The sequence below is a fragment of the Pseudomonas sp. SJZ074 genome, from assembly GCF_007828215.1.
In the GTDB taxonomy this organism is placed as follows: Bacteria; Pseudomonadota; Gammaproteobacteria; order Pseudomonadales; family Pseudomonadaceae; genus Aquipseudomonas.
The window spans coordinates 1-230,686 of record NZ_VIUE01000004.1 but is presented as its reverse complement, the minus strand read 5'-3'; the positions used below and the strand labels follow the sequence as shown (position 1 = coordinate 230,686).

Below are 230,686 nucleotides of genomic sequence, written 5' to 3'. Positions count from 1 at the left end.
CGGTTGTCGGTCATTGACAGTGGCATAGGCATGCCGCCCGATATTCTCAAGCAGGTATTCGAGCCGTTTTTCACCACCAAGACCGATGGCCAGGGCACCGGGTTGGGCCTGAGCATGGTGTTCGGGTTCGTCAAGCAGAGCGGCGGGCATATCGAGATCGCCAGCGACATGGGCAAGGGCACGCGGGCGCAGATGTACTTTCCTCGCAGCTACCAGTCTGAAGCCGGTGAACAGACCCACGACTACACGCCCCAGCCCGGTAGGCATGAGACGATCCTGGTGGTGGAGGACAACGATGCGGTGCGCAGTGCATCGGTGGAGTTGCTCGAACAATCCGGCTATCGAACCCTCACCGCCGCCAATGCCGACGCGGCCATGAAGCTGTTGCTCGAAGGCGCCAAGGTGGACCTGATTTTCACCGACGTGGTCATGCCCGGCCTGATCAAGAGTTCCGACCTGGCGGCCTGGGCCAAGGTGCAGACGCCGCCAGTGCCGGTGCTGTTCACGTCGGGTCACACGCGGGACATCATTTCCCGCAACCATCAGTTGAGCCCCGATACCCATCTGCTGAGCAAGCCCTACGGGCCGGATGCGCTGACCCGTATGGTCCGGTCGGTGCTCGGCGGCTGAGCCCATTGCCGCAAACAAATGGAACCGAAGCCGTTGCGTTCCCTTCGAATGGTCAAGGCCGGTCATCAACCGGCCTCTGTCATGAAGAGGTGCCCATGAACGACGATCGTGCAAACACTGCGCAACCAGGCCAGACGCAGACCCCGTCACCACGCAACGACCCGGCCATCGATCCGCAACTGCCCGATGCCAGCCCGGCGGGTGCGGACCAGGCCCAGAGCGCTGCGGAGGAGGTCGACCAGAAAAAACACCACCAGGAAAACGACAATACCTTCAGCCCGGGCTTCAAGCCCGAGCCTGACCGGCCGAAGTCCGGCGATGACACGGACGCCGATATCGACACCGACGGCGGTTGATCGACCTGCGCAAAAAAAGGCTCGTCCTCCCGCGAGAACGAGCCTTTTTTTACAGTCAGGAAAATACTACTTGCTGGGGTGTGCTGCCTGGAGCTTCTTGGCCAGTTCCAGGTGGTGCTGCAGATCTGGCAGCATCTTCTGGGCGAATGCCTTGAGCTCGGTATTGCCAGGCTTCTTGTCGTCGGTGACGGTCTCGGCTTCTTTCTTGAACAGGGTGATGGTTTCTTCGTGGGCCTTGACCTGATTGTTGGCATAGGCGGCATCGAAAGATTCATCACGCATATCGAGAATCTTGGCCTTCGCCTTCTTCACCAGAGTGGTTTCGTCCGGCACTTCGATGTCATGCTTTTTCGCCAGGGTCATCAACTCCTGGTTGGCCTTGGTGTGGTCGGCGATCATCTTGTTGGCGAACTCCTTGACGTCCGCCGATGCGCTCTTTTGCAGCGCCAGTTTGCTGGTTTCGATTTCCGCAATGCCACCGGCCGCCGCGTTGTCGACAAAGTCGTTTGAACTCGCGGCCCACGCCATGCCCATGCTGGTACTCAGGGCAATTGCCAGGCCGAGTTGACGCAGGGTAAATCCGTCCATAGTTATTCTCCGTACAGGTTGTACAAGTGATCTTGAGTGTCACTGTTCAATGGAGAGCGGCGTATGGGTAAAGGTTTGATCGCAAAGCGATACGGTACGACGAACGGTCACCGCTGGTCGGATTGACGGTCGACAGAACGCCGCCTGCAAGGCCATCCTGATGATCGAGGCGCCCTCAAAGGCGCTTGCCACTGATCCACCAAAAGGAGGTGTTCCATGCCGGTGCCCCATGATCTGTGCCAGGATCTGAAGTGCGAAAAAGACCACATCCAGCAAAAGCGCAGCGAAAATCCAAGACTCGACTCTCTGCTTCAAAAATACTCACAGCTTGACGCCGAGGTGCTGGACGCCGAGAAGCCGACGTCCGCCGCACTGTCCGACGTTGCCCTGGAGACGCTCAAGAAGAAACGATTGCAGGTAAAGGACGAGATCATGGAGCACTTGCGCAAGTAACCTGAAGGCGCGGGGGGAGGGGCTGTGGCGCGGGGAATCAAGCGAAACGTCACATCGCCCCGCTGCGCCGCAAAACGCTCCCCCGCCTTTTAACGGCATGCGTCAACCCAGCGGATCCCAGCGCTGGGACCAGTCGCTGCCGCTCCTGACGATGCCCCGCAACACCTCGAACGCCTGTTGCAACGCCGCCGAATCCCGGTCCCGGGAATAAACCAGGTACGTTGGGTAATTGAACTCCGGTGCCTTGGGCACCCGCTCCAGGATGTTGCTGTCCAGGTAGCTTTGCACGACGCGCGTGCGGAAATAGCCGCTGCCGCCGTTTTCCAGGATGTATTGCAAGGCCAGAGGCCCGAGGTTGAAGGTGACGGCAGCCTTGGCCTTGTCCGGCAGGGCGGTGTCGTGCTGGCGACGGAAATCGACGCCCCAGTCGATATACACGTAGGGCTCCGGGCAACTGGCCAGGCGCACCAGGATCAGCTTTTCCTCCAGCAACTGTTCAACCTGCAGTCTTGGCCAGTATTCGGGTTGATACACCACCGCGGCATCCAGCAGGCCCAGCTCCAGTTGTTGCAGCAGTTTCTCGCCGTCGCGAATGTCCATGCGCAAGGCATGGCCGGGAATCGTCCGACGCAGTTCACGGGCCCAACTGAGCATCAAGGGATTGCACAGGCTGACCTCGCCACCGATGTGCAGCACATTGCGATAGCCTTCGGGCAGCGGCAGGTCCCGGCGGGCCGCTTCCCAGGTCTGCACGAGCTGGTTGGCGTAGACGACAAAGGCTTCGCCGTCGCTGGTCAGCCGCGCACCGGCGCGGTTGCGCACGAACAGCGCGCAGCCGAGCTGGCTTTCCAGTTTCTGTACCCGAGCGGTAATCGCCGTCTGGGTGACATGCAGCTTGTCTGCCGCCGCAGCGAGACTGCCGTGGCGGACAATTTCCAGGAAAGTGCGGGCGAGGTCGATGTCCATGTTCAAGCCGATGCAGGGGAAGCGGGCATTGTAAGAGTTGGCACGCCGCCCCGATACCGACAATCACTGGACGGCTTCGGCCTCCGTCATCCGTGCCCACGGTGCAACCAGCCGTTCCGGGGTACGACAGGCCTTGCGCTTGAATACGAAGTTACGACATTTTTCGGCGAAACCGTGACGATTCTCGACCATATCGCGCTGCATGTGTTGCAGCTCGCCATCCCGACAGGCCTGGATCGCCGACAGGCTTCGTTCGGCCTTGCGGGCCCGGATGGCTCCGTAGGCGGAATCGTGCCAGGCACCGTTGGCCCGTTGCAGCAACCACAGGCCGAACTCGTCGGGACAGCGTGGACCGATTTCCTGGACCATGCCGTAGCGCAATGCCTGGCGGGCGCTGATGGGCAGGCAATCCTGGGTCAGTGTCCAGGCCAGGTCCGGTCCAATGGCGCGAGGCAGGCTGTAGGTCCAGTATTCGGAGCCGTACAGGCCCATGGTTGCGTAGTGGGGGTTGAGCACGATGTCGCTGCGCGCCAGCACGACATCGGCGGCCAGGGCCAGCATCACACCGCCCGCACCGGCATTGCCCGTCAGGCCGCTGACGACCAGTTGCCGGGCGCTCAACAACTCGAGGCAGACATCGTCGATGGCCTGGATGTTGGCCCAGGCCTCCAGGCCTGGTTGGGCGGCGGCCTGGATCACGTTCAGGTGCACGCCGTTGGAAAAACTGCCGCGCCCGCCGCGGATCAACAGCACCTGGGTAGACCTGGACTTGACCCAGCGCAACGCGTCCACCAGGCGCCGGCATTGCTCGGTGCTCATCGCGCCGTTATAGAACTCGAACGTCAGTTCACCCACCTGGCCGCATTCCCGGTAGCGAATGGGTTGATAAGCCTCGTCGCTGAATGGCTGTCGGGCCAAGGAGCTGTCGAGCACCGGCACGCCGTTGAGTCGCTCCGCCAGTACATGACGCGCCGGCCGTTTGAAGGTCTGTTCGCCGGGGCGCGGCTTTTGGCGCAGGGCACCGATCCAGAGACTCGCGTCACCGGTTGCCACCAGCACTGCATCATCACGCACGGCCAGCAGCGTGCCAGGCAATCCACGGCGCACATCCAGATGGGCGTCATACAGGTAGAACTGGCCGCCTACCAGGCTCGCCAGCACGCCTGGCTGACCATCGGCAGCGTCGATGCAGCGCTTGATGAACAAGGCGCTATCGTGCCAGCTGAAGGTGCGGTCGTCCTGGGTCATGTTCGGCCGCAGGCGCCCGACCACGTCATGGCGGCTGTAATCCAGCGGCACCGGGACGAAACCGTTGGCAAACTTCTTCACGACTTCGCGGATGCAGCAGATGGCCGCATCGCTGACCGGACCGTTATACAACTCTGATTTGCGCAGGCCTTCGGGCAGGTTGAACTCGCAGGTGGCCCAGATCGGTCCGGCATCCATTTCCTCCACCGCCTGTAACGCCGTGACGCCCCAGCGTTCGGGTTGGCGCATGATGGCCCAGTCCAGCGCGCTGGCACCGCGATCGCCGACGATGCCCGGATGGATGATCACCACCGGTCGGTGGGGATTACGCCACAGTTGCTCGGGCACCCGGTCCTTGAGGAAGGGACAGATCACCAGGTCGGCCCCGCTTTGTTCGATTTGCCGACACACCGAATCCGGATCGGTGAACAGCACCACGCTGGGGCGATAACCGGCCTCGCGCAGATCCAGCCAGGCACGTTGGGTCAGGCCGTTGAATGCGGTCGACAGCAGGATGATCTTCAATGTGGGCATGACGTTCTCTTCCTTGAGATGAGCGAGCACCGGCTCCCGATGAGCCGTCCCTGGCTTCTGATGGAGGCGTCAAGTTAGCGCTTGGAGGGCGAGCCGGAACTGACCGGGATCAACGTTGTGCGTACTGGAAGAATTACCGGAGGACAGAAACGCAAATCCCGCCACGGGGGCGGGATTCGTTGCAGCCAGGAGCGCCCGGAAGGGGGCGCAGGCTCAGGCCGGGAACAGTTCGGAGAGTTTCATCGACAGCATCATGTCGCCTTCGACACGCAGTTTACCGCCCATGAATGCTTGCATGCCGTCGGTTTCACCGCTGACGATGCCCTTGAGGGTTTCGCTGTCCATCACCAGTGTGCAGTTGGCGTCGGTATCTTCGCCTTCCTGCAATTCACAGGTACCGTCCTTGACGATCAGGGCGTACTGCTTGTCTTCGTCGGTGATGTTGAAACCGAATACCAGGTCCAGGCCGGCAGCGGCGGCTGGGTTGAATTTTTCTTTCATCTTTTGTACGGCGTCTACTACGGAGGTCATGGTTTCGATCCTTATCGGGTGGATACAGCAAGGGTCTACGATTTCGGCCTCAGCGATAGGTGATGAGGTCCGGGGTCTTCAGCAGTTGCAGGTGAGCATGACTGTTGAAGGAAGCCAGGGCCACGTCGCGTCCCCTGAATTTCAGGTGGTTGAGCGAGGTGTTGACGATTTGCCAGTTCAGTTCGAAGGCCTGTCGGGCCGGTATCCGGGTGATCAGGTGGAGCAGGGCGGTAATCGTGCCGCCGGACGTGAACACGGCGATTTTGTGGCTGTTGTCGGCCTGTTCCAGGATGCGCTGCAGGCCGGCCTGGACCCGCTCGACGAAACCCTGCCAGCTCTCCAGCCCGGGCGGGTCGTACTGGCCGCTGAGCCAGCGCTCGACCACGAGGGCGAAAATCCGCTGGAATTCGGCACGGTTCTGCGCGGCATTGCGCAGGATGTACAGGGCCTCGGGCTCTTGGGGCAGCAGGTCCGGCAGCAGGGCGCGAATCACCGCGTCGGCGTCGAACTCGTTGAACGCGGCGTCGGTTTCCACTTCGGGGACCGGCAGCCCGGCGGCGGACATCCGGCCCAACGCGCCGGTGGCGGTGTCCTGCTGACGGCGCAGGTCGCCCGAGAGGCAACGATCAAACACGACACCTAGCTCCGCCATGTGGCTCCCCAGCACCTCTGCCTGGCGTACGCCATTGGGTGAAAGGACATCGTAGTCGTCCGCACCAAAGGAGGCCTGGCCATGTCGAATCAGGTAGATACTGCCCACGTCCGCGTCATCCCGGTACGTTGAAGGTTTGGCGAGGTTATGAGGATGGCCGTGAGCTGTCAATGAAAAAACATACGCTTGTTTGAAATGTCTGTTACAGCCTTGTCCAGCCTGGCCCGGGCTTAAGGTAACCACAGGTTTCCCGGCTGGTAGCGACGCAGGTGCATGGGTATGCTGAGAACGTTTAATGTCCGCCGTCGAGCGGCGAGTCGAGAATCTATTAGGAGTGATCGTGGAGTTCTTTATCGAATACGCCGGTTTTCTGGCCAAGACCGTGACGCTGGTCATCGCCATCCTGGTAGTGCTGGCCAGTTTTGCTGCCCTGCGCAGCAAGGGGCGGCGCAAGTCGGCCGGCCAGTTGCAGGTAAGCAAACTCAACGATTTCTACAAGGGGCTGCGCGAGCGTTTGGAGCAGACGCTGCTGGACAAGGATCAGCTCAAGGCCCTGCGCAAGAGCGAAGGCAAGGCTGAGAAAGCGCAGAAGAAGCAAAAAGACAAGCCGGCGACCAAATCCCGGGTATTCGTGCTGGATTTCGACGGCGACATCAAGGCCTCGGCCACCGAGAGCCTGCGCCATGAAATCACCGCGTTGCTGACCCTGGCAACGCCCAAGGACGAAGTGGTGCTGCGCCTGGAAAGCGGTGGTGGCATGGTCCACAGCTATGGCCTGGCCTCGTCGCAACTGGCGCGGATCCGCCAGGCCGGCGTACCACTGACCGTGTGCATCGACAAGGTCGCGGCCAGCGGCGGATACATGATGGCCTGCATCGGCGAGAAGATCATCAGCGCGCCTTTCGCCATCCTCGGCTCCATCGGCGTCGTGGCCCAGTTGCCGAACGTCAACCGCCTGCTGAAGAAGCACGACATCGACTTCGAGGTCCTGACCGCCGGCGAGTACAAGCGCACGCTGACGGTATTCGGTGAAAACACCGAGAAAGGTCGGGAGAAATTCCAGCAGGACCTGGACATCACCCACGAGTTGTTCAAGAACTTCGTGTCCAACTACCGCCCGCAACTGGCCATTGATGAAGTGGCGACCGGCGAGGTCTGGCTGGGTGTCGCCGCGCTCGGCAAGCATCTGGTGGATGAATTGAAGACCAGCGACGAATACCTGGCCGAGCGCGCCAAGAGCGCCGAGCTGTACCACCTGCACTATGCCGAACGCAAAAGCCTGCAAGAGCGCGTCGGCATCGCGGCCAGTGGCTCGGTGGACCGGGTGCTGTTGAGCTGGTGGAGCCGATTGACCCAGCAGCGGTTCTGGTAATCCTGGCTTCACCACCAATCCCTTGTGGGAGCGGGCTTGCTCGCGAAGGCGGTGGTTCAGTCGATATTGACTTGGCCTGACACGCTGCTTTCGCGAGCAAGCCCGCTCCCACAGGGGGCTGTGCCGACATGGCTGGTTTGCGATCAAAATAAAAAAGCCCTGAACCGGAATATCCGGATCAGGGCTTTTTCATTACAGCGGATTCAGCGACGACGGAACAGCGGCAGCGGTTCGTCAGTGGCGGCCTGGTAAGTCACCGAGAAGTCCTTGAGGCTTTCGAGGGCCTCAAAGGGGTCCTTGTCGGCACGCAGGGCGAACGCGTCGAAACCGCAACGGCGCATGTAGAACAGCTGGTCGCGCAGTACATCGCCAATGGCCCGCAGTTCGCCCTTGAAACCGTAACGGTCACGCAGCAGGCGGGCGTTGGAGTAGCTGCGGCCATCGGTGAAGGCCGGGAAGTTCAGGGCGATGACCTGGAATTGATTGGCGTCGTCGCCGATCTCTTCCGCTTCTTCGTCTGCATCCAGCCACACACCCAGGCCGCCATCGCGGACCTTGAGGGCGCGGGAATGATCACGCCACAGAGCCAGTGGCACGATTAGGTCGTCGCAGTTGGAAATACCATCGAGGGTCGCGTCCTTGGGCAGCAGGTGCCAGGTTTCGTCGATGACCTCGTTGTTCTTAATGATTCGCTGCATAGACGCGTTCCTTGAAGAGGTCGATGCCGATACGTTGGTAAGTGTCGATGAAACGCTCGTCTTCGGTACGTTGTTCGATGTACACGTCGATCAGCTTCTCGATCACGTCTGGCATGTCGTCCTGGGCAAACGAAGGCCCGAGGATCTTGCCCAGGCTGGCGTCGCGGCTGCCGCTGCCACCCAGGGAGACCTGGTAGAACTCTTCGCCTTTCTTGTCCACGCCCAGGATACCGATGTGGCCGACATGGTGGTGACCGCAGGCGTTCATGCAACCGGAAATGTTCAGGTCCAGTTCACCGATATCGAACAGGTAGTCCAGGTCATCGAAACGACGTTGGATCGATTCGGCGATCGGGATCGACTTGGCGTTGGCCAGGGAGCAGAAGTCGCCGCCAGGGCAGCAGATCATGTCGGTCAGCAGGCCGATGTTCGGCGTGGCGAAACCTTGTTCGCGCAACTCGCCCCACAGGGTGAACAACTGGCTCTGTTCGACGTCGGCCAGGATGATGTTCTGCTCGTGGGAAGTGCGCAACTGACCGAAGCTGTAGCGCTCGGCCAGGTCGGCCACGGCGTCCAGCTGCTTGTCGGTGATGTCGCCCGGCGCTACACCGGTCGGCTTCAGGGACAGGGTGACCGCGATGTAGCCAGGTTTCTTGTGGGTCAGGGTGTTGCGGCTGCGCCAGCGGGCGAAGCCCGGATATTCCTTGTCGAGTGCTGCGAAGTCCTGGTTGTCCAGGGCCTTGTATTGCGGGTCGACGAAGTGCTTGGCCACGCGATGGACTTCGGCTTCGGTCAGGGTGGTCTGGCCGCCACGCAGATGAACCATTTCGGCTTCGACCTTCTCGGCGAACACTTCAGGTGTCAGGGCCTTGACCAGGATCTTGATCCGCGCCTTGTATTTGTTGTCGCGACGGCCATAGCGGTTGTACACCCGCAGGATGGCATCGAGATAGCTCAGCAGGTCCTGCCAGGGCAGGAACTCGTTGATGAATGCACCCACCACCGGCGTACGACCGAGGCCGCCGCCCACCAGCACGCGGAAGCCCAGCTCGCCCGCTGCGTTGTAGACCGCCTCCAGGCCGATGTCATGGACTTCGATGGCGGCGCGGTCCGAGGTCGAGCCGTTGATGGCGATCTTGAACTTGCGCGGCAGGTAGGCGAATTCCGGGTGGAAAGTGGTCCACTGGCGGACGATCTCGCACCACGGACGCGGGTCGATCAGTTCGTCGGCCGCAACACCGGCGAACTGGTCGGTGGTGACATTGCGCAGGCAGTTGCCGCTGGTCTGGATCGCGTGCATCTGCACGGTGGCCAGCTCGGCCAGGATCTCCGGCACGTCTTCCAGGGCCGGCCAGTTGTACTGGACGTTCTGCCGCGTACTGATGTGGGCATAGCCCTTGTCGTAGTCGCGGGCAATCTGGGCCAGCTTGCGCACCTGGCGTGAGGTCAATTGGCCGTAAGGCACCGCCACCCGCAGCATCGGGGCGAAACGCTGGATGTACAGGCCGTTCTGCAGGCGCAGAGGGCGGAATTCTTCTTCGCTCAGCTCGCCTGCCAGATAGCGTCGGGTCTGATCACGGAACTGCTTGACGCGGTCCTCGATGATCCGCTGATCGTACTCGTCATATACGTACATATAAGTCTCGGTCTCAGGCTTGGGCCGATCAGAAACAGCTGCGTATTGGCTCGCTGGAATCGGGTTCTGCCTCGGCAATTCTGCGCGCACGGCCGCGCACTCCTATGGGAGCCGGTGCAAGATACCTGTTTTGAGTTATGCGCAAAAGTGATGTTTGAATATATGTAAAGAACCAAATGACCTAATGGGATCTATCGGCTCGGAACCCACATTTGTCGTATGGGCAATCATCGTCTTAACTGTGGTCGAGTCCCTATGCAATCACCTAAAAAACCGACAAGAGGCGATGCAATGAGCAATCCGACCAAAGCAAGGAAAAGCGACAGTACCGTTGATGCCTGGGCCATTCTGTTCTTGATTATCCTGGTGGTGGGCACGGCGGTGTTCTGGGTCAGTCACCAGTAATCGGTTATTCAACGCAATAAAACCTGTGGGAGCGGGCTTGCTCGCGAAAGCGGTGGTTCAGTCGATATTGACTTCGCCTGACACACCGCTTTCGCGAGCAAGCCCGCTCCCACAAGGTTGTGTTCTGCAGATAGGTTTCTTTACATCCCCGCCAGATGCACCACCAGCTTGACGATACCGAACAGCGTCAAGGCGAAGATCACCGTGAAGGCGATGCCCAGTATCACGAAGTGACTCGGTTTGCCGTGGGTGAAGTCACGGGCGCGGTTCTTGCCGCTCTGCACGCCGAAGGCGGCGGCCAGCACGCTGTGCATCATCTGCAGCAGGGTCGGCGGCTTGTTGTCGACTGGATCGTCCATAAATCCCTCGTCTGCCATGGGTTTGGGGCAAGCATAGACAACCCGCGAAAAAAGATCGCGACCGGTGCCGGCCGCGATCTTCCGGATCAGCTGTCGTAACCCAGGTTCGGCGCCAGCCAGCGTTCGGTCACGCTCAGCTCCTGCCCCTTGCGGCCGGTATAGCTCTGGACCTGGTCCTTGTCGATCTTGCCCACGGCGAAGTACTGCGCCTGGGGATGGGCGAAGTACCAGCCGCTGACCGCTGCCGCCGGGAACATGGCGTAGTGCTCGGTGAGGAACACGCCGCTGCGGCCGGCCTTCAATTCGCTGGCCTCGGGGTCGAGCAGGCGGAACAGCGTGGCTTTCTCGGTATGATCCGGACACGCCGGGTAACCGGGGGCAGGACGGATGCCGGTGTACTGCTCCTTGATCAGCGCCTCGTTGTCCAGGCTTTCGTCCTTGGCATAACCCCAGTGTTCCTTGCGCACCTGCTGGTGCAGCCACTCGGCGCAGGCCTCGGCCAGGCGGTCGGCCAGGGCCTTGACCATGATCGAGTTGTAGTCGTCGCCGGCTTCCTGGTAGGCCTTCGCCACTTCCTCGGCACCAATGCCGGCAGTGGTGATGAAGCCGCCCACGTAGTCGGTCACGCCGCTGTCCTTCGGCGCGACGAAGTCGGCCAGGGAGAAGTTGGGCTTGCCGTCGGTCTTGATGATCTGCTGGCGCAGATGATGCAGGCGGGCCAGCGGCTTGCCGTCGTCGCCGTAGACTTCCAGGTCGTCGTCATGCACCTGGTTGGCCGGCCAGAAACCGAACACCGCCCGGGCGCTGATGAGTTTCTCGTCGATCAGCTTGCGCAGCATCGCCTGGGCATCGGCGTACAGCGCGGTGGCCGCTTCGCCGACCACTTCATCGGTGAGGATGCGTGGGAACTTGCCGGCCAGGTCCCAGGAAATGAAGAACGGCGTCCAGTCGATGTATTCAGCCAGAACGTTCAGGTCGATGTTATCCAGCACTTTGGCGCCGGTGAACGTCGGCTTGACCGGTTGGTAGCTGCTCCAGTCGAACTGTGGCTTCTTGGCAATGGCGGCGGGGTAGCTCAGGCGTTCGGTGCGGGCGCTGCGGTTGGCGGTGCGCTCGCGTACCTCGGTGTAGTCCTGGCGGGTTTTCTCGACGAACGCCGGTTTCAGTTCCTTGGACAGCAACTGTGTCGCCACCCCGACAGCGCGGGAGGCGTCGGTGACGTAGATCACCGCGTCATTGCTGTACTTGGGTTCGATCTTCACCGCAGTGTGGGCCTTGGAAGTCGTGGCACCACCGATCATCAGTGGCAGATGGAAATCCTGGCGCTGCATCTCGCGGGCCACGTGCACCATCTCGTCCAGGGACGGCGTGATGAGGCCGGACAGGCCGATGATGTCGCATTTCTCGTCCTTGGCCACCTGCAGGATTTTCTCCGCTGGCACCATCACGCCCAGGTCGACGATGTCATAACCGTTGCAACCGAGCACCACGCCGACGATATTCTTGCCGATGTCATGGACGTCGCCCTTGACCGTGGCCATCAGGATCTTGCCCTTGGCCTCCGGCTTGTCGCCTTTTTCCGCCTCGATGAACGGAATCAGGTGGGCCACGGCCTGCTTCATCACCCGGGCCGACTTGACCACCTGGGGCAGGAACATCTTGCCGGCACCGAACAGGTCGCCGACGATGTTCATGCCGGCCATCAACGGGCCTTCGATGACTTCGATAGGACGGGCGAACGACAGGCGCGATTCCTCGGTGTCTTCGACGATGTGGGTGGTGATGCCCTTGACCAGGGCATGCTCCAGGCGCTTGTTGACGTCCCAGTTGCGCCATTCCTCGGTTTCCGCTTCCTTGGTGCTGCCGTCGCCCTTGTACTTGTCGGCGATGGCGAGCAGGGCGTCGGTGCCTTCCGGGGTGCGGTTGAGGATCACGTCTTCCACGGCATCGCGCAGTTCCACCGGGATCTGGTCGTAGATCTCCAGCTGGCCGGCGTTGACGATACCCATGGTCAGGCCCGCGCGGATCGCATACAGCAGGAACACCGAGTGAATCGCCTCGCGTACCGGGTTGTTGCCGCGGAACGAGAACGACACGTTGGACACCCCGCCCGAGGTCAGCGCGTAGGGCAGCTCGTCACGGACATAGGCGCAGGCGTTGATGAAGTCCACGGCATAGTTGTTGTGTTCTTCGATACCGGTGGCGACGGCAAAGATGTTCGGGTCGAAGATGATGTCTTCCGGCGGGAAGCCCACTTCATTGACCAGGATGTCGTAGGAGCGCTTGCAGATTTCCTTTTTGCGCGCCTCGGTGTCGGCCTGGCCGGCTTCGTCGAACGCCATCACCACCACGGCGGCGCCGTAGCGTTTGCACAATTTGGCGTGATGGATGAACTGCTCGACGCCTTCCTTCATGCTGATGGAGTTGACGATGCCCTTGCCCTGGATGCACTTGAGGCCGGCCTCGATCACTTCCCATTTCGACGAGTCGATCATGATCGGTACGCGGGAGATGTCCGGTTCGCCGGCAATCAGATTGAGGAAGGTCACCATGGCCTTCTTCGAATCGAGCATGCCCTCGTCCATGTTGATGTCGATCACCTGGGCGCCGGCCTCGACCTGCTGCAGGGCCACTTCCAGGGCTTCGGTGTAGTTGTCTTCGCGGATCAGCCGGGCGAATTTGGCGGAACCGGTGATGTTGGTCCGCTCGCCGACGTTGACGAACAGCGAGCTGCGATCGATGGTGAACGGTTCCAGGCCCGACAGGCGGCAGGCCCGGGGGATTTCCGGAATCTGCCGCGGAGCATAGCCGGCCACGGCCTGGGCGATGGCTTCGATGTGCGCAGGGGTGGTGCCGCAGCAGCCGCCGACGATGTTCAGGAAGCCGCTCTGGGCGAACTCTTCGATGACCTTGGCGGTTTGCGCTGGCAGCTCGTCGTACTCACCGAACTCGTTGGGCAGGCCGGCGTTGGGGTGGGCCGAGACGTGGGTGCTGGCCTTGTTCGACAGCTCTTCCAGGTAAGGGCGCAGTTCGCGGGCCCCCAGGGCGCAGTTCAGGCCCACGGAGATCGGCTTGGCGTGGGCCACGGAGTTCCAGAACGCTTCGGTGGTCTGGCCGGAGAGGGTGCGGCCGGAGGCGTCGGTGATGGTGCCGGAAATCATGATCGGCAGCTCGACGCCCAGTTCTTCGTAGACCCCTTGCACGGCGAAGATCGCCGCCTTGGCGTTCAGGGTGTCGAAGATGGTTTCGATCAGAATCAGGTCGGCGCCACCCTCGATCAGGCCTTTGGTGGCCTCGGTGTAGTTCTCCACCAGTTCGTCGAAGGTCACGTTGCGATAGCCGGGGTTGTTCACATCCGGCGATAGTGAGCAGGTGCGGCTGGTCGGGCCGAGCACGCCGGCGACGAAGCGTGGCTTGTCCGGTGTTTCGAGGGTCTTGGCGTCGGCCACCTTGCGGGCCAGGCGCGCACCCTCCAGGTTCAGCTCATAGGCCAGGCCTTGCATGCCGTAGTCGGCCTGGGATACCTGGGTGGCGTTGAAGGTGTTGGTTTCGAGGATGTCGGCGCCGGCGTCCAGGTAGGCTTTTTCGATGGAGCCGATCACGTCGGGACGGGTCAGCACCAGCAAATCGTTGTTGCCCTTGACGTCGCTCGGCCAGTCGGCGAAACGCTTGCCACGGTAGTCCTGTTCCTCCAGCTTGTAGCTCTGGATCATCGTGCCCATGCCGCCGTCGAGAATCAGGATACGTTCCTTGAGGGCCTGCTGGAGAAGATAAAGGCGAGCGCTGCGATCGGACATAGGACTACCTGGAGAAAAGACCATTACGAAGCCAGGAATCATAGCAAACCTGTGCCAGATTTGATCGTGGACGGCTTTTTCATGAATGTTGCTCATGTTTGCAAGGGGCTGCTGGCCCGGTAGAATCACCGTTCCATCTCTTAGGGACCGAGACATGCCGTACCGCGTCTTATTCGGCAGTCTGTTGCTGCTGTTGTCTTTTACCGCAGCCGCCAAGGATCCCCTACCAGCGCTGTCCTACACCCGCGACATCCAGCCGATCTTCACCGAGAAATGCGTGGCCTGCCACGCCTGCTACGACTCCGCCTGCCAGTTGAACCTGGGCAGCGGCGAAGGCGCGGCCCGGGGCGCGAGCAAAATGTCGGTGTATGACGGCGAGCGCCGCCAGGCCGCCGTCCCGACCCGCTTGTTCTATGACGCTTCCGGCCCACAGGCCTGGCAGCGCAAGGGCTTCTATTCCGTACTCGATGCCCAGGGCAGCCAGGCTGCATTGATGGCGCAGATGCTGGCGTTGGGACACGGCGCACCGTTGCAGCCCAACGCCAAGTTGCCGGAAGACATCGTGCTGGGCCTGGAGCGTGAAAACAGCTGCGCGATGCCGGGGCAATTCGATGGATACGCTGCCGCCCACCCCAGGGAAGGCATGCCCCTGGCGGTCACCGGCCTGACCGATCAGCAATACCAGACCTTGCAGCGCTGGCTGGCCGCCGGCGCCCCCATCGACCAGCAAGCCTTGGCTCCCAGTGCCGCCGAAGCCTTGCAGGTGCTGCAATGGGAGAACCTGCTCAACGCCCCTGGCGCCCGGCAAAGCCTGGTGGCCCGCTGGTTGTTCGAGCACTGGTTCCTGGCGCATATCTATTTCAAGGACGGCGAGCCGGGGCATTTCTTCCAGTGGGTGCGCTCGCGCACGCCCAGTGGCCAGCCGATCGACCTGATCAATACCCGGCGCCCGAACGACGACCCCGGCACCCGTGTCTATTACCGACTCTGGGCGGTGCAAGGGGTGATCGTGCACAAGACCCACATCACCTACGGGCTGAGTGCGGCCAAGCTGGCGCGGATCAAGAGCCTGTTCTACAAGGGCAACTGGCAGGTCACGGCGTTGCCCGGCTATGGGCCGGAGCGCCGCTCGAACCCGTTCTCCACCTTTGAAGCGATCCCGGCCCAGGCCCGCTATCAATTCATGCTCGATAACGCCGAATATTTCGTGCGCACCTTTATCCGGGGCCCGGTGTGCCGCGGCCAGATCGCCACGGATGTGATCCGCGACAACTTCTGGGCGCTGTTCCAGGCCCCTGAGCACGACCTGTACATCACCGATCCGAACTATCGCGGCCAGGCCACGCCATTGCTGGCGATGCCGGGGCAGAACGATGATGTGGGCAGCGTTGTCAGCCTGTGGCTCGACTACCGCGACAAGCGCAACGCCTACGAGGCCTTGCGCCGGAACAATTACGCCGAACTGCCGGCGCCGAGCTGGTCGACGCTGTGGGCCGGCAACGACAATGCCTTGCTGAGTATTTTCCGGCACTTCGACAGCGCCTCGGTTACCAAGGGCCTGATCGGCGAAGTACCGCAGACAATGTGGCTGTTCGACTTCCCTTTGCTGGAACGCACTTACTACCAGTTGGCGGTGAATTTCGACGTGTTCGGCAACGTTTCCCATCAGGCTCAGACGCGGCTTTACTTCGATCTGATTCGCAATGGCGCGGAACAGAACTTCCTGCGCCTGATGCCGGCCGGTGCCCGGGAAGGCTACCTCGACGACTGGTACCAGTCCGGTGGAAAATTCAAGATGTGGCTGGATTACGAGAGCATCGACAATGACAAACTGACTGCCCTCAAGCTTGACGAGCGCGACCCCAAGGGCGATTTTGCCCGGCAATTGCTGCTCCGCTATGGCGAACTGAATGCGCGACCCGACCCGATCAACCGTTGCGACGGCGCCTATTGCTCGCGCCCGAACATCGCTCCGGCCCTGCAGAACGCCGAGCAGGCCCTCAGTCGCCTGGTATCGCGCCCGGCGGCGGGGCTTCGGGTGATCGACCAGTTGCCGGAAGCGACGATGCTGCGTGTCGAAACCGCCGATGGCCATCGCGAGGTCTACAGCCTGCTGCGTAACCGCGCCCATAGCAACGTGGCGTTCCTGCTGGGTGAGGAGCGGCGCTACCAACCGGGGCTGGACACTTTGACGGTGTACCCGGGAGTGCTCAGCAGCTACCCGAACTTCATGTTCAATGTCCCCGCCGGGCAAGTCCCGGCGTTCGTCGACGCCATGGAGAGCGCTCAGGATGAGCATGCGTTCCAGCGGATTGTCGAACGTTGGGGAATTCGTCGCAGTCACCCGCAGTTCTGGTACTACTTCCATGACCTGAGTCGCTACATCGAGGAAACCGAGCCCTTGGAGGCCGGCGTGCTGGACATGAATCGGTACCAGAACCTCTGACCGGCCTGTCCGGCGGCGAGCCCGTACCGCGGGCTGCTTTCCTGACAAAAATACTGGGACTTTGTCCGGCGCCCTGATTTGGCGTAAACTGCCGGCAAGCCTGCGAGGAGTTTCCATGACCGCCATTACGATTACCGATGCCGCCCACGATTACCTGGCCGACCTGCTGTCCAAGCAGAACACACCGGGTATCGGGATCCGCATCTTCATCACCCAGCCCGGCACCCAGTACGCAGAGACGTGCATTGCCTACTGCAAGCCGGGAGAAGAAAAACCCGAAGACACCGCGTTGGGGCTCAAGAGCTTCACCGCCTACATCGACTCGTTCAGCGAAGCGTTCCTGGACGATGCGGTGGTCGACTACGCCACCGACCGGATGGGCGGCCAACTGACCATCAAGGCACCGAATGCGAAAGTGCCGATGGTCAACGCCGACAGCCCGATCAACGAGCGCATCAACTATTACCTGCAAACCGAAATCAACCCGGGGCTGGCCAGCCACGGCGGCCAGGTGTCGCTGATCGACGTGGTGGAAGACGGCATTGCGGTGCTTCAGTTCGGCGGCGGCTGCCAGGGCTGTGGCCAGGCTGACGTGACCCTGAAGGAAGGTATCGAGCGCACGTTGCTCGAGCGTATCCCGGAACTCAAGGGCGTGCGCGACGTGACTGACCACACGCAGAAAGAAAACGCTTACTACTGATTGTTGCGGGCCGGCCTGCCGCCATCGCGAGCAGGCTCGCTCCCACAGGATCTGTGGTGGATACATAATTTGCGGCCACCCCGACCCCTGTGGGAGCGGGCTTGCTCGCGAAGTCGTCAGCACAGTCAACATCGATGCAGACTGACCCACCGCTTTCGCGAGCAAGCCCGCTCCCACAAGGGAGTTGTGCTGAGCGGCTGACGGGTTCAGGGCCTGTACAGATGGGCATGCCCGGCGCGGTAGAGCGATGATTCGCTGAACACGTCGTTGCCCAGCACCCGCCCCACCAGAATCAGCGCCGTGCGGCGAAAGCCCTTGGCGTGCACCTTTACGGCAATGTCGGCCAACGTCCCCACCACCCAATCCTGATCCGGCCATGTCGCCCGGTGAATCACGGCAATCGGGCAATCCGCGCCGTAGTGGGGCCACAACTCTTCGACGATTCTTTCCAGATGATTGACCCCCAGGTGGATCGCCATGGTCGTTCCATGCTGTGCCAGGCTGGCCAGTTCTTCCCCGGCAGGCATGGCGGTCTTGTCCGCGTAGCGGGTGAGAATCACGCTCTGGGAAATGTCCGGCAAGGTCAGTTCGGTGCCCAGCAGGGCGGCGCAGGCTGAGGTTGCGGTCACTCCGGGAATGATCTCGAAGGGGATGTCCAGTTCCCGCAGGCAACGAATCTGCTCGCCGATGGCGCCGTACAGGCTCGGGTCGCCCGAATGCACCCGGGCGACGTCCTGGCCGTTGCGATGGGCTGTCTCCATCAGCGCGATGATCTGTTCCAGGTGTAGTTCGGCGCTGTTGATCACCTGTTCGGCGCAGTGGCCCTCGAGCACGGCGGCGGGCACCAGGGAGCCGGCATAGATGATCACCGCGCAGCTGCGCACGAGCCGCTGGCCCTTGACAGTGATCAATTCCGGATCGCCAGGGCCGGCGCCAATGAAGTAGACGGTCATGACCGGTTCCTGAAAATAGAGTGGGGAGCGATGTCTGAATGAAGATCGCTCATGATCCATGGGGCACGATTATCGGGTTTTACGACGCGACCGCCAATGCCAGGGTAGCCTGGGCGCACTTCTGGCGGGGAATCCGCAAGGTGGCGGTCGTTTTGCCCAATCGTTCGGCGAGGGCCAGCGCCGCGCTTTCGGCCACGCCATAGCAACCTGTGCGCTCGAAAGCGACCTGCGAAGGGTGGCTGAGCCGTTCCCGGTAACCCGCCAACTGCGCGGCACTGAAGAAGGTCAGCGGCAGGCCCAGTTGCCCCGCCAATTCGAGCAGGCCCGGTTCGTCACGTTTGAGATCGATACTGGCCAGGGCGCCTACCGCCTCAAGCGCGATCCCATGGGCCTGCAACGTCTCATCCAGCAATATTCGCAACACGCTGGCCGGGCAACCGCGCTGGCAGCCCAGGCCAACCACCAACACCTGCCCGCTATTCATGCCTCGTGGCGAGCTTGACCGTCACGGCGGAACAGCCAGGCGCTGATCAGGCCCAGGGCCAGCCAGAACGCGACGTTGGTCAATTGCGAGGCGATCTTGAACTGGCTTTCAAGGGCTTCGGGCGCCAGCATCGAGTGGACTTCCGGCTGCGGTGCGCCGATAACATGGGGCACCAGCAATGTCGCCACACCCAGCAGCTTGAGCAGCCAATGCCTGCCGAACGCGATCAGGGCGATGCCCACGGCCGTGGACGCCGCGGTGCCGATCCACCACATTTGCCGTTGAGCCAGGTCGGCCGCGGCGGTACCGGGCAGTTCCGGCGGCAGGCCGAGGGTCGGTGCGAGGACGAAGGTGGCATAACCGGCCAGGCCCCAGAGCAGACCCTGGGAGGTGCGGGTGGGGGCGCGCAAGGTGTACAGACCCGCCAGCATCAGGGCGAAACCCACCGCGACCACCAGATTGCCACCAGTGGTGGACAGCACGCGCTGCCAGCCATCTTCGGGCTCCCAGGCTTCGGCATCATGGGTATGGGCGACGCCGTCGGCATGCTGGTGAGCCTCGACAGCGACTTCGGCAGCCGGGGCTTTTTCATAGGTTTCGGCCTGCAGGATCAGCGGCGAAACCCACAGGCTTTGCAGAAGGGTCAGCAGCAGGGCGGCCAGCAAACCACTGAACCCGGCGGTTTGTGCGATACGCTTGATCATGTCGGCAGGTCTCAATGGCACGGAAAGGCGGCGCTGTGGCGGGTGTCGTGGGCCGCGTTGTGCACCGCCTCGATGTGGGAGAAACCGGCGAAATAGACCAGGCCGGCACCCATGATCGAGGCGAGGATCGCCGCGCTCAGGCGCTGGCTCAGGGTCGTGGTGCTGCTGGCGGTGCGGGCGGTGGTGCTGATGGTCGACATGGCGCTTCCCTCTGTTCTTGTCTTGGTCAGTGGGTAAATCGAGCGCAATGAAACCCCGGGCAAAAAAGCCCGTCAGGATCCGAACAGCGCCCGCCCACCGCGGGTTTGTTGATGTTTGAGTTATGGGCCGGTCTCCGGGCTCACGAGGGGCAGGGCCTGGGCCTTGCCTGCAAGCGCCACCTTCCCATGCCATCGGGCACAGTGGATCTGACGCTTCGCTCGCTTACCGTTGCGGGGGCAGCACCGGACTGACGTGGCCTGGAAGTAAAGCACACGATTCACCGGTTTCCCGTTTCACCCTGTGAAGGGCACCCATTACTAGGCGCACAGGAGAGCATGGCTGGGGGTGGGGCGTCAATGAAACCGAGTCGCGGCCATCGCGAGCGGGCTCGCTCCCACAGGGGAATGCATTTCAAATGTGGGAGCGAGCCTGCTCGCGATGAGGCCGGCACAGACGCCACAGAACTCGAAGACATTGACCCGCCACCACACCCTGCGTAGCCTTGCGCCTTCGAGGTTCTTCGGTTTGCGCCGAAGCTAAGAAGGGAACGCGGTCCAAGCCGCGGCTGCCCCCGCAACTGTGAACGGTGACGTTCCTGCCAGGCCACTGTGCATGCCGCACGGGAAGGCGCAGGAATTGCCAGGGCTTTCCATGAAAGCCGGGACCGGCCCGCCGTCAGCCAGGAGACCTGCCTCGAGACAGATTCTCACTACAACCGGGCGGGGTGATCCGGTGGCGAAATCTTCCGCGCACCCTTGTGCCTGCGGTTGTCGTCCCGTTTGCCCGCCACCTTGCCAAAGGGCATCCGATGAAAACACTGGCCAAACTTCCCGTCACTATCGTTACCGGGTTCCTCGGCTCGGGCAAAACCACGTTGCTGCGACACATGCTCGATAATGCCCAAGGCCGGCGTATTGCGGTGATCGTCAACGAATTCGGCGAGCTGGGCATCGACGGTGAGATCCTCAAGCAGTGCTCCATCGGCTGCACCGAAGAAGAAGCCAACGGCCGCGTCTACGAGCTGGCCAACGGCTGCCTGTGCTGCACGGTGCAGGAAGAGTTCTTCCCGGTGATGCGCGAGCTGGTGGCCCGGCGCGGCGACCTCGACCATATCCTCATCGAAACGTCCGGCCTGGCCTTGCCCAAGCCGCTGGTCCAGGCTTTCCAGTGGCCGGAAATCCGCAGTGCCTGCACCGTCGATGCGGTGATCACTGTGGTCGACAGCCCGGCCGTGGCCGCTGGCACCTTCGCCGCTTTCCCCGACCAGGTCGATGCCCAGCGCAAGCTCGATCCGAACCTGGACCACGAGTCGCCGCTGCACGAACTGTTCGCCGATCAACTGGCGAGCGCCGACCTGGTGATCCTCAACAAAGCCGACCTGATCAGCCCGGAAGACCTGGCGAAAGTCCGTCTTGAGGTAGCCGAGGAACTGCCACCGGCGGTCAAGGTCATCGAAGCCAGCAGCGGTCGCCTGCCGCTGGAGGTGCTGATCGGCCTGGGGGCTGGTTCCGAAGAACACATCGACAGCCGCCACAGCCATCACGACCACCATCATGACGGCGACGATGACGACCACGATCATGACGCCTTCGATTCCATCTCCATCGAGCTGCCCCAGGCCGACGAAAGCCTGTTGCTGGACGCGCTGACGCAACTGGTGGTCCAGCACGGCGTGCTGCGGGTCAAGGGCTTTGCGGCGATCCCGAACAAGCCGATGCGCCTGCTGATCCAGGGAGTGGGCACGCGTTTCGACAAGCATTTCGACCGCCAGTGGGGCGCCGATGAAGCGCGGGTGACGCGTCTGGTGTTGATTGGCCAGGCGCTGGATGCCGGGCTGCTTGAAGCGCAGCTGCGCGCCGCCCTCAGCGTCTAAGCCATGCACCTGCTCAGGACCCAGCCCGGCGGTTTCGTGTCGGATGACAACATTGCCGACCTGGGACAAACCCCCGCCGAGCTGGTGATCCTGTGCAGCGGCGACTCCAGCCTGGCGCTGCTGGCTGAAGCGGCGCGGCAGTTGCCGGACGACTACCCGCAGTTTCGCCTCGCCAACCCGATGCAGGTGCAGAACCACGCCTCGGTGGATCTTTACGTCGAGGACGTGCTGCGTCACGCCAGGGTCATCTTGCTGTCGCTGCACGGCGGTATCGGCTATTGGCGCTACGGCATCGAACGATTGATGGAATTGGCCGGACGCGGGGTGACGTTGATCCTGGTGCCGGGTGATGACCGGCCGGACCCGGAACTCAGCGACTTGAGCAACGTGCCCGCTGTCGACCGCGACCGGCTCTGGCAGTTTTTGCGCCAGGGTGGGCTGGGTAATGCCCTGGATCTGTTTCACAACCTCGGCAGTCAATGGTTCGGGCGCGACTACGCTTGGGCCGAACCGCGGACTTTGCCACGCACGGCCATCTACCACCCGCAGAAAACCAGTGCCAGCCTCGACGACTGGCAAGCTGACTGGCAGGCCGATCAACCGGTGGCGGCGGTGCTGTTCTACCGTTCCCACCTGCAAGCGGCGAACACGGCGTTCATTGACGTGTTCTGCCAGCGGCTGCAAATGGCCGGGCTCAATCCGTTACCGATAGCGGTGGCGAGCCTCAAGGAGCCTGGTTGTCTGGCGCAGGTCGAAGACTGGCTGGACGAGGTGGAGGCCGGGGTGATCCTCAACACCACCGGGTTTGCCCAGTCGAGTCCGGAAGCGCCGCATTTGCGGCCGTTTCGTCGCAACATTCCGGTGATCCAGGCGATTTGCGCCCAGGACAACGAACCCGGCTGGCGAGCCAGCGAGCAGGGCCTGGGCCCGCGGGACCTGGCGATGCACATTGCCTTGCCGGAACTGGACGGGCGGATCATCAGCCGCCCCATCAGCTTCAAGGACATGGCCTGGCGCAGCGAGCGCAGCCAGAGCGATGTGGTCTGCTACCGCGCGGTGCCCGAGCGCATGGATTTCGTCGCCGAACTGGCCCGGCGCTGGACCGCACTGGCGCGCCTGCCCAATGGGCAGAAGCGCGTGGCGCTGATCCTCGCCAACTACCCGACCCGGGACGGACGCATCGGCAACGGCGTCGGCCTGGACACCCCGGCGGCGGCGTTGAACATCCTGCGCGCCATGCGGGATGAGGGCTATCCGCTGCCCGCCGAACTGCCTGCCAGTGGCACCGCGCTGATCCAGCAACTGCTCGGTGGTGTCAGCAATGACCTGGACAGCCTCGACCTGCGCCCATGCCACCAAAGCCTGGCGCTGGAGGCTTACCAGGCCATGTTCGACGCACTGCCCGAGGCCAATCGCCAGGCGGTGCTGGAGCGTTGGGGCTCGCCCGAGGCGGACTCGATGTTCCGCGCCGGTCGCCTGATGATCGCCGGCCTGCGCCTGGGCCTGACGTTCGTCGGCATCCAGCCGGCCCGGGGTTATCAGGTCGACCAAAGTGCCGTGTACCACGACCCGGACCTGGTGCCGCCCCATGGCTACCTGGCGTTCTATTTCTGGTTGCGCCATACCTATGGCGCCCATGGTGTGATTCACGTCGGCAAGCACGGTAACCTCGAATGGCTGCCGGGCAAAGGCGTCGGGTTGTCGCAAAGCTGCTGGCCGGACGCGCTGCTGGGGCCATTGCCGAATATCTATCCGTTCATCGTCAACGACCCGGGCGAGGGCGCCCAGGCCAAGCGGCGCACCCAGGCGGTGATCATCGACCACCTGATGCCGCCGCTGACCCGCGCCGAAACCTACGGGCCGCTACGTAACCTCGAGTTGCTGGCCGACGAGTACTACGAAGCACAATTGCTCGACCCGCGCCGCGCCCGGGAACTGCAGCGGGATATTCTGAACCTGGTGCGCGAAACCCACATTGATCGCGAGCTGCAATTGGACGCCGACGCCGACGCGGCGATCTGGCTGCCGCGCCTGGACACCTACCTGTGCGATCTGAAGGAGTCGCAGATCCGCGACGGCCTGCATATTTTTGGCGAGTCGCCCGGCGGGCGGCTGCGCATCGACACCTTGCTGGCGTTGCTGCGCATTCCCCGGGGTGATGGCAAGGGCGCGCAGTCGAGCCTGTTGCGCGCGCTGTCGAAGGCATTCGGGCTGGGTTTCGATCCGTTGGATTGCGCCTTGGCCGACCCGTGGACCGGCGACCGTCCCGAGGCATTGCGGCAGGTCAGCGATGAGCCGTGGCGCACTGTCGGCGATACCCGCGAGCGCCTGGAGCTGTTTGCGGCAAGCTTGATCGAGCGGGCCCTGCAAGGCCGGGTCGAGCAATTGGAAGCGCCGGGCTGGCAGGACGTCAGCAGCATCATCGAGAGCCTGCGGTCCGTCGTGGCGCCGCACCTGGACGCCTGCGGCCCGGCGGAAATGCGCGGCCTGCTCGATGCCTTGAGCGGACGCTTCGTGCCGGCGGGCCCCAGCGGTGCGCCGAGTCGCGGGCGCCTCGACGTGTTGCCCACCGGACGCAACTTCTTCTCGGTGGACGTGCGCAACCTGCCCACCACCACGGCGTGGCGCATCGGTTTCCAGTCGGCGAACCTGATTCTGGAGCGGCACTTGCAGGATCATGGCGATCACCTGCGCCAGCTCGGCCTGTCGGTGTGGGGCACCGCCACCATGCGCACCGGCGGTGATGACATCGCCCAGGCCATGGCGCTGATGGGCGTGCGCCCGGTGTGGGCCACGGGCAGCCAGCGGGTCGATGATTTCGAGATCCTGCCGCTGAGCCTGCTGGATCGGCCCCGGGTCGATGTGACGCTGCGGGTATCGGGGTTCTTCCGGGACGCCTTTGCCAACCTGATCCGTTTGTTCGACGCTGCCGTGCAGGCTGTCGCCGCCCTCGATGAGCCGGACGACCTGAATCCCCTGGCGGCCAAGGTGCGCAGTGAGCGCGAAGCCTTGCTGGCATCGGGCCTGGAGCCTCAAGACGCGGCGCGCCAGGCCGGCTGGCGGATCTTCGGCGCCAAGCCCGGTGCTTATGGCGCAGGCGTGCAGGGCGCTATCGACGGTCGCCTGTGGCAGCATCGCGAAGACCTGGCCGAGGTGTACCTGAACTGGGGCGGCTACGCCTATGGCGGCGCAGATGAAGGCACCGCTGCGCGAGATCAGTTTTCCCGGCGCTTGAGCCAGGTGCAGGCGGTGTTGCAGAACCAGGACAACCGCGAGCACGACTTGCTCGATTCCAACGATTACTACCAGTTCCAGGGCGGCATGCTGGCGGCGGCGGAAACCCTCGGTGGAACCGTCGCGGCCAGTTACCACGGCGATCACAGTCAACCGGACTTGCCCCGGATCCGCACCCTCAAGGAAGAGCTCAACCGCGTCATCCGTTCCCGGGCGGCCAATCCGAAGTGGATCGACGGGGTCAAGCGTCACGGCTATAAAGGCGCGTTCGAACTGGCGGCGACGGTGGACAACCTGTTCGCCTTCGACGCCACCACGCAGCTGATCGACGATCACCAGTACGCTTTGCTGGCCGATGCCTACTTGCTCGACCCGGACACCCGGAACTTCGTCCGCCAGCACAACCCCGACGCCTTGCGGGACATGACCGAGCGTATGCTTGAAGCCCAGCAACGGGGGATGTGGCAGGCACCGGGGGCGTATCGCGAGGCGCTGGAAAATCTGTTGTTGGACATTGAAGAGGATGGTTGATGTGTACCATCAGCTGACCATATGCAAAACCTGTGGCGAGGGGATTTATCCCCGTTGGATCGCAAAGCGATCCCCTATCAGCCCGCCTCGGTGTGTCAGTTTTACCAAGGTGATATTTTGGGGCTGCTGCGCAGCCCAGCGGGGCGGTGCGACGTTTCGATAAATCCCCTCGCCACAAGACTCTCTCCAAACCGACTTTACCGACCACCTTTGAGAATCGACCATGACCGACACCCCCTATTTCCCACTCTCCGCCGTGGTCGGTGCCGATGACCTGAAACTGGCCCTGTGCCTGGCCGCCATCGATCCGAAAATCGGCGGTGTGCTGATCGAAGGCCCCCGGGGCATGGCCAAGTCGACCCTGGCCAGGGGGCTGGCGGATCTGCTGGCCAGCGGGCAGTTCGTCACCTTGCCCCTGGGTACCACCGAAGAACGACTGGTGGGTACCCTCGATCTGGACGCAGCCCTGGGGGAAGGGCGCGCGCAGTTTTCTCCCGGTGTGCTGGCCAAGGCCGACGGTGGCGTGCTGTACGTCGATGAAGTCAACCTGCTGCCGGACCACCTGGTGGACCTGCTGCTGGACGTCGCCGCCAGCGGCACCAACCTGATCGAGCGCGACGGTATTTCCCATCGGCATCCGGCGCGTTTCGTGCTGATCGGCACCATGAACCCGGAGGAAGGCGAGTTGCGTCCGCAACTGCTCGACCGGTTTGGCCTGAACGTGGCCCTCGACGGTCATACCGCACCGGCCGAACGTGGACAGATCATTCGGCGACGGCTGGATTTCGACAGTGATCCGGTGGCGTTTTGCGCCGAATGGGCCTCGGCCCAGGACCAATTGCGCGAACGCTGCCAGAACGCTCGCGAGCGCTTGGCACAGATTCCCCTGGACGATCAGGCCTTGGCGCAAATCACCGAGCGCTGCTTTGCTGCCGGTGTCGATGGCTTGCGCGCCGACTTGGTCTGGTTGCGCGCCGCACGGGCCCATGCGGCCTGGCGCGGGGGGCCGGTCATCGCCGCGGAGGACATCGATGCGGTCGCCGAGTTTGCCTTGCGCCATCGTCGGCGCAGGCATTCGGCCCCGGCCCCTTCACCGTCCCAGGCCCCCTCGGCTGGCAACCGGGCCGCCGAGTCAGACGAAGGCCAGGGCCAGTGGGGCGACCTGCCAGCCCAGGCGCTTGCGACCGGTGCCCGGCGTGAAGTGCCGAGCTGGCCAAAAAAGCCTTAGGCATTCGCCCCCGTTCGGCCGCGGGGGCGGATGCCAGACCCCGTGCAGGGCCATTGCAACAGGGGCGTCAGGGCCGTAGCAAAGCGGCGGCCAGCGGCATGGTGAACTGGCCGGGTACCTTGTTGAACGGTCGTCCGCGTTTGCGTGAAGACCTGCGTTGGCAGGCACGTCATCGTTCGTCCCATGAGCTCTGGCTGGTGATCGTCGATGCGTCGGCCTCGACCCGTCGTCATCGGGCGTTGAGCGATGGCAAGGGCCTGTTGGCGCAGCTGTTCGACGACGCCTACCGGCAACGTGCCCGGTTGGCGCTGCTGACGGCCAGCGGCAGTGTCCCGAACTGGCAAGTGCAGGGGCTTAAGGCCTCGGCCGGGTTGCGGGACTGGCTCGACGGGCTGGGTGCCGGTGGCGGTACGCCGTTGCTGGCGGCGCTGCAGGAGGCCGGTCATTGGCTGATCGCCCGGCGCAAGCGCTACCCGGCGGAGCAGCAAAGGGTGTTGCTGATGACGGATGGGCGAGTGAAGGAGAGCGTGCCGCTGTCACCACTCGATTGCCCCTGCCTGTTGCTCGACATCGAGCGAGGCCCGATCCGCCTGGGCCGGGCCCGGCAGTTGGCGGTGCAGCTGGGGGCTGAGTATCGGCATATCGACCAGGTGTGATGAGCTTGTGTCTGAGGTGTCTGGTCGGACGCCTTCGCGGGCAAGCCCGCTCCCACACTTGATCTGCGGCATGTCGCGATCCTTGTGGGAGCGGGCTTGCCCGCGAAGGCTGCGCCTCGGTCACGGATCTGCACACCCAGGCTGGATCCCTGTTCTATGCTGAGGCAACTTCACAGGAGTGAACCATGCGCATCCTCGTTACCAATCCTCAGGATGATTTCCGGGTCAAGGCCTATGCCGGCACCAACGGCGTGCTGCTCGCCATGGACCTGGCCGAACCGCGGCGCAAGGGGCTGCTGGGGTTTGCCATCGAGAAGCGGCAGGGCGACAAGCCCTGGCTGTTCTTGTTCAACAGCCTGACGTTCCCCGACAAGGCCCACACCTTCCCCGAGTTCCACGCCACGCCCAGCGACAAGGCGCCATTGCAGAAATTTCGCTGGGCCGATTACGCCGTCAACCCCGGTGTGACCCTTCATTATCGTGTCCACCTGGCCTACGGCAGTCCCGAAGCGCCGCAGTTGGGAGAGTTCCTGGAGGTCACGGTCACCAGCGATAACGGCCAGCCGGCCAACCAGCGAGTGATCTTCAATCGTGCCGTGGCGGCCAGCCAGGCGTTCCAGCGCAAGTTCCCCGAGCTGGACGCGTTGATCAGTGCCAACCGGAACCTGTCCATCGACGACTGGCCCGATGCGCCGCGTCGCTGGCTGGAAAACGGTCTGCTGGGGCGCCTGACCGGCTTCATCGACCGGGCATTGGATGCCACGTGGGCCCTGGATGTCGCCATCTACGAATACGAGCTGCCGGTGATCGTCGATGCAGTGAATGCCGCTTTCACCCGTGGCGCGCAGGTGCGGGTGCTGTACCACGCCGAGCCGGGCGACGACACCACGCTGCGCAACGAGGCCAGCCTGGAAAAACTGCCGCCGGCCAACAAGCGGGGACGGGTGACCCAGAGCATCTTCCACGACAAATTCATCGTTTTGAGCAAGGTCGATGGCAGCGGTGCGTTGCATCCCGAAGCCGTGCTCTGTGGCAGCACCAATTTCACTGCCAACGGTGTCTACCGGCAGGCCAATGTCGTTCACGTGCTGGACGATCCCCGGGTGAGCGACAGCTATCGCCAGGTGTTCGAGCAGATCTGGGCCGCCCCGCAGGAGGTCGATGCCACCCGCCAGTGGCTGACCCAGAACAACCCCATGGACCCGCAGCAACGGTTGTTCGTCGGCTTCTCGCCGCGGACGGGAGAAGGCGACCTGGACCGCTTCGTTGAGATCATCGATGCCGCCCGCAAGGACCTGCTATTCGTCACCGCCTTCGTCCTGCCCGATCGGATCCTCGACGCTTTGCTCGGCCAGCCCAATGACGACGTCCTGCGCTACGGCCTGCAAAACACCACCAGCCGCATCACCGGATTCCATGCCGACCGCACCGCCGAATTCGCCGCTACCGCGCTGCTCAACACCGGGCTGGAGGGCTGGCTCAGGGAAAACATGAAAGGCCAGAAGGGCAACCTGCTGGTGCACACCAAAGCCATCGTCACCGACTTCACCAGCGACACGCCGACCATCATCAGCGGCAGCCATAACCTCAGCGCCGCGGCCAGCAGCAATAACGATGAAAACTACCTCATCATCCAGGGCGACACCGACCTGGCCGACCGCTACGGGCTGGAGCTGCTGCGTTTCTATGAGCATTATCGCTTTCGTTATTTCGCCAGGAAGCTCGCGCTCAAACAGGTCAAGCCGTTGGCGGTGGATGACAGCTGGAGCGATGACTATTACCGCGCCGGGGACTTGCGAATGTTGTCCAGGGTAAGGTTCTGTGGACGCTGAATGGTGCCCGTGCAGGGTCCGGTGGGTGCTATCAGGGCCGTTTCGCCCGCCGTCTCACGAGGCCTGGCGCCCGCCTCGCGGTGCACAAGGTCCGAAGCCGCTCGCGTAGCCAATCCACATCATGATGATGGCGGCGGGGCGGACGCCTGGGTTTGGTTCGGCCCACATGTTCGGCAAACACCTGGGCCAGTGAGACTTCATCGCCAATGCCCTTGAGCTTGCGACATAATTTTCCACCTTTGTAGAACAGCACGGTCGGTGTTCCGGTGACTTCTGGATGCCGGGGCGATTCGTGGGTGCTCAACTTATAGATGACTGCCCGGTCCTGAAAGGTATCGGCAACGCCACAGAACAGAGGGTCGGCCCAGCCGCAGGCGTAGCATTGGGGATGACCGAAATAGAAGATGACCGGCCGCCAGTTCTTGAGGGCCTTGCGATAATCTTTTTGCGAAGCGACATGGGTAATGAGTGAACTCATGGCGGAGTTTCCCTGCATCCAGACAATGCTCAGAACGATAAGGCTCATCCGGGGGGCTCGCTACTGTCAGGGTTGACAGGTCGGCGGCGACATTTCGGTGCGGCTTTGAGTGCCCGACACTCGCTGTTGCTCCGATCTGGGGCCCTGCTACCCGCCCACCGTAGCCAACGGTAGCAACTATCGGGGAGCACACTCGCTGCCTCGACCTGGCTATTTTTCGCCATCTTGCTGATTCCATTCACTTTCCATTTTCCTCGCCCACGGGCCTCAAGCCTGTGGCACACTTTCTGCTGTCTATTCCGTTGTTACATACCATGTTCCGGTATAGCGGAATAAAACCATCCTGGAGTGCTTGCCATGCATCGCCGACCTTCCTTGTTCAAAGCGTGTGTTTTTCTCTTCGCGGCCACGACGGCTGCCGTGGGTGTCGCTCAGGCGGCTGACAGCAAGTTGGACAGCGTGCTGCAGCGGGGGAAATTGATCGTGGGCACGGGCAGCACCAACGCGCCGTGGCACTTCCAGGGAGCGGATGGCAAGTTGCAGGGCTTTGATATCGACATCGCACGGATGGTCGCCAAGGGCCTGTTCAATGACCCGGAGAAGGTCGAGTTCGTGGTGCAGTCTTCCGATGCGCGGATTCCCAACCTGCTGACCGACAAGGTCGACATGAGCTGCCAGTTCATCACCGTGACCGCCAGCCGTGCCCAGCAAGTGGCCTTTACCTTGCCGTACTACCGCGAAGGCGTGGGCCTGTTGTTGCCGGCCAACAGCAAGTACAAGGAAATCGACGACCTCAAGGCCGCCGGTGACGGCGTCACCGTCGCGGTGTTGCAGAATGTCTACGCCGAAGAGTTGGTGCACCAGGCGCTGCCCAAGGCCAAGGTCGATCAGTACGACAGCGTCGATCTGATGTACCAGGCGGTGAACTCCGGTCGTGCCGATGCCGCCGCCACCGATCAGTCCTCGGTCAAGTACCTGATGGTGCAGAACCCTGGGCGCTACCGCAGCCCGGCCTATGCCTGGAGTCCGCAAACCTATGCCTGCGCGGTCAAGCGCGGCGACCAGGATTGGCTGAACTTCGTCAACACCACCTTGCATGAAGCCATGACCGGCGTGGAATTCCCCACCTACGCGGCGTCGTTCAAGCAGTGGTTTGGCGTCGAGCTGCCGTCGCCAGCCATCGGTTTCCCCGTTGAGTTCAAATGACCCCGTGAGCCCGGGGCGCCCCATGCGGGCGCCCCGTCGAAGGTGCTGCCGACCATGAACTATCAGTTGAACTTTGCCGCTGTCTGGCGCGATTTCGACACCTTGCTGGCGGGGCTGGGCCTGGGACTTTCCCTGGCGCTGGTGTCGATCGCCATCGGTTGTGTGATCGGCCTGGCCATGGCATTCGCGTTGCTCAGCAAGCACCGTGTCTTGCGCATGCTGGCGTCGGTGTATGTCACGGTGATCCGCAATACGCCGATCCTGGTGTTGATCTTGTTGATCTACTTCGCCTTGCCGAGCCTCGGCATCCGCCTGGATAAGCTGCCGTCGTTCGTCATTACCCTATCGTTGTACGCCGGGGCCTACCTGACCGAAGTGTTCCGCGGTGGGTTGATGAGCATCCACAAAGGCCAGCGGGAAGCGGGCCTGGCGATCGGCCTGGGCGAGTGGCAGGTGAAAGCCTATGTCACCGTGCCGGTGATGCTGCGCAACGTGCTGCCGGCTTTGTCGAACAACTTCATTTCGCTGTTCAAGGACACCTCCCTGGCGGCCGCGATTGCCGTGCCGGAGCTGACCTATTACGCCCGCAAGATCAACGTGGAGAGCTACCGGGTGATCGAAACCTGGCTGGTGACCACGGCCCTGTATGTCGCGGCCTGTTATCTCATTGCCATGCTGCTGCGGTATTTCGAGCAGCGCCTGGCGATCCGCCGTTAGGAGCGTCCCATGTACGAATCCCCCAGTTGGTTGCATGAGCTATGGGTCGCCCGGGATACGCTGTGGGCCGGCTTCCTGACCAGCGTGCAATGTTCGGTGCTGGCGATCTTGTTGGGCACCTTGATTGGCCTGGTCGCCGGGCTGGTGCTGACCTACGGCCGTACCTGGATGCGCGCACCGTTTCGCTTCTATGTCGACCTGATTCGCGGCACGCCGGTGTTCGTGCTGGTGTTGGCCTGCTTCTACATGGCCCCGGCGCTGGGCTGGCAGATCGGCGCGTTCCAGGCCGGTGTCCTGGGCCTGACGCTGTTCTGTGGTTCCCACGTGGCCGAGATCGTGCGCGGTGCCTTGCAAGCGTTACCTCGTGGACAGATGGAAGCCAGCCAGGCCATCGGCCTGACGTTCTTCCAGGCCCTGGGTTATGTGCTGCTGCCCCAGGCATTGCGGCAGATCCTGCCGACCTGGGTCAACTCTTCCACCGAGATCGTCAAGGCGTCGACCCTGCTGTCGGTGATCGGCGTCGCCGAGCTGCTGCTCAGCACCCAGCAGATCATTGCCCGGACCTTCATGACCCTGGAGTTCTACCTGTTCGCCGGGTTTCTCTTTTTCATCATCAATTACGCCATCGAATTGCTCGGGCGGCACATTGAAAAGCGGGTGGCCTTGCCATGACTGACGTTTCGACTCCCTCCAACGCCCAGCCGCTGCTCGACATTCGCGGCCTGCGCAAACAATACGGCCCGCTGGAAGTGCTCAAGGGCGTCGACCTGAGCATGCAGCGTGGCAACGTGGTGACGCTGATCGGCTCCAGCGGTTCGGGCAAGACCACGCTGTTGCGCTGCGTGAACATGCTGGAAGAATTCCAGGGCGGCCAGATCATGCTCGACGGCGAGTCCATCGGCTATGACGAAGTCGACGGCAAACGTGTGCGCCATCCTGAAAAGGTTATCGCCCGACACCGCGCGATGACTGGCATGGCGTTCCAGCAATTCAACCTGTTTCCCCATCTGAGCGCGTTGCAGAACGTCACCCTGGGCCTGCTCAAGGTGAAAAAACTGCCCAAGGACGAAGCCGTGGCCCTGGCCGAGAAATGGCTGGAGCGGGTCGGCCTGCTGGAACGCCGCAACCACTTTCCCGGTCAGTTGTCCGGTGGCCAGCAGCAGCGAGTGGCGATTGCCCGGGCAATTGCCATGAACCCCAGCCTGATGCTGTTCGACGAAGTCACCTCGGCCCTCGACCCGGAGCTGGTGGGCGAGGTGTTGAACGTGATCAAGGGCCTGGCCGAAGACGGCATGACCATGCTGCTGGTGACCCACGAAATGCGTTTTGCCTTCGAGGTATCCGACAAGATCGTCTTCATGAACCAGGGCCGCATCGAAGAGCAGGGGCCGCCGAAGGAACTGTTCGAGCGGCCGCAATCACCGCGCCTGGCGGAATTTCTCAAGAACACTCGTTTTTAATCCATTGAACAAGGAGAACCACTCATGAGCATCAAGCGCTACGGGACCGGCAGCACCGCGGGTGGCGGCCAGCCACGGCCATTTGCCCGCGCCGTCGAGGCCGATGGCTGGCTGCACGTGTCCGGCCAGGTGCCGGCGGTGAATGGCGAGATCATCGCCGGCGGGATTGTCGAGCAGACTCACCAGACCATGAAGAATGTGATCGCCATTCTCGAAGAGGCGGGCTATGGCCTGGAGGACGTGGTGCGTTGCGGTGTGTGGTTGGATGACCCGCGGGACTTCTGGAGTTTCAACAAGGTATTCGGTGAATACTTCAGCCCCGAACACGCCCCGGCCCGGGCCTGTGTGCAGGCGAGCATGATGGTTGATTGCAAGGTTGAGATTGATTGTGTGGCCTACAAGAAGAAGTGATCATTGATCGTTCCCACGCTCTGCGTGGGAATGCCGCCATGGACGCTCCGCGTCCTCTGTCGATGTGACGCAGAGCGTCACGGGATGCATTGCCCACGCAGAGCGTGGGAACGATCAGGAATAATGACATGACCGAAGACACCATCAAACGCCGGGCCCGGGGACTGGATCGGGCGTTCGATATCCTTGATTTCCTCAAGGAGATCGGCCAGCCGCTGCGCCCGAACGACATCGCCAGCGGCATCGGCAGCCCCAAGTCCACGGTCTACGAGCTGGTGGCATCGCTGCTGGAACGACGCATCCTCGAGCCGGTGGGCAAGGAAGGCCACGTCTACCTGGGCCGCCAGTTGTATTTCCTCGGGCAGGCGCACCTGCGGCATTTCGATTTGAGCCGCGAGGCCGATCAAGCCTTGCAGGAGATCGTCCGCCAGACCCGGGAAACCGCGCAGATGTGCCTGCTCAACGGGCGCAAATACACGGTGGCGCTGATGAAGGAAGGCGAGCGGCATTTTCGCATTTCATCGGATATCGGTGAAAACGCACCTATCCCCTGGACCGCCTCCGGCCGCCTGCTGCTGGCCCATTTGAGCGATCAGCAGATCGTTGACCTGATCGACCCCGACGACTTCATCCTGCCGGATGGCGAGCGTCTGCCGGTGGAGCAGTTTCTCAAGGAGATTCGCCAGGCCGGCCTCGATGGGTTTTTCTCCTTCGACAGCGTTGCCGACACCTTCACCCACTGCTTCGCCGCACCGGTGAAAGACCCCGACGGCGTGGCCATTGCGACCCTGTGCATCGTCGCCCCCCGGGCCGACGCCAAGAACAATTACGCCGACTACCGCCGGGTGCTGATCGACAGCGCCAACAACCTGGCCCGGCGCATCAATGAATAGACCATAGCGGTCGCCCGCGACCGCGAGAGGAGTTCGACCATGTCTTCTGCCATTTATGACGCTGCCGTAGAGAAGGGCGCCGCCACCGTCGGCGCTCACCTGTTGCGCGACGTTGGCCTGCCGGCGCTGGTGCTGCATCGCGACGCGTTGGAACACAACATTCGCTGGATGCAACAGTTCGTCAGCAACAGCGGTGCCGAGCTGGCACCCCACGGCAAGACCAGCATGACCCCGGCGCTGTTCCGCCGCCAGCTCGATGCCGGCGCCTGGGGCATGACCCTTGCCACCGCTGTGCAAACCCGTGCGGCCTACGCCCACGGTGTGCGGCGAGTACTGATGGCCAACCAGTTGGTGGGAACGCCGAACATGGCGCTGATCGCCGACCTGCTGGCCGACCCGATGTTCGAATTCCACTGCATGGTCGATCATCCGGACAACGTGGCCGATCTGGGGGCTTTCTTTGCCGCTCGCGGTTTGAAGCTCAATGTGATGATCGAATACGGGGTGGTCGGTGGTCGCTGCGGCTGCCGGAGCGAGGCCGAAGTGCTGGCCCTGGCCGAGGCGATCCGGGCGCAACCGGCGCTGGCCCTGACCGGTATCGAAGGCTACGAAGGGGTGATCCACGGTGACCACGCCGTCAGCGGCATCCGAGCGTTCGCGGCGTCCCTGGTGGGGTTGGCGATGCAGTTGCAGGACAGCGGCGCATTTGCCCTCGATAAACCGATCATCACCGCCTCGGGCTCGGCCTGGTATGACTTGATCGCCGAATCCTTCGAGGCCCGCAATGCCCATGGGCGTTTCCTCAGTGTGCTGCGCCCCGGCAGTTATGTAGCCCACGACCATGGCATCTACAAGGAGGCCCAATGCTGTGTACTGGAGCGGCGCAGCGACCTGCACGAAGGCCTGCAGCCGGCACTGGAGGTCTGGGCCCATGTGCAAGCACTGCCGGAACCAGGCTTTGCGGTCATCGCCCTGGGCAAGCGCGACGTGGCCTACGACGCGGGGCTGCCGGTGCCGCTCAAGCGCTACAAGCCCGGATCCGACGTGGTAGTCGGTGACGATGTGAGCGCCTGCAAGGTGACGGCGGTGATGGACCAGCATGCGTTCATGACGGTGGCGCCAGGGGTTGAGTTACGGATCGGCGACATCATTGCGTTCGGCACTTCCCATCCGTGCCTGACCTTCGACAAGTGGCGGGTGGGGTGCCTGGTGGATGAAGGGTTGCGGGTGGTGGAGAGCATGGAGACTTGTTTCTAGGGCTTGAGACCGCGTTGCGGCCTTCGCGAGCAAGCCCGCTCCCACAGGGGATCTTTGGCGGACACGGATCTTGTGTTCATAACTGTCCAAATGTGGGAGCGGGCTTGCTCGCGAAGGCGTCCTGCAAAACACCACGAAACTATCAGGACACCCCATGAGCAAACCACCCCCCCGCATCGCCCTGATCGGCGAGTGCATGATCGAACTCCAACAACGCGCCGACGGCAGCCTGCAACAAAGCTTCGGCGGTGACACCCTGAACACGGCGGTGTACCTGTCCCGCGCCTTGGGCGACCAGGCATCGGTGGATTACGTCACGGCCTTGGGCGATGACAGTTTCAGTGACGCCATGTGCCGCAGTTGGGCCGAAGAAAACATCGGCCTGGATTTGGTCCAGCGCCTGCCCGGGCGCTTGCCGGGTTTGTACTGTATCCAGACCGATGCGGCTGGTGAGCGACGGTTCCTGTACTGGCGCAACGAAGCGGCAGTGCGCGATTGCTTCACCACGCCGGCCGCCGTGCCGATCCTGGCGGCATTGCCGGATTACGACGTGCTGTATTTCAGCGGTATTACCTTGGCGGTACTGGGCGAGCAGGGGCGCTGCAAGCTCATCGAAACCTTGATCGAGGCCCGTCGCCGAGGTGCCCAGGTGGTGTTCGACAATAACTATCGGCCCAGGCTCTGGGCCTCGGTCGACGCCGCCCGCGCGGCCTATCGCAGCGTACTGCCTTATGTGGAACTGGCACTGCTGACCGTGGACGACGAGCAGGCGCTATTCGGGCATGCCGACAGCCAAGCGGTGTTCGCCGCCTACCAACAGCTCGGCACGCCGGAAGTGGTGCTCAAGCGCGGTGCCGAGGCGTGCCTGATCCGGTGCGATGGGCAATCGTATGAAGTACCGGCCCAGCGGGTCGAGCGGGTGGTGGACACCACGGCGGCCGGGGACTCGTTCAGCGCAGCGTACCTGGCGCGCCGCTTGATGGGTGGCAGCCCTGTGGAGGCCGCCGAGGCCGGGCATCGGTTGGCGAGCCGGGTGATCCAGGTGCCGGGGGCGTTGATTCCCCGAGATTGAGCCCTGCACAGGGTTCACTGTGGGAGCGGGCTTGCTCGCGAAGGCGGTGCGTCAGTTACATTGATCTCAGCTGACCCACCGCTTTCGCGAGCAAGCCCGCTCCCACAGGAGAAGGTTCGGAGCAGCATCAATCCCGGTAGAACACCTGCACCAGGTGGTACCCGAACTTGCTCTTGATCGGCCCATGCACCACCCGCAGTGGCTTCTTGAAGATCACCGCGTCGATCACCCCGACCATCTGCCCCGGCCGCACTTCACCCAGGTCACCGCCACGTTTGCCGGAGGGGCAGGTGGAGTACTTCTTTGCCAGCACGTCGAACGCTTCGCCCTTGGCGATGCGTTGCTTGAGCTGTTCGGCTTCTTCGGCGGTTTTCACCAAGATATGGCGGGCTTGGGCTTTCATCGCAGCGCTGACCTGAACAAAAGGGGGCGATTATGCCTCAACTCAGGAGGCATGGTTGATCATCGTCCGAATCTTGTTCGCCAGCAAATCCAAGGTGAAAGGCTTGGCGACCATGTCCATGCCCTGTTCCAGGAAACCCTGGCGTTCGGCGGCTTTTTGCGCATAACCGGTCATGAACAACACCTTCAGGTCGGGTCGATACTGGCGGGCGATTTCCGCCAGCTGCCGGCCATTCATGCCGGGCAGGCCGACGTCGGTGACCAGCAGATCGATACGCTGCTCCGACTCCAGCAGCGGCAGGGCGGCCTTGGCGTCTTCGGCTTCAAGGGCGGTGTACCCCAGCGCCTGCAACAGATCGAGCACCAGCATCCGCACCGCCGGCTCGTCTTCCACCAACAATACGGTTTCGCCTGCGATTGCGGCTGGAGCCTCCACGGTGGTGGGCTGCGTCGGTGGTTCGACAGGCGCCACGTGCAGCCGCGGCAGGTACAATTGCACTCGTGTGCCCTGGCCCGGTACGCTGTCCAGGTTCAGCAGCCCTCCCGACTGTTGAGCAAACCCGTAGATCATCGACAGCCCCAGGCCGGTGCCCTGGCCGATGGGTTTGGTGGTGAAGAAGGGATCGAATGCCTTTGCCAGCACGGACGGAGTCATGCCGCTGCCATTGTCGCTGACGGCAATCATCACGTAGTCCCCGGGCTTGACCGGTTCCAGGGTGCTGATGTCGCTGCCGTCGAGGTAGATATTGGCGGTTTCGATGGTGAGCTCGCCGCCGTCGGGCATCGCATCTCGAGCGTTGATCACCAGGTTGAGCAGGGCGTTTTCCAACTGGCTGGCATCGGTGCTGACGGGCCAGAGTTCATCGGCCAGTTGCAGGCGCAGCGCGATGTGGTCACCGGTGGTTCGGCTCAGCAGGTCTTCAAGGGACAGCACCAGGCTATTGGCGTCCAGCGGCTTGCGGTCCAGGGACTGGCGTCGGGAAAAGGCCAAAAGCCGGTGGGTCAGGGCCGCGGCGCGGTTGGCCGATGACACCGCCGCTTCGGTAAAGCGTCCGATCTCGTCGACGCGGCCGTTGGCGATGTAGCGCTGCATCAGGTCCAGGCTGCCGAGAATACCGGTGAGCATGTTATTGAAGTCGTGGGCGATGCCCCCGGTGAGCTGGCCCACGGCCTCCATCTTCTGGGCATGGCGCAACGCTTCTTCAGCGCGCTCGCGTTCGAACATCTCGTTTTGCAGGCGGTGGTTGGCTTCGGCCAGTTGCTGGGTGCGGGCGATGACCCGTTCTTCCAGGGTTTCGTTGAGGTTGCGCAGGGCTTCCTCGGTTTTCTTGCGCTCGGTCTCGTCGATCACAAAAATGTAGAAGCCGTTCACCGTGCCGTCCGCACCATGGCGAGGCAAGTAGTTGGTCAGTGCATGTCGCGGCCGGCCGTCGCGGTGGTCCGACAGCACGGCAAAGCTGCATGGCTTGCCCGCCAGGGCTGCGGCAATCTGTTCGGCGCGAGCCGCATAGCCTTCTTCGCCGATCACTTCGCGAATGGTCTTGCCATAGAGTTCCTGCGGGGTCAGCCCGAACCAGTCCAGGTAGGCGCTGTTGTTCAGGCGGAAGCGCTCTTCGCGGTCCACGTAGCTGATGAGGATCGGCATGGCGTTGATGATCAGTTGCAGCTCGGTCTGGCTCTGGCGCAGGGCCTGTTCGGTGCGCTTGCGCTCGGTCAGGTCCAGAGCCGCGCCGAGAAAGCGCCTGGGGCGGCCGTGGCGATCCTTGTAGCAGCGACCGCGCACGAACACCCAGCGTAGTTCGCCGTCGGGCTGTAACAGACGGTACTCTTCGGCATATTCGGTCCCGTGGGTGATGCAGTGCTTGATGCTGCGGGCGACCATCGCCCGATCCTCGGGGTGCACGCCTTCGAGGTAGGCACTGATGGGCAACTGCCGCGACAGACTGGGATCGACACCGTGCAGGAGGGCGAAATGCGCGTCGGCGATGAAGCGGTCTTCGCTGATGTCCCAGTCCCAGGTGCCCAGCGCATCGGCCGCCGCCAAAGCAAGTTGCAGGCGCTCTTCGCTTTCCTGCTGGGCCTTGAGGCTGGCTTCGGAACGGCGTTCGAACTCCAGAGCCAGGCGTCGCCGCTCGCTGGTCTCGATGGCGGTGACCAGAATGCCGGCCACGGCACCGCCTTCGTTACGCACGGGGCTGTAGGTCAGGTCCAACCAAAGGTCGCAGAGGCGGCCGGCAAAGGGCAGGCGCCATTGCTGGTCGCGGCTGGCGTGCGTGCGGCCTTGCAACACGTCGTTATAAATCGGCGCGCTGACGCTTTTGAGTTCAGGCCATGCCGTGTGGGTCGGCTGGCCGAACGCCTGGGGATGTTTATCGCCGGCCAGGCGGGAAAAGGCGTCGTTGTAGAAGTGGATCAGTTGCGGCCCCCACAGCAAGGCCATCGGCATCGGCGAGTTCAGCACGATGTCCACGGCGGTGCGCAGGCTCTGGGGCCAGGTTTGGGCAGCGCCCAGCGGGCTGGAGCTCCAGTCCAGTCGCTCGATCAGGCGCTGTGTGCCGCTGCTGGCGGGTGTTGCGTTCATCACGGAATCCCTGGGTGGCGTGTCGCGTCTACTATTCTCTCAGGAAGGCAAGCGCGGGTTGGTCTGCAGAGGTACGTGCTCGGGTCAGCTTGTTTCATTGATGTCTCGCGGAAGTTTCAGTCCATGGAAATCGATCCTTTGTTACGCATCCTGGCCAGCCAGGAAGGCTCCGATCTTTACCTGTCCACCGGGGCGCCGCCGTGTGCCAAATTCGAAGGCGTGCTCAAGCCCCTGGGCAACCAGGCGTTCAAGATCGGTGACATTGCCGGGCTCGCCGAGTCTCTGATGGACGCCGAACAGCGTCTTGAGTTCGATCGGGAATTGGAAATGAACCTGGCCATTTCCCTCTCGGGTGTCGGGCGATTCCGGGTCAATATCTTCAAGCAGCGCAATGACGTGTCCATGGTGATCCGCAACGTCAAGCTGGACATCCCGCGCTTCGAGGACCTGAAACTGCCCAAGGTGCTGCTCGACACCATCATGCAGAAGCAGGGGCTGATGCTGTTCGTCGGCGCGACGGGGTCAGGCAAGTCCACTTCCCTGGCGGCGCTGATCGACTATCGTAATCGCAACAGCAGCGGCCACATCATCACCATCGAAGACCCGGTGGAGTACATCCACCGGCACAAGAAGTCGATCATCAACCAGCGGGAAGTCGGTGTCGACACCCGCAGTTTCCAGGCCGCCCTCAAGAACACCTTGCGCCAGGCACCGGATGTGGTGCTGATCGGCGAGATTCGCGACCGTGAAACCATGGAGCACGCCCTGGCCTTTGCCGACACCGGGCACCTGGTGATTTCCACTCTGCATGCCCACAACGCCAATCAGGCCTTGGACCGGGTGATCAACTTTTTTCCGGAAGAACGCCGGCCGCAACTGTTGAGCGACCTGGGCAACAACCTCCTGGCATTCGTGTCCCAGCGCCTGGTGCGCACCCGTACCGGCCAGCGCCGAGCCGCGGTGGAGGTCATGCTCGGTTCGCCCACGGTGGCCGACCTGATCCGGCGCAACGAGTTGGGCGAACTCAAGGGCATCATGGAAAAGTCGGAAGAGCTGGGCATGCAGACCTTTGACCAGGCCTTGTTCAACCTGGTGGTCGAAGGGGTGCTCGATGAGGAAGAAGCCCTGAAGAACGCCGATTCGGCGAACAACCTGCGGTTGCGATTGAAGCTGCATGCCGAGTCGGGTGCCGCGCCTGCGGCCGATCAGGCGGCGGGGGAGTGGGGGTTGATGGATTGATGGGGGTTGGCACATTCCCTGTGGCGAGGGGATGAATCCCCTCGCCACAGATAAATCCCCTTGCCACAGGAGACTGGTTACTGTGGCTAAGTGAGCAGCTCCGGCCGATCCCGAAACTGCTCCAGCGCCTGCGGGTTGGCCAGGGCGTCGGTGTTTTTCACCACTTCGCCATGCACCACGTTGCGCACCGCCAGCTCCACCACCTTGCCACTGATGGTCCGCGGTATATCGTTGACCGCCAGGATCTTCGCCGGTACATGGCGCGGCGTGGTGTTGGCGCGGATGACCTGGCGGATCCGCTGCTCCAGGGCGTCATCCAGGACCAGGCCCTCTCGCAGACGCACGAACAGCACCACCCGCACATCCCCCTGCCATTGCTGGCCGATGGCGACGCTGTCCAGCACCTGTTCGACCTTTTCCACCTGGCGATAGATCTCCGCCGTACCGATGCGCACGCCACCGGGGTTGAGCACCGCGTCGGAGCGGCCATGGATCAGGAAACCGCCATGGGGCAGTTCCTCGGCGTAATCGCCTTGGGCCCATACGCCGGGGAACTGGCTGAAGTAGGACGCACGGAGCTTTTCCTGCCGGGGGTCGTTCCACAAGCCAATGGGCATCGCCGGGAAATGCCGGGTGCACACCAGTTCACCTTTCTCGCCGATGACGGCCTTTCCGGCTTCGTTCCAGACCTGTACCGCCATGCCCAGGCTCTTGCCCTGCATTTCGCCGCGCCGCACCGCCGACAGTGGGTTGCCGTTGACGAAGCAGGACACGATGTCGGTGCCACCAGACATCGAAGCCAGGCAAACGTCGGGCTTGAAGTCGCGGTACACGTAATCGTAGCTGTGGGGCGCCAGTGCCGAGCCGGTCGAGAGCAGGGTCCTGAGGCTGCCCAGGTCGTGGGTCTGCCGCGGCTTCAAGCCCTGGCTCTCCAGGGCGGCCAGGAACTTGGGGCTGGTGCCGAACACACTGATGCGCTGCTGGTCGATCAGGTCCAGCAAGCGCTCGGGGCCGGGGTGGAACGGTGAACCGTCATAAAGCACCACCGCACTGCCGACCGCGAGGGCAGACACCAGCCAGTTCCACATCATCCAACCGCAGGTGGTGTAGTAGAACAGCCGGTCCTCGGTATCGAGGTCGACGTGCAGTCCATGCTCTTTGACGTGTTGCAGCAGCACGCCGCCGGTACCGTGGACGATGCACTTCGGTACACCGGTGGTGCCGCTGGAGTACAGGATGTACAGCGGATGGTCGAACGGCACGGCAACGAATTGCGGCTCGCCGCCGGCTTGATAGAACCCGTCCCACAGCGCGACGCTGGCCGCGGTCCTGAAATCCTCAACACTGGCGTCCGGCTGGGCATAGGGCAGCACGATCAGCTGTTGCAGCGAGGGCAGCCGTTCGAGGATTTCGTTGACCTTGGGCCGCTGGTCGATGACCTTGCCGGCGTAGCGGTAACCGGCGCAGGTAATCAGCACCTTGGGCTCGATCTGGCCGAAACGGTCGATCACCCCCTGGGTGCCGAAGTCCGGCGACGAACAGGACCAGATCGCCCCCAGGCTGGTGGTGGCAAGCATGGCCACCAGGGTCTGCCAGGTGTTAGGCATGCACGCGGCGACACGGTCGCCTTGGGTGACACCGGCCGCTTGCAAGCTTTTTTGCAGACCGGCGACGTGGGCAGCGAGCTCGTCCCAGGTCAGTTGTTCCTGGCCGCCGTTTTCGTCGATGGCCACCACCGCCGTCGCGGTGTCGCGACGGCGCAGCAAGTGTTCGGCAAAGTTCAGCGTCGCCCCTGGGAACCAACGGGCGCTGGGCATGTGCGTGCCTTCCTGCAGTACCTCGATGGGCGCCTGGTGAAAGCGGATCTCGAAGAAATCGACGATGGCCTGCCAGAACGCTTCGCGCTGGTCAATGCTCCAGGCGTGAAGGGCGGGATAGTCATTGAGTTGCAGGTGGTGCCGTTCGTTAATGAGCCGGCGAAAGGCATTCATGCGCGACCGCGCGATGCGTTCAGGGCTGGGTTGCCAGAGGGTGTCGGACATGGCGTGCCTCTTATTCTTTATGTACACACAAACTATAGAGCGAGCCGGGGCGTCAGGTGGAATCCGATCTTGTGGCGAGGGGATAAATCCCCTCGCCAAGGTAGTCGCCGGGACTTATTGAGCCAACCACCCACCATCGATATTCCACGCCGCGCCACGCACCTGGCTGCCGGCTTCGCTGCACAGGAACAGCACCAGTTCCCCCAGTTGCGGTGGGGTGACGAAGTCCAGGGACGGCTGTTTCTCGGCCAGCAGGTCGTGCTGGGCCTGTTGCGGGTCGATGCCGCTGGCGATGCGATCGTCGATCTGTTTCTGCACCAGCGGGGTCAACACCCAGCCCGGACAGATGGCGTTACAGGTGACGTTGCTGGTGGCGGTTTCCAGGCCGACCACCTTGGTCAGGCCGATCACCCCGTGCTTGGCCGCGACATAGGCGGCCTTGCCCACCGAGCCGACTTGGCCGTGTACCGAGGCGATGTTGACGATCCGACCCCAGCCTTTGCTGCGCATCCCCGGCAAGCTCAGGCGGGTGGCATGGAACACCGAGGACAGGTTGATAGCGATGATCGAGTCCCAGCGCTCCACCGGGAAATCCTCGACGGCGGCCACATGCTGGATGCCGGCGTTGTTCACCAGGATGTCGACGCCGCCGAAGTCCCGCTCGGCATAGGCGAGCATGTCGGCGATCTGTGCCGGGTCACTGACATCGGCCGGATGATGGCCAACCTTGCCGCCGAATTGCTGCACTTCGGCGATCACCGCCGACGCATCGCCAAAGCCGTTGAGGATCAAGTTGGCGCCGGCCTTGGCCAGGCTCAGGGCGATGCCCAGGCCGATGCCGCTGGTAGAGCCGGTAACCAGGGCAGTCTTGCCGGAAAGAGTGGTCGTCATAGGAACCTCATACAATGCCAGTGGCGTAGAACACACCGATCACCACGAAAACCGCGAGGGTCTTGATCAGCGTAATGCAGAAAATGTCTTTGTAGGCTTCGCGGTGGGTCAGCCCGGTGACCGCCAGCAAGGTGATCACCGCGCCGTTGTGAGGCAGGGTGTCCATGCCGCCGCTGGCCATGGCTGCAACCCGGTGCAGCACTTCCAAGGGAATGTTGGCGGCATGGGCGGCGCTGATGAAGGTTTCGGACATCGCCGCCAGGGCGATGCTCATGCCACCCGACGCGGAGCCGGTGATGCCCGCCAGCAGCGTCACGGTCACGGCTTCGTTGACCAGTGGGTTGGGAATGCTCTTGAGCCAGTCGGCCAGTACCAGGAAGCCCGGCAGCGAGGCGATGACCGCGCCGAAGCCGTATTCCGAGGCGGTATTCATCGCCGCGAGCAGCGCACCGCCTACCGCACTTTTACTGCCTTCGGCCAGCTTGCTGCGAATGGCCCGGTAGCCGAACAGCAGGACCATGATGATGCCCACCAACAATGCGGCCTGTACCGCCCAGATCGCGGTGAGTTTGGCCACGTCGCTGGTCACCGGTGCCGCCATGCCCGGCAGCGCCAGGCTGTGGGTCTTGCCGTACCACTGGGGGATCCACTGGGTGAACAGCAGGTTCATGATGCCGACCGCCAGCAGCGGCGAAACGGCGATCCACGGGTTGGGCAGCTTGATGTCTTCGGCGGTTTCCGGCTCGTTGCGCAGTTCGGTGCCGTAGCCTTCGCCCACGCGCTGGGCCTTGTTGCGCTGGCGTTGCAGGAACAGCATGCCGATGCTGAACACGAACAACGTGCCGATCACACCCAGCCACGGCGCGGCCCAGGCGGTGGTGTTGAAGAAGGTGCTGGGGATGATGTTCTGGATCTGCGGCGTGCCGGGCAGGGCGTCCATGGTGAAGGAAAACGCACCGAGGGCGATGGTGGCCGGGATCAGGCGCTTGGGGATATTGCTCTGGCGGAACATTTCGGCGGCGAACGGATACACCGCGAACACCACGACGAACAGCGACACACCGCCATAGGTCAGCAAGGCGCAGACCAGCACGATCACCAGCATCGCCTGGCGCGTGCCCAGCAAGCGAATCGCCGCGGCCACGATGGAGCGGGAGAAGCCCGACAACTCGATCAGCTTGCCGAACACCGCGCCGAGCAGGAACACCGGGAAATACAGTTTGATGAACCCGACCATTTTCTCCATGAACACTCCGGTGAAGGCAGGGGCGACGGCGGAGGGGTCGGTAAGCAGGACGGCGCCGAGGGCGGCGATGGGGGCGAAGAGGATGACGCTGTAGCCACGGTAGGCGGCAACCATCAGCAGCGCGAGGGCCGCCAAGGCAATGATCACACTCATGGTGTGTCTCCTGGGATTGTTATTGTTGTGGTGAAGCGGTGGGAGACTGTTTAGCCATTTTTATGCCAGTTGTTTAACTTGTTGAAATATATAGGGATTTTTAATGGTTGATTAGAGTGGTGAAAAACTTTGTCTCTGTTTTGAGATTTTTTGAGAGGCTACTGGCCTCATCGCGAGCAGGCTCGCTCCCACAGGGAAGTGGGGTATTGCTGAGGAATGCGCTCCACTGTGGGAGCGAGCCTGCTCGCGATGAGTGCGAAGCACTCAAAAAATAGCTAGTCTAAAAACAGAGATATGTTGTCTCTTTATGGAGACTCTGCAATCCCCAACGCCACCATCTTCTTGTACAACGTCGACCGCCCCAGCCCCAACCGCTCCGCCGCTTCGATCACCTTGCCGCCGCACTGCGCGAGGGTGGTTTCGATCAGCTGACGGTCGAATCGGGCCCGAGCCTGGGCGAAGGTTTCCTGAGGCAATGACTCCAGGTTCGCGCTGGCTGTGCGGGTCACCGGCGTGAATGTGCCGATGGCCGCGTGGATGTCGGCAGCGGTGAGTTGCAGGTTATCGCTGAGCAGCGCGGCCCGCTCCAGCACGTTGCGCAGCTCGCGGATGTTGCCTGGCCAGGCGTGTTGCCCCAACAGATCGAGGGCGTCGGGGTTAAGTTCGTGCTGGCTGCGCAGGTCTTCGAGGATCGCCTCGCTCAGGGCCGGCAGGTCATCCAGGCGCTCGCGCAGAGGCGGGACCTGGATCGGCAGCACATTGAGGCGGTAGTACAGGTCGGCGCGGAACTCACCGCGCTTGATCGCCGCTTCCAGATCCATGGACGTGGCAGCGATTACACGGACATCGCTTTGCAGCACTTCGTTGGACCCCACCGGTTCATATTCCTTTTCCTGCAGCACCCGCAGCAGTTTGCTTTGCAGCGGCAGCGGCATGTCGCCGATCTCGTCGAGGAACAACGTGCCGCCCTGGGCGATCTGCAGCTTGCCGGCGCGGCCCTTGCGGTCGGCCCCGGTGAACGCTCCGGGCGCGGTGCCGAAGAACTCGGCTTCCAACAGCGATTCGGGAATCGCCGCGCTGTTGATGCTGACGAATGCCTTGTGCGCCCGTGGCGAGGCGCTGTGGATCGCCTGGGCCAGCAGCTCCTTGCCGGTGCCGGTTTCGCCGAGCAGCAACACCGGGGAATCGGTGCTGGCGCTACGGCGGGCGCGGCGCTTGACCTCCAGGCCGGCGCTGCTGGTGCCAATGAAATGGGCGAAGTTGTACTTGGTCTGCCGCGCCCGCAGCAGCGAACGGGTCGAGGCCAGTTCTTCCTGCATACTCTGGTAGCGCTTGAGCATCGGCGACAGGCTATGCAGTTCACCGAACAAGGCAAAGCCGATGGCGCCGATGACCGCGCCGGTGCTGTCATGGATTGGCAGGCGCATGACCACCAGCGGCTCCTTGGGCATCTCCTGCATGTCCAGCAGGATCGGTCGCCCGGTGCGCACCACTTCCCGTAGCAGGCTACCGGGGATCACGCTCTCGCAGGCCCGGCCAATGGCTTCCTGGGCCGAGTTCAGGCCGAAGCGCCGGGCGTAGCGCTCGTTCATCCAGACGATGTTGGCGTCACGGTCGACGATCACCGTGCCTTCGCTGGACTGTTCGATGATCTCGAACAAGGAGCGAATCGCCAGGGTGCGTACGCGCTGGTAGTCCTTGAGGTTTTCGGTGGGGGTCATGGTCTGGTCCGGGTTGTGTATTGCCTGTCAGGCCGCCATCGCGAGCAGGCTCGCTCCCACAGGTGACCGCATTCCAATGTGGGAGCGAGCCTGCTCGCGATGGGCGCGACACGGTGTCAAGTCATGCGCCGCATTATGCCCACCCCGGATGCGCCGCCGCCAACAGCTCCTTGGTGTAAGGGTGTTTGGGTGCGTCGAACACCTCATGGCTGGCGCCGCATTCGACCACCTTGCCGTCCTTGATCACGATCATGTCATGGGCCAGGGCGCGCACCACCGCCAGGTCATGGCTGATGAACAAGTAGGTCAGGCCGTGCTTCTCCTGGAGCTGGCGGAGCAGGGCGACCACTTGTTTCTGCACGGTACGATCCAGTGCCGAGGTAGGCTCGTCCAGCAGGATCAGGGCCGGCTTGAGCACCAGGGCCCGGGCAATGGCGATGCGCTGGCGTTGGCCGCCGGAAAATTCGTGTGGGTAGCGATGGCGACTCTGCGGGTCGAGGCCGACTTCGTTGAGGGCCTGGATAACCCGGGCCTCGCACTCCTGGGCGCTGGACGGACTGTGGACTTCAAGGCCTTCGCTGATGATCTGCTGCACCGACATCCGTGGACTGAGGCTACCGAACGGGTCCTGGAACACCACCTGCATCTGCTTGCGCCACGGCCGCAGTTCTTTCTGCGACAGCGCGTCGAGGGCTTCACCCTGGAAGCGGATGCTGCCTTCGGATTCGATCAGCCGCAGGATCGCCTGGCCGAGTGTGGACTTGCCGGAGCCGGATTCGCCGACGATGCCCAGGGTTTTGCCGCGCTGGATGTTCAGGCTGATGCCGTCGACGGCGCGCAGGTATTCCTTGCGCCGGAACAACCCGCCGCCCAGGGCGAAGCTGACTCGCAGGTCCTGGACCTGCAGCACGTCTTCGCGCTCGTCCCGGGGCAGGGCTTCACCCTCCGGTTCGGCGTGCAGCAGTTCACAGCTGTAGGGATGCTTCGGCGCGCTGAAGAGGGTTTCGCACGGCGCCTGCTCGACGATTTCCCCGGCCTTCATAACGCACACCCGCTGGGCGATGCTGCGCACCAGGTTCAGGTCGTGGCTGATCAACAGCAAAGACATGCCGAGCCGTTGCTGGAGGGACTTGAGCAGCAGCAGGATTTTGCGTTGCACGGTCACGTCCAGCGCCGTGGTTGGTTCGTCGGCGATCAACAGCTCTGGTTCACAGGCCAGGGCCATAGCAATCATGACCCGTTGCCGCTGGCCGCCGGAGAGCTGGTGCGGGTAGGCCTTGAGCCGTTCGACGGGTTTCTGGATGCCCACCAGGGCCAGCAGTTCCAGGATGCGCTGGCGTGCTGCTTTGCCGCCCAGGCCCTTGTGCAGCATCAGGGTTTCGCCGATCTGCTTTTCGACGCTGTGCAGCGGGTTGAGGGAGGTCATCGGCTCCTGGAAGATCATCGCAATGCGGTTGCCGCGCAGCGCCCGCAGGGTGCTGGCCTGGGCACCGACCAGTTCCTGGCCGCGATAGCGAATACTGCCGCTGGTACGGCTCTCGGTTGGCGGCAGCAGTTGCAGGATCGAATGGGCCGTCACCGATTTGCCGGAGCCCGATTCACCCACCAGGGCCAGACACTCGCCGGGGCGGATATCCAGGCACAGGTTGCGCACGACGGCGTGGTCGTTGAAGACCACGCTCAGGTCGCGGATTTCGATCAGGTTGTCACGCACGTCCAGATCAGGACCTGGGATCGAATGCATCACGCAAAGCCTCGCCAATGAACACCAACAGGGAAAGAATCAAGGCCAGGGTGAAGAATGCCGTCAGTCCCAGCCAGGGTGCTTGCAGGTTCTGTTTGCCTTGCGCAATCAACTCGCCCAGGGACGCGCTGCCGGCCGGCATGCCGAAGCCGAGGAAGTCCAGGGCGGTGAGGGTGGAGATCGCTCCGGTGAGGATGAACGGCAGATAACTCAGGGTCGCGTTCATCGCGTTGGGCAGGATGTGCCGCACGATCACCTTGCGGTCAGTCAGGCCCAGGGCCCTGGCGGCCTTGACGTATTCGAGGTTGCGCCCGCGCAGGAACTCGGCGCGGACCACGTCCACCAGGGCCAGCCAGGAGAACAGCGCCATGATCCCCAGCAACCACCAGAAATTCGGCTCGACGAAACCGGAGAGGATGATCAGCAGATAGAGCACCGGCAGCCCGGACCAGACTTCCAGCAGGCGTTGGCCCAACAGGTCCACCCAGCCGCCGTAATACCCCTGCAACGCCCCGGCGGCGATGCCGATCAGCGCGCTGATGGCCGTCAGCGCCAGGGCGAACAGGATCGATACCCGGGCGCCGAAGATCACCCGGGCCAGTACGTCACGGGACTGGTCGTCGGTGCCCAGCCAGTTCACCGAGGTGGGCGGGCTCGGGGCCGGTTGGTTGAGGTCGTAGTTGGGGGTGTCGTCGCTGAACGGGATCGGCGGGAACAGCAGCCAGCCGCCGTCCTTGCGGATCAGGTTCTGCACGTAGCTGCTGCGGTAGTCGGCCTGGAACGGTAGCTGCCCGCCAAATTCCTGTTCGGTGTAGCGCTTGAACACCGGGAAGTACAGCGAGTGCTGATAGCTCACCACCAGGGGCTTGTCATTGGCGATCAGCTCGCCGCCCAGGGTCAGGATGAACAGACCGATGAACAGCCACAGCGACCACCAGCCGCGGCGGTTCTTCTTGAAACGCTCGAAACGCCGTCGGCCCAGGGGCGAGAATCTGAGCATCAGGCGTTCCTCGCGGCGAAGTCGATGCGCGGGTCCACCAGGGTGTAGCAGAGGTCGCCGATGAGTTTGATCAGCAGGCCGAACAGCGTGAAGATGAACAGCGAACCGAATACCACCGGATAGTCCCGGGATACGGCTGCCTCATAGCTCATGCGGCCCAGGCCATCGAGGGAGAAGATCACCTCGATCAGCAACGATCCGGCGAAGAACACGCTGATGAACGCCTGGGGAATTCCCGACACCACCAACAGCATGGCGTTGCGGAACACGTGCCCGTACAGCACCCGTCGTTCGCTCATGCCCTTGGCTCGCGCCGTGACCACGTATTGGCGGGTGATTTCATTGAGGAACGAGTTCTTGGTCAGGATGGTCAGGGTGGCGAAGCCGCCGATCACCAATGATGTGACCGGCAGCACCAGGTGCCAGAAGTAATCGGTGATCTTGCCCAGGGTCGACAGCGATTCGAAGTTGTCCGACACCAGTCCGCGCACCGGAAACCAGTTCAGCGACGTCCCGCCCGCGAACATCACGATCAGGAACATTGCGAAGAGGAACGCCGGCATCGCATAACCGATGATGATCGCCGTGCTGCTCCAGATATCGAAGGCCGACCCGTGATGCACCGCCTTGCGGATGCCCAGTGGAATCGACACCAGGTAGGTGATCAGCGTCGCCCACAACCCGAGGGAAATGGTCACCGGCATCTTTTCCAGGATCAGGTCGGTGACCGTGGCGCCCCGGAAGAAACTCTTGCCGAAGTCCAGGCGGGCGTAGCTGCTGAGCATCAGCCACAGGCGTTCATGGGCCGGTTTGTCGAAGCCGTATTGTTTTTCGATGTCCTTGATCAGTTGCGGATCCAGGCCGCGGCTGGCCCGGGAGCTGCCGGTCATGGCATTGCCAGAGCTGCCGACGCTGGCGCCACCGATGCCTTGCAGGTGGGCGATGGCCTGTTCCACCGGGCCGCCCGGGGCCGCCTGGACGATGACGAAATTGACCAGCAGGATGATCACCAGGGTCGGGATGATCAGCAGCAGGCGTCGTGCGATATAAGCCCACATCAGTGACGCCCTCCAGAGGTACCACGCCTGATTCGCTCGGCGGTCATCTGCTCATTGGTCAAGGGCGTGGTGCTGACTTCCCACCAGCTCTCGATGGCCTCGTCATTGGCGGCTTGCACCTTGGGCATGCCGAAGCGGTTCCACCATACGGTCGAGCTGCCCGGTGGGTAGTAGTTGGGAATCCAGTAGTAGTTCCATTGCAGCACCCGGTCCAGCGCGTGGGCGTGACGGAGCATGTCGTCCTGGGTGGTGGCCTTGACCAGCCCGTCGATCAGTGCATCGACAGCAGGATTCTGCAATGCCATGTAGTTGTTGGCACCCGGGTCGTTGGCTGCCGCCGAACCGAAGTAATTGTAGAGCTCGGTGCCGGGCGAGGTGCTGACCGGGTAACCGGTGACGATCATGTCGTAGTCGCGACTCATCAGGCGGTTGACGTACTGGGATGGGTCGATGCGCCGGATGCTCATGTCGATGCCGATCTGCGCCAGCGTGCGTTTGTAGGGCAGCAGCAGGCGGTCCATGCCGTTCTGGCTGTTGAGGAAGGTGAAACTCAGCGGCTCGCCCTCGGCATTGACCAGGCGATCACCATCGGGTTTCCAGCCGGCCTGTTCCAGCAGTGCCAGGGCCTGCAATTGCTTGTCGCGGATCACGCCGCTGCCGTCGGTCTTCGGCGCCTGGAACACCTGGGTGAAAACCTCGTCGGGGACTTTCCCGCGCAGCGGTTCAAGGATCGCCAGTTCGCTCGCATCGGGCAGCTCTCGGGCAGCCAGGTCGGTGTTGGAGAAGAAGCTCTGCTGGCGTACATAGAGGTTGCGCATCATCTGCCGGTTGCTCCATTCGAAATCCCAGAGCATCGCCAGGGCCTGGCGTACGCGGCGATCCTGGAACTGCGGCTTTTGCAGATTGAACACGAAGCCCTGGGCCGTTTGTGGGGCTTCGGTGGCCAGGTGGGCTTTCTGCAGGCGCCCGTCGCGCAGCGCCGGGCTGTCGTAGCCGATGGAAAAACCCGTGGCGGAGAATTCGCGGTTGTAGTCGTAGGCGCCGCCACGCAGTACCTGGCGCGCCACGTCGGTGTCGCCGAAGTACTCGATGCTGAAATGATCGAAGTTATAGAGCCCTCGGCTGACCGGCAGGTCCTTGCCCCACCAGTCGGCGTTGCGTTCGAAGGTGATGCTGCGCCCGGAATCGACCTTGCCGACCCGGTACGGCCCGCTGCCCAGCGGCGCTTCATAGCCACCTCCGCTGGCAAAGTCGCGGGTTTTCCACCAATGCTCGGGAAACACCGGCAGGGTGGCGATATCCAGGGGCAGGGTGCGGTTTTCGTTGCTCTTGAAATCGAAGCGAACGGTGCGCTCGCCTTCGACTTCGACGCCTTTGACGGCCGCGAACTGGGTGCGATAGCGCAGGCTGCCCTGGGTCATCAGCAGCTCGAAGCTGTAGCGCACGTCTTCGGCGGTGATGGGCTTGCCGTCGGCAAAGCGGGCCTTGGGGTTCAGGTAGAAGCGCAGGGACAGGCCGTCATCCGCGCGTTCCATGCTTTGTGCCACCAGGCCGTAGACGGTGTAGGGCTCATCCAGGGAGCGTTGGGCCAGGGGCGAATACAGCATGCCGTCGATCTGACTGACCCCGATGCCTTTGTCGATGTAGGGCAGCACGTGATCGAACTGGCCGATCTCGATGGCCGAGCGGCGCAGGGTGCCACCCTTGGGAGCCTGGGGATTGGCATAGGCGAAATGGCTGAAGCCTTCGGGGTACTTGGCCGGTTCACCATAGACGGTCAGGGCATGTTGTGGTGCGGCAGACACACCGGCGGCGCCTGTCAGCAGGAGCGCGGCAGCCAGAAACAGAGAGGGAAACACCAGTCGCATTGTCAGCCTTAAAGCCGGGTGATCGATGACCACGATTTTTACGCGAGCGGCGCGCTGATCGCCAGCCCTATGGTCAAGGAGTGGTGCGAGAAACTGCGGTGGCGAGGGAGCAAGTTCCCTCACCACCGTCACGCTCAGTCCTGGCGGCTGGTCACTTCCAGCAAGTGATAGCCGAACTGGGTCTTGACCGGGCCCTGTACCACGTTGATCGGTGCGCTGAACACCACGGTGTCGAATTCTTTGACCATCTGGCCTGGGCTGAACGAACCCAGGTCGCCGCCCTGACGGCTGGACGGGCACGTGGAGTTGGCTTTCGCGATTTCGGCGAAATCGGCACCGGCTTCGATCTGGGTCTTGAGTTCGTTGCACTTGTCTTCGCTGGAAACCAGGATGTGGCGGGCAGTGGCTTTTGCCATGGGAATTTCCTTTCAACAGGTTTAAAGGGGGTGAGCCTACCGGAATCACTGGACGGTTGTTGTCAAAAATGCGTCAAAACCTTGAACCTGCCGATTACAGCCCCGCTTTGCGCAGGCGTTCGGCGTGCCGTACATAAAGTTCCAGCGGGGTTGTCCCCTTGTGCGTGCACCCGGACGGATGATGGATGGCCTGCAGATGATCCATCGGATAGTCGGAGCGGATGACCCTGCCCAGGTGCGAGCTGAAGCGCCCCACCAGCCCGTCGTTCTGTCCGGCTTCGGTGATGAAATATTCGGAGAAGGCCCGGCAGAACACCTGGAAGGGATCCGTCGCCTTGGGCTCTGCGCCGGGTGTTTCTTGCAGCGTGCCGCTCCAGGAGTAGTAGCGCACGCCGTTGACCAGCTCCGGTCCCTTGCTTCCCCAGTTCCTGGGCAGGCCTTGCGGGTATTTATCGTTGAATGCGCCAACGCCTTCAGTGGTCAGTGCCGCCAATGCGGCGATGGCGTTGTGTGGGAGTCGTGCCTGGCCGCCGAGCAGCGCAATAAAGTCGACAAACAATGTGGCGACCCTGCTCGCGACGTGCTCCGGCAGGCGTCCGGGCGTGAGGGCCTTGCGCAGGAAGTCGGCCAGTTCCGAGCCGTGGTTGGGCCCGCTGACCGAGGTCACCGAGGCGACCTTTCCGGGCGCCAGCGCAGCGGCATAGCGGGACGCCAATGCGCCTTGGCCGTGCCCGATCAGGTTGACCCTGGTGGCCCCGGTTCCGCTCAGGACCCGATCGATCTGGAGTAGCAACTCTTCACCGCGAGCCTCATTGGCGTAGGTGGCCGACAGGTATGGGATGAATGCCCGGGCGCCGGCGCTGCGCAGTGCCTGCTTGATGCCCAGGAAAAGTTCGGAGCCAGCGACCCTGTCAAACCCGAACAAACCATGTACCAACAGGATAGGAAATTGAGTGGTTGCATTCCGTTGCATGTTCGTACCTTTTTCGAAGAGGTTCATGTTGAATTTGCGACACCACTGTAATGCAGCCTCTTGCGCCGGGGTGTAGGAAGAAACCGCTGTGGCCGACCGAAAACGGACTAGAGAAGGCGGGAAGAATCAGAAAAGTGGCCGAATGATGTGTTTGGTTTCGGGATGCGTCTGATAGACCCGGTTGCATGCAGCTACAGTCTCAAGTGCAAGGGACCACCCGCGCTGTCGTCTTGTCTGACTGCGGGTTTGCGAGGAGCAGGTTTTAATGGCTCTGTCAGACGCCGTTACAGGAAAGGGCGTCTTCATCCAAGGATTGGAACCCATACATGACCACTGACCCATTTGGCCGGCGAGCCCGGCTCAGCGCTCGGACGAAACTCCGGGCCCCCATCCTGGCGGCGGCAAAGGGCGGGGTGATCAACCCGGCCTGGAGCAAGGTTGCCATTACTCTCAAACCCTATCCGATGATGACGTGCGGCGATGAAGTGCTGCTGTTCTGGCATGGGCTCAATTCGGACGGCGAGCCGTATCGACATGAGGTCCGCCGGTCCGTCACAGAACGACAGGTCGACCGGGACGTCATCTTCGTCGTGCGCGAGCCCCACATCGCCGAGCTGGACGGCGGCTCGCTGGACATCTTTTATCAAGTCACCGGTAGACGGCTTCCGGCCCCGATGCACTCGGAGCCCCTGCAATTGGTGATCGGTGATGCAGCGCCGCAACTGCTGCCGGCCGTTGCCACCGATGCGGTGGGCGGCAGCCTCGATCCGAAGCGTGTCCCCGAGGGTACCTGCGTGAGCATTCGGCCTTATTCAAGAATGGCTGTCGGGGACCGGCTGATCCTGATCGGCAGCAGGGATTCCAAGGCGCTCTGGCGCGATGTACTGGACATCGAAGCCCATGCCGTCGGCCGCGAAGTCTCGTTCTGGATAGATCACGCACAGATTGCCCCGCACCTGGGGCATCGCCTGGAGCTGGCTTATGTCGTCAGGCGCGGCCATTCCGTACGCCGCGCCGAAACCTTGTCGCTGCACATCGGCGCCCTGGTGCGCCCGCCGCTGAGGGCGCCCCGGATCCCGGGTGTGAAGCAGGGTGAGCTGGATGTCGACGAGCAGGAGAAAGGGGTAACCATTACCATCGACAATGCCGGATTCGAGATTGGCGAGTTGGTCTGGCTGCAATGCGATGGCAGCTACGCCTATGTCAGCGAGCGCGAAATCGCCCCGTCAAACGTCGGCCAACCGATGACCTTCGTGGTCCCGGCGGACTATTGGCAGAGTCAGCGGGGTAGATCGGTGCGGGTTCGCTATCAGGTCGAGCGCCTGGACGATGTGAGCCAGCATTTCGCTGGAGTCGAGATTCATGTGCGCTCCACGAACGCCCTCCCGAAGGAGGGCATGCACGACATTCAGGTGGCTGATAGCAACTGACGGTGGGCCTGACGTAGCAGTTGCTCGGTGGATTCCCAGCCAAGGCAGCCGTCAGTCACCGATACGCCGTAGCGCATCGACGGGCTGATGGGCTGGCAGCCTTCGAACAGATGGCTCTCGATCATCATGCCGATCAACGCGCGGTTCCCTTGCAGCCGCTGCGCCAGCACGTCGTTGAATACCTCCGGCTGGCGCGAGGGATCCTTGCCGCTGTTGGCGTGACTGCAATCCACCATGATCCGGGCCGGTATCTTCAGGCGGTTCAGATCATTGTGTATCTGCGCGACGCTCTGGCGGTCGTAGTTCGGGCCGCGGTGTCCACCCCGCAGCACCAGGTGGGTGTCGGGGTTGCCCTGGGTCTGGATGATTGCCGGATGCCCCTGGCCGTCGACGCCGAAATGCCGGTGAGGGTGGGCGGCGGAGCGCATGGCGTCGCAGGCGATCCCGACGCCGCCGTCGGTGCCGTTCTTGAAGCCGACGGGTATGCCGAGGCCGCTGGCCATTTCCCGGTGGATCTGCGATTCGGTGGTGCGTGCGCCAATGGCGACCCAACTGAGCAGGTCGTCGAAGTAGTTGGCGGCCATGGGTTGCAACAGTTCGGTGGCGACGGGCAGGCCGAGCTGCAGCATTTCCCGCATCAGTTCCCGGGACAGTGTCAGGCCGCCCGCCATGTCATCGCTACCATCCAGGTCGGGATCGTACGCCAGGCCTTTCCAGCCCACGGTCGTGCGGGGCTTTTCCACGTAGGCGCGCATCACCAGGAGCATGCTGTTGCTCACCTCGCGGGCCAGGCGCGCCAGGTTGGCGGCGTATTCAAGGGCGGATCTCGGGTCGTGGATGGAGCACGGGCCAACAATGACCAGCAGGCGAGCATCCTCACCGTCCAGGATTGCACGGACGGCCTGGCGATGGGCGTCGACTTGTTGGCTCAACGCGTGGCTGAGGGGGACTTGATGTTTGAGCTGCAACGAGCTGGGCAGACGCAGGGTCAGGGCTTCATTGGCAGGGTTGAGCGTGGACAGCGGCAAAGCGGAGACGGACGAATTCATGATCTGGCTTCCTGGGCGTGCAGCGGGTTCGTTCCCGCGCCGGCCCTAGTGGGGTGTTCGACAGTTGGCCGTACTGGCCTTAAGTGTTGGCATGCCACCGATAGGTGACCGATCGGAGGCGGCAGGCTGTCCCGAGCGGAGGCTGGTAAATCGCCAGGCGCAAAAGTCGTAACGGTAATAAGTGGCGTAGTTCATGGCTTGACCCTCAAAGTTGTCGGTGTTGCAAAAATACAGGGCTGAAAAAACAAAACCCCCGGTCGGGAGGCCGACCGGGGGTTTATGAACTCTGGAAGGCGACCCGTTAAAGTGGGCGCCGGTTGGGTATCAGGCGCGCCAGTGGCTAAACCAATACCCAAAATAAAAGTTGGCCGGAGCAGCAACGCTGTTCGCCCGGGCAGCCGCAACCGAGCGCGGGGCGCTGACGGCTTGAAGCGGTGAGAGGGCGTTGAACATGGTCTGTCTCCGATGAATGGTCCCGAGCTTACCGAGGCTGGGGCTCCGATTCAATAAGAAGTTTCTATCGCCGAGATGCAATTGTTCGTGGCATTGAGTCTGGCTGACATTATGACAAACTCTGGTCTTGCGCCTGGATGCTGTCATTCGGCTCGCAAATTTCGTTGGCGTTGTTTTGACGAGGTACCCATGAGTTTCCAGTGGCGTGCGGCCACCACCACAGACATCGATTTCGCCCGGCAACTGACCTGCGCCAACATGCTGCCGTATTACCTGCGCCATGATTTGCTCTGGCAGGACGAGGCATTTGACCTGGCATGGATCATTCGCCAGAACTGGCTGATCTGCCGCGAGGACCGGGTGCTGGGGTTTGTCAGTCTGAGCCGCGATGCCAGGGCCTTGTATATCCGGGAATTACAGATCGCCCCGGCGTTCCGGGGGCAGGGCGCCGGGACATGGGCGATTGGACAGGCATGGGACATGGTCGCGTTGGAGCGGCGCCCGGCGTTGCGCCTGACGGTGTTCAAGGACAATCCGGCCAGGAAGCTCTATGAACGCATGGGGCTATACGTCGCGGGTGAGGATGAGTGTTTCCTGAGAATGCAGCGAGACGCTGAGGCTTGAGGCCTCGGATAGCTTGTCCCGGGAAGACTTGCTGTAACTTTTTAATGCCCCTTGGCGCTAGGTCTGCCGGAAGCTTTTTGCTAAGGTGTGAGGCAGTCCATATAAGACCGAATGGTGAGGTGTCTGCTTGATTAGGGTGTTAGTGGTCGATGACCATGATCTCGTTCGTACGGGCATTACACGAATGCTGGCTGACATCGACGGTCTGCAGGTGGTTGGTCAGGCCGAATCCGGGGAAGAGTCCCTGATCAAGGCGCGTGAATTGAAACCCGATGTGGTCCTCATGGACGTGAAGATGCCTGGCATCGGCGGTCTTGAGGCCACGCGCAAGCTGCTGCGCAGTCACCCGGACATCAAGGTGGTCGCGGTAACCGTCTGTGAGGAAGATCCGTTCCCGACCCGGTTGCTGCAAGCGGGCGCGGCGGGTTACCTCACCAAGGGCGCCGGCTTGAACGAGATGGTCCAGGCCATCCGCCTGGTGTTCGCCGGGCAGCGCTACATCAGCCCGCAGATCGCCCAGCAGTTGGCGATCAAATCATTCCAGCCGACCAATGAATCGCCCTTCGATGCGTTGTCGGAGCGGGAAATCCAGATCGCCTTGATGATAGTCGGTTGTCAAAAAGTGCAGATCATCTCCGATAAACTGTGCCTGTCGCCGAAAACCGTCAACACCTACCGTTACCGTATCTTCGAGAAGCTTTCGATCAGCAGTGATGTCGAGCTGACGCTGCTGGCAGTGCGTCATGGCATGGTCGATGCCAGCGCCTGATAATGACCGAACTGTTTGATCCCAGTGCTTTCCTGTCCACATGCAGTGGCCGTCCCGGCGTGTACCGCATGTTCGACGGCGACGCACGCCTGCTGTACGTGGGCAAGGCCAAGAATCTCAAGAAGCGCCTGGCCAGCTACTTTCGCAAGACCGGCCTGGCCCCCAAGACCGCCGCGCTGGTGGGGCGCATCGCGCAGATCGAAACCACGATCACCGCCAACGAAACCGAGGCGCTGCTGCTCGAGCAGACGCTGATCAAGGAGTGGCGGCCGCCGTATAACATTCTGCTGCGGGATGATAAATCCTACCCCTACGTGTTCCTGTCCGATGGGGCGTTCCCGCGCCTGAGCATTCACCGTGGCGCGAAAAAGGCCAAGGGCCGCTATTTCGGCCCTTACCCCAGCGCCGGTGCGATTCGTGAAAGCCTGAGCCTGCTGCAAAAGACCTTCTTTGTGCGCCAGTGTGAAGACAGCTATTACAAGAACCGCACCCGGCCCTGCCTGCAATATCAGATCAAGCGCTGCAAGGCGCCTTGTGTGGGGTTTGTCGAGCCCGAAGTCTATGCTGAGGACGTGCGTCACTCGGTGATGTTCCTGGAAGGTCGTAGCAATGCGCTGGCCGATGAGTTGTCGACCGCGATGGAAGAGGCTGCGATCAATCTGGAGTTTGAAAAGGCCGCCGAGTTGCGCGACCAGATTGGTCTGCTGCGCCGTGTACAGGACCAGCAGAGCATGGAGGGTGGCAGCGGCGACGTCGATGTGATCGCGTCGTTCATCAACCCGGGCGGTGCATGCGTGCATCTGATCAGCGTGCGGGGTGGCCGCGTGCTTGGCAGCAAGAACTTCTTCCCCCAGGTAGGTATCGAGGAAGACGTGGCCGAGGTCATGTCGGCGTTTCTCGGCCAATACTACGTCAGCAGTCCGGAACGCGACCTGCCGAGCGAATTGATCGTCAATGTGGTCCACGAGGACTTCCCGACCCTGATTGAAGCCATCCATACGCTTCGCGGTCGCGAGCTGACCATCAGCCACCGCGTGCGCGGCACCCGGGCGCGCTGGCAACAACTGGCGGTCACCAATGCCGAACAGGCCCTGGGCGCGCGCTTGGCGAACCGCCAGCACGTCGCGGCGCGGTTCGATGCCTTGGCCGATGTCCTCAACCTGGACGAACCACCGCAGCGGCTGGAGTGTTATGACATCAGCCACTCCAGTGGCGAGGCCACCGTGGCGTCCTGCGTGGTGTTCGGCCCGGAAGGCCCGATCAAGTCCGATTACCGCCGCTATAACATCGAAGGCGTGACCGCCGGCGACGACTATGCGGCGATGCACCAGGCACTGATGCGACGCTTCGGCAAGCTGAAGGACGGGGAGGGCAAGCTCCCGGACATCCTGCTGGTGGACGGTGGCAAAGGGCAACTGTCCATGGCCCGCGACGTGCTCAATGAACTGATGGTTCCCGACCTGATCCTCCTGGGCGTGGCCAAGGGTGCCACGCGCAAGGCCGGTTTCGAGACCCTGTACCTGAACGATGCGGCCCATGAATTCACCCTGAAAGGGGATTCCCCGGCGTTGCACCTGATCCAGCAGATCCGTGACGAAGCCCACCGGTTCGCCATCACCGGCCACCGCGCCCGCCGTGGCAAGACTCGCCGCACCTCCACCCTGGAAGGCGTGGCAGGGGTCGGCCCGACACGGCGACGGGACTTGTTGAAACATTTCGGTGGATTGCAGGAGCTGTCTCGTGCCAGCATCGAAGAGATCGCCAAAGCTCCCGGTATCAGTAAAAAGCTCGCAGAGTCGATTTATGCGAACCTGCATAGCGAGTAGAATGCCCGTCAACCTCGCAGCCAGTTGTGCCGATGAATATCCCAAATCTGCTTACCGTTCTACGCGTCCTGCTCATTCCGATCTTCATATTGCTGTTCTATTTGCCGTACCACTGGAGCTACGTGGCCTCCGCTTCGGTCTTCGCTTTCGCCGCTGCGACGGACTGGCTGGACGGTTACCTGGCTCGCCGCCTGGAGCAGAGCACACCGTTCGGCGCTTTCCTCGATCCGGTGGCCGACAAGCTGATGGTCGCAGTGGCCCTGGTGCTGCTGGTGCAGGAACACGGCAACCTCTGGCTGACCTTGCCGGCGGCAGTGATCATCGGCCGTGAAATCGTCGTCTCGGCACTGCGCGAGTGGATGGCCGAGCTGGGTGCTCGCGCCCAGGTCGCGGTGTCGAACCTCGGCAAATGGAAAACCGCCGCGCAGATGCTCGCCCTGGTCATCCTGCTGGCCAACCCCTCGGACTTCAGCTTCTGGGTACTGATGGGCTATGCACTGCTGCTGATTTCCGCCGGCCTGACACTGTGGTCGATGGTCCAATACCTGCGCGCCGCCTGGCCGCATCTGCGGACCGACGTGGACTCGAAATAAAACTTTTTTGAATCAAAGGGTTGACGGCGTAATCTGAATCTATAGAATGCGCCACACCAAGACGCGGGAATAGCTCAGTTGGTAGAGCACGACCTTGCCAAGGTCGGGGTCGCGAGTTCGAGTCTCGTTTCCCGCTCCAATTATTGTTCTATTGGCTTCTATTGAAGTCTGTAGAAATTAAAAAAAGAGACTTCGGTCTCTTTTTTGTTTCCGGTAAGTTCCACTTGGTACCACGACTAGCCACGATTTTTTAGTACATTTTTTTGTACATCAATTCGGCATTTGGTAAATCACTTTTTCGTGGTTCTCGCCTCACTGGAAACCGTAAAAATCTCCTCTATTCAAACGAGACGGAGATTGTACGATGGCTCTCACCGATAATGCAGTCCGGCTCGCAAAACCCCGTGCCAAGGACTACACCCTTCCTGACTACAACGGCCTTGCTCTTTTCGTGAATACGAAAGGCGACAAGTACTGGCACTTCCGCTTTTCCTGGGCGGATAAGTAACCCCGTATTTCTCTCGGTACCCATCCTGAAATTAGCCTTACGAGATGCTCGCGCTCTGCGTGATGTTGCCAGGGCGCTGGTCGCTAGGGGGCATCGATCCGCGTGTCCATCGGCAACTGGAACGTAATGCTAGGCGCCTGGCCACGGAAAACACCTAAGAAACGGTTGTTCAGCATTGAAAGTGCTACGCAAAGTTGGGCATCGTGTTTCTGGTCGTGGGTCTCGATAGCCTGGTCGGACCCAGAACGTTCCGCTTCAATTGACCGTCGAGTCGGCTGACAGCGAGGGCGCTCAGGTTGAGATGTAGAGGGGCGCCTTACCTTCGTTGTTCATGGCCAGTTAAGCCTTTGGGCCAGGTGGGTGATCAGTCGGTGGGCAGGTGTAGTTGCACTTCCAGCTACAGCATGCCGTGCTTAATGTAGGGCAATCCTTACTATCGTCTCCAAAATGCTCACTGAAAAACCAGCAGGGTCTGATGGCTGATTGTTGGTTAGAACCTACATCATGCCTGCTGGCATTTTGCTGCGAATCTTTCGTCGCGTAGCGAGCGGCATCGCTGCCTGCCAGCGGCTCGATCGGTATAGGGCGGATCCGTATCAAGCATGGCAATAGATCATGCCGTGGTCCACGCATCCTCCAGTCTTCGTCGCGACCCCACTTGTCGCCTGCCTCCTGACGGCAGGAGAGCAGGGTGTCTATGGCAAGCGCGACTTCGTCAGCGCCTAAACAGTTGTTTTATTAAAGGGTCGTAAAGTAATGAAGAGTGTTTTCGTTGCGACGAAGCTGGGCTTGGGATTCGCGTCCGTCATATTAATTACATTGATTATTGCGCTGGTTGGTTTGGCGGGTGGCAATAACATCAACACCATGCTCAACGAAATGTACGCCAATAACCTGACCCCTATCAAAGACGTGGCGAATGCCAACATGCAGGCCATTTACCATAATCGTGGGCTTTATGACTACTTGATTTCCGACAAGGCCGAGCAGGGCAATATTGTTGAGAGTATGAATGGAAATAAAGCGAAGATGGCAGAGCTGCTCGATAAATATAGCAAGACCTATCTGACTGATCGCGAAAGGGACCTGCTGAAGAAATTTGATGCCGCCTGGGGCCCTTATGAGTCTTCGGCCAAGAAGGTCTTGACCCTCGCGCAAACCGATAACCTGAAAGCTACGGATCTCATGAATAACGAGACCACGCAGTTGTTTCAGGTCGTTGATGATCTGTTGTCAGATATCGTCGATTTCAACGACCAGTTGGCAAAAGAGGCTTACGATCAAAGTGACGTGGCCGCAAACAGAGCGCAGCAGATTCTCATCGGTCTGCTGATTGCAGCGGTATTGGTTTCAGTCTTGATCGCCTTCCTTATTATCCGTGGTTTGCTCCGGCAGTTGGGCGGCGAGCCGGCGTTTGCGGCGCAGGTGCTCTCCAGGGTTGCAGCGGGGGATCTCGGTGTAACCATCCCTCTACGTAATAACGATACCAGCAGCATGCTCGCCGCGATGAAGAGCATGGTAGAGAAACTTTCGCAAATCATCGGCGAGGTGCGTGGATCGGCCAATGCCTTGACCAGCGCTTCCGAGGAGGTTTCCGCTACCGCACAGTCCTTGAGTCAGGCCTCCAGCGAGCAGGCAGCCAGCGTCGAGGAAACCTCGGCCTCGGTCGAGCAGATGTCCGCTTCCATCGAGCAAAACACCGCAAACGCCCGGGTCACCGACGGTATGGCGGGCAACGCGGCCAAACAGGCCGTTGAAGGCGGCGTGGCGGTCAAGGACACGGTCAGCGCGATGAAGAGCATCGCGGAAAGGATCGGCATCATCGATGACATCGCCTACCAGACCAACCTGCTCGCGCTCAACGCTGCTATCGAGGCTGCCCGTGCCGGTGAGCATGGCAAAGGCTTTGCCGTGGTCGCCGCCGAGGTGCGTAAGCTGGCTGAGCGCAGCCAGGTTGCCGCCCAGGAAATCGGTGAGGTTGCCAAGGGGTCGGTGGCCCTGGCCGAGCGCGCCGGCAGCCTGCTCGATGAGATTGTTCCGGGCATTGCAAAGACCAGCGAGCTGGTCCAGGAAATTGCCGCCGCATCCGCCGAACAATCCTCTGGCGTGGGCCAGATCAATACGGCGATGAACCAGCTCAACCAGATCACCCAACAAAACGCCTCTGCCTCAGAGGAGCTGGCCGCCACCGCCGAGGAAATGAGCGGACAGGCCGAGCAGTTGCAGCAACTGATGAGTTTTTTCAGCCTTGCGGGCCACGGTGAACATGAGCGCGGCGCGCCTCTCTTGACTGCCTCTGCCAGGTCCAGGGTAGTTACCAGCCTGCCGGCCATCAGCGGCGTGGCTGAAACTGATAATTCGGCGGTGCCGAGCGGTTTCGTGCGTTTCCAGGAGTGATGCCGTGGGACAGTCGATCAAGCTGGACAATCACGTAGCCTCCCTGCAGATCCGACAGTATCTGACCTTCACCCTGGCCGGCGAACAGTTTGCCGTGGGCACGTTGAGTGTGAAGGAGATCATTGAGTACGGTGAACTCACCGGTGTGCCGATGATGCCACCCAGCATCCGCGGCGTGATCAATCTGCGTGGGGCAGTGGTGCCGGTGATCGATCTAGAGGTGCGCTTCGGTGGACGGCCGACCGAAGTCGGCCGGCGCACCTGCATCGTCATTCTCGAAGTGGATCGCGGCAATCAGCAACAGGTCATTGGCATATTGGTCGATGCAGTGAACGAAGTGTTGGAAATCAATCTGTCGGACATCGAGCCGCCGCCGGCCTTCGGCGGGCATGTGCGCACCGATTTCATCCAGGGAATGGGCAAGGTCGACGGCCGTCTGGTGATTCTTCTGGACATCGGCCGGTTGCTTTCCGTGGGTGAGCTCGCTGCGTTGGATGAGGTGAGCGAGGCGCTTGAGTTCGGAGAGTCGGATAGTTGACCTCTAAAGTTCGTATGAGCATTTCTGCGCGCCTGATGATCGCGGTTACATTCCCTATCGCGTTGTCAATGATCGGTGGTGGGTTCTTCGTGGGGCTGCATGAAATCGACGTCGCCCACGCGGACCTCAAGCTTTTGAACGAGGAAAAGCTCAAAAGCGTGGAAGAGCTTCTGCAAGTCACCGACACGCTGCTGCGCGACCGTGTGAAGAATGGGATGCGTTTATTGCAAGAGCGTAGTACGTCGATGGGCGGCGCAAGCCTGGGCTCGGATGTCCTGGTCAACAATGTCGCTGTTCCCGACTTGCTGCTCGGAGGGCATCCCCAGGCCAGCGACTTCCGTATCGTCGACTCTGTAACCGCCGATATGGGTGGGGGCAGCGCGACCTTGTTCGCCAGGAACGGCGAAGATTTCGTGCGCATTTCGACCAACGTCATGCTCGATGATGGGCGGCGGGCGATCGGCACTCGACTGGACCCGAAAGGCAAGGCCATTGCAGCCATCCGCCAGGAGAGAGCGTTCTATGGTCTGGTCGACGTGCTCGGCCATCCTTACCTGGCCGGGTATGAACCGATCTTCGACGCTCGCGGCGCAGTCATCGGTATCTGGTATGTCGGTTATAAGATCGAACTGCAAGCGCTTCGGGAAGCCGTAGGCCGCACCAATATCCTGGACAGTGGTTTCATGGCGGTGCTGGATGAATACAACCGGGTTTTGTTCCGGTCGGACAACGTCAGCAGCGAGCAGGTGCTCGCTGTGGTCGAAGGCACTGACGGTGAAGATTGGCAGATCGACACACAGGCCGAGCGATTGCAGCGATTGATGGGGTTTTTCACGCTTGAGGGTCACCACGAGCGTGCGCGGTCAGGAGCAATGCAATGAGCTCATTGATTGACGCCGGCAACCTGGTGTTCTGGCTACTTGCGTCCCTGGCGCTAGGCATCCTGATACTCGTCGTCCTGAGCATTCGCCACCGGTCGGAGCGGCGCATCGACAGGCAGGCAAGTGTTCCAACTGCGTCGCTGGTCGATGCCGGGTCCGACGACCTCGAGCGTTTCAATCGATACGCGATCGAACAACTCAGCGCTATCTCGCAAGTGCTTGCGACAAAGCACCTCGAGATGCCCTCTGACGGGCAAGAGGACGGCGATTCCCGTTGTCATGTGGGTTATGGGGCCATCGGCGAGCAACCCGATGTTCGGTTACACATGGAACTCGGTGAACTTGACGAAAAAGTGCGCCAGCTGAACGGGCTCGCTGCTCGATTACTTGATACAGAGCAGCTCCTTGTCGATATGGACAGGGGGGCATTGTCGACCGCCGACACACCTGCCGCGAACAATCACTACCTCTTTTTTACACTCGGTGGCGAGCGGTTCGCGGTGAGTGCATCCAGCGTCGAAACGATCGTCGGAGCCGCTCGAATCGTTGCCGGGTCCGGTACATCGAAGCGGTTGCGTCGGGCGATCAGATTTCGCGATGCGCTGGTGCCGGTGATCGACTTGGGTTCACATTTCGGTTGGCCGCCGATAGAGATCGGTTCAGGCACCAGCATCATCATTTTCGAAGTGATGCGCGACGACGGCATGCAGATGATCGGTGTTCTGGTCGATGCGGTTGTCAACGTGTTGCCGATCCCTGCGCTGGACATCCAGTCGCCGGCAACATCGAACAGCGGAATTGCGAGCGATTTCATTCGCGGCACCGTCACGATCGACAATCAGGGCGTCACCTTGCTGGATATCGGGCAAGGCCTTTCTGCCAATGAGTTCCTCGCCCTCGGCCCAAGGTGACCTGAAAATGAATAATCCGGTGCTCTCCGATAAAGAGTTCCAGCAGTTTCGCGGCATGATTTTCGAGATTGCCGGGATCAGCATGTCCGATGCCAAGAAGCCGCTGGTCAGCGGTCGCCTGGCCAAGCGCGTCCGCCAGCATGGGCTGTCCGGCTATGGCGAATACTTTCGCCTGCTGATGAGCGAGCGCGCGGAACTGCAGGTCGCGGTGGACCTGTTGACCACCAACGAAACCTACTTTTTTCGCGAGCCGAAGCATTTCGACTTCCTCCGTGAGCGGATCCTGCCGGAGTTGCTCGACCGTTCCAGCTTGCGCGTCTGGAGTGGCGCCTGCTCCTCCGGCGAGGAGCCCTACAGCATCGCCATGACCTTGGCCGATGCCCTCGGCAGTCGACCCTGGGAATTGTTCGCCTCGGACCTCAGTACACGCATGCTGGAAAAGGCCCGCGCGGGCTTGTACGACATTGCCGACGCCGAAAACATTCCACGGCCGCTGTTGAACCGATATTGCCTCAAGGGAGTCGGCGAGCACGCCGGTAAGCTGCTGATAGACCCGGCGTTGTGCAACCGTCTGCGTTTCCAGCAGATAAATTTGAATTCAGCGCTGCCGGAACTGGGTGAGTTCGAGGTGATATTCCTGCGTAACGTAATGATCTATTTCAACCTCGAGACCAAGCGTCAAGTGGTGCGGCGCATGCTGCCGTTGCTCAAGCCGGGTGGCTATTTCATCGTCAGCCACTCGGAGAGCCTGAACGGTGTCTGCGACGAGCTTAAAGTCGTGGCCCCTTCCATCTACCGCAAGCCTCATGCGTAGACCCGACGGCATCATCGAGATCTTTTTGCAGCCGGGCGAGTTGTATTTCGGCGACCGCTACACGCGCATCCGGACTCTGCTGGGCTCCTGTGTATCTCTGGTGTGTTGGCATCCCAGGCTGCTGATCGGCGGCATGTGCCACTTCATGCTGCCGACCCGGCCGCACCCGCCAACCGGGGAGCTGGACGGCCGTTATGGCGATGAAGCCATCGAGCTGATGCTGCGTGAAGCTCGCGTTCACGGCGTCTCGCCCATGGAGTTCCGCATCCAGTTATTCGGCGGCGGCAACATGTTTCCCTCTATCGGTAGGCAAAAGGACAGGCACGTGGGCAAAAAGAACGTCGACGCCGCCAGGCAGTTGCTACAGGTTCACGGTCTGACGTGCAGGGGTGCCCATGTGGAGGGGGTGGGCCACCGCAACCTTATCTTCGACCTGTGGAGCGGCCATGTCTCGCTCAAGCATGTTTCGCCGGCACTGGACCCACGCCAGGGGACGCGCGCATGACGCCCATCAAGGTCATGATCGTCGACGACTCCGCCGTGGTGCGCCAGGTGCTGTCGGCCGTGCTCGCCGCACAGCCGGGGATCGAGGTGATCGGCGCGGCCGCCGATCCGTTGTTCGCCCTGGAGAAAATGCAGCGGCAATGGCCCGATGTGTTGGTGCTGGACGTGGAAATGCCACGCATGGACGGCATCACGTTCCTGAGGAAACTGATGGCTGAGCGACCGACTCCGGTGGTGATCTGTTCTACGCTGACCGAGGCTGGGGCGCAGACCACCCTGCAAGCGCTGGCGGAAGGCGCGGTCGGTATCGTCAGCAAACCCAGGCTGGGGCTCAAGCAATTCCTCCACGAAGCCGTTGACGAACTGGTCCAGGCCATCCAGAGCGCGGCGCGGGCCAACCTGCGCCGTCTGGTCCCCCAGGCTGCTGTCAAATTGTCCGCCGACGCGATCCTGCCAGCCGCAAGTCTGGCGATGGCACAGACCACCGAGACGCTGGTGGCCATCGGCACCTCCACCGGCGGCACCCAGGCGTTGGAAGCGATACTTACGCGCTTGCCGCGGGCCTGTCCCGGCCTGGTCATCGTTCAGCACATGCCGGAACGCTTCACCGCGGCCTTCGCCGAGCGGCTGAATAGGCTGTGTCGGATCGAGGTGCTGGAGGCGCGCAATGGTGACCGGGTAACCCCAGGGCGCGCGTTGATCGCCCCCGGTGGGCGGCACATGCTGCTAACACGAAGTGGTGCCCAATATCACGTGGAGGTTCGCGACGGCCCGCCGGTCAGTCGGCACCGCCCTTCGGTCGACGTGCTGTTTCGCTCCACTGCCCGTGCGGCCGGCGGCAACGCGCTGGGGATCATCATGACCGGTATGGGCGACGACGGTGCGCGCGGCTTGAAGGAAATGCGCGAGGCGGGTGCACGAACCCTTGCCCAGGACGAGGACAGCTGCGTCGTTTTCGGCATGCCGAAGGAGGCGTTCAAGTTGGGCGCGGTAGAGCGGATGCTCCCCCTCGGTGAGATCCCCGCGGCGATCCTCGCGGGCATGACCGGCAGGCGATGAATACAAGCTTTCCCAGAGAACCCACTTATATCGATGGGCACTGACGGCTCTGTAAGGGGGATGGGCTGTGCAGCTGAAAAGAGGCCCGAGCCCGGAGCCTGAAAAATCACCTTCGCCTCATGAGGATCGAACATTCAAATGAAAATTCTTCGCAACATGCCCATCAGCCGTCGGCTATGGATCGTACTCCTGCTTGCCATGACCATGCTTCTTTTGCTCGGTTTGACGATGTTGCGCCAGATCTACATCGAGGACTATGCCGCCAAGGAACAAAAGACCCGGCAAGTGGTTGAAGTCACCATGAACATACTTGAGCACTACCACGGTTTGGAAAAGACCGGTGCACTGAGCCGCGAAGAGGCACAGAAACAAGCCATCGTTATGGTGCGCAAGCTGCGTTATGACGGTGATAACTATTTGTGGATCAATGATCTCGGGCCGAAGATGTTGATGCATCCGACCAATGCCAAGCTCGACGGTCAGGACCTCTCTGGATTCAAGGATCCGGACGGCAAGGCCCTGTTCATGGACATGGTCGCGGTCGCCAAGAGCAAGGGCGGTGGTTTTGTGGACTACCGCTGGCCCAAACCGGGCGCCAGCGAGCCAGTGGGGAAAGTCTCTTATGTCCAGCTGTTCCAGCCATGGGCCTGGGTGTTGGGCTCAGGCGCGTACACCGATGACGTGCAAGCCGCGTTTCGTGCTCAGATGTGGAAAGCTGCCGCTGTGTTCCTGGGCATCGGCCTGCTGCTGGGCGGCCTGATCATACTGATCAGCAAGAGCATCACCCGGCCATTGAGCGACGCGGTGCGCGCGATGGCCGATATCGCCGGCGGAGACGGCGACCTTACGCGTCAACTGGACGCTCGCGGTCAAGATGAGCTGACCGCACTGGCCGGTCACTTCAACGGTTTCACTGGAAAACTGCGCGGCGTGATCGAGCAGTCGTTGCAAGCGGCCAATGCACTGAATCAGGCATCGGCTTCACTGAATGCCATCGCCACCGAAAGCCAGGGCCACAGCGTGCAGCAGTCACAACAGATGGAGCGGGTGGCTGCGGCGATCGATGAGGTGACGTACGGCGTCCAGGATGTGGCGAAGAATGCCGAACAGGCCGCCGGGGAAGTGCGTGACGCCGATGAGCGAGCCCGGTTGGGGCAAAGCAGTATTGACAATTGTTCACGGCAGATCGAGCAGCTGTCAGGGACCATCGAGCAAGCGGTGGCGGTTATTCAGACCCTCTCGCAGGAAAGTACCCAGATCGGAAGGGTGCTTGAAGTGATTCGCGCCATTGCGGAACAAACCAACCTGCTTGCCCTCAATGCCGCCATCGAAGCGGCGAGGGCGGGAGAGCAGGGTCGCGGCTTTGCCGTGGTGGCGGACGAAGTCCGCATGCTGGCTCAGCGCACTCAGCTATCGACCACCGAGATCCAGGGCATGATCGAAACCCTGCAGCGTAACTCCGATGCCGCGGTCAAGGTGATCGACGAGAGCCGCCAGGGTTCGCAACTCACCATCGAACAAGCCAACCTGGCCAGCCGCAGCCTGGATCAAATAGGCCATTCCCTGCGTAACCTGACCGGGCTCAATGCCTCCATTGCCAGTGCGATCTCTCAACAATCTCAGGCGGTCGAAGACATCAACCGCAACGTCACCCAGGCCACCGGCCTCGCACAGGAAAACGCTCAGGCCGGCGAACGAACCAGTGCCGCCAGCCAGAATCTGCGGCAATTGGCCGGTCACCTGAATCGTCTGCTGGGCCAGTTTCGGGTTTGAACCGTAAATCCGCACAGCAAGTTTTTGCAGTTTGGAAAACTTCAGAGGGCGGGTTTCAGTTGCGTGAAGCCGCGGTGTGGCAGGCCTTTGTGGATAACGTAGAAAGTCGTTGTCGTTTCAACCAAAGGCACGCTCAGCGAGTTGGTCGGCGTCCCCCTGGATGGTGCGGATTTGCCCTACCAAAAAATAAGCGGCTACTGATTGCCGGCAAACGCTTCGAGTCTGAATCATGGGGGCTTGAAACTCGCTCAAAAGCATGCCCTGGCTCGCAGCTAAACATCCGGGTGTGCCCGTTGCTCCTGCTTGACCTGACTTGTAATGGAGGCATGTTCGGTATTGGCCGGCGTTTCACCAATTACCCGCGACCTGAGGGTTGCACGGCAATCGATGATCCTAAAGCTCGGTGTGTGGACAACGCTTTTCCCGAACCTTTCTCACCACAAACCATTATTTGGAATTCACTTCGTGAACAATTGGACCATCAGACAAAAAATTAGCATCTTGCTCGCCTCGGTCATTCTGGCCTTTGGGGGGTTGACAATGTTTCTGCTAGGTCGTCAGGCAGCCGCTACTGCCGACATCCATAGTCTGTATGACAACGACTACCATGTGGCATCGACCATCGGTCAGATTGATGGGCTACTTACGCGCGTGGACATCAATATCCTGCGAATGATTGCCATTGGGAGTCCGAGCGCCATCGCCGAGTGGAAAGCCCAGAACACCGAGCACTTCAACAAGGTCGACCAGTTGCTGGGTGAGTTGAACGCATTGGCCGATTCGACCACGGCGACGTCGGTCAATACTTTGGGTGAGGCCTATGCGCGTATGCGCAAGGGTATGGAACACCAGGTTGAAGCTATCGAGGCCGGTGACATCAAGCGTGGCGGCGAGATCAACCTGAGTGAGGTCAAGGACAACGCAGTGAAGGCCTTCAGTACGCTGTCCGAACTCAAGAGCGCACAGGACTTGAAGGCCAAGAGCAAGATCGAGGCACAAGAGGAGGCTGCATCGTTCATCCGCACCATTTCGATCATAACGGCTGTTTTGGTTGCGCTATTCTCGATCGGATTCGGGCTGCTGTTTCTGCGCACCTTGCTCAAGCAGCTTGGCGGCGAGCCGGCCTATGTGGTGGAGGTGGTATCGAAGATTGCCGGCGGCGACATGACCGTGGAGGTGCAGACCCGGGCCGGTGATAGCGCCAGCATGTTGTTCGCCATCAAAGCCATGGTGGGAAAACTCTCGCAGGTCATTGGTGAGGTGCGCGGTTCGGCCAACGCCCTGAGCAGTGCCTCGGAGGAAGTCTCCGCCACCGCCCAATCGATGAGCCAGGCCTCAAGCGAACAGGCCGCCAGTGTCGAGCAGACATCTGCCAGTGTCGAGCAGATGTCCGCCTCCATCGAGCAGAATACCGAGAACGCCCGGCTCACCGATGTCATGGCCGGCAAGGCCACCAAACAGGCCCGCGAGGGTGGCGAGGCGGTCAAGGACACCGTCAGCGCGATGAAGAGCATCGCCGATAAGATCGGTATCATCGACGACATCGCTTACCAGACCAACCTGCTGGCCCTCAACGCTGCCATCGAGGCCGCCCGTGCCGGTGAGCATGGTAAAGGTTTTGCGGTGGTCGCCGCCGAGGTGCGCAAGCTGGCCGAGCGCAGTCAGGTCGCTGCCCAGGAAATCGGCGAGGTAGCCAAGAACTCGGTGGCCCTGGCCGAGCGCGCGGGCAGCCTGCTCGACGAGATCGTCCCCGGTATCGCCAGGACCAGCGACCTGGTCCAGGAAATCGCCGCAGCTTCCGAAGAGCAATCCTCCGGCGTCGGCCAGATCAACACGGCGATGAATCAACTCAACCAGATCACCCAGCAGAACGCCTCGGCCTCCGAGGAGTTGGCCGCCACCGCCGAGCAAATGAGCAGTCAGGCTGAACAGCTGCAGCAAGTGATGGGCTTCTTCACCCTCGCCCGCCATAGTGAAAGCGAGCGCAACGCAGAAGCCGGTGGGGCGAAGCCGACCCTATCCGTGTCCTCCCCGGGCAAGGCGCTGGTTAACAGTCGCGACTCGGCCTTACCCGCCGGTTTCGTGCGCTTCCTGGAGTGATGCCATGAGCCGGTTGATCAAGGAGCATAGCCCCAACGGCGCGCCGCAACCCCGACAGTACCTGACCTTCACCCTCGCGGGTGAGCAGTTCGCCGTGGGCACGCTCAGCGTCAAGGAGATCATCGAATACGGCCGGCTCACCGGCGTACCGATGATGCCACCCAGCATTCGCGGGGTCATTAACCTGCGCGGGGCGGTAGTGCCGGTGATTGATCTGGGGGTGCGGTTCGGTGGTCGGCAGATGGAGATCGGACGGCGTACCTGCATCGTAATTCTCGAGGTGGACCAGGTCGCCGAGCGCCAAGTGATCGGCATATTGGTCGACGCGGTGAATGAGGTGTTGGAGATTGACCCGGCGGCCATCGAGCCGCCACCGGCCTTCGGTGCGCATGTGCGCGCTGACTTCATTCATGGTATGGGCAAGGTCGGCGACCGTTTCATCATTCTGCTGGACATCGGCCATGTGCTCTCGGTGAATGAACTTGCCACGCTGGAGAAAGTGAGCGGGGCATCAGGATACGAGGCTGATAATTGAACTCCAAGGTTTCCTGGGAATTGCCCGTACTCTTTTTTTTATCGCTGATAGCCGAGCGACCGATTCTCCAGCATGACCGGTAGGTGTCGCTTGAACTTAGAGAGTGCGAGGCTCTACGAGGAAAATTTAGATGAATAAACTGTTGGGTAATCTGAGCGTTAATCTGAAGCTTGTATTGGGCTTCTCTTTGGTCTTGCTGCTGACGTTGATCATCGCCTTTGCCGGTTGGTCCGGGTTGGACACCTTGAGCGCGCGTGCAGACAAGCAAATATCGATATTGGAAGTTGAAAAGACCGCCAAGGACCTGCGCATCGCGCGTCTGTTTTACACCCTGAATAATGGCTCTGTAGGTACTGCTGCCGTACTCAGGCAATTGGACACTCTCGATCAAAATCTGCTGCGGGCTCGCGCATTGCATAAATTACCCCGAGATATCGAGGTGATAGAAGAAAGTATCAAGATTGCCGGCAATTATCGTGAGGCGTTCAACCATTTCAGCCGTGCCCTCGAGGTTCGTGAAGTCACTCGCAAGCAACTGGCCGGCGATGCGGATAGCGCTGACGTCGGGCCGTTGCACGATGCACAGCTTGCTGTCCAACAGGCGCAGGAGACTCTGGACCGGGAAGTGGCTCGGTTGTTTGAGTTGTGTAAACAGATGGCGGGCGAGCAGGTTGTGAAGCGCAACCAGGCCTCCCAACAAGCCAAGATCCTCCTCGGCGGTACCGCGGGAGCCGCTTTGTTGCTGGGTATCTTGGCCGCAATCATCATCAGTCGCCAGATTACCCGTCCAATTCGCGAGACTCTCGATGCAATTGAATGCATTGCCGCCGGCGACCTCACGCGTAATCTGGTGGTCACCCGCCGCGACGAACTGGGCGTGCTGCAACAAGGCATCCAACACATGGGCGAGACCTTGCGCAACCTGATCGGCGGTGTTCGCGATGGCGTGACGCAGATCGCCAGTGCGGCAGAAGAACTGTCGGCCGTGACCGAGCAAACGAGTGTCGGGGTCAACCATCAGAAAATCGAGACCGATCAGGTCGTCACCGCCATGCGTGAAATGACCGCCAAGGGGCAGGAAGTCGCGCGTAACGCCCAGCAGGCCTCGCAAGCGGCCGCGGCCGCCGACGACGAGGCGCGCGAAGGCGACAGGGTAGTTGCTCAGGTCATTGCACACATCGACAACCTGGCCACGGAAGTTGTCCGTTCCAGCGAAGCCGTGGCCGTGCTGCAACAGGAGAGCAAAAAGATCGGCAGCGTGATGGACGTCATCAAAGCGGTGGCCGAGCAGACCAATCTGTTGGCGCTCAATGCCGCCATCGAGGCCGCTCGTGCCGGTGACGCAGGACGCGGTTTTGCTGTGGTGGCCGACGAAGTCCGTGGCTTGGCCCAGCGGACCCAGAGATCCACCGAAGAGATTGAAGACTTGGTTGCCGGCTTGCAGAGCGGAACCGAGCGGGTGGCCCTCGTGATGAAAAACAGCCGTAGCCTGACTAACAGCTGTGTCGATCTGACCCGAAATGCTGGTTTGTCACTGGCCAGCATCACTCGCACGGCGTCGGACATTCAATCGATGAACCAACGGATAGCGGCGTCATCCGAGCAACAGAGGGTCGTGGCCGACGAGATCAGCCGCAGCATTACGAGTGTGCGTGACGTTTGCGAGCAGACCGCCGCCGCCAGTGACGAAACGGCGGCCTCAAGTGTCGAGTTGGCGCGGCTGGGAAATCAATTGCAAATGATGGTTGGTCATTTCAAAGTCTGAAGGGGAGTGCGGGGTAGGGGTAGCCCTACAAGCGTAATCCCTTTGCCTAGTTAAAATCAGGCGCATCTGATAGTCCCCGCGCCTTATCCTCGGCATCATCGCCACTGTTTTAATATCGCCGCTTCCGAAGCTGAACGGTGATCGTGTTTGTCGCTGCGTTGCCTTGACCGATTGCCTGGGTGTTGATCCATGGCATTCGGAATGCCCCGTCATGCGTTCATCACTTGTAAGGGGAGGGGCGTGCGCTTGAGTCAGGTTTCCTTGGTAATCCGGGATCTGCCGGAGGAGCAGTTGTTGATGCGTCAAGGAGGACTGTACTGGGTGGCTGTCGACCGTGTCCGCGATGTCGAAGCGTTGGCGCTCCAGAGTCTGGCGGCCTTGCCCGAGCAGTACCGGGCGAGTCTGGTCTGGTGCGGCCATCACCCCGATCAAATGATAAGCGCCTTGGGCGAACGGTCCGGTCCCGATGAGTTGCGGGTTTTTGAAGTGTCCAAGACCTCCATCCGCCGGGCGCTCAAGTCGCTGCCCGGCGAGTTGACGCGCGCTGCAACGGTGCCGGGCAGCCTCGTGTTGTTGATGCTGCCGGCCGGTGGCTGGCAGGCCTTTGATGCGGTGCAGTTGCGGCAGTGGTGCAGCACGGTGAGGCGCTGGTTGCGCGAACAACGTTGCACGCTCTTGGTGCTGTGCCATGGTGAGGCCCCCGACCTGCATTCCGAGCTGGTTCGTCTCAATGAGCATCTGTCCGGTCTGGCGCAGTTGTATCGGCGAGACGGCGTTATCCACTATCAGTCGCACTTTTGGCTCAACGAGCGAGGCGTCTGTGGGGCCCAGGCGTACGAACTCGATCTGCAAGCCACGGGTTTCAGTCTGGCTCGGACCGAACAGGCCGTTGCGCTACCGACACGCACCGATGACCAGCGCATTTATCTTGCCCAACGCATCGTGCTGGAAGGTGCCACGGCGCTGTCGGAACACTGGCGTCTATTCGAACGGCGCGTCGACCTGCTGGAAGCGGCGGCCCTGGCCCGAGCCGCGAGCGTTATCGTGGCTGTCGACAGTGATCAGCAGGTGGAAGTACTGGCGCGGGAATTGTACGAGCTGCGCGAGCGTTGCGGTACGGCGTTGAAAATCGTTATCCGGGAAATGGAGCCCTGCCTGCGATATCGCGACGAGCGTCTGTTGATGTCGTGTGGGGCGAATATCATCGTGCCTTTCGGCATCGCGTTATCCCGATTCTTCAGCCTGTTGGACAGTGTACAGGGGCAGGTCTGGAGACGCGGTCGCCTGAGTGGTGACCTGGAGTCGCTCATCGAACGTCTGCGCGCGCCGAAGATGCGAGGCCTGTTGGCACCCCGGGAGTTTTTGTCGGCGCTGGAGCAGATTTATGGCGGTGCTGCCGGTGAAGTCGAGCACCAGTTATTGCGGCTGCACCCGCGCCCGGCATTGACGATGGAGCATTGTCTGTACCAGTTAAGCCTGCGCCGGTTCGGCGACGTCGCCACCGTGGTGGATGGGGTTTTCTATCTATTTCTATTCGCTTGTCGTAGCGATGGCCTGGAAGCGGCGTTGGGCAATATCTGTCGTCTGTCGTGGCGCAACCTGTTCAGCGATTGCCAGGCTCTCGCCGAATTCGATGACTTGCCGTATGACGCGTTCAGCAATGCAGTCGGTCTGCCGCAGACGTTGCGTCTGGCCCCGGATCGCACCGGCACACCGCTGCGCACGCAAGCACAGTTGGGTGCCTACACACCACAGCGGATCACGCTGGCCATCGCGGATGCCTGTGAATGAATCTTTTTGAGTTGTTCCAATTGATTGCCGTGAGCAGTCTGTTGACGCTGGCATGTGTGTGGCTGTTGCGCAGCGTTTGGCGTCAGGGGCAAGCATTGCTCCAGTCCTTGCTGCCACCCCGCTATCTGAAACCCCGCCGCTCGCCTCGGCGCGCTTGCCCGCCAGCGGTCACGGAGGCGTCCCATGAGTAAGTTAGAACCGGTGACTGGCGCGAGCACGGCGCGGGTCTGGCCCGGCCTGGGGCACTGGAATCTGTATTTCATCCTCAAGTTCGCGTTGCAGTGGGGCGGTTATCTGAACATCCAGGTATTGCCCAACCTGTTGTTCGTGGCTTTTTTGCTGATTCCCTTGCGCAAGCACTCCACTGTTGTCATCCGTCGATTGCTAGCTGTGCCGCTGGCCATGGCGCTGTTCTATCGAGACACCTGGCTGCCACCTCTGGATGAATGGGGCGAGTGGTCTTTGGTGATGGATTTTTCCTCCGGTCATCTTTTGACATTGGCCGGGAGCCTGGTCGACTGGAGCCTTTGTGGTTGGCTGCTGGTGTTGGTGATGGCGTACCAGTTCGTCCAGCCTTGGCTGCGCCTGACGACGCTGAGCCTGGCGGGCCTGGCGTGGTTGAGTGTTACCCATCCGTCGGTGTTGCCGCTCACCCACGGAGTAAGCTTGACCCGCGCTCTTGCCCCGGCAGACAAGGCCGCCCCCTCCAGCGAGGCTATCGACGTTTATCTGAAGCAGTTTTACGACACGGAGGCCGATCGACGAGTTTCGTTCCTGCCTGCGACGGCTGCCGCTCAGCCTTTTGACTTGTTACTGATCAACATCGATTCCATGTCCTGGGACGATCTGGATGCCGTCGGTTTGCGCGACCACCTGCTGCTGCGCCAGATGGATGTGCTGTTCGACCACTTCAACTCGGCCGCTTCCGACCAGGTCCCGGCGGCGCTTCGGCTGCTGCGTGCCGGGTGTGGGCAGCCAGCTCGCCGTGACTTGTTCGTTCCGGCGCCGGAGTCTTGCCTGCTGTTCGATGAGCTGGGCAAGCAGGGTTTCGTCGGCCAGACGTTGCTCAACCACACGGGGCGTTTCGCGGGTTTTCTGAATGCCGTGCAAACCTTGGGTTCGCTGCCGGAGCCGGACTTGGATACCGACCATTGGCAGCCCATGCTGTCCGGGCCGGACGGCTTGCCGGTGTGGCGTGATCGCGAGGTGCTGGGCGACTGGTGGAAACACCGTCAGACGCAGCCTCAGGCGCGGGTGGCGCTGTTCTATAACACGCTGACTCTGCACGAGGGCAATCATGTCATGGCGGCCGATGGCAAACTCCAACGTGCCGACTACAAGACAAGAGCGCAGGTCCTGCTCGATGACCTTAGCGGGTTTATCGAGCAACTGGAGCTCAGTGGTCGTCGAGTGGTCGTGGTGATGGTGCCGAACCACGGTGCGGCCCTGCGCGGCGATCGCATGCAGTTCCCAGGCATGCACGAGATACCCAGCCCATCCATCACCCAAGTACCTGTCGGCATCAAGTTGATCGGCATGGGGCGCAATCCTCGGTCCATGCCGTTGCATGTCAGCGAACCGAGTAGCTACCTGGCCGTGGCTCAGCTCATTGACCGGTTGTACGGGGCGCCATCACCCGCAGGGGACGAACAGCCAGACTGGCAACCGCTGCTGGCAGGCCTGGCCCAGGCCCGGCTGGTTTCCGAAAGTGAAGGCAGCACCGTTCTCGATTACGCCGCAACGCCTTATGTACGGATCACGGAGAAAGACCCATGGCTTCCTTATCGTCCGGTGTCCCAATGAGCGCCAGGCTGATGTCGCGCACCGAGCGGGCCGATGACATCGCGCGATTGAAGGTGGAACTGCAATTGCCCGCCCTGAAGTACGTCGACGTGTCGCTCCAGAGGGAGCTGCGCCACGCCGTGGAGCGCTGGCCCTTGTTCGCCGAGTTGGAACAGGCGCAGCACGCGCCGGGCACGCGGGTCTCGTTGGTACGTCGCGACGAGCCACAGGTGACCGCATGATTTCGTTGGGATTGTACGGGATACGTGGTGGCACCGGCAGCAGTTCGTTGCTGGCGGCGCTCGGTTATGCCCTGCACACCCTGGAGCAGCGCGTACTGCTGGTGGACATGTGCCCGGAGAATCTGCTGTGCCTGCACTTCAACCTTGCCGTCACGCAAACCGGCGGATGGGCCCGAGCCTTGCTCGATGGTCAGGACTGGACTGACCAGGTGTGGAGTCTTGCGCCGAATTTGAGTGTGCTGCCCCATGGTCGTCTCATCGGGACCGACCGGGCGCGCCTGGCGCAAGCGTTGGACCAGCGGCCTGGACTTTGGGCTCGACGTATGAACGTCTTGGCGGAGCATTTCGATTGGATCCTGTTCGATTTGCCGCGGCGCTCGCCGTGGCAGGATAACGCTGTGTCGTGCCAGTTGCAGATTCAGATCGTCGAAGCCGATGCAGCGTGTCACGTGTTGCTGCAACAGCAGGAGGAGGAGAGGGCGGACAGCCTGTTGCTCAATCGTTTTGATCCGGCCAGCCAGATTCAACGCGATCTGGCGTTGATCTGGCGTCAACACTACGATGCGCGGCTGTTGCCGATAACGGTGCACAGCGATGAAGCGATGCGTGAAGCGCTGGCCAGCAAGCAGCCGGTGGGACGCTATGCGCCGGACAGCCTGGTGGCCCAGGACGTACTGAGCCTGGCGGTCTGGTGCCAGGCGCACCAAGGTGAACTGAGGTGATCGCACGTTGGTTCCCCTATGGGCAATTGCGTGGTGAACATGATTGTCCGCCACTGGTTGCGCTGTTGCTGGCCCTGTGGAGTCTCCTGGCCTGGACGATATTGCGCCTGGAATCGCCCGCCTGGCGACAGTTGCTGGACCATCGAGAACGCTGGTATCCACAGTTGGCCGGCAAGACGCCAAGCATCGGCGACCCGTTGCGTTATGCCCTGCAGAGCCTGTGGTTACTGTTGGTATACCCCGTCACGCCAGAGCAGCGTTCAAGCGCCTATCAATGGTGGTCGCGAGCCTCTGCGTTCCATCGAGCGTGGTGGGAACGGCTGAGCAAAACGCTTGAGCAACAAACTCGACGCATTCGTGACCACTCTCGCATCACTCAAGGTGTCCATTGGTGGAAAGGCCTGGAGCGGCACCGCCAATGGCTGCTCGGTGGTTTTCTATTCATCCAATTGATTTTGCTGACACTGTTGTGCATCACCGAGCCGTTCGGTTACGTGGAACAACTGGTCTTCGGGCTTTTGCTCTGGGGCCTGGCACTCCTGGTGCGGGGTATTCCCGGAAGGTTTGCGACGTTGCTGATGGTAGTGCTGTCCGTCATCGTTTCCTGCCGTTACCTGTGGTGGCGCTACACCTCGACGTTGAATTGGGATCAACCCCTGGACCTGGCCTGCGGCCTGGGATTGCTGGCGGCGGAAACCTACTCCTGGATCGTGCTGATCTTTGGCTACATCCAGACCTGCTGGCCGCTGAACCGCGACCCGGCGCAGTTGCCGGACGATACCCGCCGTTGGCCGACGGTCGATCTATTGATTCCTACCTACAACGAGGACCTCTCGGTCGTGCGGGGCACGGTTTATGCGGCTCTGGGCATTGACTGGCCGGAGGACAAACTACGGATATATCTGCTGGATGACGGCAAGCGCGAAACCTTCCGCCAGTTCGCCGCCGAGGTGGGGGTCGGCTACATCATTCGTCCGGACAATCGCCACGCCAAGGCCGGCAATCTCAACCACGCTTTGGGCCGCATAGACGGTGAACTGGTTGCGATATTCGATTGCGACCACATGCCGGTGCGGTCCTTCCTGCAACTGACGGTGGGTTGGTTCCTGCGCGATCCGAAATTGGCGCTGGTGCAGACACCTCACCACTTTTTATCGGCCGATCCCTTCGAACGCAACCTCGCGGTATTCCGCAACCGGCCGAACGAAGGTGAGCTGTTCTATGGCTTGATCCAGGACGGCAATGACATGTGGAACGCGGCGTTCTTCTGCGGTTCTTGCGCCGTCCTGCGGCGTTCGGCGCTGGATGAGATCGGCGGGTTCGCGGTGGAAACCGTGACCGAAGACGCTCATACCGCCTTGCGCCTGCACCGCCGCGGTTGGAATTCGGCCTACGTGCGCATTCCCCAGGCCGCCGGCCTGGCAACGGAAAGCTTGTCCGCCCACATCGGCCAGCGCATTCGCTGGGCCCGGGGCATGGCGCAGATTTTTCGTACCGACAACCCGCTGTTGGGCAAGGGCCTGACGTTCTTCCAGCGGATCTGCTATGCGAACGCAATGATGCACTTTCTCGCCGGCTTGCCGCGGCTGGTATTCCTGAGCGCGCCCCTGGCTTTCCTACTGCTGCATGTCTACATCATCTATGCCCCGGCAATGATGATCCTGCTGTATGTATTGCCGCCGATGATTCATGCCAGCCTGACCAATTCGCGCATGCAGGGTCGCTTTCGACAGACGTTCTGGGGCGAGGTCTACGAAACCGTCCTGGCCTGGTACATCGCCCGCCCGACCACGGTGGCATTGTTCAGCCCGAACAAGGGCTCCTTCAATGTCACCGCCAAGGGCGGGCTGATGGAGCACAACCGGTTCGACTGGAAAATCGCCCGGCCCTACCTGGTCCTGGCGGGGCTGAACATCATCGGATTGGGTTTTGCCTGTTGGCGTTTGTCCACTGGGCCGGCCAATGAAATCGGTACGGTGCTAGTGAGTTCGCTGTGGGTCATCTACAACCTGCTGATCCTCGGCGCCGCGGTGGCGGTGGCTGCCGAGGTTCGCCAGGTGCGCCAGACGCACCGGGTCCAGACCCGGTTGCCTGTCGCGGTGCGGCTGGACAGTGGCCACTCGTACCCTGGCACGCTGGTGGACTATTCCGATGGCGGTGTCGGTGTGGAAATCGATGTGCCGCTGGCGCTACCGGTCGGTGGTCGCATTTCGTTGCTGATGCAGCGTGACAAGCGGGAATTCATGTTCCCCGGCCTGGTCAGCCGCAGCCACAAGCAATTTGTAGGCATCAACTTCGCCCATCTCTCTACCCGGCAAAAGATCGATTTCGTGCAGTGCACCTTTGCCCGTGCCGATGCCTGGTTGAACTGGGGTGAGAACTATGTGCCGGACAGGCCGCTGCACAGCCTGATCGAAATCTTCAAACTCGGTACCAAGGGCTATTTCCAGCTTTATCAGTTCCTGCCGTTGTGGGTCCGCCGTGTGGCCGGTCCGCCGTTGCGGCTGGTGGGATGGCTGTTGAGTTATCTGCCGCGGACGCCGTCTTCATTCTTCTCGTCTACCTCTCGTTCTGTGAGCCCATCATGAGTCGCTATTTCCGTAGATCCCTGGTTGCCGGCCTGGCGCTGCTGGCCATTGGTGAGGCGCAGGCCCAAGGCCTGGTATCGCCTGTGGTAGGCGCGCCACCAGAGCTTGGGCCGGTCCCAAGCTGGAGCAATACCTACAGCTTCGGCCAGTTGGGACAACCCGGCGACAACTTATTGCTGGGCATTCATGACAGTGAGCAGATCGAGTTCTCGTTGCGCCGCGACCGCATCGCCAGTGACGCCAGGTTGCGGCTGGAATACACCCCGTCGCCGGCATTACTGCCGGTGCTGTCCCATCTGCGGGTCTATCTTAATGACGTGCTTGTCAGCGCACTGCCCATCGAAAAAGACCAACTCGGGCGCAAGACCTTCCGCGATGTGGCCCTCGACCCGCTGTTGATCACCGATTTCAATCGGGTGCGCCTGGAGTTCATCGGCCATTACACGGACATTTGCGAAGACCCAGCCAACAATGCGTTATGGGTCAATATCGGGCGCCGCAGCGAGATAGAACTGCATGAACAGGCGCTGTCGCTGAAAAATGACCTGGCGTATTTCCCCCTGCCGTTTTTCGACGCGCGGGGCCAGGAAAAACCGACGTTGAGCATGGTTTTCGCAGCAGCACCGACATTGGGCGAGCAGCGCGCAGCGGGCGTCCTGGCGTCATATTTCGGCAGTCGGGCCGGCTGGCGAGGCATGCGTTTTCCGGTGCTGTTCGATCAGTTGCCCGAGGCCGACGACGGGACGGCGACCACGCCAGCCATCGTCTTTGCGACCAACGACCACCGCCCGTCATTCCTGGCTGACCTGGAGCGTTTTCCAAAAGTACAAGCCCCGGTGCTGCAAATCATCGAGAACCCTCGCGCGCCGCACAGCAAGGTGCTGCTGGTGCTCGGTCGCAATGACGAGGATCTGCTGGTCGCAACGCGTGCATTGGCGCTTGGCGGCGATTTGCTGCGCGGTTCGCGGGCGACGGTGGACAAGGTGCAGCAACTGCAACCGAGGCAACCCTACGACGCACCCAATTGGATTCGCACCGACCGTCCGGTTCGATTTGCCGAGCTGATCAGCTACCCTGGGCAATTGCAGGCGAGCGGTCTGCGGCCGGCGCCGATCAGCGTCGACTTGAACCTGCCGCCGGACCTGTTTGTCTGGCGCAGCCAGGGCATCCCCCTCAAGCTTAATTATCGCTATACCCCCAGCGTCGTCACGGATGAGTCGCGGCTGAACATCAGTCTCAACGATCAATTCATCAGCAGTTTCCCATTGCCCGCCAATGACAGTTCGAAGCTGCAAGGGCTGAGGCTGGCGGTGCTGTCCAGTGATCCGGCCAACCCCACCGAGAAGGTGTTCGTGCCTGCGTTGAAAGTTGGTGAGCGCAACACGCTGCGTTTTGACTTCAATTTCGCCAGCACGATCGGCAGTGCCCAACGCGATCATTGCCAGACGAGCTTGCCGGCCAGTAATCAGTCGACGATCGATGAAAACTCGACGCTGGATTTGTCCGGCTATCACCATTTCATCGCCATGCCGGACCTGAAGGCTTTTGCTCGCAGCGGGTTTCCGTTCAATCGCATGGCCGACCTGTCGCAAACCCTGGTCATGGTGCCGACCCAGGGCAGCGCCGTAGAGATCAGCACCTTGCTTGAAACCCTGGCAACCATCGGCGCGCGCTCCGGCGCGCCGGCGCTGGGCCTGCAGTTGTCCGATGATTGGGGCGTGGCGGCCCGCACGGACGCCGATCTGCTGGTGATGGGAGGGCTGGGCGCGGGCGTTGGCGACAGCGCGAATGCGAATCTGATGCTCAATCAACTCAACGATTGGTTGCTGGAGCCTTCCAACCAGATGCCGAGCGGATCGTCGGCGCGCGCCGGGCAGCTCAATGACATCAGGGAGCAAGCGGCCCATCGAGTCGAGGTGTCGGCCCAGGCGCCGATTGCCGCATTCGTCGGCCTCAAGTCGCCGTTCCATGAGCAGCGCAGCATCGTTGCGCTGCTTGCCCACGACGATGCCGATTACCAGTTGCTGCGCGATACGCTCGCCGACGGCGCGAAGATGGACGCCGTGGCGGGTTCGGTAGCGCTGCTACGCAGCAGTGGCGTGGAGAGCAGCCAGGTCGGCGAACAGTACTTCGTCGGGCATCTGCCGTGGTGGCTGTTGCTTTGGTTTCAGCTCTCCGAACACCCGGTGCTGTTGGCGATGACGGTGGTGCTGATCGTGCTGCTCATTGCATTCATGTTGTGGCGCTCGCTCAGTTGGATCGCCCGGCGGCGCCTGGCGGGACGGGAGTGATGGGCGTGAGAGGGCTCCTGGTGTTGATGTTGACCTTGAGCGTGATGGCCCCGGTAAAGGCGGCGCAGTGCGGTTGGCCAGCCTGGGACGGTTACCGGCAGGCGTTGATGAGCCCGGAGGGGCGGGTGATCGACGCATCCACCGATCAGCGGATCACCACATCGGAAGGGCAGAGCTATGGCCTGTTCTTCGCTTTGGTGGCCAATGATCGGGTGAATTTCGAGCGGTTGTTGCGCTGGACCCAGGACAATCTGGCCGGCGGCGATTTGTCTCGGCGATTGCCGGCCTGGCAATGGGGCCGTGACAAGGAGGGGCAGTGGAAGGTGCTGGACCCCAACAACGCCAGCGATGCCGACTTGTGGATCGCCTACAGTTTGTTGGAAGCCGGTCGGCTGTGGCGACGTCCCGACTATGAAAAACTGGGGCTCAATATGCTCTGGCTCAGCGCGGCGCAGAGCATGCGCAAAGTGCCAGGGCTGGGGCTGATGTTGCTGCCGGGTGGGCAGGGTTTCGAGAGTGCCGACAGTTGGCGCCTGAACCCCAGTTACCTGCCGCCGCAATTGCTGGCGCGCTTTGCCCAAGTGGCACCGATCTGGGCCGAGCTTGCCGAGAATTCGCAACGGTTGCTGATCGAGGGCTCCCCCCAGGGCCTGGCCCCCGACTGGTTGTCGTGGCGAACGGGGCAGGGGTGGGTGGTCGATAGCGTGACGGGCCCCAAGGGCAGCTACGACGCCATCCGGGTCTACTTGTGGCTCGGCATGCTGGCCGAGCAAGCACCGGGCAGGCGGGAGTTGCTCGAGCATTTCCAACCCATGCCGGCGTTGATCAAGCGCTTGGGGGCGGTGCCGGAAATACTCGATACCCGCGCCGGCACCGATATCGGCACGGGCCCCGTGGGTTTCTCCGCGGCCATGCTGCCGATGCTCGCCGGCACACCTGATGGCGGCGAAAGCTTGAAGATCCAACGTGAACGGCTGCGTCAGGAGCCGCCCGCGCCCGACGCCTATTACAACCAGTCCCTGGTCTTGTTCGGACAAGGCTGGGACGAGCGGCGCTATCGTTTCGACAAGCAAGGGCGGCTGCTGCCGAACTGGGCGGACGCATGCAAAAAGTAACGAGGTGGGCGCTGTTGTTGGCAGGGTTGTCCGGGCCTGTCATGGCCCAGTCGACCGGTCCCGTTGACCAGCAACAACGGTTCCTGGAGCAGATGCGGGTCGGCGAGGCGCTCTATCGCGAAGACCTGGTCCGTGACGCCTTGGCGCGCCTGAATCTCATCGCTCCCGACCTGCCTCAGGTGCTGGTGGCCGGGATCCGCCAGGCGCTGCTGCAACATGATCAGCCCCAGGCTGAGCGCCTGCTGGAGCGGTTGCAGCGCCAGGCGTCGGATTCCCAGGAACTGCTCCAGGCCCGGAGCCTGTTGACGTTGCAAAGCGTGGACGGACAGAAAGGCCTGAGTCAGGCGCGCAGGTTGGCCCAGGCGGGGAAAGCACAAGAAGCAATCGGGGCGTACCAGCAGTTGTTTGGCGATGCCCCGCCGGATCTTTCCAGCGCGCTTGAATACTGGCGGGTCCGCAGCGCCGTGGCCGGGCAGCAAGCGATCGCCCTGGAGCACTTGCAAGCGTTGGATCGCCAGTACCCGGGAAATGTCGGGTTGCAACTGGTGCTGGCCAATCTGTTGATCGCCCAGAAAAGAGACGCACAGGGCCTGGCGATCCTGCATCGCCTGGCGAGCAATCCCCTGGCAAGCAGCGCTGCGGCCGAACAGGAATACAACTATCTGGGCCGCCTGCCGGTCAGTCTCGCGAGTGTTCAGGGCTGGCAGGGCTTCCTGACTCATTATCCCGATTCGCCACTCAAGGACGCCGCCGCCGGTCAACTGCTGCGCCAGCAACAACAGTTGGCTGATCCTGCCTGGCAGGCGGCGGCCAAACGCCAACGCGTGGTGAAAGCCGTCGATCATTATTCGGCATGGCTGCGCCAGGGTGACAAGGCCTTGCAGCGCAAGGACCTGGCCGCCGCCGGGACGGCCTACCGGCAGGCGCGTAAGGTGAAACCGAACGACGCCAGGGCGCTGATCGGCCTGGCCGATGTCGCCCAGGCCAACGCCGATGACATCGGCGCCGAAGCCTTGCTGTTGCAGGCGCACCGCTTGCAACCGGACAATCTGGCGGTGACATGGCCGCTGGTGCATCTGTACCAGAAGCAGTCGCCGCAAAAGCTTGAGCAATTTCTTGACAGCTTGCCCCCTGGGCAGCCGCGGGATCTGGTCACGTTGCGCCAAAGCCTGCGGCTCGCGCGCTTGAACGCCTTGGCCGATGCCGCCACGCAACGGTCCGATTGGGCCGAGGTCAGTCGCCTCTTGCTCGAGGCCCGGCCGCTCGACGAGGACAATCCCTGGTTGGCTTTGCGGCTGGCCAAGGCACAACGAGCGTTGGGGCAAACGGAGGCGGCCGATGACAGCCTGCGCCGGTTGCTCCAGCGCCAAGGGAGCAATCCCGAGGCACGTTATGCCCAGGCCCTGTACCTGAGCGCCGATGGGCGAGACAGCGAGGCTTTGCAGGCATTGGCGCGCATCGCGCCGAAGGCCTGGAGCCCGCCCATGTATGAGTTAAACGAACAGTTGCAACGTCGCCGATCGTTGGCGCAGGCCAATGCATTGCACGACGACGCGCGGCTCAATGCCGGGCGCCAACCGCAACGGGCATTGGACCAATACGCCCGGGGGATGGCGGCAGTGGGCTTGCTGACCAACGCCGAAGCCAGCCCACGGGATGACCGTGCGCTGACCCTGGCCAGTCGTAAAAAGGACGGCGATGATGGGTTGCCTCGCAGTTTGCGCGAGGAAGTCGACGCGCTGTATCAGCAGCAGAACCCCACCGTGCATCTCTACCACGACATCGCCTGGCGTTCCGACAACACCACGCCGGGCACCTCCGACCTGCTGGCCCAGACCTCCATTTTGCGCATCGACGCCCCCGTCGCCGCCGGCCAGGGCTTTGTCCAGGTGGAAAATATCGATCTCGATGCCGGCCGATTCGACACCGATACCGATGGCCTGCACCGAGAGCGGTTCGGCACCTGCGCGATCCGCTTGCGCGACCGGGCAAGCGGGGCTGTGGTGTCCGACGGCTGCCGGAGCGACACCCAACGCGCCCGTGGCCATACGATGGCCGTCGGCTGGCACGATGAGCACTGGGCCTTGGACGTCGGGCATTCCGCCGAAGGATTCCCCGTCTCGAATTGGTTGGGCGGCGTCAGCTTTGCCAGTGACTGGCGCACCCTGAATTGGAAACTGACGGCGTCTCGCCGTCCCGTGAGCGATTCGCTGCTGTCCCATGCCGGTGCCGTCGACCCTGTCAGCGGCGTGCGTTGGGGCGGTGTTACCAGCAATGGCCTGAGCCTTGACGTCAGTCATGCCACCAGTGCCGTGGATGGTTTCTGGGGTAGCCTCGGCGCGCACTGGTTGCGGGGCGAAAATGTGGCCGATAACCAACGACGTTCCGCCATGGGCGGCTACTATTACCACGTGATCGACCGCGCCGACGAACGTCTGACCTCCGGTCTGAACCTGATGTACTGGGGGTATGACAAGGATTTGAGCGAATTCACCTTGGGGCAGGGCGGTTACTACAGCCCCCAGCGATACTACTCGGTGGGGGTGCCGTTGAATTATGCCTGGCGCAATGCCGATTGGTCGGTGCGCCTGGACAGTTCATTCGGCTGGTCGTACGCGCGGACCGAGGCCAGTGCGCTTTATCCGCTCGAAGGCGCGGGAGCGAAATGGCTGAGTGGTATCGAACAGGCGGGCCTGATTGCCGACGATATCAGCCAGGTGAAAGCCGGCAGCAGCACCAGCGGCGCCAACGTTCGTCTGCAAGGATGGGTGGAGCGTCGTCTGTCCGACCACCTCGTGCTGGGCGGTGGGCTGGCATGGCAACACAGTGAGGAGTACGCGCCGAGCCGCGCGCTGCTTTACTTGCGCTATACCTTCGATCCTTGGCAGGGCAACCTGCCGTTGCCGGTGGAACCTATAACGCCTTATGCGCAGATGCGCTGATCATCAGGTCTTGGGCGGGTCAATCGCTGCCATCGGAAGATGGCGGCAAAGGAATCGATGATGGCGCAAGAAAATCCCGAGGTTGTCCCCCATAGGCATTCGCTGACGACGCGTGCCCTGCGGCTGGCCACATTGCGCATCGGCCTGGTGTCGCTGGGCGCGGGGGCGATTTCCTACTATGTCAATTCCACCTCGATCGAGAAGGATGTGACCGGGCAATTGCTGCTGTCCACCGAGCAAACCCTGCAACGCGAATCCTTGCCGTTTCGTGAAATCAAGGATCTGCAGCGCAACTTTCTCGAGGAGTTCAAGCAGACCCTGGCCTTTCCCGGCATGCGAGCCAAGTTGATGGAAGACTTCGAGCGGATTTTCCATCGCCACGACGATGGTTCTTATACGCAGCGTCCCGGTTTGTTCGAAGGAGAACCCTTGGCCGATGGACGGCGCTTCGCCAGGATGTCGGCCACCTACGCGCCCGACATCCCGCCCAACGACGATACTCGTGCGCGTTTTGCCTTGTCGTATCTGCTGTCCTACAAATACGGCTCAAGTAGCCACGGCCGGCTATTCAACTTCTATGGTGTGGTACCTGAGAAAGGTTTCCCCATCTATCAGGACGCCGACATCGCTAAGGTATTCACCTACTCGGGTCCGGAAGCCCTGGAACTTGAAACCTATGAGTTCTATGTGCGCGGCTTCGGCACCCCCGGCAACGACACGCTGTTCACGCGGATGTATTGGGACTTCTCCAACAACGCCTGGATGACCACCGTCGCCACGCCTGATGTGGCCGATGCATCTGGCAGGCACCAGATCCTGGCCAGCGTCGATGTGCTACTGGATGAATTGATGACGCGCACCGCCAAACCCGCGATGCAGGGCGCTTACAGCAGCTTGTTCATCGCCGATGATGAGGGCACGCTGATTTACCATCCCGACGCCATGGAACAGATCAAAAGCACTGCGGGCAAGGCGTCCATCCGCTCGCTCGACATGACTCGGAGCTTGCCATTGCTCGATGTCGTATCCACGCTGATGCCGGGTCATGCACAGATCGTCCAGACCCGTGACGATATCGTCGCGATGGGCCGCATTCCCGATACACCCTGGGTGCTCGCGGTCCACTATCCTAGAGCGCTGATGACCCCGGCTGTTGTCGGTAACCTGATGATCGTGGTGGCGCTTGGGTTGCTGACGTTGCTGGTGGAAATCCTCATTCTGCGTTCCATTCTGCAGAAACAGGTGGCCGTTCCGCTGTTCCGGTTGATCGCGGCAATACGACAGTTCGGGGCAGGCAGGGAGCGCCTGTGTCTGGAGCAATTGCCAACCCAGTCCGTCGACGAGGTGGGTGAATTGGCCCGGGCCTTTGGCCGCATGGCCGAGCGGGTTCAGGGCGCCCATGATCATCTTGAGCTCGAAGTGCGGGACCGTACGCGTGAAGCTCGGCATCTGGCGGCCATCGCCGAAGAGCGCGAGCGTGCCGAGAAATTGCTGTTGGAAAGCGAGCAGCGTTACCGGGACATTTTCGACCACTCCCTGGACCCTCTGTTCTTGCTCGAGGTGACCGACGAGGGGCTGCGTTTCATCGAAGTCAACCCGGCCCTTGAGTCGGCCGCAGGCGTGGGGCGGACTGAACTGATCGGCAAGACGATCGAGCAAACCCTGGCGCCGCAAGCACTCGCTACCGCCATGGCAAAATACCAACGCTGCGTGGACAGCGATGCGCCGCTCGACGAAGAGGAGGAGCTCGAGTTGCCTGCCGGCCTGCGCACGTTCCACACCACACTGATACCGGTACGTGACGCGTTTGGACGCGTGCAGAGAGTCGTGGGTATCGCTCGCGACATCACTGAGCGTAAACACGTGGAGCGTGTACTTCACAGCTATCGTGAAAGCACACGGGAAGAAGAGCGCAAACGGATAGCTCGGGAAATTCATGACGAATTGGGACAGCAACTCACGGCGTTACGCATGGGAGTCTCCCTGTTGCGCCTGCAATTCGGCAGTGGCCAGCCACTGCTGATGGAGCGGGTGCAGGTGCTCATGGGACGGATCGACGCAATCATTCAGGTGGTGCGTAACGTCGCCACCAGCCTGCGTCCGGCCGCGCTGGACATGGGGTTGATCCCGGCGCTCGAATGGCTGGTCTCGGAGTTTTCCCACAATGCCGGCATCGCGTGTTCGCTGCGGGCATCTACCGATCGATTGGAACTCGACGATGAGCGGGCCACCGCCATTTTCCGCCTGATCCAGGAGTCGTTGACCAACGTCGCCCGTCATGCTCAGGCGAGTCGTGTGGAGATACATCTGCAGCGCAATGCCGACCACGTCTTCATCGAAGTGCGTGACGACGGCAAGGGCTTCGATCCCAAGCGACTGTCCAAGCGCAGCCTCGGTATGCTTGGCATGCGCGAGCGAGGAAGCATGCTCGGCGGAACGGTCAGCGTGGACAGCGCCCCGGGGCAGGGGGTGCGGGTGCAGGTCGCGATTCCCTTGCGAACGGACCTGGAACTTCTCTGATTGGAGTAGTCCTTGCCCTATCGAAATATCAGCCGTTCCCGATGTTGGCGGGTTCAGTCGCCCCCTATGCTGGTGGAATGTATTGAGAACGCCTCGGGGCGAGTAGGAAATAGTCGTGATCAAGCTGAATGTCGGCGCCAAGTTGGGTTTCGGTTTCGCTTTTATTCTGATGCTGGCAACAACGCTTACTTGGTTGAGCACGTCTCAGGTTGCCTATATCAAAGACACCCTTTCGCAGATCAACGACGTCAACAACATCTAAGGCGCGCTATGCGATCAATTTCCGGGGCAGCGTGCACGACAGGGCGATCGTTCTGCGCGATATCCTGTTGATCGCCAACAAGGCCGAGCTGCCCGCGGAGCTGGAAAAAATCAAAGTCCTGGCGCAGAACTATGCCAGCTCGGCCGAAAAGCTCGACCAGATGTTTGCAAATCGCTCCGATATCACCTCCGACGAGCGCAGTGCGTTGACCCGGATCAAGGCCGTCGAGGCGAGAACCTTGCCGTTGATTGCCCAGGTGATCACGCTTCGAATGAATGACCGTGCGCCAGAAGCCCTTGACCTGTTGATGGCTCAAGCCCGTCCCGCATTCGTGGAATGGTTGTCTCTGATCAACCAGATGATCGACCTTGAGGAAGGCATGAGCAAGCAGGCCGCCAGCCAGGCGTATGCGGTGGCGAGTGACTTCAGTGTGCTGATGTGGGGGCTGACCCTGGTTCTTTTCGTGTTGGGCGGCGGCGTGGCTTGGGTGTTGGCCCGCAGCTTCTTACAGCCGCTGACGCGCGCTTGCCCTGGCCGAATCGGTCGCGGTGGGCAATTTGACGTCGACCCAGATTACCCATGGGACGGACGAGCCGGCGCGTCTGCTCAAGGCCTTGGAAAGCATGCAACAAAGCTTGCGCAAGACGATCCGCAGTATTTACGCCTCCGCCGATGAGCTGACGCATGCCTCCGAAGACATGAAGGTCCTGTCCGAGCAGAGCTCGACGGGCTCGCACCGACAGAACCAGGAACTCGAGCAGGCCGCCAGCGCCGTCACCCAAATGACTTCGGCGGTGGAAGAAGTGGCCCGCAATGCGCTACTGGCTTCTCAGGCGTCGGGCACCGCCAGCAATTCTTCGAGGCAGGGGCGGGACATGGTCGTAGCGACTGTTGGCGCGATTCAGCAAATGACCGAGGAAGTACAAAAGACTTCCACGCAGATCGGTGAGCTGGCGCGCAAAAGCCAGGACATCGGAAAAGTCCTGGAAGTGATTCGCTCGATTGCCGAGCAAACCAATCTGCTGGCGCTTAATGCGGCCATCGAGGCGGCTCGCGCAGGTGACGCCGGGCGCGGTTTTGCAGTGGTTGCCGACGAGGTGCGAGGCTTGGCTCATCGCACCCAACAATCGACACTGGAAATCGAAGAGATGGTGGCTGGGATCCGAACCGATATTCAGGACGCCGTATTGCTGATGAATGGATGCACGCATAAAGCCGACCGCAGTCTGGACGTCGCGCGCGCGGCCGGTGAGGCGTTGGATGAAATCACTCAGGCCGTGGAACTGATATCCGAGGGTAATCGCGTCATTGCCGGCGCGATGCAGCAGCAGGCGGCGGTCGCTCGAGAAGTGGACAGCAACTTGCTGAATATTCGCGATTTTTCGGTCCAGGCGCAGGACGTGGCGGTGAAGACCTTCACCACGACTCGGCAGCTCAACCAACTCGCCGGCAATTTGCGCGAAATGATGAAGAGCTTCGTTATCTAGCGTGGTGTGGTGGTAGGGCAATTCCTACGGTTCCTCGAGGTTCCCCTAGATCAATATAGGCTTGGCCCGATGGTGCTGTCGGTGCAAGCAAGGCAGTCTGCCATCATTCGCGCAGTGATTCATTTACGGGTGGACAATCGCGCGGTTAAAGCATCCGTTTGCTTGGTTTCCGAGGCAAGTACCGTTGATGTCGGCTTGCTCTGAAGTATGCGAAAGCCAAACGAAGTAATTGAGCTTCCAGTCCCAGAGACCTCCATCCAGATCATGTCGCCGTACCTTACTTCTAAGCTTCTGACCCGGCACGCTTTGCAGAGCCTCTGCTTGTCGGGCATGTGGCTGTTGGCGCGGGTGGCGTCGGCCCAGGATTTGACCGTTATTCCCTTCGAGCAACTGCTCGAGACCAAAGTCGTGGGCGCGGCCCAATTCTCGCAGCAGCTTACCGACGCGCCCTCGGCCGTCTCGGTGGTCACGGCCGAAGAAATACATCGCTTCGGCTACAGGACGCTGGGCGAGATCCTGAATAACATGCGCGGCCTCAGCATTGGCTTCGACGGGGCTTACTATTTTCTGGGCGGGCGTGGCTACGGTGCGCCTGGTGAATACGCGGGACGGGTCATGTTGCGCATCGATGGCCAGCCGGTTGCCGACAATATTTTCAACCAGATCTACCTCGGCGAGGATGGGCTACTCGACACCGAGCTGATCGACCGGGTTGAGTACGCACCAGGCCCAGGCTCGGCGCTGTACGGCAACGGTGCCTTCCTCGGTGTGATCAACGTCGTGACGCTCAGGGGGCGTGATCTGGACGGCGGCCAGGTCGCCATGACCGCCGGCTCGAACCAGGATCGCAAGGTCCGAGCCAGTTGGGGTACGCGCCTGGACAGCGGCGGGGAGTGGCTGGTCTCGACCTCGGCGTCCCAAGCCGAACTTCCTGATACGCCGCTCGCCAACGAGGCCCTGCACGATGACCAGGACGGGCAGCGGTTGTTCATCAAGGGTTCTCAGAATGCCTGGAGCATCGAGGGCGCATTCGTCGAACGCAAGCAGCAGGAACTGACGATTCCCCTTGATGCCCATTGGGATTTTTCCGACCGCAATGACTTCTTGAAGCTTGGCCACGATGCCGACTTCGGCAGTTTTCGCTCATCCGTGCGGCTCTCACACGGCCGTTATCTTTACCGCAGCGCCTATCGTGAGCCCATCGATGATGGACGCCATTATATCGAGGACGTTCGCGCGGACGGCCGGTGGTGGGATCTGGAGGGCACGGTCAGTAGCGTGACCCTGTCCGGGCATCGACTGGTGCTGGGCAGTGAATATCGCAACGACTACCGGCAAAACCAGCAATTAGATCGATATTTTCCTCGCCGCGACGAACACGAAACGTATCGCAGTGAGGTGTCGACTCAAACGTTCAGCCTTTACGCCCAGGATGAAATTGCCCTGCGCCATGACTTGAGCCTGAATCTGGGCATACGCATGGACCAGCGCAGTGGCAAGGATTCGGTGGCGCGCAGCAACCCTCGGGTGGCCTTGCTCTATACCGGCCTGACGAACACCAGTCTGTCGTTGTCCCACGGCAGCGCGACCCGCTTCGCGAGTCGGTACGAAGCGACCTCCAATGATCTTCCCGGCGTCCAGTCGGAGCGCGTCACCACCACCGAATTTGTGGCCGATCATCGCCGTGGCGACTTCCGTTTGTTGGGCACCCTCTATCGTTATCGCATTACCGATCCCATCGGTCGTTTCTCGGAGCCTTCGCTGGAGCGGATCGACACCCAAGGTGCCGAACTCGAAGCTCAGTGGCAATGGCGTGAGGTTCAACTGAGGGGCAGTCACACGTTGCAGCGCTCGGAGGACAACCTTGGCCGTGATCGGGTGAATTCACCCCGGCACTTGAGCAAGCTGCAGGTGTCAGTGCCTCTGGCGGAGGAGCGCTTGCGAGCCAGTCTTGCTGCCCGATACGTGGGGCGCAGGCTGGTCGCGCCGGGTGTAAGTGCTAGCGGTTATACGATCACCGACCTGACGTTCACCAGTCGGGATGTCGTGCCTGGGGTGAGTGTCACCGCCGCGGTACGCAATCTCTTCGACCGACGCTACCTCGATGCGTCTTTCTTCGACATCGAGAGCAGCGCCGATTTGCCTGAGCGTGGCGAGCGTAGCCTGTGGTTGAGCGTGGGGTATGCATTCCCATGAAAATCGCCGTCCGCCATGTGCTGGTCCTGGTTGTCCTGTACCTGTCCACCCAGGGGGTGATGGCCGACTCGGTAGTGGAGGAACGTGCCATGAAAGCGGCCTATCTATACAATTTTGCCCTGTTCGCCGAATGGCCATCGTTGCCTGACGTCAATTTTCGATTGTGTGTGCTCGGCATCACGCAATTGGACGATGAACTTGCCCATTTGCAAGGCAAGCGTGTGCAGAACGGCCTGCCCATCGATGTACGCCGGGTTCTGTCTGGTGATTCGCTTATGGGCTGTCAGGTCCTTTATATCGATGAACAGAACCGTCGTGCCCTTGGCTCTCTGCTCGGGCAACTGGCCGCGACGCCGGTGTTGACCATCACCGATGCCACCGGATTCGCCGATCAGGGCGTCATGATCGAGATGCGACGCCAGGGCCAGCGCATTGTGTTCGACGTCAATCTGTTTGCGGCGCGGCAGGCCCATCTGGGCTTCAGCTCTCGGCTGCTCAAGCTCGCCAGCTTCGTTGCGGACAGATCCTGAGCCATGTCCCGTTTACGTTTCGAGGATCTCCCTTTGCGCGATAAGGTCACTCACACGGGGTTCAAGTTGACCGCGGCCGCCATGACGGTGCTGCTGGTGATGTTGCTGGTCTACCAACTGGTCGTTCAGCGCCGCTCCCTGGTGGAGGACATCACGGCTCACGCCATGGTGGTGGGCAGAAACGGCTCGGCGGCGATGATGTTCGCAAACGCCGACGAGGCGTACGAAACGCTGGCCTCTCTCCAGCATGTTCCGGATATCAATTGGGCTGCATTCGTGCTCAACGATGGGCGTCAGTTGGCGATCTATCGGCGCGATCCGGCCGGGGAGGTTGTGAATTACTATGGGGTTGAAGAAATCGGCTTGTATTCCCTTTTGGTGCGTCGGCCGGTAGTGCTCCATGGTCAAGTCATCGGCAATGTCGCGGTGAATGCGAGCTTTACCTCGCTCTATCGGGGGCTGGCGGTGCAGGCTCTGTTCGGTGGGCTGGCGGCCGCGGTGGCGTTGTTTCTGTCTTTCATCCTTTCCCGACGAATGGCGTCCAGCATCGTGCGGCCGTTGCAGAATCTGGTAAAACTGACCGAACGGGTGCGCACTTATCAGGATTTCAGTCTGCGAGCGACGGTATATGGCAGCGATGAAACCGGCCGACTCGCCCGCAGTTTCAATGACATGATGGATCAGCTCGAAAGTCATGACGCACGCATCAGTGCCGAGTTGCAACAGCGCAGACTGGCCCAGCAGCAACTGAACGAGCTGGCCTATCAAGATCCGGTGACGGGGCTGTACAACCGCCATTATTTCAAGGAAAAGCTCGAGACCGCCGTCGCGGAGGTGACGCGCTACGCTACGTCCTGTGCGGTGCTGTTCATCGATCTCGATGACTTCAAGATCGTCAACGATACGCTGGGTCATGAGACCGGCGACAGCCTGTTGATTCTGGTTGCCGAGCGCCTGCGGGAAACGTTGCGCAGCACCGATGTGGTGTGTCGGATCGGTGGCGACGAGTTCGCCGTCATCCTGGAAAATGGGGTCAGTGCCGACCAGGCCGGGCAGGTCGCGTCCAATATCGTTGCCGCGTTGTCCAGCCCGTTCTACGTCGATGGTCGCCGGATCGGCGTCGGCGCCAGCCTGGGTATCAGTCTGTGCCCCGATCATGCCACGGACACCGCCAGTCTTTTGCGCAAGGCGGATATCGCCATGTATCAAGCCAAGGGCAGCGGTAAGAACAACTATCATTTATATGATCACGACTCGGAAAATGCCTGAGTCTGTCGATTGGTCGATCGAATACCGGGCGTTCATCACTTTGGCGTTTAGTCTTATGACACAAAGGCGAACGATCCACCATACTCGGGGCAAGTCCTGATGAGCTTGCGCCGTCACCGACCGAAAATCGATCGTTCTTTGTCCATAAGCAACTTTAGAGCGAAGTGCCGATGAAGCTCTCTATGGAAACGGATATTTCTCCCCCACGGAGGGTGCAAGCCCAACTCTTCGATGCCATCTTCGACCTGGTTTCAGCGGCGCTGGTGCTATTGGATGGCCAGGGCCGGGTATTGAAAGCCAACGGCGTTTTTGCCGAGCTGTTGGGCTATGCGCCGGCGCAATTGCTCGCCGTCGAATTCCAGGCGTTGCTCCAGGACCCGGGCGGCCAGTTCCCGCGCGCCGTGGATGGTCGAATCTTGCCGGCTCACTTCGCCAGCGGACCGGTTGAACTGCGCTATCGGCGCCAGGACGGCAGCGTGCTGCTGGGGCGCACGAAGTCGAGTGCAGTCGACGAATGGCTCCTTTGTGAGATTGACCCATGTGTGGCGGCTCGAAGCCTGGGCAGATGCCTGGAGCAGGACCAATGGCTGCAGCGGATCGTGGAAACGGCGCCGGGCATCATCGGCACTTTTCGACTGGGGTGCGATGGCAAGGTATCCATGCCTTGGGCATCGTCGGGTTACGAAGAATATTACGGGGTAACCACGGACGAGCTCAAACGCGACGTCAATATCCTGTTTGAACGTATTCATACCGAGGATCTCGCTCGCGTCCAGGCGACGATCGCTGCATCGGCACGCATGTTGAGTCTCTGGCAGTGCGAATACCGGGTTCGCCATCCGATAAAGGGTGAGATCTGGCTCGAGGGGCGTTCTACACCAACGCTGGAGGCGGATGGCTCGATTATCTGGTTCGGTTTCCTGCACGATATCAGTGAGCGAAAACGCATCGAGCAGGCGTTGATGGAGAGCGAAGAACGTTTTCGCTTGGCCTTCGAGTCTGTTGCCATCGGAATGGCCTTGCTGGGGCTCGACGGGCGCTGGTTGCGCGTCAATCGCTATCTCTGCCAATTGCTCGGTCGCGAGGAAGACTACCTGCTCCAAACCAGCAGCCAGGCGTTGGCTCATCCGGATGATTTTTCCGAGGAGCAGGACTGGGGTCGGCTCCTCGCCAGAGAGGGTGTTTCCTACCTGCGAATGGACAAGCGATATCGGCACCGCAACGGCGAGTATGTGAGGGTGCAACTGACCGTCAGTGCGATACGTAGCGGCGACGCCACGCCCTCGTATTTCGTCGTCCAGATCGAAGACCTCAGCCGTCTTCTCAAAGCAGAAGAGCACCTGTCCTTGCTGGACCTTGCCCTCAGCCATGTACACGAGGCCGCCTACCTGATCGACCGGCAGGCCCGGTTTCGCTATGTCAACGACGAAGCTTGTCGAAGCCTGGGATACAGCCGCACGGAACTGCTCGGCATGACGGTCGCCGAAATAGATCCGGATTGGACGAATGAGCAGATATTGGAAGATTGGAGCTACGCTGCGCGGGGCACCCCTGAAATCATTGAAAGTCGTCATCGGGCCAGGGATGGGCGCATTTTTCCTGTCGAACTGAGCGTCACCTATCTTGAGCTGGACGGCCAGAGCTACAGCTTGGAACTGGCCCGTGACATCACCGAGCGCAGGCGCCTGCACTCGGCGCGGCAGGAAAGCGAGAAGCGCTATCGGGAAGTCTTCGACAACAGCTCCGACTGCCTCTATCTGCTGGAAATCACCGAAGATCGGCAGTTTCGCTACATAGAGGTCAATGCAGCCTTTGAACGTGTGTCGGGGCTCGACCGCCGACAATTGATCGGTCGCTGCCTGGGGGAGGTCGTGCCGCAGTCGGGGCAAAAGGTCATGGAAGGTTTGATGAACTGCCTGGCCCGTGGCGAAATCATCGAGTGGAGCATCGAAATCGATCTTCCGGCCGGGTCGGTGTCCCTCCATTCGACGTTCATTCCCGTGCGCGACGAGCAGGGACATATCTATCGCATCGTCGGGATCAGTCGCGATATCGGCGAACGCAAGCGCATGGAGACCCGCCTGCTGACCAGCGAGCAGCAATTCCGTGCGCTGGCGGAGAACTCGTTGAACCTGATCATCCGATACGACCTCGATTGTCGGCGCACTTACGTCAATCCTGCTTTCGAGCGGTATACGGGGATACCGGCTGCCCGAGCCCTGAAGATGCCGGTCGAGGATGGCTGGACCGCCAACATGGCGGTGACGGACTACCTGGCGCTGCTGCGTCAGGTGATACGTACCGGCGAGCCGCTGGAAACCGTCCTGGAATGGCCGAACGCTGCAAGCGGAGAAATGGTTGTGCACGCTTTCCAGATTAACGCCGAACGAGGCGCGGACGGATCGGTGACCAGTGTCCTGGCCAAGGGGTACGACATCACTGCACTCAAGCGTCACGAACGTCTGGAGGAAGCGCGGCTGGGCATTTTCGAACGGTTGGTGCGGGGCGCTCCGCTGGCTGAGGTCTTATCGCGGGTGACGGCTTATATCGAGCAGGCCCGGCCGGAGTTCCTCGCCTGTATCAGGTTGGTGAGCGCGGATGCACGCTACTTGCGCCTCATTACCGCGCCAAGCGTGCCGGGCGATTATCTACAGGCGGTAGGAGATATTGACATCTCGGAGGAGGGCGACACAGCCGGCTGGCGCAGCACTACGATTATCGTCGAAGACCTGAGTGTGTATCGTGGCAGCGCGGCCATCAAAGAGTCAGCTGTCAAGGCCGGATTGGGGGCCTGTTGGTCGGAGCCGATCAAAGGCTCTTCCGGAAAGGTCTTGGGTCTGTTCAGCATCTTTTTACGCCGCCCGGGCCGACCAACCGACAGCGACCTCAAACTGATTTATCAGGCCAGCCATCTAGCTGCCATCGCCATCGAGCGCAACTACGCCGAGACGCTGCTGCGCGAAAGCGAAAAGCGCTACCGGGACATTTTCGATAACACCCCCGACGTCATTGCCCGGTTCGATTCGAAGTGCCGCTTCATGTATGTCAACCCGGCGATGGAAGGCATGCTCGATCTGTCGCAGGAGGCTCTGCTCGGCAGAACATTCAGACAGGTATCTCCCCGTTCGGGTCTGGCCCGATCCTTTCAGAGCAGGGTCGAGCAGGTCCTGCGCAGCGGTCAAGCCGGCGAAGCGGAGCTGACGCTGGATATGCCGGCAGGACAGGACTCAGAGCCGGTCTGTTATCAAGTCCGTCTGGTGCCGGAGCACGATCAGAGCGGAGCACTTGTCGGTATTCTCACCGTCGGTCGTAACGTCAGTGCCTGGCGCGCGGCGTAACGACGGCTCAAGGAATCCCACGCGCAATTGCGTCTGCTGTCCAGTCGTCGCGAAACCACGCGCGAGGAAGAGCGCAAGCACATCGCTCGGGAGATCCATGACGAGTTGGGGCAGCAGTTGTCAGCGTTACGAATGGGCATCTCGTTGCTGCGCCTGCAATTCGGCAATGATCAGCCGCTGTTGTTGGAGCGTGTTCAGGCGTTGATGCTGCGGGTTGATGACATACTTCAGGTCGTGCGCGACGTTGCCACCAGCCTGCGCCCCTCGGCGCTCAACATGGGCCTGACCTCCGCTCTGGAATGGCTGGTGTCCGAGTTCATCCACACTACCGGTATCGACTGTCGGCTCAGGGCGCCCTCGACTCGACTGGTGCTCGATGACGAGCGTGCTACTGCGATCTTCCGGGTGATCCAGGAGTCGCTGACCAATGTCGGTCGCCATTCCCACGCCAGCCGAGTGAATATTCACCTGGAACACGATGCCGAGCACTTGCAGATCGTGGTGTGTGACGACGGCCGGGGCTTCGATCCCCAGCAATTGCCAAAGGGCACGTTGGGCTTGCTCGGCATGCGCGAGCGCGGGCACATGGTCGGTGGAACGGTAATCATAGACAGTGCACCTGGACAGGGGACCCGTGTCCGAGTGTACATTCCCTTTCAGCCGGGCCCGGAACTCCTATGATACGACTGATGATTACCGACGATCATGCCATCATGCGTGAAGGCTTGAAGCAGCTGTTTGCCCTGGCACCCGATGTGCGGGTTGTCGCCGAAGCGGAAAACGGTGCGATGCTGCTCGAGCAACTACGAGTGACTGAAATCGACCTGCTGTTGCTCGACATGAGCATGCCGGGCATCTGCGGGGACGATCTGGTGGCACGCATTCGCTTTCACTATCCGAAGTTGCCGATCCTTGTGCTGAGCATGCACAACGAAGTCCAGATTGCCCAGCGTGCGTTCAGGTCGGGGGCTTCGGGCTATCTGACCAAGGACCGTGACCCCGAAACCCTCCTCGCGGCGATTCGCCGGGTGGCGGCCGGAGGGCGGTACATCGATGCCGGGCTGGCCGAGCAAATGGCGTTTGCGGCCAGCGGGTTAGGCCCGCTTAGCCAGCACGATGGGCTTACCGATCGGGAACTGCAGGTCATGCGCCAACTTGCCCAGGGGTTGAGCGTCTCGCGGATCGCGGCGGAACTGGCGATCAGTCATAAGACCGTCAGCACCCACAAGGCGCGGCTGATGGAAAAGATGGGGTTCACCAGCACGGCCGATATCGTCCGCTATGCCATCAAGCATGGGGTGCTCTGAGTCATCAGAGTGTTGCCTCTGTCTCATTCGGAAAACCACCGCTGAAAGCCTTCCGGGCATCCATTGCCCACCTGATCGGGACGCTCGATGCCGGGCGCCTCGGGCATCCCTATTACGCCTTCCTTACCGCCATCCCAGGAACGTGGAGTGAAGTAGGGCGAGTCCTACTGAATTCGCCGAGTCGCCTACGGTAAAACCAGCTTGGTCTGATGGTTGGGTCATACCCTGGTTCTGCATGATGGGTGGGTGGCATTTTGCTGCCAGATTTTTTGACGCAAGACTGTCGGCGTTCGCCTCTGCTATCAGTTCCGGTCGTCGGATGGAGAGTCCACATTGAGCGTAACAATCAACACCCAGGTTCCCGACTCGTCGGGGGCGCCAGTCGCATTTCTTGCACTGGCGATCCTGGGAGCCACCGCTGTACTGGCGGGCGGGGTAGTGGATATGCAGGCCGTAGGGCTTGCCGTTCTACTTTTGGTGCTGGGCGTGGCTGCGGCCTGTTATTACCACTCGCGTAACCGTGCGCTACGTGTCGCTGTCGATTCAATCGATTATGAGTCACAAGTGCTGCAAGCCCCTGTGCCGACATGTCGCTGTGGCCTGGAACCGGTATGCCAGGGGGTGCTGCCGATATGGGCGGGCCAGATCGAAATTGCCCGCAGCCACACCGAAGAGGCTATCACCACGTTGGCGGCGCGTTTTGCCGAGATATCCATGCGTGTCGAGCGGGTTGTTTCGGGCGCGCAGGATGGAGCAGCGGCGGAAGGGGGGCTGGTCGAGCTGTTCGGTACCAGTCAACGGGAGCTCGATGCGATCATCGCTTCGCTGCGCGCCGCATTGACCACCAAGGAAACGCTCTTGCATCAAGTGATGGCACTCTCCAGCCTCACCGAGCAATTGCAAGCAATGGCCCAGGATGTCGGCAATATCGCCAGGCAGACCAACCTGGTCGCGCTCAATGCCGCCATCGAGGCTGCCCGTGCCGGTGAGGTTGGTCGGGGTTTTGCCGTGGTGGCGGATGAAATTCGTAAACTCTCGAGTCTGTCCGGTGAAACCGGCAAGCGTATCGGCGACACGGTAAACACGGTGAGTGCGGCCATCGCCAGTACCCTGGAAATCTCTCGTCAATATGCCGAGCAGGACGAAGCCACCGTAAACCGATCCGGCCAAGTCATCGAGCAAGTCATTGACAGTTTTCGCAGCGCCACCACCACGATTTTCAACTCCTCCCATGAGTTGCGCAGGGAAAGCCAGTTCGTCGGCCAGGAAATAGCCCAGGTACTGGTCGGCCTGCAGTTCCAGGATCGCGTCAACCAGGTGCTGAGTCTGGTCCGTAACGACTTGGAAAAGCTCCACGAGAACCTGGCCCAGGGGCAGCGGGACAGCGCCGCAGGCCAGCTTCCAACACCGATTGACGCCCAGGCCTGGCTGGAACAATTGGCTCGTACTTACACCATGCCCGAGCTGCATGACGTGCACCGGGGCAATGCCAACAGTACGTCGGGCAACGAATCCGAAATCACCTTTTTCTAGGAGCCCTCAATGGCCAAGACCATCATGATCGTCGACGACTCGGCGTCCCTGCGCCAGGTTGTCAGCATCGCCTTGAAAGGCGCCGGTTACGAGACCGTTGAAGCCTGCGATGGCAAAGACGCCCTGAGCAAACTCGACGGTCGCAAGCTGCACCTGATCATCAGTGACGTGAACATGCCGAACATGGATGGCCTTTCCTTCGTCCGGGCGGCCAAGCAGTTACCGGCCTACAAATTTACCCCGGTGATCATGCTCACCACCGAGGTGAGCGATGCCAGGAAGCAGGAAGGCCAGGCGGCCGGGGCCAGGGCGTGGGTGGTCAAACCCTTCCAGCCGGCACAGATGCTCACGGCGGTGTCCAAACTCGTTCTGCCCTGATATTTCGCAATCCTATCCATGTCGCACGCAATAGGCCGGCATCGGTTGAAGAGAATCCAAACCATGTATCCCAACGCTCATCAGCGCCTCTGCATCGAGGGCGAGCTGAACATCTACACCGCGGCTGAATGGAAAACACGTCTTGACGATCTGATCGCCCAGGATGAAGACCTCGAACTGGACTTGGGCGGGGTACAGGAACTGGATACCGCCGGGTTGCAACTGCTGATCATGGCGAAGAAGGAGACGAACCTGCGCAACCGGCAACTGCGATTGGCCAATCACAGCCCAGCGGTGTTGGAGGTGTTCGCGCTGTGCGATCTAGCCGTCCTGTTCGGCGACCCTGTTCCGTTGCAATCCAACCGGTGGTGAAAAGGCAATGCTCATGAACCTGGACGACGCACAGCAGACCTTCATCGTCGAAAGCCTGGAACTTCTGCAAGATATGGAAGAAGCCTTGTTGCGGATCGAGTCGGCAGCGGACGACCCCGACACGATCAACGCGATCTTTCGCGCCGCCCATACCATCAAAGGCTCGGCAGGTCTGTTTGGTCTGGATGACATCGTTTCCTTCACCCACGTCGCAGAGAGTGTGCTGGACCGTGTGCGTGACCGGCAGTTGCAATTCAACGCGCAGTTGACCGCGCTGTTCTTGCAGGCCTGCGATCACGTCGGTGTATTGGTGAGGCTGGTGGCGGACGGCAACGAGTCCGCGCCGCAGACCGTTCGTGACAACGGCGCCAACCTGCTCAGCGTGCTGCGTGGATTTCTGGGCGACGAATCTGAATCGACGCCAGGTCTCGGCACCCAGCCGGGCGGTACGTCGACGGTCGAGCATGAACCCGGCATCGAAAGCGGCGGTGAATCCAGGACTGCCGACCATTGGCACATTTCCTTGCGTTTTGGTCTTGACCTGCTGCGCAACGGCATGGACCCCCTGGCGTTCATCCGTTACCTGGCCACGTTGGGACGAATCTGCAACATTGTCACCCTCGGCGATCATCTGCCCTGCGCGGCGCAAATGGATCCGGAGAGTTGCTACCTGGGCTTCGAGATCGGCTTTCACGGCGATGTCGATCAAGCCACCCTTGAGAATGTCTTCGAGTTCATTCGCGACGACAGTCAGGTGCATATTCTGTCGCCGCACTGCAAGACCGATGAATACCGTCAGATGGTTCGGGAACTGCCGGAGGAGCGCCAGCGCCTGGCTGAAATTATTTTCATCCGTTGTTGCGAGCTCACTGCCGCTACGGGCGCAGGGCCACTCGAACAGCCGCCACTGCCGCCTGCGGCGTTGGTGATTGATCCGGCGCCGGTCGAGCATCCGATTCCCGCTGCGATACCCGACGATCCTGTATCGAACTCACCACAGGTCCAAGACAGCCGCAGAAGCGAGAACAGTCTGATCCGCGTCGATGCCGGCAAGCTCGATCAATTGATCAATCTGATCGGCGAACTGATCATCGCCGGCGCGGGCGCCAATCTCGCTGCCAGGAACACCGGTGCCAGTGAGCTGATGGAAGCCACGGCGGTCCTGGCGCGTCTGGTGGAAGAAGTGCGCGATTCAGCACTGACCCTGCGCATGGTGCAGATCGGCTCCACCTTCAATCGTTTCCAACGGGTGGTCCGCGATGTGTCCAGGGAGATGGGCAAGGATATTCGCCTGGAGATCAGCGGTGGCGAGACCGAGCTGGACAAGACCCTGGTGGAGCGCATCGGTGATCCGCTGACCCATCTGGTGCGCAATGCCATGGACCATGGCATCGAACCCGCCGAGGTGCGCCTGGCCCACGGCAAGCCGGCCCACGGCACGTTGCGCCTCAACGCCTATCACGATGCCGGGAGCATCGTCATTGAGGTCGCCGACGACGGCGGTGGCTTGCACAAGGAAAAGATCCTGCGCAAGGCCATCGAGCGCGGGCTGGTCGGCGAAGGACAACATCTGGCGGAAAACGACATCTTCAACCTGATCTTCGAGCCGGGTTTTTCCACCGCCGAGCAGATCAGCAACCTCTCCGGGCGCGGCGTCGGCATGGACGTGGTCAAGCGCAACATCACCGCGTTGCGCGGCAGCCTGGAGCTGGACAGCATCGAAGGGCAGGGCACCCAGCTGCGCATTCGCCTGCCGCTGACCCTGGCGATCATCGACGGTTTCATGGTCGGTGTCGGCAACGCCAGCTATGTGATCCCACAGGACATGGTGGTGGAGTGCATCGAGCTGCCGGCCAATGACGGGCTCGACTATCTCAACCTGCGCGGCGAAGTACTGCCCTTCATCCGCCTGCGCGAGCTGTTCGATGTCGAAGGCAAGCCCCCGCGCAGGGAAAACGTGGTGGTGGTGCAATTCGCCGGGCAGCGTGCCGGCTTTGTGGTGGATCGACTATTGGGCGAGTTCCAGACGGTGATCAAGCCGCTGGGCAAGCTCTTTGGCCAGTTGGGTGGCTTGGGTGGTTTCACCATCCTGGGCAATGGCGAGGTGGCGCTGATCCTGGATGTTGCTGGGTTGATCAAGCGAATCGCGGGAACGAAGCAACGAACACTGGCCTCGCAGAGATGATCGCGATCCATTCTGCATGCCCAGATTCATCTCAACTATAAAGCAGAGAAATATGATGGTGAGCGTTTTTTCCAACATGCGAGTCGCCACCAAGCTTGGTTCCGGCTACGCCGTCATGCTTGCGATGATGCTGGCGTTGGCCCTTACCGGCATGAGTGGTCTGTTCAACGTCCATCTGATCGTGGACGACATCACCGATAACGCTTACCCGAAGGTCCAGGTCAGCAACGACATCAACAATGGGGTGAGCGATACGAGCGCTACGTTGCGCGATTTGATTCTCAAATCTGACGAGCAGCAACTCAAACAGCTTCGCGACCGCTACCAGGCGATCCGCCAGGCCCAGGAAAATAAACTGGATATCCTGGAGAAACTGCTGGACAACGTGCAGGAGCGGGACCTGTTCAAAAGTATCCAGAATGCTCGAGGGACCTATGTCCGGTTCGTGGACCAGCTCGTCGAGCTGGCATCGGTGAGCCTGGACGACCAGGCGATCGACCTGCTTTATGGTGACCTGGCTCAGGCGAAAACCCTGTACACCAAGTTGCTCAACGACATGATCGAGTTGCAGGAAGCATCCTTTTCCGACAACGACAAACTGGAACAAGCCGAATACGATCAGACCCGCCTGTTGTCCTTCTCGCTGCTGGGTGCCGCGCTGCTCATTGGTATTCTCCTGGCTATTTGGATTACCCGTAGCCTGACTCGTCAACTGGGCGGTGAACCTCAACTGGCTGCTGAGATTGCCCAGCGTATCGCCGGCGGCGATCTCAACGTGACGATCCCCCTGCGCCGTAACGATTCCGGCAGCATGCTCGCCGCCATGAAAGGCATGGTCGAGAAACTTTCGCAGATCATCGGTGAAGTACGTGGCGCCGCGAATGCGTTAAGTAGTGCGTCCGAGCAAGTCTCCGCCACCGCCCAATCGATGAGCCATGCCTCCAGCGAGCAAGCCGCCAGCGTCGAGGAGACGTCGGCCTCGGTCGAGCAGAACACCGAGAACGCACGGATGACCGACGGCATGGCCGGCAACGCCTCTCGGCAGGCCCGCGAAGGGGGCGAGGCGGTCAAGGACACGGTCATTGCGATGAAGAGCATCGCCGAGAAAATCGGCATCATCGATGACATTGCTTACCAGACCAATCTGCTCGCGCTCAACGCTGCCATCGAAGCGGCCCGCGCCGGCGAGCACGGCAAGGGTTTTGCCGTGGTCGCCGCCGAGGTGCGCAAGTTGGCCGAGCGCAGCCAGGTCGCCGCCCAGGAAATCGGCGAGGTCGCCAAGGGCTCCGTCGCCCTGGCCGAGCGCGCCGGCAGCCTGCTCGGTGAGATCGTGCCGGGCATCGCCAAGACCAGTGACCTGGTGCAGGAAATCTCCGCCGCGTCCCAAGAGCAGTCCTCGGGCGTCAGCCAGATCAATACGGCGATGAATCAGCTCAATCAGATCACCCAACAAAATGCCTCTGCCTCAGAGGAGTTGGCCGCCACCGCCGAAGAAATGAGCGGTCAGGCCGAGCAATTGCAGCAGCTCATGGGGTTCTTCAGCCTTGAGGAAAAAAGGGGCGAGGAGCGAGCCGTCCTGTCTTTCACTCGTTCGGCCAAACCGCGCAAGGATGTGTTCCCACTGGCGCTCCACGGGCGGCCTGGTCGTCATGGCCAGGCTGTGCCGGCCGGTTTCATACGTTTCGAGGAATGATGGCATGGGCCATTCGATGAGAGTTCAAAACCCTGACGCTGCGCCGCAGACCCGGCAGTACTTGACGTTCACCCTGGGCGACGAACAGTTCGCCGTTGGCACCCTGAGCGTCATGGAAATCATCGAGCATGGCCGGCTCACCGGCGTTCCGATGATGCCGCCCAGTATCCGCGGGGTCATCAATCTGCGGGGGGCGGTGGTGCCGGTCATCGACCTGGGCGCTCGCTTCGGCGGCCAGCGCATCGAGGTCGGCCGGCGTACCTGCATCGTCATTCTCGAAGTGGTCCATGCCGGTGAACAGCAAGTGATCGGTGTACTGGTTGACGCGGTGAATGAAGTGCTGGAAATCGCCTCGGCGGACATCGAACCGCCGCCGGCCTTCGGCGCGAATATTCGCTGCGACTTCATCCAGGGTATGGGCAAGGTCGGCGGGCGATTTGTCATTCTGCTGGACATCGGACGCGTGCTGTCAGTGGATGAACTCGCGGTGCTCCAGGGTGCGGTCGACGATCGAGCGGTCGATGCATGACTGACCATGATTTGACGCTCTGGCTGTGCCTTGCCATGACCCCGGGTATGCTGATGCTCGTCGCCTTGATTGTTTACTACCGAGGCTACCCGCGCGCTGCCCGTCAGACACCAATGCCGGTTGAACCGTTTGCCGCAGGTGGGCTCGATGAACTGGCGCCGCTACCGGGGAACACCGCCGAACCACGAGGCGAGCTAGGTACTCGGGGCAATGACGAGGTGACAGTGATGGACAAAGACCCGATCGGCGACCAATCGAGTCGCGCCGTTTTACAGCAGACGCTGCCATTGGCGACGAGAGGTATGAGTGCTGCTGAACTCGCGGAAAAATTGCTTTATCTGGCGGATCTGACCGAACACATGCTTGAAAAAAGTGAAACGCTCAGCCGTGCGGCCGTTGCGCCCCGTCGGGTTGCCGATGAGGTTGCCCCCAACAGGCTTTACCTGTCTTTCATGCTCGGTGGTGCAGCGTTCGCGGTGAGCATGAGCAACGTCCATTCCGTGATCCAGGGCGCTCGGCTCATTGGTGGGGCTGGTCTGTCGGGGCCGGTTCGCAGGGCAATCATCATGGACGGTGCCTTGGTGCCAGTGGTCGACCTGGGTGTTCAGGTGCATGGACAGCCCACCCTGATCGGGGAGCGTACAAAAATTGCCATCCTGGAAGTGTCGGTTGGCGAGCACCTGCAAAGAGTCGGGGTGTTGGCCGATGGGGTCGGAGCAATACTGCAAATCCCTTCGATCGGGATCGACCCGACCGCACGCTTCGACAGCCGGGTTGGCGTCGACTTCAGCTTCGCCACCGTCACGGTCAATGAGCAGAGGACGACGTTGTTGGTTGTCGCGCCTGGATCCTCGGCAAGTCAATCCAACGCCGTGCGATAGCTGAGCCGATCCGTAGTACAGCGAAGCTTTGCCGACACGACGTTAGACCCATGGCTTGGGTACCTGATTTCTCTTTACCTGCGAGAGCCCCTTCATGAACATGCTCGATCGATTGTCTTTGCCCGGCAAGTTTTCATTGTTGGCGGTGTTGTGTCTGGCGCTGATCGCCGCGCCTACGTCGTTATTCGTCCTTGGCGCCATGGGCCAGAGTCGCCAGGCCGTGCAAGAATCCAGCGGCATGCAACCGGTGCAGGAACTGTTGCACCTGATTCAACTGACGCAACAGCACAGCAGTCTTTCATCCGCAGTGCTGGGCGGTAGCCGGGCATTGACTGAAACGAGGCAGAAAAAACAGGCCGAAGTTGAACAAGCCTTCGATTTGACCGAGCGTGAATTGAGCGAATCTCAAGTGCCTTCTGGCATTCTGGATGCCCTGCGCAAGGCTCACCGGCAATGGCGTGAATTGGCTGGCCAGATCTCACAAGGTACGGTCAATGGTGCTCATAGCCAGGCGTTGCATGGACAGCTGGTCGCGGCCTGTCTCCAGCTGGAGGACTCGCTGCTCGATCACTTCGAGCTGTCGCTGGATCCGATTTTCGAAACCTATTACCTGATCACCGGCGCTTTGGTCGAGCTGCCGCAGACCAGCGAACTGCTCGGGCAATTGAGCGCGACGGGGGCGCTGCTGCTCTCGCAAGGGCAAATCCAATCTGAACAACGTGCCACCCTCACCAGCTTGACGACCCAGGCAGCGAACAGCTTCGGCAAGCTGACAAGAGCCTTCACCAAGGTCAATGGTGCCAGCCCGTCATTCAGCCTATTGCTCGCGGGTCCTTTGGCGACACTGGGGCCGCAGGTCGAGCAGGCCCTCAAGCTGACCGACACTCAATTGATTTCGGCCAATGAGCTCAACTATCCAGTCGCCGACTATCTGGCGACCTACACGCGGACCATCGACGCGTTGTTTGCCTTCAACCGGCCGGCGTTGGATGCACTCGCGCAAGCGCTTGAGGCCCGACGTGACAGCGCCCGAAACGACATCATGCTGATGTCCGGCGGTCTGTTGGTGATGTTGTTGGCCGGGGCTGCGCTGGCGACATCCATGGTGCTTCGGCTTTTGCGGCAGCTGACCGCCGCCTTGATGGCCGCGGAGCGCATCACCGCAGGAGACCTGAGCCATCCGATCGATTCGCCCGGGGCGGATGAACCGGCACGCTTGCTGGGGGCTTTGAGTCAGATGCAGCAAGGATTGCGCGACACCGTCCAGCACATCGTGGGTTGCGCCGGACGTCTTACTTCGACGGCCGGCGAACTGAACTCGGTATCCGATGATGCCAGCCGGGGCCTGACGCGACAGAACAATGACTTGAATCAAGCCGTGACCGCCGTCACCGAATTGACTGTGGTGATCGAGGAGGTGGCGCGCAATGCCGTCTCGGCTTCCGAGGTGGCCCAATCAGCTGACCAAAGCTCGCGTGAGGGACAGGATAGTGTCGCTCGGGCAGTCGATGCCATGGTATCGCTGACCGGTGACATCGAACACACCACCGATGCCCTCCAGGTGCTGGATGGGCAGATAGGTGGCATTACCTCCGTACTGGATGTCATTCGAGGCATCGCCGAGCAAACCAACATGTTGGCCCTGAACGCGGCGATCGAAGCCGCGAGGGCCGGTGAAAGTGGACGGGGCTTCGCTGTGGTCGCGGATGAAGTGCGGGCGTTGGCACAGCGGACGCAGGAGTCGACGCGGCAGATTGAAAGCATCATCGGCGCGGTGCGCAAGGGCAGCCAGGACGCCCTCGGCGCCATGCATGAAAGCAATGGCAGGACGCGGGATACGCTGGGAGTGACTCGCCAGGCGGGTGCCGCCCTCGGCGCGATTGCAGTCGCCATCGCTCAGATCAACGAGCGCAACGTGAGCATCGCCAGCTCGACCCAGGAGCAATCCCATGTGGCGCGCGAGGTGGACAGCAATCTGCTCGACATTCGGGATGTCTCGGCACAGACCTCAAGTGCGGCGAACCAGACGCATGCTGCCAGTCGGGAGCTTGCGGCACTTGCTGACGAGCTCAACGCCGTGGTTAAGCATTTCGTCGTCTGAAAGATCGCATCACATAATCCCAGCGGATCCACCCGCGGGCAGACGGGCATGAAGCCGTTCAAGGTGATGATCGTCGATCACCGAATGCCAAAGGTCATGAAAACCATGCAAAAAACGATTCCTTCCACTCGTTCCAAGCTGTCCGCCGATGACTGATCATCCAGAATGGCAATTGCCAAGCGACGAGCAGACGCTGCGCACTCTGGTCGAAAACACCCCGGATACCATTGCGCGATACGACCACAATGGTCTACGGACCTACCTCAACCCGGCGTTCGCGTATACGGCCGGGGTACCTGCCGTGACGCTGCTCGGCAAGAGCCCCAGCCATGGGCGGCAAACTCCCGAGATGCTTGCCTATGAGGCTAAATTATTCGGGGTTTTGCACAGCGGCCAGCCCGACGAGTACGAGCTGACCTGGTCCGGCGCGGACGGCGCGCTGATCGCCAGCCATATTCGCATCGTGCCGGAGAGAGATGTTTGCGGCGCGGTAGTCAGTGTCCTGGCCGTGGGCCGGGATATCTCCAGGCTCAAGGCCGCCGAACGGCGTCTCGAACAGGCCGAGGCACTGGCCCGCTTCGGTCATTGGCAACAGGATTTTCGCCGAGGTAGCTTGAAGCTGTCCGCGGAGCTCTGTCGCATGCTCGATAAACCGCGGCATTGGGCGCCGACCCAGCAAGAGCTCCTGGACATGCTCATACTCAAGGACCGTGCCCGGGTTATGGAGAGCGTGTACCACGCCTTCACGAAGCGCAGCGCATTTCTGGCGCTGGACTATTGCATGGCCGTGGGGGATCGGGAGATGCACTTGCAGACCTGCCTGACCATCGAATACGACGCCGGTGGCGTGCCTTTGCGGATGTTCGGGACAGCCCAGGACGTCAGCGAGCTGAAAAACTATCAGCAACGGCTGCATGTGCTGGCGTTCTACGACGCATTGACAGGTCTGCCCAATCGCGAGCGATTCAAGGAGTGTTTGCAAGAAGCCTTGTTAAAAGCGGAGCGCAACGGGAGTCAGGTCGCGGTCGCGATTCTCGATCTCGACAACTTCAAGGCGGTCAATGATACCTTGGGCCATGGTGCCGGCGATGAGCTGCTGTGCGAAGCCGCCAGGCGTCTGCGACGCTCAGTGTGTGGTCGCGATAACGTGGCCCGCCTGGGCGGCGACGAGTTTGCTCTGATCCTGTCTACGCCGCTCGCAACTATCCCTGAGCTGGAGGACAAGGGGCGCAATATTCTGCAGTCCATCACAGGCGTTTACCAGATCCAGGGCAGGGAAGTTTTTGTCTCGGGCAGCCTCGGTATCGCCCTTGGCACGGTGGGTGTCGAGAACATCGATAAGTTGGTGCAGTTCGCCGACTCAGCCATGTACAGCGCCAAGACCCACGGGCGTAACAATGTGCAGCTCTACTCGCCGAGCATGACCCAAAGAACCACCGAGCGGCTGGCACTGGCGACCAGCTTGCGCCATGCGCAGCCCAATGGTGAGTTGGTGTTGCATTACCAGCCACAGATCGATCTGATCAGTGGCCGTGTGATTGGTGCCGAAGCCTTGTTGCGCTGGCAACATCCGCAACATGGGCTGATCGCCCCGGACACCTTCATTCCCATTGCCGAGGAAACCGGACTGATCGTCGGCATCGGTGAATGGGTGTTGGAAAGTGCCTGCCGCCGTGTTGTCGAGTGGAACCGTGGCAATCGTTGTCCGCCGCTGAGAATCGCGGTCAATCTGTCGCCGCGACAATTCCAGATGAACGACCTGCTCACCTCGGTTTGTACAATCCTGCGGGAAACCGGCTGCGAACCGGGCTGGCTGGAACTGGAAATTACCGAAGGTCTACTTCTGGATAACAATGTCGCCGTACGCGAGACACTGGAACAACTGAATGCGTTGGGGTTGACCATTGCAATCGATGATTTTGGCACTGGCTATTCGGCGCTCAGCTACTTGAGTCGCCTGCCCATCGAAACGCTCAAGATCGACCGCTCCTTTATCAACGACATCGAACATAATCGTGATAGCGCCGAGCTGGTCAAGGCGATCATCTCCATGGCTCATAGCCTACGGCTGACCCTGGTTGCCGAAGGTGTCGAAGAAACCTCCCAGCAAGCGTTCTTGCAACTTTATGGGTGCCAGAGTGCGCAGGGTTGGTTATATGGTAAGCCCATGCCGCAGGTGGCGTTCGAGGAGCTGTTGAGGGCCAAGGCTGACAATCAATGATTCTTCGGTTTGGGCAAGGTAGGCTCGCTGATGGAATAGCGTTGCTCGGAATCACGCCTTCTTGGCCCTTGATACACCCCAAAAACAAGTCCAGAATCAAGTCTTTTCCTGCTCTGGCAAGAAAGAAACCCCTTAGATTTCAATGGGTCGGACGCCAGATGCGAGTCTCGTTTCCCGCTCCAGGATTCAAAAAAAGCCACTCAGATGAGTGGCTTTTTTTTGTGCCTGAGATTTGTTAGGTGAAGGCGTGGGCCCTTGCGTTTGATCAATCGTTCTCCCCATCAACGATATTCATCTGTGTAGCAAGTCAGTAGCCCTTTGTGGGTGACAATCTCGGTTGCTCCTCTGTTGACCCATGTGGGAGCGATTACACATTCGGAGAGCGCGACCACGGCGAAGAGTGGGGCAAATCGCAACGTCCTGCGCTGTAGAAGACGCGCCGCAAATCTTGCGTAGCAACAATGAGGGGTGGGCCGGTTTCAGTGCTACAGTCTCGCCCTTCCAGGGCGAGGGAACATCATGCGGTTGATGCTAACGGTTTTGACCATGTCGCTGCTGACAGGGTGCGCGACTGTCAACGAAAGCTCCAGCTACGGGCGCATGTGCGGCCTCCATCCTTACTGCGGCGTTACTGTCGATATGGAGATCATCAAAGGCGCGACGGACGACAACGCTGGGGTCATGAGTGCCCTGGCTCCGTTTGCAGTCATTGACCTGCCGTTCAGTTTCGTCGCCGATACGCTGATCCTGCCGTACACGATTTTTCACATGAAGAATGCCGACGAGTAGCGCCGGTCGATCGCGACCATCAGGGCGGCTGCGAGCCTGATGGGATTGCACCAGGACCTGGGTGAAGAGCTGATGCTACGCTGATCGGAGCTGAGCTTCGATCGCTCCCTTATCGATGACCGACCAGACCTCGCGGATCCTGCCGTCCTCGAACGCGTAGAAGACATTCTCGGCGAAGGAGATGGGTGCTCCATTCACCGCGAGGCCCAGGAATTCCCCAGCCGGCGTGCAATTGAAGACCAGGCGAGCCGCCAACTTGGGTGGGTCGACCACCAGGAATGAAATTGCAAAGCGCAAATCGGGGATAGCCCGATAATCGGCTTCCAGCATGCTTCGATAGCCGTGCAGTCCTAATGGTCTCGCGTTGTGAACCACATCCGGATGCACAAAGTGGCCTAGGTTTTCCCAGTCCTGTGCATTCAGGCAGGCGATGTAGTCGCTATAAAAATCGGCAAGGTTCGGGCTCATGGGGCTGATTCTCCTCTGCATGTCTGTTCTTGCCTTTGCGATCCTAGGTCTATTGTCACGTCTCATCAAACAAGTGAGCAGAACAGAAAGTCACCGGCGCAGCATTGGCAGAACCATGGCGGAGCGTTCGGCGGACACGGGCCGCCGACGCGAAGGCGCCAGACAAAGCTGACTTTTCATGGGTTGAACGGTGACTGGCGGACTTCCCGCCGCGGGCCGGTGAGGGTTCTACAGCGTGATACGGGTGGCAGGGTAGAACAAACAAAAAAGAGCATTTCGGCACGTTTATCGAGCGTTTCGGCACAGTAGCCGCTCTCTGTTCAACCTAGACTCGAGCTTCACTCTAAGACTCAGATGGAGCCGCGATGAACATCAGATCAGTCCTGCCTGCACTTTCCATGGCGGTAGCATTCAGTGGATATGCCGCCGACTTCTCACTGACCAGCCAGGATATCGCTGACAACCGCCCGCTGACCAAGCGTGAGGTGTTCCAAGGCTTCGGTTGCGAAGGTGGCAACACTTCTCCTGAGCTTTCCTGGGCAAACGCTCCTGCCGGTACCAGAAGCTATGCGGTCACGGTCTATGATCCCGATGCACCGACCGGTAGCGGTTGGTGGCATTGGACGGTGGTCAACCTGCCGATTTCTACCAATAGCTTGCCAAGAGGCGTGGGAGCGAACCTGCCTGCCGGTGCAGTACAAGGGCGAACCGATTATGGCCGGCCAGGATTTGGCGGGGCTTGCCCACCTGTGGGGGATAAACCCCATCGATATCAATTCACCGTATGGGCGTTGAAAGTGGATAAGCTACCACTCGACAGTGAGGCCAGCGGTGCCTTGGTTGGGTACATGCTCAATGCCAACGCCCTTGCCAAAGCGACCATTACTTCAACTTACGGACGTTAAGCACGATGCGCCCTTGTGACGGCATACAGCACCGGGAAAACATTATCGATGCGTGTGTCATAAGGGCGCGACAGCCACTGACTTTGCCAAGGGTGCCGGTGTTCGTGACCACCTTGTGTCGAGTGCGACAAGGGGAAAAGCTGCTGCAATGGGATGACCGGGAGATGCGTGCCGGGCCGCAACATCTGATTCTGATGCCGGCTGGACGCGAGCTTGGTTTCTCAAACTTCCCCGGACTTCACGGTCACTACATTGCCGATGCGGTAACTTTTCCCATCTCGACATTGCGTAACTTCAGCGCCCGATATAGCCAGCAGATCATGAGCCGTCAGGGTGCATCCAAGGCCGATCTATGTGTGCCTCTGGACAGGCACACCACGCAGGCGTGGGATCAATTGTTGGCGTCTATCAATGCGAACTCCCCGGACGCATTACGCGCCCTCTATGGGGAAGCGGTTCTTCTGAGTCTGTGCCTTGGTGGCCAGATCGGACCTCTGTTGATGGGGCGCAACGACCCCGTTCGTGAACGTGTGCAGCAGATCGTCATGGGCAGCCCGGAGAAAGACTGGACGGTTGCGAGCATTGCACAACGCCTGAACCTGGGTGAGTCGACGTTGCGTCGCCAACTGGCGAACGAGGGGGACAGTTTCAGGAATATTCTGGAGGGCGTTCGACTGGCGACAGCATTGCAATGGTTGCAAACAACGTCTCGCCCTATCGGGGACATTGCCGGGGCCTGTGGTTACGCTTCGGCCTCACGTTTTGCGGTGCGCTTTCGCTCACACTATGGTCTGTCGCCACGTGAGTTGCGGGCAGGGATCTAAGCCTGAAACATTGCGCTACGATCTGGGCTTTCCTTTGGAGGCACCTGGCATCCATGTCGCGTCGAAAAAAGAGGGAAGTATCAACTTCCCCTGTGACGATGCACCAGAAGCTCAGGGACTTGGCTCCAGGTGATGTTGAATCGCGCCAGAAATTTTCGGATTCGATCGGAATCGTTACTCGATGCCTTGGCTGATCGGCTTTGTGAGAAGAGCTTGCGACCGGCATCCGCCTGGCTGGCCGCTGTGCTGCATACCTTCAGAACTCGCCGCGCAATGTTGCGCAGTTCACTTCGACGAACGGCCCGTCGATCCGATGGCGACCCCGTTTGAGCTCGTAGATCTGCCGCGCGAGAAAAGACTTGCCTGCCCCGGTAGGGCCGCTGATCAGGATGGGTGCTCGGGATCGCACGGCGACCCGTTCGATCTGTTCTATCGTCCGGTTGAAAGCTGCGTTGCGGGTCGCAATGCCGGACTTCAACAGTTCCGTGCCCTCCAGGCGCTCAGCCTGGAATCGCTTGGCGATCTGATCGTAGCGTTGAAGATCGAGGTCGGTGATAACGTGTTTGCCTGCCGCTCCTGCGTCGTCATCTCGCAAGCCGCCTGGCTGGGTCTGTATCAGCTTGGCAGGGATGTGCCGTGACTCGGCCAACAGGAACCATACGATCTGCTGGACGTGGGTGCCTGTGGTGATGTGGACGAGATAGTCCTCGCCCTCTGTGTCGAATGGATAGTCAGCTGCGAAGTCATGCAACGCGGCGTAGACCTCTTCGAAGTCCCAGGCGTTTCGCATCGCCATGGTGTGCAGACGAACCTCGGTCTCTGGCGAGACCTGGGCAATGTCAGCCGCTACTTTCAAGGCGAGATCCGCGTCCCAGCGCGCTTCACCGTGAATCAGCTCCAGGCGATCAATCACCAGGTCGGGTTGCTGGCACAGCGAGAGGGAGGGACGCCATTTGTTCCAGCGTTGCTCCCCCTTGCCGACGCGGTCAAGCTTTGACCCGAGGATGCCAATGGCGACTGTTTTTTTGCCATGCATTGCCGAATATCTCAAAAGATAGGTAACGATAAATAAGTATAGTTTTACGACATGACATTGAACAATTGCGAACCTGCCAGAAACAGTAGGTTTCGGGTTAAAACCTTTAAGTATCAATAAGATAGTAAAAACAAGGCTGCTGATCCTGGAGTTGGCATGCCGCTCGCTATAGAGCTCCCAGACAGAAATCACAGGAGCGAAAGACAATGACCACTCAGACCTTCGAGCTGCTTGAAGTCGAAAACGGCAAGCCCATCAAGATGTGGACCCGGGGCGTCCCGGTTGAGCCTGAGGCCCGGCAGCAACTGATGAACACTGCGCAGATGCCGTTCGTGTTCAAGCACATGGCTGTGATGCCCGATGTTCATTTAGGAAAGGGCTCAACCATAGGGAGCGTGATTCCTACCAAGGGCGCGATCATCCCCGCTGCCGTCGGGGTCGACCTCGGTTGCGGGATGTCGGCTGTCCGCACCTCGCTGCGCGCCAGCGATCTTCCCGATCATCTGTTCGGCCTGCGTTCTGCAATCGAGAAGGCTGTTCCCCACGGACGTACCTCGGGGCGTAGCGGCCGTGACAAAGGGGCCTGGGAAACCGCACCGGCGATTGTCGACCAGGCCTGGTCGGCACTTGAGGGGCGTTTCGACCTCATTATCCAAAAGCATCCTCGCCTTGAGAAATCCAACAACCGCAGGCATCTCGGAACGCTGGGAACCGGTAACCACTTCGTCGAGGTATGCCTGGATGAAGCCGACCATGTGTGGGTGATGCTGCATACCGGTTCCCGCGGTGTAGGGAACGCCATCGGTACCTATTTCATCGAGAAGGCCCGTGAGGAAATGCGCAGGCACATGGTGAACCTGCCTGACCGGGACCTGGCCTACCTGCGCGAAGGCACCTCCAGCTTCGATGATTATGTCGAGGCGGTGGAATGGGCCCAGGATTTTGCCAAGCAGAACCGCGCGGTCATGATGTTGGCGGTGCTGGATGCTGTCCGATCGATCATCACCAAGCCTTTTGAGTCGCGGCTGATCGCCGTCGACTGTCACCACAACTACGTGGAGCGGGGCACCTACTTTGGGGAGGATATTCTTCTCACCCGTAAAGGCGCCGTCTCCGCGCAGAAGGGACAGATGGGGATTATTCCCGGGTCGATGGGCGCAAAGAGTTTCATCGTCCGGGGCCTGGGGAACGAGGAAGCATTTTGCAGTTGTTCACACGGTGCGGGTCGGGTGATGAGCCGCACCAAGGCCAAGGCAGTGTTTACCGTTGAGGACCAGGTGAGGGCGACCGCTCATGTCGAATGCCGCAAGGATGCGGCGGTCATCGACGAGATCCCGATGGCCTACAAGGACATTGATGCGGTCATGGCGGCCCAGCGCGATCTGGTTGAAGTGGTCCATACCCTGCGCCAAGTTGTCTGCGTGAAGGGGTGAGTGGATGGGTCAGGATCTGATTCTCATCGACGGCACCGAGGGAGGAGGGCAGGTGCTGCGTACCGCCCTCAGCCTCTCCATGATCACCGGTCAGGCGTTCCGGATGACAGGGATACGCGGCAAGCGCTCCCGGCCCGGTCTGTTGCGCCAACACCTCACCGCAGTGCGAGCAGCGGCTGAGATCTGCGGTGCCAAGGTCCTGGGAGCGGAACTCAATTCGACCGCTATCGAATTCCGTCCCGGAACCGTCAAGGCAGGGGAGTATTCGTTCGCGATTGGCACGGCGGGCAGCACGATACTGGTATTGCAGACACTGTTGCCTGCGCTGTTGCAGGCAACAGGGCCGAGTACGGTCCGGATTACAGGCGGAACACATAATCCGGCGGCTCCGCCTTTCGACTTCATAGAACAGGCTTGGCTGCCTTTGATTCGACGTATGGGCGCACAGGTGGAATTGGCGCTACTGCGTCATGGTTTTGTCCCCTGCGGAGGGGGGGCGATCGAAGCCACCATTGGACCTTCGACGCTTAAACCATTGGTGCTGGATGGCGGGCAGGAACCCGTCACCATCGTTTCGGCTGGAGCGCTGGTTTCAGGCATTCCTGTCTCGATCGGGAATCGCGAACTCGATCGACTCTCGGCAAGGCTGAAGATCGAGCGACGCAACCTGTCGGTTACCGATCTGGGCGACCAGGCGGGACCCGGTAATGTGGTGTCGGTCACTGCCACCAGAGCTGATGTTACCGAGGTGTTCGCAAACATCGGGCAAGAACGTGTACGCGCAGAGCAAGTCGCTGACGTGGCGGTGGATGAGTTCCTGGCGTGGACCCAGTCGAATGCAGCGGTTGGCAATCGCCTGGCGGATCAGTTGATGTTGCCGATGGCCATTGCTGGCGCTGGCAAACTGACAACGGAGCGTTTGAGCAATCACATCCGCACCAACGCAGTGGTGATCCAGCAGTTCATCGCTGTCGATGTGCGCCTCACTCGACTTTCCGAGCAGGGAAACGTGGTTGTTGAGCTTCATGCTCGCCAGTTGTCAGGGCATGACAGCAATGGAGGCTAGGCCTATGGCGGGTGACAATAGTCACTGGAGGATAAATGAACAATAAGGTGAAGGGGACTCACAGATCAGCGCCAGCTTTCAAGGTGCTGCCGCAGCAGACCCGACTTGACCAACTGACGCTGCCCTTGACCATGTCAATGTCGAGACCTGACCAGCCGCTCATTTTCCCCCTGTCACGTCGAGGAACGTACCGGTAACGAAGGACGCCTCCGCGCTGGCCAGCCACAGAATGGCCCGCGCCACTTCCTCCGGCTGGCCGCCTCGGCCCATGGGGATCGAGTCCTTGACGCGATCGACCCGCCCCGGTTCGCCGCCGCTGGCATGCATGTCGGTGTAGATGTGACCGGGGCGAATCCCGTTGACGCGTATCCCTTCCCTGGCCACCTCTTTGGCCAACCCGATGGTGAAGGTCTCCAGGGCGCCCTTGGACGCCGCATAATCGACATATTCGTTGGGGCTGCCGAGGCGTGCCGATGCCGAAGAGACATTGATCACCACGCCGCCCGGACCGTTGTGCCGGTAGGACATGCGTTTCATCGCCTGCTGGGCACAGAGCATCGGACCGATGGAGTTGACCGCAAAAATGCGCTGCATGCGTTCGAAGCCGAGGTCCTCCAGGCGCGACTGAGCGGACAGTACCCCGGCGTTATTGACCAAGACGTCGATGCGTCCGAACGAGCGGTCGATGGCTGCGAACAACTCGGCGACCTGCTCGGGGTCGGCACTGTCGGCCCGCATGGCGAACGCCCGGCGCCCCATGGCTTGCACATCCGCCGCCACGGCCAGCGCCGCGGACTCGTTGGCCACATAGCTGATCGCGACGTCGTAACCTCGTGCGGCGGCCAGCCGCGCGGTGGCGGCACCCACTCCACGACCGCCACCGGTGATCAGCATCAACGGGGCCTGCGAGATATTATCCATCGAGATACCTCCTGTAGCGGTGAGGAATAGGCGTATCACCCGATCAAGAGAGTGCCGCTGACGATCACTGCGCATGCCAGGACTCGGCGGGCAGTGAGTGTCTCGCCGAGGAACACGGAGCCAATCAACGCCGCAAACAGCACGCTGGTTTCGCGCAATGCCGAAACCGCCCCCAAGGGCGCTTCGTTCATGGCGTAGATGACAATTCCATAGGCCAGCAAAGAGACCAGCCCGCCGACCACGGCAGCCAGCATTCCGGGCCGGACGCAGAACAGGCTGCGGGCGTCGCGCAGGCCGATGTACACACCAGGCATCATCAAGCCCCACAAGGCGCACATCCAAACGGTGTAGGCGAGCGGGGCGCCGGAGAGGCGGGTGCCGATGCCGTCGGTGACGCTGTAGGCGGCGATGAAACAGCCGGTTCCCAGGGCATAGGGCAGGCTGGGAACAGACAGTTTGCGTCCCCGAAAGGCCAGCGAGATGATCCCGACTGATACCAACGCAATACCCAACAATGTGCCGGGAGCGATGCGTTCTCCGGCAAAGACGGCGGCGCCGAGGGTGATCAGCGCCGGTGACGATCCACGGGAAATCGGATAGGTCTGTCCCAGGTCGCCGACCCGGTAGCTGCGCACGAGAAACAGGTTGTAGCCGACGTGCAACAGTGCCGAAAGCACCATGTAGCCCCAGCTGGCCGCTGCCGGTGGCACCATGAACGCCGCGGCGATGGCACTGGCGATTGCGATGGCGATGCACATGATCGTCATCGACCAGAGTCGATCGGAACCGCCACGCAGCAACGCATTCCAGCTGGCATGCAGGAGCGCGGCGAAAAGAACCAGCAAGGTGATATGAATTGGCATGCGCCATCTTATGCAGTCCGACGGCTCGAACTACAGCGAAGTCTCCTCATCGCTTCATGAATGAATCCTCATGGATCATTCATAAGCGCGTTGGACTTTCAGCGCCTCACCGATCAACCACTGGCGAAAACTGACGATGTGTGGCTGCGATTCGGTGCCTTTTGGACAGACGAAGTAGTAGGCAAGGGGGGATGGAAAGGGCACATCGAACAGCCGCACCAGACGCCCATCGCTGATCTCGGTTTCGACATGCCCGCTGCGCACCAGGGCGACGCCCTGGCCGAGCAGGGCGGCCTCGACCGTCATGTTGCTATCGCCAAACCTGACGCTTTCCTTAAGTGGCAGGAATTCCAGCCCGACCTTTTGAAACCACGCCTCCCATTTCGGCACCAGGTCGGCGCCATCTCGGGTCAGCAGCGGGTAGTGCAACAGTTCGGCAGGGCTGCGCGGTGTTCCGTATCGTTGCAGCAGATCGGGGCTTGCCACCGGAAACACCTGCTCACCGAACAGGAACTCCGAATACAAGCCCGGGTAGATGCCCTTGCCGAGGCGGATCGCGACATCGGCCTGGGCGTCGGAGAAGTGGATGATCTTGTCCGTGGTGTCCAGCGAGACCAATAGCTCGGGATGCTGGCGGGAGAGATTCGGCAAGCGAGGCAGCAGCCACTTCAACGCAAAGGAGTAGGTGGTGCTGACTTCGAGTCGGACCCTGCCTTTTTGTTCGCGCAGGTCGGCCAGAGTCGCCTCCAGGCTCAGGAAGAATTCCCTCACGATGGGCGCCAGTGTAGCCCCCGCCGGGGTAAGGCTTAATGACTTGCCGCGCTCGAACAGTTGCAGTCCCCAAAGCGCTTCGAGGTGCTTGAGCTGGTGACTGACCGCGCTTTGCGTGACATGCAACTCCTGTGCGGCAGAGGTAAAGGTCGTGTGCCGGGTGGCGACTTCAAAGGCACGCAAGGTAGCGGTGGGCGGTAGATCTCTCATGGATACGGTATCCCGGCGAGTCGTCAGAAGGAGCGCGTCATGAGCGCCGGCTCATGATAGAGCATCGCCGGGATCCATCGATCGACATCGCACGATTGGCGTCCTTGCATCCACTATTCGACTGGCGGGCAGGGCACCCGAAATCCGGAGCGTGTGGGGGATCGCCTAACCTGAGCTGATGAGGGGATGGTCTATGAAGGTGCAAGTTTGTGACTGAAATGTGTTCTGGTCATTGCTTGTCACCCCATGGGGGGACAGGTAAGCTGGCGTCATGAATCAAACATCCTTCCCTTCGCGCAACGTCCGTGGTCCCGTCGACCATGAAATCCGAGCCCAGATTGTCGCAGCGGCGAATGAGCATTTCAGTCGCTATGGCTATGGCAAGACCACGGTCTCGGACCTGGCCAAGGCCATTGGTTTTTCCAAGGCCTACATCTACAAGTTCTTCGATTCGAAACAGGCGATCGGCGAAGCCATTTGCAGCAATTGCCTGGAGACGATCGTCGCGGCGGTGGATGAAGCTGTCAGCGTGGAATCCATTACCCCCACCGAGCGCTTTCGCCGCTTGGTAAAGACCGCGGTCGTCACCGGTGTCAGCCTGTTCTTCAACGACCGAAAGCTCTACGACCTCGCGGCATCCGCGGCGTCAGAGAGCTGGCCTTGCGCCCAGTTCTACGAAGCCAGCATCCAGGCATTCGTGCGGCAGATCGTTTCTGATGGGCGTGAGCTGGGCGAGTTCGAACGCAAGACCCCCCTGGATGAAACGGTCAATGCCATCTGTCTGGCGTTGCGTCCATACATCAATCCCTTGCTGTTGCAATACAGTCTTGATGGCGTCGAAGACGCATCCACGAGCATCGCCAATCTGGTCCTGCGTAGCCTCATGCCTTGAGTCGCGGTCAGATACTCTTGCAGCAGCGTCCCATCACGACATACTTCGCATCCATTCGATAAAAACAGGATAAACGCGGTGCTCTTCTGCGGGACTAGCGATGCATGGATTGTGACCATTGACTAAAATGGTTACCAGGTACAGAGTGAGCGTCTCGATGACTTCTTCCAGAGGAACTGCTATGTCGAACGCTAAAGTTGTCCTTGTTACCGGTGTTTCATCCGGCATTGGACGTGCTGCCGCGCAATTGTTTGTCAAGCAAGGTTGCCAGGTGTTTGGCAGCGTACGCAGCGTTGCCAAATCGGACCCACTGCCAGGTGTCGTGCTTGTGGAGATGGATGTTCGCGACGACGCTTCTGTCCAGCGCGCCATCGAGACCGTGATCGTTCAGGCCAGGCGCATCGATGTGCTGGTCAATAACGCGGGCGGATCGTTGGTGGGCTCGGTAGAAGAAACGTCGATTGCCGAAGCCCAATCGTTATTCGATACCAATGTGTGGGGTGTCCTGCGTACGACACACGCGGTACTGCCACATATGCGTGAGCAGCGTTCGGGAAGAATCGTCAACGTCAGCTCGGTATTGGGTTTTCTTCCTGCGCCGTACATGGGCCTTTACTCGGCATCCAAGCATGCCATTGAGGGAATGTCCGAGTCTCTGGATCATGAAGTGCGCAAATTCGGTGTCCGCGTGGTTCTGGTCGAGCCGTCATTCACCAAGACCAACCTGGATCTCAATGCGCCGCAAACGACTGGCGGCATTCCAGCCTATGCCAAAGACCGCGATGCGGTGACCCGTGCGATTGTTAAAAGTGTCCAGGGCGCACCGAGTCCCGACGGCGTGGCGACGACGATTGTCGAGGCAGCTCTGGGCGTGTGGAAAATGCGTCGCACGCCCAAAGGCGAGGCCTCTCTCTTGCGCAAGCTGCGCCGTTTCATGCCGGCGGGCCCGGTTGACTCCAGCTTGAGAAAAACATTTGGCCTGAGCTGAACGCAGGCGCCGCCTGGTTCTGGTTGTGCCGCTTGAGACCGTGCATACCAATGACGGTCTCATCCGCAGGGGCGGGGAGGTGCGATCAGCGGATAGCCACGGGTTGGGTTTCCATCGGCTGCCAGCCACCACCAAGCGCCCGGAATGCCGCGACCGCCGCGCGCGCCGACTCCGTTTGGGCCTGGGCCCTGGCGTCGGATGCCTGCAGCATGGTTTCATCGGCATGCAGGACGTCGATCAGGCTGGCCGAACCTTTCTGGTAAGCGATGAAGGACGACTGTCGTGCACTGGTCAAAGCGCTTTCACCTCCGGTCAAGGTAGAGGCCTGCGCCTCGCGGTTGACCAGCGCGGAGAATGCATTCTCGACGTCTTCGGTGGCACGCAGCACCGACTGGCGATAGGCGGCGAGCGCTTCGGCTTCCTGTCCTTTCGCCTGGTCGATCTGCGCGTTGATACGGCCGAAATCGAAAAGCCTCCAGTGCAGCCCCAGAACCCCCGAGGCCTGGCTGGCGCCGCTGGAGAACAGGTTGCCACTGGAAACAGCGGTTGCGCTGCCAACCAAGGCGCTGAGTGAAAACTTCGGATAGTACTCGCTGATCGCCACCCCGATGCGTGCATTGGACGCCGCCAGTCTGCGCTCGGCCACGATGAGGTCTGGCCGGCGGCGCAGCAGATCGGCCGGCGTTCCAGCCGAGGTAATCTGCGGTGCCTGGGGAATCGGTCTCGTCGCGGTCAATTGAGCCCGGTGAGTGCCGGGCGGGCTGCCGAGGATGACGTCCAGTGCGTTCATTGCAGCATCCAGGCCGGTGTTGAAGGCCGGCACTGTCGCTTGAACCTGGGCAAGCGCCCCCTCGGTCTGGCGAACCTGGAATTCGGCGGCAAGCCCTTTGCTGTGAAGCAGTTGTACTTTCTCCAGCAGGTCTTGTTGGGTCTTGACCTGCCGATTGGCAATGGCCAGGCGGGCCTGCAGGCCCCGCAGGGTGATATAGATCTCCGCGGTCTGGGCGGCGACGGCCAGGCGCGTCGCGGTGAAACCGGCTTCGGACGCCTGGTATTCAGCCAGCTCCGCCTCGCGGCCTCGACGCAGGCCGCCGAACACATCCACCTCCCAGCTTGCGCCGAGGTTCAGTTCATACAAATTGCCATAGCGATCATAGCCAGGCGTCGAGTCGAGTACCTGGCCCAGTGGCGTTTCGGTTGATTGATAAGCACGTGCGGCTTGTCCGCTGATATTGCCCGACGGCAACAGGGCAGCGGTTGCCGCGCCAAGTCCTGCACGTGCCTGGGTGACCCGTGCGGAGGCCTGGGCCAGATCGAGGTTCTGCGCAAGCGCCTCGGCGATGAAGTCACTGAGCAATGGATCACCGAAGCCTTCCCACCAACTTGCAAAGTTCGCCGGGCGGGCTGCGGTCCTTTGTTGAATGGCGGATTGAGTCTGATAGCTGTCCGACAGCGGAGCGTGCGGACGTTGATAGTCCGGGCCGACCGCGCATCCCGCCATCAGGCCGGTGTTCACAAGCAGAGCAAGCGTACGGAGGGAGGGCATGACGACTCCAGGTTCGGTCAGATATTGTTCGTGACGATATTACCAATTGGTCACTCGTTGTCAATGGAGATGCAAGGAGCTAAGCTGGAAAAATGACTAAACACATCCATGCACCTCAGATACGTGGGCCGTCAGACCACAGTGTCCGCGATCAAGTCGTGGAGGCTGCCACATTGCACTTCGGCCACTACGGATATGAGAAGACGACCGTGTCTGACATCGCCAAGGCCATTGGCTTCTCCAAGGCCTATGTCTATAAATTTTTCGATTCCAAGCAGGCAATCGGAGAGGTGATCTGCACGAATCGCCTCGTCATGATCATGGCGATAGTCGATGCAGCGATCGAGGAGGCACCGACGGCTTCTGAGAAACTGAAACGTCTGTTTCGGGCGCTGGCGGAGGCCGGCAGCGACTTGTTCTTTCATGACCGCAAGCTTTATGACATTGCCGCTGTTGCCGCTCGCGAGGAGTGGCTCCCTGCACGGGCGCATGATGCGCGCTTGCGCCAGCTGATCAGGCAAATCCTTCTGGAAGGGCGTGAGTCGGGGGAATTCGAGGGAAAAACCCCTTTGGATGAAGCCGTCCAGGCGATCTACCTGGTCATGCGGCCTTATGCCAATCCCGTGCAACTGCAATACAACCTTGATACGGCGTCATCGGCCGCAGCGCTTCTGTCGACACTTCTGTTGCGCAGCCTTTCAAGGCACTCCCATCAATCTTTGTGACTGTTGACATTATTGGTCACTAGACTGAGGATGTGTTCCTGTTCTGTCAATTGAGTAGAGAATCATGCTTCGGCTGAATCCTGTTGCCGTCTGCTTAATGCCTCTCGTCCTGGCGGCGTGCGGTAATTCATCGACCGTCGTCGACGCACGCACCCAGCCCCCGCTGGTAAGGGTCGCTGGCGTCGAGAACTCGGTCGATATCGCGCGTTCGTTCACTGGCGTTGTGGTTGCTCGTGTCCAGAGCGATCTTGGGTTTCGAGTGTCGGGGAAGGTGCAGGAGCGTCTGGTGGATGCCGGCCAGACGGTCAAGCGTGGTCAGCCACTGATGCGCCTGGACCCGGTCGACCTTGGCCTGCAGGCGCGTGCGCAGCAGCAGGCCGTGGCCGCTGCCCGGGCGCAAGCCAAGCAGACGGCGGATGACGAGGCGCGTAATCGCGAGCTGGTGGCGGCAGGGGCGATCTCGGCATCTGCATACGACCAGGCAAAGGCCGCGGCTGACACGGCAAAGGCACAGCTCAGCGCTGCGCAGGCGCAGGCCGATGTGGCAAGCAATGCCATGGGTTATGCGACCCTGGTGGCCGATGCCGATGGCGTCGTGATGGATACCCTGGCCGAACCTGGCCAAGTCGTCAGCGCGGGACAGCCGGTGGTCAAGCTGGCCCGCGCCGGTCAACGCGAAGCCAGCGTGAATCTGCCCGAAACGCTGCGTCCAGCCGTAGGTTCGGCGGCCCAGGCGACGTTGTATGGCAACGGCAAGATCGCCACCGTTGCGAAGCTGCGGCTGCTTTCCGATGCGGCCGATCCGGTTACGCGTACCTTCGAGGCCAGATACGTGCTGGAAGGCGCGCTGGCCAATGCGCCGCTCGGCTCGACGGTCACGCTCCATATCGCCCAGGACAAGTCGCCGGAACAGACGCTGCGAGTGCCTGTCGCGGCTGTTTTTGACGCGGGTAAAGGCCCTGGCGTATGGGTGCTTTCCGGCGAACCGGCAAAGGTCTCGTGGCGTCCGGTCCAGGTCTTCGGTCTGGGCGATGACACGGCCACGGTCGTAGGCAACCTCAAGCAGGGCGAACAGATCGTGGCGTTGGGCGCGCATTTGCTGCATGACGGCGATGAGGTTCGGGTGGCGGATCAGGAACAGGTGGTCGCCAAGGGGAATCAGCCATGAGCGAGGGGCGTTTCAATCTCTCGGCGTTTGCCGTTCGTGAGCGATCGATCACCCTTTTCCTGATTTTTCTCATCACGATTGCCGGTGTCCTGGCGTTCTTCGGTCTGGGGCGTGCGGAAGATCCTCCCTTCACCGTCAAGCAGATGACGATCATCTCTGCCTGGCCGGGGGCTACCGCGCAGGAAATGCAGGACCAGGTGGCCGAGCCGCTGGAAAAGCGCTTGCAGGAATTGAAGTGGTATGACCGCACCGAAACCTACACGCGGCCTGGGCTGGCGTTTACCATGGTGTCGCTGCTGGACACCACGCCGCCAGCAGAAGTACAGGAAGAGTTCTACCAGGCCCGCAAGAAAATCGCGGATGAGGCGAAAACCCTGCCGGCGGGTGTCATCGGACCGATGGTCAACGATGAGTTCTCGGATGTGACTTTTGCGCTTTTTGCGCTGAAGGCCAAGGGCGAGCCGCAGCGCTTGCTGGCGCGCGATGCCGAGTCGTTGCGCCAGCGCCTGTTGCATGTGCCGGGCGTGAAAAAGGTCAACATCATCGGCGAGCAGTCCGAGCGAATCTTTGTGTCGTTCTCCCATGATCGGTTGGCGACGCTTGGGCTTTCCCCCCAGGACATTTTTGCCGCGCTGAACAGTCAGAACGTGCTGACGCCTGCCGGCTCGATCGACACCAAGGGACCGCAGGTGTTCGTGCGCCTGGATGGCGCGTTCGACAAGCTCGAGAAAATTCGCGATACGCCAATCGTTGTGCAGGGGCGGGCGCTGAAGCTCTCGGATGTGGCGACGGTGGAACGCGGCTACGAAGACCCAGCGACCTTTCTCGTTCGCAACAAAGGCGAGCCTGCCCTGTTGCTGGGTATCGTGATGCGCGAAGGCTGGAACGGCCTGGACCTGGGCAAGGCCCTGGATGCCGAGACGGCCAGTATCAACGAAGGCATGCCGCTGGGCATGACGTTCACCAAGGTCACCGATCAGTCGGTGAATATCAGTTCGGCTGTCGACGAGTTCATGATCAAGTTCTTCGTCGCGTTGCTGGTGGTGATGCTGGTCTGTTTCCTCAGCATGGGCTGGCATGTGGGTGTGGTGGTGGCCGCGGCCGTGCCGTTGACCCTCGCTGTGGTGTTCATGGTGATGGCCGCCACCGGCAAGAACTTCGACCGCATTACCCTGGGATCGCTGATTCTGGCGTTGGGCCTGTTGGTGGACGACGCCATCATCGCCATCGAAATGATGATGGTCAAAATGGAGGAGGGCTACGACCGGATCAAGGCTTCGGCCTATGCCTGGAGCCATACCGCCGCCCCCATGCTCGCCGGAACGCTGGTGACGGCCGTCGGCTTTATGCCCAACGGTTTCGCGCATTCGACCGCGGGCGAGTACACCAGCAACATGTTCTGGATCGTGGGCATTGCCCTGATCGCGTCCTGGGTGGTCGCGGTGGCCTTCACGCCTTACCTGGGTGTGAAGCTGTTGCCTCACGTCAAGAAAGTCGAGGGTGGCCACGCGGCCATCTATGACACACCTCATTACAATCGTTTTCGCCGGTTGCTGACACGGGTCATCGCTCGCAAATGGCTGGTGGCCGGAGCGGTGATTGGTTTTTTTGTCATAGCCATCCTCGGCATGGGCCTGGTCAAGAAGCAGTTTTTCCCCGCCTCCGATCGTCCCGAAGTACTGATCGAAGTGCAGATGCCGTACGGCACTTCCATCGAGCAGACCAGCGCGACGACGGCCAGCATTGAAGCCTGGCTGCAAAAGCAGGACGAAGCGAAAATCGTCACGTCCTATATCGGACAGGGTTCACCGCGTTTCTACCTGGCAATGGCGCCGGAGTTACCCGATCCGTCGTTTGCCAAGATGGTGGTGCTGACCGGCAGCCAGGAGGAACGTGAAACCCTCAAGCACCGTCTTCGCCAGGCGGTGGCTGACGGGCTCGCGCCTGAAGCCCGTGTGCGGGTTACCCAACTGGTGTTCGGTCCGTATTCCCCGTTTCCTGTCGCCTATCGGGTAATGGGCCCGGATCCCGTCAGGCTGCGTGAGATTGCCGGCCGGGTCGAGGCTGTCATGCGGGCAAGCCCCATGATGAGGACCGTCAACACTGATTGGGGCACGCGCATACCGACACTGCATTTCTCATTGGATCAGAACCGGTTGCAGGCGGTTGGGCTGACGTCCAGTTCGGTCGGCCAGCAATTGCAGTTCCTGCTGTCGGGTATCCCGATCACGTTTGTGCGCGAAGACATTCGTTCCGTGCAGGTGGTGGGGCGTGCAGCGGGCGATATCCGCCTCGATCCGGCAAAAATCCAGGCCTTCACGTTGGTGGGCTCGGCCGGCCAGCGGGTTCCGTTGTCGCAGATCGGCAGTGTCGAGGTGCGCATGGAGGATCCGATCCTGCGCCGTCGTGATCGTACGCCGACCATCACGGTACGCGGAGACATTGCCGAAGATCTGCAGCCGCCGGATGTTTCCACGAAAATCCTGGACGAGCTGCAGCCGATCATCAGCACGCTGCCGGCTGGGTATCGCATCGAACAGGCCGGTTCGATCGAAGAGTCGGGAAAAGCTTCAAAGGCGATGTTACCGCTGTTCCCGATCATGATTGCCTTGACGCTGCTGATCATCATTTTGCAGGTCCGCTCAATGTCGGCGATGGTGATGGTGTTCCTCACCGCGCCGCTGGGATTGATTGGCGTGGTACCGACCCTGCTCATCTTCAATCAGCCGTTTGGCATCAACGCCCTGGTGGGCCTGATCGCCCTGTCGGGCATCCTGATGCGCAACACGCTGATCCTGATCGGTCAAATCGATCACAACCAGAAAGAAGGACTCGATCCATTCCATGCGGTTGTAGAGGCGACGGTGCAACGCGCCAGGCCGGTACTGCTCACGGCGATGGCCGCCATCCTGGCCTTTATCCCGCTGACTCATTCGGTGTTCTGGGGAACCCTGGCTTACACACTGATCGGTGGGACATTCGGTGGAACCGTGATGACGCTGGTGTTCCTGCCGGCGATGTATGCCATCTGGTTCAAGATCCGCCCTGACAACACAACTAGAACCGAAGCATTGGCAGCCAACTGAACGTCGACTCAGAATCAAGAGGTTCTCATGATGAATTCCAATGATCAAAAGCGAATCGTAGTCACAGGCGGCGGTATTGTCGGCCCCCTGGGATGTGGCATGGAAGAAGTCTGGCGCAGATTGCTGGAAGGCCGTTCGGGTATCCGCAGCCTGCCGGACGAAATTGCTGAGGGCACTGGCGTCGCAGTGGCGGGGCAAGTGCCGACCCTGGAAGAAGATCCCGTCGCCGGTTACGCGCCCGAGCGCATCATTGCGCCTAAAGAACGCAAGAAGATGGACCGCTTCATCGAGTTCGCGCTCATGGCCGCCCATGAAGCGTTGGCGCAGGCAGGCTGGCATCCCACGGATGAAGCGCAACAACAGCGGACCGCAACCATTATTGCTTCCGGCGTCGGCGGTTTCGGTGCGATTGCTGAAGCCGTACGGACCACTGATGCCCGTGGGCCGCGTAGATTATCTCCGTTCACCGCACCGGCATTTCTCGCCAACATGGCTGCGGGTCATGTCTCTATCCAGAACGGTTTCAAGGGGCCGCTCGGTGCACCGGTGACGGCCTGTGCCGCCGGCGTACAAGCGATTGGCGATGCGGCGCGACTGATCAGAAGCGGGGAAGCCGATATCGCCATTTGCGGCGGCACCGAAGCGGCGATCGATCGGGTGACGCTCGGTTGCTTCGCTGCCGCACGCGCGCTGTCCACCGGGTTCGCTGACCGGCCGCAGGAGGCGTCCCGTCCGTTCGATCGCGAGCGCGACGGGTTTGTCATGGCCGAAGGCGCAGGGTTATTGGTGATCGAATCGCTGGAGCATGCACTCGCCCGTGGCGCGACGCCGCTGGCGGAACTGGTGGGGTATGGCACCAGCGCGGATGCCTATCACCTGACCGCAGGGCCGGAGGATGGGAACGGGGCCCGGCGCGCCATGGAGCAAGCATTGCGCCAGGCGGGTGTCAGTACTGGCGACGTACAACACATCAACGCCCATGCGACCTCGACGCAGGTCGGTGACAAGGGCGAACTGGCGGCAATCAGATCCGTGTTCGGCGGTCACTCAGGCGTGGCGATCAGCTCGACCAAGTCGGCCACGGGGCATTTGCTGGGCGCGGCGGGGGGCATCGAGGCGCTCTTCACGGTGCTGGCTTTGCGGGATCAGGTTATCCCCCCAACGTTGAATCTCCTCAATCCCGATGAGGCTGCTGACGGTCTCGATTTGGTGGGCCTGGCGGCACGCAAGGCAACCATCACTTATGCGCTCTCGAATGGATTTGGCTTTGGCGGCGTCAATGCCAGCGTTCTGTTTCGTCGCTGGGAGGCGGCGTAGTGATCGCGAGGGGAATGTCTGCGCAGGTTTTCGTCGCGAGTATCGATTCTGAAATATTCAGTTTCCCGTAGAGGAAAAGACCATGACTTCATTTTCCCAGCTGGTTAATCAGTTCGACCCTGACAGGCCTTTCGAGGCGCCCGCCAATTGGCTACAAGGCCGGACAGTATTCGGCGGGCTTTCCGCGGCGCTGTCGCTGCAGGCGGTGCGCTTGGTGAATGGTGGACAGCTACCGCCGTTCAAGTCCGCCCAAGTGTCCTTCATCGGCCCGGTGACCAAGGCGCAGACGTTCAACACCAGCGTCTTGCGCGAGGGCCGATCAGTCACCTCGGTGGCGGTTGATTGCATGTCCGGGGAGGAACTGGCGCTACGCACGACCTTGTTGTTCGCTCATCCGCGGGCCAGTCGGATCCGGCACGACTCATGGGAGTGTCCGTCCGTGGGAGGGCCCTCCGAGCACCAGACGCTGGAGCTGGACAGGCGGGTTGCACCCGCCTGCGCCTACAACTTCGAGATGCGCCCGGCAGGCGGGTCGCTGCCGATGTCGGGGGCCGAAAATCCCGAACTGCTGATGTGGGTGCGTCACCTGGACGCCCGGGATATTGACCCGGCCGTTGCTTTGATCGCACTGGCCGACAGTTTGCCCCCCGCGGCCATGACCTGCTTTACCACGCCGGCCGCCATCAGTTCGGTGTCCTGGACCATCGACCTGCCGCAACCGGCCATGGTCGGTGAATGGTTCCTGATCAACTCGTTCAGCCAACAAACCCAAGAGGGCTATTCCGTCCAGGATATGGAGATCTGGGATGAAAGCGGTCTGCGCGTGCTTTGGGCACGCCAGACCGTGGCGATTTTTGCTTGAAGCCAAAAGAGCTGGAGCCACTGTTTTCCCTGCAACACCTATCTGCGATCACCCTAGAGATCCAATAATGAAAAAAATGATCCTCAAGACTCCACTTGGCCTTGCTGTCGCACTGGCCTCTTCGCAACTGTTCGCCAGCGGCTTTGCGCTCAATGAACAAAGCATCATTGGGATGGGCACCGGTTTTGCCGGTCGTTCCTCTTCCGCCGATGACGCGAGCACCGTTTTCGGTAACCCGGCGGGCATGTCTCGCTTGAAGAGAGAGCAAGTCAGCGTGGGTGCTGCAACGCTTTTCGCCAAATCAGACATCAGCCAGACGCGCAGTACGTTCGGCGGCGAGCAAGACGGCGACATGGTTCCTGTGGTCACGGTGCCCATGGGTTACTACGTCAAACCTATCGATGAGCATTGGGCGTTCGGTGTCGGCTTCTATGCGCCGTTCGGTCTGATAACGGATTACGGCAGCGGGTTCGCCGGTCGTTACTTCACGAACAAAAGCGAGGTCAAGACGCTGACCTTTCAACCGACGGTCAGCTACGCCTTCAATGACAGGGTTTCCATAGGTTTCGGCCCGACGATCAACCGCATCAGTGGTGAGTTGTCGGCAATGGTCCTCAACCCCTTCAGTCCCGGTACCAATGACGGCAAACTCACAAGCAAGGGCGACGACACCGCCCTGGGCTTCAACGCCGGGATCCTGGTGCAGGCCACGGACAGCACCCGGGTGGGTATGACCTACCATTCCAAGGTCAGCTATCACTTGGATAATGCCAAGACCAAAGTCACCGGAGGCGTCTTTTCCCTGCTGGGAGTCAGCGGCGAAAGTTACGATGCTTCGCTGGACGTGGACACGCCCGAGTCCGTGGACTTTTCGGTGACCCATCAACTCAACGACGATTGGACCCTGTACCTGGGCAGCACCTGGACACGTTGGAGTCGCTTCAAAGACATCACCATCGAAAACAGCGGATTGCCTCCGGCGCTGAGCGGCACATTGAGCAGTGTCACTGAAGAGGAGAACTGGCACGACACCTGGGCGCACGCGATTGGCGCTGCGTACCAGCTCAATAAGCAATGGGTGCTGCGCACCGGCTTTTCGGTGGATCAGTCTCCCACCAACAACACCAACCGTTCGCCACGGATTCCAACAGGTGACCGCACAGTGGTCAGTTTGGGAGCCGGGTGGACGCCCGTGGACAATGTCACCGTCGACCTCGCTTACTCCTACCTGTGGGAAGAAAGTGTGAAGGTCAACGACGCTTCAGCCAGCAGAGGCGCCTACAGCTCTAAATACAAGAACAGTGCCAGTGGTTTTGGTACTTCCATTACTTATAAGTTCTGAATCGCGAAGGGTGGAGCGCCTCTGCGAATGGAGCAGGGTTTCGAAGGTGCGGCGTTTACGTTTGCAGCCTTCGAGCCGCGCCGGGTCGTCGTTGAGTTCGACGACCCGCACACCGTGAAGATAGTCGGTCATGGGTTGCCTGCGCAGTGTTTGAAGAACATGCACAGGCGACCTCGTTCGCGCTGGTGTGAGTCGGCGGCTCTGTAGACAGGAGAGTTACGAGGTCCGACTCGGCCTTACGTTACAGGCTGGATGCTAGGCTATGTACGAAATGGCTTGAAACTTGGTTATGCGGCGTTAAAAACCGGCTCGGAATGCTCATTGACAACCAGTCAACTCCGCTTCCTCGCCGGTTTTTGCCTTGCCTAACCTGCGTTTCAAACCATTTCGTACACAGCCTAGCGCGGATCGACGTTATCCAACGCCCGATTTGCCAACAGTTCGCTCAACTCGATGACTTGCTGAATACCCAGCGCAACATGCCGCCGTGACCCTTCAAGGTCGAACGCCAGGTCGTTGATCATGGCGTTGGCCGAGGCCAGGTTTTCGCTTAGGTTGGCGAGCAGACTTTCAGTGTCGATGCCGTCGATGACAGTGAAGAGCTGGCTCGGGGGTGGGTCGGTTTTGGCGTTGGTTTCTTTCGGGTTCAGATAGAAATCCAGCGCCCGATCGGTGGCTTCTTGGACTTTTTTTGGGTCGAGGCCGTTGGAGCTGGGGTCCGTTTGCGGAGGGTTGGGAGTTACTTTGAACATGATGACGCTCCTATGGGGAATGGGAGCCGCCAAGACCTGTCGCTAAACAGAATGGTGGCGACTGCATACAGGTTAGCGAACCGGACATAGGCACCCGGTAGACCCGAAGGTCTCCTGCATACAGCCGCCATAACGTAATTGCAGTTAGATCCCGCAATGAAGCATGGGTGCTTATGTGCCTACGGTTCGGGTCGCTAAACCCGATCACTGATGAGCAGTGACGGAAGCCAAGCTACCGGTACGGCCCGGGGCACACAAGCGGGCGGATTCTGGCTTAGTTGTAGGCAAAGGCGCAAGGCGACGTAGCCTCGGGACTAGGGCTCGGTGTTACGGAAGTGTATGGCTAGAGGACTCGAACCGCCGGATAAGGGGGGCTTAGGGGAAGGCGCAGGCTGACACCTGCGTGGGTGATTACAGGTACCGTCCCAGGCGCGCATCCACCGAATACGCTCCGCCGCCGCGCGCCACGATGTAGAGCGCCAGAACCCCCATCAACACCGGAAACTCGATGCCCCGGTCTATCCAGGGCCATGTCGGTCCCAGCGCATAGCTGATGGCAAGCATTTGAAGGGCGATCAGCAGGGCGACCAACCGGGTGGCGAGGCCTATCGCCAACAGGAGGGCGCCAGCCGTTTCCAGCAGCATGACCAGAAAAGCCAGTTGTGCAGCAAAAGGCAGTCCCATCACGTTCTGGATAAGGTTGATCGACGCGGCCATGGGATCGGCCATCGAGCCGTGGCCGGTGCGAAGCGCCTTGGGCAGTCCGTGGGTCAACAGCACGACAGCGAAGACGGTTCGCAGCAAGGCGTACAGATAAGGTTCGAGATGGGGGGCTCGTGTGCTCAGGGCGGAGCGTAACGGCGACGGATTTTCGAGTGGCATGGGGAGTCCTTGCGCGGTGGCTGATGACGTGGGCCGGGGTGTCGGTTACGTGCTCCGGCCCCCGAGGACACGCTGTACCTCGGCGGGTCTGGAGGGCATTTTTCTTGATGGAGGCGAAGAGATAAATCCTGGGAAGTTGCCATGTGAATTCAATGAAGACGAACAATCCCGTGTCATTTGGATTCGCGCCGGCCGGGGGGCGATGTGCGGGCTTTTCGGTGGCGACAGTCCAGGGGGCGGCTAAGGCAGTGCAGCTTCGACCCACTCGATCCAGTGCCGGACCGGGGTCCGGCCCGCACTGTCGAGATGGGACTGGCAACCGATATTGGCGGTGACAATCACGTCGGGGCGGCCGCTTTCCAGGGCGTTGAGTTTGTTGTCGCGCAGTTGTCGGGATAGTTCGGGTTGGGTGATCGAATAGGTGCCCGCCGAACCGCAGCACAGGTGGCCGTCGGGTACCGGCGTGAGGTTGAAGCCCAGCTGCGTCAGCACCGCCTCAACGGCGCCGCCCAGTTTCTGCGCGTGCTGCAAGGTGCAGGGGCAGTGGAAGGCCAGGCGCTGGTCGCCGTGGATGCTCAGTTTTTCCAGCGGTTCTTCGCGCAGCACTTCAACCAGGTCCTTGGCCAGGGCGCTGACCTTTTTTGCCTTTTCCGCATAGGCCGGGTCGCTGCCCAGCAAGTGCCCGTAATCCTTGATGAACGCGCCGCAACCGCTGGCGGTTTGCACGATGGCTTCGGCACCGTTTTCGATGCCCGGCCACCACGCATCGATGTTGCGACGGGCACGATCCAGGCCCACGGCCTGGGCGTCCAGGTGATAGTCCACGGCGCCGCAGCAGCCGGCTTCGGCTACGGGTGTCACGCTGATCCCCAATCGATCCAGGACCCGGGCGGCGGCCGCGTTGGTATTGGGTGACAGGCTCGGTTGCACGCAGCCTTCGAGCATGAGCACTTGCCGGGCATGGCGGTTCACCGGGCGTGGTTTGGCCGCAGGCACGTGGCGAGGCACCTTGCCGCGCAGGGTGTCGGGCAGCCATGGACGAAACACCCGGCCACCACCGACCACTCCCTTGAATATGCGCGGGTTGGGCACGACCGCCCGCAACCCCTCGCGCAACAGGCGCTGGCCGAGAGGTCGTTCGACCGCCGCATCGACCACGGCGCGGCCAATGTCCAGCAAGTTGTGGTAGTCGACCCCGGAAGGGCAGGTGGTTTCACAGTTGCGGCACGACAGACACCGATCCAGGTGCTGCTGGGTCTTCGCCGTGGCCGGGTTGCCTTCGAGCACTTGCTTGATCAGGTAGATACGCCCTCGTGGGCCATCCAGTTCATCGCCGAGCAACTGGTAGGTCGGGCAGGTGGCATTGCAGAAACCGCAGTGCACGCAGGTGCGCAGGATGCTTTCGGCTTCTTCGGCGCGGGGCAGTTGGCGGGCCTCTTCACTCAAGGTGGTCTGCATGGTTCAAAGCTCCGCGTAGAGGCGACCGGGGTTGAAGATGCCCTGGGGATCGAGCCGTTGCTTCAGGTTCCGGTGATAACGCATCAGCGCCTCAGGCAGCGGTTGGAATGGACTGTCGATCAGGCCATGGCTGTAACAGGTCACATGGCCGCCGACGCCTTCGACGACCCGGCGAATGAAGGCCGCTTCGGCACCGGACTTGAGCCAGCGCTGGGCACCGCCCCAGTCGATCAGTTGCCTGCCGGGCAAGGGCAGCCACGGTGTGTTGTGCGGTACGGACAGGCGCCACAGCGGCAGGTTCTCGTCGAAGAAACTCAAGTGATGTTCGTTGAGATCCTCCCAATACGAGGCGTCCAGCAACTCGCCGCCCAATCGGTCGTGGGCCGCGCTCACAGAGCCTTCTCCGCCCTCGAGCCGCAAGTGCAGGCGTTGGCCGTCGTGGCAGGCGGCGCTGATCGGCAGCGGCTGCTGGCCCCATTCCGCCAGGCGCAGCAAGGCGCGCTCGCTGTCCATTTCCAGGCTGATGCTCAAGGCTTGTCGAGGTTTGGGCAGGACTTTGAGCGACACGTCGGTGATCACCCCAAGGGTGCCGAAGCTGCCGGCCATCAGGCGCGACAGGTCGTAACCGGCAACGTTCTTCATGACTTCGCCACCGAAGCGCAGGCGCTTGCCCTGGCCGGTGATGACCCGCGCGCCGAGGACGAAGTCCCGTACCGAACCGGCCCACGGGCGGCGCGGGCCGCAGAGTCCGCTGGCAATCATGCCGCCCACGGTGGCGTCGCCGAAGGAGGGCGGTTCGAAGGGCAGCATCTGCTGCGAGGCGCTCAGCACCTCGGACAGCTCCCGCAGGGGGGTACCGCAACGCACGGTCACCACCAGTTCCGTCGGGTCGTAGCTGACGATGCCTCGGTGGGCGCGGGTGTCGAGGCGCTGGCCGGTGACCGAACGTCCCAGGAAGGCCTTGCTGTTGCCACCGTGAATCCACAGTGGCGTGGCATTCTTCAGGGCCTGGTTGACCTGTTCGAGCAATGTGTCGCTGGCGTCCCTATCGTGTGTGCTGTGCATCAGAAACGCTCCAGCTCAGGGAAGGGCAACTGCCCCAGGTGTACATGCATGGCGCCAAACTCGGCGCAGCGGTGCAGCGTCGGGATGTTCTTGCCGGGATTGAGCAGGCCACTCGGATCGAAGGCGGCTTTGACGGCGTGGAACACGGTCAATTCGTCGCTGTTGAATTGCGCGCACATCTGATTGATTTTTTCGCGGCCCACGCCGTGTTCGCCGGTGATGCTGCCGCCGACTTTCACGCACAGTTCGAGGATCTTGCCCCCCAGGGCTTCGGCGCGATCGAGTTCGCCCGGTTGGTTGGCATCGAACAGGATCAGCGGGTGCATGTTGCCATCACCGGCATGGAACACGTTGGCGACCCGCAGGCCGTACTCGACCGACAAGGCGGCGATGGCCTGCAACACGCCGGGCAACTCCCGGCGTGGGATGGTACCGTCCATGCAGTAATAGTCCGGCGAGAGGCGGCCCACTGCCGGAAACGCATTCTTGCGCCCGGCCCAGAACCGCACCCGTTCGGCCTCATCGCGGGCCTGACGCACTTCGGTGGCGCCCGCCTGCTCCAGCACCTGGCGCACGCGGTTGCAGTCGTCGTGGACGTCGGCTTCGACACCGTCGAGTTCGCACAGCAGAATGGCTTCGGCCTCCACCGGGTAACCGGCGTGGATGAAGTCTTCGGCGGCGCGGATGGCCAGGTTGTCCATCATCTCCAGTCCGCCGGGAATGATGCCCGCAGCGATGATATCACCCACCGCGCGCCCGGCTTTTTCGACCGAGTCGAACGCCGCCAGCAACACCTTCGCGGTCTGCGGTTTGGGAAGCAGCTTGACGGTGACTTCGGTGATCACCCCGAGCATGCCTTCAGAGCCGGTGAACAGCGCCAGCAGGTCCAGGCCCGGCGAATCGAGCGCGTCGCTGCCCAGGGTCAGGTGTTCGCCTTCGACGGTGAGTATGTCGATCTTGAGCAGGTTGTGCACGGTCAGGCCATATTTGAGGCAATGCACGCCACCGGCATTTTCCGCGACGTTACCGCCGATGGAGCAGGCGATTTGCGAGGACGGATCCGGTGCGTAGTACAAACCAAACGGCGCGGCTGCCTGGGAAATCGCCAGGTTGCGCACCCCGGGCTGGACCCGTGCGGTACGGGCGGCAGGGTCGATGTGCAAAATGTTGTTGAAGCGCGCCATCACCAGCAGCACACCCTTTTCCAACGGCAGCGCACCACCGGATAAACCGGTCCCGGCACCTCGGGCGACAATAGGCACTTGCAGTGCGTGACACAGCGCCAGCACGCCCTGAACCTCGCTGATATGACGGGGCAGCACCACCAGCAACGGCGTGGTGCGATAGGCGGAAAGCCCGTCGCACTCATAGGGCATGAGTTCTTCGCGCTGATGCAGTATCTCGAGATCCGGCAGGCGCGCCTGCAAGGCCTGCAGCAGCGTGGCTTTATCCACGGCGGGCAGGACACCATCAACGCGTTCATCGTAGAGAATGTTCATAGTCGACTGACGGCACTCGGTTGTTTTTATGTGAGGTCAGGTATCCCATTCAGCTGACTTGCATCATTGGTCCGGGGCGTTCTACTGTCTATACATTGTTGAAGTGGTCGAACCAGTTTGTAACAGGTCGTTTTTCTGATGCTTTTAATAATTCATCTAAGAACAATGAGTTGTGCTGATCGCTAAGCATGCTTGAAGCGCACGGCTTGGCTGGTCATACCAGTTGGAGGCTCAATGGACGACACCCAGAACCGTCGCAACCTGCAAGTGGCCGATGTGGTATGCGAGCGCATCGAGCGGCTGATCGTGGACGGTGTCCTCAAGACCGGCCAATTGTTGCCGTCGGAGCGTCGGCTGACGGAAAAGCTCGGTGTTTCACGCACCGCACTGCGCGAGGGGCTGAAGCTGCTGCGTGCCCGCGGGATCATCAAGACGGAGCAGGGCAAGGGCTCGTTCGTCGCCGACCTGTCGGGCAACAGTGCCGCCTCGCCATTGATGCACCTGTTCAGCTCACAACCCCGCACGCTTTACGATCTGTTCGAGGTCCGCAGCCTGCTCGAAGGCGAGTCCGCACGGTTGGCGGCCTTGCGCGGCACCGAGGCCGATTTCGTCCTGATCACCCGCAGCTACGAAGCGCTGCTCGATGCCCAAGCGCGCTCGTTGGAGCCCTCCGAACACGCCCGGCTCGACCATGCGTTTCACCTGGCGATCTGCGAGGCGTCGCACAATCCGGTGCTGGTGCAGACCTTGCGCTCGCTGACGGACTTGCTGCTCACCACGGTGTTCGCCTCGGTCAACAACCTCTACCACCGCGAACCGCAGAAGCGCCAGATCGATCGCCAGCATGCACGGCTCTACAACGCCGTGACCGGACGGCTTCCCGAACAGGCGCGCAAGGCCGCCGTTGCGCATATCCAAAGCATCTGCGACAACCTCAGGGAAATCGAAAGTGAAGAGCAACGCCTGGTGCGTGCCACGTTGCGACTTGAGGGATGGGCATGACGCAGCACCTGGATCATTTGTCCTTGCACCTGTTGAACCTGAACAGCGGCCTCGAAAATAGCCTTCACCAGCTCGCTGGAGCGTGCCTGCTGCAGCTGCTTGCGTGAGGAAATACGGGCGCTCTGGCGCTGGGTCATGGCTGGCTCGGGCGTCGTGGGAAAACGCGAATAGCGAATGAGGCGAATCACTCGCATCATTTAAATGCGACGAATCAGTCGCATTTCATTCTCCCATCGATGGAAGCAATCATGACCACCTTGACCACAGAACCCCTGGCAACCCTGATCGAGCGCCTCTACACCCAAGCCAGCGCAGCCACCAGCCCGGTGCTGGATACGGTGCCGGGCGAAGAACGTGAGCGCCTGATGCGCAGCAAGACCGAATACCTCGAACTGTACGGCATGCTCAAGGACTTGTGGCTGCCGGTCTCCCGCGACACCGGCAAGCTGCTGTACATGCTTGCACGCAGCGCGAAGGCCAGGGCCATCGTCGAGTTCGGCACGTCGTTCGGCTTGTCCACCCTGCACCTGGCGGCGGCGCTACGGGACAATGGCGGCGGTGTGCTGATAGGCAGTGAATTCGAGCCGTCGAAAGTTGCCTTGGCGCGTCGCCACTTCGTTGAAGGCGGGGTCGACGACCTGGTGGAAATCCGCGAAGGCGACGCACTGGTCACCCTGGCCTGCGACCTTCCGGAGGCGGTCGACCTGCTCCTGCTCGACGGCGCCAAGGCGCTGTACGGCGACGTGCTGGGCCTGGTTGAAAAGCACCTGCGCCCAGGCGCTGTGGTGGTGGCGGACAATACCAATTACTGCCCTGAGTACCTGACCTATGTGCGTTCGGCACAAAATGGCTACCTGTCCGTGCCTTTTGCCGATGACATTGAAGTGTCGATGCGCCTGGGGTGATACAGGCCTCTCGAGGGGCTAGCGGGGTCGGTGGGGTTGTTCACCACCGACCGATCGAACCTGTCTTGCCACGGCCGCTTCATTCACCGCCTCATCCCAGGACGGCGTGGCGGGAAACAGTTCAAGCACAAAGGCGATGAAGGCTTTTACGTTGGGACTGCCGCGTCGGCTTTCCGGCCACAAGGCGGTGATGGAGAAGCGTTCCGCGGTGAACTGGGGAAGGACGGGAATCAGTTCCCCCCGGCGGATATAGGACGCAGCAACGTAATGCGGCGTGATACCGATGCCGCCTCCCGCCGCCATGATGGCCGCTACCGCGTCGCTGACATCCACGGTGAATGCGGCGTCGGGATTCCACTCAAGTTGTTTGTCGCCCGCCTGATAGGGCCAGCGCAGACTTTGCCCGGTACTCTGGTAGCGAAAGTTCACGCACTCGTGTTCCGCAAGATCTTCAGCGGTGGCCGGCATGCCTTTGCGTTGGAGGTATTGGGGCGACGCAAACGCGCCGATTCGATGTGGCCCCAGGGGCCGTGAAACCAGGCGCGAATCACTGAGGTTTCCGACGCGAATGGCGACGTCGATTCCTTGCTCGATGATGTCGGAATACTGGTCGCCGAGTCGCAGGTCGATTGCCAGTTTGGGGTATTGCTCACGGAACCTGGGCAATGCCGGCGCCAGGATGTTCACGCCGATGGGCAGCGGCGCCGTGACTTTCAAGACGCCTGCAGGCTCGGCGCGGGAGGCGACGGCGGCCTGATCGATCTCCTCGACTTCCCGCAGGATTCGCAACGCCCGTTCGTAAAGATCCCGCCCTTCGGGGGTGAGGGTCAGGGAACGCGTGGTGCGGGTGAACAGCATCAGCCCGAAGTGCTCTTCAAGCCGCTGCACACTTTTGCTGACGGCGGAAGGGGACACCGAGAGCGCCCGCGCCGCAGCGGTATAGCTGCCCAGGGAGGCGGCGCGCGCGAATGCGATAAGTCCGGTAAGACGGTCTAAACCAATTTGTGCCTTCATGGCACTAGTAAAGCGACTTCAGCCCCAATTATCAATCTGCGTTCACAGCCTTACGCTTGCTCCATCACTCGCCATCCCGGCGTTCACTGGAGACTCGACATGATCATCACCCCAGCACTTGCATCCAATCTCACCGGCCGTACGGTCGTCGTCTTCGGCGGCACATCGGGCATCGGCCTGGCGGCCGCGATACAGGCGAAGGCCGCCGGTGCCAAGGTCGTGGTCATCGGCTCGAATGCGGCCCGTGCCGAGCAGGCGGCGAAGGAACACGGCCTGGATGGATGGCGCGCGGCCGACGTGACCCGCCGTGAGGCGGTCGAGGCCGCGCTGGCGGACATTCCCGTGGTCGATCACCTGGTGCTGCTCGCCGGTACGTTCGTCACCGGAAGCATCCTGACCGCTGATGTCGATCATCTGCGCCGGGCGTTCGATGAGCGAATCTGGGCGTCCATCAACGCGATCCGTATCCTGGGTGACCGGTTGTCCAAGACCGGATCGATCACTTTCATCTCGGGTGCGCTCGCTGATCGACCCAATGCCCATGGTACTGCCGTCATCGGGGCGGCATCGGCCGCCATGGAGTCGCTGGCCCGTGGCCTGGCCCTGGAGTTGGCGCCGATTCGGGTGAACACCCTGTCGCCCGGCCCGATCGATACGCCGATCTTCAGCAAGGCGTTGGGCGAAGGACGTGACGCCTACGTGGCCTCCCTGGAGCAGGCGCTGCCGCTGCGTCGCATCGGTACGGCGGAGGAGGCCGGTGCGGCAACGGTATTCTTGATGACCAACACGTTCATGAACGGTGCCGTGCTCAACGTTGATGGCGGTGCTCGATTGGTTTGATCCTGAAGGAGTGGGCGGGTAACCCTCGGTAGAAAGACAGGATGGCGAGCATCTGCACGACGACGGCGACAGCCACGACGGCGACGATGGCTTGATTCGGTTGGCTGAAGGCAGCGCGCACCAGACCGAAAGATGCAGGGGCGAAGGCGTAGGTGGCCTGGCTGATCGCGACCATCAGCGCGATGACCCTGGCGGTGTGTTCACGGCTGAACTCGGTCTGTGCGATCAGCGGCGGCAAGGAAGTAGCGTTGCCGATGCCGGAGCCGATCAGCACCACCGCCACCCAGGCCACGGACGGATGCAGGTCCAGGCCGAGGAGCATCAGGGTCCCGAGCATCTGGATGGCATAACATAGGCAGGCCAGCAGCCTGCGATTCATGCCTGGGGTCATCAGGCGCGCGGCGATGTAGCGACCGCCCATGGCACTGGCGGTGGCCAGGCCCATGGCGAGTGAGGCGTCGTGGGCTCCCATGCGTCCAACCAGGATCGAGTACAGGTGCGCGATCAGGCCGATCTGGGCGAACAGCCCCAGGGACATGCCGCTGGCCAACGTGCGGAAATTCGCCACCTTGAGCGTCTGCACGGCGGTCCATGGCGTGGCGTTGAAGCCGGGCGTCACGGGGTCCGGTTGGTCGGCATCGTCGGGATGCTGTCCCAGGCTTTGCGGACTCTTGTTAAAGACCAGAAGGGCGAGGGTACCGATGATTAGCACGGCCATGAAGCTGATCACCAGCGCCGCCGTAGTGAAGCCAAAACCCTCGATCAACCACACCCACAGCGGCGAAAAGATGACGCCACCCATGCTGGCGCCGTTGTAGGCCTTGCCCAGGGCCTTGGGCCTTTCCTTGACGTACCACGGCGCGATCAGGGTATTGACGGCCGCCGCTCCCAAGGTCACCCAGCCGATACCCGAGCACACGGCACCGGCATACAACACCCAGAGCAGGTCGGCCTGGGCCCAGATGTTCACGCCGATGCCCAGGACGATGCTGCCCAGCAGGGTGATGATGGGAATGCCGAAGCGTGTGTAGAGCCTTGGCAAGTTGGCGATGACGATCGTGCCGCTGAGAAAGTGCAGAGTGACCGCCGTCGACACCTGGGCGATGGGCCACCCCGTGCGCTCCATGACCGCTTGCATGTAGATCGGCGGCCCATAGAAACCGATTCCCCAACCGATCATTGCCAGGATGAAGGTACAGGTCAGTACGGTTTTTCCAAAAAATCGGTTGTGCGTCATCGCCATCTCCTTCGTGTGGGTTCAGAGAATAGGCGTCGGGCAGATGTCTCACTTCGAGGTGCATCGAACAATGGATGTTTCGTTGCAATTGCTGCGGTTCGGGTAGGGCTGCGATGCGAGGGAGCTTGCACAACGAAGAGCGCCGCTGATCCTGTTTCCCGGGGTGTGCTGTGCAACAAGATGAGCCGGTGCGGGTTGCAGGCGGAAGCGTTTCATTTTGGGGCGTCAATGCCCGGTTCACTGTGGCGAGGGGATAACCCCCCTCGCCACAGGCTCACCTACTTCCTTAAGTGAGCAGCATCATCGAAAAGCCCGTCAGGCCAGACAGATTGTGCTGCATACAGCCCATAAAAAATTTTTCCTGCGATTCCATGGCTTGAAAACGAGGCGGCTTTGCCTGTGATTCATGCGGTAATGGATGACACGAAGCCATGTCCCGTTAATAAGCCCGCGCGCAGGAGAATTCCATGACCCAGCGGATCGCTTTCATCCATACCGTCGGTTTTCTGGTCGAGGAGTTTCGGGCGCGTATGCGTGCGAGATGCCCGCCGTCGACTGCTTCCATATCCTTAACGAAAGCCTGCTGCAGGACCTGTTGCGTGGCGTACCGCAGCCGCAGGTCTACCAGCGCGTGGTTGATCAGATTGTGCTGGCGGCGCAAGCGCAGCCTGACCTGATCGTCGTCACCTGTTCATCGACGTCTCCGGCTGTCGACATCGCGCGCAGCATAGTGTCGCAGCCGATCCTGAAGATCGATGACCCGATGGCCTCGGAAGCGGTGCGCCGTGGCACGCGAATTGGCCTGCTTTGCACGGCGACCAGCACGGTGGAACCGAGCAGCGCGCTATTGCAGGCCCATGCCGCAGGGCAAGGACGCGATGTCACGATCAAGACGGTACTGCGCCCCGAGGCCTACCAGGCACTGATGGCGGGCGATCGGGCGCGGCATGACGAGATACTCCTTGAAGCGGCTGGCGGGATTTCCGACGAGGTGGATGTGCTGGTGCTCGCCCAGGCATCGCTGGCGCATTTGCGCGACAGGCTCGCCGCTGAACTGAAATGCCCGGTATTGGCGAGCCCGTCGTTATTGATGGCGGAAATTGCCAGGCGCTGCGCCGAATGAAGCGATAACGAGGGTACCTGGAGGCTGTGGCAGATTGTGCTGCGCATGCCTCCAAAACAAGTTTTTCTGCGATTTAGTACGGTGAAAACGAGACAGCTCTATAGGCGGTGCATGGCGTAATGATCACCATCAGGTTGTTGGAAAAACGGCCTGCATTGCCCGGCTTGATAACCCCATCCAGATGAGACTCTTGGCATGTCACCCTCGATAAAACGCATCCCCAGCGATGAAAAGCTCCCTTCCCATGCCGATGTGGTGATCATTGGCGGCGGCATCATCGGCACGACTGCCGCTTACTTTTTGGCGAGACGGGGGCTCTCGGTGGCCCTGGTCGAGAAGGGCTATGTCGGCGGCGAACAGTCGAGCCGCAACTGGGGCTGGTGCCGCCAGCAGAATCGCGATGCCCGCGAGCTGCCTCTCTCTGGAATCGCCTTGCGACTGTGGGATGAGCTCACGGCGCAGATTGGCATCGATCTCGGTTTCCGCCGTTGCGGTCTCAAGTACGCCACCGACAACGCCAGGCAACTCGCCGAATGGGAAGCGTGGCTGGATATCGCCCGTCAATTCGACATCAAGACGCGGATACTGAGCCCCGGGGAGGCCACCTCCGCGATCCCGGCTGTCGGTCGGCAATGGCTGGGTGGCGTGCATTCCGTCGATGACGGCAAGGCGGAGCCCGCGCTCGCGGCGCCGGGAATTGCCGAGGGCGCACGTGCGCTTGGTGCCACCCTCCACCAGGACTGCGCTGCCTACGACCTCGATATCACCAATGGCGCGGTGACAGGGGTGATCACCGAAAAAGGTGTCATCCGCACCCAAGCTGTCCTCTGTGCCGCCGGCGCCTGGGCATCGGCGTTCTGTCGACGCCACGGGTTGAACTTTCCCCAGGCGAGTGTGCGCCAGACCGCGCTGCGCACGCGCCCGGCGCCGAATCTCGGGGATGCGCTCTACACCCCGGATTTCGCGCTCACCCGCCGTCTGGATGGCAGTTATACGATCGCCATCAGTGGCAAGGCCCGGCTTGACGTCACGCCCCAGGGCCTGCGCCATGGGAAGGCTTTCATGCCCATGTTCGTCAAGCGGCTGGCCGCCATGGAGTTCGGCATCGGCAAGTCCTTTATCCATGGTCCCGAAGGGTTGGCAGGTTGGGGGGCGGATAAACCCCTGGCGTTCGAGCGCAACCGTGTCCTCGATCCCGAGGCCGGGCCCGAGGCTGTTGCCGAGATCCTGAAGCGGGTCCGGGCGCGTTTCCCGGCGCTGGCGAACATTGAAGTGGCTGAGACCTGGGGCGGGTATGTCGACTTTACCCCCGATGCCGTACCGGTGATTTCTGCCGTGGACGGGCTGTCAGGTTTTGTCCTTGCGGCGGGCTGTTCCGGGCATGGGTTCGGTCTGGGGCCGGGGATCGGTTACCTGGCTGCTGATCTGGTCGCCAACGATACGCCCTGTGTCGATCCCCAACCCTACCGTCTCTCGCGTTTGACCGATGGTTCGAAAATGAATGTGGGCGCGATCTGACCCCTGACGGCCACTCGATTCGAGTGGCCTTTTCATGCTTGGGGCCGTCCGGAGCGCCCCTTGACTTGATCACTTATAAGCTGGGCCAGGATCCGCACCGGTTCGCTCAAGGTTTGTCGCGGTCGATGCACCAGTCCGATATCGCGATGGAACGTGTGGGGACCAAGGTCGAGCGCACGGATGCTTGCCGGCCATTGCCGATGGGACACTGTCTGCGGCACGAGCGCTACGCCTACGCCATTTTCAACCAGCCTGATGATGGCCTCCAGTTCATCCAGCTCACAAACCTCTCGCACGTTGAAGTGCATCTGCCGCAAGAAACGATCGACCTGCCTGCCACCGAAGGACGACCGGTCGTACCGGACGAAGGGGTGGCTGGAGAGCAGTTCCGCCCAGTCTTCCCCCGGTGCATCACGGGGCACGATCAGGCGATAGGGCTCGAGCGCCAGGGTTGTCCAGCGCAGATCGCTCTGGAGCGAGAAGGGCGGGCGAATGATGACCGCCATGTCGATTTCGCCGGCATCCACCAGGTTGACCAACTCCATCGACAAGCCCGGGACGACTCGCGTCCGACACGGTGGGCACTGTTGGTGGAACCGGGCCAGCGCGTCGGGCAGATAGGAGCGCTGGACGGAAGCGATGGCGCCGATATTGACCAAGGTGCTGGCAGGCAGCCCCACGGTGGCGGCGCCCAGATTGTCATAAAGACGAAGCAGTTCCTGCGCCTGCAGGAGTATCTGGTGGCCCATCCGGTTGAGGTGGGCCGAACGGCCTTTCCTGTCGAAGATCTCGAAGCCGAGTTCGGCCTCCAGGCGCTGGATCTGGGCGCTGACCGCCGCCTGGGTGAGGCCGATCCTGTTCCCGGCGGCGGCGAACGTACCCTCCCGGGCTACAGCGACAAGGGTCTTGAGCTCTTTGATCATTCACAAATATTAGTTGTGCTTCTGAAAAATATATATTGATTTTTCTTGATGATTTTCCGGCCTACGCTCGTTCATCCGCAAATATCATTATTGGAGCGCTGATGAACCTTTCGCCTTTCCACCTCGCAATCCCCGTCTATGACCTGGCCGCCGCACGAGCCTTTTATGGTGAAGTCTTTGGCCTGGAGGAGGGGCGTTCCAGCACCCAGTGGGTCGACTTCAATTTCTATGGCCACCAACTGGTCATCCACGAGCACCCCAGGACGGCCTCGCAAGAGGACGTCCACAGCAATCCAGTCGATGGACACGACGTTCCCGTTCCGCATTTCGGGATCATCCTGGGTTGGGAAGCGTGGGAGGCGCTGGCCGAGCGCCTGAAGTCCTTTGGCACCGAGTTCGTGATCGAGCCTTACGTCCGTTTCAAAGGGCAGGTGGGCGAGCAGGCCACCATGTTCCTGTTCGATCCCTGCGGTAACGCCCTGGAGTTCAAGGCATTCAGGGATATGAGCCAAATCTTCGCCAAATAATCAGTCGTTGCCGCGCACTGATAAGCCTGTGAAACAGTCGGCGCCAATACTTTGGCGTCCGTCTGTCTTTTTCTCTATTGGATCCAATAAAAGAGCTTGTTGTTAACAAAATATTGACGATATCATTTCGCCACGCGAATGCACTCGCTTGCCGTTATACGAGCCCGAATGCTACTGACCTCGCCGTGAAGGGCTTATGAATCGGACAAATGATATTGACAACCTGATGAGCAGGTTCGGAGAGAGTGCGGCCAGCTATATCGAGATGGAGAATTCCTTCAATTACAAGGAATTGCCAGAATCTCCGGTACCTGCTGCATCCGACGCTTTCGTGGTGACGGAAAAGCCGCCGGCAGCTGTTGTTCCTGAGTCAATCGAAACTGCGCAGCCGCTGCCTGAGACGATGGCGACGCTAGCTCATCCGCTGGACCGGCGAGTCGAGCCGGTGCTGGATGATCTGCTTGAGGCCATGTCGGCCGACGCGGCGGTATCCGAACCTGTTTCAGTCCCCGCCAGTGCTGGTTCCTTACGCTCCCTGCTGGCTGAAGTCGCGCTTGAGCGTCAGGCCGAGGCACGTGCGCAGAACGAGGAGGCGTTACGCCGGTCGATCCCGAACGGTTCTGTAGCGGTCACTGCGGCCCGGGTCATCGCGGTGGTGTCGCCAAAGGGCGGTGTGGGCAAAAGTACGCTCTGTGCGGCACTGGCGGGCGCGCTGGGTGCCAAGGGGCGCAGGCTGGCCATCGATCTGGATCCGCAAAACGCGTTGCAATATCACCTGGGTGTCAGTCCGGATGTCGCAGGCATGGCCAGCGCCAGCCTGACCGGCGAGTGCTGGAGCGGCTTGCTGCTCGATGGCATCGGCGGAACCCGCGTCCTGCCTTTCGGTCCGGTCTCGGGACAGGAGCGTCGCGCGCTTGAGCGTTTCCTCGAGGACGACACTCATTGGTTGGCGCGGCAGTTGGCGCGCATGGATCTGGCGGCTGACGATGTGGTGATTCTCGACACACCGCCTGGCCGCACTCTGTATCTGGAGCAGGTACTCGATGTCGCCGACCAACTGATCGTCGTCATCACGCCGGACCCGGCCTCGTTCATGACGCTGGACCCCATCGATCGATTGCTCGAAGGACGTGCCCATCAGGCCTGGCGTCGGGACTGTCACTATGTCGTCAGCCAGTTCGATGCCTCGCGCACGTTCTGCCAGGACATGCTGGAAGTGCTCAAGCGTCGTTTCGGCAAACAATTGATCGGTGTCCTGCCGCTCGATCATGCCATCAGCGAAGGCCTCGCTTTTGGTGTCAACCCATTACTGGAAGACGAAGACTCGTCTGCACGGCAGGAAGTCCTGGCCATTGCCGATGCGCTGAAGTCACCTGTCCGGACCTCTGCATTGGCAGGTAGTCGCGCATCATGAGTCAGTCCAACGAACAACATGAAGTGCCCGGCTACCTGCAACGCTGGGCGCAAACCCTGGCTGACGGGTTCGAGAGCCTTTCCCTGGGGGTTCGTCGCACCGTACAGATCGGTGTCCTGCTGATCTCGGTTCTCTTGGCACTGTTCATTATCACGGTGCCTTTCGACCTCCAATCACAGTGCTATTTCGCCGCAGGCTGTTTTGTCGCCGCGCTGATACTGCGCACACAATCCGGCCGGTTCCCGGTGGTGCTGCTGATCGGTCTGTCGCTGACGGCTTCGCTGCGCTACATGTACTGGCGGATCACCTCGACCCTGGGCTTCGACGACTGGCTCGACATACTGTTCGGCTATGGCCTGCTGGCGGCGGAACTCTACGCGCTGATCGTCCTGATCTTCGGTTACCTGCAAACCGCCTGGCCCCTGCGGCGCCAACCGGTGCTGATGAGTACGCCGCCTTCCGAATGGCCAGTGGTGGACGTATTCATTCCGACGTACAACGAAGCACTGGATATCGTGAAGGTGACGATCTTCGCCGCCCAGGCAATCGACTGGCCGAAGGAAAAACTGCGTGTGCACGTGCTCGACGATGGGCGTCGTGAAGATTTCCGAACCTTCTGCGACAGCATTGGCGTAAATTATCTGGCCCGTGACAACAATCGCCATGCCAAGGCCGGTAACCTCAATGAAGCGCTGAAGGTCACCGAGGGAGAGTTCGTCGCGATCTTCGACGCCGACCACGTGCCGACCCGTTCTTTCCTGCAGATCTGCCTCGGCTGGTTCGTCAAGGATCCAAAACTGGCGATGCTGCAGACGCCGCACTTTTTCTTTTCGCCAGACCCGTTCGAGAAAAACCTCAACACGTTCCGCTCCGTCCCGAACGAAGGCGAGCTGTTCTATGGCCTGGTCCAGGACGGCAACGACTTATGGAATGCGACGTTCTTTTGCGGCTCCTGCGCCGTGATGCGCCGTACCGCGCTGATGGAAGTGGGGGGCGTCGCGGTGGAAACCGTGACCGAGGATGCTCACACCGCCTTGAAGATGAACCGTGCTGGCTATAACACCGCCTACCTGGCGATTCCTCAGGCGGCCGGCCTGGCTACCGAGAGCCTTTCGCGTCACATCAGCCAGCGCATCCGCTGGGCACGCGGCATGGCGCAGATCTTCCGGACCGACAACCCGTTGATGGGCCGCGGCCTGAAATTGGGGCAGCGGCTGTGCTACCTCAACGCCATGTTGCACTTCTTTTATGGTCTGCCGCGTCTCGCATTCCTGACGGCACCCTTGGCCTATCTGTTTTTCGGGGCGCAGATTTTCCACGCCTCGGCGTTGATGATCACCGCTTACGTGCTACCGCACATCTTGCATGCCAGCCTGACCAACTCACGGATCCAGGGCCGTTTCCGGCATTCGTTCTGGAACGAGGTCTACGAGACGGTACTGGCCTGGTACATCATGGGCCCGGTGTTCATGGCCCTGGTGAACCCCAGGTTCGGCGGTTTCAACGTGACCGACAAGGGCGGGATCATCGACCGCAAGTTTTTCGAGTGGAAACTGGCGCGTCCCTACATTGTCCTGTTGACCCTCAACGTCGCGGGTATTGCCTTCGGCCTCTGGCAATTGTGCCAGGGTGAGGAGGGCGCGATGACCACGATCCTCATCAACATGGCCTGGACGCTCTACAACGTCATCATTACCAGCGCATCGGTGGCCGTGGCCAGTGAAACGCGCCAGGTACGCAGCGAACCGCGGGTTGCCGCCGAACTGCCGGTGCGCGTTGAACTGGCGGACGGACGCACGTTCGACGCCATCACCCAGGACTTCTCGCAGAAGGGCCTCGGTTTCCGTCTGCCGGATGGTGTTGAAATCGCCCAGGGCGAGCGCCTGCGCATGACGTTGTTTCGCAATCAGCAGGTCAGTGTGTTCCCCGGCACCGTGATGTTCAGTCGCGGGAATCTTCTGGGGGCGCAGTTCGACCCGCTGAGCCTGCGTCAGCAAAGCGAACTGGTGCGCCTGACGTTCTCGCGTGCCGACACCTGGGCATCGACTTGGGGCGGCCGACAGGTGGACACCCCGTTGGCTGCGTTGCGCGACGTCGCTTTCATCGGCATGGGGGGGATCCACGAATTGTTCAAGGCCACCCTCGCCGAGCTGCAAAGATTCCTTTCTGCCCGCCGGCCGTCTTCCCAACCACTCGAAAACCTCATGGACAAGCAATGAACGCTAAGCATTTTTCAGGCGTGGGCCAGCGCGATAACAGGCGCTCGCTGGTCATTTTGGCTTCAACGCTGCTGGCTTTGAGTGGTGGCGTGGTGTTCGCCGATACCGCGCCGGCGGACGCAGGCAATGGCTACACCTTGACGCTGAAGCAGTTGGGGCGCGCCTACCCGATGAACCTGCACGGTGTCGAAGCGACCGATAGCGTCAACTTTGACGTGCGGGCCGATCAGGTGGTGACCGGCGCGCATCTGACGCTGCAATACAGTTATTCGCCGGCGCTGCTGCCCGATCTGTCCCAGATCAACATCATGGTCAACGACGAAGTCGCGGCGAGTGTGCCGTTGCCCAAGGAGAACGCCGGCACGCTGCAGAAGCAGACGGTGGAGATTCCCCCGCAGTTGATCACCGAGTTCAATCGCCTGAGCGTGCAGTTCATCGGTCACTACACCATGAGCTGCGAGGATCCCCAGCACTCGAGCCTGTGGGCCAAGGTCAGCAATGACTCTGTGCTGCAGATCCAGACCTCGCCACTGGCGTTGCCGAACGATCTTTCGCTGATGCCCGTGCCGTTCTTCGATCGGCGTGATGCCCGGCCCCTGGATCTGCCAATCATCTTCAGCGCCGCGCCGGACAATGGCACCCTCGAGGCGGCGGGTGCGCTGTCGTCCTGGTTCGGTGCCCTGGCGAGCTATCGCGGGGCGAGCTTCCGAGCCCAGCTCAATACGCTGCCCGCCCAGGGCAACGGTGTGATCGTGCTCAACGGCGACGTCCCTGCGCAGATTGGCGGATTGTCGATTCCTGCGCCGAAGGGGCCGACCCTGAGCATCCTGACCAACCCGAACGACGCCAACGGCAAGCTGCTGGTGGTGGCGGGGCGCAACGCCGAAGAACTCAAGCTGGCCGCCATTGCGCTGTCGGTCGGCGGCCAGGCGCTGTCGGGCAGCACGGTGGTCATCAACCGACTCGATGTTCTCAAGCCGCGCAAGCCATATGATGCACCGAACTGGCTGCCCACCGATCGCCCGGTCAAGTTGGGTGAGCTGATCGCGAGCAAGCAACTGAATGTTTCCGGGTACAACCCGGGCGACATCACTGTACCGCTGAACTTCCCGCCGGATCTGTTCAACTGGCACCAGGACGGCGCACCGCTGAATCTGAAGTATCGCTATACGCCGCAGCCCAAATCCGTCAATTCGTCATTCATCGTCAGTTTCAACGATGGCCTGATCAAGTCCGAGACCTTGCCTTCGCTGGAGCGTCTGGACAAGAGTCTGTTGAGCGCAATCAAGGACGAAACCCTGGTGCGCGACATGCGCGTGTTGCTGCCGCTCAATGCCGTTGCGTTGAAGTCGCGCCTGCAATTGCGCTACATGTACGACTACATCAAGGAGGGTGAATGCCGCGACATCATCATCGACAACATGCGCGGCGGCATCGACCCTGAGTCGACGCTGGACCTGACCGACTACGACCATTTCATGGCCATGCCCAACCTGGGGGTGTTCAAGGACGCCGGCTTCCCGTTCACCCGCATGGCTGACCTGTCGCAGACCGCCGTGGTGCTGCCGGACAACGCCGGCCTCAATGACGTCAGCGCTTACCTGACCGTACTGGGTCGCTTCGGTGACTCCACCGGTTATCCCGCAACCGGTGTGACGGTCATCCAGGCGGCACAGGCGCCGAGCGTTGCCGACAAGGATCTGCTGGTAATGGCGTCCGGCGCGAACCAGCCTTTGCTGACCCAGTGGGCGGATCGCCTGCCAGCGGTCGGGACCGGCCAGCAGCAACGTTTCGAAGTGTCTGACCTGACCCTGCGTATACAGGACTGGCTCAGTTCCGAGCCTGAAGCGAACCTGCGCAAGAGCCGCCTGGCCATGGCGTTCTCCGGTGGCCAGCCAAACACTTATCTGACCGGTTTCGAGTCGCCGCTCAAGAATGGCCGCAGTGTGGTGGTCATTGCCGGGGGCGACGCTGCCGGCCTGGCCCAGGCCACTGAAGCATTGAGCCGTACGGACCAGGACGCTGGCGCCATTCAGGGCAGCCTGGTAGTCATCCGTGGCAAGTCCATCGAGCCGCTGGTGGCTGACGAGCAGTATTTCGTCGGCAGCCTCTCGCCGGTCAAGTACGTGCAATGGCTGATGTCGCGCCATGTGGGCTGGACGTTGCTGATGACGGCCCTGGGCGTGCTGTTGCTGAGCGGCCTTGCCTATCTGGGGTTGCGTTCCAAAGCCAGGAAGCGACTGAGTGTCTGAGCGTGACCGTGAGACCGTATCGATGAAGCGTCGCGCCTTGCCCAGCGGTTGGCTGCGCAGCACTGCCTGCGCCATGCTGGCTTCCCTCGTGTCATTGACGTGCTTGCCGTCGTTCGCGACGGAGCCGGCGTGTGCCGCCAAGGCTTGGCCCCTGTGGGAGTCCTGGGCCACTCGCTACATCCAGGACGATGGCCGGATGTTGTCTTCCAGCATGGAGGCCAATCACAGCACTTCGGAAGGACAGTCCTACGGCATGCTCTTCGCGCTGATCAGTAACGATCAGGCGCGCTTCGAGCATCTGTGGGCGTGGACTCGCGCCAACCTGCTCGGCTCGGACCCCGCGACCCGCCTGCCGGGCTGGCTGTGGGGGCAGGGCAAGGACGGGCAATGGCAACTCCAGGATGCCAACTCGGCATCCGATGCCGACCTGTGGATCGTCTATTCGCTGCTCGAAGCCGCGCGCCTGTGGCAGCGTCCCGAGTACCGTGTCGATGCGCTGCAGTTGCTCAAGACCATTGAGTCGAAACTGGTCGTCACGTTGCCGGGCCTCGGGAAAATGCTCTTGCCGGGCCCCGAGGGTTTCGTTCAGCCAGATCATCTGTGGCGCCTGAACCCGAGCTATCTGCCTCGGCCATTACTTCTGCGGCTGGCCAAAGAGCAACCGAAAGGGCCATGGAAGGAGATAGCGGACAACACCGTCAAACTGATCCGCAGTGCCAGTCCCAAGGGCTATGTCGGGGATTGGGTGGGCTATCGCGGGACTTCGGCGCAGTCCGGACTGTTCGTGACCGATCCGATCAAGGGTGGGCTGGGCAGTTACGATGCGATTCGCGTCTACCTGTGGGCAGGGATGACGCCCAAGATCGATCCGGCGGCTCCAAAGCTCCTGGAAGCCCTGGATGGCATGGCTCAAAGTACGGCGTCGACGGGTGTCCCGCCAGAAAAAGCCCAAGTGATGTCCGCTGCGGTCGATGGCACGGGGCCGTTCGGCTTTTCGGCGGCGCTGGTGCCGTATTTCATTGCCAAGGGCCACCCATGGTTGGCCGAGCAACAACAACGTCGCGCCCAGGACGGTATTGCTGCGGCATTCGCTAAAGGCAGCGGCCAAGATGCCGATCCTCTCTATTACAACGTCATGCTAAGCCTGTTCGGGTTGGGTTGGGCAGAGAAGCGTTACCAGTTCCGTGATGACGGAACGCTCACTTTGTCCTGGGAGACGTCATGCGCCCGCGCCGTTCCACGCTAGCTGCTGCAGTTTTCATTGCGCTGATCGCCTCCGGTGCTCACGCCGAAGGCACGGACATCAAGGCCCAACTGGTCGAACAAGGCCAGTACTGGCAAGCCCGCTCGAATGCGTCGCGCTCTGCCGAGATCTGGCAGAAAGTCCTGCGCCTGGATCCGAATCAGGTCGATGCCCTCTATGGCATGGGTTTGATCGGCGTCAAGCAGAACAAGCCGCAACAGGCCCAGGAGTATCTGGCGCGCCTGCAGGCGTTGTCGCCGCAGCCGTGGATGGCTCGCCAACTGGAGCAGGACATTGCGCTGGCCAGGCCGGACAACAAGGCGCGCCTGGATGAGGCCCGTCGTCTGGTCGACGCCGGTGAGCGCGACAAGGCGACAGAGGTGTTCCGCAAGATGTTCAACGGCCTGACCCCGGAAGGCACCGTCGGGCGAGAGTATTACAACAACCTGGCCTTCAATGCCGACGGCTGGGCCGAAGCACGCCAGGGTATGGAGCGACTGCTGCGTGAAACCCCCGATGATGCGATCCTGGCGCTGTTCTTTGGCAAGCAACTGATTCGCCACGAAGACAGCCGTGCCGAGGGCGCTCGCGTGCTCGCCAGGCTGACCAAACGCGTGGAAATCGCTGGTGATGCCGATGAAAGCTGGCGTTTGGCGCTGGTCTGGATCGGCCCGCCGACGGCTGCCCAGGTGCCGTTGTTCGAAGAGTTCCTGAAGGTACACCCGGACGACCAGGAAATCCGTGACCAGATGAACAAGGGGCACCAGAAGGCTGCCGCCACCGGTGGCTCCGCCTGGCAACAAGATCCGCTGGTGGCCAGCGGCTTGCGGGCCTTGGAGAAGGGCGATCAGGCCGGCGCGGAAAAGGCCTTCCAGGCGCGCCTCAAGGCCCGTCCGGATGATAGCGATGCCTTGGGTGGCCTGGGTGTGGTCCGTCAGCAGCAGGGCCGTTTCCCGGAAGCCGAGCAATTGCTGACCCGGGCGATCAGCACCGGTGGCAGCCGCTGGAAACCGGCACTGAACGGTGTTCGCTATTGGGCGCTGTTGCAGCAGGGGCGTGACCTGCAGGCCAGAGGACAGACCGCCAAGGCGAGCGAAGCTGTCGCCCAGGCCATGCGCATGAATCCCAATGGCCTGGACGCTCGCCTTACCCTGGCCGATATCCAGGCCCAGGCCGGACAGTTCGACAGCGCAGTCGCCAACTACCGTCAGGTGCTGGCGAGCCAGCCTGGCAACCCGCAGGCCATACGCGGCCTGGTCAATGTGCTGTCGCAAACCGGGCAGGCCGACGAAGCCCTCGGCTTGCTGGACAGCCTGCCTGCCGCTGAACAGGCCAAGCTTGGCAACACCGGCCAGCTGCGTGCATTGCGCTCCACCCAGATGGCCAGTCTGGCCGAGCAACGTGGCGATATCCGCGGTGCCCAGAATGCGTTGGTCGATGCAGTGAACAGCGAGCCGGAGAATGTCTGGACGCGTTTCAGTCTCGCGCGCCTGTATCTGAAAACCGGCGAATCGAAAAAGGCCCGTGACCTGATCGACGCCTTTCTTAAAAGTCACCCGGACAACGTCGATGCGCTGTACACCAGTGCCTTGCTGTCGGTGGAAATGGAGCAGTGGAAAGACGCCCAGGCCACCATCAACCGGATTCCCGTCGACCGCCGCAGCGCGGACATGAACGAGCTGGCGGATCGGGTCACGTTGACCACGCAAATCAATCTGGCGGCGGCCATGGCCAAGCGCGGGCAGCGTCAGGAAGCCCTGGCTTTGCTGGATCGCCTGCAACCGATGGCCAGTCGCAGCCCTGAGCGCACGGCGACCCTGGCATCGGCCTATGTCGACGCCGGCGATGTCGAGCAGGCGCTGTCGATGATGCGTTCGTTGCTGACCCAAGGCAGCGCGCCGTCGGCCGATTTGATGCTGCAATACGCATCCCTGCTGCTCAAGACCGGGGACGATGCCCAGGTCAACTCGATCCTGAACAGCTTGCAGAATCAGCCGCTGAGCGTCGCGACCCGCAAGCGTTATGACGATGTGCTGTACCTGTACCGTATCCGTCAGGCTGACCGGTTGCGCGAAGGCGGTGACCTGGCGGCGGCCTACGACACCTTGGCGCCGGCGTTGGCCCAACGTCCGGGCGATGTCGCCGCCACCTCGGCACTGGCCAGGATGTACACCGCCAATGGCGACAACGCCAAGGCATTCGACCTGTACAAGCCCTTGCTCAAGCGCAACCCGAACGACCCGTTGGTGCTGTTGAACGCAGCCGATGCTGCCGTGCTCGCCCACGACAACGGCTACGCGGAAAATGCCTTGGAACAGTTCATGGCGTTGCAGAACTACGATCCGCAATCATTGACTGAAGTCGCGCGCATTTACCGTGCGATGGGCAACAGCGGCAAGGCAACTGAAGTGCTGCGTAAAGCGGTAGCCATCGAGCAGAGCGAGAAGCAACGCAGCCTGGCCGCCCAGCCTGGTGCGATGAATGTGGCGGCGAACCCATTCGCTGGCGGAGCTGGGCAGCGTCGGCAGGTTTTGCGCGCACCGGCATCGGCCATTCCACCACCGGCAGAGGCCATTCTCAATGGCGGCGTGATGCTCGCCAGTGCCGATGGTGTGCCTGCCGATGCCTATCCAGGCCAGCCGCGAAGCAACGGTCAAACAGCCTCCGTGCGGGGGACTGCGGTCGCGCAGAGCAATCCCTTCAATACACAGCCGCAGCCTCGAACGGTAATGACCGTCGTCGATTCGACAAGCTCGGCCCAGCGGGCCCTTAACGATATTCTTCAGGAGCGCAGCGGTTACGTTACCGAAGGTTTGAGCATTCGCAGCAACAACAGCGAGTCGGGCCTGAGCAAACTGACCGACATTGAAAATCCAATCGAAGTGAACGTGCCGGCCGGCGACAACCGCCTGGCTGTGCGTATCACTCCCGTCGCGCTCACGGCCGGTAGTGTGAAGGGCGAGGCCGCCAGTCGTTTCGGCGGCGCCTCCAGCGCAACCTCCGGTATTGGTTCGCAGCGCGCCGAAGGCGTCGGCGTCGGGGTGGCGTACGAGCGTCCCGATGAAGGCATCAAGGCCGATGTCGGGACCACGCCGATCGGCTTCAAATACGCGACAGCGGTGGGGGGCGTGAGTGTCGATCGCCCACTGAGCGATAACGGCAATGTCCGTTACCGCGTCGCGGCGTCGCGTCGCGCGGTCACCGACAGCCTGACGTCGTTTGCCGGCACCACCGACAAGCGTGCTGGCGGTGGATCGTGGGGCGGGGTGACCGCCAACGGTGTGCGTGGCGAACTGAGCTACGACGACTCGCAGGTCGGTGCCTACGGGTATGGCTCCGTGCACGAACTGGTGGGCCACAATGTCGAATCCAACACCCGGGGTGAACTCGGTGGTGGCGTCTATTGGTATCTGGACAACACGCAGGACCACTCACTCACCGTTGGCCTGAGCGCCACCGCGCTGGGCTACGAAAACAACCAGGACTTCTTCACGTACGGGCACGGCGGCTATTTCAGCCCGCAGAGCTATTTCGCCCTGGGCGTGCCGGTGACCTGGCAGCAGCGCACCGAGCGCTTTACCTATCAGGTCAAGAGTTCGGTGGGCATCCAGCACTTCCAGCAGGACGGCGCCGATTTCTTCCCGAACGACAGTGACCGCCAGGCGGCCAACGACTCGCGCTACGCCGGCCAGAGCAAAACCGGTGTGGGCTACAGCCTGGCGGCAGCCGGCGAGTACAAGTTCGGTTCGCGTTTCTTCCTTGGCGCAACGATCGGCGTGGACAACGCCAGCGACTATCAGCAATTCAATGGTGGCCTGTATGCGCGCTACATGTTCGAGGACATGACGGGCAGCCCGATGGCGCTACCGGTCAGCCCTTACCGCTCACCTTATTCGAACTGATTCCCGGAGATACCTATGCCAGCCTCTGCCCTTGCCGGCCTGACCCTTCTGGTGCTCGGCGAAAGCCATATGAGCCTTGCGGACCACCTGATGGAACCGCTCAACGCCGATCTCACCCGCCAGGGAGCGATCGTTCACTCCATCGGCGCCTGTGGCGCCAGCGCCGGCGACTGGTTGATCAGCAAGAAAGTCGATTGTGGCGCCGAGCAAAAGGGCACCGCCAAGATCGAGATCAAGGGCCGTGACGCGACTACAACGCCTATCGCCGAGCTGATCGCCAGGGACAAGCCCGACCTGGTAGTACTGGTCATCGGCGACACCATGGCGTCCTACGACAAACCGGCATTTCCCAAGGCCTGGGCCTGGCAGAGCGTGACCAGCCTGACCAAGGCCATCGCTGCCACCGGCACCAAATGTGCCTGGGTCGGCCCGGCGTGGGGCAAGGCGGGGGGTATGTACCAGAAGAACGATCCGCGTACCCAGTTGATGTCGCAATTTCTGGCCAGCAACGTCGCGCCTTGCACCTATATCGATTCGCTGACCTTCTCCAAGCCGGGCCAATGGGTCACCACGGACGGTCAGCATTTCACCGTGGCGGGTTACAAGGCCTGGGGCACGGCGATCGGCAATGCACTGGGCAAGCTGCCGCCTGAAGCGCTGAGCAGCAAAGGGGCGAAAAAATGACCAACGCCAAGGTCCTGAGTGCGGCAGCGCTGTTGCTATCGAGCTTGAACGTGGCGGCGGCGGACATCCCGCTGTACCCGACCGGTCCCGCCGAAGATGCTGCGTTCATTCGCTTCGTCAACGGCAGCGCCGAGCCGATGCAGGTTATTGCCCAGGAAGGCCAACCGCCGCTGAAGCTGGACGCGGCGCAGCCGGCTTCGCTGTTTTTCCCGGTCACGGCCAGCAGTGCCATCAAGGGCACCCTGGTCAGCGGCCAGCAGCGCCTGGCGCTGGAAGTAAAAGCCGAGCCCGGCGAATTCACCACCGTGGTCGCGCTTCCGGACGGCAAGGGGCTCAGGCAAGTGACCGTGCATGACATCCCGGACGACTTCAACGGCCTCAAGGCCTCGCTGGGCTTCTTCAATCTGGACAGCAGCTGCGTCGATGCCAGCCTGCGCCCCGCAGGTCGCACGGCCGATCTGTTCAAAGGCGTGACCGAAGGCAACCTGCAACGTCGCTCGATCAACCCGGTGAAGCTCTCGGTGCAACTGGTCTGCGCCAATGCCAATGTCGGCCCTGCACTGGATCTGGGTGAACTGAAGGCAGGCGAGCGCTACAGTGTATTGCTGCTGCCGACCGCCACCGGACCTCGACTCCTGGCCGCCACGGACACGTTGTCCCACTGATCGGATTGCGCTGTCGCCATGGTTTTCGCTTCGCTCGAGTTCCTGACGCTGTTCCTGCCTGCCTTCCTGTTGATCTACGCCCTGGTCCCCCACGGCTGGCGCAACGGGGTGCTGCTGGCAGGCAGTTGGTTGTTCTACGGCTGGCTGAGCCCGCTGTTCCTTTCGTTGCATGTCGTACTGACCATCGTCGCCTGGGTCGGTGGCCTGCTGGTCGACCGTTCCCGCGAGGACTCCCGTGGGCGCCTGCGCCTGCTAGTCGCGTTGATCGTGTTCAACACCGCCGTGCTGTGCTGGTACAAGTACGCGAACATTCTCGCCGGCACATGGAGCGAGCTGATGACCCACTACGGCGCTATGCCGCTTGAGTGGCAGAAGGTCGCGTTGCCGGCCGGGTTGTCGTTCATCGTGTTGCAGGCGATTTCGTATCTGGTGGATGTGCACCGCCACACGGTGCCGGTGGAGCGCAGTTTCCTCAACTACGCCACCTACATTTCCATGTTCGGCCACTCGATTGCCGGCCCGATCATTCGTTATGACTGGGTCCGCCGCGAGCTGGTGCAGCGCTGGTTCAACTGGCAGAACTTCTCCCTCGGTGCCCGTCGCTTCATGGTCGGCATGTGCATGAAGGTATTGGTGGCCGACACCCTGTCGCCGTTGGTGGACGTGGCCTTCCATCTGGAAAACCCTTCCTTCGTCGACGCCTGGATCGGTTGCCTGGCGTACTCGCTGCAGCTGTTCTTCGATTTCGCCGGGTACAGTGCCATGGCGATCGGCCTGGGGCTGATGCTGGGGTTTCATTTCCCGGAAAACTTCAACCGACCGTACCTGGCCAGCAGCATCCAGGACTTCTGGCGGCGCTGGCACTTGTCGCTGTCCAGCTGGCTGCGCGATTACCTGTACATCGGCCTGGGCGGTAACCGTCATGGCGTCTGGAAAACCTATCGCAACCTGTTCCTGACCATGGCCATCGCCGGGCTGTGGCACGGCGGTGATAGCTGGAACTACTTGCTGTGGGGTTCGGCCCATGGCGTGGCGTTGTGTGTCGACCGGGCCTGGTCGCGCTCAAGCCTGCCTGGCGTCCCGCGTGCGCTGTCTCATGTGTTGACGCTGTTGTTCGTTTGCCTGGCCTGGACACTGTTCCGCGCTCCGGACTTCCACTCGGCCATGACCCTGTACGCCGGGCAGTTCGGCCTGCACGGGTTTGCCCTTGGCGACGCGCTGGCGGTGACGTTACGCCCGGTGCATGGCCTGGCGGCGCTGCTGGGGGTGACGTGCGTAATCCTGCCCATCTGGCAGGTACGCTGTGAAAGACGACTGGCGGGCAATGCGTGGTTCGCATTGGCTGTCGCCCTTTGGCCCGTGGCCGGTTTCCTGCTGTCGTTCGCTCTGATCGCCAGCCGTGAAGCAGTGCCTTTTCTGTACTTTCAGTTCTGATGACGACGTCAAAGAAGTCTGCGCCGAGCGCTCCGCCACCCCCCAGCGACCTGGTTACCCGAACCAGCAAAGTCTCCGGCTACACACTGATCGGCTTGCTCGGTGTCGGCTTGATTTCCTGCGGCTGGCTGTTGTTCAGCGGCAAGGTGCAAATGCTGCCGACCAACCTGACCCGCGATGCGGTAATGCATGGAGACGTCACCCACCGTATCGCCAAGCAGCTGTCCAACGCCTGGTTTCCCGAACAGGCCGCCAATCTGGAGCGTGGCGCCAGTTGGCTGCTGTTCCATGACACCGGGCCACGGGTGCGTCCGGGCTGTCAGGGCTGGCTGTTCCTGACCGATGAAATGCGCATCAACCACCACGCCCGGGCCAACGCCGAGACCAAGGCGAAGGCAGTGATCGACGTCCAACGGCGCCTGAGCCAGCGCGGCATTCAATTGCTGGTGGCGGTGGTGCCGGACAAGAGCCGCATCGCCGCCGAGCAATTGTGTGGCCTGGATCGCCCGGCCGAACTGGCCCGGCGGGCGGAGGAGTGGACCGCGACACTGAGCCAGGCGGGGGTACCGGCGCTGAACCTTGCACCCACGTTGCAGCCGTTGGGTGCATCGGCTTACCTGCGTACCGATACACACTGGAGCGAGACCGGCGCCAACGCGGCGGCACGGGCGATTGCGCAACAGGTACAGGCAATGGGCATTCGTGCTACGCCACAAAAAACCTTTGTAACCCACTCCAACGCAGCGGCCTTGCGTGCAGGTGACCTCGTGCACCTGGCCGGCATCGACTGGCTGCCGCTGAGCTGGCAACCCACGCCGGAAACCGTCGCGGCCACCCAAGTCAGCGAGCAGCCGCGAGCTGCCGAGGACGGCGGCGACAACCTCGATGATCTGTTTGGCGATGAAGGCCTGCCCAACGTAGCGTTGATCGGCACCTCGTTCTCGCGCAACTCCAACTTCGTGGGTTTCCTCGAATTGGCACTGGAGGCCCCGGTCGGCAGTTTCGCCAAGGACGGTGGCGAGTTTTCCGGCGGTGCCAACCAGTACTTCAGCAACCCGGCTTTTCGGGAGACGCCCCCCAAGTTGCTGATCTGGGAGATTCCCGAGCGTGACCTGCAGACGCCGTATGAAGTGATCGGGATGTTGAGCGGGAAGGAGTGAGTTTCAATGCGAGTGCCGTGGCTCACCGCTACGGGCAATCACCCGCAGATGCAAGGTGGCGGGTTCCAGGCAGCCTCCCGTGGAAAGTTGCCCAACCAGTTGCCGGTAGAGTTCCTGCCAAGGTGTCTGCGAAGGAGGCATTTGCGGCACCCATTCGAGTCGGCGTCGCTCCATCTCCGCCTCGTCTATCAGCAGGTTGACGGTACGGGTGTTCAAGTCCACTTTCAGGCGATCATTGGTCTTGAGCAATGCCAGGCCACCGCCTACGGCGGCTTCCGGGGACATATTGAGGATCGACGGGCTCGCGGAGGTGCCGCTCTGGCGTCCGTCGCCCAGGCACGGCAGCGAGTCGATGCCGCGTTTGATCAGGGCCGCCGGCGGGGCCATGTTCACCACTTCGGCGCTGCCGGGATAGCCGACGGTGCCGACGCCGCGAACGACGAGGATACAGCGCTCGTCGATGTCCAGTGCCGGGTCGTCGATGCGTGCGTGATAGTCCTCCGGGCCCTCGAACACGATGGCCCGGGCTTCGAAACTGTTCTCGGCGCCGGGTTCGGACAGGTAGGTCTTGCGGAAGGCCTCGCCTACCACCGACATTTTCATGATCGCACTGTCGAAAAAGTTGCCACTGAGCACAATGAATCCGGCGCGATGCTTGAGGGGCGTGTCGAAGGGATGGATGACGTCGACGTCGCTGGTCCGGCTGCTGCTCACTATCTCGCCGATGGTTCGGCCGCTGACCGTGGCACAGTCTGCGTGCAGGCGCCCGGCTTTTTGCAGTTCATGCATGACTGAGGGCACACCTCCAGCTCGGTGGAAGCCTTCGCCCAGGTACTTTCCCGCCGGCATGCAGTTGACCAACAGCGGCACGTCTTCGCCAATCCGTTGCCAATCATCCAGGCTCAATTCGATACCCATGTGCCGGGCAATGGCTATCAGGTGCGGCGGGCAGTTGCTCGAAGCGCCCAATGCCGAAGCGACGGCAATGGCATTTTCGAAAGCCTGGCGGGTCATGATCTGCGAGGGACGAATGTCTTGTCGGACCAATTCGCAGATGCGCTTGCCCGTGGCATAGGCCATTTGCCCGCGCTCGCGGTAGGGCGCCGGGATACTCGCGCAGCCCGGCAGCGACATGCCCAGAGCTTCGGCCAGGGCATTCATCGACAAGGCAGTGCCCATGGTGTTGCAGTGGCCCACCGAAGGCGACGCCGCGGTGGTCATTTCCATGAAGCCTTCGTAGTCGATTTCGCCGGCGGCCATCAGATTGCGTGCGTGCCAGAGTACGGTGCCCGAGCCGATCAGATCGCCCTTGTAGTGACCGTCGAGCATCGGCCCGCCGGACAAGACGATAGCCGGCAGGTCGGTGGTTGCGGCCGCCATCAGGCAGGCCGGGGTCGTCTTGTCGCAACCGGTGGTGAGCACCACGCCGTCCAAGGGATACCCGTGGAGGATTTCCACCAGCCCCAGATAGGCCAGGTTGCGGTCCAGCGCTGCGGTGGGCCGACGCGATTGCTCGGCAATTGGATGCACCGGGAACTCCATGGGAATGCCGCCCGCATCGCGAATACCGGCCTTGACCCGTTGCGCCAGCTCCAGATGATGACGGTTGCAGGGTGTCAGGTCGCTGCCGGTCTGGGCGATACCGATGATCGGGCGTCCCGATTGCAGCTCTTCGCGGGTCATCCCGTAATTCATGTAGCGCTCGACGTACAAGGCCGTCATGTCCGCGTGTGCCGGGTCGTTGAACCACTGTTCGCTGCGCAGGCGGCGTTTGGGCGTGTCACTCATGATTCTTGTCTCTCTTATTGTTGGATGAATCGACAAACCGCATCGGTGTCAGCGTGCGAGCAATCCACGCGCGGCGAGATTACGCAACAGGGCGCTCAAGCCAAACGTCCAGGGAGCGGCTTCACAGCTGTAGGTCACGCGGTTGTGCAGGCTGCCGAGCAATGGGCTGCTGATCCGGACCCGGTCACCCGGTTTATGGGTGAAACCGCTGCCGACGGCGTCTCGGTCTTCGGTCGGGGCAAACAGGGTACCCAGGAACAGCAGGAACCCGTCCGGGTATTGGTGATTGGCGTTGAGTGTCTGGGCCGCCAGGTCCAGCGGATCCCGGCTGATCTGGCTCATGGAGCTCGATCCCCGCATCCGATAACCGTCCTCGCCCAGGACTTCCAGGTCGACCACGCAGGTGCGCACATCGTCCAGGCTGAAGTGCTCATCGAACAGGCGAATGAAAGGGCCGATGGCACAGGACGCATTGTTGTCCTTGGCCTTGCTCAGCAGCAATGCGCTGCGTCCTTCGAAGTCCCGCAGATTGACATCGTTGCCCAAGGTGGTGCCATGGACCTGGCCACGGCTGTTCACCGCCAGCACCACTTCGGGCTCGGGATTGTTCCATTGGGAACCGGGGTGGATACCGATGCAACTGCCGCTACCCACGGCGGCGAGTACCGGGGCCTTGGTGAAGATTTCCGCGTCTGGGCCGATGCCCACTTCCAGATATTGCGACCACATGCCTTGCTCGATCAGCAGGGCTTTCAGGCGCATGGCCTGTTCGGAGCCCGGTACCACCGAGCGCAGGTTGTCGCCGATCACACTGCGTACAGTGGCTCGCACGGCGTCGGCTTTTACCGGATCACCGCCGGCTTGTTCCTCGATCACCCGCTCGATCATGCTGGCGGCGAAGGTCACGCCGGCGGCCTTGATCACTTGCAGATCCAGCGGTGGCAACAACGAAGGCCTGGAAAGATCGGCCTCGGGCCCCGTGTTGGCGAGCAGGGCTTCGACGCTGGCGATGAAGGTGCCCGGCGTTTGCCTCACGGCGGCCAATGGCGATTCTGTTTCCAGCAGATCGCTCAAGGTCGCAAAATGCTCCGACAGATCGAATACGCCGTCATTGCGCAACACGATCGGCGAGGGGCCGGCGATCCGCCCGGGCACCCAGGCACGGCCAATCAGGGTTCCGGCCAGGCCGTCGGCCGGCAATGTATTCTCGGGCGTAAGCAGTAGCGACATGACAGTTCTTCCTGGTCCGTGATGCTTTCACGCTAGGGGCGGCGGACGATAAACTCCAATGAGATATATTCAGTAATCGATAACGAACGGTTATTGCAGGCTCGAGGAGATCTCCATGTCAGATGTATCCTTTTCCAGCTTCTGCGGCTGGTTGAAATTCCGTCATCTGCTGCTGATCGATACCTTGGGCCGTACTTGCAACATGCACCTGGCGGCCCAGCAAATGAACCTCAGCCAGCCGGCCATCAGCAAGATGCTCAAGGAAATCGAGAGCCTGCTCGGCTTTGCGCTGTTCGAGCGGCGACCGCGCAGCATGCCGCCCACGGCGTTGGGCGAACATGTGCTGCGCTATGCGCAGATCGCCTTGAATGACGCGCGCTCGTTCGTCGAGCAGATCAGCAGCCTGCGCGAAGGAGGGCATGGCTACCTCAAGGTCGGCGGTATTTTTGCCGCGACGGCAGTTGCCCTGCCCGAGGCGATTTTGCAGATCAAGGAGCGCTGGCCGTTGTTGTCGATCGAGGTGGTGGAGCAGACCAGTAACCACCTGATGGAGATGCTCGAAGAGAAGAAGCTCGATCTGGCGGTGGCCCGTTTCACCGATCAAAGCCAGCAGCAGCGTTACGACTTCCAGCCCCTGGCCCCGGAACCGTTCTGCATTGTGGTCAACAGCCGCCATCCCCTGGCCGGCACCGGGCCGACTTCCCTACAGCAGTTGGTGGATCTGCCATGGATTCTCTACCCGGTCGGTACACCCATTCGCGCGCGTATGGAGCTGGCCTTCGCCGAGGCTGGGGTAGGCATGCCACGCAACACCATCGACACCATTTCCATGCAGACATTCCTTCAGGTCCTGCAGCGTGGCCCAATGATCGGGATGCTGCCCAATGCCATGGTCGATCCATTGATCGAGAGCGGCCAACTGATAACCCTCGACACCCCGCTGCACCTGGTGCCCCAGGATTACGGCATTCTCACGCGCAGAGGCGAACCGTTGATGGGCGCGGCGCTGGAGTTTGCACAAATCCTCAAGGACCACGCTCGCCTGGGCGGTGATCCTGCTGTCGGAGCACTGGGAAACGACCATTGATGCGATAACGGAACGTTATCGATTAATCAGAAAATGCCATTGGGAAAGAATCGTTTCACGGTCGTAGAGTGAGCCCCAGCTCCCATCCGATAAAAACAATCAGGCATGTCCACGTGCCCAGGGGTTATCACATGCAAACCGTCTCCGAGCATTTACCTGCCCAGGCGCAAACCGGTGAACTCGATTTCGAAGACCGGACCTACCGCAAAGTCGTCTGGCGTATCCTTCCCGTCCTGCTCCTGTGCTACATGGCGGCTTATCTTGACCGGGTGAACATCGGCTTCGCCAAGCTCGACATGCTCAACGAGCTGCAATTCAGCAACACCGTGTATGCCTTGGGCGCCAGTATGTTTTTCTGGGGCTATTTCATCTTCGAAGTGCCCAGCAACCTGCTGTTGCATCGCTTCGGCGCGCGGTTCTGGATTGCCCGGATCATGCTCAGTTGGGCGCTGATCTCCATGGCCGTGGCCTACACGGTGCCGCTGGCGGGCCTTTTCCATATCGAATCGAGCACAATGTTCTACGTGCTGCGTTTTCTGTTGGGTGTCTGCGAAGCAGGCTTCTTTCCCGGCGTGATCCTGTACCTCAACTACTGGTTCCCGACCCATCGGCAAAGCCGGGTGATGTCCGGCTTCCTGTTGGCGTTGCCGGTCAGCCTGACACTGGGCGGGATACTCTCCGGTTGGCTGATGAGCAGCATGCAAGGGGTGCAGGGGCTGTCCGGCTGGCAATGGATGCTGCTGATCGAAGGCATCCCTTCGATCATCATGGCCTTCGTGGTGATTGTCTGCCTGGCCGATAACATCGATAAGGCTAAATGGCTCTCCGTTGCGGAAAAAAGCCTGCTCAAAGCCAATCTGCAAACGGACAACCAGGGCAAGGCCAGCCGCTTGAGCGAGGTGTTCCTCAACCCTCGGGTGTGGTTGCTGGTACTGATTCTGTTGACCTTCAACACAGGCTTCTATGGCCTGGCGTTCTGGATGCCCTCGATCATCAAGAGCACCGGGATCACCAACAGCTTGCACATTGGCTTGCTGACCGCGATTCCTTACGCGGTGGCTGTCGTGGCAATGTTGCTCAATGCGCGGCACTCCAACCGCACCGGTGAGCGGCGCCTGCACGCCGCCATTCCGGCTTTCATCGGCGGCATTGGCCTGATTCTCAGCGCTTTCTTCGCCAGCAACCTGGTGTTGTCCGTACTGTTCCTCAGCGTTGCCGCTTCGGGCATCCTCAGCCTGATGCCGATTTTCTGGACCCTGCCAGGGACGCTGTTGTCGGGCGTCGCGGCAGCCGCCGGCATCGGCATGATCAACGCCATCGGCAACCTGTCGGGCTTCACCGGTTCGATGATCACCGCGGTAGCGGAAACCCTCACGGGCAACATCAATAACGGCACCTATGTACTGGCCCTGTGTCTGTTGGTCAGCGGTGGACTGATCCTGGCCATCCCCGCCTCGATGCTAGCCCGAACCCCCAAGCCCGCCGTCACGTCAGCAACACTGGAGGCTGCTTGAATCTGCTCAATAAGCGCGTGTTGGTCACGGCCGCGGGGCAGGGCATTGGCCTGGCCAGCGCCATCGCCTTCGCCCGGGCCGGTGCCGAGGTATTCGCCAGTGATATCGATATTGGTGCGCTGGCGGGCATCGAAGGGGTCACAGCCATGACCCTGGATGTGACGTCTGCCGAGGCCATCGACAGGGCCTGCGAACGAATCGGCGGCCTGGACATGCTGTTCAACTGTGCCGGTTATGTGCACAGCGGCAACCTGCTGGAGTGCGACGAATCGGCCTGGGCGCGCTCGATAGAGCTCAATGTCACGGCGATGTATCGGACCATCCGTGCATTCCTGCCGGGCATGCTGGCCCGTGGCGGCGGTTCGATCATCAACATGTCGTCGGTGGCGTCGAGCATCAAGGGGGTGCCGAACCGGTTCGCCTACGCGACCAGCAAGGCCGCGGTTATAGGCCTGACGAAGGCTGTCGCCATTGACTTTGTCGGCCAGGGCATTCGCTGCAACGCGATCTGTCCGGGTACGGTGGACTCGCCCTCATTGCGCCAGCGCATTGCTGCCCAGGCCCTGCAGCAGGGCGTCGATGAGCAACAGATCTATCATCAGTTCCTTGAACGCCAACCCATGGGCCGAATTGGCAGTACCGAGGAGATCGCGCAGTTGGCTGTCTACCTGGGCAGCGATGCGTCGACCTACACCACCGGCGCTGTGCATGTCATCGACGGCGGCATGAGCCTCTGAACCGTCTTTACGTTGGGCTTGAGTGAGGAGTATTCGATGAAATTATTGCGCTATGGCGAAAAAGGCGCGGAAAAACCCGGTCTGCTGGATGCCGATAATCGGATCCGCGACCTGTCGGGGCATGTGCCGGACATCGCGGGACACGCCTTGAGCCCGGAGGGGTTGGCAGCGCTGGCCGACCTCGACCCGCGCAACCTGCCAATCGTCGCCGGGCAGCCACGGCTCGGTGCCTGTGTCGGGAGCGTCGGAAAATTCATCTGCATCGGCCTGAACTACGCTGATCATGCGGCCGAGTCGAATATGGACGTGCCGAAGGAGCCGATCATCTTCGGCAAATGGACCAGCGCCATTTGCGGGCCCAACGACGACATCCAGATCCCCCGCGGCTCGCTCAAGACCGACTGGGAAGTGGAGTTGGGCGTCATCATCGGCAGGGGCGGGCGCAACATCGATGAAGCGAACGCGATGGAGCATGTCGCCGGCTATTGCGTCATCAACGATGTATCCGAGCGGGAGTGGCAGTTGGAGCGGGGCGGTACCTGGGACAAAGGCAAGGGCTTCGATACCTTCGGCCCCCTGGGCCCGTGGCTGGTCACCCGGGACGAAATCGGCGATCCCCATAACCTGGACCTCTGGCTGGAAGTCGACGGGCAGCGCTACCAGAACGGCAATACGCGAACGCTGATCTTTAGCGTACCGCAGCTGATCGCCTACCTGAGCCGGTGCATGAGCCTGCAGCCGGGGGACGTGATTTCGACTGGTACACCACCCGGCGTCGGCTTGGGCATCAAACCGCAACCGGTGTTCCTGCGCCCGGGGCAGACCCTACGCCTGGGCATTACGGGGCTGGGGGAGCAACGCCAGGTCACGGTCCAGGCAGAGTAATATCGGACTTTTATCGCGAGCAGGCTCGCACCACAGGGAGTCCGGCTGGCTGCAAGGTCTGTGGCCGGCGCAGATCCCATGTGGGAGCGAGCCTGCTCGCGATGGCGGTAGCCCGGCTAGCTGACGGGCGTGGCCGCCTGCTGGAGCTTTCTATGCACCCACTGAGCCTCGTCCTTGAACTCAAGAACCTGCCAATGAATGTGTTCCAATGAGGCGTTGTGCCCGACGCTGATCAGAATCGTCTCCGGCAGCGTCTGCTTGAGCAACTGATAGCAGCGCAGCTCGTTGGCCGCATCCAGTGCCGAGCTGCTTTCGTCGAGGAGCAGCACCGTCGGGCGGGCCAGCAGGGCCCGGACGAACGCACAGCGTTGCTGTTCGCCGACGCTGAGGGTCTGGGCCCAGTCTCGCTCCTGATCCAGTTGATCGCGCAGGTGTTGCAGGCCGACTTGCTCCATCACCCGGTGCAATGCGGCATCTTCTTCGGGCCGTGGCGGGTTGGGATACCAGAGCGCCTCGCGCAGGCAGCCCAGCGGCAGGTAGGGTTTTTGCGACAGGGTCAGCGCCCGCTCCCGGTCATAGCGGCTGGTGCCGCGAGCATGGGGCCATAACCCGCTGATTGTGCGAAGCAGGGTCGATTTGCCGTAGCCGGACGGTGCACTGATCATCAGGCTGTCGCCGGGCTTGAGCGACAGGTTGAAGCCCTTGAACAATTGCCGGCCACTCGGCAGCCAGACGTCCAGGTCCTTGATCTCGAGGCCGGCGGCCTGCTGTTCGAGGCGGACCTCGGACTTGATTTCGAGGTGATCCAGGCGTTCCTGGAAACCGTTCAGGCGGTCGATCACCGACTTCCATTCCGACAGTTCCGGAAACACGCTCACCAGGTAGGCGATGGCCGCATGGACTTCGCCGAAGGCTGCGCTGATCTGCGTCAGGCGACCCAAGGGGAACGCGCCGGCAAAGAACTGCGGCGCCATGATGAACATGGGAATGACCGTGGCGCTGCGCAGGTAGAAGGTCGAATAGCCCATGATCAGCTTCTGCTTCTTGACCAGCGCCCAGAAGTTTTCCAGCGCCGCCTCCAGGCGCTGGTTGAAGCGCTCGTTTTCCACCGCTTCGCCGCGGTATTGGGCTACCGAGTCGGCGTTTTCCCGCAGGCGGATGAGAGAGAAGCGAAAATCCGCTTCGCGCCGTTGTTGCATGAAGTTGAGGCCTGGCAATGCGCGCCCCAGCCAGAACGCCAGGCCGGTACCCAGCAGGGCATATACCAGTGCGATCCACACCAGCAGCCCCGGAATGACCACCGACTGATCGTTGAACGGCACGCTGACCAGGTTCGACGCCTGCCAGAGAATATTCAGGAAGGAGAACAGCGACACCACCGACGTCAACAGCCCCAGGCTCAATTTCAGCGACTTGACGATAAACAGGTCGATGTCCTCGGCGATGCGCTGGTCGGGGTTATCGACCTCGGTCTCGCTCAGCTTCAGCTTCTGGTAACGCTGGCTGCCCAGCCATTGGTCGAGCATGTTCCGGGTGGCCCAGCGGCGCCAGCGTATGGTCAGCTTCTGCTGGAAGTGAAACGCGCCCACGGTAAACCCGGCCATGCCGACCTGCAGCAGGATAAATTGCAGGCTGCCGACGAGAAAGCCCTGATAGTCCAGGGCCTGCAACGCGTTGTAGAAATGCAGGTTCCAGAAATTGTTGAGGATGTTGACGCCCACCAGGCACAGGGTCATCAACACTGTGCCCAACAACAGCAACAGGGCCGGGTATTTCTCCTCGGATGTCCAGAACGGCCGCGCGAGACGCCAGAAAGTGCGGAGTGTATGCATGTGGTCCTGGTCGCTGACGACGTTGAGTTTGCAGATGAGGAAGGATAGGATCAGCCAATGCTAATCGTTTGCATTAATTAGGGAAAGGGAGACCCGTCATCGAATTTCCAGAATGGCTCAATCAGGCCTGGCCGCCCATACAGCGGGTGATCCGGCAGGGAGCTGGCGAGCAGCCCTCCGTTGCGTTGAGCCGACTCGCCGACCCTGAGGTCCTGCAACCGCTGCTGGCCCGCTTCGCCCTGCGTTATCCGGGGGTGAACCGCGCCGCCGTGGTGTCGCAATGGTCGATGAACTACATGAGCATCGTCCTGCCAGCGACCCTGGCCTGTGTGTTGACCCGCCAGTGCGCCATCGATTTCTGGGGCGAGGAAGCGCGGTTGCTGCACGATGACGGTCAACCCTCGGCGCTGGGGCTGGCGACCCGACTGCCGGCTTTGGGCCAGGATGAGCGCGCGGCCTACTGGTCGCGGTTGGTTCACGAGCACCTGGCACCGCTGTTCGCGACCCTGGCCGCCGCCGGGGGGCTGGCGCCGAAGATATTGTGGGGCAACATGGTTGCCATCTGGGACGGTGCGTTCGCGCGAATGGACCCCGACCTGTCCCGGGACGGATTCGCCGAGGCGCACCAGTGGCTGGAACCGGTCACGGTGAATGACGGGCGCCTGAAGCTGCGGGGCCTGCAACGCATGGTCGAATCACCCGCGCCGCAGATCTGCCCATGCTTGCCCTTGCGCCGGCATTGCTGCCTGCATTACCAACTGCACGAACCCGTCGAAGGCCAGCCGCCGGTGCTCTGCGAGTCCTGCCCCAAACTGCATCGCCTGCCCCTGGCGGAGCAGGTGAGCTACCTGCATTACATCTATGAAGAGGCGTGAGCCCCGGTAGCAGGGGTAACGCTGATGAGCCTGTGGCGAGGGGATAAATCCCCTCGCCACAGGTTTGTGGTTGTCTTAAACGGACAGCATGGCCGGCGTCTTCATGACAGCCTGGGGCGCAATCTCACTAAGCTGGCCATGCTCGATGCGAATCAACCGGTCAGCCAGGCCGAAGTAGGCATCGTCATGGGAAATGACGATCAGCAGTTTGCCGCGCTCGCGCAGGTCCGGCAGGATCCGGGTGTAGAAAAAGTGCTTGAACACTGGGTCCTGATCCGCCGCCCACTCGTCGAACAGGTAGCACGGGCGATCGTCCAGGTAGGCACTGAGCAGCGCCAGGCGCTTGCGTTGCCCGGTGGACAGCGCCAGTGTCGTCAGCTTGCCTTCCTCGATCTGCACCTTGTGGTCCAGCTGCAGGTGAACCAGGTAATCCTGAGCCTGCTTCACCAGCTGCGGATCATCGCCATCGAACAGGTTCTCGAACAGGCAGAAGTCGGTGAAGATCGCTGAGAAGTGCTGGCGGTAATGGTGGTTATCATTGCTTGAAGACACCTGCTCGTCGAGCATGATGTCGCCGCCTTCCGGTCGGTAGAGGCCTGTCAGCAACAAGGCCAGGGTGGTCTTGCCGCTGCCGTTGCCACCGGTGATGAACACCACCTCGCCGGCATTGAGGGTCAGGTCGATGGGCCCAAGGGTGAAATGCCCGTCTTCGCGCTCGCGGTAGTAGGTATGGCTGACCTGCCGGCACACCAGGCTGCGGACCTGGGTCGGAGAAAGGCTGTCATCCGCCTCGTCGGCGGTCTGCATCTCGCTTTCCAGGGCGCGGATCTTGTTCAGCGCGACGCTGGCCCGGCCCAGGGTCGGCAAGGCGTGCATCAGTTCCGACAGCGGCGTGATCATGTACAGGATCGCCAGGATATAGCCGGTCACCAGGCTGGCGCTCAGGTCGATGAACTGCGGCGCGGCGAACAGCACCACGCCGATCAGCAGGTAGAACACCGCGTTGCCCCAGTTCAGCACCAGGGCATAGATGCTCATACCCCGTACAAAGTCCCGGCGGTACTGCTGGCTCACCGGTATCAGCAGGCGGGTGAAGAAGTGCTGCCGGCGCGGGTGGTTGAGTTGCAGCTCCTTGCTGCCATCGGTGAGCAGGCGGTACTGGTCGAACAACTGGTCTTTGAGCTCCCGCGCACGGGAGATCGAGCTCAAGGCCCGACGCTGCGGCCAGTTGAAACTGAGGCTGCCCAGCACAATCAGTAACAACGTCAGGCCCAGCAGCGGCAGGCTCAGCCAGCCCAGATAGGCCAGGCAGGCGGCGATGATTCCGGCGTTGACCAACAGGATCGGCACCAGCTCCACGGCCTGACTGATGGTCTGGGTATCGTCGGTCAGCATCGCCAGCAGGCGGTGCTTGCCCAGGCGTTGCAACTGCGCATAGGGCGTGTCGATCAGCTTGGCGCTCAGGTGCAGACGCATGTCGTGGACCGCCGCCTGACCCAGGCGCAACAGGCTGACGTCGGAGATCACCCGGGATATCGCCACCAGCACCACCAGCCCACCGAAGTACAGGCCGTCCATCGGACGCAACCGATCGAACACCGCCAGGCTGTGGTTGATGTTGGCGATCAGCCCGGCCGCCGCGAGGCCGCAGATCAGGCCCGTCAGGGTCGCCACCAGCAGTGCGCGCCATGAGCGTTTAGCCATGAGTAACAACAGATCCATTTCAAACCACTCCGTGCGTAGCCAATGCCTCGAGACGCGCCGCCAATTGTTGGTGCAGGGCGCCTTGCTCGAGAATAGTGAGGTGCTGCGCCTGGATGACCTCGCGGGTCAGCGGCCCGCTGCTCAGGCGTTCCCAATGCGGGTCGACGAACTCGGCCTGGGCCAGGGTGTCGCTGGCCCACCAGACATGAACCGGGCAGCTTAGCTGCGCCGGCTTGAAGCTGGCTAGCAGGTGCTGTGTGTGCTGCTGATAGCGTAGTCGCGTTTGCAGGTGTTCCCAACTGTCGCCGTCGAGTTGCAGGCCTTGTTGGCGGGCCCACTGCACCAGTTCCGCCAGGCGTTTCGCTGGGGGCAGGGCGCCCAGTTGCTCGGTCAGCGCGGCCATGACCGGTGGCGGCAATTGACGCATCAGCGCCTGGCTGTCCAGGGTCAACGCCTGCGCAGCCGACTCCAGCAGCGCCTCGACACTGTCTTCCGGTGCCTGATGCTGGTACTGCGAGTCGATGATGCCGAGAAAGGCCACTTGCTCGCCCTGGCTTTGCAGGCGGGCGGCCGCGGCAATCGCCAGCAGTCCACCGAGGGAGAAGCCCAGCAGGTGATAGGGGCCTTGGGGTTGCTGTTGGCGCAGGTGCTCGACGTAGAGCGCGGCGAGACTTTCGATATCACCGTCCAGCGTGGTGCTGTCCTCGGCCAGGTAGGCTGCCTGCAAACCCCAGAGGTTCCAGGATTGCAGCGGGGCCAGCAGCGTGCGGTAGTCCTGCACATGACCGGTGGACGGGTGAAAGCAGAACAGATTGGCGGCCTCGGCATTGGGCGCGGACAGCCTGACCAGGGGCGAGAGCTTGAGCTCGGCCTGCACCAGCGCCGCAAAGGCCGAGACGCTGGGGGCGTTGAACACCGCATTGACCGTCACCGGTGCCGACAGCGCGGTCTGCAGGCGACTGGCAAGCGTCACCGCCGCCAGGGAGTGGCCGCCCAGTTCGAAGAAGTCATCGTCGATGCCCACCCGTTCCAGGCCCAGCACTTGCGCCCAGACGTCGGCGAGCAGGGCTTCCAGCGGTGTGCGTGGCAAGGCACTGCCGACCGTATCGAGCACCTTGTCCGCCCATTGCTGCAAGGTCTTGCGGTCGAGCTTGCCGTTACCCATCAGCGGTAGAGCCTCGACGATCCGCAGGGTCGGTAGCATGTAGTCCGGCAGGCAATCCTGGGCCTGGCCATGCAGCCGGGCGACGCTGGTCGAGTGCCCGGGTGTCAGGGTCATGAAGGCGAACAGTTGCTGGCCGAGTTCACCCCGAGGGATGCACTCCACGGCGGCCTGGGCCACACCGGGCAGGCCGGTCAGTTGCGCTTGTATCTCGTCGAGTTCCACGCGGAAACCGCGAATCTTCACCTGGCGGTCCGCACGCCCGGTGATTTCCAGGCTGCCATCAGGAAGATAACGGCCCATGTCGCCGGTGCGATACAGGCGCTCGCCGGGCCGTTGGGCCAGTTCGATAAAGCGATCGACGCTTTGTTGCGCGTCCAGATAACCCCGCGCCAGTTGCGGACCACCGATGTACAACTCGGCGCTTTGGCCGGGAGCGGCCAGGGCCTGTTGGTCGTCGAGCAGGTACAAACGCATGCCGTCGAGACAGTCGCTGAGGGGCAGGCGACGATAATCCACCGCCGGTTCGACCGCGTGCATCACCACCCCGACCGTGGTTTCGGTGGGGCCATAATGGTTGAAGATCATCAGCGCCGGCGCGTGACTGCGAATGCTCTGCAACAGGCGTCGCGAGCAGGTTTCACCGCCGAGGATCAATTGCTTGCGCGGCAGCACGGCAGCGCTTTGGGCGTGGATCAACCAGGCGTCGAGCAGCGACGGCACGATCTTCAGGTGATCGATCGGGTATTGCGCCTGCCACGCAGCCCACGCTTGGGCGTCCATGGCGGTTTCCTTGTCCAGCAGGTGCAATTCGCCGCCGCTGAGCAGCGCCGGGAACAGCAGGGTGTAGCCCAGGTCCGCCGCCAGCGACGTGACTACCGCGCTGCGCTCACCCGCCGCCAGTTCCAAGCGTCGGGAGACACTGGCGACATAACTGCCAAGCTGCCGGTGTTCGACGATGACGCCTTTGGGCGTGCCGGTGCTGCCCGAGGTGAACAGCACGTAGGCCGCGTCCTCGGGCTGGATAGTGACGTCCGGTGCGTTGGTCGGCCCTTGCTGCCAGGCGGCTTCATCACGTAGGTCGAGGCTGCCCACGGACGGCAGGGCGGGGGCGCCGCCGGCCGCGCCGCTGAGAACGAAGGTCGGCTGCGCCTGTTGCAGGATCGCCAGGGAGCGTTGCGCGGGCTGCTGCACGTCCAGCGGGATGAACGCTGCGCCGCTCTTGAGCACGCCCAGCATCGCCAGCACCATCTGTACCGAGCGATCCAGGTACAACGCCACGCGGTCCTCGCGGCCGACACCTTGGGCGCGCAGGTAATGGGCCAGTTGATTGCTGCGGGCGTCCAGTTCGGCATAGCTCAAGTGCCCGTTGTGGTCGCGCAGGGCCAGGTGCCCAGGGAACAGCGCGGCACATTCGCTGAAACGCGCCGGCACGCTGGCAAACGCTGGCGGCACGTCGCGCGGTGCGTGCAGGGCGGCCAGCGTTGCCGCGAAGCCCGGCGCCTGCAATGACAGTTCCGACAGCGGTTTGCCCGGGTTGGCCAGTGCATCGAGCAGCAGCGATTGCAACTGTTCCAGCAGCGTCGTGGCGGCTTGTTCGCTGTAGCGGCTCGGCGGATGAGACAGGTTCAGGCGATAGTCGCCGCCGAGGGTTTCGGCCACCAGCAGCAGCTCCATGCCCGACGGGATGGCTTGGAGGTCCCGCACGGTAAGCGTCGATGCGGCGCTGCCCAGAAGGCCAAGTGGCCCAGGCAGGTGCGCGCCCCATTGGAAGCCGTAATGCGAAGCCTCGACCGTCTGCGCAGTGCCGGCGCCGCAATACTCTTGCCATTCGGTGGCGTGTTCGCAGAGCGTCTGCAGGTTCGCCAGCGCCTGGGCAAACGAATGCTCGGGAGCCGCTTCCCAGCGCAAGGGCAGGGGCTTGGCGAACAGGCCCCAGCAGTCGGCGAGTTCTTCGTAGTCGTCGCGGCAGTCGTGCACCCAGTTCAGGGTCAACGCCGGGCTGTCGCCGCTGCTCAAGCGCTGCAACAGCACACCCCAGGCGGCCATCAGCACCTGCTCGGGGGAGGCCCCTTGACGCTGGCAAAAACTGTCCAGGGCCATGCCCAACTGCGGGGTGGCGATCAGGCGGGTGGTCACCGGTGCATCGGCGCGATCGGTGCGTACCTGGCGGTAGAGCAATTCACCCGTGGCCGAATCGTCCAGCGCCTGGGTAGCCCAGAAGCGCCGGCCATGCTCGGCATCTTCATCGGTTTGCAATTCGTAGAGCCAGGCGCTGTATTGGGTATAGGTCATGGCGTCGTCGTCGAACGACGGGGCCTCCACCGACGCCAGTGCCTGTGCCAGACGCAGCAAGGTCCCGCGGTCCGCGCTCAGCGCGGGCAGTTGCAACACGACCCGGTGCCGGTCGGCATCCACCAATTGCACATCGACGCCGATCCCATCGGCGGCGCTGGTGGAAGACTCAATGACTTGCAACGGCGTCAGCAATCCCGGCTCCGGCCGTACCCGCAGACGCAGGGCCTCGTGGCAAGCGTTCAACGCGGCGAGCCGTTGTTGCAGGCGCTCCAGCGTCAACGCACCGCGAATCTCCAGCTCCAGCCGCACCGGTGGCAACCCGCCCAGCCACTGGCTGCGCTGCTGTGGCGAGAGGGCGAAGGCTTCTTCACGCTTTTCGTAAGCGGTCATGCCAGCACCTCCGCCACCGGCAACGCCTGCGCTTCAGGCGAATGCCCGGTCAGCTCTTCGCGGCGCATCATCTGGCCCATGGCGACGCAAATCTTGCGCTCGCCTTCAAAGGGGTCCCGGGCGTGGGCCACCAGCATGTTGTCGAGCATCACCATGTCACCCTTTTGCCAGGTAAATCGCACGGCGCAGTCTTCGTACGCCGCACCGATCACCTCCATCACTGCATCTTCGATCACGCTGCCATCGCCGTAGTAAACGTTGCGCGGCAGGTGCTCCGGGCCGAACAGATCGATCAGGTTGCTACGCACTTCAGGCTCCAGGCAGGCGGTGTGGTGCAGTTGCACCTGGTTGAAGAACGACAGTTCGCCGGTCTCGGGATGCTCGACAATCGCCGGGCAGTGCTGGGCGATACGCAGGTTATCGGCCCCCAGCCATTCCCAACGCATGCCCGACGCCTGGCATTGGCGCTCCACTTCCTCGCGTTGTTCGGTCTTGAAGAAGTCTTGCCAGCGCACGTCCAGCTTGTCGGTAAAGTGCCGTACATAGAGCAGGCCGTGGGTTTTCAGGCGGGTGACGATGTCGTCCGGCAACCGTGCCAGTACCTGCCGGCAATCGACGATGGGCGTGCAGCCGCCCACGGGGGACGGTGTTTCGCAATAGAACCACTGCTTGCGCGGCCACTGCGGCAGGTGCGAGCTCTCGTTGTGGAAGAGAATCATGTGTTGTTCCGGGTACGGCGTGGAGTGGTAGATGTTCTTGCCGGAGGTGTTTTTCGGCAGGTCGCCGTAGGTCCCGTAGAGGTCCGGTTCGATGGCCTGGGCGAACTGTTCGAACGCGGCGGCGTCCGGCAGGTTGAAACCACGGAACAACAGGCCGCCGTGGGTGCGCAATTGCTGGTTGATCCATTCCCGGGCTTGCAGCGCCCAGTGCACCGGATCCAGGTCGCCCAGCAACGGCTCGATCACCAATGGCAGGGGTTGCCCGGCGATGAGGCTGCGGCTGCGCACCTGTTCGTGGGCCAGCTGGCTGACGGCGGTGGCGCGGGTCTGCTTGAGCTTGCTCAGCTTGGAAAGCTTGCGGGCGTTGCGGGTCGTGGCGTCGTCGGCGGGCGCGTCGGCCAGGACGCTGCCCTGGCTGTCCTCGAGGCGCCAGGACCATTGGTCCAGCGCCTGTCCGGAGGCTGAGGCAATCTGCTCGACCAGGCTTGCGAAGCCTTGCTCGAAACGCTGGACGGTCGCCGCCTGCAACACGCTGGTGCGGTACACCCAGCGCACGTTCAGGCCTTGCTCTTCGTCTTCCTCGACAAATACCGCCAGGTCGAACTTGCTGCTCTCCTGGCGCGCTACCAGGTGTTCTACCGCAAGGTCCTGCAGGTTGGCGTTGCCACTCGGCGTGTTCTGCATGACGAACAGCACCTGGACCAACGGATTCACCCCTGGCGTGCGTGGCGGTTGCAGTTCCTCCACCAGCTTGTCGAACGGCACTTGCTGATGCTGGAAGGCTGACAGGCAATCTTCACGCAAGCGTTGCAGGCGAGCGTCGAAGCTGTAGCCTTCGGTCAGGCGTGCGCGGATCGGCAGCACGTTGACGAAGAAACCGATCAGGTGTTCCAGGGCTGGGTGTTCGCGGTTGGCCAGGTCGGTGCCGACGATGAAATCGCTGGCCCCGGTGGCGCGCTGCAGCAGGCTGTTGAAGGCGTTGAGCAGGACCATGAACAGCGTCGCCCGGTGCTCTTGCGCATACGCCTTGAGCACTTGGGTCTGGGCTGGGGTGAAGCGTTGCTCCAGCGCCGCGCCCTGATAGTCGGGACGCGCTGGACGCGGGTAATCCAGGGGCAGCGGGATCAGCGTCGGCGCGCCGTCCAGTTGCCGACGCCAGTAGTCGATGGCTCGTGCCAGCAGACGCTGTTGCGCCTCGCTGCGTTGCCAGTGGGCATAGTCGGCGTACTGGATCGGCAGCACCGGCAGGGCCGGCGTCGAACCGTTGGTGTACGCCTGATAGCCGACGATCAGCTCCTGGACAAGGATGCCCATGGACCAGGCGTCAGTGGCGATGTGATGCAGTACCAACTGCAACACATGATCATCCGTGCCCATTCGCAGCAGGTTGGCGCGCAGCATCGGCGCCAGTTGCAAGTCGAACGGGGTGCCGGCCTGCGCGTCGATCAGGCGTTGCAGGGTGCGTGCCTGCGCCTCGCCGGCCAGCTGACCCAGCTCGGTCGGCGTCAGGTCGACCCGCGGTGCCGGGCTGATCACCTGGCAGGGCTGGTCACCGTTGAGGTGGAAGGCGGTGCGCAACGACTCATGACGCTCCAGCACAGCCTGCAATGCTGCTTGCAATGCCGGAATGTCCAGCGCTCCGCGCAACCTGACCACGGTACTCATGTTATAGGCGGCGCTCGGGCCTTCGAAGCGATCGAGGAACCACAAGCGCTGCTGGGCGTAGGACAACGGCAGCGGCTGGTGACGTGGCGCCAGGGCGATTTCGTTGTCGCCCTCGGACACGACCTGGGTGTCGCGCTGCTGATCGACCGCTGCGGCCAGTTGCTCCAGGGTGCCGTGTTCGAACAGCGTGCGCAGCGGCAGGCTGACATTCAGGCGCCGACGGATCCTCGACAACACTTGGGTGGCCAGCAGCGAGTGGCCGCCGATGGCGAAGAAGTCATCGTGCACACCGACGCTGTCCAGGCCGAGGATCTCCTGCCAGAGTCCCGCCAATACCCGCTCGGTGGCGGTGCGCGGTGCCACGCACGGCTCATCGGCGGTCTCGGCCCGGGGCACGCCGCTGGCGGCGAGGGCACGGCGGTCGACCTTGCCGTTGTCGTTCAGCGGCAATTGTTCCAGCGCCAGCCAGCGGGCCGGGACCATGTAGTTCGCCAGTTGCGTGCCCAGGTAAGCGCTCAACACCTGTTGCGCGGATTCACCGTCCAGGTTGGCAGCGCTGTCGAGCACGTACCAGGCGACCAATTGCAAGGCACCCCGGGCGTCGGGCAGCGCCAGGACGGCGGCGCTGTCCACCGCCGGGTGCTGCATCAGGCGGTTTTCGATCTCGCCCAGTTCGATACGGTGACCACGGATCTTCACTTGCTGGTCGCGACGGCCGAGGTATTCGATCACGCCATCGGCGCGCATCCGGCCGATGTCACCGCTGCGGTACAGGCGCGCATCCGCCTGGAACGGGTGCGGAACAAAGGCTTCGCGGGTGCGCTGCGGGTCACGCAGGTAACCGCGACCCACGCCGACGCCACCGATGCACAACTCACCGGGAACGCCGATGGGCACCATGCGCAGGTCCGAATCCAGCACGAACACCTGGTTGTTGGCGGTCGGCTTGCCGATGGGCATGTGCAGGCAGTCGTCGGTCGGCGCTTCGGTGATCGGGTAGAAGGCAACGTCATCCGAGCATTCCGCCGGACCGTAGGCATTCATCAACGGGATGGCCGGGAAGCGCGCGAACCAATCCCGCACCAGGGCCGGCGGCAGTGCCTCGCCGGTGGGCAGCAACCAGCGCAGGCTCGCCAGGTCGTGATGCGCCTGACGCTCCTGGAGCATGCCACGGATCAGCGCCGGCACGGTTTCCAGCAGCGTCAGCCCATGTTCCTGGACCGCGTCGAGCAAGGCCACCGGGTCGTGGGCCTGGGCATCGGGAAGGATATGCACGGTGGCGCCGAACAGTGGCGCGGCGAGGAACTGCCACACGCTGATGTCGAACGCCGCGGACGCCGTCTGGGCAATCCGGTCGTGCTCGCCCAGGCCCAGGCTCGGCACCTTGCCGAACATGTTGTTGAGCATCCCCCGTTGTTCGACCATGACCCCTTTCGGCGTGCCGGTGGAACCCGAGGTGAAGATCACGTAGGCCAGTTGGTCAGGGTTATGCGAATACGTAACCGGTGTTTGTTCGCCGCCTTGCCAGAGCGCTTGGGCGATCAGGCAGGTGGGTTGCCGGTGCATCTGCGGCAGAACGTTGTCCAGCGTCGCTGTCGCGTGCTCGCAGACCAGCAGCAGCGGGGCTTCGCCGAGGTTCAGCAGTTCCGCCAGGCGAGCGGGCGGTTGCTGGATGTCCAGGGCCTGGAATGCGGCGCCGACCTTGAGCGTGGCGATCATCATCGTCAGCAGGGCCAGGCCACGCTCGGCAAACAGCGCCACCAGGGTTTCCGGACCGGCGCCGGACGCTTGCAGCCCATGGGCGATGGCGTTGGCGCGGCGGTCCAGTTCGGCGTAGGTCAGCGACTGCCCCTGGCAGACTGCGGCAAGGTGTTGCGCACGGCGCTGCACCTGCTCGGCGAACAGCGCCGCATAGCCGCGCTCCAGCGGGAAGTCCACGGCGCTGCGGTTGCACTCGATCTGCAACTGCTGGCGCTCCGTTTCGGGGAGCATGTGCAGGCTGCCCAGCGGCGCTTGTGGCTGGTCGAGCATGCTCGACAGCAGTTGCACCAAATGGCCGAGCATGCGCTGCACGGTGTCGGTGCTGAAGCGCTGGCTGTCATAGGACAGGCGGATGCCCAGGCGGTCGCCGGGGTACAGCACCACCGTCATCGGGAAGTTGGTGTGCACCCGGTCTTCGTAGATGTCGATGCTGAAGGCGTCCAGTTGCACGCTGCTGATGTCCAGCGGGGCGTTCTCGAACACCACCAGGCTGTCGAACAACTGCTGGCCACGGGGTACTTCGCTGCAACGCTGGATGTCCACCAACGATGCGCTTTCATGCTCGCGCAGCTGTGCGTTGTGTGACAGCAGCGCTTGCAGCCAGTCGGCGACCGGCGCTTGCGGATCGACATCGACCCGCAGCGGCAGGCTGTTGATGAACAGCCCGACCATTTCCTCGACGCCGGCCAGATCGGTCGGGCGACCGGCCACGGTGACGCCGAACAGCACGTCGCGGTTGCCGCTGTAGCGCGACAGCAGCAATGCCCAGGCGCCCTGGATCCAGGTGTTCGGCGTCAGTTGGTATTGCTGGCACAGCTGCTGCAAACGCTGGGTCTGGGCGATGCTCAGCGTCTGGTCGAAATCGCCGACTTGCTCCGGCGCCTGCTCGGGACGGGCGACAGGGCTGTCCACGTGCAGCGGCGTCGGCTCGCTGAAGCCGGCCATTTCCGCTTGCCAGAAGGCGTGCGCGGCGGCCATGTCATGACGCTCCAGCCAGCTCATGTAGCCGCGGAACGAACGCAGGCGCGGACGAGCCACGGGCTCCTGGCGCACGAGGGCCTGGTAGATCGCCAGCAGGTCTTCCATCAACAGGCCGAAGCACCAGGCGTCGGTGAGGATGTGGTGGAAGCTGCGCACCACGGCGAAGCGGCGCTCATCGAGTTGGAACACCCGCAAATGGGTCAACGGCGCACAGGCCATGTCGAAGCCTTGCAGGCGTTGCGCTTCCAGGGCCTGGTCCATCGCCAGGCGCTGTTGTTCTTCATCGAGATGGCGCAGGTCCTGCCAGTCGAAGGCCCGATGGGTTTGCCGGTAGACGCATTGCAATGGCTCGTGGTCTTCCTGCCACCAGAACGCAGTGCGCATCATCGGGTGCCGTTGCAGGAACAACTGCCAGGCCGCTTCCATGGCCGGGCGTTGCAACACGCCGTCCCAGCTGTAGCGTTGCTGCATCAGGTAGATACCGCTGTGGGGTTGCAGCAGAGTGTGCAGGAGCATGCCCTGTTGCATCGACGACAACGGGTAGACGTCTTCGATGTTCGACCAGTCCAGAGGCTCGGCCGCCAAGGTCGCCGCTTGCTTGTGGCACAGCGGGAAGGCCTGGCTGGCGGGGCGCAGGTCGGCTGCGCTGTGCAGCCCGGCGAGTTCGACCAGGCGCTGCATGAGCCGTGGTGCCCAACTGGCGGCCAGGGCGCCCTGGCTGCGCAGGTGCAGGCAGTCGTCCTGCCACCAGGCATCGAGTGTCAGCGGGCAGGCCGACGCCGCCAATGGGTTTGCCGCTTCGACCCCGGTGAGGATGCCGTGCTCCTCGCGATGGCTGTCGAGGTTGCCCAACCAGCGAATGGCGACCGCTGCCGCCGGCAGGTCGCGCAGGGGCTCTTGCAGGTAAGTGTTGTCCGACAGATAACGCAGGGCGCCGTAGTCAACACCGTGTTGCGGGTAAGCGCGCATCTGCGCAACCAGGGCCTGCACCCGTTGCAGCAGGCTGTCGCCTTCGGTCTGGAGGAAGTACGGCACGGCCAGATCCAGAGGGCCGAGGATACGTGCCGGTTCGAGGTCGGCTACGGCGATGGGGGCATCGACGGGCAAGCGCTCGGTGGTGGGACGTGTGCCTTGAACCTCCAGTGCAATCAGACCGTCGCCGCACAGCGCCCGGCCTTGTTCGACCACGGCAGCGGCCAGCAGGTTGTTCCAGTCCAGCTGCAGCACCTCGGCCACACGTTTGAGTTCACTGGAGGTGGTGGCTGGCAGGGCTTGCTCGACCACGCTGGTGGGTTGCTCGCTTTCCGGCAGTTGCAGCGGCTCTATCCCGGCGTATTGCAGCCAGTGTTCCCAGGCATCATCCAGGGCGTCGCTTTGTGCATGGGCCTGCTGATGTCGCGTCCATTGGCTGAAATCGCCGCCGGCATAGGACAGGCGGACCGGCCGGTGATACGTCAGTTGTGCCAGCGCCAGGTTGAGGTCGGCAAGCAACAGCGACCAGGACGCCTCGTCCACGCACAGGGGGTGAGCGGCCAACAGCAGGGACGGCTTGCCATCCACGTCCAGCAGGCAGGCGTGCAAGGTCTGGCCGGCGTCGAGTTCAAGCGCGTCGACACCGGCCTGGGCCAGGGCTTGCAAGTGCACCGGGTCGCACACGGTCAGTTTCTCGTGGCTGATCACCGCTGCCTTGGCCGCGCCCAGTACCCGTTGCTGCCATTGCCCGTCGGGCAACGCGTTCAGAGCCAGGCGCAAGGCCTGGTGATGTTGTTGCAAGGCGCTGATCGCTTGGCCCAGCAAGTTGCTGTCGATGGCCTGGGCCAGCGCCACACAGCGCCAGGTGGCCGCGAGCGGGCCTTGTTGCAGCCGCGCCCGTTGGCCGGCGCCCAGTGGCAGCTCGTAGCCATCGGCAAGGTTTTGCGCCACTCCCTGGCCGGCATCGGCACCCAGGACCCGGGCGATGTCGGCGATGGTGCGGTTCTCGAACAACTGCCGAGGCGTGAGCTTGAGCCCTTGCTGGTTGGCGCGGGCGATGATCTGCAAGTTGATGATCGAGTCGCCGCCCAGGGCGAAGAAGTTGTCGTGTACGCCAACCCGCTCCAGCTTGAGCACGTCCTGCCAGATCTCGGCCAGCAGGGTCTCGACTTCATTGCGTGGGGCGACGTGGCTGGCGCTGTCATCGGTGGGTTTTTGCGGGGTCGGCAAACGCTGGACGTCGACTTTGCCATTGCGGGTGAGGGGCAGTTCATCCAGGGTGATGAAATGCGCCGGCACCATGTAATCCGGTACGCGGGCGCTGAGGTCATTGCGCAGCTTGGCGGGGGAAATCGATTGGCTGGCCACCAGCCAGGCCACCAGGCGTGGGCTGCCGTCCAGCTCCACGACGCGCACCAGTGCCTGCTCGATCAGCGGTGACAGGCGCTTGATCTGCGCCTCGACTTCGCCCAGTTCCAGGCGGTTGCCACGGATCTTCACCTGGCTGTCGACGCGGCCAAGGAACGCGATCTGACCGTCGACTTGCCAGCGCACGCGGTCGCCGGTGCGGTACCAGCGTTGGTCGTTGGCATCGAGATGGAAGCGTTCGGCGGTGAGGTCGTCCCGGTGCAGGTAACCCCGGGCCAGGGCGCCGCTGATCAGCAGTTCACCGGACACGCCGATGGCCGCCAGGCGACCGTTGCCATCGACCACCTGCAGTTGACGGTTCGGCAGCGGCCGGCCGAGGGCGATGCTGCGCAGGCCTGCCGGCAGTTCGGTCGCGATGGCGCCGACGGTCGCTTCGCTCGGGCCATAGTGGTTGAACACCTTCAAGTCCGGTGCCAGACGGTTCACTTGCTCCAGCAGCGCCGGGCTGAGGGCGTCGCCACCGAACACCAGCAGCGCGCGCGGCAGCAGGCGCGCATCGGGCAGCGCCTGCAACAGGCCGGCGAGGTGGCTTGGGGTGATTTTCAGTACATCCACCGGATGCTGGTCGAAGAGTTCGGCCAGGGCCAGTGGGCTGAAACCGCTGTCTTCATCCACCAGCAACAGGCTGGCGCCGCTGCACAGCGCACCGAACAGCTGGGTATGGCCGAGGTCGGCGGCGATGCTCGACAGCAAGCCGTAGCGGGCGGCCGCCGGCGGGTTGAGCACGGCTTGTACCGCCGTCAGGTAGTCGACGATGGACCGGTGCTCGACCACCACACCCTTGGGCGTGCCAGTGGAGCCCGAGGTGTAGATCACATAGGCGGCATCGCTCGGGCTGTGGGCCACGACGGGTGGTGTGTCCTGCTGGGCGGCGATGGCCTGGGCCTGTTCGGTCAGCCACAGCGTCGGCGTGTGCTCGGCCAGGCCCTTGAGCAGCGGTGAAGGGCTGGCGCCGATCAGCAGCGCGGCGCGGCTGTCCACCAGCACATCGACCAGGCGGCCGGCGGGCTGCTTGATGTCCAGTGGCAGGTACGCCGCGCCGGCCTTGAGAGTGGCGAGCAGGGCAACGACGAAATCGGCGCTGCGTTCCATGGCCAGGGCGACCACGCTGTCGTGGCCGATGCCTTGGGCGTGCAGGTAGTGGCTGAGGCGGTTGGCCTGTCGATCGAGTTCACGGTAGGTCAGCGCCACTTGGCGATCGCGTACCGCCAGTTGCTCGGGATAGGCGGCCACTTGCTGTTCGAAACGCTGGTGCAGGCCGTCCTGGGGTACCGGCAGTTGCGCGCCAAGCCCCTGTACCATCAATTGCTGGCGTTCTTCCGCGCTCAGCCATTCCAGTTCGTTGACCCGGCACCGGGCTTGCGCGGTCATCGCCAACAGGATCGAGCGTAGCTGTGCGGACAGCACCGCGACCTCGGCGTCGCTGAAGCGGCTGCGGTCGTAGCTGATCAGATAATGCAACTGTTTGTCCGGCATCACGATCAGCGACAGCGGGAAGTGGTTACGGCCCTGGGTCAGGGTGATGCCGTCGGCTTGCTGTTCGCTGGCCGGGGCGCTGAAACTCAAGCCGCCGGTGTCCTGATTCAGCGCATCGGTGACCGGGAAATTCTCGAACACCAGGATCGAATCGAACAGCGCCTGTTCGGCGGCAATGCGCGTCATCGACTTGAGTTTGCCCAGCGGCAGGTAGGCGTGGTGGCGCAGGTCGCTGTTGGCGTGCTGCAACTGCTGCAGCCAATCCACCAGTGTCGGGCTGTCGGCCCACTGTACCCGCAGCGGCAGGGTGTTGATGAACAGCCCGACGGTGCTGTCGACCGCCGCCAGGTTCTCCGGGCGGCCGGCGACGGTGACGCCGTAGACCACGTCATCACGCCCGGCGTGCTGGCCCAGCAGCAACGCCCAGGCGCCCTGGATCAGGGTGTTGATGGTCAGGTCGTGGCGGCGAGCGAACTGCGACAGTTGCTCGGTTTCGCTGGCATCCAGCCGGCTTTCCCGCTCGGCGAAAGGCGCTCCGGCAGGCGCGGCCTCGCGTACGGCGAAGTTGGGCAGCGGGGTCGGTTCGCTCAGGTCCTGCAACTGCTCGCGCCAGAAGCCTTCGGTAGCCGCCATGTCCTGCTCCGCCAGCCAGGCGATGTAGTCGCGGTAGGCACGGGTCGGTGGCAGGTGGGCGGGGCGGCCATGGGCTTGCTCGTAGTAGAGCGCCAACCATTCCTGCACCGCGATGCCGACGCTCCAGCCGTCCATGAGGATGTGATGGAAGGTCCAGATCAGGTGCCAGCGCTCGGGGGCCAGGCGCACCAGGCAGACGCGCATCAGCGGCGATTCATTCAACTCCAGGGGTTGTGCCCGTTGCTCCAGGCCCAATTTTTCCAGGTCGGCCTGTGGGTCGGTACGGTCCTGCCAGTCCAGTTCGGTCAGGGGCAGGTCGACGTCCTGCTGCACCACCTGATAGGCATCGTCCAGCTCTTCCCAGAGAAACGCGCTGCGCAGCACGGCGTGGCGCTGCATCAGCGCCTGCCAGGCGCCGCGAAAGGCATTGAGTTGCAGCGGGCCGTTCATTTCCAGGCTCAATTGCTGGTAGTACACCCGCGAATCCGGTTCAAAGACACTGTGGAACAGCAGGCCGTGCTGGGTCGGCGAAAGGGAGTAGATGTCTTCGATGTTGTTCATGCTTGCTTGGTCCATTTCAAAGGCTTGAAAACAGTGAGTGTCGGGCTGACGCCGCGGTGGTCGGGCGATGACCCCGCGGCGGCTGCGCCACTCACTGGCTTTGGGAGTTCGGTTTGGTCTTGAGCTTGCCCAGCAGTTTGTCCAGGGACTTCTGGTTCAGCGCCTTGGCGAGCGGGAAGTCCGAGGGCATCAGCGCGCCGGCCTGCGGATCGAGGCAGTGCTCGACCAGTGCTTGCAGGTGCTCCAGCAGACGAGCGGGCAAGCGGCTGTCGACCTCCGGCGTGACGCTGTGCCATTCGACACGCAACACGCCGTCCTCCAGCCACGCCACCACTTCGCGAGCGTGGGTCACCCGGTTTGCCGGCGACACGTCCACCGGTGGGGTCAGGCTGCTGGCGCGCAACCAACCCTCGGGCGTCTGCTCGTGTCCCAGATAATTGAACAGCACGTCGCCGTGGCTGGCCGCCAACTGACCGCGTTGACGCAGCAAGCCGTAACCAAGGCCCTGGCCCGGCACTGCACGCAAGGCTTCCTTGGCGTTGCGCACCTGGTCGCCACGGGCGCCACTGGCGTTGACGCGCAGTGGGAACAGCGTGGTGAACCAGCCGACCGTGCGGCTGACGTCCAGGCCATCGAAAGGCGCATCGCGGCCGTGGCGCTCCAGGTCCACGACGATGTCGCTGCGACGTTCGGTTTCCGCCAGGGTCGCGGCGAGGGCGGCGATCAACAGTTCTTCCGGTTGCGTGCGGTACGCTGCGTGGGACTCGGTCAGCCATTGGTGGGTGCGGGTCGCCTCCCAACGGGTCGACAGAGTCCGGCGCTCGGCCACCGTGGCAACTGGCGGCCGGTTTACGCTGATCTGAGTGCTCCAGTAGCGCTGTTCGCCCGCGACCTTGGCGGCGTGGGCATGCAGGTGCTCGGCCCATTGGCGGTAAGAGGTGGTTTTCGCCGGCAAGGTGGTTTGTTCGTCGCGCTCCAGCCCTGAATACAGCTGTTGGAAATCCTCCAGCAGCGGCGCCCAGGACACCGCATCCACCACCAGGTGATGAGCCACCAGATACAGGCGCTGGGGTTCACCTTCCAGCAGGGCTGCGGCAAACAGAGGACCGTGTTGCAGGTCCAGGCTTTGCGCGACCTGCAGCAGTTGGTCCGGGTGCTCGCAGCAAGTCAGTTGCGCCGGCGCCACCGGGGCGATCCGGGCCTGCCACTGTCCATCGACCTCGGCGAAGCGCAAGCGCAGGGCGTCGTGGTGCGCGACCAGGCGATCCAACACCGCCTGCACGATTGTTGGCTCAAGACGCCGGTCGCTGTCGGCCAATACGGACTGGTTCCAGTGCGCGGCCTGGGGTTGCTGTTGGTCGAAGAACCACTGGTGTAACGGCATCAACGGCATCGCACCGGTGACTTCGCCCTGTTCGGCCTGGGTCAGCAGGGCCGTGGTCACCTGGGCCAGCGCCGCCGGGGTGGGCGAGCGGAACAGGTCCCGTGGCGTCAGCGAGTAGCCGTGTTCGCGCAGACGTGAGATCAGCTTCAGACCGAGAATCGAATCACCGCCCAAGGCGAAGAAGCTGTCGCTGGTGCCGACCTCTCGGCCACCGGTCAGACTTTCGCCGAGCAGCTCGCCGAACAGCTGGCACAACAGGCTTTCCAGCGCGTTGCGCGGTGCGGCGTAGTCTTTCTGGGTTTGCGGCAAGGGCAGGGCCGCCAGGGCCTTGCGGTCGATCTTGCCGTTGCTGTTGAGCGGCAGCGTCGGGACGTGGACCCACACCGCCGGCACCATGTAGGCCGGCAATTGGGCGGCGAGCAGGGTGTCGAGGCCCGATTGCGCTGCGCTGCTGCTGTAGAACGCCACCAGACGGTTATCGATGACCAGGGTGCAGGCCCCAGTGATGTCCGGCAGGTTCAACATGGCGGCGTCGATCTCACCAAGCTCGATGCGCTGGCCGCGCAGCTTCACCTGATGATCCAGGCGCCCGAGGTATTCGATGTTGCCATCGGCCAGGAAGCGGCAGCGGTCGCCGGTGCGGTACAGGCGATCACCGTCGATGAACGGGCTGGCGAGGAAGCGTTCCTCTGTCAGGTCGGGACGCTTGAGGTAGCCGCGGGCGACGCCGACACCGCCGATGTACAGCTCGCCAATGCTGCCGATGGGCAGCGGTTGCAGGCTTTCATCGAGGATGTACAGGCGCAGGTTGGCGATGGGTTTACCGATAGGCACGATCACATCGTCCACCGAGCAGCGCCATACCGAGACGTCGATGGCCGCTTCGGTCGGGCCGTACAGGTTGACCAGTGCCGCCGGGTGTCGGCCCATGAAGCGCCGCACCAGATCCACCGGCAGTGCCTCGCCGCTGGCAAACACCTGGCGCAGGCTGTGGCAGTCGACCAGGCTCGGCTCCTCGACAAAGGCGCGCAGCATCGACGGCACGAAGTGCAAGGTGGTGACCTGCTCCTGCTGGATCAACTGGCTGAGATACGCCGGGTCGCGATGACCGTCGGGACGGGCGACCACCAGGGTGGCGCCGGTGATCAGCGGCCAGAAGAACTCCCACACCGAGACGTCGAAGCTGTACGGGGTTTTCTGCAGCACGCGGTCGTTCGGGCCAATCGGGAACGCGTCCTGCATCCAGTACAGACGGTTCATCAAGGCGCCGTGTTCGTTCATCACGCCTTTCGGTTGGCCGGTGGAGCCGGAGGTGTAGAGCACGTAGGCCAGGTCATTGGCCGCGACGCTGATCGGGTCGAACGCCGGTGCCTGGGGCAGGGTGTCGAGGGTCCAGGCCTGATGTCCGGCCGGCAGGCGCGACAGCCACTGGGCCTGGGTCAGGCTGACCTTGGCGTCGGCGTCTTCGATCAGGAAGGCCAGGCGCCCGGCGGGCAGCTCCGGATCCAGCGGCAGCCAGGCGGCGCCGGCGTGGACGATGCCGAGCAGGGCCACGACCATGTCCACCGAGCGCTCCATGCACACCGGCACGATGTCATCGGCGCCAATACCGGTCGCGCGCAGGGCCCGGGCCACGGCTTGTGCCCGTTGGTCCAGCTCGGCGTAAGTCAGGCGTTGGCCTTCGAACACCAGTGCCGGGGCGTTGGGGCTGAGGGCGGCTTGCTGGCTCAGGGCGGTGTGCAGGTTGGTCGGGCCGCTGTAGTGACGCTCGGTGGCGTTCCAACGGTCCAGCTGCTGTTGGTCCTGCTGCTGCGGGAACAGCTCGATCAGCGTTCGCCCAGGCGCCGCCACCAACGCATCCAGCAGTGCACACCATTGTGCGCTCCAGCGTTGCATCGTCGACTCCTCGAACAGCGCCGCTTGATATTCCAGCGCCAGGGTCATGTCGCTGCCGTCGTCCTGGACTTCCCAGCTCTGTTCGAACTTGGCGTCGATCACCGGCAGCACCTGCTCTTCGACCTCCAGTCCCGGCCATTGGCTGCTGTCCACGCGGCCGTAGTTAAGAGAGAACAGCACCTGGAACAGTGGCGTGCGGTTCAGGTCGCGGTGTTGTGCGACAGCGCCGACCAGGGTGGCGAAGGGCAGGTCGGCGTGGGCCTGGGCCGCACGCAGATCGGCTTCGAGACTGGCGAGCAATTGCTCGGCCGGGGCCCGTTGGTCGACTTCGCTGCGGATCACCAGGGTGTTGACCAGGCAGGCCAGCAGCGTCTGGGCTTGCGGCTGATCGCGCTGGTCCGCCGGGGTGCCGAGACGAATCTCGCGCTGACCGCTGTAACGCGCCAGCAGTGCGCTCAGGGCCGAGGCCAGCACCACGTAAGTGGTCGTGCCGCGCTGACGGGCGAACTGGCGGATCGATTCGGCGCGCTGGGCGCCGAGGTTGACGATCAGTTGCCGAGCCCGACGATCGGCTTCGGCGCCCCGTGGATGGTCGATGGGCAGATCGAGCTGGTAATCGTCCTGGTCCAGGTGGTTTTTCCAGTAAGTCAGGCTGGCATTGCGTCGGGCCTGGGTGTCCGGATGCTGTTGCCACAGGGCGAAGTCGACATAGTCGATTTCCAGCGGCGTCCAGGCCGGCGACTGTCCATCGAGGCCGGCGGCGTAGGCCTGGGTCAGCTCGTCGATGAGCAATTGCATGGCCCAACCGTCGGTGGCGCTGTGGTGCAGGCACACCAGCAACAGGTTTTCGTCGCTGTCCTGGCGTTGTAGCAGGTGCGCCCGCCAAGGCGCGGCGGCGGCCAGGTCGAATGGCGCCATCAACTCGGCTTGGGCCGTGGCGCAGGTCGCGCGCCAATCCTGTGTGGCAACGGCAGTGACCGCGAGCGCCGGCCCGTGGTCGTCGATCAGCAGTTGCGGCTCGCCCTGGACTTCGACAATCCGGCTGCGCAGCACCAGGTGACGTTGGCTGACCTGTTCGAAGGCTTCGCGCAAGACGCGGACTTGCAGCTCGCCGCGCAACGTCAGGGCGAACGGCATGTGGTATTCGCGAGAATCCGGAACCAGGCGGCTGAGCATCCAGAAGCGCTTCTGTGCCAGCCCCAAGGGCAGTGCCGCCGGACGCGGCTGCGAGGTGATCGATTCATCCGCTGTCGCCACGCCCAGGTAATCGGCCAGGGCCGCAACTGTCGGTTGTTCGAACACCACTGCCAACGGCAGGGAAACCCCCAGGCGTTCACGGACCCGGCTGACCAGGCGGGTCGCCAATAGGGAGTGGCCGCCGAGCTGGAAGAAGTGCGCTTCGATGCCGACTGACGCGCATTCCAGCACTTCGCTGAACAACTCGCAGAGCGCGCTTTGCATGGCGGTGCGCGGCGCGATGTACGGCCGGTCGCTGTGGTGTTCCGGCAGCGGGGTGGCGGCCAGGGCCTTGCGGTCGAGCTTGCCGTTGCTGTTCAGGGGCAGGCTGTCGAGCTGGACGAAGAAGCTCGGCAGCATGTGCGCGGGCAGGTTGTCGCTCAATGCGCTACGAATGGCAGCCTCGTCGGCGTCACCGCACCAGAAACTCACCAAGCGTTGCTCCAGCAGCAGGGTCGCGGCGTCGCGAACGCCGCTCTGGGCCAGCAGATCGGCGTCGATCTCACCAAGCTCGATGCGCTGGCCGCGCAGCTTCACCTGATGATCCAGGCGCCCGAGGTATTCGATGTTGCCATCGGCCAGGAAGCGGCAGCGGTCGCCGGTGCGGTACAGGCGATCACCGTCGATGAACGGGCTGGCGAGGAAGCGTTCCTCTGTCAGGTCGGGACGCTTGAGGTAGCCGCGGGCGACGCCGACACCGCCGATGTACAGCTCGCCAATGCTGCCGATGGGCAGCGGTTGCTGGCTTTCATCGAGGATGTACAGGCGCAGGTTGGCGATGGGTTTACCGATAGGCACGATCACATCGTCCACCGAGCAGCGCCATACCGAGACGTCGATGGCCGCTTCGGTCGGGCCGTACAGGTTGACCAGTGCCGCCGGGTGTCGGCCCATGAAGCGCCGCACCAGATCCACCGGCAGTGCCTCGCCGCTGGCAAACACCTGGCGCAGGCTGTGGCAGTCGACCAGGCTCGGCTCCTCGACAAAGGCGCGCAGCATCGACGGCACGAAGTGCAAGGTGGTGACCTGCTCCTGCTGGATCAACTGGCTGAGATACGCCGGGTCGCGATGACCATCGGGACGCGCGACCACCAGAGTGGCGCCGGTGATCAGCGGCCAGAAGAACTCCCACACCGAGACGTCGAAGCTGTACGGGGTTTTCTGCAGCACGCGGTCGTTCGGGCCAATCGGGAACGCGTCCTGCATCCAGTACAGACGGTTCATCAAGGCGCCGTGTTCGTTCATCACGCCTTTCGGTTGGCCGGTGGAGCCGGAGGTGTAGAGCATGTAGGCCAGGTCATTGGCAGCGACGCTGAGCGGGTCGAACGCCGGTGCCTGGGGCAGGGTGTCGAGGGTCCAGGCCTGATGTCCGGCCGGCAGGCGCGACAGCCACTGGGCCTGGGTCAGGCTGACCTTGGCGTCGGCGTCTTCGATCAGGAAGGCCAGGCGCCCGGCGGGCAGTTCCGGATCCAGCGGCAGCCAGGCGGCGCCAGCGTGGACGATGCCGAGCAGGGCCACGACCATGTCCACCGAGCGCTCCATGCACACCGGCACGATGTCATCGGCGCCGATGCCGGCCGCGTGCAGCGCCCGGGCCACGGCTTGCGCCCGTTGGTCGAGCTCGGCGTAAGTCAGGCGTTGGCCTTCGAACACCAGTGCCGGGGCGTTGGGGCTGAGGGCGGCTTGCTGGCTGAGGGCGGTGTGCAGGTTGGTCGGGCCGCTGTAGTGACGCTCGGTGGCGTTCCACTCGACCAGTTGGCGCTGGCGCTCTGTTGCCGCCAACGGCGACCAGTCCGCGAGGCGGGTCTGCGGTGCATCGAGCATGGCTTCCAGCAGTTGCTGCCATTGCTCCAGCCAACGCCGGGCGGTGGTTTCGCTGAACAGCGCGGCGCGGTATTCCAACAACACCGACAGTACCTCGCCGTCATACACCTCCCAGTTCAAGTCGTATTTGGTGGCCTGGGCGTTCACGGCGCGCTCGCTGACCTGCAACGACGGCCAGTGCTGGCAGGACGAATCCGCGTTCTGCATGGCGAACAGCACCTGGAACAACGGCGTCTGGCCGAGGCTGCGGGCCGGCTTGAGGTGTTCGACAACCTGGTCGAACGGCACGTCCTGATGCTGCTGGGCGTCCAGTACGCGGTTGCGGACCTGACCCAGCAAGCCTTCGAAGTCCAGGCTCGGATCGAGGTCGGCACGCATGACCACGGTGTTGACGAAGCAGCCGATCAGCGGCTGCAGCTCGGCAAACGGCCGCTGGGCCACCGGACTGCCGACCCGCACGTCGCGCTGGTTGGCGTAGCGCCCCAGCAGCAATTGCGCGGCACTGAGCATCAGCATGTACAGGGTGGCGCCACGTTGTTGGGCGAATTGTCGCAGGCGTCCCACCAGGGCCGGCGGCAGCTGCAATTGCACCGCGCCGGCAGCCGGGGCGAGGTGGTTGGGGCGGCCCTGTTCGGTGGGCAGGTCCAGCAGGTAGTCGCCGTCCTCCAGTTGTCCACGCCAGTATTCCAACTGGCTGCGGAATGCGGTCTGTTGACCGGGCTCGCGCTGCCAGAGGGCGTAGTCGGGGTATTGCAGAACGAGTTCCGGCAGCATGGCCGCCGTGCCCTGGCAATGGGCGCTGTAGCAACGGCCCAGCTCATTCAGCAGGTTCTGGCTGGAGGCATCGTCGGTGGCGCAGTGGTGCACGGTGAGCAGCAGCAGGGCCTGGGCGCGGTCGCTGCGTTGCAGCAGGGTGGCGCGGATCGGCACTTCGCTGGCGAGGTCGAAACGACGTCCGTTTTCTGCCTGGATGGCCTCGTCGGTCAGTTGCTGCCAATGCGTATCACTGGTCGCTTCCAGGGTTGTCAACTGCAGGGTGAAGTCGACTTGCGGCTCGATGACCAGCGCCAACTCGCCGTCGCTCTCGCGCACGATACGGCTGCGCAGGATTTCGTGACGTTGGACCACGCTGTTCAGGGCCGCTTGCAGGGCCCGGGTATCGAGTTCACCGTCCAGTTGCACGGCGCTGACCACGTTGTATTCGCCACCGCCGGCACTCAGTTGTTCCAGGAACCACAGGCGTTGTTGTTCGAACGACAACGGCAGGCGCGCCGGGCGTGGCGCCGCCACGAAGGTCGCGGCGGGGGCTTGCAGCGGCTCGCCCAGCAGCGCGGCCAGGGCCTCCAGGGTCGGGTGTTCGAACACGGAGCGCAGCGGCGGCACTGTGGCGAACTGTTGGCGCAGGCGGGCAAACAGCGCTGCCGCCAGCAGCGAATGACCGCCGAGGTAGAAGAAATGGCTGTCGCGACCGATCTGTGTCGACGGCACCTTCAGCAACTCCGACCACAGCGCGGCGAGTTGTCGTTCGGCGCTGCTGCGCGGCGGATCGAGGGCGTCCGGCGCGGCTTGGATGTCCGGGGCCGGCAGGGCCTTGCGATTGAGTTTGCCGTTGTCGGTCAGCGGCAGTTCATCGAGCAGCACGAACGCCGAAGGCACCATGTAGTCGGGCAGGGCGGCGCCGATGGTCTTGCGCCAGGCGTTGACATCGGCCTGTCCATCACAGGTCACGTAGGCCACCAGGCGCTTGTCGCCGGGTACGTCCTCCCGGGCCAGCACCACGGCCTGGCGTACGCCGGGCTGGGCGCCGATCAGGCTTTCGATTTCCCCCAGTTCGACGCGGAAGCCACGGATCTTCACCTGATGGTCCATGCGCCCGAGGTATTCGAGCTGGCCGTCGGGCAGCCAACGCACCAGGTCGCCGGATTTGTACATCCGCGCGCCTTCCTGCGGTGAGAAGGGGTCCTCGATGAACACCTTCGCGGTCTGCTCGGCCCGGTTGAGGTAGCCCAGGGTCACCCCGGCGCCACCGATGTGCAGTTCGCCTGGCACACCCACCGGCAGCGGGTTGAGGAAGCCATCGAGGACATAGGTGCGCACGTTGGCGATCGGCCGTCCGATGATAGGCCGGGCCGGGAAATCATCGACCGCGCAGCCGGTGGCGTCCACCGTGCACTCGGTCGGGCCGTAGGTGTTGAAGAAGCGGCTGCCGGCAATCGACGGCAGGCGTTGCCACAACTGCGCGTCCACGGCGTCGCCACCGAACAGCACGAAGCGTGGCAGGTACACCTCGCCCCGGCGCACGCCGTCGCTTTCCAGCAGGGCCTTGAGTTGCGCTGGGGTGCACTCGAAGGCGTCCAGGCGGGTTTGCGCGAAGAACTGCGCCAGCGCTTGTGGGTCGTAGCGCACGTCTTCCGGGGTCAGGTACAGGCTGTGGCCATCGAGCAGCAGGATGAGTTCGGCCACCGAGCTGTCGAAGGCAAACGAGTAGTTGAAGCTGGTGCGCAGCGGCTGGTCGGTATAGCGACGGTACAGGCCATGGATCCGCGCCCAGGCCAGGTTGACCACCGAACCGTTGGTGACCAGGGTGCCCTTGGGCTTACCGGTCGAGCCGGAGGTGTACATGATGTAGGCCAGGTCCTGCGGCCCGGCGAGCGGCGGCAGGTTGTCGTCTGGCTGATCGGCGAACAGCGCCGCGTCGCTGTCCAGGCGCAGGCGTGGCAGGTCGGCGCCCAACTGTTCCAACAGGCCCTGTTGGCCGAGGAACAGCACCGGTTGCGCGTCTTCGAGCATGTAGGCGAGGCGATCCACCGGGTAGGTCGGGTCCAGCGGCACATAGGCGCCACCGGCCTTGAGGATCCCCAGCAAGCCGACCAACAGTTCCAGCGAGCGCTCGACACACAGCGCCACGGGACGATTGGCGACCACGCCACGGCTGCGCAGGTAATGCGCTACCTGGTTGGCCCGCCGGTTCAACTCGCTGTAGCTCAGGCGACGGCCCTCGAAGCACAACGCGTCACGCTCGGGGGTGTGCTCGGCCTGTTGTTCGAACAGCTGGGCGAAGGTCAGGTGGGTGGGCACCGTCATCTCGGTACGGTTCCATTCCACCACCGTGCGCTGCCATTCCGCGTCCATCAGCAGCGGCAGGGCTGCCACCGGGCGTTGCGGTTCGGCGAGCATCTGTTCGAGCAGGTACTCCAGGCGGGCCAGGGTCTGGCGGGCGCTGTCGGCGACGAACAGGTCCAGGGCGAACATCAGCTCCAGCTGGATCGGGGCATTGGCCGGGCACAACACGTGCAGGTCCAGGTCGCATTCCGAATGCCGGAGCGGGGTGTCCAGGGCTTCGAATTCCAGCCCGGGGAAGCGCAAGCGCGATTCCATGGCCAATTGCTGGGCCACCATCACTTGGTACAGCGGCGCGTGGCTGAGGCTGCGGGGCAGTTGCAGACTGTCCACCAGTTGCTCGAAAGGCAGGTCCTGGTGCTGCAGGCCGCTGCGCAGGCGCTCGGCCACCTGTTGCACCAGTGCGGTGAAATCCGCTTGCGGCGCAAAGTCGGCGCGGATCGCCAGGTTGTTCAGCAAGATGCCGAGCAGGCCTTCGGTGCCCGGTTGTTCGCGGTGAGTGACCGGGGTGCCGACCAGCACGGTGGCATCGCCGCTCAAGCGGTGCATCAACACGGCGAAACCGGCGAACAGTACGGTGAACGGGGTGGTGCCAAGGCGACTGGCAAAGGCTTGCACCCGGCCACTGAGGTCGGCACTGAGTTCGCGCTGGACGATGCCGGCGCGGTAGCTCTGCATCGATGGCCGTGGATGGTCGGTGGGCAGCGCCAGCAGCGGACTGCCTTCGCTGTCGCGACGGTCCAGGGTGCTGGTCCAGTAATCCAACTGACGCTTGAGTTCGGCGCCTTGCAGGTGTTCGCGCTGCCAGAGGGCGAAGTCGGCGTATTGCACCGGCAATGCCGGCAGTTCGGCGGCGGCGCCGTTGCAGCGGGCCTCGTAACCCAGGGCCAGTTCCCGCAGGGCGATGGTGGCCGACCAGGCGTCCGACACCAGGTGATGCAGGGCGATGCCCAGCACGTGCTCTCCTGGCGCCAGGCGCAGCAGGCGGGCACGCAGCAACGGCGGGCAGGTCAGGTCGAACGGCTGCTCGAAGGTGTCTTGCAGGGCAGTGAACTGCGCGCCTTCGCGGGCGGTGGCGGTCAGGCCGGACAGGTCTTCGAAAGGCAGCGCGATGTCCAGCGACTCGCTGATGCGCTGGCAAGGCACGCCATCGGTGCTGTGGATGCCGGTGCGCAGGATCTCATGGCGCGCCAGCAGGTCATTCAGGCTGGCATGCAGCGCCTCGACATCCAGTTCGCCTTTGAGGTGCAGGGCGAACGGGATGTTGAACAGCGTCGTGCCCGGGGTCAGTTGCTCGATGAACCACAGGCGTTGTTGCGAGAACGACAGCGGCAACAGGGCCGGGCGCGGTATGGCTTTCGGTGCCTTGAGGGCGGCGGCTTGTGGCGCGGCGGCGTCGGCCTGGCGGGCGGCGATGTTTACCGCCAGCAAGGCCACGGTGGGTTGTTCGAACAGCGTGCGCAGCGGCAGATCGAGTTTGAAATGGCTGCGCAGTCGCGCCACGATCTGGGTCGCCAGCAACGAGTGGCCGCCGAGGGTGAAGAAATTGTCTTCCACGCCCACGGTGTCGCGCCCCAGGACCTCGGCCCAGATCGCCGCCACGGCGGTTTCCAATGGGTTGCGCGGGGCTATGCTTTGCTGGGCGTCGGCCTGCCAGTCCAGTTCCCGGGCGGCCAGAGTCTTGCGATCGACCTTGCCGTTGTTGTTCAGCGGCAGGCTGTCCAGGCAGACGAAGGCGGCCGGGACCATGTACGGCGGCAGTTGCGCCCGCAGGTGCTCGCCCAGGCCGTCGCTGCCCAGGGTGTCGTCATGGGCCGACCAGTACGCCACCAGCCAGGCTTCACCCACGCTGTTTTCCCGCAGCAGGACGGCGGCTTCGCGCACGTTCGGGTGCTGTGCGAGGCGGTGTTCGATTTCGGTCAGTTCGATCCGGTGGCCGCGCAGTTTTACCTGCTGGTCGCGGCGGCCGAGGTATTCGATCACCCCGTCTGCGCGCCAGCGGCCCAGGTCACCGGTGCGATACACGCGACCTTCCAGTTGCGGATGTTCGATGAACGCATCAGCAGTGCGCTGCGGATCGTGCAGGTAGCCACGGCCGACGCCGACGCCACCGACACAGATTTCCCCGGCGACACCCACGGGCACCGGACGCAGGGCTTCGTCCAGCACATACAGGCGGTTATTGGCGGTCGGCTGGCCGATGGGCATGTGGCTGATGTGCGCGGCCGGGGCTTCGTAGATCGGCTGGAACGCCACGTCGTCGGCGCATTCGGCCGGCCCGTAGGCATTCATCAAGGCGATGTCGGGGAAGCGCGCGAACCAGTCCCGGGCCACGGTCGGCGGCAGGGCTTCACCGGTGGGCAGCACCCAGCGCAGGTCCGGCAGTTGCAGGTCGCATGGGCACAGGGCGAGCAGGGTGCGCATCAGGCTCGGGACAATTTCCAGCACGCTCAGGCGTTCGCTGGCGAGCACCTGCAACAGACGCTGCGGGTCGTGGGCGACTTCATCCGGGAGGATGTGCACGGTGGCACCGAGCACCGGCGCGGCGAGGAACTGCCACACGGAAATGTCGAACGCCACGGAGGCGGTCTGCGGAATCCGGTCCTCGGCGCCGAGCCCCAGGGCGGGGACTTTGCCGAAGATGTTGTTGAGCATGCTCCGTTGTTCGATCATCACGCCCTTCGGCGTACCGGTCGAGCCCGAGGTGAAGAGGACGTAGGCGAGGCTGTCCGGGCGGCCGAGAGCAGGCAGCGGCGAGTCGTTGCCAGTCCTCCAGCAGGCTTCGGCGAACAGCGCCTCGGGGGCCTGTTCCAGACCGCTGAACAACGGATCGAGCAGGGCGCTGCAACTTTCACTAGCGACTAGCAACGGCGCGCGGGACAGGCTGAGGATCTCCCGCAGGCGCTCGGGCGGATGACTGACTTCCAGGGGCAGCATCGCCGCGCCGGTCTTGAACACGGCAATCATCATGGTCAGCAGCGCCAGGCCACGGGGGGCGGCCAGGGCGACCAACTGATCTTCACCGGCACCAGCCTCGCGCAAGGCATGGGCCAGGCGTGTGGAGCGCTGGTCCAGCTCGGCGTAGGTCAGCGACTCACCGTCGCAGATCGCCGCGACCTGCCCGCCGCGTTGGGCGACCTGGTGGGCAAACAACTGCGCGTAGCTTTGGTCCAGCGGGAAGTCGTGTGGATTGACCGCCCAATCGCCCAACAGCTGTTGGCGTTCCTCGGCAGCCAGGAGCTCCAAACTGCCCAACGGCGCATCTGGCGCTGCCAGCATGTCTGCCACGAGGCTGGCGATATGGCCCAGCAGACGCTCGACGGTGGCGGCCTCAAAACGTTCGCGGTCATAGGACACACGGATGCCCAGTTGCTCGCCGGGCAGGATGACTACGGTCAAGCCGTAGTGGGTGTGCACGCTGTGGTCCATGCCTTCGAGGCTGAACTGGAAACCGCCTTCGAGGATTTGCTCGTCGATTGGGGCGTTTTCGAATACCAGGATGCTGTCGAACAGGGTTTCGCCCCGGGGGAAGTCGCTCCAGCCCTGGATATCCGTCAGGGGCGTGTGTTCAAAGTCGCGCATGTCGACGTTGAGCCCTTGCAGGTCACTCAGCCAACTGCCGAGGGAGGCCTCCGGGTCCACCGACACCCGCAGCGGCAACGTATTGATGAACAAGCCGATCATTTCCGCGACGCCGGTCAGGTCCGCCGGACGGCCGGCCACGGTGACACCGAAGACCACGTCCCGTTGGCCGCTGTAGCGCGACAGCAACAATGACCAGACGCCCTGGAAGAACGTGTTCGGGGTGATCCGACGGCTACGGCAGAACGCGGCCAGTGCCTGGGTTTGCTGTTCGCTCAGGTGGATCAGTTGATCGTTCACCAGCACCGCGTCGGTGTAGCGATCATGGGTCACGCCGTTGTCCACGGTCAGCGGCGTCGGCGCATTGAGGCCCTGCAGTTGGCCGCGCCAGAATTGCTCGGCCTTGCCCGCATCCTGGCGTTGCAGCCACTGGATGTAGTCGCGAAACGGCCGTGGGCTTTTCAGCTCCGGGGTGCGGTCGTTGCACAGCGCCTCGTAGACCTTGAGGAAGTCCACCGTCACCAGGGAGATGCACCAGGCATCCATCAGGATGTGATGGAAGCTGCGAATGAATTCGTAAGACTCATCGGCCAGGCGCACCAGCCGGAAGTGGATCAGCGGCGGCTTCGACAGGTTGAAGCCGACTTTCTGTTCGTCTTCCAGCAGGCTGCGGATGCGCGCCTCCTGCTCATGGGCGGCAAGCCCGCGCAGGTCGAGGGTGTCCAGCGGGACCTTGACCTCACGGTGGATCACCTGCACCGGTTGCTTCTGGCTTTTCCATTGGAAACTGGCGCGCAGGGATGGGTGCAGCGCCACCACCTGGCGCCATGACTCCAGGAAAGCCACTTCATCGATGGCGCCGCCGATGCGATAGCGGTCCTGCATCAGATAGACACCGGAGTCTTCGTGGAGCAGGGAGTGGAAGAGCATCCCTTGCTGCAATGGCGACAGCGGGTAAACGTCTTCGATTGGATTGCCGGTGGTTTTTTCGGTGGTCATTGAAAGCGTCCTGCGTAAAAGGGGGCAACGTTGATGGCCTGGTAGCGGGAGGAACGACTCACAGGTCGGCCTCGTCCAGTTCGGCCATCAGCGCTTGCATTTCGTCGTCGGACAGGCCCGAGGCGCTGAACTCGGCACTGTCTGCCAGCGGCTCGGCGGCGGATTCGGCCAGGGGCTGTGCGACCTCGGCCATGGCGGCGATGGTCTGGCGTTCGAAGACTTGTTTGGTCGAAAGCGCGATCCCTTGCTCATGGGCCTGGGCCACCACTTGCAGGCTCAGGATCGAGTCACCGCCGATGGCGAAGAAGTTGTCGGTGACGCTCACGCTCGCCAGTTTCAGGACCTTGGCGACGATGGCTTGCAAGGTGGTTTCCATGGCGTTACGCGGCGCGACATGGGTGCTTTCGTCGAACTGGTCCGGGTCGGGCAACTGACGGGTGTCGAGTTTGCCGTTGGGGGTGCGCGGGAAGGTCGCCAGGGTCAGCACCCGGGCCGGAACCATGTACGACGGCAGGCGCTCGCCGAGGAAACGCTTGATCGCTTCGGAGTCCGGTGCATAGCCATGTGCGGCGAGGACGTAGGCCAGCAGACGTTTGCCGGCAGCGTGTTCCTGCACGATCACCGCGGCTTCGCGCACGTCGCTGTGGCTGCACAATTGCCGTTCGATTTCCCCGAGTTCGATGCGGTAACCGCGCACTTTGACCTGGTGGTCCTTGCGGCCGAGGAATGCCACGCGGCCGTCGGCCAGCCAGCACGCCAGGTCACCGGTACGGTAGGCACGGGTGCCGTCGGCCAGGGTGACGAAGGCTTTGGCGGTTTCCTCCGGTTTGTTGCGGTAGCCCCGCGCCAGGGTCGAGCCGGCGAGGACGATCTCACCCGGTTCACCGACGCCGCAGGCCTGGTCGAATTCGTTCAGCAGGCGCAGGTCCATGCCGGCAATCGGGCGGCCGATGCTGACGCTGCGGCTCGGCTCCAGTACCTCGTGACTGGCCCAGACCGTGGCCTCGGTAGGGCCGTATTCATTCACCAGGCGGGCGTGGGGCAAGGTCTTGCTGTGTTGGGCGACCAGGGCCGGCGGACAGGCTTCACCGGCGACGATCCAGCACTCGAGGCTGTCGGTGCTGGTGCTGCGCTGCAATTGATCGAGCAGGGCCTGATACAGCGATGGCAGCGACAGGCCGTGACTGACCTTGTGCTGGGCAACCAGCCGCGCCAGGCGCGCCATCTCCAGTTCTTCTCCAGGTGCCGGCAGCACCAACCGACCACCTTGAGCCAGCGTCCAGAAGATCCCGGCGACCGAGCTGTCGAAGGCAAACGACGACAACAGCAGGTAGGCGCGCACCGGCGTCTCATAGGTCGCCATGCGTACCTGGGTCGAGAAACTCAGGGCGCCATGGCTGATTTCCACGGCTTTCGGTGCGCCGGTGGAGCCTGAGGTGTAGATCAGGTAGGCAAGGGCGTTGGCGTCCGGCAAGGGCAGCGGCGGCAGGTCGCTCGTGTCGCGTGCGCTCAGGTCATCCAGCACGAAACGTTGCAGGGTGGCCGGCAGGCTGTCGGCCAGGTCGGCGCTGACCACGATATGGGCGATGCCGCTGTCGGCCAGCATGTAGGCGCGGCGGTCGGCCGGGTAGGTCGGGTCGATCGGCACATAGGCACCACCGGCTTTCAACACCGCGAGCATGGCGACGATGGCAGCATTGCTGCGCGGGAAGAGAATGCCGACGGGCACGTCGCGGCCGATGCCGGCGGCCACCAGTCGATGAGCCAGACGGGTAGCGCAGGCGTCGAGGCCGGCGTAGCTCAGGTCACCGTCCTGATCGCTGAGGGCGATGGCGTCCGGTTGCTGACGCACCTGACGGGCGATCAGTTCCACCAAGGTCAGCGCTTCGATGGACGGCGAGCTTGGCGTGTTCGCGATAATCGCCGATTGCAACGGTCCGCCGAGCGGCAGGTGGGACCAGGCCTGTTGCGGTTCGGCCAGGGCGCCTTGCAGCAGTTGCAGCCACTGTTCGCCAAGGCAGCGTGCGGCTTCGGCGCTCAGGGTGTGGCAATCGTAGCTCACGCTGGCGTGCAGGCTGTCCGGCAACTGGCGGACATTCAGGCAGGCTTTCACCGGGCCCGTCAGCGCGTCGGCGTAGCGTTCCCGGGCATCACCCGAGCGCCAGGCGAAGGCGTAGCCCGTGGTGAGGTCCTGGGTGTAATAGTCTTGCCAGCCGGTGGTGCGTTCCACCGAAGCGGCCAATTGTTGGCTCTGCTGGAGCAAGGTCGCCTGGGGATCCAGGTCGATGTTCAGCGGCAGGCATTGCTCGAAGACCCCCAGGACGTTGTCCAGTTCCGGTCCGCGGCTTTCGTGGATCAAGGTCAGCGGGACCTGCTGCTGGCCTGCCAGCCGGCCGAGTACCGCCGTCCAGGCGGCCAGCATCAACGCCGAGGTCAGGGCCGGGTGACGGGCAAGCTCGGCGGGGAGGGCCAGTGCCTGTCGGGCCGGGGCGAAACCGGCACCGCTGGGCGCTTCGAGGGACAGTTGCAAGGTGGGCTGCTCGGCCTCGCCCCAAGCTTTCCAGAAACGCACGCCCGGATGGTCGGGTTCGTCTTCCACCAGGTTCCAGCGCCATTCGGCGTAGTCGGCGTACTGCAGGGCTTCGGACAGATCCGCCGGGGTATCTTGCAACAGGGCGTCGGCCAGCAGCCTGAGGCTGGCGAGGTCGAAATGGCTGCCCGCGCCGGCCAGGTCCAGCACCGCTGTTTGATCCGACAGACGCACCAGGGTCACGGCCAGCGGCGCGGTCCAGTCCCGGGTTTGCGAAACGAGACGCGCCAGTTCGGCATCCTGGTCGGCGTTGTTGTGCTGGCGCAGGTCCAGCTGGGCCACCGTCACTGTGCCTGTCTCGTCGATGACCTGTACCGGATGACGCAGGCCCGGTGCCGGCATCAGGCGAGTCCGCAGGATTTCACTGGCAGCCAGCAACGCTTGCAGGCGGCTGTTCAGCGCTTCGACGTCGGTCGGGCCGGACAGCGACCATTGCAAGTGACAACCGAACGGGTGCTCGGCAGCGCCCTTGATGTGGGGATACAGCGCTGCCTGTTGCGGCGAAATACGAAAACCTTGAAGTCCGCTCATGTTCAACTCGACTGGAAATGGGGTTGGATCTGCGGCAGCGTCGGCCCCGGGGCTCACTGACTGAATGTCACGGGAGCCGCTGGCGGACGACGGGTGCCGCCGTTGAAAGTCAAATAGCGACGTCGCTCGACAGCAGGGCTTCGGCCATGCCGGTCATGATTGCGCGCCTGCCGGTAAAGGGTTCGCGTCCGTGGACTGCGAGCATGTTGTCGATGAACAACACGTCGCCCTGTTGCCAACTGAAACGCACCAGCGAGTCGAGGTAGGCCGCTCGCAGCGCCTCCAGGACCTGCGGCTCGATGGGTTCGCCGTCGCCATAAAAGGTGTTGGTGGGCAGGTCGAGGTCGGTGAAGTTGCTCTGCAGCGAATCGCGGATGTGCGGTGGCAGGGTGCTGATGTGAAAGAAGGTGGCGTGGTTGAACCAGACCTCTTCACCGGTGCGTGGATGGCGCACCACGGCGGGTCCGCGCTGACGGGTGCGCAGGCGATTGTTGTCTTTCCATTCCACTTCGATGCCGACGCTGGCGCAGTAGGCTTCGACTTCGCTGCGGTCTTCGGACTGGAACACCGACTGCCACGGCAGGCCGAAACCGTCGCCGTAGTTGCGCACGTACATCACGCCTTTTTCCCTGAAGCGTGCTTCGATCTCCGGGCTGATGGCGGCCTTGACCGCTCGGGTCGAGCCAATCGGGGTTTCGCCACCGGTCTCGGAGGGGAGCTGGCAATAGAAGAACAGTCGCAGCGGGAAACGTGGCGAGTAGGAATGTTCGTTGTGGGGAAAAATCATCTGGTCGGCCGGGTAGTCGGTCGAGGTGTAGATGTTGCCGCCGACCCGGGTCCGGGGCGACGCTCGGAACATGTATTCCAGGGCACCGGGGGAGAGGGTGGCGATCACCTGGTCGAACTGCTCGACGGACGTCACGTTGAACCCGCGAAACAGCAGGGCACCGTATTGCAGCAGTTTTCTCTCGATGGACTCGCGCTCGCCAGTGGCCCAGGCCGCCAGGTCGACGCCACTGACCGCCGGCTCGATCACCAGCGGCAGGGCATGCTCCGGGCTGAGCAGGCGCTCGGTGACCAGTTGCTGTTCCGAGACGTTCATGGCTTTGCGGCGCACGGCGCCAAGGGCGCGGGGCGATGGGGGCATGATAGACATAACGGCATCCGACTCGGTTAAAGGGACATTGAGCGACGTTTGGCTTGCAGCATCTGGCTGCGACCGGCCAGCGCCCGGGCCTGTTGCCGCTCGCGCTGGAAAGCCTGGTCCCAGGCATCGATGCGCTCGGCCAGGGCCGGCAACGGTTCGTCCAGCAGGAGGCGGGTTTCTTCCAGCAGGCGCATCCACAGGTGTTGCAGGCGCAAGGCGCGGTCCTGATCGAAGTATTCGCCGCGGTACTTGAGGGTCGCGGCGAGCCCCTCGGTGCTGTGCACCAGATCGAGCACCAGATGGAAGTCTCCTGGTGCCTGGGCCACCTCCAGCGCCTGCAGGTGCGCGCCGGCGATGGTGGTCGGCGTGACTCGTGACGGCTGATAGTTGAGCTTCACCTGGAACAGCGGCGAGTGACCGGGCAGGCGCTGCGGCGCCAGGGCCGACACCACCAGGTCGAAAGGCAGGCCCTGGTGGGCATAGGCCAGACGCGACTCATCGCGAACTCGCTCCAGGAAACCGGCCAGGGTTGGTTCGCCCTGCAGGTCGCAGCGCAACGTCAGCTGGTTGACGAAGAAACCGATGACGTCGTTGTGCTCCGCCAGTGGACGGCCGCTGACGTCAGTGCCCAACAGGAAGCGTTGTTGGCCGCCCAGTTGCTTGAGCACCAGCTGATAGCTGGCCAGCAACAGCATGAACAAGGTCATGCCCCGTTCGCGGGCCAGCGTCGAAAGTGGCTCGCAGAAGGCCTGGGGCACCTTGAAATCCAGGCTGTGTTCACCCGGGACCTGACCGCTGCCGCCCAATTCGAGGGTCTGTGGCAGGCCGGCCAGATGCTCACGCCAGAAGCCCTGCTCGGTGGCGATCCGCTGTTCGCTCCAGTGCGCGGCTTCCCACTGGGCGAAGTCGAGGTACTGCATCGGCCATTCAGTGCTTGCCGAGCCGGCCAGTTCCGCCAGCAGCACCTGCGCCGAGCGACCGTCAAAAGCGATGTGGTGCACGGTCAGCACCAGATCGTGTTGCTGGTCCGTTTGACTCAGCAACTGCGCCCGCAGTATGGGGCCGTTGACCAGATCCACCGGCGTGGCGTGTTCGCTCGCCAGGCAGTCGTGCAGCGCTTGCTGTTCGGTCTGCCCGTGCCAGTTCAACGGCACCGGCGTGGCGGGCAGAACCTGTTGCTGCGGGCCGTCCACACCGTCGCGATAGACCGTGCGCAGCACGCTGTGACGGTTGACGAGGCTGTTCAAGCGCTCTGCCAACCCCTCGACGTCCAATGGACCTTGCAGGCGCAGGTGCAGCACCAGGTTGTGGCGAGTGTCGTCCGGGTTCAACTGGCGCAGGAACCACAGCCGGCGCTGGGCGAAGGACTGGCGGGTTTCGCTGCCGTCCGTACGTTCGGCCGAAGGGCTGGCCGCGGTAGATGGCGCACTGAGTAACGCCAGCAGGTCTTGCGCCCATTGCCCCAGGGTCTGCTCACCGAACAGGCGCTGGGTGTCAAGGCTCCAGCCCAGGTCCCGGTGCAGGCGAGCGGCGAAATCGGCGACGCCGATGGAGTCCAGGCCTTGTCCGATCAGACTCCGTTCGAAGTCTGGAAGCAGATACGGATTCACCTCGCGCAGGGTCTGCTGGAGCCATTGCCGGCAGGCGGCCTGGGCGTCTTGCGCCGAAGCCTGGACAAGATTCTTGAGTTGGTCGAGGCCAAGGGTTTCGCCGCTGGAGACGAGCTCTCCGCCGCTCTGGGCGATGATGCTCAGCGTCCCTGCCGCCAGTTGCTTGCGCGCGCCTTGGCGGGCGATCTTGCCGCTGGTAGTCATCGGGATCGTGCCAGCTTCCACCAGCACAATCTGGTCGATGCCACAGTCGGCGGCTTCGCGCACGGCGTTCTGCATCGAGGCAAACAACGCCGGGTGGCGCGCCGGGTCGACAAATTTGCGCTGCGGCTCGGCGACGATCACCAGCTTCTCCCGACCCAGGGCCGGGTCCATTTCCGAGAACGCGGCGATGCGCCCGGTGCGGATGCCCGGTTCGGCATCGGTGATGGCGAACTCGATGTCGTGGGGATACAGGTTGCGCCCGTTGAGAATCAGCAGGTCCTTGAGCCGCCCGCAGATCACCACCTGGCCTTCGTGCATGAAGCCCAGGTCGCCGGAGCGCAGGTAATGGTCGGTCGAGCCGACAATGCGCGCTTCAAAGGCTTCGCGGGTGGCCTCGGGGTTTTTCCAATAGGACTCGGCGTTGCTCGGACCCTTCAGCCACACTTCACCGATACGATCGGCAGCGCAGCGTTCATGGGTTTGCGGGTCGACGATGGCAATGCTGTGCAAGGCCTGGGGGAAGCCACAGGCAACGAATTCGACCGCGGCGGCATCGGCGGCCGCCAGGGCCACGCGACCGGTTTCCAGCACTGCTTTGTCCAGGCGCAGTGTCACCGGCAATGCATCTTCCGGCGTGGCACTGACACACAGCGTTGCCTCGGCCTGGCCGTAACCGGGGCTGATCGCCAAGGGGCTGAGGCCGCAGGCGGCGAAGCGCTGGGCGAAGGCTTGCAGGGTGCCGGGATGGATCGGCTCGGCGCCGTTGATCGCGTGTTTCCAGGCGCTCAGGTCCAGTTGGGCGATCAGGTTGTCGCTGACCACCCGGTTGCACAGGGCGTAGGCGAAATTCGGCGCGAAACTGACGGTGCCACGGTAGCGACTTAACGCCTGCAACCAGGTCGACGGCGCGTTAACGAAGGTCTGCGAAGCCATCAGGTAGCAGGGCATGCCGCTGTAGATCGGTGCAAGCAGGCCACCGATCAGGCCCATGTCGTGGTACAGCGGCAGCCAGTTGACCATGGCGCCGTGTTCATCGAAACCGTAGGCCTGGCGCATCAGCTCGACGTTGGCGATCAGGTTGCGCTGCCGCACCTCGACGCCTTTGGGCGAACCGGTAGAGCCCGAGGTGTATTGCAGGAAGGCCACGGTCGCACCGTCAATGGCCGGACGCTGCCACTGGCTGGCCGGTGGTGTGCCCAGGTGCTGGACGGTGAGCACGTCGACACGGCCCTCCACCAGTTCCAGCAAACCTTCGCAGTGATCCGCCGGGGCAAGAATCAGTGCCGGCTCGGCGTCCACCACCACATTGCGCACGCGTTCAAGGTGCCGCGGTTTGCGCGACGGCGGCGGAAACAACGGCACGGCGATCATGCCGGCATATACGCAAGCGCAGAAAGCCCGGGCGTAGTCGAGGCTGCTGGGCAGCATCAGCAACACGCGGTCGCCTGGCGCATAGCGCGATTGCAACGCCGCCGCCAGGGACTGGGACTGCTCGTGCAATTGAGAGAAAGTCAGGGTTTCGCCGATCGTGACGCCGTCCGGCAAAAAGTGCAGGGCGGCACGTTCTGGAAAGCGCCGGGCATTGGTTTCCAGCACTTCGATCCATTGTTCGAATGAAGACATTTTGCAATTCACGCCATGGCCACGATGACCTTGCGGTCACCGGTGTAAGGATTGCGACCGTGTGCGACCAGTCGGTTGTCGAGCATCAGCACGTCGCCGGGTTGCCAGGGGAAGCTGACGGCGGTCTGGCGGTAGACCTCGCGCACGCGGTCGAGCATCTCGTCGGGGATGGCCGAGCCGTCGCCGAAATACACATGGCGCGGCAGGTTCTCTTCTCCCACGGCGGCCAGCAGACTGGCGCGTACGCTCGGTTCGATGGCCGATACATGGAACAAATGGGCCTGGTTGAACCAGACCCATTCGCCGGTCTCGGGATGCTGCTGCACCGCCGCGCAACGCTGGCGGGTGCGCAGGTCACCGTCGGCTTTCCATTCCCACTCGATGTCGTTGTCCCGGCAATAACGTTCGACCTGGGCGCGGTCCTCGGTGTTGAAGACTTTCTGCCAGGGCAGGTCCAGGGCGCCGCTGTAGTTGCGCACGTAAAGCAGCTCGCGGCTGGCGAACAGCTCGCGGATCTCGCTGGGCATGCGCTGGTAGATCAGGCGACTGTCGGCAATCGGCGTCTCGCCGCCGGTTTCACTGGCCTTGATGCAGTGGAACCAGATGCGCGAAGGCCAGGGCCGGGTATAGGCCTGCTCGTTGTGCAGAGGGATGAACTGATGGGCCGGGTATTCCGTGGAGCTGTACACCCCGGCGAAGACTTTGCTGCGCGGCGTGGAGCCGAACTCATAGCTGGCCAGCGGTGCACCGAAGCTGGCGGCGAAGCGCTTGAAGTCGATCGGGGTCGCCACGTTGAAGCCGCGAAACAAGACTCCGCCCACGGTGTTCAGCACGTGGGGCAGGCTGTCGCGCAGCGATGCGTCCAGATCGTGAATCGACTGCCCAGGCGTCGCCTGCACCCACACGGGCAACGAGTGTTCACCGCCGTCCGTGGAAGTCATTGAAAAAGGCTCGGAACGCCTGTCCAGGTGTTCGATTGAGGTCATCCTTGCACATCCTCTTCTATCTTTTTCGACCCGTTACAAGACCTGAAGATGGCGCGCCAGGCGCCTCTGTAGGACTCGTCTGTAGTGTTTTGGATCTAATACAGGACGACATACTAGGTACAAATGAGAGAGATTATCAATACTATTTATTTAATTTTTTTTTTGGATTAGACTCCGCTCCGCTGGCGCCAAACAGCGTCCGGCCAGCTCAAAAAAACCAAAAATATCTGTCGCAGGGGTGCGGGGCTTGAATTTCAAAAAGAATACAATTGCGTTGGCTGTGGGGTCGGCAATCGGCCTTGGCAACTGTGCATGGGCAGCGGAAGAGTCCACTGCCGTGGAGATCGCTCCTATCACTGTGACGGGTGAGAAAATCAACCGTACGCTGGAGCAGACCCAGTCGAGTGTGGTGGTGGTTACTGAAGAGAAGCTGCGTGAGCACAACGATAAGAACCTAGTGGACCTGTTCGCTCGTACACCGGGTGTCTATAGCCAGGCGGACAATGAAACCTGGGGGATTCGTGGTGTGCCGGTGTCGGGGTTTGACGACCAAGGGCCGGCAACCATCAATGGACCAATCTCGGTGTATGTCGACGGTGCCGTGCAACCGAGTCGGGCGCTAACCTTAAGCCCGGTACCGCTCTGGGATGCCGAGCAGGTCGAAGTCTTCCTCGGCCCGCAATCCACTACCCAAGGCCGTAACTCCCTGGCTGGTGCAGTGGTGATCGAGACCAAGAAACCGACGTTCCAGCCCAGCTTCTCGGCGCAAACCAGTATGGGGAACTATGGTGAGCATGGGGCGGCCGTAGCAGGTGGTGGCGCGATCGTCGATGACAAGATCGCCGGCCGGATTGCTGTGGACTATACCGACGGCGACGGCTACATCCGCAACACCGCGCTCAATAAGGACGCCAACCCGCATCGCACCAGCAACACTCGTGGCAAATTGCTGATCTTGCCCAATGATGATACGGATGTTTTGCTGACCTACGCCCATAGCGAACATCGCCAGGGCGACCGCTCGACGATGCGCGGTGCTGATGGCAAACCCAGCTATTACGATATCTCCTCCAACACCGAGGCTTTCGACAATCTCAAGCAGGACACCCTCAGCGCCAAGGTGGACTATCGTCTGAATGATGCCTGGACGTTGACGAGCCTAACGGCCAATACCAGCTCTGACTACAGTAACCGTCTGGACTCTGATCAGACCGCTCTGAGTAATGACGTAATTCTGCGTAAGCACGAGGGTGGTCTGTTCAGTCAGGAGCTGCGTCTGAATTACGCCTCGGACACACTGAAAAGTGTCGTTGGTGCCTACTATGGGCATAACACGAACAAGTTCCACGATCGGTTACTTGCTACTGATCCCGTTGACAATGGCAGCGTCAAAGGTGAGACCAAAATCGAGAACAAGGCGGTGTTCGGTGAAGTCAACTGGACGTTCGCCCCGCGCTGGACATTGATTACCGGCCTGCGCTACGACCACGAGACGAATGATACCGACGTCGAAGAAGATACCTTTTCCAGCGCAGCCCAAGTTAAGAAGTCGTTTGACGCTTTGCTACCTAAACTCGGTATCGACTACGAACTGGCCACGGATCAGTACCTCGGTTTCACTGTTCAAAAAGGCTATCGCGGCGGAGGCGTCAACGTACGCGCCGGTAGCGGTCACCAGGCCTATGACCCGGAGTACACCACCAACTATGAGCTGTCTTACCGTGGTTCGTTCTTTGACAAGACGCTACGTACCCGCGCCAATCTGTACTACACCGACTGGAAGGATCAACAGGTCAGCGTGCGGCGCACCGGCAGTCAGTTCATTGATGTCTTCAACGCCGGTCGCAGTGACATCAAAGGTCTGGAGGTATTCGTCGAGAAAGATGTCACCGAACAGCTGACGCTGAACATGGGTGGTTCTATCACCGATGGCAAGTACAAAGACTTCGTCACCGGCAGGGGGCAGGACATGAGCGGCGAATCGTTCCTCGCTTCGCCCAAGTACAAGATGTCGGTGGGCGGTGTCTATCACTACGACGACCGCCTGATGTTCGGCACGGATGTTACCTATCAGAGTTCCGCACCTTCGGAATACCAGTTCGATACCAGCGGCAAGGTCATCGGCGAGCGCAGGAGCGACAACTACGTGCTGGTGAATTTCAACACCGAGTACAAACTCACCAAGAACGTCGCCGTATCCGCCTACGTCAAGAACGCGTTCGACAAGGAATATGTCACCAACAACCGCAGCGACGACATCATTGACGTTGGCGCACCGCGCACGTTGGGCATGATCCTGCGCTACGACATGTAAGCCCAGGGGCGCGGGAAGGCAATCTTCCCGCGCCCGGCTTGCAGCGTCACGGAAGTTTGTTTCCAGGCTGTTGTTCCCTTCCAAACCCAGCCTCCATGGAGGAAATCATGAACGCTTTTTCAAATGCCACGACAGGTGGCGCGCCACAGCTACGCCTGTTGCATACCGGTCTTTCGAGCCCTTACTGCCTGGATCCGACGCCGTTGCTGGAGCGTCAGCAACAGCAGGAATCCAATGCACGCAGCTATCCTCGGCGCATTCCCCTGGTGCTCGAACGGGCCCACGGTATTTATGTGCAGGACAGTCGCGGGCAGGTGTTCGTCGACTGCCTGGCGGGTGCCGGCACCCTGGCCCTGGGTCACAACCACCCGGTGATCGTCGAAGCCATCAGTCAGGTCATGGCGGCCGGCGTGCCCATGCACACCCTCGACCTCATGACCCCGGTCAAGGACGCCTTCGTCCAGGAAATCTTCGCCTGCCTGCCCAGCGAGTTCGCTCGTAACGCCCGCATCCAGTTCTGCGGCCCGAGCGGTGCCGATGCGGTCGAAGCGGCGCTCAAACTCACCCGCACCGCCACCGGTCGCCACTCGGTACTGGCGTTCGAAGGCGCTTATCACGGCATGACCCTGGGCACGCTGGCCATCAGCGGCAACCTGTCGCCGAAAAACGCCCTCGGTGCGTTGACGCCAGGGGTGCAGCGCTTGCCGTACCCCCATGATTTCCGTTGCCCGTTCGGGGTGGCCGGGGAGCAGGGCGTGACGTTGAACGTGCGTTATCTCGAGCATCTGCTCAATGACCCGGAAAGCGGCGTGACCGCCCCGGCGGCGATGATCCTGGAGCCGATCCAGGGCGAGGGCGGGGTGATCGCCGCGCCGGACCGCTGGCTCCAGGAACTGCGCCGCTTGACCCAGGCCCATGGCATTCCGCTGATCGTCGACGAGATCCAGTGCGGTATCGGCCGCAGTGGCCGGATGTTCGGCTTCGAGCAGTCGGGTATCACTCCGGACGTCATTACCCTGTCCAAGGCCATCGGCGGAGGCCTGCCGCTGGCGGTGATGGTCTACAACGATTCGCTGGACACCTGGCAACCGGGGGCCCACGCCGGCACGTTCCGCGGCAATCAACTGGCCATGGCAGCCGGCACCGCGACCTTGCGCTTCATACGCGATGAAGGCCTGGTCAAGCACGCCGAAACCGTGGGCGCTCACCTGCGCAAACAGCTCCAGGCGCTGCAAAGCGAATTCGCCTGGATCGGTGACGTGCGCGGTCGCGGCCTGATGCTGGGCATGGAAATCGTCGACCCACAAGGCACCCTCGACGTGCAGGGACATCCTCCGGCGGATACCGCCCGGGCCAAGGCCTTCCAGCAGGCCTGCCTGAAGCATGGCTTGATCGTCGAGCTGGGCGGACGCCACGGCGCGACCGTGCGCTTCTTGCCGCCGCTGATCATCACCGAACAGGAAATCGATTTCGTCGCGCAAATCCTGTTTCAAGCGGCCAGCACGATCAACGAGCGTCCCGTTCGTTAACGAATCCCCCCAGGGGCTTGCCGACAGGAACGGCAAGCCCCTCGGTTGGGAAGCGGTACCAGACTTTTGATACCCGTACATTTTGAAAAGGACTATTCGCATGTACAGACATTCAGCATCGGCGTCTCCCGCAACGCAAAAACCAGGCGAGACGGCGACCACTCGACAACCGCCCGAAGACGACCGTCACAGCATCCTTGAATTGCTGCGACATTACGGGCTGCGCACCAGCCTGATCCGCCTCAAGGTCATCGATGCCTTGCTCGTTGCCGCCAGGGATGGGCGTTCCATAAACGTGCGCGGGGTGCACCGCTACCTGGAGCTGTTTGCGGCCGAGTTGTCGGTCGTCAGCGTGCGTGAAGTGCTCAGGCGCCTGTGCGAGGAGGGCGTCATTCTTTTTCAGGTCGACAAGAGCTACTGCTTTACCAGCGAGGCTCGTTCAATACTGGAACAGTACGCGGGGGGCTGAGGCTGGCGGCGTTCTGTTATCGCTCTTCTTTGGTGAAGTTAGCCAGAGGGTATGGTCTGTCGTTGCACAGATGAAGCATCGAATCAGTCAGGCGACACCATTCGATCGACAATTGCGTGCAGGGTCCTTTCCAGCTCCTGATTCTCCAGCATTGTCTCCGCAACTTTTTTCGATATGTTGCCGAATTCAGGATGCTCCAGAATGTTTTCACCAAACTCCCAACGCAATATCTCTTGAACTGTTATCACTGTTGCCGCTTCATGAAAATCTGTGGTGTTTCTTTTGAGGTCCTGAAGACGGTTTTGCAGTCGTATGCGCAGTGCTTCAAGGTCTTTTGAGCCCTTTCCGTTCTTCACTGCGCTTGCACTGTTTGCGGTGCTCGATGTAACCCGGTCTTTAGGTTTGGCTAGCGCAGCGAGGACCAGGGATAAGCGAGTCTGATCGATTCTACTCATCAGGAAGTCTCGAGGGTGTCGCGATAAGCGCCAAGGAAAACGGCGGGCTCGGCTATATTGGCGCTGGGAGCGGATGGAACGTCTGAGAGGCTTGCCAATACCCGCTGCATATCGGCCTTCAATGCCGGGTTGGAGCAATCTGGCAGGCCTTGGGTCAACCGGGTAACTGCGCCCTGGGTGTTTTCGTTGAGCAACTCCAGATACGCCCCGGAAAACTCCCGCAAACTTGAGTCTTTCGAGGTCGCTTGAAGCAAGTTAAAGGCCTTTCGAGCTTCATCCGTTTTGGATAGCTGAAGACTCAGCAAGCCAAATTGGAATCGTGCGATGTCCATCCCGGGGGCGAGCTCCAGCGCCTCGATCATTTCCGAGTGCGCCCGTTCCAACAGACCAAGTTCCGCGTGTTCGGCGGCACGAAAATAATGCACGGCAGCATTTTTCGGTTCCAGCTCGAGCGCCGTATTTAGATAGTTCAGTGCCGCGTGATGGTCACCGTTCTGACTGGCATTGATGGCCAGATGTAGATATTCCGATGCGTCCAGCATGTTGAGCTTCCCCGTGTGCGATGACTTAGTGTTGATCCGGATGACGATCTGGAATTTTGTTCTGATGGGTTTTCAGCCAGTTTTCCATCAGCATTCGGCCAGTGTCGCTGCTATCAGGCCGGGTTCGATCAAGTACTTGATCGATCAACTGAGCGGCTTTTTCTGGTTGACCGGCTTCTTGAAGTAGAAGTGCTTCAGCATACCGTGCAGACAAACCGTCGGACTTCAGCTTGAGGGCGCGGCGTATGCCTTTTTGGGCGCGCTCTTTCTGCCCCTCCATGATGTCGACGATTGCCAATCCTCCGTGGGTTTCGCCAAAGGTACGGTCCAGCGCATAAGAACGCTCGAGCGCCTGGCGAGCTTGAGTGCTGTCCTTGCGCAGAATGTAGATCCAGGCCAGAAGATGCCAGGTACCAATATGGTCCGGCATGAACTGGACGGCTGTTTTCAGGTGCTCTTCAGCTTCGTCGAATTCCAGCTCGTTGAATTCCAGTCGTGCCAGCCCGGACCATGCTCGGCCGCATTCCGGATGCACGTTGACAGTGTGAAGCCAGGCGTTGCGGGATGCGATGATGTTGTTTTGTTCGAAGTGGACCGAGGCACAGGCGATGAGTGCATCGAGCTGGTCAGGATCTTCCGCCAGTGTCTCGTGGGCAGTGATCAATGCTGGGGAGTAGTTGTCGTTCTCGTATTGCAGCAGTGCGAGTAAACCACGTATGTCGTTGTTTTCCGGCTCTTGCAGTCGAGCCCTGGTAACCAGCACCTCGGCTTCCTCGGTTTCTTCCAGTTGATGCAATGCTCGGGCATGCATCATCAGAAGATGAGCGGGGGCCTGCGGATCGTTGCTCAGGCGTGAAAGCAATGCATGAGTAGAGGCATAGTCGCCACTGTGAAAATGACCGAAAGCAGTATTGAAAAGAACAGCCGGGTGCTCGATTCCGCCTTCGATTGCCTTGTCACCAAAGGCTCCCGCCGCCGCATATTGCCCAGCTTGTAGTGATGCATGAGCCGCCAGTGCACAAACGTTGGGTGCTTCGATCCCTTGGGCTTTTATATGGTCGACCAACTGTTGCCCGTGAATGATGTCACCCAGATCGATGGCCAATGACAGGGCATCAACCAAAAGCGCCAAGTTGGTGGGATCATGCTCCAGAAAGGTCAGCAAGCGCCCCAGGCGATTGTGTTCAGCGGACGTGTCGTCGATGGCCATTGGAATGGGTTCTTTATGAGCGGTCGTAAGGGAAAGAGCGTCTTCTATCGGTCGATTATTGCCTCGATGACAGCCGGCTGTCATGCGTTAGAGACGGATTTCGACGCTTCATAAAATATTTTCCATACCCCCTAAACTTTTTCTGAAATCCCGGCATAAGCACTGTCAGTAGCGCCGCTTGGCCGTTCGGTCAGTGGTAGTTTTTTGAGCCGTTCGGTCGGCTCGGCTTCGTCGGGGGAGTTAAGGGATATGGTCGCCATCGTTGCCGGTAATGGACTAGGGCTGTTCAACACATCGCTGAATTCGCTGGGGGGTGTAGGCGGTCAGGCTAACCTGGGGCAGGCCGGTGGCCAGGCGCTGGTCAATGTCAGCAATGGCAACCTCGTGCTGCGCTTCACCGACGAGCAGTTGTCCGGCCTGGGCCAGGATCTGCTGCACACCCGCACCTACAACACCCAAGGCGGCTTGAGCGACGGCGATGCCGACGGCTGGCGCTGGGATGGCGAGCGCAGCCTGGTCCTGACTGGCACCGTGAACACGGTCGGTAGCCAGGTGACGCGGACGACGGGGGATGGTCACCAGACGGTTTACCAGTGGAACGGCAGCCAATATCAATCGACCGAAGGTGATGGCGCTCATGACACGGTGGTTTGGGATGCCGACACCGCGCAAATGGTCTGGACCGACGGCTCGCGTCGTGTCGTCGAGCGCTACGACGGCAATGGCCGGCTGCTGTCCACCACCGATGCCCACGGCACCCAGATCAGCTACGGCTATGATGCCAATGGGCGTTTGAGTAGCGTCGAGGACAGCTCCGGTCAGGCCTTGGTGCTGAATTACAATGCGGCGGGCAAGCTGGAGCGCGTCGATACCCGCAGCATCGCGGGTGGCGCGCTGACCCAGCAGGTCTATTACGGCTATGACGCTCAGGGGCGGCTGATCAATGTCAGTACGGACCTGAGCCCGGAAGACAACAGCATTGCCGACGGCAATGTCTATCGCACCGACTACAGCTATGACGCGGACAGTTTCCGCATCGCCAGTGTCAAGCAGAGTGACGGCACCGCGGCCAGCTTCACGTATCAGTTGCTGGACGGTGAGTACCGGGTCAAGACGGTGACCGATGGTGCGGGCACCACGACCTTCAACTACGACCTGACCAACAACCGTACCGATGTGCTCAATGGCCTGGGCCAGCAGTGGAGCTATTTCTACGATGCCGATGACCGTCTGATTGAAGTTCAGACTCCAGCAGTCAACGGCCAGCGCCAGTCCACGCGCTATGCCTATGATCTGGACGGCAACGTCATCCGCATCACGGATGGTCGCGGCAACGCCATCACCTATCAGTACGATGCGAACGGCAATGCGCTGCTGGAGCGGGATGCGACGGGTACCACCGTTGCGCGTACCTACAGCGCCGCTAACCAATTGCTCAATGAAATTCGTTACAGCTCGACTGAACCATCCACCGGTACTGCCCAGGTCACTCGGCTAGCCTACGACAGTGATAACCGAGTGCGCTTCATGGTCGACGGCCGTGGGCAGGTCACGGAATACCGCTATAACGCCCAGGGACTGAAGACCCAGGAAATCAGCTACGGGGATGCGCTGTTCGCGGTGAACGGGCTGGCCCCCGAGTCCGTATTGACAGAAGCGCAGTTGGCAACATGGGCAGATGCACGAGACAAAACCCGTTCAACCCTGACCGAACTGAGCTACGACTATCGCGGCAACCTGAGTCGCCGAACCACTTACGGTGTGGTCAACGCCAGCGGTGTCGGAACCCAGGACAGCAGCGCCAGCGTCACCGAGTACATCTACAGCCAGTACGGCCAACTCTTGCAGACGCTCGTGGCACGAGGAGCGGACCGTAGCCAGAAAACCACCCTGAGTTCGGTCGTTTACGACGGCCTGGGCCGTGTGATCAGCCAGACCGATTCGGCCGGTACACGCACGACCGCCTATAACGGGACCAACCGTACGGTGGCGGTTACCAACAGTGCGGGAATGACCGTTACGCAGACCTACAACGGCCAGGGGCAGTTGATCGGCCTGACGCAAACAGCCGCAGGCCAAACACCGCGTTCCACTTCCTATGTCTATGACGCCGCCGGTCGGCAGGTCATGGTCCAGGATGCCACGGGCGCGCGCAGCTATACCTTCTACGACGAGGCCGGGCGAGTCAGTGCCCAGGTTGATGGCGTTGGTGCGGTGACCGAGTACAGCTACAACGCGGCTGGACAGCGAGTTCAGGAAAAACGCTACGCCACGCTGGTCGATACATCGACCTGGTACAACGGAACCGCCGTCGTCGGTGACTTGAACCCGGTCACTCATTCCGCAGACCGCCTGACGACCCTGTCTTATGACGATGCGGGCCGGTTGAGCACCCGCACGGATGCCATCGGTACACTGACCACCTTCACTTACGACGGACAAGGACGGCTGATCCAGCAGCAGACCGGCGACCGCACGACACGATTCTTCTACGACGCCAGCGGCCACCAGAGCGGCCAGTTGGACGCCGAAGGTTACCTGCGGGAAAACCGTTATGACGCTACGGGCCGTTTGATCCAAAGCATTCGCTATGCCAGCCAGACCTTGGCCGATAATCGAGCCGATGGCACCCTCGACCAGCTGCGCCAATCCTCGGCCAATGACCTGTCGAGTTGGTATTTCTACGACACGGCCGGTCGGCAGATTGGCAGCGTCGATGAGAAACAGTTCGTCACCGAAACGGTGTACGACGAAGCGGGCAATACCCAGCAAACGATTCGTTACGCCACGGCTTACACGGCTACGATTTCTGACACGACGGCATTTGACACAATCAAAACCGCAGCAAGTGTGGGCCCCGCACAGACCACGACCACGGCTTTTGACGAACAGGGACGGATAGCCCAACGTGTCGCCACCGATGGCACGATCACCGCCTATGAATACGACTCAGCCGGTCGGCTGGTGCGCGAAACCCAGGCCCAGGGAACGACCGAGGAGCGTAGCGTCCGCACCCGCTATGACGCCTTCGGACAAACCATCGGCAAGCTGCTGGGAGAAGCGTCGGCGCGCATAACGGCGGGCATGAGCGACACCGAAGTCGCCGCGATTTATGCGCAGTACGGCCTGACTTACCAATATGACGAGATGGGCAGGGTAGCCAGCGCCAGCGACGCGCTGGGCAATCGAACCCTGTCCTACTATGACGCGGCAGGTCGGCTGACCCACGTGGTCAACGCACTGGGCGAAGTCAGCGAGACGGTCTACAGCGCCTTCGGCGAGGTTCGCGAGCGCACGGCGTTCACTGGTCGATTGGCCGACACGGACACGGCCGCGCTCTCGGGCGGGGTGCTGAATGCCCAACTGAAAACCCTGGTGCAAGCGATCCGCAACGCGAACAGCGATAACCGACGCACCTACGACTATGACACCCGCGGCCTGCTGACCTCCACGACTGACGCACTCGGGTACGTGACCCGTTATGGATACAACGCCTTCGGCAATCAGACCTCCGTCACTCGAACCGTCTCGGCGGGCAACACGGTCACCAGCAGCACAACCTATAACAACCGGGGAGAGCAGATCGGCCGTGTTGACGATGTAGGCGGGCTCGCCCGCAGCACTGCGATCAGCTACGACGCCTTTGGAAGAGTACTGACCACTACCGACGGCCGCGGATTGGTCAGCGCCACGAGCTATGACCAGAGTGGGCGGATCATCACGACCACCAACGCACTGGGGCAACGTCGCAGCAGTGAATATGACGCCTTCGGCCGGGTGTTCAAGCAAACCGATGCCTTGGGAAACATCACCACCTACAGCTACAACGACAGTGACCGCAGCCTGACCGTGACTACGCCGGATGGCGTCAGTGTGATCACCGTCAATACCCGCCATGGTCAGACGTTGACCTTCACCGATGGCAGCGGCAACACCACCCGTTATGCATACGACAAGAATGGTCAGGTCATCAGCGTTCTGGATGGCTTGGGCCGTGAAACAAGCAATGCCTACGACGAAGCGGGCAACCTGCTGAGTGTGACCGATGCCTTGGGGCACACGACCCGGTACGGCTATGACGCCGCCAACCGCATGGTGACCCGCACCGATGCCGCCGGCACCATCACCCGCTACACCTTCGACGGTCAGGGGCGACGCATTCAAGTGGTTGAGGCCGAAGGGAGTGCGACGCCAAAAGTCACTGCCTATGCCTACGACCGTAACGGTCAAACACTGGTCGTTACCCAGGACCCGGCGGGCCTCCAGCTCACCACGACCTACAGCTATGACGGTCTTGGTAACCAGGTCCAGGTGGCCCGAGGCACCGTAGCCAACCCAAACCAGCAAAATACCCTGTACGAGTTCGACAAGCTGGGCCGCCGCATCAGTGAGCGCCAGGATCCGAGCGGACTGAACCTGACCACCCAATATCGCTACAACGGCAATGACCAGGTTACGCGCAAGATCGATGCCGGGGGCAACAGCACCTGGTACGTTTACGACAACGCAGGGCGCTTGAGCGAGACGGTCAATGCGTTGGGGGGCGTGACCCGTAATCGCTACGACGCGGCCGGTAATCTGCTCAGTACCACGCGTTATGCCACCGCACTGGATTTGAATGCGCTGGCCAGTTTTGGTGATGCGGTACTCAGCGTCGTCGTGACACTCGATGCCGCGCGCGACCAGACAACGACCTACGTCTACGACGACGTTGGCCGAGTGCGCTATAGCATCAACGCGTTGAACCAGATCAGCGAAACGATCTACGACGCCAATGGCCGTGTCAGCGAAACCCGCCAGTACGACAAGGCCATCGCCGCCAATGCCCCTAGAACCTTGGTTGGTACCGCTACTGCCTTAGCCGCCTCCGGCGCGCAAGCGCGCAGTACGCGCTCGGTTTACGATGCAGCCGGCCAGCTCCTGAGCATCACCGACGCGGCTGGAAAGGTTGAGTCCTACACCTACGATGCCGTAGGCAACCGCCTGACCCTGACCAACAAGAACGGCTCGGTCTGGAACTACCGCTACGACAGCCTCAATCGCCTGGTGCTGGAGATTGCACCGGCGATCAGTGTCGCCAGCATGGATGCCAACGGTGCGGTGACCACCAAGACGGCGCTGCCCATCACCGTCATCACCTACGACGCCTTGGGCAATATCAGCACGCGTACCGTGGGACGCTTGCGCAGCAGCCTGGATGCCGCTGCATCAACGGATGACCTGAGTCAGGCGCGCACGACCCGCTACGCCTACGATGCGGTGGGGCATCAGGTGCTGATCACATCGCCCGGCTGGTACAACAAAACCACCGGCGCCTTCCAACAGGCCGCCGACGGTAGCGCCAACACCTTCCAGATCACTACGGAAGTCACCTACGATGCCCTCGGCAACGCCGTGCGCAATCGAGTGCGCGTCAACAATACCGGCGTGGCCGCCACTGATTTTGTCGACAGCTACAAGGTCTACGACAGCCTTGGCCGATTGACTCACGACATCGATGCCCTCAAGGGTGTTACGGCGTATACCTACGATGCCCAGGGTAATCGTCTGACCACCAGGCGCTACGTCAATGCGTTGAACCTGGCCGTCCCTACGACCGGTTATTACACCGGTACGAATCTGACGGCGACGACCTTGGTGCCTAACGCAACCCAGGACCGGACGCTGATCACCCGCTATGACGCGTTGGGTCGCAAAATCTCGGTGCAGCAGGATCAGGTCAGCCTTTACAGCTTCACGGGGGTGGTGAGCACTTCAACCCTGATAACCGCAGCCCCGACCACTGTCTATACCTACGATGCGTTCGGCCAGCTGATCCGGGAAACACAAATTGCACGCAACGCCAGCGGTGCGATCGTGATGACCGGTGCCAGCAGCGTCCATTATTACGATCAGGTCGGCAACCGCATCGGCAGCGTGGATGCGCTGGGCAATTACACTCGCATGGAATACGACGCCCAGGGCAAGCTCAGCCGTCAGGTGGAGTACGCCAATGCGCTGACCGCCTGGAATGAAAATAGCGTCCCAAGCGCGCCGGTCGCCAGTGCCAATGATCGTAGTACTCGCTACGACTACGATGCGATGGGCCGCCTGAGTCAGGTCACCCAGGAGGGTGTGCGTTATTGGCAGCAGTCCATCAACGCCACGAACGGCGTCGTCTCGGCGACTGCGGTGGTTGGCAACCTGGTGGTCAGTCGCTTGACCTACGACGGTGTGGGCAACACCCGCACGGTCACCGACGCTGCCGGCAACGTGACCACCACCGATTACAATGCGCTGGGGCAGGTCAGCAAGGTCACCGAGCCGGCGCGGGTAACTGCAAAAAGTGGTGCGGTCGATCCATTCGCTTCGGCCGTGGTGCTGGCTTCGCCGGTGACGACCTATGCGGTCAATGCCTTTGGTCAGGTGCTGAGTGAGACGCGTACTGCAGGGAGTACAGGCGATGCCGTCCAGGCTGGGCTGACACAGATTACCCGCACTCGCTATGACGCCGCCGGTTATGAGGTTCAGGAAATTGACGCTGCCGGCTCCGCGCAGAACTATAAGGTCGATGTTGCTGGTCGTCGTTTGGAAGAAAGCCGTCAGGTTAGCGCCACCTTGAATGCCTGGACCTCTGGTGGGACGGCCGTCAGCTATAACCAGACCTTGAAGCGTACTTTCGAGTACGACGCCCTCGGGCAGCAGACTGCCACTGTCGACTGGTATACCGCTGCCGATGGTGCGGCGCAGGGTACCCGTAACAGTGTGCTCTATAATCGCTTCGGCGAAGTCACACAGAAACTGCTCAACGGCAGCCTGCTCACCCGCTATGACTACGATCAGGCCGGGCGTGTCATCCAGCAACAAGATGCCCAAGGCATCAGCCAGTTGGCCTACGACCTGTCCGGCAAGGCCAGTCGCAGCATCCAGCTCGGCGATGCCGCAACCGCGGCCGATCACCGTATTAGCTACGTGCGCAACGATGTGCTCGGCCGCGCGCTCGAACTGCACCTGCCGGCCTTTGAGGCGAACCTCAATGCCGACACACTGAACAACGTCACGTTGACCTTGACCACCCCTATCATCCGGCAGGCATACGACCGTTGGGGCAACTTGCTCAGCCGCACGGATGCGCGGGGTTACCTCACCACCTACACCTACGATCACAACAATAAACAACTGTCCGAAACGTTGCCGGTTACCGACATTCTGCGTGAAAACGGCACCAGCTACCGCGCCAGTCTGATCCATGAAAAACGCTACGACGGTTTGGGTCAGTTGATTCAGGAAACCGATTTGATGGGGCCTTACGCGGGTGTTGCTACCAGCACTGAACTGCGTACTCGCCAGCACGTATACAACCAGGCTGGAGAGCTGATCCAAGATGTCGATGCTTTGGGTTATTCGCGCAATTATCGGGTCGACAGCAACGGTAATCGGGTGGCGACCCAGGATGCGTTGGGTACGGTGCTGGTGGATGCTTATGACGCCATGGATCGTCAGTTGAGCCACGGCATCATCCGCAGTGGTGCGGCGGTGACGTTGTTGACCAACCAGTACGATCAGGCCGGGCGCTTGTATGGCGAAATCAGCGGGGCCAGTGCCGTCGAGGAAACCCTCAACAGCGTCGCAAACGCCAACTGGTCCAGTACCACCACCGGTGTTGCGGGCAACACCAGGTACACCTTGTACGACGAGCGCGGCAATATCGTTAAAACGCGCAACGAGTCGAAAATTGAGAAAACCATCGAGTACGACGTCGATAACCGTAAGGTCAAAGAGATCGATGGACTAGGTGGAGTCTTGACCTGGGCCTACGACACTGAGAATTTTGGTCGCCTCAGCAGTCGTAAGGACTTGGGCGGGCGGGTGTACAGCTTTACTTATAACGGCTTCGGACAACTCATCAGAGAAAGCCTCATCACTGCCAACGGGGCAGGGCCGGACAAGGTTTACAGCTACTACGGCAATGGGTTGGCCAACAGCATCGTCGAGGGCTCGGTCACCAGGAATGCTGCGGGGACAGTGATTGGAGAGGATTCGCGCACCTCGAGCTATGCCTATGACCTGAGCGGGAATCGAATAAGGGAGGTCAACAGCGGGCGTTATCTGAACGGGGCTGTTTCTCAAGTAAGCAGCAACGAGGTGCGCAGTAAGTTTGATGAGCAGGGGCGGCTGAAGGAGCTTAAGGCGCCTGTAGGTAATCAACTTGTAGGGGCACTCGGTACCCAATACACATTGGTCAGCACGGCGCGGCTGGATTCGTTGAAGTATGACTATGACGAAATGGGTAACCGTCGTCGGGTATATATGGATACGACGAGTCAGTCTGGCACTCGCAAGATTGTCGATGACTGGTACAAGTTTGATCTGGAAGATCGGGTGTTGATTGCTGAAGGCTATCTGAAAAATGGCAAAATTGTCGCCGGTACGTTGCGCGGTCAAAGTTCTGTTGTAAAGGAGCTCACTGTGAGTGTCGCAGCAAAAGGCTACGCCATCAGTTATGACGTGCTTGGAAGACGACAAAGCTCCGAGCGTTGGCAGGCGGCTATATATGAGGAAAAGAGAGTCGGGCCTAAGCCTGGAGAATGGACATACTGGCAGGAATATAGCGGCGATGCCTATTTGCGTTCGACCTATATCTATAACGATCTGGGTCAGGTTTCAACTATCGCCGGTGCGCAAGTGGCCCGCGCAGGTCTGTCCGATACTACCATGGCTACTAAAAGTATAGTCGGAGGCCCATTCAATAAAAAAGCCACCTACGCTCCTCTCGGCAGGGCGTATACTCTTTTTTCAGCATCTTATGATGAGCGCGGCAATCGTGCCCGACAAGCTGATTACTCCTATAGCTGGAAAGGAAGCAACACCTCACTTGCGAGTAGTACCAGTAATGTCTATAACTATCGCGGCGACGCTCAGGCGCTTAGCGAATTGAAATATAGTGGTGGCGTATTAACTCAGGCAAATTATTTCAATGAGCTTGGTATGTTGGATGCCGTAGGCAATCAGCGGGCCTATCGTTACGTTGCCTATAATGCCAATGGCACCATTAACCACCGAGGAAACTTCAGCGCCGCGCAGGTCCTGTTCGATGGCTATAAGGAAGGCCAGGCCACGGCCACCCGCACCAATGGTGGCTCGCCAGGCACCACAACCAACACATACTCCGTTCGCGGCGAACTGCTACAGGCCGTTGGCACCGGCGGTAACGTCTTTACCCGCGGACTAGCAACCAACGCCGAAGGTCGGCTGATTGTGCGCCGGGAATCTTCCGGGGTGGCCCAGAGCTACCTGTACTATCAAGGCGCCGCTCTGGCGAACATCGGCAATGCCTCCGCCCCGGAAGTCAGCGATACCTTCACCCCAATCTCTCCTGACTACCCAGGGCGCACCCCCAGCAATTACGTCGTCAATCAGGGCGACACGCTGGAAAGCATTGCCCAGAGCGTCTGGGGTGATTCCGGTATGTGGTACCTGATCGCCGACGCCAACGGCCTGGACGTGAGCAAGGCACTTACGCCCGGCGACAATCTGAAAATCCCTAACGTAGTCAGCAGTACGCACAACGACGCGACCACGTTCAAGCCATACGACCCCGATGATGTCATCGGCAACATCAACCCCAGCCCGAAAGCACCACCACCGCCCAAGCCCAAGAAAAAGAAAAGCGGAGGGCTGGCAACTATTGTGATGGTGGTGGTGGCCGTGGTTGCAACGGTGTTTACGGCGGGGGCTGCCACCGCGGTGCTCAGCGGAGCAGCCACAACCCTTGGCGGCGCGGCCGCCGCAGGTACTGCTGCACTGTCTGCCGCCGCGGCAGGAACGGCTGCCACTATTAGTCTTGGCGGTGCAATCATCGGGGCTGCCGTGGGTAGCGCGGTTTCCCAGGCGGTTGGCATGGGCATGGGCGCGGTGGATAAATTCTCCTGGGGGCAGGTAGCCGTCAGCGGGATTACCGGGGGCCTCACTTACGGAATCACATCTGGCATCAATACATTGGCACAAGGCGCTCAGCCAGGTTCCGGGGCCCTAACCGCGGCCGCCAGAACCTATCCAGCTCAAGGCGTCTTTAACTACGCCACCAGCCAAGTCGCCAATCGCATCGCTGGTCTTGATACCTCATTCAGTTGGCGAAGCGTCGCCGCGTCGGCTGCGGGGGCAACTGTCGCAGGGTATGTAGGGGGCGGCGATCGAGGCTTGTTGAATTCAACCGTGCGTGGGCAGGTGAGTGCCTACGCTTCGGCGGCCATCAAAGACAAATGGTTTGGCGGTGGACGGCCTGATTACGGTCAGGTTGCGGCAGATGCTTTTGGGAATACCCTAGCCAACGACATGATCGATAGATTAGCTGCTGCTCAGAAAAATGAATCTCCATTATATGCATCCGTAGGGAGCAATTTATTTGACCAAATGCTTCAAAATGGAGAGCAGCCGGACACGATGACCCGGTCCGATCTTGCTAGATTGGCAAGGGAGTCACTGAATAATGGCAATATCCTTCCTACCGATTTGTACGAAAGGGTTTTTGGGGGGAGGACAACATATTTAGAGCGTGAAACGGTCCGTCCGTCAGTCTATGATTATCAGATTTCGATTCGAGATTCGGACGTTCCCCTAGAAAATGTGAGTGCTGTTAAACCGTATGCTCCTGAAGTGTCGCTGTCCGAAAGTGTTTTGGATTATTTGAATAGTAATTCTGTGATTCCTCGTGAGCCGATGAATGGTGATTTTGTACATGATAACTTGGCAACTGTCAGTAATGTGTTCAATGCTCCGCTGAATTTTACTTTTGGGGTCGCTCCCGCGTTATTGGCAGATGCCGCTGACTCCACGGTCGGCAGGGTTCTTTATGACGTCACTTTAAATAATGCGGTTGGGCACGGTATAGGGGGAGGGGCGTCTGCTGTTTCGCAGCTTTTTAGGGAGGGAGCAGTTGAAGTTTTTGGACTAGGTGCCAAGATGATTGCTGAGCGCGTTACCTCTGCTGTAGATGGAGCCAGGCAGTATGTAGTGCAGATGAGTGGTAAGGGTGTTGCAAACAGTGAGTTGACAATAGCCGCAAATCCAGCTAGCGGCCAGCCTGCTGCTATTTCCCGAGGATTTGGCATGCTCAATTCGCGTCAAGCGTCAATACTTGAGGAGTTGCCAGAATTCGGCTCCAGCACAATTGCTCATAAGGCATTTGGGCAGAGGGACTTGGCTGCGTTGACTGCGGCAACCGGTGATGAGTTTGCCATGTTCTCGACTGGTGGACGACGTTTAATTTTCCGAGGCGATGTCGGCTCAGTGCCGATTAGTCCAGAAATGGCGTCCCAACTATCTGATCGAGGCTGGCGCTGGTCTTCACATACGCATCCGGGATTTGAAGCTGGCGTGCTGCGCTCGTCACCTGGTGACCAAGCAGTTCTTCGTGCGACGGGTCGCAATCAGAGTGCCATCTTCAATTCGATGGGGCAACGAGGCATATTTACGCCGAACGGTGATAGCTTGAATGGGTGGAAGCCATGGTGACGAAGAAGTTGATGAGCTTGGATGAAATGGAGCCAATCGCTAAGGAGGCTACGCGTCTGGCGTTAAGTGAGTATCCGGAACCGTCAAAAGAGGATCAGTCCAATTGGACGCTGGGGAAATTCGAAACCGAGGGCGAGGGCGTGTTTGAAATATACATACCTTCCGAGCAGCCGTTGAACGCAAAGGTGATTAGTCGAGCCCGAGTTGATCGCAAGACTGGGGCGGTAAACGTCGAGGTCTTCCTGAAGAGTTAGGCACTGTACGAAAAGGAATGTCGTAAACAGCGCATAGCACAAGCTAACGAGACCATCGCTGCATAACTTTTCGCGAGCTTATCGACGCGTGTGTCGATGCGGCGGCTTTCCTTCAGCCAGCCGAACATGCGTTCGATGATGTTTCGCAGCCGCTATTTTGTTTTGGCCGATCAAACAAGCGAGGCAAGCCGGGCTTGGGTTTGCGCAGATCCCTCAGGGACAGACCCTGAGAGATCCCTCCTGAGTGAAGATAAACGGGGACAGACCCTGAGGAATCCCCGAATTTTCTTACGAAAAATCAAGAAGTTGGAATATTGAAGAGACCTGCATGAGTCGGCAGCTTGTGTTGCACCACACAAAA

Annotated in this window: 157 protein-coding genes, 1 tRNA gene, 5 pseudogenes and 2 riboswitches (1 of these 165 cut by a window edge); of the genes and pseudogenes, 106 read left to right on the top strand and 57 right to left on the bottom strand. The window is 61.7% G+C overall.

The features are described from left to right. Positions 1–630, top strand: partial view of an ATP-binding protein gene (locus FBX99_RS07305; RefSeq protein WP_145131096.1) — the 3' portion only. It extends 1,482 nt beyond the left edge of the window; 630 of the gene's 2,112 nt are visible here — the last part of the coding sequence; its start codon lies off the left edge, out of view; it ends in the stop codon at positions 628–630. Between the two features lie 95 nt (positions 631–725). After that, positions 726–986, top strand: a complete 261-nt coding sequence (locus FBX99_RS07300; protein ID WP_144925685.1) for a hypothetical protein — start codon at positions 726–728, stop codon at positions 984–986. A gap of 66 nt (positions 987–1,052) precedes the next feature. On the opposite strand, the gene FBX99_RS07295 is transcribed toward FBX99_RS07300, so the two are convergent. Then, a complete protein-coding gene (locus FBX99_RS07295) occupies positions 1,053–1,574 on the bottom strand; it encodes a DUF4142 domain-containing protein (RefSeq protein WP_144925687.1) in 522 nt (173 codons plus the stop codon). A gap of 216 nt (positions 1,575–1,790) precedes the next feature. Here FBX99_RS07295 and FBX99_RS07290 point away from each other — a divergent pair, with 216 nt between their 5' ends. Continuing rightward, positions 1,791–2,027 (top strand): YdcH family protein, encoded by a 237-nt coding sequence (locus FBX99_RS07290; RefSeq protein ID WP_047703636.1) that lies wholly within the window; start codon positions 1,791–1,793, stop codon positions 2,025–2,027. Between the two features lie 102 nt (positions 2,028–2,129). Here the strand turns inward: FBX99_RS07290 and FBX99_RS07285 are convergent, their stop codons facing one another. The 4 genes from FBX99_RS07285 to FBX99_RS07270 form a co-directional block, all read right to left on the bottom strand. Further along, entirely contained in the window at positions 2,130–2,993 is an 864-nt protein-coding gene (locus FBX99_RS07285; protein WP_144925690.1) for a LysR family transcriptional regulator, read from the bottom strand. Positions 2,994–3,056: 63 nt separating this feature from the next. Beyond that, positions 3,057–4,775: a hydrogenase maturation protein gene (locus FBX99_RS07280; RefSeq protein WP_144925693.1), complete on the bottom strand. Its 1,719-nt coding sequence runs from the start codon at positions 4,773–4,775 to the stop codon at positions 3,057–3,059. Between the two features lie 213 nt (positions 4,776–4,988). Beyond that, positions 4,989–5,306 carry an SCP2 sterol-binding domain-containing protein gene (locus FBX99_RS07275; protein WP_145131094.1) on the bottom strand — a complete coding sequence of 106 codons (318 nt, stop codon included), beginning with the start codon at positions 5,304–5,306 and terminating at the stop codon, positions 4,989–4,991. Positions 5,307–5,355: 49 nt separating this feature from the next. Continuing rightward, on the bottom strand, positions 5,356–6,066 hold the full coding sequence (locus tag FBX99_RS07270) for a histidine phosphatase family protein (protein ID WP_144925700.1): 711 nt from the start codon (positions 6,064–6,066) through the stop codon (positions 5,356–5,358). A 232-nt stretch (positions 6,067–6,298) separates the two neighbouring features. On the opposite strand from FBX99_RS07270, the gene sohB reads away from it, so the two are divergent. Continuing rightward, positions 6,299–7,330, top strand: coding sequence for a protease SohB (sohB, locus tag FBX99_RS07265; protein WP_144926079.1), 1,032 nt, complete (start codon positions 6,299–6,301; stop codon positions 7,328–7,330). A 203-nt stretch (positions 7,331–7,533) separates the two neighbouring features. On the opposite strand, the gene FBX99_RS07255 is transcribed toward sohB, so the two are convergent. The 4 genes from FBX99_RS07255 to metH form a co-directional block, all read right to left on the bottom strand. Further along, positions 7,534–8,028 carry a DUF934 domain-containing protein gene (locus FBX99_RS07255; RefSeq protein WP_145131092.1) on the bottom strand — a complete coding sequence of 165 codons (495 nt, stop codon included), beginning with the start codon at positions 8,026–8,028 and terminating at the stop codon, positions 7,534–7,536. After that, positions 8,012–9,664, bottom strand: coding sequence for a nitrite/sulfite reductase (locus FBX99_RS07250; protein ID WP_144925706.1), 1,653 nt, complete (start codon positions 9,662–9,664; stop codon positions 8,012–8,014). Before FBX99_RS07250 ends, FBX99_RS07255 begins: the two co-directional genes overlap by 17 nt. A gap of 545 nt (positions 9,665–10,209) precedes the next feature. Further along, the gene (locus FBX99_RS07240) at positions 10,210–10,428 is read right to left on the bottom strand and encodes a DUF2970 domain-containing protein (protein WP_144925709.1); all 219 of its coding nucleotides are present in this window, start codon (positions 10,426–10,428) and stop codon (positions 10,210–10,212) included. An 86-nt stretch (positions 10,429–10,514) separates the two neighbouring features. Beyond that, entirely contained in the window at positions 10,515–14,225 is a 3,711-nt protein-coding gene (gene metH / locus FBX99_RS07235; RefSeq protein ID WP_144925712.1) for a methionine synthase, read from the bottom strand. A gap of 154 nt (positions 14,226–14,379) precedes the next feature. Between metH and FBX99_RS07230 the strand changes: the two genes are divergently transcribed. Both FBX99_RS07230 and nfuA read left to right on the top strand, forming a co-directional pair. After that, positions 14,380–16,671 carry a fatty acid cis/trans isomerase gene (locus FBX99_RS07230; RefSeq protein WP_145131090.1) on the top strand — a complete coding sequence of 764 codons (2,292 nt, stop codon included), beginning with the start codon at positions 14,380–14,382 and terminating at the stop codon, positions 16,669–16,671. Positions 16,672–16,786: 115 nt separating this feature from the next. Continuing rightward, the gene (gene nfuA, locus FBX99_RS07225) at positions 16,787–17,371 is read left to right on the top strand and encodes a Fe-S biogenesis protein NfuA (RefSeq protein ID WP_024781251.1); all 585 of its coding nucleotides are present in this window, start codon (positions 16,787–16,789) and stop codon (positions 17,369–17,371) included. 206 nt (positions 17,372–17,577) lie between these two features. Here nfuA and cobM read toward each other — a convergent pair whose 3' ends face one another. The 4 genes from cobM to FBX99_RS07205 all read right to left on the bottom strand — a co-directional run bounded on the left by cobM (position 17,578) and on the right by FBX99_RS07205 (position 19,712). Further along, a complete protein-coding gene (cobM, locus tag FBX99_RS07220; protein ID WP_144925721.1) occupies positions 17,578–18,324 on the bottom strand; it encodes a precorrin-4 C(11)-methyltransferase in 747 nt (248 codons plus the stop codon). Positions 18,325–18,403: 79 nt separating this feature from the next. Further along, positions 18,404–18,808 carry a cobalamin biosynthesis protein gene (locus FBX99_RS07215; RefSeq protein ID WP_144925724.1) on the bottom strand — a complete coding sequence of 135 codons (405 nt, stop codon included), beginning with the start codon at positions 18,806–18,808 and terminating at the stop codon, positions 18,404–18,406. Continuing rightward, positions 18,805–19,512, bottom strand: a complete 708-nt coding sequence (locus FBX99_RS07210; RefSeq protein ID WP_144925727.1) for a CbtA family protein — start codon at positions 19,510–19,512, stop codon at positions 18,805–18,807. The genes FBX99_RS07215 and FBX99_RS07210 overlap by 4 nt, the downstream gene beginning before the upstream one ends. An 11-nt stretch (positions 19,513–19,523) precedes the next feature. Then, a complete protein-coding gene (locus FBX99_RS07205) occupies positions 19,524–19,712 on the bottom strand; it encodes a CbtB-domain containing protein (RefSeq protein WP_047703624.1) in 189 nt (62 codons plus the stop codon). 107 nt (positions 19,713–19,819) lie between these two features. After that, a riboswitch (cobalamin riboswitch) is annotated at positions 19,820–20,043 on the bottom strand. 166 nt (positions 20,044–20,209) lie between these two features. After that, positions 20,210–20,424, top strand: a riboswitch (cobalamin riboswitch). 97 nt (positions 20,425–20,521) lie between these two features. Here FBX99_RS07205 and cobW point away from each other — a divergent pair. The 5 genes from cobW to FBX99_RS07180 all read left to right on the top strand — a co-directional run bounded on the left by cobW (position 20,522) and on the right by FBX99_RS07180 (position 29,067). Next, positions 20,522–21,586 carry a cobalamin biosynthesis protein CobW gene (cobW, locus tag FBX99_RS07200; RefSeq protein ID WP_144925730.1) on the top strand — a complete coding sequence of 355 codons (1,065 nt, stop codon included), beginning with the start codon at positions 20,522–20,524 and terminating at the stop codon, positions 21,584–21,586. Positions 21,587–21,589: 3 nt separating this feature from the next. Continuing rightward, entirely contained in the window at positions 21,590–25,351 is a 3,762-nt protein-coding gene (cobN, locus tag FBX99_RS07195; protein WP_145131087.1) for a cobaltochelatase subunit CobN, read from the top strand. Positions 25,352–25,574: 223 nt separating this feature from the next. Next, entirely contained in the window at positions 25,575–26,579 is a 1,005-nt protein-coding gene (locus FBX99_RS07190) for an ATP-binding protein (protein WP_144925736.1), read from the top strand. 101 nt (positions 26,580–26,680) lie between these two features. After that, the gene (locus FBX99_RS07185) at positions 26,681–27,235 is read left to right on the top strand and encodes a VWA domain-containing protein (protein ID WP_144926082.1); all 555 of its coding nucleotides are present in this window, start codon (positions 26,681–26,683) and stop codon (positions 27,233–27,235) included. Positions 27,236–27,420: 185 nt separating this feature from the next. Further along, positions 27,421–29,067, top strand: coding sequence for a phospholipase D-like domain-containing protein (locus FBX99_RS07180; RefSeq protein ID WP_144925738.1), 1,647 nt, complete (start codon positions 27,421–27,423; stop codon positions 29,065–29,067). A gap of 31 nt (positions 29,068–29,098) precedes the next feature. Here the strand turns inward: FBX99_RS07180 and FBX99_RS07175 are convergent, their stop codons facing one another. Next, positions 29,099–29,545, bottom strand: coding sequence for a thioredoxin family protein (locus FBX99_RS07175; protein ID WP_144925741.1), 447 nt, complete (start codon positions 29,543–29,545; stop codon positions 29,099–29,101). A gap of 357 nt (positions 29,546–29,902) precedes the next feature. On the opposite strand from FBX99_RS07175, the gene FBX99_RS07170 reads away from it, so the two are divergent. From FBX99_RS07170 to FBX99_RS07135, 8 genes are all read left to right on the top strand, one after another. After that, positions 29,903–30,751: a transporter substrate-binding domain-containing protein gene (locus FBX99_RS07170; RefSeq protein WP_144925744.1), complete on the top strand. Its 849-nt coding sequence runs from the start codon at positions 29,903–29,905 to the stop codon at positions 30,749–30,751. A 54-nt stretch (positions 30,752–30,805) separates the two neighbouring features. Continuing rightward, a complete protein-coding gene (locus FBX99_RS07165; protein WP_144925747.1) occupies positions 30,806–31,468 on the top strand; it encodes an amino acid ABC transporter permease in 663 nt (220 codons plus the stop codon). Between the two features lie 9 nt (positions 31,469–31,477). Next, positions 31,478–32,140: an amino acid ABC transporter permease gene (locus tag FBX99_RS07160; protein ID WP_144925750.1), complete on the top strand. Its 663-nt coding sequence runs from the start codon at positions 31,478–31,480 to the stop codon at positions 32,138–32,140. Continuing rightward, positions 32,137–32,928 carry an amino acid ABC transporter ATP-binding protein gene (locus FBX99_RS07155; protein ID WP_144925753.1) on the top strand — a complete coding sequence of 264 codons (792 nt, stop codon included), beginning with the start codon at positions 32,137–32,139 and terminating at the stop codon, positions 32,926–32,928. Before FBX99_RS07160 ends, FBX99_RS07155 begins: the two co-directional genes overlap by 4 nt. 24 nt (positions 32,929–32,952) lie before the next feature. After that, complete coding sequence (locus tag FBX99_RS07150; RefSeq protein ID WP_144925756.1) at positions 32,953–33,339, top strand: RidA family protein; 387 nt, start codon at positions 32,953–32,955, stop codon at positions 33,337–33,339. Between the two features lie 128 nt (positions 33,340–33,467). After that, positions 33,468–34,232 carry an IclR family transcriptional regulator gene (locus tag FBX99_RS07145; protein WP_144925761.1) on the top strand — a complete coding sequence of 255 codons (765 nt, stop codon included), beginning with the start codon at positions 33,468–33,470 and terminating at the stop codon, positions 34,230–34,232. Positions 34,233–34,271: 39 nt separating this feature from the next. Next, complete coding sequence (locus FBX99_RS07140; protein WP_144925763.1) at positions 34,272–35,489, top strand: amino acid deaminase; 1,218 nt, start codon at positions 34,272–34,274, stop codon at positions 35,487–35,489. A gap of 154 nt (positions 35,490–35,643) precedes the next feature. Then, positions 35,644–36,561, top strand: a complete 918-nt coding sequence (locus FBX99_RS07135; RefSeq protein ID WP_144925764.1) for a sugar kinase — start codon at positions 35,644–35,646, stop codon at positions 36,559–36,561. Positions 36,562–36,688: 127 nt separating this feature from the next. Here the strand turns inward: FBX99_RS07135 and FBX99_RS07130 are convergent, their stop codons facing one another. Both FBX99_RS07130 and FBX99_RS07125 read right to left on the bottom strand, forming a co-directional pair. Then, positions 36,689–36,964 (bottom strand): peptidylprolyl isomerase, encoded by a 276-nt coding sequence (locus FBX99_RS07130; RefSeq protein WP_003182808.1) that lies wholly within the window; start codon positions 36,962–36,964, stop codon positions 36,689–36,691. Positions 36,965–37,006: 42 nt separating this feature from the next. Beyond that, positions 37,007–39,544: a PAS domain-containing sensor histidine kinase gene (locus FBX99_RS07125; protein ID WP_144925766.1), complete on the bottom strand. Its 2,538-nt coding sequence runs from the start codon at positions 39,542–39,544 to the stop codon at positions 37,007–37,009. Positions 39,545–39,667: 123 nt separating this feature from the next. Between FBX99_RS07125 and FBX99_RS07120 the strand changes: the two genes are divergently transcribed. Beyond that, positions 39,668–40,783 carry a PilT/PilU family type 4a pilus ATPase gene (locus FBX99_RS07120; protein ID WP_144925768.1) on the top strand — a complete coding sequence of 372 codons (1,116 nt, stop codon included), beginning with the start codon at positions 39,668–39,670 and terminating at the stop codon, positions 40,781–40,783. Between the two features lie 86 nt (positions 40,784–40,869). On the opposite strand, the gene FBX99_RS07115 is transcribed toward FBX99_RS07120, so the two are convergent. The 10 genes from FBX99_RS07115 to FBX99_RS07070 form a co-directional block, all read right to left on the bottom strand. Beyond that, on the bottom strand, positions 40,870–42,825 hold the full coding sequence (locus FBX99_RS07115; protein WP_144925771.1) for an acetoacetate--CoA ligase: 1,956 nt from the start codon (positions 42,823–42,825) through the stop codon (positions 40,870–40,872). A gap of 114 nt (positions 42,826–42,939) precedes the next feature. Beyond that, complete coding sequence (locus tag FBX99_RS07110; protein WP_144925774.1) at positions 42,940–43,716, bottom strand: 3-hydroxybutyrate dehydrogenase; 777 nt, start codon at positions 43,714–43,716, stop codon at positions 42,940–42,942. A gap of 7 nt (positions 43,717–43,723) precedes the next feature. Beyond that, entirely contained in the window at positions 43,724–45,115 is a 1,392-nt protein-coding gene (locus FBX99_RS07105; protein WP_144925777.1) for a GntP family permease, read from the bottom strand. A gap of 305 nt (positions 45,116–45,420) precedes the next feature. Then, the gene (locus tag FBX99_RS07100; protein ID WP_144925780.1) at positions 45,421–46,836 is read right to left on the bottom strand and encodes a sigma-54-dependent Fis family transcriptional regulator; all 1,416 of its coding nucleotides are present in this window, start codon (positions 46,834–46,836) and stop codon (positions 45,421–45,423) included. A 133-nt stretch (positions 46,837–46,969) separates the two neighbouring features. Next, positions 46,970–48,550, bottom strand: coding sequence for an ABC transporter ATP-binding protein (locus tag FBX99_RS07095; protein WP_145131171.1), 1,581 nt, complete (start codon positions 48,548–48,550; stop codon positions 46,970–46,972). 7 nt (positions 48,551–48,557) lie between these two features. Further along, positions 48,558–49,580 (bottom strand): ABC transporter permease, encoded by a 1,023-nt coding sequence (locus tag FBX99_RS07090; protein ID WP_144925784.1) that lies wholly within the window; start codon positions 49,578–49,580, stop codon positions 48,558–48,560. Beyond that, on the bottom strand, positions 49,580–50,638 hold the full coding sequence (locus FBX99_RS07085; RefSeq protein ID WP_144925787.1) for a microcin C ABC transporter permease YejB: 1,059 nt from the start codon (positions 50,636–50,638) through the stop codon (positions 49,580–49,582). The genes FBX99_RS07090 and FBX99_RS07085 overlap by 1 nt, the downstream gene beginning before the upstream one ends. Then, the gene (locus FBX99_RS07080; protein ID WP_145131085.1) at positions 50,638–52,506 is read right to left on the bottom strand and encodes an extracellular solute-binding protein; all 1,869 of its coding nucleotides are present in this window, start codon (positions 52,504–52,506) and stop codon (positions 50,638–50,640) included. The genes FBX99_RS07085 and FBX99_RS07080 overlap by 1 nt, the downstream gene beginning before the upstream one ends. A 134-nt stretch (positions 52,507–52,640) precedes the next feature. Further along, positions 52,641–52,922: a peptidylprolyl isomerase gene (locus FBX99_RS07075; protein ID WP_144925793.1), complete on the bottom strand. Its 282-nt coding sequence runs from the start codon at positions 52,920–52,922 to the stop codon at positions 52,641–52,643. A gap of 94 nt (positions 52,923–53,016) precedes the next feature. Then, on the bottom strand, positions 53,017–53,895 hold the full coding sequence (locus tag FBX99_RS07070; protein ID WP_144925797.1) for a triacylglycerol lipase: 879 nt from the start codon (positions 53,893–53,895) through the stop codon (positions 53,017–53,019). Positions 53,896–54,221: 326 nt separating this feature from the next. Here FBX99_RS07070 and FBX99_RS07065 point away from each other — a divergent pair, with 326 nt between their 5' ends. Further along, complete coding sequence (locus FBX99_RS07065; protein ID WP_256662498.1) at positions 54,222–55,325, top strand: hypothetical protein; 1,104 nt, start codon at positions 54,222–54,224, stop codon at positions 55,323–55,325. On the opposite strand, the gene FBX99_RS07060 is transcribed toward FBX99_RS07065, so the two are convergent. Further along, positions 55,304–56,374 (bottom strand): 3-deoxy-7-phosphoheptulonate synthase, encoded by a 1,071-nt coding sequence (locus FBX99_RS07060; RefSeq protein WP_144925800.1) that lies wholly within the window; start codon positions 56,372–56,374, stop codon positions 55,304–55,306. The genes FBX99_RS07065 and FBX99_RS07060 overlap by 22 nt on opposite strands. Before the next feature lie 642 nt (positions 56,375–57,016). On the opposite strand from FBX99_RS07060, the gene FBX99_RS07055 reads away from it, so the two are divergent. From FBX99_RS07055 to FBX99_RS06840, 48 genes and pseudogenes are all read left to right on the top strand, one after another. Next, complete coding sequence (locus FBX99_RS07055; RefSeq protein ID WP_144925803.1) at positions 57,017–57,451, top strand: N-acetyltransferase; 435 nt, start codon at positions 57,017–57,019, stop codon at positions 57,449–57,451. A 127-nt stretch (positions 57,452–57,578) separates the two neighbouring features. Beyond that, positions 57,579–58,220, top strand: coding sequence for a UvrY/SirA/GacA family response regulator transcription factor (gene uvrY, locus FBX99_RS07050; protein WP_024781217.1), 642 nt, complete (start codon positions 57,579–57,581; stop codon positions 58,218–58,220). Between the two features lie 2 nt (positions 58,221–58,222). Continuing rightward, positions 58,223–60,046, top strand: coding sequence for an excinuclease ABC subunit UvrC (gene uvrC, locus FBX99_RS07045; RefSeq protein WP_144925810.1), 1,824 nt, complete (start codon positions 58,223–58,225; stop codon positions 60,044–60,046). A 32-nt stretch (positions 60,047–60,078) separates the two neighbouring features. Then, complete coding sequence (gene pgsA, locus FBX99_RS07040; protein WP_144925813.1) at positions 60,079–60,639, top strand: CDP-diacylglycerol--glycerol-3-phosphate 3-phosphatidyltransferase; 561 nt, start codon at positions 60,079–60,081, stop codon at positions 60,637–60,639. A 63-nt stretch (positions 60,640–60,702) separates the two neighbouring features. Next, a tRNA-Gly gene (locus FBX99_RS07035) sits at positions 60,703–60,778 on the top strand. Between the two features lie 225 nt (positions 60,779–61,003). Then, positions 61,004–61,147, top strand: coding sequence for an Arm DNA-binding domain-containing protein (locus tag FBX99_RS29545; protein WP_371921402.1), 144 nt, complete (start codon positions 61,004–61,006; stop codon positions 61,145–61,147). Between the two features lie 756 nt (positions 61,148–61,903). Further along, the gene (locus FBX99_RS07025; RefSeq protein ID WP_145131083.1) at positions 61,904–63,544 is read left to right on the top strand and encodes a methyl-accepting chemotaxis protein; all 1,641 of its coding nucleotides are present in this window, start codon (positions 61,904–61,906) and stop codon (positions 63,542–63,544) included. A gap of 4 nt (positions 63,545–63,548) precedes the next feature. Further along, positions 63,549–64,082, top strand: coding sequence for a chemotaxis protein CheW (locus FBX99_RS07020; protein WP_144925819.1), 534 nt, complete (start codon positions 63,549–63,551; stop codon positions 64,080–64,082). 14 nt (positions 64,083–64,096) lie between these two features. Next, positions 64,097–64,963, top strand: a complete 867-nt coding sequence (locus FBX99_RS07015; RefSeq protein ID WP_145131081.1) for a Cache 3/Cache 2 fusion domain-containing protein — start codon at positions 64,097–64,099, stop codon at positions 64,961–64,963. After that, positions 64,960–65,874: a chemotaxis protein CheW gene (locus FBX99_RS07010; RefSeq protein ID WP_145131079.1), complete on the top strand. Its 915-nt coding sequence runs from the start codon at positions 64,960–64,962 to the stop codon at positions 65,872–65,874. Before FBX99_RS07015 ends, FBX99_RS07010 begins: the two co-directional genes overlap by 4 nt. 7 nt (positions 65,875–65,881) lie before the next feature. Next, positions 65,882–66,688: a protein-glutamate O-methyltransferase CheR gene (locus FBX99_RS07005; protein WP_144925829.1), complete on the top strand. Its 807-nt coding sequence runs from the start codon at positions 65,882–65,884 to the stop codon at positions 66,686–66,688. Then, complete coding sequence (locus FBX99_RS07000; protein WP_144925833.1) at positions 66,681–67,193, top strand: chemotaxis protein CheD; 513 nt, start codon at positions 66,681–66,683, stop codon at positions 67,191–67,193. Before FBX99_RS07005 ends, FBX99_RS07000 begins: the two co-directional genes overlap by 8 nt. Further along, entirely contained in the window at positions 67,190–68,251 is a 1,062-nt protein-coding gene (locus FBX99_RS06995) for a chemotaxis response regulator protein-glutamate methylesterase (protein ID WP_144925836.1), read from the top strand. The genes FBX99_RS07000 and FBX99_RS06995 overlap by 4 nt, the downstream gene beginning before the upstream one ends. 138 nt (positions 68,252–68,389) lie before the next feature. After that, positions 68,390–69,166 (top strand): annotated as a pseudogene (locus tag FBX99_RS29540) (cache domain-containing protein); the annotation flags it as partial. A 123-nt stretch (positions 69,167–69,289) separates the two neighbouring features. Next, on the top strand, positions 69,290–70,024 hold the full coding sequence (locus FBX99_RS29535; protein WP_371921404.1) for a methyl-accepting chemotaxis protein: 735 nt from the start codon (positions 69,290–69,292) through the stop codon (positions 70,022–70,024). A gap of 318 nt (positions 70,025–70,342) precedes the next feature. Continuing rightward, a pseudogene (locus FBX99_RS29530) lies at positions 70,343–70,951 on the top strand (MCP four helix bundle domain-containing protein); the annotation flags it as partial. Next, the gene (locus FBX99_RS06985; protein ID WP_371921405.1) at positions 70,949–72,124 is read left to right on the top strand and encodes a methyl-accepting chemotaxis protein; all 1,176 of its coding nucleotides are present in this window, start codon (positions 70,949–70,951) and stop codon (positions 72,122–72,124) included. The pseudogene FBX99_RS29530 and the gene FBX99_RS06985, both read left to right, overlap by 3 nt. Before the next feature lie 4 nt (positions 72,125–72,128). Next, the gene (locus FBX99_RS06980) at positions 72,129–72,659 is read left to right on the top strand and encodes a chemotaxis protein CheW (RefSeq protein ID WP_144925845.1); all 531 of its coding nucleotides are present in this window, start codon (positions 72,129–72,131) and stop codon (positions 72,657–72,659) included. A gap of 130 nt (positions 72,660–72,789) precedes the next feature. Further along, positions 72,790–74,424 carry a methyl-accepting chemotaxis protein gene (locus tag FBX99_RS06975; RefSeq protein WP_144925848.1) on the top strand — a complete coding sequence of 545 codons (1,635 nt, stop codon included), beginning with the start codon at positions 72,790–72,792 and terminating at the stop codon, positions 74,422–74,424. Between the two features lie 189 nt (positions 74,425–74,613). Continuing rightward, on the top strand, positions 74,614–76,215 hold the full coding sequence (gene bcsE / locus FBX99_RS06970; RefSeq protein WP_306091048.1) for a cellulose biosynthesis protein BcsE: 1,602 nt from the start codon (positions 74,614–74,616) through the stop codon (positions 76,213–76,215). Then, positions 76,212–76,406 carry a cellulose biosynthesis protein BcsF gene (gene bcsF, locus FBX99_RS29525; RefSeq protein WP_144925854.1) on the top strand — a complete coding sequence of 65 codons (195 nt, stop codon included), beginning with the start codon at positions 76,212–76,214 and terminating at the stop codon, positions 76,404–76,406. The genes bcsE and bcsF overlap by 4 nt, the downstream gene beginning before the upstream one ends. Further along, on the top strand, positions 76,399–78,018 hold the full coding sequence (bcsG, locus tag FBX99_RS06960; RefSeq protein ID WP_145131077.1) for a cellulose biosynthesis protein BcsG: 1,620 nt from the start codon (positions 76,399–76,401) through the stop codon (positions 78,016–78,018). The genes bcsF and bcsG overlap by 8 nt, the downstream gene beginning before the upstream one ends. Then, positions 77,988–78,239, top strand: a complete 252-nt coding sequence (gene bcsR / locus FBX99_RS06955; RefSeq protein WP_145131075.1) for a cellulose biosynthesis protein BcsR — start codon at positions 77,988–77,990, stop codon at positions 78,237–78,239. Before bcsG ends, bcsR begins: the two co-directional genes overlap by 31 nt. Next, complete coding sequence (bcsQ, locus tag FBX99_RS06950) at positions 78,236–78,961, top strand: cellulose biosynthesis protein BcsQ (RefSeq protein ID WP_144925863.1); 726 nt, start codon at positions 78,236–78,238, stop codon at positions 78,959–78,961. The genes bcsR and bcsQ (FBX99_RS06950) overlap by 4 nt, the downstream gene beginning before the upstream one ends. Next, positions 78,958–81,549 carry a UDP-forming cellulose synthase catalytic subunit gene (gene bcsA / locus FBX99_RS06945; protein ID WP_145131073.1) on the top strand — a complete coding sequence of 864 codons (2,592 nt, stop codon included), beginning with the start codon at positions 78,958–78,960 and terminating at the stop codon, positions 81,547–81,549. Before bcsQ (FBX99_RS06950) ends, bcsA (FBX99_RS06945) begins: the two co-directional genes overlap by 4 nt. Next, a complete protein-coding gene (gene bcsB / locus FBX99_RS06940; protein ID WP_144925869.1) occupies positions 81,546–83,840 on the top strand; it encodes a cellulose biosynthesis cyclic di-GMP-binding regulatory protein BcsB in 2,295 nt (764 codons plus the stop codon). The genes bcsA (FBX99_RS06945) and bcsB (FBX99_RS06940) overlap by 4 nt, the downstream gene beginning before the upstream one ends. After that, positions 83,840–84,955 (top strand): cellulose synthase complex periplasmic endoglucanase BcsZ, encoded by a 1,116-nt coding sequence (gene bcsZ / locus FBX99_RS06935; protein ID WP_144925872.1) that lies wholly within the window; start codon positions 83,840–83,842, stop codon positions 84,953–84,955. The genes bcsB (FBX99_RS06940) and bcsZ (FBX99_RS06935) overlap by 1 nt, the downstream gene beginning before the upstream one ends. Next, on the top strand, positions 84,943–87,897 hold the full coding sequence (locus FBX99_RS06930; protein WP_144925875.1) for a cellulose synthase subunit BcsC-related outer membrane protein: 2,955 nt from the start codon (positions 84,943–84,945) through the stop codon (positions 87,895–87,897). Before bcsZ (FBX99_RS06935) ends, FBX99_RS06930 begins: the two co-directional genes overlap by 13 nt. A gap of 60 nt (positions 87,898–87,957) precedes the next feature. Continuing rightward, entirely contained in the window at positions 87,958–90,417 is a 2,460-nt protein-coding gene (locus FBX99_RS06925; RefSeq protein ID WP_144925878.1) for a PAS domain-containing protein, read from the top strand. 115 nt (positions 90,418–90,532) lie between these two features. Further along, positions 90,533–90,679 (top strand): hypothetical protein, encoded by a 147-nt coding sequence (locus FBX99_RS29135; RefSeq protein ID WP_256662494.1) that lies wholly within the window; start codon positions 90,533–90,535, stop codon positions 90,677–90,679. Positions 90,680–90,746: 67 nt separating this feature from the next. After that, positions 90,747–91,355 (top strand): hypothetical protein, encoded by a 609-nt coding sequence (locus FBX99_RS29130; protein ID WP_256662493.1) that lies wholly within the window; start codon positions 90,747–90,749, stop codon positions 91,353–91,355. Next, a complete protein-coding gene (locus FBX99_RS29125; protein ID WP_256662492.1) occupies positions 91,303–92,166 on the top strand; it encodes a methyl-accepting chemotaxis protein in 864 nt (287 codons plus the stop codon). The genes FBX99_RS29130 and FBX99_RS29125 overlap by 53 nt, the downstream gene beginning before the upstream one ends. Before the next feature lie 330 nt (positions 92,167–92,496). Then, entirely contained in the window at positions 92,497–94,362 is a 1,866-nt protein-coding gene (locus FBX99_RS06915; RefSeq protein WP_256662500.1) for a TonB-dependent siderophore receptor, read from the top strand. Next, entirely contained in the window at positions 94,359–94,892 is a 534-nt protein-coding gene (locus FBX99_RS06910; RefSeq protein WP_144925885.1) for a YfiR family protein, read from the top strand. Before FBX99_RS06915 ends, FBX99_RS06910 begins: the two co-directional genes overlap by 4 nt. A 3-nt stretch (positions 94,893–94,895) precedes the next feature. Then, positions 94,896–96,161 carry a sensor domain-containing diguanylate cyclase gene (locus tag FBX99_RS06905; RefSeq protein ID WP_145131071.1) on the top strand — a complete coding sequence of 422 codons (1,266 nt, stop codon included), beginning with the start codon at positions 94,896–94,898 and terminating at the stop codon, positions 96,159–96,161. A gap of 182 nt (positions 96,162–96,343) precedes the next feature. Continuing rightward, a complete protein-coding gene (locus FBX99_RS06900) occupies positions 96,344–99,499 on the top strand; it encodes a PAS domain S-box protein (RefSeq protein ID WP_178114269.1) in 3,156 nt (1,051 codons plus the stop codon). 27 nt (positions 99,500–99,526) lie between these two features. Beyond that, positions 99,527–100,180 (top strand): sensor histidine kinase, encoded by a 654-nt coding sequence (locus FBX99_RS06895; RefSeq protein WP_145131067.1) that lies wholly within the window; start codon positions 99,527–99,529, stop codon positions 100,178–100,180. Beyond that, positions 100,177–100,806 (top strand): response regulator transcription factor, encoded by a 630-nt coding sequence (locus FBX99_RS06890; RefSeq protein ID WP_144925894.1) that lies wholly within the window; start codon positions 100,177–100,179, stop codon positions 100,804–100,806. The genes FBX99_RS06895 and FBX99_RS06890 overlap by 4 nt, the downstream gene beginning before the upstream one ends. A 444-nt stretch (positions 100,807–101,250) precedes the next feature. Then, positions 101,251–102,339: a methyl-accepting chemotaxis protein gene (locus FBX99_RS06885; protein WP_372241310.1), complete on the top strand. Its 1,089-nt coding sequence runs from the start codon at positions 101,251–101,253 to the stop codon at positions 102,337–102,339. Between the two features lie 9 nt (positions 102,340–102,348). Then, positions 102,349–102,717, top strand: coding sequence for a response regulator (locus FBX99_RS06880; protein ID WP_144925900.1), 369 nt, complete (start codon positions 102,349–102,351; stop codon positions 102,715–102,717). A gap of 63 nt (positions 102,718–102,780) precedes the next feature. Continuing rightward, the gene (locus FBX99_RS06875; protein WP_144925903.1) at positions 102,781–103,089 is read left to right on the top strand and encodes a lipid asymmetry maintenance protein MlaB; all 309 of its coding nucleotides are present in this window, start codon (positions 102,781–102,783) and stop codon (positions 103,087–103,089) included. Between the two features lie 13 nt (positions 103,090–103,102). Then, positions 103,103–105,274 (top strand): chemotaxis protein CheA, encoded by a 2,172-nt coding sequence (locus FBX99_RS06870; protein WP_144925906.1) that lies wholly within the window; start codon positions 103,103–103,105, stop codon positions 105,272–105,274. Positions 105,275–105,326: 52 nt separating this feature from the next. Continuing rightward, entirely contained in the window at positions 105,327–106,967 is a 1,641-nt protein-coding gene (locus FBX99_RS06865) for a methyl-accepting chemotaxis protein (protein ID WP_256662491.1), read from the top strand. Positions 106,968–106,983: 16 nt separating this feature from the next. Further along, the gene (locus FBX99_RS06860) at positions 106,984–107,496 is read left to right on the top strand and encodes a chemotaxis protein CheW (RefSeq protein ID WP_256662490.1); all 513 of its coding nucleotides are present in this window, start codon (positions 106,984–106,986) and stop codon (positions 107,494–107,496) included. Continuing rightward, positions 107,493–108,377 (top strand): chemotaxis protein CheW, encoded by an 885-nt coding sequence (locus FBX99_RS06855; RefSeq protein WP_144925915.1) that lies wholly within the window; start codon positions 107,493–107,495, stop codon positions 108,375–108,377. Before FBX99_RS06860 ends, FBX99_RS06855 begins: the two co-directional genes overlap by 4 nt. A gap of 94 nt (positions 108,378–108,471) precedes the next feature. Next, entirely contained in the window at positions 108,472–110,478 is a 2,007-nt protein-coding gene (locus FBX99_RS06850) for a methyl-accepting chemotaxis protein (protein WP_144925918.1), read from the top strand. 148 nt (positions 110,479–110,626) lie between these two features. After that, positions 110,627–112,699 (top strand): bifunctional diguanylate cyclase/phosphodiesterase, encoded by a 2,073-nt coding sequence (locus tag FBX99_RS06845; RefSeq protein WP_144925921.1) that lies wholly within the window; start codon positions 110,627–110,629, stop codon positions 112,697–112,699. A gap of 546 nt (positions 112,700–113,245) precedes the next feature. After that, on the top strand, positions 113,246–113,488 hold the full coding sequence (locus FBX99_RS06840) for a YceK/YidQ family lipoprotein (protein WP_256662489.1): 243 nt from the start codon (positions 113,246–113,248) through the stop codon (positions 113,486–113,488). Positions 113,489–113,563: 75 nt separating this feature from the next. Here FBX99_RS06840 and FBX99_RS06835 read toward each other — a convergent pair whose 3' ends face one another. Beyond that, a complete protein-coding gene (locus tag FBX99_RS06835; RefSeq protein ID WP_144925927.1) occupies positions 113,564–113,956 on the bottom strand; it encodes an ester cyclase in 393 nt (130 codons plus the stop codon). A 365-nt stretch (positions 113,957–114,321) separates the two neighbouring features. Between FBX99_RS06835 and FBX99_RS06830 the strand changes: the two genes are divergently transcribed. Further along, complete coding sequence (locus FBX99_RS06830) at positions 114,322–114,861, top strand: kinase inhibitor (RefSeq protein ID WP_144925930.1); 540 nt, start codon at positions 114,322–114,324, stop codon at positions 114,859–114,861. A 5-nt stretch (positions 114,862–114,866) separates the two neighbouring features. After that, positions 114,867–115,685: a helix-turn-helix transcriptional regulator gene (locus FBX99_RS06825; protein ID WP_144925933.1), complete on the top strand. Its 819-nt coding sequence runs from the start codon at positions 114,867–114,869 to the stop codon at positions 115,683–115,685. A gap of 262 nt (positions 115,686–115,947) precedes the next feature. On the opposite strand, the pseudogene FBX99_RS06820 reads toward FBX99_RS06825, so the two are convergent. After that, positions 115,948–116,721: pseudogene (locus FBX99_RS06820) on the bottom strand (RNA repair transcriptional activator RtcR family protein); the annotation flags it as partial. A gap of 206 nt (positions 116,722–116,927) precedes the next feature. Between FBX99_RS06820 and FBX99_RS06815 the strand changes: the two are divergent. Then, positions 116,928–118,154: an RtcB family protein gene (locus FBX99_RS06815; RefSeq protein ID WP_144925936.1), complete on the top strand. Its 1,227-nt coding sequence runs from the start codon at positions 116,928–116,930 to the stop codon at positions 118,152–118,154. 4 nt (positions 118,155–118,158) lie between these two features. Continuing rightward, the gene (gene rtcA / locus FBX99_RS06810; protein WP_144925939.1) at positions 118,159–119,220 is read left to right on the top strand and encodes an RNA 3'-terminal phosphate cyclase; all 1,062 of its coding nucleotides are present in this window, start codon (positions 118,159–118,161) and stop codon (positions 119,218–119,220) included. 159 nt (positions 119,221–119,379) lie between these two features. Here rtcA and FBX99_RS06805 read toward each other — a convergent pair whose 3' ends face one another. From FBX99_RS06805 to gcvA, 3 genes are all read right to left on the bottom strand, one after another. Beyond that, entirely contained in the window at positions 119,380–120,141 is a 762-nt protein-coding gene (locus tag FBX99_RS06805) for an SDR family oxidoreductase (RefSeq protein WP_144925942.1), read from the bottom strand. Positions 120,142–120,176: 35 nt separating this feature from the next. After that, positions 120,177–121,004 carry a DMT family transporter gene (locus FBX99_RS06800; protein WP_145131063.1) on the bottom strand — a complete coding sequence of 276 codons (828 nt, stop codon included), beginning with the start codon at positions 121,002–121,004 and terminating at the stop codon, positions 120,177–120,179. Between the two features lie 75 nt (positions 121,005–121,079). Next, positions 121,080–121,985, bottom strand: coding sequence for a transcriptional regulator GcvA (gcvA, locus tag FBX99_RS06795; protein ID WP_145131061.1), 906 nt, complete (start codon positions 121,983–121,985; stop codon positions 121,080–121,082). A 271-nt stretch (positions 121,986–122,256) separates the two neighbouring features. Here gcvA and FBX99_RS06790 point away from each other — a divergent pair, with 271 nt between their 5' ends. After that, on the top strand, positions 122,257–122,877 hold the full coding sequence (locus FBX99_RS06790) for a TetR/AcrR family transcriptional regulator (protein ID WP_145131047.1): 621 nt from the start codon (positions 122,257–122,259) through the stop codon (positions 122,875–122,877). 181 nt (positions 122,878–123,058) lie between these two features. Continuing rightward, positions 123,059–123,865, top strand: a complete 807-nt coding sequence (locus FBX99_RS06785; RefSeq protein WP_145131045.1) for an oxidoreductase — start codon at positions 123,059–123,061, stop codon at positions 123,863–123,865. An 85-nt stretch (positions 123,866–123,950) separates the two neighbouring features. On the opposite strand, the gene FBX99_RS06780 is transcribed toward FBX99_RS06785, so the two are convergent. Continuing rightward, a complete protein-coding gene (locus tag FBX99_RS06780; protein ID WP_145131043.1) occupies positions 123,951–125,411 on the bottom strand; it encodes an efflux transporter outer membrane subunit in 1,461 nt (486 codons plus the stop codon). 92 nt (positions 125,412–125,503) lie between these two features. Here FBX99_RS06780 and FBX99_RS06775 point away from each other — a divergent pair, with 92 nt between their 5' ends. From FBX99_RS06775 to FBX99_RS06750, 6 genes are all read left to right on the top strand, one after another. Then, complete coding sequence (locus tag FBX99_RS06775; RefSeq protein ID WP_144925957.1) at positions 125,504–126,136, top strand: TetR/AcrR family transcriptional regulator; 633 nt, start codon at positions 125,504–125,506, stop codon at positions 126,134–126,136. Between the two features lie 64 nt (positions 126,137–126,200). Next, on the top strand, positions 126,201–127,304 hold the full coding sequence (locus FBX99_RS06770) for an efflux RND transporter periplasmic adaptor subunit (protein ID WP_144925960.1): 1,104 nt from the start codon (positions 126,201–126,203) through the stop codon (positions 127,302–127,304). Next, a complete protein-coding gene (locus FBX99_RS06765) occupies positions 127,301–130,390 on the top strand; it encodes an efflux RND transporter permease subunit (protein WP_145131041.1) in 3,090 nt (1,029 codons plus the stop codon). Before FBX99_RS06770 ends, FBX99_RS06765 begins: the two co-directional genes overlap by 4 nt. A gap of 27 nt (positions 130,391–130,417) precedes the next feature. Further along, complete coding sequence (gene fabF, locus FBX99_RS06760; protein WP_144925966.1) at positions 130,418–131,707, top strand: beta-ketoacyl-ACP synthase II; 1,290 nt, start codon at positions 130,418–130,420, stop codon at positions 131,705–131,707. Positions 131,708–131,789: 82 nt separating this feature from the next. Next, positions 131,790–132,569, top strand: coding sequence for a thioesterase family protein (locus tag FBX99_RS06755; protein ID WP_144925969.1), 780 nt, complete (start codon positions 131,790–131,792; stop codon positions 132,567–132,569). A gap of 67 nt (positions 132,570–132,636) precedes the next feature. Then, on the top strand, positions 132,637–133,911 hold the full coding sequence (locus FBX99_RS06750) for an OmpP1/FadL family transporter (protein ID WP_145131040.1): 1,275 nt from the start codon (positions 132,637–132,639) through the stop codon (positions 133,909–133,911). Positions 133,912–134,309: 398 nt separating this feature from the next. On the opposite strand, the gene FBX99_RS06745 is transcribed toward FBX99_RS06750, so the two are convergent. From FBX99_RS06745 to glcD, 5 genes are all read right to left on the bottom strand, one after another. Continuing rightward, the gene (locus FBX99_RS06745; protein ID WP_144925975.1) at positions 134,310–134,663 is read right to left on the bottom strand and encodes a DUF6124 family protein; all 354 of its coding nucleotides are present in this window, start codon (positions 134,661–134,663) and stop codon (positions 134,310–134,312) included. A 411-nt stretch (positions 134,664–135,074) separates the two neighbouring features. Continuing rightward, positions 135,075–135,545, bottom strand: a complete 471-nt coding sequence (locus tag FBX99_RS06740) for a DoxX family protein (protein WP_144925978.1) — start codon at positions 135,543–135,545, stop codon at positions 135,075–135,077. Positions 135,546–135,785: 240 nt separating this feature from the next. Next, positions 135,786–137,003, bottom strand: coding sequence for a glycolate oxidase subunit GlcF (gene glcF / locus FBX99_RS06735; RefSeq protein ID WP_145131038.1), 1,218 nt, complete (start codon positions 137,001–137,003; stop codon positions 135,786–135,788). Positions 137,004–137,006: 3 nt separating this feature from the next. Next, the gene (gene glcE / locus FBX99_RS06730; protein WP_145131036.1) at positions 137,007–138,068 is read right to left on the bottom strand and encodes a glycolate oxidase subunit GlcE; all 1,062 of its coding nucleotides are present in this window, start codon (positions 138,066–138,068) and stop codon (positions 137,007–137,009) included. Further along, on the bottom strand, positions 138,068–139,567 hold the full coding sequence (gene glcD / locus FBX99_RS06725; protein WP_145131034.1) for a glycolate oxidase subunit GlcD: 1,500 nt from the start codon (positions 139,565–139,567) through the stop codon (positions 138,068–138,070). Before glcD ends, glcE begins: the two co-directional genes overlap by 1 nt. Before the next feature lie 234 nt (positions 139,568–139,801). On the opposite strand from glcD, the gene glcC reads away from it, so the two are divergent. Next, positions 139,802–140,569 carry a transcriptional regulator GlcC gene (gene glcC / locus FBX99_RS06720; protein WP_144925990.1) on the top strand — a complete coding sequence of 256 codons (768 nt, stop codon included), beginning with the start codon at positions 139,802–139,804 and terminating at the stop codon, positions 140,567–140,569. A gap of 20 nt (positions 140,570–140,589) precedes the next feature. Here glcC and FBX99_RS29120 read toward each other — a convergent pair. Continuing rightward, a pseudogene (locus FBX99_RS29120) lies at positions 140,590–140,706 on the bottom strand (TetR/AcrR family transcriptional regulator); the annotation flags it as partial. 111 nt (positions 140,707–140,817) lie between these two features. Between FBX99_RS29120 and FBX99_RS06710 the strand changes: the two are divergent. Then, positions 140,818–141,474: an O-methyltransferase gene (locus FBX99_RS06710; RefSeq protein ID WP_145131032.1), complete on the top strand. Its 657-nt coding sequence runs from the start codon at positions 140,818–140,820 to the stop codon at positions 141,472–141,474. 18 nt (positions 141,475–141,492) lie between these two features. Here FBX99_RS06710 and FBX99_RS06705 read toward each other — a convergent pair whose 3' ends face one another. Further along, a complete protein-coding gene (locus FBX99_RS06705; protein WP_145131030.1) occupies positions 141,493–142,488 on the bottom strand; it encodes a LysR family transcriptional regulator in 996 nt (331 codons plus the stop codon). A gap of 99 nt (positions 142,489–142,587) precedes the next feature. Between FBX99_RS06705 and FBX99_RS06700 the strand changes: the two genes are divergently transcribed. Further along, positions 142,588–143,328 carry an SDR family oxidoreductase gene (locus FBX99_RS06700; RefSeq protein WP_144925996.1) on the top strand — a complete coding sequence of 247 codons (741 nt, stop codon included), beginning with the start codon at positions 142,588–142,590 and terminating at the stop codon, positions 143,326–143,328. Here the strand turns inward: FBX99_RS06700 and FBX99_RS06695 are convergent. After that, the gene (locus tag FBX99_RS06695; protein WP_144925999.1) at positions 143,297–144,565 is read right to left on the bottom strand and encodes an MFS transporter; all 1,269 of its coding nucleotides are present in this window, start codon (positions 144,563–144,565) and stop codon (positions 143,297–143,299) included. The genes FBX99_RS06700 and FBX99_RS06695 overlap by 32 nt on opposite strands. Positions 144,566–145,106: 541 nt before the next feature. On the opposite strand from FBX99_RS06695, the gene FBX99_RS06690 reads away from it, so the two are divergent. Beyond that, complete coding sequence (locus tag FBX99_RS06690; protein WP_218570866.1) at positions 145,107–145,688, top strand: aspartate/glutamate racemase family protein; 582 nt, start codon at positions 145,107–145,109, stop codon at positions 145,686–145,688. Between the two features lie 195 nt (positions 145,689–145,883). After that, positions 145,884–147,206 carry an FAD-binding oxidoreductase gene (locus FBX99_RS06685; RefSeq protein ID WP_144926005.1) on the top strand — a complete coding sequence of 441 codons (1,323 nt, stop codon included), beginning with the start codon at positions 145,884–145,886 and terminating at the stop codon, positions 147,204–147,206. 32 nt (positions 147,207–147,238) lie between these two features. On the opposite strand, the gene FBX99_RS06680 is transcribed toward FBX99_RS06685, so the two are convergent. After that, positions 147,239–148,129 (bottom strand): LysR substrate-binding domain-containing protein, encoded by an 891-nt coding sequence (locus tag FBX99_RS06680; RefSeq protein ID WP_144926008.1) that lies wholly within the window; start codon positions 148,127–148,129, stop codon positions 147,239–147,241. A gap of 101 nt (positions 148,130–148,230) precedes the next feature. On the opposite strand from FBX99_RS06680, the gene FBX99_RS06675 reads away from it, so the two are divergent. The 10 genes from FBX99_RS06675 to FBX99_RS06630 all read left to right on the top strand — a co-directional run bounded on the left by FBX99_RS06675 (position 148,231) and on the right by FBX99_RS06630 (position 163,629). After that, entirely contained in the window at positions 148,231–148,656 is a 426-nt protein-coding gene (locus FBX99_RS06675) for a VOC family protein (RefSeq protein ID WP_144926011.1), read from the top strand. A gap of 226 nt (positions 148,657–148,882) precedes the next feature. Beyond that, entirely contained in the window at positions 148,883–150,070 is a 1,188-nt protein-coding gene (gene bcsQ, locus FBX99_RS06670) for a cellulose biosynthesis protein BcsQ (RefSeq protein ID WP_256664022.1), read from the top strand. Then, the gene (bcsA, locus tag FBX99_RS06665) at positions 150,067–152,289 is read left to right on the top strand and encodes a UDP-forming cellulose synthase catalytic subunit (protein ID WP_145131026.1); all 2,223 of its coding nucleotides are present in this window, start codon (positions 150,067–150,069) and stop codon (positions 152,287–152,289) included. Before bcsQ (FBX99_RS06670) ends, bcsA (FBX99_RS06665) begins: the two co-directional genes overlap by 4 nt. Beyond that, on the top strand, positions 152,286–154,541 hold the full coding sequence (bcsB, locus tag FBX99_RS06660; protein ID WP_145131024.1) for a cellulose biosynthesis cyclic di-GMP-binding regulatory protein BcsB: 2,256 nt from the start codon (positions 152,286–152,288) through the stop codon (positions 154,539–154,541). Before bcsA (FBX99_RS06665) ends, bcsB (FBX99_RS06660) begins: the two co-directional genes overlap by 4 nt. A gap of 22 nt (positions 154,542–154,563) precedes the next feature. After that, positions 154,564–155,787 carry a cellulose synthase complex periplasmic endoglucanase BcsZ gene (gene bcsZ / locus FBX99_RS06655; RefSeq protein ID WP_371923845.1) on the top strand — a complete coding sequence of 408 codons (1,224 nt, stop codon included), beginning with the start codon at positions 154,564–154,566 and terminating at the stop codon, positions 155,785–155,787. Beyond that, entirely contained in the window at positions 155,763–159,686 is a 3,924-nt protein-coding gene (locus tag FBX99_RS06650) for a cellulose biosynthesis protein BcsC (protein ID WP_145131022.1), read from the top strand. Before bcsZ (FBX99_RS06655) ends, FBX99_RS06650 begins: the two co-directional genes overlap by 25 nt. Before the next feature lie 15 nt (positions 159,687–159,701). Continuing rightward, a complete protein-coding gene (locus FBX99_RS06645) occupies positions 159,702–160,370 on the top strand; it encodes an SGNH/GDSL hydrolase family protein (protein WP_144926026.1) in 669 nt (222 codons plus the stop codon). After that, the gene (locus tag FBX99_RS06640; protein ID WP_145131020.1) at positions 160,367–161,035 is read left to right on the top strand and encodes an alginate O-acetyltransferase AlgF; all 669 of its coding nucleotides are present in this window, start codon (positions 160,367–160,369) and stop codon (positions 161,033–161,035) included. Before FBX99_RS06645 ends, FBX99_RS06640 begins: the two co-directional genes overlap by 4 nt. Before the next feature lie 18 nt (positions 161,036–161,053). Continuing rightward, positions 161,054–162,469 (top strand): MBOAT family protein, encoded by a 1,416-nt coding sequence (locus tag FBX99_RS06635; protein ID WP_144926032.1) that lies wholly within the window; start codon positions 161,054–161,056, stop codon positions 162,467–162,469. Further along, positions 162,469–163,629, top strand: a complete 1,161-nt coding sequence (locus FBX99_RS06630; RefSeq protein WP_145131018.1) for a cell division protein FtsQ — start codon at positions 162,469–162,471, stop codon at positions 163,627–163,629. The genes FBX99_RS06635 and FBX99_RS06630 overlap by 1 nt, the downstream gene beginning before the upstream one ends. Before the next feature lie 3 nt (positions 163,630–163,632). On the opposite strand, the gene FBX99_RS06625 is transcribed toward FBX99_RS06630, so the two are convergent. Together FBX99_RS06625 and FBX99_RS06620 are read right to left on the bottom strand one after the other, a co-directional pair. Then, positions 163,633–165,417: an IlvD/Edd family dehydratase gene (locus FBX99_RS06625; protein ID WP_144926037.1), complete on the bottom strand. Its 1,785-nt coding sequence runs from the start codon at positions 165,415–165,417 to the stop codon at positions 163,633–163,635. Between the two features lie 48 nt (positions 165,418–165,465). After that, complete coding sequence (locus tag FBX99_RS06620) at positions 165,466–166,647, bottom strand: fumarylacetoacetate hydrolase family protein (protein WP_144926040.1); 1,182 nt, start codon at positions 166,645–166,647, stop codon at positions 165,466–165,468. A 115-nt stretch (positions 166,648–166,762) separates the two neighbouring features. Between FBX99_RS06620 and FBX99_RS06615 the strand changes: the two genes are divergently transcribed. From FBX99_RS06615 to FBX99_RS06600, 4 genes are all read left to right on the top strand, one after another. Further along, positions 166,763–167,734 carry a LysR family transcriptional regulator gene (locus FBX99_RS06615; protein WP_145131016.1) on the top strand — a complete coding sequence of 324 codons (972 nt, stop codon included), beginning with the start codon at positions 166,763–166,765 and terminating at the stop codon, positions 167,732–167,734. A gap of 131 nt (positions 167,735–167,865) precedes the next feature. Continuing rightward, positions 167,866–169,248 (top strand): MFS transporter, encoded by a 1,383-nt coding sequence (locus FBX99_RS06610; RefSeq protein ID WP_145131014.1) that lies wholly within the window; start codon positions 167,866–167,868, stop codon positions 169,246–169,248. Then, a complete protein-coding gene (locus FBX99_RS06605) occupies positions 169,245–169,985 on the top strand; it encodes an SDR family oxidoreductase (protein ID WP_145131011.1) in 741 nt (246 codons plus the stop codon). The genes FBX99_RS06610 and FBX99_RS06605 overlap by 4 nt, the downstream gene beginning before the upstream one ends. A gap of 36 nt (positions 169,986–170,021) precedes the next feature. Next, positions 170,022–170,870 carry an ureidoglycolate lyase gene (locus FBX99_RS06600; RefSeq protein WP_144926052.1) on the top strand — a complete coding sequence of 283 codons (849 nt, stop codon included), beginning with the start codon at positions 170,022–170,024 and terminating at the stop codon, positions 170,868–170,870. 116 nt (positions 170,871–170,986) lie between these two features. On the opposite strand, the gene FBX99_RS06595 is transcribed toward FBX99_RS06600, so the two are convergent. Beyond that, complete coding sequence (locus FBX99_RS06595) at positions 170,987–172,702, bottom strand: ABC transporter ATP-binding protein/permease (protein WP_145131010.1); 1,716 nt, start codon at positions 172,700–172,702, stop codon at positions 170,987–170,989. Positions 172,703–172,887: 185 nt separating this feature from the next. Between FBX99_RS06595 and fhuF the strand changes: the two genes are divergently transcribed. After that, the gene (gene fhuF / locus FBX99_RS06590) at positions 172,888–173,577 is read left to right on the top strand and encodes a siderophore-iron reductase FhuF (RefSeq protein ID WP_144926059.1); all 690 of its coding nucleotides are present in this window, start codon (positions 172,888–172,890) and stop codon (positions 173,575–173,577) included. A 75-nt stretch (positions 173,578–173,652) separates the two neighbouring features. Here fhuF and FBX99_RS06585 read toward each other — a convergent pair whose 3' ends face one another. From FBX99_RS06585 to FBX99_RS06550, 8 genes are all read right to left on the bottom strand, one after another. Next, positions 173,653–175,299, bottom strand: a complete 1,647-nt coding sequence (locus FBX99_RS06585) for a cyclic peptide export ABC transporter (protein ID WP_144926062.1) — start codon at positions 175,297–175,299, stop codon at positions 173,653–173,655. A 1-nt stretch (position 175,300) separates the two neighbouring features. Beyond that, positions 175,301–179,131, bottom strand: a complete 3,831-nt coding sequence (locus FBX99_RS06580; RefSeq protein WP_145131008.1) for a non-ribosomal peptide synthetase — start codon at positions 179,129–179,131, stop codon at positions 175,301–175,303. Further along, positions 179,128–189,327: a non-ribosomal peptide synthetase gene (locus FBX99_RS06575; protein WP_145131006.1), complete on the bottom strand. Its 10,200-nt coding sequence runs from the start codon at positions 189,325–189,327 to the stop codon at positions 179,128–179,130. Before FBX99_RS06575 ends, FBX99_RS06580 begins: the two co-directional genes overlap by 4 nt. 91 nt (positions 189,328–189,418) lie before the next feature. Beyond that, positions 189,419–203,368 (bottom strand): non-ribosomal peptide synthase/polyketide synthase, encoded by a 13,950-nt coding sequence (locus FBX99_RS06570; protein WP_145131004.1) that lies wholly within the window; start codon positions 203,366–203,368, stop codon positions 189,419–189,421. Between the two features lie 58 nt (positions 203,369–203,426). Further along, positions 203,427–206,489: an amino acid adenylation domain-containing protein gene (locus FBX99_RS06565; protein WP_145131002.1), complete on the bottom strand. Its 3,063-nt coding sequence runs from the start codon at positions 206,487–206,489 to the stop codon at positions 203,427–203,429. Between the two features lie 109 nt (positions 206,490–206,598). After that, on the bottom strand, positions 206,599–207,645 hold the full coding sequence (locus FBX99_RS06560) for a TauD/TfdA family dioxygenase (RefSeq protein ID WP_145131001.1): 1,047 nt from the start codon (positions 207,643–207,645) through the stop codon (positions 206,599–206,601). A gap of 17 nt (positions 207,646–207,662) precedes the next feature. Beyond that, positions 207,663–211,073 (bottom strand): condensation domain-containing protein, encoded by a 3,411-nt coding sequence (locus FBX99_RS06555; protein ID WP_145130999.1) that lies wholly within the window; start codon positions 211,071–211,073, stop codon positions 207,663–207,665. A gap of 8 nt (positions 211,074–211,081) precedes the next feature. Beyond that, the gene (locus FBX99_RS06550) at positions 211,082–212,059 is read right to left on the bottom strand and encodes a TauD/TfdA family dioxygenase (RefSeq protein ID WP_144931320.1); all 978 of its coding nucleotides are present in this window, start codon (positions 212,057–212,059) and stop codon (positions 211,082–211,084) included. 247 nt (positions 212,060–212,306) lie between these two features. On the opposite strand from FBX99_RS06550, the gene FBX99_RS06545 reads away from it, so the two are divergent. From FBX99_RS06545 to FBX99_RS06535, 3 genes are all read left to right on the top strand, one after another. After that, a complete protein-coding gene (locus tag FBX99_RS06545) occupies positions 212,307–214,373 on the top strand; it encodes a TonB-dependent receptor (protein WP_145130997.1) in 2,067 nt (688 codons plus the stop codon). Positions 214,374–214,480: 107 nt separating this feature from the next. Beyond that, on the top strand, positions 214,481–215,902 hold the full coding sequence (locus FBX99_RS06540) for a diaminobutyrate--2-oxoglutarate transaminase (protein ID WP_144931315.1): 1,422 nt from the start codon (positions 214,481–214,483) through the stop codon (positions 215,900–215,902). A 100-nt stretch (positions 215,903–216,002) separates the two neighbouring features. Beyond that, a complete protein-coding gene (locus FBX99_RS06535; protein WP_145130995.1) occupies positions 216,003–216,371 on the top strand; it encodes a fe2+ zn2+ uptake regulation protein in 369 nt (122 codons plus the stop codon). Between the two features lie 83 nt (positions 216,372–216,454). Here the strand turns inward: FBX99_RS06535 and FBX99_RS06530 are convergent, their stop codons facing one another. The 3 genes from FBX99_RS06530 to FBX99_RS06520 are packed head-to-tail and all read right to left on the bottom strand — an operon-like array spanning position 216,455 to position 218,578. Continuing rightward, positions 216,455–216,826 carry a hypothetical protein gene (locus tag FBX99_RS06530; protein WP_145130993.1) on the bottom strand — a complete coding sequence of 124 codons (372 nt, stop codon included), beginning with the start codon at positions 216,824–216,826 and terminating at the stop codon, positions 216,455–216,457. After that, positions 216,826–217,368, bottom strand: coding sequence for a tetratricopeptide repeat protein (locus tag FBX99_RS06525; RefSeq protein WP_145130991.1), 543 nt, complete (start codon positions 217,366–217,368; stop codon positions 216,826–216,828). The genes FBX99_RS06530 and FBX99_RS06525 overlap by 1 nt, the downstream gene beginning before the upstream one ends. A gap of 25 nt (positions 217,369–217,393) precedes the next feature. Continuing rightward, positions 217,394–218,578, bottom strand: coding sequence for a lipopolysaccharide assembly protein LapB (locus tag FBX99_RS06520; protein WP_145130989.1), 1,185 nt, complete (start codon positions 218,576–218,578; stop codon positions 217,394–217,396). 249 nt (positions 218,579–218,827) lie between these two features. On the opposite strand from FBX99_RS06520, the gene FBX99_RS06515 reads away from it, so the two are divergent. Together FBX99_RS06515 and FBX99_RS06510 are read left to right on the top strand one after the other, a co-directional pair. Further along, entirely contained in the window at positions 218,828–230,071 is an 11,244-nt protein-coding gene (locus tag FBX99_RS06515; RefSeq protein WP_145130987.1) for a LysM peptidoglycan-binding domain-containing protein, read from the top strand. Beyond that, on the top strand, positions 230,065–230,325 hold the full coding sequence (locus FBX99_RS06510) for a hypothetical protein (protein ID WP_145130985.1): 261 nt from the start codon (positions 230,065–230,067) through the stop codon (positions 230,323–230,325). The genes FBX99_RS06515 and FBX99_RS06510 overlap by 7 nt, the downstream gene beginning before the upstream one ends. Here the strand turns inward: FBX99_RS06510 and FBX99_RS06505 are convergent. Next, a pseudogene (locus FBX99_RS06505) lies at positions 230,322–230,530 on the bottom strand (transposase); the annotation flags it as partial. The gene FBX99_RS06510 and the pseudogene FBX99_RS06505 sit on opposite strands and share 4 nt — an antisense overlap. Between the last annotated feature and the right edge of the window lie 156 nt (positions 230,531–230,686).

What these genes read in the sequence shown, in the direction of transcription:
- FBX99_RS07300 (WP_144925685.1), top strand. Translation starts at nt 726, where the DNA reads ATGAACGACGATCGTGCAAACACTGCGCAACCAGGCCAGACGCAGACC.
- FBX99_RS07295 (WP_144925687.1), bottom strand. Translation starts at nt 1,574, where the DNA reads ATGGACGGATTTACCCTGCGTCAACTCGGCCTGGCAATTGCCCTGAGT.
- FBX99_RS07290 (WP_047703636.1), top strand. Translation starts at nt 1,791, where the DNA reads ATGCCGGTGCCCCATGATCTGTGCCAGGATCTGAAGTGCGAAAAAGAC.
- FBX99_RS07285 (WP_144925690.1), bottom strand. Translation starts at nt 2,993, where the DNA reads ATGGACATCGACCTCGCCCGCACTTTCCTGGAAATTGTCCGCCACGGC.
- FBX99_RS07280 (WP_144925693.1), bottom strand. Translation starts at nt 4,775, where the DNA reads ATGCCCACATTGAAGATCATCCTGCTGTCGACCGCATTCAACGGCCTG.
- FBX99_RS07275 (WP_145131094.1), bottom strand. Translation starts at nt 5,306, where the DNA reads ATGACCTCCGTAGTAGACGCCGTACAAAAGATGAAAGAAAAATTCAAC.
- FBX99_RS07255 (WP_145131092.1), bottom strand. Translation starts at nt 8,028, where the DNA reads ATGCAGCGAATCATTAAGAACAACGAGGTCATCGACGAAACCTGGCAC.
- FBX99_RS07250 (WP_144925706.1), bottom strand. Translation starts at nt 9,664, where the DNA reads ATGTACGTATATGACGAGTACGATCAGCGGATCATCGAGGACCGCGTC.
- FBX99_RS07240 (WP_144925709.1), bottom strand. Translation starts at nt 10,428, where the DNA reads ATGGACGATCCAGTCGACAACAAGCCGCCGACCCTGCTGCAGATGATG.
- metH (WP_144925712.1), bottom strand. Translation starts at nt 14,225, where the DNA reads ATGTCCGATCGCAGCGCTCGCCTTTATCTTCTCCAGCAGGCCCTCAAG.
- FBX99_RS07230 (WP_145131090.1), top strand. Translation starts at nt 14,380, where the DNA reads ATGCCGTACCGCGTCTTATTCGGCAGTCTGTTGCTGCTGTTGTCTTTT.
- nfuA (WP_024781251.1), top strand. Translation starts at nt 16,787, where the DNA reads ATGACCGCCATTACGATTACCGATGCCGCCCACGATTACCTGGCCGAC.
- cobM (WP_144925721.1), bottom strand. Translation starts at nt 18,324, where the DNA reads ATGACCGTCTACTTCATTGGCGCCGGCCCTGGCGATCCGGAATTGATC.
- FBX99_RS07215 (WP_144925724.1), bottom strand. Translation starts at nt 18,808, where the DNA reads ATGAATAGCGGGCAGGTGTTGGTGGTTGGCCTGGGCTGCCAGCGCGGT.
- FBX99_RS07210 (WP_144925727.1), bottom strand. Translation starts at nt 19,512, where the DNA reads ATGATCAAGCGTATCGCACAAACCGCCGGGTTCAGTGGTTTGCTGGCC.
- FBX99_RS07205 (WP_047703624.1), bottom strand. Translation starts at nt 19,712, where the DNA reads ATGTCGACCATCAGCACCACCGCCCGCACCGCCAGCAGCACCACGACC.
- cobW (WP_144925730.1), top strand. Translation starts at nt 20,522, where the DNA reads ATGAAAACACTGGCCAAACTTCCCGTCACTATCGTTACCGGGTTCCTC.
- cobN (WP_145131087.1), top strand. Translation starts at nt 21,590, where the DNA reads ATGCACCTGCTCAGGACCCAGCCCGGCGGTTTCGTGTCGGATGACAAC.
- FBX99_RS07190 (WP_144925736.1), top strand. Translation starts at nt 25,575, where the DNA reads ATGACCGACACCCCCTATTTCCCACTCTCCGCCGTGGTCGGTGCCGAT.
- FBX99_RS07180 (WP_144925738.1), top strand. Translation starts at nt 27,421, where the DNA reads ATGCGCATCCTCGTTACCAATCCTCAGGATGATTTCCGGGTCAAGGCC.
- FBX99_RS07175 (WP_144925741.1), bottom strand. Translation starts at nt 29,545, where the DNA reads ATGAGTTCACTCATTACCCATGTCGCTTCGCAAAAAGATTATCGCAAG.
- FBX99_RS07170 (WP_144925744.1), top strand. Translation starts at nt 29,903, where the DNA reads ATGCATCGCCGACCTTCCTTGTTCAAAGCGTGTGTTTTTCTCTTCGCG.
- FBX99_RS07165 (WP_144925747.1), top strand. Translation starts at nt 30,806, where the DNA reads ATGAACTATCAGTTGAACTTTGCCGCTGTCTGGCGCGATTTCGACACC.
- FBX99_RS07160 (WP_144925750.1), top strand. Translation starts at nt 31,478, where the DNA reads ATGTACGAATCCCCCAGTTGGTTGCATGAGCTATGGGTCGCCCGGGAT.
- FBX99_RS07155 (WP_144925753.1), top strand. Translation starts at nt 32,137, where the DNA reads ATGACTGACGTTTCGACTCCCTCCAACGCCCAGCCGCTGCTCGACATT.
- FBX99_RS07150 (WP_144925756.1), top strand. Translation starts at nt 32,953, where the DNA reads ATGAGCATCAAGCGCTACGGGACCGGCAGCACCGCGGGTGGCGGCCAG.
- FBX99_RS07145 (WP_144925761.1), top strand. Translation starts at nt 33,468, where the DNA reads ATGACCGAAGACACCATCAAACGCCGGGCCCGGGGACTGGATCGGGCG.
- FBX99_RS07140 (WP_144925763.1), top strand. Translation starts at nt 34,272, where the DNA reads ATGTCTTCTGCCATTTATGACGCTGCCGTAGAGAAGGGCGCCGCCACC.
- FBX99_RS07135 (WP_144925764.1), top strand. Translation starts at nt 35,644, where the DNA reads ATGAGCAAACCACCCCCCCGCATCGCCCTGATCGGCGAGTGCATGATC.
- FBX99_RS07130 (WP_003182808.1), bottom strand. Translation starts at nt 36,964, where the DNA reads ATGAAAGCCCAAGCCCGCCATATCTTGGTGAAAACCGCCGAAGAAGCC.
- FBX99_RS07125 (WP_144925766.1), bottom strand. Translation starts at nt 39,544, where the DNA reads ATGAACGCAACACCCGCCAGCAGCGGCACACAGCGCCTGATCGAGCGA.
- FBX99_RS07120 (WP_144925768.1), top strand. Translation starts at nt 39,668, where the DNA reads ATGGAAATCGATCCTTTGTTACGCATCCTGGCCAGCCAGGAAGGCTCC.
- FBX99_RS07115 (WP_144925771.1), bottom strand. Translation starts at nt 42,825, where the DNA reads ATGTCCGACACCCTCTGGCAACCCAGCCCTGAACGCATCGCGCGGTCG.
- FBX99_RS07110 (WP_144925774.1), bottom strand. Translation starts at nt 43,716, where the DNA reads ATGACGACCACTCTTTCCGGCAAGACTGCCCTGGTTACCGGCTCTACC.
- FBX99_RS07105 (WP_144925777.1), bottom strand. Translation starts at nt 45,115, where the DNA reads ATGAGTGTGATCATTGCCTTGGCGGCCCTCGCGCTGCTGATGGTTGCC.
- FBX99_RS07100 (WP_144925780.1), bottom strand. Translation starts at nt 46,836, where the DNA reads ATGACCCCCACCGAAAACCTCAAGGACTACCAGCGCGTACGCACCCTG.
- FBX99_RS07090 (WP_144925784.1), bottom strand. Translation starts at nt 49,580, where the DNA reads ATGCTCAGATTCTCGCCCCTGGGCCGACGGCGTTTCGAGCGTTTCAAG.
- FBX99_RS07085 (WP_144925787.1), bottom strand. Translation starts at nt 50,638, where the DNA reads ATGTGGGCTTATATCGCACGACGCCTGCTGCTGATCATCCCGACCCTG.
- FBX99_RS07080 (WP_145131085.1), bottom strand. Translation starts at nt 52,506, where the DNA reads ATGCGACTGGTGTTTCCCTCTCTGTTTCTGGCTGCCGCGCTCCTGCTG.
- FBX99_RS07075 (WP_144925793.1), bottom strand. Translation starts at nt 52,922, where the DNA reads ATGGCAAAAGCCACTGCCCGCCACATCCTGGTTTCCAGCGAAGACAAG.
- FBX99_RS07070 (WP_144925797.1), bottom strand. Translation starts at nt 53,895, where the DNA reads ATGCAACGGAATGCAACCACTCAATTTCCTATCCTGTTGGTACATGGT.
- FBX99_RS07065 (WP_256662498.1), top strand. Translation starts at nt 54,222, where the DNA reads ATGACCACTGACCCATTTGGCCGGCGAGCCCGGCTCAGCGCTCGGACG.
- FBX99_RS07060 (WP_144925800.1), bottom strand. Translation starts at nt 56,374, where the DNA reads ATGAATTCGTCCGTCTCCGCTTTGCCGCTGTCCACGCTCAACCCTGCC.
- FBX99_RS07055 (WP_144925803.1), top strand. Translation starts at nt 57,017, where the DNA reads ATGAGTTTCCAGTGGCGTGCGGCCACCACCACAGACATCGATTTCGCC.
- uvrC (WP_144925810.1), top strand. Translation starts at nt 58,223, where the DNA reads ATGACCGAACTGTTTGATCCCAGTGCTTTCCTGTCCACATGCAGTGGC.
- pgsA (WP_144925813.1), top strand. Translation starts at nt 60,079, where the DNA reads ATGAATATCCCAAATCTGCTTACCGTTCTACGCGTCCTGCTCATTCCG.
- FBX99_RS29545 (WP_371921402.1), top strand. Translation starts at nt 61,004, where the DNA reads ATGGCTCTCACCGATAATGCAGTCCGGCTCGCAAAACCCCGTGCCAAG.
- FBX99_RS07025 (WP_145131083.1), top strand. Translation starts at nt 61,904, where the DNA reads ATGAAGAGTGTTTTCGTTGCGACGAAGCTGGGCTTGGGATTCGCGTCC.
- FBX99_RS07015 (WP_145131081.1), top strand. Translation starts at nt 64,097, where the DNA reads ATGAGCATTTCTGCGCGCCTGATGATCGCGGTTACATTCCCTATCGCG.
- FBX99_RS07010 (WP_145131079.1), top strand. Translation starts at nt 64,960, where the DNA reads ATGAGCTCATTGATTGACGCCGGCAACCTGGTGTTCTGGCTACTTGCG.
- FBX99_RS07005 (WP_144925829.1), top strand. Translation starts at nt 65,882, where the DNA reads ATGAATAATCCGGTGCTCTCCGATAAAGAGTTCCAGCAGTTTCGCGGC.
- FBX99_RS07000 (WP_144925833.1), top strand. Translation starts at nt 66,681, where the DNA reads ATGCGTAGACCCGACGGCATCATCGAGATCTTTTTGCAGCCGGGCGAG.
- FBX99_RS06995 (WP_144925836.1), top strand. Translation starts at nt 67,190, where the DNA reads ATGACGCCCATCAAGGTCATGATCGTCGACGACTCCGCCGTGGTGCGC.
- FBX99_RS29535 (WP_371921404.1), top strand. Translation starts at nt 69,290, where the DNA reads ATGGAGCGGGTGGCTGCGGCGATCGATGAGGTGACGTACGGCGTCCAG.
- FBX99_RS06980 (WP_144925845.1), top strand. Translation starts at nt 72,129, where the DNA reads ATGAGCCGGTTGATCAAGGAGCATAGCCCCAACGGCGCGCCGCAACCC.
- FBX99_RS06975 (WP_144925848.1), top strand. Translation starts at nt 72,790, where the DNA reads ATGAATAAACTGTTGGGTAATCTGAGCGTTAATCTGAAGCTTGTATTG.
- bcsE (WP_306091048.1), top strand. Translation starts at nt 74,614, where the DNA reads ATGGCATTCGGAATGCCCCGTCATGCGTTCATCACTTGTAAGGGGAGG.
- bcsF (WP_144925854.1), top strand. Translation starts at nt 76,212, where the DNA reads ATGAATCTTTTTGAGTTGTTCCAATTGATTGCCGTGAGCAGTCTGTTG.
- bcsG (WP_145131077.1), top strand. Translation starts at nt 76,399, where the DNA reads ATGAGTAAGTTAGAACCGGTGACTGGCGCGAGCACGGCGCGGGTCTGG.
- bcsR (WP_145131075.1), top strand. Translation starts at nt 77,988, where the DNA reads ATGGCTTCCTTATCGTCCGGTGTCCCAATGAGCGCCAGGCTGATGTCG.
- bcsQ (WP_144925863.1), top strand. Translation starts at nt 78,236, where the DNA reads ATGATTTCGTTGGGATTGTACGGGATACGTGGTGGCACCGGCAGCAGT.
- bcsB (WP_144925869.1), top strand. Translation starts at nt 81,546, where the DNA reads ATGAGTCGCTATTTCCGTAGATCCCTGGTTGCCGGCCTGGCGCTGCTG.
- bcsZ (WP_144925872.1), top strand. Translation starts at nt 83,840, where the DNA reads ATGGGCGTGAGAGGGCTCCTGGTGTTGATGTTGACCTTGAGCGTGATG.
- FBX99_RS06930 (WP_144925875.1), top strand. Translation starts at nt 84,943, where the DNA reads ATGCAAAAAGTAACGAGGTGGGCGCTGTTGTTGGCAGGGTTGTCCGGG.
- FBX99_RS06925 (WP_144925878.1), top strand. Translation starts at nt 87,958, where the DNA reads ATGGCGCAAGAAAATCCCGAGGTTGTCCCCCATAGGCATTCGCTGACG.
- FBX99_RS29125 (WP_256662492.1), top strand. Translation starts at nt 91,303, where the DNA reads ATGCAACAAAGCTTGCGCAAGACGATCCGCAGTATTTACGCCTCCGCC.
- FBX99_RS06915 (WP_256662500.1), top strand. Translation starts at nt 92,497, where the DNA reads ATGTGGCTGTTGGCGCGGGTGGCGTCGGCCCAGGATTTGACCGTTATT.
- FBX99_RS06910 (WP_144925885.1), top strand. Translation starts at nt 94,359, where the DNA reads ATGAAAATCGCCGTCCGCCATGTGCTGGTCCTGGTTGTCCTGTACCTG.
- FBX99_RS06905 (WP_145131071.1), top strand. Translation starts at nt 94,896, where the DNA reads ATGTCCCGTTTACGTTTCGAGGATCTCCCTTTGCGCGATAAGGTCACT.
- FBX99_RS06900 (WP_178114269.1), top strand. Translation starts at nt 96,344, where the DNA reads ATGGAAACGGATATTTCTCCCCCACGGAGGGTGCAAGCCCAACTCTTC.
- FBX99_RS06890 (WP_144925894.1), top strand. Translation starts at nt 100,177, where the DNA reads ATGATACGACTGATGATTACCGACGATCATGCCATCATGCGTGAAGGC.
- FBX99_RS06885 (WP_372241310.1), top strand. Translation starts at nt 101,251, where the DNA reads ATGCAGGCCGTAGGGCTTGCCGTTCTACTTTTGGTGCTGGGCGTGGCT.
- FBX99_RS06880 (WP_144925900.1), top strand. Translation starts at nt 102,349, where the DNA reads ATGGCCAAGACCATCATGATCGTCGACGACTCGGCGTCCCTGCGCCAG.
- FBX99_RS06875 (WP_144925903.1), top strand. Translation starts at nt 102,781, where the DNA reads ATGTATCCCAACGCTCATCAGCGCCTCTGCATCGAGGGCGAGCTGAAC.
- FBX99_RS06870 (WP_144925906.1), top strand. Translation starts at nt 103,103, where the DNA reads ATGAACCTGGACGACGCACAGCAGACCTTCATCGTCGAAAGCCTGGAA.
- FBX99_RS06865 (WP_256662491.1), top strand. Translation starts at nt 105,327, where the DNA reads ATGATGGTGAGCGTTTTTTCCAACATGCGAGTCGCCACCAAGCTTGGT.
- FBX99_RS06860 (WP_256662490.1), top strand. Translation starts at nt 106,984, where the DNA reads ATGAGAGTTCAAAACCCTGACGCTGCGCCGCAGACCCGGCAGTACTTG.
- FBX99_RS06855 (WP_144925915.1), top strand. Translation starts at nt 107,493, where the DNA reads ATGACTGACCATGATTTGACGCTCTGGCTGTGCCTTGCCATGACCCCG.
- FBX99_RS06850 (WP_144925918.1), top strand. Translation starts at nt 108,472, where the DNA reads ATGAACATGCTCGATCGATTGTCTTTGCCCGGCAAGTTTTCATTGTTG.
- FBX99_RS06845 (WP_144925921.1), top strand. Translation starts at nt 110,627, where the DNA reads ATGACTGATCATCCAGAATGGCAATTGCCAAGCGACGAGCAGACGCTG.
- FBX99_RS06840 (WP_256662489.1), top strand. Translation starts at nt 113,246, where the DNA reads ATGTCGCTGCTGACAGGGTGCGCGACTGTCAACGAAAGCTCCAGCTAC.
- FBX99_RS06835 (WP_144925927.1), bottom strand. Translation starts at nt 113,956, where the DNA reads ATGAGCCCGAACCTTGCCGATTTTTATAGCGACTACATCGCCTGCCTG.
- FBX99_RS06830 (WP_144925930.1), top strand. Translation starts at nt 114,322, where the DNA reads ATGAACATCAGATCAGTCCTGCCTGCACTTTCCATGGCGGTAGCATTC.
- FBX99_RS06825 (WP_144925933.1), top strand. Translation starts at nt 114,867, where the DNA reads ATGCGCCCTTGTGACGGCATACAGCACCGGGAAAACATTATCGATGCG.
- FBX99_RS06815 (WP_144925936.1), top strand. Translation starts at nt 116,928, where the DNA reads ATGACCACTCAGACCTTCGAGCTGCTTGAAGTCGAAAACGGCAAGCCC.
- rtcA (WP_144925939.1), top strand. Translation starts at nt 118,159, where the DNA reads ATGGGTCAGGATCTGATTCTCATCGACGGCACCGAGGGAGGAGGGCAG.
- FBX99_RS06805 (WP_144925942.1), bottom strand. Translation starts at nt 120,141, where the DNA reads ATGGATAATATCTCGCAGGCCCCGTTGATGCTGATCACCGGTGGCGGT.
- FBX99_RS06800 (WP_145131063.1), bottom strand. Translation starts at nt 121,004, where the DNA reads ATGCCAATTCATATCACCTTGCTGGTTCTTTTCGCCGCGCTCCTGCAT.
- gcvA (WP_145131061.1), bottom strand. Translation starts at nt 121,985, where the DNA reads ATGAGAGATCTACCGCCCACCGCTACCTTGCGTGCCTTTGAAGTCGCC.
- FBX99_RS06790 (WP_145131047.1), top strand. Translation starts at nt 122,257, where the DNA reads ATGAATCAAACATCCTTCCCTTCGCGCAACGTCCGTGGTCCCGTCGAC.
- FBX99_RS06785 (WP_145131045.1), top strand. Translation starts at nt 123,059, where the DNA reads ATGTCGAACGCTAAAGTTGTCCTTGTTACCGGTGTTTCATCCGGCATT.
- FBX99_RS06780 (WP_145131043.1), bottom strand. Translation starts at nt 125,411, where the DNA reads ATGCCCTCCCTCCGTACGCTTGCTCTGCTTGTGAACACCGGCCTGATG.
- FBX99_RS06775 (WP_144925957.1), top strand. Translation starts at nt 125,504, where the DNA reads ATGACTAAACACATCCATGCACCTCAGATACGTGGGCCGTCAGACCAC.
- FBX99_RS06770 (WP_144925960.1), top strand. Translation starts at nt 126,201, where the DNA reads ATGCTTCGGCTGAATCCTGTTGCCGTCTGCTTAATGCCTCTCGTCCTG.
- FBX99_RS06765 (WP_145131041.1), top strand. Translation starts at nt 127,301, where the DNA reads ATGAGCGAGGGGCGTTTCAATCTCTCGGCGTTTGCCGTTCGTGAGCGA.
- fabF (WP_144925966.1), top strand. Translation starts at nt 130,418, where the DNA reads ATGATGAATTCCAATGATCAAAAGCGAATCGTAGTCACAGGCGGCGGT.
- FBX99_RS06755 (WP_144925969.1), top strand. Translation starts at nt 131,790, where the DNA reads ATGACTTCATTTTCCCAGCTGGTTAATCAGTTCGACCCTGACAGGCCT.
- FBX99_RS06750 (WP_145131040.1), top strand. Translation starts at nt 132,637, where the DNA reads ATGAAAAAAATGATCCTCAAGACTCCACTTGGCCTTGCTGTCGCACTG.
- FBX99_RS06745 (WP_144925975.1), bottom strand. Translation starts at nt 134,663, where the DNA reads ATGTTCAAAGTAACTCCCAACCCTCCGCAAACGGACCCCAGCTCCAAC.
- FBX99_RS06740 (WP_144925978.1), bottom strand. Translation starts at nt 135,545, where the DNA reads ATGCCACTCGAAAATCCGTCGCCGTTACGCTCCGCCCTGAGCACACGA.
- glcF (WP_145131038.1), bottom strand. Translation starts at nt 137,003, where the DNA reads ATGCAGACCACCTTGAGTGAAGAGGCCCGCCAACTGCCCCGCGCCGAA.
- glcE (WP_145131036.1), bottom strand. Translation starts at nt 138,068, where the DNA reads ATGCACAGCACACACGATAGGGACGCCAGCGACACATTGCTCGAACAG.
- glcD (WP_145131034.1), bottom strand. Translation starts at nt 139,567, where the DNA reads ATGAACATTCTCTACGATGAACGCGTTGATGGTGTCCTGCCCGCCGTG.
- glcC (WP_144925990.1), top strand. Translation starts at nt 139,802, where the DNA reads ATGGACGACACCCAGAACCGTCGCAACCTGCAAGTGGCCGATGTGGTA.
- FBX99_RS06710 (WP_145131032.1), top strand. Translation starts at nt 140,818, where the DNA reads ATGACCACCTTGACCACAGAACCCCTGGCAACCCTGATCGAGCGCCTC.
- FBX99_RS06705 (WP_145131030.1), bottom strand. Translation starts at nt 142,488, where the DNA reads ATGAAGGCACAAATTGGTTTAGACCGTCTTACCGGACTTATCGCATTC.
- FBX99_RS06700 (WP_144925996.1), top strand. Translation starts at nt 142,588, where the DNA reads ATGATCATCACCCCAGCACTTGCATCCAATCTCACCGGCCGTACGGTC.
- FBX99_RS06695 (WP_144925999.1), bottom strand. Translation starts at nt 144,565, where the DNA reads ATGACGCACAACCGATTTTTTGGAAAAACCGTACTGACCTGTACCTTC.
- FBX99_RS06690 (WP_218570866.1), top strand. Translation starts at nt 145,107, where the DNA reads ATGCCCGCCGTCGACTGCTTCCATATCCTTAACGAAAGCCTGCTGCAG.
- FBX99_RS06685 (WP_144926005.1), top strand. Translation starts at nt 145,884, where the DNA reads ATGTCACCCTCGATAAAACGCATCCCCAGCGATGAAAAGCTCCCTTCC.
- FBX99_RS06680 (WP_144926008.1), bottom strand. Translation starts at nt 148,129, where the DNA reads ATGATCAAAGAGCTCAAGACCCTTGTCGCTGTAGCCCGGGAGGGTACG.
- FBX99_RS06675 (WP_144926011.1), top strand. Translation starts at nt 148,231, where the DNA reads ATGAACCTTTCGCCTTTCCACCTCGCAATCCCCGTCTATGACCTGGCC.
- bcsQ (WP_256664022.1), top strand. Translation starts at nt 148,883, where the DNA reads ATGAGCAGGTTCGGAGAGAGTGCGGCCAGCTATATCGAGATGGAGAAT.
- bcsA (WP_145131026.1), top strand. Translation starts at nt 150,067, where the DNA reads ATGAGTCAGTCCAACGAACAACATGAAGTGCCCGGCTACCTGCAACGC.
- bcsB (WP_145131024.1), top strand. Translation starts at nt 152,286, where the DNA reads ATGAACGCTAAGCATTTTTCAGGCGTGGGCCAGCGCGATAACAGGCGC.
- bcsZ (WP_371923845.1), top strand. Translation starts at nt 154,564, where the DNA reads ATGAAGCGTCGCGCCTTGCCCAGCGGTTGGCTGCGCAGCACTGCCTGC.
- FBX99_RS06650 (WP_145131022.1), top strand. Translation starts at nt 155,763, where the DNA reads ATGCGCCCGCGCCGTTCCACGCTAGCTGCTGCAGTTTTCATTGCGCTG.
- FBX99_RS06645 (WP_144926026.1), top strand. Translation starts at nt 159,702, where the DNA reads ATGCCAGCCTCTGCCCTTGCCGGCCTGACCCTTCTGGTGCTCGGCGAA.
- FBX99_RS06640 (WP_145131020.1), top strand. Translation starts at nt 160,367, where the DNA reads ATGACCAACGCCAAGGTCCTGAGTGCGGCAGCGCTGTTGCTATCGAGC.
- FBX99_RS06635 (WP_144926032.1), top strand. Translation starts at nt 161,054, where the DNA reads ATGGTTTTCGCTTCGCTCGAGTTCCTGACGCTGTTCCTGCCTGCCTTC.
- FBX99_RS06630 (WP_145131018.1), top strand. Translation starts at nt 162,469, where the DNA reads ATGACGACGTCAAAGAAGTCTGCGCCGAGCGCTCCGCCACCCCCCAGC.
- FBX99_RS06625 (WP_144926037.1), bottom strand. Translation starts at nt 165,417, where the DNA reads ATGAGTGACACGCCCAAACGCCGCCTGCGCAGCGAACAGTGGTTCAAC.
- FBX99_RS06620 (WP_144926040.1), bottom strand. Translation starts at nt 166,647, where the DNA reads ATGTCGCTACTGCTTACGCCCGAGAATACATTGCCGGCCGACGGCCTG.
- FBX99_RS06615 (WP_145131016.1), top strand. Translation starts at nt 166,763, where the DNA reads ATGTCAGATGTATCCTTTTCCAGCTTCTGCGGCTGGTTGAAATTCCGT.
- FBX99_RS06610 (WP_145131014.1), top strand. Translation starts at nt 167,866, where the DNA reads ATGCAAACCGTCTCCGAGCATTTACCTGCCCAGGCGCAAACCGGTGAA.
- FBX99_RS06600 (WP_144926052.1), top strand. Translation starts at nt 170,022, where the DNA reads ATGAAATTATTGCGCTATGGCGAAAAAGGCGCGGAAAAACCCGGTCTG.
- FBX99_RS06595 (WP_145131010.1), bottom strand. Translation starts at nt 172,702, where the DNA reads ATGCATACACTCCGCACTTTCTGGCGTCTCGCGCGGCCGTTCTGGACA.
- FBX99_RS06585 (WP_144926062.1), bottom strand. Translation starts at nt 175,299, where the DNA reads ATGGATCTGTTGTTACTCATGGCTAAACGCTCATGGCGCGCACTGCTG.
- FBX99_RS06580 (WP_145131008.1), bottom strand. Translation starts at nt 179,131, where the DNA reads ATGACCGCTTACGAAAAGCGTGAAGAAGCCTTCGCCCTCTCGCCACAG.
- FBX99_RS06575 (WP_145131006.1), bottom strand. Translation starts at nt 189,327, where the DNA reads ATGAACAACATCGAAGACATCTACTCCCTTTCGCCGACCCAGCACGGC.
- FBX99_RS06570 (WP_145131004.1), bottom strand. Translation starts at nt 203,368, where the DNA reads ATGACCACCGAAAAAACCACCGGCAATCCAATCGAAGACGTTTACCCG.
- FBX99_RS06565 (WP_145131002.1), bottom strand. Translation starts at nt 206,489, where the DNA reads ATGAGCGGACTTCAAGGTTTTCGTATTTCGCCGCAACAGGCAGCGCTG.
- FBX99_RS06560 (WP_145131001.1), bottom strand. Translation starts at nt 207,645, where the DNA reads ATGTCTATCATGCCCCCATCGCCCCGCGCCCTTGGCGCCGTGCGCCGC.
- FBX99_RS06555 (WP_145130999.1), bottom strand. Translation starts at nt 211,073, where the DNA reads ATGTCTTCATTCGAACAATGGATCGAAGTGCTGGAAACCAATGCCCGG.
- FBX99_RS06550 (WP_144931320.1), bottom strand. Translation starts at nt 212,059, where the DNA reads ATGACCTCAATCGAACACCTGGACAGGCGTTCCGAGCCTTTTTCAATG.
- FBX99_RS06540 (WP_144931315.1), top strand. Translation starts at nt 214,481, where the DNA reads ATGAACGCTTTTTCAAATGCCACGACAGGTGGCGCGCCACAGCTACGC.
- FBX99_RS06535 (WP_145130995.1), top strand. Translation starts at nt 216,003, where the DNA reads ATGTACAGACATTCAGCATCGGCGTCTCCCGCAACGCAAAAACCAGGC.
- FBX99_RS06530 (WP_145130993.1), bottom strand. Translation starts at nt 216,826, where the DNA reads ATGAGTAGAATCGATCAGACTCGCTTATCCCTGGTCCTCGCTGCGCTA.
- FBX99_RS06525 (WP_145130991.1), bottom strand. Translation starts at nt 217,368, where the DNA reads ATGCTGGACGCATCGGAATATCTACATCTGGCCATCAATGCCAGTCAG.
- FBX99_RS06520 (WP_145130989.1), bottom strand. Translation starts at nt 218,578, where the DNA reads ATGGCCATCGACGACACGTCCGCTGAACACAATCGCCTGGGGCGCTTG.
- FBX99_RS06515 (WP_145130987.1), top strand. Translation starts at nt 218,828, where the DNA reads ATGGTCGCCATCGTTGCCGGTAATGGACTAGGGCTGTTCAACACATCG.
- FBX99_RS06510 (WP_145130985.1), top strand. Translation starts at nt 230,065, where the DNA reads ATGGTGACGAAGAAGTTGATGAGCTTGGATGAAATGGAGCCAATCGCT.